215 protein-coding genes, 1 tRNA gene, 2 pseudogenes and 1 riboswitch (2 of these 219 cut by a window edge) are annotated in these 225,661 nt (G+C 71.6%); of the genes and pseudogenes, 95 read left to right on the top strand and 123 right to left on the bottom strand.

Features of this window, described 5'->3' with window-relative positions; translation table 11 throughout:
- Positions 1-8: the 5' end (the start) of a 3-oxoacyl-[acyl-carrier-protein] reductase gene (fabG, locus tag C1N81_RS34050; protein WP_394435154.1), read on the bottom strand. Its footprint begins 712 nt before the window's first position; only the first 8 of its 720 coding nucleotides appear in the window; its start codon is at positions 6-8; the stop codon falls past the left edge of the window.
- Between the two features lie 224 nt (positions 9-232).
- Here fabG and C1N81_RS34045 point away from each other — a divergent pair, with 224 nt between their 5' ends.
- From C1N81_RS34045 to tyrS, 3 genes are all read left to right on the top strand, one after another.
- The gene (locus C1N81_RS34045) at positions 233-1,765 is read left to right on the top strand and encodes a TldD/PmbA family protein (protein WP_394435153.1); all 1,533 of its coding nucleotides are present in this window, start codon (positions 233-235) and stop codon (positions 1,763-1,765) included.
- Positions 1,762-3,162 (top strand): metallopeptidase TldD-related protein, encoded by a 1,401-nt coding sequence (locus C1N81_RS34040; protein WP_394435152.1) that lies wholly within the window; start codon positions 1,762-1,764, stop codon positions 3,160-3,162. The genes C1N81_RS34045 and C1N81_RS34040 overlap by 4 nt, the downstream gene beginning before the upstream one ends.
- Before the next feature lie 96 nt (positions 3,163-3,258).
- Positions 3,259-4,530: a tyrosine--tRNA ligase gene (gene tyrS / locus C1N81_RS34035; protein ID WP_394435151.1), complete on the top strand. Its 1,272-nt coding sequence runs from the start codon at positions 3,259-3,261 to the stop codon at positions 4,528-4,530.
- Between the two features lie 57 nt (positions 4,531-4,587).
- Here tyrS and C1N81_RS34030 read toward each other — a convergent pair whose 3' ends face one another.
- The gene (locus C1N81_RS34030; protein WP_394435150.1) at positions 4,588-4,863 is read right to left on the bottom strand and encodes a GlsB/YeaQ/YmgE family stress response membrane protein; all 276 of its coding nucleotides are present in this window, start codon (positions 4,861-4,863) and stop codon (positions 4,588-4,590) included.
- A 226-nt stretch (positions 4,864-5,089) separates the two neighbouring features.
- Here C1N81_RS34030 and C1N81_RS34025 point away from each other — a divergent pair, with 226 nt between their 5' ends.
- A complete protein-coding gene (locus C1N81_RS34025; RefSeq protein WP_394435149.1) occupies positions 5,090-5,440 on the top strand; it encodes a DUF3099 domain-containing protein in 351 nt (116 codons plus the stop codon).
- A gap of 232 nt (positions 5,441-5,672) precedes the next feature.
- Positions 5,673-5,921 carry a hypothetical protein gene (locus C1N81_RS34020; protein WP_394435148.1) on the top strand — a complete coding sequence of 83 codons (249 nt, stop codon included), beginning with the start codon at positions 5,673-5,675 and terminating at the stop codon, positions 5,919-5,921.
- A 24-nt stretch (positions 5,922-5,945) separates the two neighbouring features.
- Here the strand turns inward: C1N81_RS34020 and moaA are convergent, their stop codons facing one another.
- From moaA to C1N81_RS34005, 3 genes are all read right to left on the bottom strand, one after another.
- Positions 5,946-6,944, bottom strand: a complete 999-nt coding sequence (moaA, locus tag C1N81_RS34015) for a GTP 3',8-cyclase MoaA (protein WP_394435147.1) — start codon at positions 6,942-6,944, stop codon at positions 5,946-5,948.
- Positions 6,945-7,110: 166 nt separating this feature from the next.
- On the bottom strand, positions 7,111-8,736 hold the full coding sequence (locus C1N81_RS34010) for a solute symporter family protein (RefSeq protein ID WP_394435146.1): 1,626 nt from the start codon (positions 8,734-8,736) through the stop codon (positions 7,111-7,113).
- Entirely contained in the window at positions 8,733-9,101 is a 369-nt protein-coding gene (locus C1N81_RS34005) for a DUF485 domain-containing protein (protein ID WP_394435145.1), read from the bottom strand. The genes C1N81_RS34010 and C1N81_RS34005 overlap by 4 nt, the downstream gene beginning before the upstream one ends.
- A 316-nt stretch (positions 9,102-9,417) precedes the next feature.
- Here C1N81_RS34005 and C1N81_RS34000 point away from each other — a divergent pair, with 316 nt between their 5' ends.
- Both C1N81_RS34000 and C1N81_RS33995 read left to right on the top strand, forming a co-directional pair.
- A complete protein-coding gene (locus C1N81_RS34000; RefSeq protein WP_394435144.1) occupies positions 9,418-10,956 on the top strand; it encodes a S8 family peptidase in 1,539 nt (512 codons plus the stop codon).
- 11 nt (positions 10,957-10,967) lie between these two features.
- Positions 10,968-12,473, top strand: a complete 1,506-nt coding sequence (locus tag C1N81_RS33995; RefSeq protein WP_394435143.1) for a S8 family serine peptidase — start codon at positions 10,968-10,970, stop codon at positions 12,471-12,473.
- A gap of 63 nt (positions 12,474-12,536) precedes the next feature.
- Here C1N81_RS33995 and C1N81_RS33990 read toward each other — a convergent pair whose 3' ends face one another.
- The 7 genes from C1N81_RS33990 to C1N81_RS33960 form a co-directional block, all read right to left on the bottom strand.
- Complete coding sequence (locus C1N81_RS33990) at positions 12,537-13,580, bottom strand: zinc-dependent alcohol dehydrogenase family protein (protein WP_394435142.1); 1,044 nt, start codon at positions 13,578-13,580, stop codon at positions 12,537-12,539.
- A gap of 21 nt (positions 13,581-13,601) precedes the next feature.
- Positions 13,602-14,276: a lysoplasmalogenase gene (locus C1N81_RS33985; protein ID WP_394435141.1), complete on the bottom strand. Its 675-nt coding sequence runs from the start codon at positions 14,274-14,276 to the stop codon at positions 13,602-13,604.
- A complete protein-coding gene (locus tag C1N81_RS33980; RefSeq protein ID WP_394435140.1) occupies positions 14,273-15,175 on the bottom strand; it encodes a sterol desaturase family protein in 903 nt (300 codons plus the stop codon). The genes C1N81_RS33985 and C1N81_RS33980 overlap by 4 nt, the downstream gene beginning before the upstream one ends.
- A 100-nt stretch (positions 15,176-15,275) precedes the next feature.
- A complete protein-coding gene (locus C1N81_RS33975; RefSeq protein WP_394435139.1) occupies positions 15,276-16,511 on the bottom strand; it encodes an amidohydrolase family protein in 1,236 nt (411 codons plus the stop codon).
- Positions 16,508-17,809: an amidohydrolase family protein gene (locus C1N81_RS33970; RefSeq protein WP_394435138.1), complete on the bottom strand. Its 1,302-nt coding sequence runs from the start codon at positions 17,807-17,809 to the stop codon at positions 16,508-16,510. Before C1N81_RS33970 ends, C1N81_RS33975 begins: the two co-directional genes overlap by 4 nt.
- Positions 17,810-17,822: 13 nt before the next feature.
- Positions 17,823-18,707 (bottom strand): SDR family NAD(P)-dependent oxidoreductase, encoded by an 885-nt coding sequence (locus tag C1N81_RS33965; RefSeq protein ID WP_394435137.1) that lies wholly within the window; start codon positions 18,705-18,707, stop codon positions 17,823-17,825.
- The gene (locus C1N81_RS33960; RefSeq protein WP_394435136.1) at positions 18,707-19,504 is read right to left on the bottom strand and encodes an acetoacetate decarboxylase family protein; all 798 of its coding nucleotides are present in this window, start codon (positions 19,502-19,504) and stop codon (positions 18,707-18,709) included. The genes C1N81_RS33965 and C1N81_RS33960 overlap by 1 nt, the downstream gene beginning before the upstream one ends.
- Positions 19,505-19,665: 161 nt before the next feature.
- Between C1N81_RS33960 and C1N81_RS33955 the strand changes: the two genes are divergently transcribed.
- The 6 genes from C1N81_RS33955 (at position 19,666) to C1N81_RS33930 (ending at position 25,201) form a co-directional block, all read left to right on the top strand.
- Entirely contained in the window at positions 19,666-20,304 is a 639-nt protein-coding gene (locus tag C1N81_RS33955) for a TetR/AcrR family transcriptional regulator (RefSeq protein WP_394435135.1), read from the top strand.
- Positions 20,305-20,371: 67 nt separating this feature from the next.
- Complete coding sequence (locus tag C1N81_RS33950) at positions 20,372-21,373, top strand: DEDDh family exonuclease (RefSeq protein ID WP_394435134.1); 1,002 nt, start codon at positions 20,372-20,374, stop codon at positions 21,371-21,373.
- A gap of 63 nt (positions 21,374-21,436) precedes the next feature.
- Positions 21,437-21,670 carry a hypothetical protein gene (locus tag C1N81_RS33945; protein ID WP_394435133.1) on the top strand — a complete coding sequence of 78 codons (234 nt, stop codon included), beginning with the start codon at positions 21,437-21,439 and terminating at the stop codon, positions 21,668-21,670.
- A gap of 87 nt (positions 21,671-21,757) precedes the next feature.
- Complete coding sequence (locus tag C1N81_RS33940) at positions 21,758-22,555, top strand: SURF1 family cytochrome oxidase biogenesis protein (RefSeq protein ID WP_394438408.1); 798 nt, start codon at positions 21,758-21,760, stop codon at positions 22,553-22,555.
- Positions 22,556-22,646: 91 nt separating this feature from the next.
- Positions 22,647-24,440, top strand: coding sequence for a glycoside hydrolase family 15 protein (locus C1N81_RS33935; protein ID WP_394435132.1), 1,794 nt, complete (start codon positions 22,647-22,649; stop codon positions 24,438-24,440).
- Positions 24,441-24,445: 5 nt separating this feature from the next.
- A complete protein-coding gene (locus C1N81_RS33930; protein ID WP_394435131.1) occupies positions 24,446-25,201 on the top strand; it encodes an SDR family oxidoreductase in 756 nt (251 codons plus the stop codon).
- A gap of 70 nt (positions 25,202-25,271) precedes the next feature.
- Here the strand turns inward: C1N81_RS33930 and amaP are convergent, their stop codons facing one another.
- From amaP to C1N81_RS33905, 5 genes are read right to left on the bottom strand one after another with little or no spacing between them, the layout of a single operon-like run.
- Positions 25,272-25,850, bottom strand: coding sequence for an alkaline shock response membrane anchor protein AmaP (amaP, locus tag C1N81_RS33925; protein ID WP_394435130.1), 579 nt, complete (start codon positions 25,848-25,850; stop codon positions 25,272-25,274).
- A 4-nt stretch (positions 25,851-25,854) separates the two neighbouring features.
- The gene (locus C1N81_RS33920) at positions 25,855-26,499 is read right to left on the bottom strand and encodes a DUF6286 domain-containing protein (protein ID WP_394435129.1); all 645 of its coding nucleotides are present in this window, start codon (positions 26,497-26,499) and stop codon (positions 25,855-25,857) included.
- Complete coding sequence (locus C1N81_RS33915) at positions 26,496-26,837, bottom strand: Asp23/Gls24 family envelope stress response protein (RefSeq protein ID WP_394435128.1); 342 nt, start codon at positions 26,835-26,837, stop codon at positions 26,496-26,498. The genes C1N81_RS33920 and C1N81_RS33915 overlap by 4 nt, the downstream gene beginning before the upstream one ends.
- Before the next feature lie 3 nt (positions 26,838-26,840).
- Complete coding sequence (locus C1N81_RS33910) at positions 26,841-27,026, bottom strand: hypothetical protein (protein WP_394435127.1); 186 nt, start codon at positions 27,024-27,026, stop codon at positions 26,841-26,843.
- Between the two features lie 40 nt (positions 27,027-27,066).
- A complete protein-coding gene (locus C1N81_RS33905) occupies positions 27,067-27,537 on the bottom strand; it encodes an Asp23/Gls24 family envelope stress response protein (protein WP_394435126.1) in 471 nt (156 codons plus the stop codon).
- A gap of 109 nt (positions 27,538-27,646) precedes the next feature.
- Between C1N81_RS33905 and C1N81_RS33900 the strand changes: the two genes are divergently transcribed.
- Positions 27,647-28,381 (top strand): nucleopolyhedrovirus P10 family protein, encoded by a 735-nt coding sequence (locus C1N81_RS33900; protein WP_394435125.1) that lies wholly within the window; start codon positions 27,647-27,649, stop codon positions 28,379-28,381.
- Positions 28,382-28,417: 36 nt separating this feature from the next.
- Here C1N81_RS33900 and C1N81_RS33895 read toward each other — a convergent pair whose 3' ends face one another.
- The 7 genes from C1N81_RS33895 to C1N81_RS33865 form a co-directional block, all read right to left on the bottom strand.
- Positions 28,418-29,209 carry an enoyl-CoA hydratase/isomerase family protein gene (locus C1N81_RS33895; protein ID WP_394435124.1) on the bottom strand — a complete coding sequence of 264 codons (792 nt, stop codon included), beginning with the start codon at positions 29,207-29,209 and terminating at the stop codon, positions 28,418-28,420.
- A 138-nt stretch (positions 29,210-29,347) separates the two neighbouring features.
- The gene (locus C1N81_RS33890; protein ID WP_324772334.1) at positions 29,348-29,569 is read right to left on the bottom strand and encodes a helix-turn-helix domain-containing protein; all 222 of its coding nucleotides are present in this window, start codon (positions 29,567-29,569) and stop codon (positions 29,348-29,350) included.
- A 392-nt stretch (positions 29,570-29,961) separates the two neighbouring features.
- Entirely contained in the window at positions 29,962-31,560 is a 1,599-nt protein-coding gene (gene abc-f, locus C1N81_RS33885) for a ribosomal protection-like ABC-F family protein (RefSeq protein WP_394435123.1), read from the bottom strand.
- A gap of 96 nt (positions 31,561-31,656) precedes the next feature.
- Positions 31,657-32,514 (bottom strand): hypothetical protein, encoded by an 858-nt coding sequence (locus tag C1N81_RS33880; RefSeq protein ID WP_394435122.1) that lies wholly within the window; start codon positions 32,512-32,514, stop codon positions 31,657-31,659.
- A gap of 186 nt (positions 32,515-32,700) precedes the next feature.
- On the bottom strand, positions 32,701-34,089 hold the full coding sequence (locus C1N81_RS33875) for a hypothetical protein (protein WP_394435121.1): 1,389 nt from the start codon (positions 34,087-34,089) through the stop codon (positions 32,701-32,703).
- A 101-nt stretch (positions 34,090-34,190) separates the two neighbouring features.
- On the bottom strand, positions 34,191-35,318 hold the full coding sequence (locus tag C1N81_RS33870) for an alpha/beta hydrolase (protein WP_394435120.1): 1,128 nt from the start codon (positions 35,316-35,318) through the stop codon (positions 34,191-34,193).
- Positions 35,319-35,436: 118 nt separating this feature from the next.
- Positions 35,437-36,078, bottom strand: coding sequence for a class II aldolase/adducin family protein (locus C1N81_RS33865; protein ID WP_394435119.1), 642 nt, complete (start codon positions 36,076-36,078; stop codon positions 35,437-35,439).
- A 93-nt stretch (positions 36,079-36,171) separates the two neighbouring features.
- Here C1N81_RS33865 and C1N81_RS33860 point away from each other — a divergent pair, with 93 nt between their 5' ends.
- From C1N81_RS33860 to C1N81_RS33825, 8 genes are all read left to right on the top strand, one after another.
- Positions 36,172-36,915 (top strand): lysozyme, encoded by a 744-nt coding sequence (locus C1N81_RS33860; RefSeq protein WP_394435118.1) that lies wholly within the window; start codon positions 36,172-36,174, stop codon positions 36,913-36,915.
- A 201-nt stretch (positions 36,916-37,116) separates the two neighbouring features.
- Positions 37,117-38,424, top strand: a complete 1,308-nt coding sequence (locus C1N81_RS33855) for an inorganic phosphate transporter (protein WP_394435117.1) — start codon at positions 37,117-37,119, stop codon at positions 38,422-38,424.
- A 13-nt stretch (positions 38,425-38,437) separates the two neighbouring features.
- Complete coding sequence (locus C1N81_RS33850; protein ID WP_394435116.1) at positions 38,438-38,659, top strand: hypothetical protein; 222 nt, start codon at positions 38,438-38,440, stop codon at positions 38,657-38,659.
- A gap of 160 nt (positions 38,660-38,819) precedes the next feature.
- Positions 38,820-38,891: riboswitch (cobalamin riboswitch) on the top strand.
- 80 nt (positions 38,892-38,971) lie between these two features.
- Positions 38,972-39,931, top strand: coding sequence for a cobalamin biosynthesis protein (locus C1N81_RS33845; RefSeq protein WP_394438406.1), 960 nt, complete (start codon positions 38,972-38,974; stop codon positions 39,929-39,931).
- Between the two features lie 8 nt (positions 39,932-39,939).
- On the top strand, positions 39,940-41,451 hold the full coding sequence (locus C1N81_RS33840) for a cobyric acid synthase (protein ID WP_394438404.1): 1,512 nt from the start codon (positions 39,940-39,942) through the stop codon (positions 41,449-41,451).
- Positions 41,452-41,614: 163 nt separating this feature from the next.
- Positions 41,615-43,747, top strand: coding sequence for a putative cobaltochelatase (locus C1N81_RS33835; protein WP_394435115.1), 2,133 nt, complete (start codon positions 41,615-41,617; stop codon positions 43,745-43,747).
- The gene (gene cobO / locus C1N81_RS33830; RefSeq protein ID WP_394435114.1) at positions 43,747-44,346 is read left to right on the top strand and encodes a cob(I)yrinic acid a,c-diamide adenosyltransferase; all 600 of its coding nucleotides are present in this window, start codon (positions 43,747-43,749) and stop codon (positions 44,344-44,346) included. Before C1N81_RS33835 ends, cobO begins: the two co-directional genes overlap by 1 nt.
- A complete protein-coding gene (locus tag C1N81_RS33825) occupies positions 44,340-45,737 on the top strand; it encodes a cobyrinate a,c-diamide synthase (protein WP_394435113.1) in 1,398 nt (465 codons plus the stop codon). Before cobO ends, C1N81_RS33825 begins: the two co-directional genes overlap by 7 nt.
- 2 nt (positions 45,738-45,739) lie before the next feature.
- Here the strand turns inward: C1N81_RS33825 and C1N81_RS33820 are convergent, their stop codons facing one another.
- Positions 45,740-46,471, bottom strand: coding sequence for a ZIP family metal transporter (locus C1N81_RS33820; protein ID WP_394435112.1), 732 nt, complete (start codon positions 46,469-46,471; stop codon positions 45,740-45,742).
- A gap of 6 nt (positions 46,472-46,477) precedes the next feature.
- Here C1N81_RS33820 and C1N81_RS33815 point away from each other — a divergent pair, with 6 nt between their 5' ends.
- The 3 genes and pseudogenes from C1N81_RS33815 to cobC all read left to right on the top strand — a co-directional run bounded on the left by C1N81_RS33815 (position 46,478) and on the right by cobC (position 48,390).
- Positions 46,478-46,915, top strand: a complete 438-nt coding sequence (locus C1N81_RS33815) for a cobalamin biosynthesis protein (protein WP_394435111.1) — start codon at positions 46,478-46,480, stop codon at positions 46,913-46,915.
- A 158-nt stretch (positions 46,916-47,073) separates the two neighbouring features.
- Positions 47,074-47,142, top strand: a pseudogene (locus C1N81_RS33810) (hypothetical protein); the annotation flags it as partial.
- 129 nt (positions 47,143-47,271) lie between these two features.
- Positions 47,272-48,390, top strand: a complete 1,119-nt coding sequence (cobC, locus tag C1N81_RS33805) for an Rv2231c family pyridoxal phosphate-dependent protein CobC (RefSeq protein WP_394438402.1) — start codon at positions 47,272-47,274, stop codon at positions 48,388-48,390.
- A gap of 370 nt (positions 48,391-48,760) precedes the next feature.
- On the opposite strand, the gene C1N81_RS33800 is transcribed toward cobC, so the two are convergent.
- Together C1N81_RS33800 and C1N81_RS33795 are read right to left on the bottom strand one after the other, a co-directional pair.
- On the bottom strand, positions 48,761-49,705 hold the full coding sequence (locus tag C1N81_RS33800) for an SCO1860 family LAETG-anchored protein (RefSeq protein ID WP_394435110.1): 945 nt from the start codon (positions 49,703-49,705) through the stop codon (positions 48,761-48,763).
- Between the two features lie 376 nt (positions 49,706-50,081).
- Positions 50,082-51,185, bottom strand: a complete 1,104-nt coding sequence (locus tag C1N81_RS33795; RefSeq protein WP_394435109.1) for an amidohydrolase family protein — start codon at positions 51,183-51,185, stop codon at positions 50,082-50,084.
- Positions 51,186-51,261: 76 nt separating this feature from the next.
- On the opposite strand from C1N81_RS33795, the gene C1N81_RS33790 reads away from it, so the two are divergent.
- From C1N81_RS33790 to thpD, 5 genes are all read left to right on the top strand, one after another.
- Positions 51,262-52,362: a pyridoxal-phosphate-dependent aminotransferase family protein gene (locus tag C1N81_RS33790; RefSeq protein WP_394435108.1), complete on the top strand. Its 1,101-nt coding sequence runs from the start codon at positions 51,262-51,264 to the stop codon at positions 52,360-52,362.
- A gap of 405 nt (positions 52,363-52,767) precedes the next feature.
- Positions 52,768-53,295, top strand: coding sequence for a diaminobutyrate acetyltransferase (gene ectA / locus C1N81_RS33785; protein ID WP_394435107.1), 528 nt, complete (start codon positions 52,768-52,770; stop codon positions 53,293-53,295).
- Positions 53,296-53,373: 78 nt separating this feature from the next.
- Positions 53,374-54,645 carry a diaminobutyrate--2-oxoglutarate transaminase gene (gene ectB, locus C1N81_RS33780; protein ID WP_394435106.1) on the top strand — a complete coding sequence of 424 codons (1,272 nt, stop codon included), beginning with the start codon at positions 53,374-53,376 and terminating at the stop codon, positions 54,643-54,645.
- Between the two features lie 41 nt (positions 54,646-54,686).
- Positions 54,687-55,091, top strand: a complete 405-nt coding sequence (locus C1N81_RS33775; protein WP_394435105.1) for an ectoine synthase — start codon at positions 54,687-54,689, stop codon at positions 55,089-55,091.
- A gap of 5 nt (positions 55,092-55,096) precedes the next feature.
- The gene (gene thpD, locus C1N81_RS33770) at positions 55,097-56,002 is read left to right on the top strand and encodes an ectoine hydroxylase (protein WP_394435104.1); all 906 of its coding nucleotides are present in this window, start codon (positions 55,097-55,099) and stop codon (positions 56,000-56,002) included.
- 56 nt (positions 56,003-56,058) lie between these two features.
- Here thpD and C1N81_RS33765 read toward each other — a convergent pair whose 3' ends face one another.
- The 6 genes from C1N81_RS33765 to C1N81_RS33740 form a co-directional block, all read right to left on the bottom strand.
- On the bottom strand, positions 56,059-57,120 hold the full coding sequence (locus C1N81_RS33765; protein ID WP_394435103.1) for a maleylpyruvate isomerase family mycothiol-dependent enzyme: 1,062 nt from the start codon (positions 57,118-57,120) through the stop codon (positions 56,059-56,061).
- Entirely contained in the window at positions 57,120-57,731 is a 612-nt protein-coding gene (locus tag C1N81_RS33760) for a sigma-70 family RNA polymerase sigma factor (protein WP_394435102.1), read from the bottom strand. The genes C1N81_RS33765 and C1N81_RS33760 overlap by 1 nt, the downstream gene beginning before the upstream one ends.
- Before the next feature lie 72 nt (positions 57,732-57,803).
- Positions 57,804-58,937: an aminotransferase class V-fold PLP-dependent enzyme gene (locus C1N81_RS33755; protein ID WP_394435101.1), complete on the bottom strand. Its 1,134-nt coding sequence runs from the start codon at positions 58,935-58,937 to the stop codon at positions 57,804-57,806.
- A 109-nt stretch (positions 58,938-59,046) separates the two neighbouring features.
- Complete coding sequence (locus C1N81_RS33750; RefSeq protein WP_394435100.1) at positions 59,047-59,763, bottom strand: DsbA family oxidoreductase; 717 nt, start codon at positions 59,761-59,763, stop codon at positions 59,047-59,049.
- A gap of 75 nt (positions 59,764-59,838) precedes the next feature.
- Positions 59,839-60,459, bottom strand: a complete 621-nt coding sequence (locus C1N81_RS33745) for a DUF1349 domain-containing protein (protein WP_394435099.1) — start codon at positions 60,457-60,459, stop codon at positions 59,839-59,841.
- 5 nt (positions 60,460-60,464) lie between these two features.
- Positions 60,465-61,997: an aldehyde dehydrogenase (NADP(+)) gene (locus tag C1N81_RS33740; protein WP_394435098.1), complete on the bottom strand. Its 1,533-nt coding sequence runs from the start codon at positions 61,995-61,997 to the stop codon at positions 60,465-60,467.
- Positions 61,998-62,125: 128 nt separating this feature from the next.
- Between C1N81_RS33740 and C1N81_RS33735 the strand changes: the two genes are divergently transcribed.
- Positions 62,126-62,920 (top strand): IclR family transcriptional regulator, encoded by a 795-nt coding sequence (locus C1N81_RS33735; protein WP_394435097.1) that lies wholly within the window; start codon positions 62,126-62,128, stop codon positions 62,918-62,920.
- Between the two features lie 141 nt (positions 62,921-63,061).
- Positions 63,062-64,522 (top strand): peptidoglycan D,D-transpeptidase FtsI family protein, encoded by a 1,461-nt coding sequence (locus tag C1N81_RS33730; protein ID WP_394435096.1) that lies wholly within the window; start codon positions 63,062-63,064, stop codon positions 64,520-64,522.
- Between the two features lie 122 nt (positions 64,523-64,644).
- On the opposite strand, the gene C1N81_RS33725 is transcribed toward C1N81_RS33730, so the two are convergent.
- From C1N81_RS33725 to C1N81_RS33715, 3 genes are read right to left on the bottom strand one after another with little or no spacing between them, the layout of a single operon-like run.
- The gene (locus C1N81_RS33725) at positions 64,645-65,403 is read right to left on the bottom strand and encodes a hypothetical protein (RefSeq protein ID WP_394435095.1); all 759 of its coding nucleotides are present in this window, start codon (positions 65,401-65,403) and stop codon (positions 64,645-64,647) included.
- Positions 65,400-65,738: a PadR family transcriptional regulator gene (locus C1N81_RS33720; protein WP_394435094.1), complete on the bottom strand. Its 339-nt coding sequence runs from the start codon at positions 65,736-65,738 to the stop codon at positions 65,400-65,402. Before C1N81_RS33720 ends, C1N81_RS33725 begins: the two co-directional genes overlap by 4 nt.
- Positions 65,735-66,475, bottom strand: a complete 741-nt coding sequence (locus C1N81_RS33715) for a CPBP family glutamic-type intramembrane protease (RefSeq protein WP_394435093.1) — start codon at positions 66,473-66,475, stop codon at positions 65,735-65,737. The genes C1N81_RS33720 and C1N81_RS33715 overlap by 4 nt, the downstream gene beginning before the upstream one ends.
- A 178-nt stretch (positions 66,476-66,653) precedes the next feature.
- Between C1N81_RS33715 and C1N81_RS33710 the strand changes: the two genes are divergently transcribed.
- Genes C1N81_RS33710 through C1N81_RS33700 form a run of 3 tightly spaced genes read left to right on the top strand, consistent with a single transcriptional unit; the run spans position 66,654 to position 68,783 of the window.
- Positions 66,654-67,223: a SigE family RNA polymerase sigma factor gene (locus C1N81_RS33710; RefSeq protein ID WP_394435092.1), complete on the top strand. Its 570-nt coding sequence runs from the start codon at positions 66,654-66,656 to the stop codon at positions 67,221-67,223.
- On the top strand, positions 67,220-67,891 hold the full coding sequence (locus C1N81_RS33705) for a hypothetical protein (protein WP_394435091.1): 672 nt from the start codon (positions 67,220-67,222) through the stop codon (positions 67,889-67,891). Before C1N81_RS33710 ends, C1N81_RS33705 begins: the two co-directional genes overlap by 4 nt.
- Positions 67,892-67,946: 55 nt before the next feature.
- Complete coding sequence (locus tag C1N81_RS33700) at positions 67,947-68,783, top strand: pectate lyase (RefSeq protein WP_394435090.1); 837 nt, start codon at positions 67,947-67,949, stop codon at positions 68,781-68,783.
- A gap of 72 nt (positions 68,784-68,855) precedes the next feature.
- Here C1N81_RS33700 and C1N81_RS33695 read toward each other — a convergent pair whose 3' ends face one another.
- Entirely contained in the window at positions 68,856-69,650 is a 795-nt protein-coding gene (locus C1N81_RS33695; protein ID WP_394435089.1) for an HAD family acid phosphatase, read from the bottom strand.
- A 134-nt stretch (positions 69,651-69,784) separates the two neighbouring features.
- On the opposite strand from C1N81_RS33695, the gene C1N81_RS33690 reads away from it, so the two are divergent.
- Positions 69,785-70,024, top strand: a complete 240-nt coding sequence (locus tag C1N81_RS33690; protein ID WP_394435088.1) for a hypothetical protein — start codon at positions 69,785-69,787, stop codon at positions 70,022-70,024.
- Positions 70,025-70,028: 4 nt separating this feature from the next.
- Here C1N81_RS33690 and C1N81_RS33685 read toward each other — a convergent pair whose 3' ends face one another.
- From C1N81_RS33685 to C1N81_RS33620, 14 genes are all read right to left on the bottom strand, one after another.
- Complete coding sequence (locus tag C1N81_RS33685; protein WP_394435087.1) at positions 70,029-71,117, bottom strand: pectinesterase family protein; 1,089 nt, start codon at positions 71,115-71,117, stop codon at positions 70,029-70,031.
- 80 nt (positions 71,118-71,197) lie between these two features.
- Positions 71,198-72,511, bottom strand: coding sequence for a pectate lyase family protein (locus C1N81_RS33680; RefSeq protein ID WP_394435086.1), 1,314 nt, complete (start codon positions 72,509-72,511; stop codon positions 71,198-71,200).
- A gap of 124 nt (positions 72,512-72,635) precedes the next feature.
- On the bottom strand, positions 72,636-73,985 hold the full coding sequence (locus C1N81_RS33675) for an ABC transporter substrate-binding protein (RefSeq protein WP_394435085.1): 1,350 nt from the start codon (positions 73,983-73,985) through the stop codon (positions 72,636-72,638).
- Complete coding sequence (locus C1N81_RS33670) at positions 73,982-75,583, bottom strand: glycoside hydrolase family 43 protein (RefSeq protein ID WP_394435084.1); 1,602 nt, start codon at positions 75,581-75,583, stop codon at positions 73,982-73,984. The genes C1N81_RS33675 and C1N81_RS33670 overlap by 4 nt, the downstream gene beginning before the upstream one ends.
- A complete protein-coding gene (locus C1N81_RS33665) occupies positions 75,580-76,431 on the bottom strand; it encodes a DUF6807 domain-containing protein (RefSeq protein ID WP_394435083.1) in 852 nt (283 codons plus the stop codon). Before C1N81_RS33665 ends, C1N81_RS33670 begins: the two co-directional genes overlap by 4 nt.
- Entirely contained in the window at positions 76,428-77,654 is a 1,227-nt protein-coding gene (locus tag C1N81_RS33660; RefSeq protein WP_394435082.1) for a Gfo/Idh/MocA family protein, read from the bottom strand. The genes C1N81_RS33665 and C1N81_RS33660 overlap by 4 nt, the downstream gene beginning before the upstream one ends.
- Positions 77,651-78,544: a carbohydrate ABC transporter permease gene (locus tag C1N81_RS33655; protein WP_394438400.1), complete on the bottom strand. Its 894-nt coding sequence runs from the start codon at positions 78,542-78,544 to the stop codon at positions 77,651-77,653. Before C1N81_RS33655 ends, C1N81_RS33660 begins: the two co-directional genes overlap by 4 nt.
- Positions 78,545-78,561: 17 nt before the next feature.
- The gene (locus C1N81_RS33650) at positions 78,562-79,491 is read right to left on the bottom strand and encodes a carbohydrate ABC transporter permease (RefSeq protein WP_394435081.1); all 930 of its coding nucleotides are present in this window, start codon (positions 79,489-79,491) and stop codon (positions 78,562-78,564) included.
- Positions 79,492-79,605: 114 nt separating this feature from the next.
- Entirely contained in the window at positions 79,606-81,348 is a 1,743-nt protein-coding gene (gene araD, locus C1N81_RS33645) for an L-arabinonate dehydratase (RefSeq protein ID WP_394435080.1), read from the bottom strand.
- Positions 81,345-82,280 carry a dihydrodipicolinate synthase family protein gene (locus C1N81_RS33640; protein WP_394435079.1) on the bottom strand — a complete coding sequence of 312 codons (936 nt, stop codon included), beginning with the start codon at positions 82,278-82,280 and terminating at the stop codon, positions 81,345-81,347. Before C1N81_RS33640 ends, araD begins: the two co-directional genes overlap by 4 nt.
- Positions 82,277-82,990: a GntR family transcriptional regulator gene (locus tag C1N81_RS33635; RefSeq protein ID WP_394435078.1), complete on the bottom strand. Its 714-nt coding sequence runs from the start codon at positions 82,988-82,990 to the stop codon at positions 82,277-82,279. Before C1N81_RS33635 ends, C1N81_RS33640 begins: the two co-directional genes overlap by 4 nt.
- Before the next feature lie 263 nt (positions 82,991-83,253).
- Positions 83,254-83,835 (bottom strand): TIGR03086 family metal-binding protein, encoded by a 582-nt coding sequence (locus C1N81_RS33630; protein WP_394435077.1) that lies wholly within the window; start codon positions 83,833-83,835, stop codon positions 83,254-83,256.
- A 110-nt stretch (positions 83,836-83,945) separates the two neighbouring features.
- Positions 83,946-85,106, bottom strand: coding sequence for a hypothetical protein (locus C1N81_RS33625; protein ID WP_394435076.1), 1,161 nt, complete (start codon positions 85,104-85,106; stop codon positions 83,946-83,948).
- Positions 85,103-86,068: a 5-dehydro-4-deoxyglucarate dehydratase gene (locus tag C1N81_RS33620; protein ID WP_394435075.1), complete on the bottom strand. Its 966-nt coding sequence runs from the start codon at positions 86,066-86,068 to the stop codon at positions 85,103-85,105. Before C1N81_RS33620 ends, C1N81_RS33625 begins: the two co-directional genes overlap by 4 nt.
- Positions 86,069-86,284: 216 nt before the next feature.
- Here C1N81_RS33620 and C1N81_RS33615 point away from each other — a divergent pair, with 216 nt between their 5' ends.
- From C1N81_RS33615 to C1N81_RS33585, 7 genes are all read left to right on the top strand, one after another.
- The gene (locus C1N81_RS33615) at positions 86,285-87,148 is read left to right on the top strand and encodes an NAD-dependent epimerase/dehydratase family protein (RefSeq protein ID WP_394435074.1); all 864 of its coding nucleotides are present in this window, start codon (positions 86,285-86,287) and stop codon (positions 87,146-87,148) included.
- Between the two features lie 271 nt (positions 87,149-87,419).
- Positions 87,420-88,181: a DeoR/GlpR family DNA-binding transcription regulator gene (locus C1N81_RS33610; protein ID WP_394435073.1), complete on the top strand. Its 762-nt coding sequence runs from the start codon at positions 87,420-87,422 to the stop codon at positions 88,179-88,181.
- A 131-nt stretch (positions 88,182-88,312) separates the two neighbouring features.
- Positions 88,313-89,686: an ABC transporter substrate-binding protein gene (locus C1N81_RS33605; RefSeq protein WP_394435072.1), complete on the top strand. Its 1,374-nt coding sequence runs from the start codon at positions 88,313-88,315 to the stop codon at positions 89,684-89,686.
- A complete protein-coding gene (locus C1N81_RS33600) occupies positions 89,683-90,642 on the top strand; it encodes a carbohydrate ABC transporter permease (protein WP_394435071.1) in 960 nt (319 codons plus the stop codon). The genes C1N81_RS33605 and C1N81_RS33600 overlap by 4 nt, the downstream gene beginning before the upstream one ends.
- A complete protein-coding gene (locus C1N81_RS33595) occupies positions 90,639-91,502 on the top strand; it encodes a carbohydrate ABC transporter permease (RefSeq protein ID WP_394435070.1) in 864 nt (287 codons plus the stop codon). Before C1N81_RS33600 ends, C1N81_RS33595 begins: the two co-directional genes overlap by 4 nt.
- The gene (locus C1N81_RS33590) at positions 91,499-92,488 is read left to right on the top strand and encodes a zinc-dependent alcohol dehydrogenase family protein (protein ID WP_394435069.1); all 990 of its coding nucleotides are present in this window, start codon (positions 91,499-91,501) and stop codon (positions 92,486-92,488) included. The genes C1N81_RS33595 and C1N81_RS33590 overlap by 4 nt, the downstream gene beginning before the upstream one ends.
- A gap of 41 nt (positions 92,489-92,529) precedes the next feature.
- Positions 92,530-92,751, top strand: a complete 222-nt coding sequence (locus tag C1N81_RS33585) for a hypothetical protein (RefSeq protein WP_394435068.1) — start codon at positions 92,530-92,532, stop codon at positions 92,749-92,751.
- Positions 92,752-92,761: 10 nt separating this feature from the next.
- Here the strand turns inward: C1N81_RS33585 and C1N81_RS33580 are convergent, their stop codons facing one another.
- The gene (locus C1N81_RS33580) at positions 92,762-94,018 is read right to left on the bottom strand and encodes a TerD family protein (protein ID WP_394438397.1); all 1,257 of its coding nucleotides are present in this window, start codon (positions 94,016-94,018) and stop codon (positions 92,762-92,764) included.
- A gap of 192 nt (positions 94,019-94,210) precedes the next feature.
- Here C1N81_RS33580 and C1N81_RS33575 point away from each other — a divergent pair, with 192 nt between their 5' ends.
- Positions 94,211-95,659, top strand: coding sequence for an amino acid permease (locus C1N81_RS33575; protein ID WP_394438396.1), 1,449 nt, complete (start codon positions 94,211-94,213; stop codon positions 95,657-95,659).
- A gap of 16 nt (positions 95,660-95,675) precedes the next feature.
- Here the strand turns inward: C1N81_RS33575 and C1N81_RS33570 are convergent, their stop codons facing one another.
- Positions 95,676-97,148: an alkaline phosphatase PhoX gene (locus tag C1N81_RS33570; RefSeq protein ID WP_394435067.1), complete on the bottom strand. Its 1,473-nt coding sequence runs from the start codon at positions 97,146-97,148 to the stop codon at positions 95,676-95,678.
- 334 nt (positions 97,149-97,482) lie between these two features.
- On the opposite strand from C1N81_RS33570, the gene C1N81_RS33565 reads away from it, so the two are divergent.
- The 3 genes from C1N81_RS33565 (at position 97,483) to C1N81_RS33555 (ending at position 99,408) form a co-directional block, all read left to right on the top strand.
- Positions 97,483-97,731, top strand: coding sequence for a hypothetical protein (locus C1N81_RS33565; RefSeq protein WP_394435066.1), 249 nt, complete (start codon positions 97,483-97,485; stop codon positions 97,729-97,731).
- A 62-nt stretch (positions 97,732-97,793) separates the two neighbouring features.
- Positions 97,794-98,933 (top strand): chymotrypsin family serine protease, encoded by a 1,140-nt coding sequence (locus tag C1N81_RS33560; protein WP_394438393.1) that lies wholly within the window; start codon positions 97,794-97,796, stop codon positions 98,931-98,933.
- Positions 98,934-98,961: 28 nt separating this feature from the next.
- Positions 98,962-99,408, top strand: coding sequence for a hypothetical protein (locus C1N81_RS33555; RefSeq protein ID WP_394435065.1), 447 nt, complete (start codon positions 98,962-98,964; stop codon positions 99,406-99,408).
- Positions 99,409-99,650: 242 nt separating this feature from the next.
- On the opposite strand, the gene C1N81_RS33550 is transcribed toward C1N81_RS33555, so the two are convergent.
- Positions 99,651-101,087, bottom strand: coding sequence for a hypothetical protein (locus C1N81_RS33550; RefSeq protein WP_394435064.1), 1,437 nt, complete (start codon positions 101,085-101,087; stop codon positions 99,651-99,653).
- Positions 101,088-101,324: 237 nt separating this feature from the next.
- Between C1N81_RS33550 and C1N81_RS33545 the strand changes: the two genes are divergently transcribed.
- Positions 101,325-103,175, top strand: coding sequence for an endonuclease/exonuclease/phosphatase family protein (locus C1N81_RS33545; RefSeq protein WP_394435063.1), 1,851 nt, complete (start codon positions 101,325-101,327; stop codon positions 103,173-103,175).
- On the opposite strand, the gene C1N81_RS33540 is transcribed toward C1N81_RS33545, so the two are convergent.
- Both C1N81_RS33540 and C1N81_RS33535 read right to left on the bottom strand, forming a co-directional pair.
- The gene (locus C1N81_RS33540) at positions 103,172-103,861 is read right to left on the bottom strand and encodes a hypothetical protein (RefSeq protein WP_394435062.1); all 690 of its coding nucleotides are present in this window, start codon (positions 103,859-103,861) and stop codon (positions 103,172-103,174) included. The genes C1N81_RS33545 and C1N81_RS33540 overlap by 4 nt on opposite strands.
- Positions 103,858-104,004 carry a hypothetical protein gene (locus C1N81_RS33535; RefSeq protein ID WP_394435061.1) on the bottom strand — a complete coding sequence of 49 codons (147 nt, stop codon included), beginning with the start codon at positions 104,002-104,004 and terminating at the stop codon, positions 103,858-103,860. The genes C1N81_RS33540 and C1N81_RS33535 overlap by 4 nt, the downstream gene beginning before the upstream one ends.
- A gap of 162 nt (positions 104,005-104,166) precedes the next feature.
- Between C1N81_RS33535 and dapA the strand changes: the two genes are divergently transcribed.
- Positions 104,167-105,072 (top strand): 4-hydroxy-tetrahydrodipicolinate synthase, encoded by a 906-nt coding sequence (gene dapA, locus C1N81_RS33530; protein ID WP_394435060.1) that lies wholly within the window; start codon positions 104,167-104,169, stop codon positions 105,070-105,072.
- Here dapA and dapD read toward each other — a convergent pair.
- The 12 genes from dapD to C1N81_RS33470 form a co-directional block, all read right to left on the bottom strand.
- Positions 105,069-106,058, bottom strand: a complete 990-nt coding sequence (gene dapD, locus C1N81_RS33525) for a 2,3,4,5-tetrahydropyridine-2,6-dicarboxylate N-succinyltransferase (protein ID WP_394435059.1) — start codon at positions 106,056-106,058, stop codon at positions 105,069-105,071. The genes dapA and dapD overlap by 4 nt on opposite strands.
- Positions 106,059-106,117: 59 nt before the next feature.
- Positions 106,118-106,654 carry a TetR/AcrR family transcriptional regulator gene (locus C1N81_RS33520; protein ID WP_394435058.1) on the bottom strand — a complete coding sequence of 179 codons (537 nt, stop codon included), beginning with the start codon at positions 106,652-106,654 and terminating at the stop codon, positions 106,118-106,120.
- Positions 106,654-106,974, bottom strand: a complete 321-nt coding sequence (locus C1N81_RS33515; protein ID WP_394435057.1) for a DMT family transporter — start codon at positions 106,972-106,974, stop codon at positions 106,654-106,656. Before C1N81_RS33515 ends, C1N81_RS33520 begins: the two co-directional genes overlap by 1 nt.
- Before the next feature lie 50 nt (positions 106,975-107,024).
- On the bottom strand, positions 107,025-108,416 hold the full coding sequence (locus C1N81_RS33510; protein ID WP_394435056.1) for a hypothetical protein: 1,392 nt from the start codon (positions 108,414-108,416) through the stop codon (positions 107,025-107,027).
- A 228-nt stretch (positions 108,417-108,644) separates the two neighbouring features.
- The gene (locus tag C1N81_RS33505; RefSeq protein ID WP_361081375.1) at positions 108,645-108,983 is read right to left on the bottom strand and encodes a metal-sulfur cluster assembly factor; all 339 of its coding nucleotides are present in this window, start codon (positions 108,981-108,983) and stop codon (positions 108,645-108,647) included.
- A complete protein-coding gene (sufU, locus tag C1N81_RS33500; RefSeq protein WP_394435055.1) occupies positions 108,980-109,438 on the bottom strand; it encodes a Fe-S cluster assembly sulfur transfer protein SufU in 459 nt (152 codons plus the stop codon). Before sufU ends, C1N81_RS33505 begins: the two co-directional genes overlap by 4 nt.
- A gap of 19 nt (positions 109,439-109,457) precedes the next feature.
- Entirely contained in the window at positions 109,458-110,726 is a 1,269-nt protein-coding gene (locus C1N81_RS33495; RefSeq protein ID WP_394435054.1) for a cysteine desulfurase, read from the bottom strand.
- A complete protein-coding gene (sufC, locus tag C1N81_RS33490) occupies positions 110,723-111,487 on the bottom strand; it encodes a Fe-S cluster assembly ATPase SufC (protein ID WP_394435053.1) in 765 nt (254 codons plus the stop codon). Before sufC ends, C1N81_RS33495 begins: the two co-directional genes overlap by 4 nt.
- Before the next feature lie 7 nt (positions 111,488-111,494).
- Positions 111,495-111,824 (bottom strand): bifunctional 3-phenylpropionate/cinnamic acid dioxygenase ferredoxin subunit, encoded by a 330-nt coding sequence (locus tag C1N81_RS33485; protein ID WP_394435052.1) that lies wholly within the window; start codon positions 111,822-111,824, stop codon positions 111,495-111,497.
- Complete coding sequence (sufD, locus tag C1N81_RS33480) at positions 111,824-113,005, bottom strand: Fe-S cluster assembly protein SufD (RefSeq protein ID WP_394435051.1); 1,182 nt, start codon at positions 113,003-113,005, stop codon at positions 111,824-111,826. Before sufD ends, C1N81_RS33485 begins: the two co-directional genes overlap by 1 nt.
- 61 nt (positions 113,006-113,066) lie before the next feature.
- Positions 113,067-114,491 carry a Fe-S cluster assembly protein SufB gene (gene sufB, locus C1N81_RS33475; RefSeq protein ID WP_394435050.1) on the bottom strand — a complete coding sequence of 475 codons (1,425 nt, stop codon included), beginning with the start codon at positions 114,489-114,491 and terminating at the stop codon, positions 113,067-113,069.
- Complete coding sequence (locus C1N81_RS33470; protein WP_394435049.1) at positions 114,488-115,264, bottom strand: helix-turn-helix transcriptional regulator; 777 nt, start codon at positions 115,262-115,264, stop codon at positions 114,488-114,490. The genes sufB and C1N81_RS33470 overlap by 4 nt, the downstream gene beginning before the upstream one ends.
- 398 nt (positions 115,265-115,662) lie before the next feature.
- Between C1N81_RS33470 and C1N81_RS33465 the strand changes: the two genes are divergently transcribed.
- The 3 genes from C1N81_RS33465 to C1N81_RS33455 all read left to right on the top strand — a co-directional run bounded on the left by C1N81_RS33465 (position 115,663) and on the right by C1N81_RS33455 (position 118,522).
- Positions 115,663-116,586: an ABC transporter ATP-binding protein gene (locus tag C1N81_RS33465; RefSeq protein ID WP_394435048.1), complete on the top strand. Its 924-nt coding sequence runs from the start codon at positions 115,663-115,665 to the stop codon at positions 116,584-116,586.
- Positions 116,587-116,672: 86 nt separating this feature from the next.
- Positions 116,673-117,440 (top strand): ABC transporter permease, encoded by a 768-nt coding sequence (locus C1N81_RS33460; protein WP_394435047.1) that lies wholly within the window; start codon positions 116,673-116,675, stop codon positions 117,438-117,440.
- A 77-nt stretch (positions 117,441-117,517) separates the two neighbouring features.
- Positions 117,518-118,522 carry a COX15/CtaA family protein gene (locus C1N81_RS33455; protein ID WP_394435046.1) on the top strand — a complete coding sequence of 335 codons (1,005 nt, stop codon included), beginning with the start codon at positions 117,518-117,520 and terminating at the stop codon, positions 118,520-118,522.
- Between the two features lie 10 nt (positions 118,523-118,532).
- On the opposite strand, the gene C1N81_RS33450 is transcribed toward C1N81_RS33455, so the two are convergent.
- The 3 genes from C1N81_RS33450 to C1N81_RS33440 all read right to left on the bottom strand — a co-directional run bounded on the left by C1N81_RS33450 (position 118,533) and on the right by C1N81_RS33440 (position 121,066).
- Positions 118,533-119,654, bottom strand: coding sequence for an amidohydrolase family protein (locus tag C1N81_RS33450; RefSeq protein WP_394435045.1), 1,122 nt, complete (start codon positions 119,652-119,654; stop codon positions 118,533-118,535).
- Between the two features lie 114 nt (positions 119,655-119,768).
- Complete coding sequence (locus tag C1N81_RS33445) at positions 119,769-120,104, bottom strand: hypothetical protein (protein ID WP_394435044.1); 336 nt, start codon at positions 120,102-120,104, stop codon at positions 119,769-119,771.
- Positions 120,105-120,208: 104 nt separating this feature from the next.
- Positions 120,209-121,066, bottom strand: a complete 858-nt coding sequence (locus C1N81_RS33440) for a heme o synthase (protein ID WP_361081180.1) — start codon at positions 121,064-121,066, stop codon at positions 120,209-120,211.
- 451 nt (positions 121,067-121,517) lie between these two features.
- Between C1N81_RS33440 and tkt the strand changes: the two genes are divergently transcribed.
- Genes tkt through pgl form a run of 5 tightly spaced genes read left to right on the top strand, consistent with a single transcriptional unit; the run spans position 121,518 to position 128,246 of the window.
- Positions 121,518-123,605: a transketolase gene (tkt, locus tag C1N81_RS33435; protein WP_394435043.1), complete on the top strand. Its 2,088-nt coding sequence runs from the start codon at positions 121,518-121,520 to the stop codon at positions 123,603-123,605.
- Positions 123,606-123,639: 34 nt separating this feature from the next.
- Positions 123,640-124,758 (top strand): transaldolase, encoded by a 1,119-nt coding sequence (tal, locus tag C1N81_RS33430; protein ID WP_394435042.1) that lies wholly within the window; start codon positions 123,640-123,642, stop codon positions 124,756-124,758.
- A 4-nt stretch (positions 124,759-124,762) separates the two neighbouring features.
- Positions 124,763-126,292 carry a glucose-6-phosphate dehydrogenase gene (gene zwf / locus C1N81_RS33425; RefSeq protein WP_394435041.1) on the top strand — a complete coding sequence of 510 codons (1,530 nt, stop codon included), beginning with the start codon at positions 124,763-124,765 and terminating at the stop codon, positions 126,290-126,292.
- Positions 126,289-127,470: a glucose-6-phosphate dehydrogenase assembly protein OpcA gene (gene opcA / locus C1N81_RS33420; protein WP_394435040.1), complete on the top strand. Its 1,182-nt coding sequence runs from the start codon at positions 126,289-126,291 to the stop codon at positions 127,468-127,470. Before zwf ends, opcA begins: the two co-directional genes overlap by 4 nt.
- The gene (gene pgl, locus C1N81_RS33415; RefSeq protein WP_394435039.1) at positions 127,467-128,246 is read left to right on the top strand and encodes a 6-phosphogluconolactonase; all 780 of its coding nucleotides are present in this window, start codon (positions 127,467-127,469) and stop codon (positions 128,244-128,246) included. The genes opcA and pgl overlap by 4 nt, the downstream gene beginning before the upstream one ends.
- A 44-nt stretch (positions 128,247-128,290) precedes the next feature.
- On the opposite strand, the gene C1N81_RS33410 is transcribed toward pgl, so the two are convergent.
- The 4 genes from C1N81_RS33410 to C1N81_RS33395 form a co-directional block, all read right to left on the bottom strand.
- Complete coding sequence (locus C1N81_RS33410; protein WP_394435038.1) at positions 128,291-128,800, bottom strand: DUF2087 domain-containing protein; 510 nt, start codon at positions 128,798-128,800, stop codon at positions 128,291-128,293.
- Positions 128,801-128,842: 42 nt separating this feature from the next.
- Positions 128,843-130,516, bottom strand: coding sequence for a glucose-6-phosphate isomerase (gene pgi / locus C1N81_RS33405; RefSeq protein ID WP_394435037.1), 1,674 nt, complete (start codon positions 130,514-130,516; stop codon positions 128,843-128,845).
- Between the two features lie 127 nt (positions 130,517-130,643).
- Positions 130,644-131,408 carry a sugar isomerase domain-containing protein gene (locus C1N81_RS33400; protein WP_394435036.1) on the bottom strand — a complete coding sequence of 255 codons (765 nt, stop codon included), beginning with the start codon at positions 131,406-131,408 and terminating at the stop codon, positions 130,644-130,646.
- Positions 131,409-131,484: 76 nt separating this feature from the next.
- Positions 131,485-132,480, bottom strand: coding sequence for an N-acetylglucosamine kinase (locus C1N81_RS33395; protein WP_394435035.1), 996 nt, complete (start codon positions 132,478-132,480; stop codon positions 131,485-131,487).
- A 73-nt stretch (positions 132,481-132,553) separates the two neighbouring features.
- Between C1N81_RS33395 and C1N81_RS33390 the strand changes: the two genes are divergently transcribed.
- Entirely contained in the window at positions 132,554-133,435 is an 882-nt protein-coding gene (locus C1N81_RS33390) for a MurR/RpiR family transcriptional regulator (protein WP_394435034.1), read from the top strand.
- 59 nt (positions 133,436-133,494) lie between these two features.
- Here the strand turns inward: C1N81_RS33390 and C1N81_RS33385 are convergent, their stop codons facing one another.
- The 10 genes from C1N81_RS33385 to uvrC form a co-directional block, all read right to left on the bottom strand.
- A complete protein-coding gene (locus tag C1N81_RS33385; RefSeq protein WP_003976875.1) occupies positions 133,495-133,830 on the bottom strand; it encodes an RNA polymerase-binding protein RbpA in 336 nt (111 codons plus the stop codon).
- A gap of 231 nt (positions 133,831-134,061) precedes the next feature.
- Complete coding sequence (gene secG, locus C1N81_RS33380; protein ID WP_324766249.1) at positions 134,062-134,292, bottom strand: preprotein translocase subunit SecG; 231 nt, start codon at positions 134,290-134,292, stop codon at positions 134,062-134,064.
- Between the two features lie 147 nt (positions 134,293-134,439).
- Positions 134,440-135,216 (bottom strand): triose-phosphate isomerase, encoded by a 777-nt coding sequence (gene tpiA / locus C1N81_RS33375; RefSeq protein ID WP_394435033.1) that lies wholly within the window; start codon positions 135,214-135,216, stop codon positions 134,440-134,442.
- A gap of 6 nt (positions 135,217-135,222) precedes the next feature.
- A complete protein-coding gene (locus tag C1N81_RS33370; RefSeq protein WP_394435032.1) occupies positions 135,223-136,434 on the bottom strand; it encodes a phosphoglycerate kinase in 1,212 nt (403 codons plus the stop codon).
- A gap of 142 nt (positions 136,435-136,576) precedes the next feature.
- Entirely contained in the window at positions 136,577-137,587 is a 1,011-nt protein-coding gene (gene gap, locus C1N81_RS33365) for a type I glyceraldehyde-3-phosphate dehydrogenase (protein WP_394435031.1), read from the bottom strand.
- A gap of 189 nt (positions 137,588-137,776) precedes the next feature.
- Positions 137,777-140,710 (bottom strand): M14 family metallopeptidase, encoded by a 2,934-nt coding sequence (locus C1N81_RS33360; protein WP_394435030.1) that lies wholly within the window; start codon positions 140,708-140,710, stop codon positions 137,777-137,779.
- A gap of 208 nt (positions 140,711-140,918) precedes the next feature.
- Positions 140,919-141,956, bottom strand: a complete 1,038-nt coding sequence (gene whiA, locus C1N81_RS33355; RefSeq protein WP_394435029.1) for a DNA-binding protein WhiA — start codon at positions 141,954-141,956, stop codon at positions 140,919-140,921.
- Positions 141,947-142,984: a gluconeogenesis factor YvcK family protein gene (gene yvcK / locus C1N81_RS33350; protein ID WP_394435028.1), complete on the bottom strand. Its 1,038-nt coding sequence runs from the start codon at positions 142,982-142,984 to the stop codon at positions 141,947-141,949. The genes whiA and yvcK overlap by 10 nt, the downstream gene beginning before the upstream one ends.
- On the bottom strand, positions 142,981-144,114 hold the full coding sequence (gene rapZ, locus C1N81_RS33345) for an RNase adapter RapZ (RefSeq protein ID WP_394435027.1): 1,134 nt from the start codon (positions 144,112-144,114) through the stop codon (positions 142,981-142,983). Before rapZ ends, yvcK begins: the two co-directional genes overlap by 4 nt.
- Complete coding sequence (gene uvrC / locus C1N81_RS33340) at positions 144,111-146,723, bottom strand: excinuclease ABC subunit UvrC (RefSeq protein WP_394435026.1); 2,613 nt, start codon at positions 146,721-146,723, stop codon at positions 144,111-144,113. The genes rapZ and uvrC overlap by 4 nt, the downstream gene beginning before the upstream one ends.
- 296 nt (positions 146,724-147,019) lie before the next feature.
- Between uvrC and C1N81_RS33335 the strand changes: the two genes are divergently transcribed.
- Positions 147,020-147,970, top strand: a complete 951-nt coding sequence (locus tag C1N81_RS33335) for a hypothetical protein (protein ID WP_394435025.1) — start codon at positions 147,020-147,022, stop codon at positions 147,968-147,970.
- A 47-nt stretch (positions 147,971-148,017) separates the two neighbouring features.
- On the opposite strand, the gene C1N81_RS33330 is transcribed toward C1N81_RS33335, so the two are convergent.
- Positions 148,018-148,449, bottom strand: a complete 432-nt coding sequence (locus tag C1N81_RS33330) for a Rieske (2Fe-2S) protein (RefSeq protein WP_394435024.1) — start codon at positions 148,447-148,449, stop codon at positions 148,018-148,020.
- 403 nt (positions 148,450-148,852) lie between these two features.
- Here C1N81_RS33330 and C1N81_RS33325 point away from each other — a divergent pair, with 403 nt between their 5' ends.
- A complete protein-coding gene (locus C1N81_RS33325; RefSeq protein WP_394435023.1) occupies positions 148,853-149,782 on the top strand; it encodes a carbohydrate kinase family protein in 930 nt (309 codons plus the stop codon).
- Between the two features lie 95 nt (positions 149,783-149,877).
- On the opposite strand, the gene uvrA is transcribed toward C1N81_RS33325, so the two are convergent.
- The gene (gene uvrA, locus C1N81_RS33320; protein ID WP_394435022.1) at positions 149,878-153,009 is read right to left on the bottom strand and encodes an excinuclease ABC subunit UvrA; all 3,132 of its coding nucleotides are present in this window, start codon (positions 153,007-153,009) and stop codon (positions 149,878-149,880) included.
- Between the two features lie 245 nt (positions 153,010-153,254).
- On the opposite strand from uvrA, the gene C1N81_RS33315 reads away from it, so the two are divergent.
- Positions 153,255-153,878 (top strand): maleylpyruvate isomerase family mycothiol-dependent enzyme, encoded by a 624-nt coding sequence (locus C1N81_RS33315; RefSeq protein WP_394435021.1) that lies wholly within the window; start codon positions 153,255-153,257, stop codon positions 153,876-153,878.
- Between the two features lie 9 nt (positions 153,879-153,887).
- The gene (locus C1N81_RS33310; protein WP_394435020.1) at positions 153,888-154,544 is read left to right on the top strand and encodes an MBL fold metallo-hydrolase; all 657 of its coding nucleotides are present in this window, start codon (positions 153,888-153,890) and stop codon (positions 154,542-154,544) included.
- 7 nt (positions 154,545-154,551) lie between these two features.
- Here C1N81_RS33310 and aroQ read toward each other — a convergent pair whose 3' ends face one another.
- From aroQ to C1N81_RS33275, 7 genes are all read right to left on the bottom strand, one after another.
- Positions 154,552-155,031 (bottom strand): type II 3-dehydroquinate dehydratase, encoded by a 480-nt coding sequence (gene aroQ, locus C1N81_RS33305; RefSeq protein ID WP_394435019.1) that lies wholly within the window; start codon positions 155,029-155,031, stop codon positions 154,552-154,554.
- Positions 155,032-155,158: 127 nt separating this feature from the next.
- Positions 155,159-155,467: a hypothetical protein gene (locus C1N81_RS33300; protein ID WP_394435018.1), complete on the bottom strand. Its 309-nt coding sequence runs from the start codon at positions 155,465-155,467 to the stop codon at positions 155,159-155,161.
- 153 nt (positions 155,468-155,620) lie between these two features.
- Positions 155,621-156,607, bottom strand: a complete 987-nt coding sequence (locus tag C1N81_RS33295) for a TerC family protein (RefSeq protein WP_394435017.1) — start codon at positions 156,605-156,607, stop codon at positions 155,621-155,623.
- A gap of 260 nt (positions 156,608-156,867) precedes the next feature.
- On the bottom strand, positions 156,868-158,778 hold the full coding sequence (locus C1N81_RS33290; protein ID WP_394435016.1) for a TerD family protein: 1,911 nt from the start codon (positions 158,776-158,778) through the stop codon (positions 156,868-156,870).
- A gap of 11 nt (positions 158,779-158,789) precedes the next feature.
- A complete protein-coding gene (locus C1N81_RS33285; protein WP_394438390.1) occupies positions 158,790-159,359 on the bottom strand; it encodes a TerD family protein in 570 nt (189 codons plus the stop codon).
- Positions 159,360-159,544: 185 nt separating this feature from the next.
- A complete protein-coding gene (gene uvrB, locus C1N81_RS33280) occupies positions 159,545-161,680 on the bottom strand; it encodes an excinuclease ABC subunit UvrB (RefSeq protein ID WP_394435015.1) in 2,136 nt (711 codons plus the stop codon).
- Positions 161,681-161,741: 61 nt separating this feature from the next.
- Positions 161,742-162,590 carry an MHYT domain-containing protein gene (locus C1N81_RS33275; protein WP_394435014.1) on the bottom strand — a complete coding sequence of 283 codons (849 nt, stop codon included), beginning with the start codon at positions 162,588-162,590 and terminating at the stop codon, positions 161,742-161,744.
- A gap of 271 nt (positions 162,591-162,861) precedes the next feature.
- Here C1N81_RS33275 and C1N81_RS33270 point away from each other — a divergent pair, with 271 nt between their 5' ends.
- From C1N81_RS33270 to C1N81_RS33260, 3 genes are all read left to right on the top strand, one after another.
- Complete coding sequence (locus C1N81_RS33270) at positions 162,862-163,737, top strand: glycerophosphodiester phosphodiesterase (RefSeq protein WP_394435013.1); 876 nt, start codon at positions 162,862-162,864, stop codon at positions 163,735-163,737.
- 219 nt (positions 163,738-163,956) lie between these two features.
- The gene (locus C1N81_RS33265) at positions 163,957-164,478 is read left to right on the top strand and encodes a methylated-DNA--[protein]-cysteine S-methyltransferase (RefSeq protein ID WP_394438387.1); all 522 of its coding nucleotides are present in this window, start codon (positions 163,957-163,959) and stop codon (positions 164,476-164,478) included.
- Between the two features lie 219 nt (positions 164,479-164,697).
- Complete coding sequence (locus C1N81_RS33260; RefSeq protein WP_394435012.1) at positions 164,698-165,966, top strand: MFS transporter; 1,269 nt, start codon at positions 164,698-164,700, stop codon at positions 165,964-165,966.
- Positions 165,967-165,990: 24 nt separating this feature from the next.
- On the opposite strand, the gene C1N81_RS33255 is transcribed toward C1N81_RS33260, so the two are convergent.
- Positions 165,991-166,368, bottom strand: a complete 378-nt coding sequence (locus C1N81_RS33255; protein WP_394435011.1) for a cupin domain-containing protein — start codon at positions 166,366-166,368, stop codon at positions 165,991-165,993.
- 136 nt (positions 166,369-166,504) lie between these two features.
- On the opposite strand from C1N81_RS33255, the gene C1N81_RS33250 reads away from it, so the two are divergent.
- The 3 genes from C1N81_RS33250 (at position 166,505) to C1N81_RS33240 (ending at position 169,564) form a co-directional block, all read left to right on the top strand.
- Positions 166,505-166,777: a GlsB/YeaQ/YmgE family stress response membrane protein gene (locus C1N81_RS33250; protein ID WP_394435010.1), complete on the top strand. Its 273-nt coding sequence runs from the start codon at positions 166,505-166,507 to the stop codon at positions 166,775-166,777.
- Positions 166,778-167,005: 228 nt separating this feature from the next.
- On the top strand, positions 167,006-168,232 hold the full coding sequence (fdhA, locus tag C1N81_RS33245) for a formaldehyde dehydrogenase, glutathione-independent (protein ID WP_394435009.1): 1,227 nt from the start codon (positions 167,006-167,008) through the stop codon (positions 168,230-168,232).
- 204 nt (positions 168,233-168,436) lie between these two features.
- Positions 168,437-169,564 (top strand): magnesium and cobalt transport protein CorA, encoded by a 1,128-nt coding sequence (locus C1N81_RS33240; protein ID WP_394435008.1) that lies wholly within the window; start codon positions 168,437-168,439, stop codon positions 169,562-169,564.
- An 18-nt stretch (positions 169,565-169,582) separates the two neighbouring features.
- Here the strand turns inward: C1N81_RS33240 and C1N81_RS33235 are convergent, their stop codons facing one another.
- Complete coding sequence (locus C1N81_RS33235; RefSeq protein ID WP_394435007.1) at positions 169,583-170,227, bottom strand: nucleoside/nucleotide kinase family protein; 645 nt, start codon at positions 170,225-170,227, stop codon at positions 169,583-169,585.
- A 45-nt stretch (positions 170,228-170,272) separates the two neighbouring features.
- Between C1N81_RS33235 and C1N81_RS33230 the strand changes: the two genes are divergently transcribed.
- Positions 170,273-170,959: a DUF2293 domain-containing protein gene (locus C1N81_RS33230; RefSeq protein WP_394435006.1), complete on the top strand. Its 687-nt coding sequence runs from the start codon at positions 170,273-170,275 to the stop codon at positions 170,957-170,959.
- Positions 170,960-171,192: 233 nt separating this feature from the next.
- Positions 171,193-171,678 carry an anthrone oxygenase family protein gene (locus C1N81_RS33225; RefSeq protein WP_394435005.1) on the top strand — a complete coding sequence of 162 codons (486 nt, stop codon included), beginning with the start codon at positions 171,193-171,195 and terminating at the stop codon, positions 171,676-171,678.
- 70 nt (positions 171,679-171,748) lie between these two features.
- On the opposite strand, the gene C1N81_RS33220 is transcribed toward C1N81_RS33225, so the two are convergent.
- Together C1N81_RS33220 and C1N81_RS33215 are read right to left on the bottom strand one after the other, a co-directional pair.
- Entirely contained in the window at positions 171,749-172,021 is a 273-nt protein-coding gene (locus C1N81_RS33220; RefSeq protein WP_361080662.1) for a DUF397 domain-containing protein, read from the bottom strand.
- Complete coding sequence (locus C1N81_RS33215; RefSeq protein ID WP_394435004.1) at positions 172,022-172,891, bottom strand: helix-turn-helix domain-containing protein; 870 nt, start codon at positions 172,889-172,891, stop codon at positions 172,022-172,024.
- 277 nt (positions 172,892-173,168) lie between these two features.
- Between C1N81_RS33215 and C1N81_RS33210 the strand changes: the two genes are divergently transcribed.
- The 3 genes from C1N81_RS33210 (at position 173,169) to C1N81_RS33200 (ending at position 176,263) form a co-directional block, all read left to right on the top strand.
- Complete coding sequence (locus tag C1N81_RS33210) at positions 173,169-173,654, top strand: ATP-binding protein (protein ID WP_394435003.1); 486 nt, start codon at positions 173,169-173,171, stop codon at positions 173,652-173,654.
- Between the two features lie 88 nt (positions 173,655-173,742).
- Positions 173,743-174,159 (top strand): hypothetical protein, encoded by a 417-nt coding sequence (locus tag C1N81_RS33205; protein WP_394438385.1) that lies wholly within the window; start codon positions 173,743-173,745, stop codon positions 174,157-174,159.
- 82 nt (positions 174,160-174,241) lie between these two features.
- Positions 174,242-176,263, top strand: a complete 2,022-nt coding sequence (locus C1N81_RS33200; RefSeq protein ID WP_394435002.1) for an ABC transporter ATP-binding protein — start codon at positions 174,242-174,244, stop codon at positions 176,261-176,263.
- On the opposite strand, the gene C1N81_RS33195 is transcribed toward C1N81_RS33200, so the two are convergent.
- Positions 176,190-176,378, bottom strand: a complete 189-nt coding sequence (locus tag C1N81_RS33195) for a hypothetical protein (protein WP_394435001.1) — start codon at positions 176,376-176,378, stop codon at positions 176,190-176,192. The two genes, C1N81_RS33200 and C1N81_RS33195, sit on opposite strands and share 74 nt — an antisense overlap.
- Positions 176,379-176,596: 218 nt before the next feature.
- Positions 176,597-177,364 carry a DUF899 domain-containing protein gene (locus tag C1N81_RS33190; protein WP_394435000.1) on the bottom strand — a complete coding sequence of 256 codons (768 nt, stop codon included), beginning with the start codon at positions 177,362-177,364 and terminating at the stop codon, positions 176,597-176,599.
- Between the two features lie 276 nt (positions 177,365-177,640).
- On the opposite strand from C1N81_RS33190, the gene C1N81_RS33185 reads away from it, so the two are divergent.
- Both C1N81_RS33185 and C1N81_RS33180 read left to right on the top strand, forming a co-directional pair.
- Complete coding sequence (locus tag C1N81_RS33185) at positions 177,641-178,591, top strand: endonuclease/exonuclease/phosphatase family protein (RefSeq protein ID WP_394434999.1); 951 nt, start codon at positions 177,641-177,643, stop codon at positions 178,589-178,591.
- A 154-nt stretch (positions 178,592-178,745) separates the two neighbouring features.
- Positions 178,746-179,609, top strand: coding sequence for a S1 family peptidase (locus C1N81_RS33180; RefSeq protein ID WP_394434998.1), 864 nt, complete (start codon positions 178,746-178,748; stop codon positions 179,607-179,609).
- 134 nt (positions 179,610-179,743) lie between these two features.
- Here C1N81_RS33180 and C1N81_RS33175 read toward each other — a convergent pair whose 3' ends face one another.
- Positions 179,744-181,519: an FUSC family protein gene (locus C1N81_RS33175; protein WP_394438383.1), complete on the bottom strand. Its 1,776-nt coding sequence runs from the start codon at positions 181,517-181,519 to the stop codon at positions 179,744-179,746.
- Between the two features lie 150 nt (positions 181,520-181,669).
- On the opposite strand from C1N81_RS33175, the gene C1N81_RS33170 reads away from it, so the two are divergent.
- On the top strand, positions 181,670-182,209 hold the full coding sequence (locus C1N81_RS33170; protein ID WP_394434997.1) for a 2'-5' RNA ligase family protein: 540 nt from the start codon (positions 181,670-181,672) through the stop codon (positions 182,207-182,209).
- Here C1N81_RS33170 and C1N81_RS33165 read toward each other — a convergent pair.
- The 3 genes from C1N81_RS33165 to C1N81_RS33155 all read right to left on the bottom strand — a co-directional run bounded on the left by C1N81_RS33165 (position 182,185) and on the right by C1N81_RS33155 (position 184,092).
- A complete protein-coding gene (locus tag C1N81_RS33165; protein ID WP_394434996.1) occupies positions 182,185-182,979 on the bottom strand; it encodes a nucleotidyltransferase domain-containing protein in 795 nt (264 codons plus the stop codon). The two genes, C1N81_RS33170 and C1N81_RS33165, sit on opposite strands and share 25 nt — an antisense overlap.
- A 67-nt stretch (positions 182,980-183,046) precedes the next feature.
- Entirely contained in the window at positions 183,047-183,253 is a 207-nt protein-coding gene (locus C1N81_RS33160) for a DUF397 domain-containing protein (RefSeq protein WP_394434995.1), read from the bottom strand.
- Positions 183,250-184,092 carry a helix-turn-helix domain-containing protein gene (locus C1N81_RS33155; RefSeq protein WP_394434994.1) on the bottom strand — a complete coding sequence of 281 codons (843 nt, stop codon included), beginning with the start codon at positions 184,090-184,092 and terminating at the stop codon, positions 183,250-183,252. The genes C1N81_RS33160 and C1N81_RS33155 overlap by 4 nt, the downstream gene beginning before the upstream one ends.
- A gap of 324 nt (positions 184,093-184,416) precedes the next feature.
- On the opposite strand from C1N81_RS33155, the gene C1N81_RS33150 reads away from it, so the two are divergent.
- Positions 184,417-184,896, top strand: a complete 480-nt coding sequence (locus tag C1N81_RS33150; RefSeq protein ID WP_394434993.1) for an ATP-binding protein — start codon at positions 184,417-184,419, stop codon at positions 184,894-184,896.
- A 17-nt stretch (positions 184,897-184,913) separates the two neighbouring features.
- Here the strand turns inward: C1N81_RS33150 and C1N81_RS33145 are convergent, their stop codons facing one another.
- Both C1N81_RS33145 and C1N81_RS33140 read right to left on the bottom strand, forming a co-directional pair.
- Positions 184,914-185,243 (bottom strand): hypothetical protein, encoded by a 330-nt coding sequence (locus C1N81_RS33145; RefSeq protein WP_394434992.1) that lies wholly within the window; start codon positions 185,241-185,243, stop codon positions 184,914-184,916.
- Positions 185,237-187,141 (bottom strand): hypothetical protein, encoded by a 1,905-nt coding sequence (locus tag C1N81_RS33140; protein ID WP_394434991.1) that lies wholly within the window; start codon positions 187,139-187,141, stop codon positions 185,237-185,239. Before C1N81_RS33140 ends, C1N81_RS33145 begins: the two co-directional genes overlap by 7 nt.
- 161 nt (positions 187,142-187,302) lie before the next feature.
- Between C1N81_RS33140 and C1N81_RS33135 the strand changes: the two genes are divergently transcribed.
- Together C1N81_RS33135 and C1N81_RS33130 are read left to right on the top strand one after the other, a co-directional pair.
- Positions 187,303-187,968 (top strand): GntR family transcriptional regulator, encoded by a 666-nt coding sequence (locus tag C1N81_RS33135; RefSeq protein ID WP_394434990.1) that lies wholly within the window; start codon positions 187,303-187,305, stop codon positions 187,966-187,968.
- 17 nt (positions 187,969-187,985) lie between these two features.
- Positions 187,986-188,396, top strand: coding sequence for a (2Fe-2S) ferredoxin domain-containing protein (locus C1N81_RS33130; protein WP_394434989.1), 411 nt, complete (start codon positions 187,986-187,988; stop codon positions 188,394-188,396).
- A 12-nt stretch (positions 188,397-188,408) separates the two neighbouring features.
- On the opposite strand, the gene C1N81_RS33125 is transcribed toward C1N81_RS33130, so the two are convergent.
- Both C1N81_RS33125 and C1N81_RS33120 read right to left on the bottom strand, forming a co-directional pair.
- Positions 188,409-189,545: a nitrate/nitrite transporter gene (locus C1N81_RS33125; RefSeq protein ID WP_394434988.1), complete on the bottom strand. Its 1,137-nt coding sequence runs from the start codon at positions 189,543-189,545 to the stop codon at positions 188,409-188,411.
- A 121-nt stretch (positions 189,546-189,666) separates the two neighbouring features.
- Positions 189,667-190,494 (bottom strand): uracil-DNA glycosylase, encoded by an 828-nt coding sequence (locus tag C1N81_RS33120; protein ID WP_394434987.1) that lies wholly within the window; start codon positions 190,492-190,494, stop codon positions 189,667-189,669.
- Positions 190,495-190,536: 42 nt separating this feature from the next.
- Here C1N81_RS33120 and C1N81_RS33115 point away from each other — a divergent pair, with 42 nt between their 5' ends.
- Positions 190,537-190,977 carry an RNA-binding S4 domain-containing protein gene (locus C1N81_RS33115; RefSeq protein WP_394434986.1) on the top strand — a complete coding sequence of 147 codons (441 nt, stop codon included), beginning with the start codon at positions 190,537-190,539 and terminating at the stop codon, positions 190,975-190,977.
- A 56-nt stretch (positions 190,978-191,033) separates the two neighbouring features.
- Here the strand turns inward: C1N81_RS33115 and C1N81_RS33110 are convergent, their stop codons facing one another.
- From C1N81_RS33110 to C1N81_RS33100, 3 genes are all read right to left on the bottom strand, one after another.
- Positions 191,034-191,501: a DoxX family protein gene (locus C1N81_RS33110; protein WP_394434985.1), complete on the bottom strand. Its 468-nt coding sequence runs from the start codon at positions 191,499-191,501 to the stop codon at positions 191,034-191,036.
- 153 nt (positions 191,502-191,654) lie between these two features.
- Positions 191,655-192,350 carry a class I SAM-dependent methyltransferase gene (locus C1N81_RS33105; protein ID WP_394434984.1) on the bottom strand — a complete coding sequence of 232 codons (696 nt, stop codon included), beginning with the start codon at positions 192,348-192,350 and terminating at the stop codon, positions 191,655-191,657.
- Between the two features lie 46 nt (positions 192,351-192,396).
- Entirely contained in the window at positions 192,397-193,380 is a 984-nt protein-coding gene (locus C1N81_RS33100) for an acyltransferase domain-containing protein (RefSeq protein ID WP_394434983.1), read from the bottom strand.
- Between the two features lie 68 nt (positions 193,381-193,448).
- On the opposite strand from C1N81_RS33100, the gene C1N81_RS33095 reads away from it, so the two are divergent.
- Positions 193,449-193,730, top strand: a complete 282-nt coding sequence (locus tag C1N81_RS33095) for a DUF6343 family protein (protein ID WP_394434982.1) — start codon at positions 193,449-193,451, stop codon at positions 193,728-193,730.
- A gap of 70 nt (positions 193,731-193,800) precedes the next feature.
- Here C1N81_RS33095 and C1N81_RS33090 read toward each other — a convergent pair whose 3' ends face one another.
- The 4 genes from C1N81_RS33090 to rpsA all read right to left on the bottom strand — a co-directional run bounded on the left by C1N81_RS33090 (position 193,801) and on the right by rpsA (position 197,584).
- A complete protein-coding gene (locus C1N81_RS33090; RefSeq protein WP_394434981.1) occupies positions 193,801-194,163 on the bottom strand; it encodes a tetratricopeptide repeat protein in 363 nt (120 codons plus the stop codon).
- 110 nt (positions 194,164-194,273) lie between these two features.
- Positions 194,274-194,885 (bottom strand): dephospho-CoA kinase, encoded by a 612-nt coding sequence (gene coaE / locus C1N81_RS33085; RefSeq protein ID WP_394434980.1) that lies wholly within the window; start codon positions 194,883-194,885, stop codon positions 194,274-194,276.
- 35 nt (positions 194,886-194,920) lie between these two features.
- Positions 194,921-195,859: a PAC2 family protein gene (locus C1N81_RS33080; protein ID WP_394434979.1), complete on the bottom strand. Its 939-nt coding sequence runs from the start codon at positions 195,857-195,859 to the stop codon at positions 194,921-194,923.
- 216 nt (positions 195,860-196,075) lie between these two features.
- Positions 196,076-197,584 carry a 30S ribosomal protein S1 gene (rpsA, locus tag C1N81_RS33075; protein WP_361074882.1) on the bottom strand — a complete coding sequence of 503 codons (1,509 nt, stop codon included), beginning with the start codon at positions 197,582-197,584 and terminating at the stop codon, positions 196,076-196,078.
- Positions 197,585-197,986: 402 nt separating this feature from the next.
- Between rpsA and C1N81_RS33070 the strand changes: the two genes are divergently transcribed.
- Both C1N81_RS33070 and hrpB read left to right on the top strand, forming a co-directional pair.
- Positions 197,987-198,853, top strand: coding sequence for a class I SAM-dependent methyltransferase (locus C1N81_RS33070; RefSeq protein WP_394434978.1), 867 nt, complete (start codon positions 197,987-197,989; stop codon positions 198,851-198,853).
- A gap of 4 nt (positions 198,854-198,857) precedes the next feature.
- Positions 198,858-201,374 carry an ATP-dependent helicase HrpB gene (gene hrpB, locus C1N81_RS33065; protein ID WP_394434977.1) on the top strand — a complete coding sequence of 839 codons (2,517 nt, stop codon included), beginning with the start codon at positions 198,858-198,860 and terminating at the stop codon, positions 201,372-201,374.
- Here hrpB and C1N81_RS33060 read toward each other — a convergent pair.
- From C1N81_RS33060 to C1N81_RS33050, 3 genes are all read right to left on the bottom strand, one after another.
- Complete coding sequence (locus C1N81_RS33060) at positions 201,364-202,356, bottom strand: DUF3068 domain-containing protein (protein WP_394434976.1); 993 nt, start codon at positions 202,354-202,356, stop codon at positions 201,364-201,366. The two genes, hrpB and C1N81_RS33060, sit on opposite strands and share 11 nt — an antisense overlap.
- A 15-nt stretch (positions 202,357-202,371) precedes the next feature.
- Positions 202,372-202,506, bottom strand: a complete 135-nt coding sequence (locus C1N81_RS33055) for an SPW_0924 family protein (protein WP_394434975.1) — start codon at positions 202,504-202,506, stop codon at positions 202,372-202,374.
- Positions 202,507-202,663: 157 nt separating this feature from the next.
- Complete coding sequence (locus C1N81_RS33050; protein ID WP_394434974.1) at positions 202,664-204,418, bottom strand: lytic transglycosylase domain-containing protein; 1,755 nt, start codon at positions 204,416-204,418, stop codon at positions 202,664-202,666.
- A 215-nt stretch (positions 204,419-204,633) separates the two neighbouring features.
- Between C1N81_RS33050 and C1N81_RS33045 the strand changes: the two genes are divergently transcribed.
- Positions 204,634-205,440 carry a DUF4184 family protein gene (locus C1N81_RS33045; RefSeq protein ID WP_394434973.1) on the top strand — a complete coding sequence of 269 codons (807 nt, stop codon included), beginning with the start codon at positions 204,634-204,636 and terminating at the stop codon, positions 205,438-205,440.
- A gap of 448 nt (positions 205,441-205,888) precedes the next feature.
- Here C1N81_RS33045 and polA read toward each other — a convergent pair whose 3' ends face one another.
- Positions 205,889-208,558, bottom strand: a complete 2,670-nt coding sequence (gene polA, locus C1N81_RS33040; protein WP_394438381.1) for a DNA polymerase I — start codon at positions 208,556-208,558, stop codon at positions 205,889-205,891.
- Positions 208,559-208,813: 255 nt separating this feature from the next.
- Between polA and C1N81_RS33035 the strand changes: the two genes are divergently transcribed.
- Both C1N81_RS33035 and C1N81_RS33030 read left to right on the top strand, forming a co-directional pair.
- Positions 208,814-211,093, top strand: a complete 2,280-nt coding sequence (locus C1N81_RS33035) for an FdhF/YdeP family oxidoreductase (RefSeq protein ID WP_394434972.1) — start codon at positions 208,814-208,816, stop codon at positions 211,091-211,093.
- Positions 211,094-211,190: 97 nt separating this feature from the next.
- Positions 211,191-211,700: a PaaI family thioesterase gene (locus C1N81_RS33030; protein WP_394434971.1), complete on the top strand. Its 510-nt coding sequence runs from the start codon at positions 211,191-211,193 to the stop codon at positions 211,698-211,700.
- Here C1N81_RS33030 and C1N81_RS33025 read toward each other — a convergent pair.
- On the bottom strand, positions 211,678-213,600 hold the full coding sequence (locus tag C1N81_RS33025; protein ID WP_394434970.1) for a Xaa-Pro dipeptidyl-peptidase: 1,923 nt from the start codon (positions 213,598-213,600) through the stop codon (positions 211,678-211,680). The genes C1N81_RS33030 and C1N81_RS33025 overlap by 23 nt on opposite strands.
- Before the next feature lie 192 nt (positions 213,601-213,792).
- Here C1N81_RS33025 and C1N81_RS33020 point away from each other — a divergent pair, with 192 nt between their 5' ends.
- The 6 genes from C1N81_RS33020 (at position 213,793) to C1N81_RS32995 (ending at position 220,539) form a co-directional block, all read left to right on the top strand.
- The gene (locus C1N81_RS33020; protein ID WP_394434969.1) at positions 213,793-214,449 is read left to right on the top strand and encodes a hypothetical protein; all 657 of its coding nucleotides are present in this window, start codon (positions 213,793-213,795) and stop codon (positions 214,447-214,449) included.
- A gap of 380 nt (positions 214,450-214,829) precedes the next feature.
- Complete coding sequence (locus C1N81_RS33015) at positions 214,830-216,071, top strand: branched-chain amino acid ABC transporter substrate-binding protein (RefSeq protein ID WP_394434968.1); 1,242 nt, start codon at positions 214,830-214,832, stop codon at positions 216,069-216,071.
- A 115-nt stretch (positions 216,072-216,186) separates the two neighbouring features.
- A complete protein-coding gene (locus C1N81_RS33010; protein WP_394434967.1) occupies positions 216,187-217,116 on the top strand; it encodes a branched-chain amino acid ABC transporter permease in 930 nt (309 codons plus the stop codon).
- A 5-nt stretch (positions 217,117-217,121) separates the two neighbouring features.
- Complete coding sequence (locus C1N81_RS33005) at positions 217,122-218,915, top strand: branched-chain amino acid ABC transporter permease (protein ID WP_394434966.1); 1,794 nt, start codon at positions 217,122-217,124, stop codon at positions 218,913-218,915.
- Between the two features lie 5 nt (positions 218,916-218,920).
- Positions 218,921-219,826: an ABC transporter ATP-binding protein gene (locus C1N81_RS33000; RefSeq protein WP_394434965.1), complete on the top strand. Its 906-nt coding sequence runs from the start codon at positions 218,921-218,923 to the stop codon at positions 219,824-219,826.
- On the top strand, positions 219,823-220,539 hold the full coding sequence (locus C1N81_RS32995) for an ABC transporter ATP-binding protein (RefSeq protein WP_394434964.1): 717 nt from the start codon (positions 219,823-219,825) through the stop codon (positions 220,537-220,539). Before C1N81_RS33000 ends, C1N81_RS32995 begins: the two co-directional genes overlap by 4 nt.
- 93 nt (positions 220,540-220,632) lie before the next feature.
- On the opposite strand, the gene C1N81_RS32990 is transcribed toward C1N81_RS32995, so the two are convergent.
- Positions 220,633-221,289, bottom strand: coding sequence for an ANTAR domain-containing response regulator (locus tag C1N81_RS32990; RefSeq protein WP_394434963.1), 657 nt, complete (start codon positions 221,287-221,289; stop codon positions 220,633-220,635).
- Positions 221,290-221,395: 106 nt separating this feature from the next.
- On the opposite strand from C1N81_RS32990, the gene C1N81_RS32985 reads away from it, so the two are divergent.
- A tRNA-Leu gene (locus C1N81_RS32985) sits at positions 221,396-221,470 on the top strand.
- 103 nt (positions 221,471-221,573) lie between these two features.
- A pseudogene (locus C1N81_RS32980) lies at positions 221,574-222,370 on the top strand (transcriptional regulator).
- Between the two features lie 8 nt (positions 222,371-222,378).
- Here C1N81_RS32980 and pyk read toward each other — a convergent pair.
- Positions 222,379-223,815: a pyruvate kinase gene (gene pyk, locus C1N81_RS32975; RefSeq protein WP_394434962.1), complete on the bottom strand. Its 1,437-nt coding sequence runs from the start codon at positions 223,813-223,815 to the stop codon at positions 222,379-222,381.
- Between the two features lie 141 nt (positions 223,816-223,956).
- Entirely contained in the window at positions 223,957-224,655 is a 699-nt protein-coding gene (locus C1N81_RS32970; RefSeq protein WP_394434961.1) for an SIMPL domain-containing protein, read from the bottom strand.
- Positions 224,656-224,827: 172 nt separating this feature from the next.
- Between C1N81_RS32970 and C1N81_RS32965 the strand changes: the two genes are divergently transcribed.
- Positions 224,828-225,661: the 5' portion of a bifunctional metallophosphatase/5'-nucleotidase gene (locus tag C1N81_RS32965; protein ID WP_394434960.1), read on the top strand. 984 nt of this gene lie beyond the right edge of the window; 834 of the gene's 1,818 nt are visible here — the first part of the coding sequence; the start codon lies at positions 224,828-224,830; its stop codon lies beyond the right edge, outside the window.

The raw sequence follows: 225,661 nt of genomic DNA, 5'->3' as shown, positions 1-225,661 counted from the left end.
CGGCTCAACGGATCACCCTTTCGATCGGCGGTCAGGTACCCGTCGAAACTATCCCGGCCCGGTACCGGGCGCCGAATCCGGGGGTGACAGGGCGATGCGGTGGGAACTGTGGGATCCCCACAGTTCCCACCGCGTACCGGTCGGGTCCATGAGGCCGGTGGGGCTCTTGGAAAACCCCCGCGGCGCGGCATACGTTGGCTGGCCCGTCAACGACGACAAGGGAAGGCCGCCCATGGCCCATGACATCGACCCGTCCTTCACCGCGCTGCCGCTGCGCGCCCTGGCCGACGCCGCGCTCGCCCGCGCCCGCGCCCTTGGCGCCGACCACGCCGACTTCCGCCTGGAGCGGGTGCGAAGCGGCGCGGTGCGGCTGCGGGACGCCAAGCCCGCCGGGTCGTCGGACACCACGGACCTGGGGTACGCGGTGCGTGTCGTGCACGGCGGGACCTGGGGGTTCGCGGCCGGGGTCGATCTGACGATGGACGCGGCGGCGAAGGTAGCGTCGCAGGCCGTCGCGATGGCCAAGCTGAGCGCGCGGGTGATCGAGGCCGCCGGGTCGGACGAGCGCGTGGAACTCGCGGACGAGCCGGTGCACGCCGACCGGACCTGGGTCTCCTCCTACGAGGTCGACCCGTTCTCCGTGCCGGAGGAGGAGCGCGCCGGGCTGCTCGCCGACTGGAGCGCGCGGCTGCTCGCGGCCCCGGGCGTCAGCCACGTCGACGCGTCCCTCCTGGTCGTGCACGAGAACAAGTTCTACGCGGACACGGCCGGGACCACGACGACCCAGCAGCGCGTCCGCCTGCACCCGTCGCTGAACGCGGTCGCCGTGGACGAGGCGAGCGGCGAGTTCGACTCGATGCGCACGCTCGCCCCGCCCGCCGGGCGCGGCTGGGAGTACCTGACGGGGAAGGCGGGCACGGCCTGGGACTGGCAGCGCGAGCTCGACGAGATCCCGGAGCTGCTCGCGGAGAAGATGCGGGCGCCGAGCGTGCGGGCGGGCTCGTACGACCTGGTCGTGGACCCGTCCAACCTGTGGCTGACCATCCACGAGTCCATCGGGCACGCCACCGAGCTGGACCGCGCCCTCGGCTACGAGGCGGCCTACGCGGGCACCTCCTTCGCCACCTTCGACCAGCTCGGCAAGCTCAAGTACGGCTCCGAGCTGATGAACGTCACCGGTGACCGCACCGCCGAGCACGGCCTCGCCACCATCGGCTACGACGACGAGGGCGTGGCCGGGCAGTCCTGGGACCTGGTGAAGGACGGCACGCTCGTCGGGTACCAACTGGACCGGCGCATCGCCAAACTGACCGGTTTCGAGCGCTCCAACGGCTGTGCCTATGCCGACTCCCCCGGCCATGTCCCCGTGCAGCGGATGGCCAACGTCTCGCTGCAGCCCGATCCGGGCGGGCTCTCCACCGAGGACCTCATCGGGGGTGTCGATCACGGGCTCTATCTCGTCGGGGACCGGTCGTGGTCCATCGACATGCAGCGCTACAACTTCCAGTTCACGGCGCAACGGGCGTACGAGATCCGGAACGGTCGGCTCGCCGGGCAGGTGCGGGACTTCGCCTACCAGGCGACCACCACCGACTTCTGGGGGTCCATGGCCGCGGTCGGCGGGCCGCAGACCTATGTCCTCGGCGGCGCCTTCAACTGCGGCAAGGCCCAGCCGGGCCAGGTCGCGGCCGTCTCGCACGGCTGTCCTTCGGCCCTCTTCAAGGGCGTCAACATCCTCAACACGACGCAGGAGGCCGGCCGATGAGCCCTCGTACGAACAAGCCGCACGAGATCGTCGAGCGCGCCCTCGCACTGTCGCGGGCCGACGGCTGTGTCGTCATCGCCGACGAGACGTCCACCGCCAATCTGCGCTGGGCGGGCAACGCGCTGACGACGAACGGGGTCACGCGCGGGCGCAAACTCACCGTCGTCGCCACCGTCGACGGCAAGGAGGGCACCGCCACCGGTGTCGTCTCCCGCTCCGCCGTCACCGCCGACGACCTCGAACCGCTGGTGCGGGCCGCCGAGGAGGCCGCGGCGAAGGCGGGGCCCGCCGAGGACGCGCAGCCGCTGGTGGACGGCGTCCCGCACTCCCCCGCGTTCACGGAGGCGCCCGCCGAGACCTCGTCGGCCGTCTTCGCGAACTTCGCGCCCGCGCTGGGCGAGGCGTTCGCTCGGGCGAGGTCCGGCGGGCGCGAGCTGTACGGCTTCGCCAACCATGAGCTGACCAGCACGTATCTCGGTACGTCCAGCGGGCTGCGGCTGCGGCACGACCAGCCCGACGGGACCCTGGAGCTGAACGCCAAGTCCACCGACCGCAAGCGCTCGGCGTGGGCGGGCCGCTCCACCCGGGACTTCAAGGACATCGACCCGGCGGCGCTCGACGCGGACCTCGCGACCCGGCTGGGCTGGGCCGAGCGCCGCGTGGACCTGCCGGCCGGGCGCTACGAGACGCTGCTGCCGCCGACCGCCGTCGCGGACCTGCTGATCTACATGCTGTGGTCGGCGGGCGCGCGGGACGCCGCCGAGGGCCGGACCGTGTTCTCCAGGCCGGGCGGCGGCACGCGCGTGGGCGACCGGCTGAGCGAGCTGCCGCTGACCTTGCGCAGCGATCCGAACGAGCCCGGGATCGAGTCCGCCCCGTTCGTGATCGCGCACGCCTCCGGGGACGACGCGTCCGTCTTCGACAACGGGCTGCCGGTGGGCGCCACCGAGTGGATCTCCCGGGGTGAGCTGCGCCATCTGTCGACGACCCGGCACAGCGCGGGCCTGACCGGGCTCCCGGTCGCGCCCGCCGCCGACAATCTCGTCCTCGAAAGCGGCTCGGGCCCGGGCAAGTCCCTGGAGGAGATGGTCGCCGCCACGGAGCGCGGGCTGCTCCTCACCTGCCTCTGGTACATCCGCGAGGTCGACCCGGCCACGCTGCTGCTCACCGGGCTCACCCGGGACGGCGTGTACCTCGTGGAGAACGGCGAGGTCGTCGGCGAGGTCAACAACTTCCGGTTCAACGAGTCGCCGGTCGACCTGCTGGGCCGGGCCACCGAGGCCGGGCGCACGGAAAAGACGCTGCCGAGGGAGTGGGGCGACTGGTTCACTAAAGCGGCGATGCCCGCGCTGCGCGTGCCCGACTTCAACATGAGCTCGGTCAGCCAGGGCGTCTGACATGCACGGCGTCTGACCCGCACGGCGTCCGGCCCGCATCGTTTCGCCCATAGACTGGGCGGGACCCATCAGGACTGTTCAAGGAGACACAGAACCGTGACGGACATCGTCGACGAGCTGAAGTGGCGCGGGCTCTTCGCCCAGTCCACCGACGAGGACGCTTTGCGCAAGGCTCTCGCGGACGGTCCTGTCACGTTCTATATCGGGTTCGACCCGACGGCGGCCTCGCTGCACGTCGGGCACCTGGTGCAGGTCCTGACCATGCGCCGCCTCCAGCAGGCGGGCCTGCGCCCGCTGGCCCTGGTCGGCGGCGCGACGGGCCAGATCGGCGACCCGCGCCCGACGGCGGAGCGCACGCTGAACGACCCGGAGACGGTCGCGAACTGGGTCTCCCGGCTGCGCACGCAGATCGAGCCGTTCCTCTCCTTCGAGGGCGAGAACGCGGCGCTGATGGTGAACAACCTGGACTGGACGGCCGGCATGTCGGCCATCGAGTTCCTCCGGGACATCGGCAAGCACTTCCGCGTCAACAAGATGCTGACCAAGGACTCGGTCGCCCGGCGTCTGGAGTCGCAGGAGGGCATCAGCTACACGGAGTTCAGCTACCAGCTGCTCCAGGGCATGGACTTCCTGGAGCTGTACCGGCGCCACAACTGCACGCTGCAGCTCGGCGGCTCCGACCAGTGGGGCAACCTGACGGCGGGCCTGGACCTGATCCACCGCCTGGAGCCGGAAGCGTCGGCGCACTGCATCGCGACGCCGCTGATGGTGAAGGCGGACGGCACCAAGTTCGGCAAGACCGAGGGCGGCGCCATCTGGCTCGACCCGGAGATGACGACGCCGTACGCCTTCTACCAGTTCTGGCTGAACGTGGACGACCGGGACGTCTCGACGTACCTGCGCATCCTGTCGTTCAGGTCGCGGGAGGAGCTGGCCGAGCTGGAGCGGCAGACGCAGGAGCGGCCGCAGGCGCGCGCCGCGCAGCGGGCGCTCGCCGAGGAGCTGACGACGCTGGTGCACGGCGCGGACCAGACGGCGGCCGTGATCTCCGCGTCGAAGGCGCTGTTCGGGCAGGGCGACGGCAACCTCGCGGACCTCGACGAGGCGACGCTCGCGGCCGCGCTCTCCGAGCTGCCGAAGATCCAGGTCACGGAGGTGGGCCCGGTCGTCGACCTGTTCGCCGAGGTCGGTCTCGTGGCCAGCAAGTCGGCGGCGCGCCGCACCGTGAAGGAGGGCGGCGCCTACGTGAACAACGTCAAGGTGGCCGCCGAGGACCACGTCCCGGGCGCCGACGAGCTGCTGCACGGGCGCTGGCTCGTGCTGCGGCGCGGCAAGAAGAACCTGGCCGCGGTCGAGGTCACGGCCTAGGAACCGCCTTGAGGGGCCGGGTCCGCGTCATGCGGGTCCGGCCCCTTCGGCGTGGGGTCAGGCCCGCCTGCGGTTGCCGCGGATCGCCGACCAGGCCGCGTCACCGACACCGACGACGATGACCGCGCCGATCAGCTGCAGCAGGTGGCGGATCCAGTCGATGCCCTTGGTGTCGTTGACCCCGAGGCCCGTGGCCGCCCAGTTGCCCAGGACGCTGCCGAGGATGCCGAAGATCACCGTCAGCCACAGCGGGATCTGCTGCTTGCCCGGCAGGATCGCCTTCGCGATCAGACCGAGCACAAGACCCACGATGATTGCCCACAACCAGTTCATGCCGTCGCCTCCTCATGCGGCGTGCGCATACGCGCGTGCGCACCGTCACATCAGTCTCGGTCCGTACCCCGTACGGCGCATGTCGGGCGGGGCCGTACGCGGTACGGCGCAGGCCACACGCCCGGCTCCGGGCGCCCCCGGTCTCGTAGCAGGCGGACCCCGGGCGTACCGTGGAGGCAGTCCGGTCCGGGGAGAGTCCGGCGAAACGGTCGGGTGGTGGAGTGTGATGCGGAAGCGCAGCGGTAACGGCGGAGCACAGGTTTTCCGCATCACAGGAGCCCGGCAGGGACTCGCGGACGACGTGCGGGGCCGGCAGCGCCGGTACGTCATCTCGATGGCGATCCGCACGGTGTCGGTGATCCTCACGGCCGTGCTGTGGAACGTCGAGCGGCCGGTCGCCATCGTGACGCTGGTGTTCGGGGCCCTGCTCCCCTATGTCGCGGTGGTGATCGCCAACGCGGGCCGGGAGAACGCGCCGGGACTGCCGTCGACCTTCGTGCCCGCGGCGAGCCGGCCGATGATCGCGCCGGGACCGGCCGTCGCCCCGGCGGAACCCGGTCCGGAGGACCGCGTCTGAGCGCGTGTCCGCGCCCGTCGACGGGGCCGGTCCGGTCGCCCCGTACTCAAAGCTCAAGAAAAGCTCAGATCAATCATGTAGTTCAGGTGCCGGGCGGCGGGTCCCGCGTGACATACTGCGTACGCGCTCCGCATCCCCCGTCGGAGCGACGGACCGACGCCGGGCAGCTCCCCCCGTGGCTGCTCGGCGTCGCCATTTCCGGGCCCTTTCCGGGTGCCTTTAGGCTGGGGGCGTGAACCTCGCGAACCTCTCCGGACCGTCCTCCCCGGACCCCTCTTCCCCGCAGTGCTCGGCCAAGGGCTGTCGCGCCGACGCCGTGTGGGTGCTCGCGTGGAACAACCCCAAGCTGCACACGCCGGAGCGGCGCAAGACGTGGCTCGCCTGCGAGGAGCACCGTGAGCACCTCGCCCAGTTCCTCGGGGTGCGCGGCTTCCTCAAGGACGTGGTGAGCCTTGAGGAGTGGGACGCGCGCGTGGAGTGAGGCGGCGCCCCGAGGGCCGGGGCGTCAGCCGCCGATCGCCGACATCGGGCGGTCGGGCTGGAGGAACGACGGGTCGTCGAGGCCCGAGCCCGCCTTCTTGCCCCACATGGCGAGCTTCCAGATACGGGCGATGTTCTCGTCGCTGTTCTCCGCACCGTCCGCCCTGAGCGCCGCGCGCAGGTCCGTCTCCTCCGTGGCGAACAGGCACGTGCGGACCTGGCCGTCGGCGGTGAGCCGGGTGCGGTCGCAGGCGGCGCAGAACGGGCGGGTCACCGAGGCGATGACGCCGACGCGGTGCGGGCCGCCGTCGACGACCCAGCGCTCGGCCGGGGCGGAGCCCCGCTCCTCGGAGCCTTCCTCGGTCAGCTCGAACCGCGTCCGCAGGGAGGCCAGGATGTCGCCCGCGGTGATCATGCCCTCGCGCTTCCAGCCGTGCTGGGCGTCGAGCGGCATCTGCTCGATGAAGCGCAGCTCGTAGCCGTGCTCGACGGCCCAGGCGAGGAGCTCCGGGGCCTCGTCCTCGTTGAGCCCCGGCATCAGGACCGAGTTGATCTTCACGGGGGTGAGGCCCGCCTCGTGGGCGGCGGCCAGGCCCTCGATGACGTCCTTGTGGCGGTCGCGGCGGGTGAGGGTCTTGAAGACGTCGGGGCGCAGCGTGTCCAGGGAGACGTTGACCCGGTCGAGCCCGGCCTCCTTGAGGGCCTTCGCGGTGCGCTTCAGCCCGATCCCGTTCGTCGTCAGGGACATCCTGGGGCGCGACGGCAGCGCGGCGACCCGCTCGACGATGCCGACGAGGCCGGGGCGCAGGAGCGGCTCGCCGCCGGTGAAGCGGACCTCGGTGATGCCGAGGTGGGTGGTGGCGATGCGGACGAGGCGGACAATCTCGTCGTCCGTGAGCAGGTCGGGCTTGGCCAGCCATTGCAGGCCCTCTTCGGGCATGCAGTACGTGCACCGCAGATTGCACCGGTCGGTCAGCGAGACCCGCAGGTCGGTGGCGGTTCGGCCGTAGGTGTCGATGAGCACGTGGGCCCCCTCCCTGGTACGTGGTCCTGCCTTGTACCGAACGAGCCTACGTGACAGGTCCGACAGAGGCAGGACGGTGATCCCACGAGCGTGCCCGGGTCCTGTCGTAGCTCTCTACGACGAGCGGCGACGAGCCGCGACGGGACCCGGGCACGACCGGCAAGGCTCAGTGGGCTCCGGTGCCGGTGAGGGAACGGACCTCCAGTTCGGCGTACTTGCCCTTGTCGGCCTTCTCCTTGCCGAGGTAGGTGCCGATGACACCGAGCGCGAAGCCGACCGGGATCGAGATGATGCCGGGGTTCTCAAGCGGGAACCAGTGGAAGTCGACGCCCTTGAACATGGACGTCTTCTCGTTGCCGGAGACGACCGGCGAGAAGAGGACGAGGAAGACCGCCGTGAAGAGGCCGCCGTAGATCGACCAGAGCGCCCCGCTGGTGTTGAACTGCTTCCAGAAGAGGCTGTAGAGGATCGTCGGCAGGTTCGCGGACGCGGCGACGGCGAACGCGAGGGCGACCAGGCCCGCCACGTTGAGGTCGCGGGCGAGTGCGCCGAGGGCGATGGAGATGATGCCGATGAAGACGGTGGCCCAGCGGGCGGCGCGCATCTCCTGCTTCTCGTCCGCCTGGCCCTTCTTGATGACGTTCGCGTAGATGTCGTGCGCGAAGGAGGAGGACGAGGCGAGGGTGAGGCCCGCGACCACCGCGAGGATCGTGGCGAACGCGACGGCGGAGATCGACGCGAGGAGGATCGCGCCCCAGCTGGAGTCGACGCCGCCCAGATGGAGCGCGAGCAGCGGCGCTGCCGTATTGCCCGCCGGGTTGGAGGCGATGATCTCGTCGGGCTTGATGAGGGCCGCCGCGCCGAAGCCGAGCGCGATCGTCATGAGGTAGAAGGCGCCGATGATGCCGATGGCCCAGTTGACGGACTTGCGGGCGGCCTTGGCGGTCGGCACCGTGTAGAAGCGGATCAGGATGTGCGGAAGGCCCGCGGTGCCGAGCACGAGGGCGATGCCGAGCGAGAGGAAGTCGAGCTTCGAGGTGGCGGTGGCACCGTACTTGAGGCCCGGCTCCAGGAACGGCGAGCCCTTGCCGCTGTTCTCGGCGGCGGTGCCGAGCAGGTCGGAGATGTTGAAGTTGAACTTCAGCATGACCAGGAACGTCAGCAGGATCGTGCCCGCGATGAGGAGCACGGCCTTGACCATCTGCACCCAGGTGGTGCCCTTCATGCCGCCGATGGTCACGTAGACGATCATCAGGACGCCGACGAGGGCGACGATGCCGATCTTGCCCGCGTCGGAGGTGATGCCGAGCAGCAGCGAGACGAGGACGCCCGCGCCCGCCATCTGCGCGAGCAGGTAGAAGATCGAGACGACGATGGTGGAGGTGCCCGCCGCCGTGCGGACCGGGCGCTGGCGCATCCGGTAGGCGAGGACGTCGCCCATCGTGTAGCGCCCCGAGTTGCGCAGCGGTTCGGCGACCAGGAGGAGCGCGACGAGCCAGGCGACCAGGAAGCCGATGGAGTAGAGGAAGCCGTCGTAGCCGAAGAGGGCGATGGCGCCGGCGATGCCGAGGAAGGACGCGGCGGACATGTAGTCGCCGGAGACGGCGAGCCCGTTCTGGAAGGCGGTGAACTGACGGCCGCCCGCGTAGAAGTCGGAGGCGCTCTTGGTCTGCCGTCCGGCCCATACGGTGATGACGAGGGTCGCGGCGACGAAGACGGCGAACAGGGTGATGATCAGCGGCCGGTGCTCACTGGCCTCGGCGGCGGCGAGTACGTGCACTGCGGGGCTCATGCGCCGCCCTCCATACGGGACTTGATGGCTTCGGCCTTCGGGTCGAGCTTCGCGGCGGAGTACCGGGAGTACCACCAGGCGATGAGGAACGTGGTGAGGAACTGGGCGAGGCCGAGCACGAAGGCGACGTTGATGTTGCCGAAGAGCTTGTGGCCCATGAAGTCGCCCGCGTAGTTGGAGAGCAGGACGTAGACCAGGTACCAGGCGACGAACGCGATGGTGAGCGGGAAGGCGAACGAGCGGTGCGCCTTGCGCAGTTCGCCGAACTCCGCGCTCGCCTGCGCCGCGACGAACTCCTCGGTCGAGGGCAGGGCCGGACCGGCGTCGGGGCTGCCCTTCTGGGGTGGTGGTGCGTCGGTGGCCACGGAGTCTCCTCGTGATGCGGGTGCTGTCGGGGACGGATGTTTCTCAAGTGACGTGGGTCACGCCAGTCGGCTCGCGATGGTAGGGCTCTCCGGCGTGATCCGACAGGGGGCCGGTTTCGGCCAGCGCCCCCTGCACAACGGCACGGAGGTGCGGGCGCGGCGGTTCAACTCCGCTGTTTTCTTTCGGAAGCCGTTGCTGACCTGCGCCGACCGGGATACGTTCACACCGCAACACGCGTCATGTACCTGCCCGAGCACCACATGTGTTCGGGCTTTCCGTATTCACCGAAATACGCCCGGATGATGTGGAGACCCCATGGCTCATCTGCCCGCCAGACGCCGCCGCCTCGCTCTCGCCCTGCCGATCGGTATCGCGCTCACGGCCTCCTTCGGCTTCCTGCCGTCCGCGTCCGCCGCACCGGCCGACTCCCCGGCGGCGACGGCGACTTCGACGGACGGGGCGGCGTCGCTCGCGTACGTGGTGAACACGCGCGGCACCGACGGCCGCACCCTCGCCTCCGTCGGCAGGGCGATATCCGCGGCCGGCGGCTCCATAGTCGAGACCTACGGGAAGATAGGCGTCTTCGTCGTCCACTCCTCGAACCCCGACTTCGGCAAGCAGATACGCAAGGCCAAGGGCGTGGCGACGGCGGGCGCGACCCGTACGGCGCCGCTCACCGCCGCGGGCACGACCGACGAGGGCGCCGTGCAGAAGCTCTCGAAGGCCGAGGCCAAGGCGCTGGCCGCCAAGGCTCCGGCGGCCCAGGAGCCTCTTGAGGCCGACCAGTGGGACCTGCGGGCGATCGGCGCCGACAAGGCCGCGAAGATCAACCCGGGCAGCCGCAACGTCACGGTCGGCGTCATCGACACCGGCGTCGACGACACCCACCCCGACCTGGCCCCGAACTTCTCCGCCGCCCAGTCCGCGAGCTGTGTCGGCGGCAAGGCGGACACCTCGCCGGGCGCCTGGCGGCCCGCGAACCCGGACCACTACCACGGCACCCACGTCGCCGGTGAGATCGCCGCCGCGCGCAACGGGATCGGCGTCGCGGGCGTCGCGCCCGGCGTCAAGGTCGCGGGCATCAAGGTGGCCGACCCGGTCAGCGAGCTGTTCTACCCGGAGAGCGTCGTCTGCGCCTTCGTGTTCGCCGCCGACCACGGCATCGAGGTCACCAACAACAGCTACTACGTCGACCCGTGGCAGTACAACTGCGTGGACGACGCCGACCAGCGGGCCATCGTCGACGCGGTGAACCGGGCCCAGCTCTACGCCACCAAGAAGGGCACCCTGAGCTTCGCCTCCGCGGGCAACTCCAACCACGACCTGGACTCGCACGCGATCCTGGACGACAGCAGCCCGGACGACTCGACCGCGGTGCCCCGCACCATCGACCCGCACACCTGCCTCGACATCCCGACGCAGCTCCCGGGTGTCGTCACGGTCAGCTCGACCGGCATCACCAAGGCCAAGGCCTACTACTCCTCGTACGGCAACGGCGTCATCGACATCGCGGCGCCCGGCGGCGACAAGTACCAGATCCCGGCCGACACCCCGTCGAAGAACGGCCGCATCCTCTCCACGCTGCCCGGCGGCGAGTACGGCTGGCTCCAGGGCACCTCGATGGCGTCGCCGCACGCCGCCGGTGTCGCCGCGCTCCTGAAGTCGACGCACCCGAAGGCGTCCCCCGCGCAGCTCCAGGCGCTGATGAAGGCCCAGGCCGACGAGGAGGTCTGCCCGGCGTCGTACGACGGTGACGGCGACGGTGTCGTCGACGCGGTCTGCAAGGGCGGCAAGCAGCGCAACGGCTTCTACGGCTACGGCGTCGTCGACGCGCTCAAGGCGGTGAAGAAGTGACGGCCCCGCGCATGAGCAAGCGTCTCGTCCGCACCCTCGCACTCCCCGCGGGTCTCGCCATGGCGTCCGCGCTCGCGGTCGTGCCGAACGCGGGCGCGGCGGAGGCGTCCGGCAAGGCGGACGGCCCCGAACTCAGCTATGTCGTCAACGTCAAGGCGGGCCACGGGAACGCGGTCCGTGCCGAGCGGGCGGTCGGTAAGGCGGGCGGCAGCGTCGTCATCGCGTACGACAAGATCGGCGTCCTTGTCGTCCACTCGAAGAACCCGGACTTCGCCAAGACGATCCGTACGGTCAAGGGGGTCCAGTCGGCCGGGGCCACCCGCACCGCGCCGCTGGCCGCGCAGTCCAGCGACGACCTCGCCACCGAGCAGGTCCTGACCGCCGCCGAGGCGAAGAAGGCGGCCGGGAAGGCGACGGCAGCGCAGGACCCGCTGGAGCCGTTGCAGTGGGACCTGCCCGCCATGAAGGCGGACCGCGCCCACGAGAAGTCCCTCGGCAGCCCGAAGGTGACCGTCGGCGTCCTCGACTCCGGCGTGGACGACACCCACCCGGACATCGCGCCGAACTTCGACCGGCAGGCGTCGGCGAGCTGCCTGGGCGGCGTGCCCGTGCAGAAGGACAACGCCTGGCGCCCCGTCGCCGGTGAGTCCGACCACGGCATGCACGTGGCCGGCACCATCGCCGCCGCGAAGAACGGCGTCGGCGTCACCGGTGTCGCGCCCGGCGTGAAGGTGGCGAGCCTGAAGGTGGCCGAGCCGGCGACCGGCATGTACTACACGGAGGCCGTCGTCTGCGGCTTCGTGTGGGCGGCCGACCACGGCGTCGACGTCACCAACTCCAGCTACTACACCGACCCGTGGCTCTTCAACTGCAAGACGGACGCCGACCAGAAGGCGCTCGTCACGGCGGTCCAGCGGGCCTCGCGGTACGCGGAGCGCAAGGGCGCGGTGAACGTCGCCGCGGCGGGCAACGCCTCGACCGACCTCGCGCAGGACGAGATCGTCGACGACTCCTCGCCGGACGACTCGACGCCCGTACCGCGCACGGTGAGGACCAAGGACTGCATCGACATCCCGTCGCAGCTGCCCGGCGTCGTCACCGTCTCGGCGACCGGCGCCAAGGGCATCAAGGCGTCGTACTCGAACTGGGGCCGGAACGTCATCGACATCGCGGCGCCCGGCGGCGACAGCACCGCCTACCAGACGCCCGCTCCCCCGGCGACCAGCGGCCTGATCCTGTCGACGTTGCCAGGCGGCAAGTACGGCTACAAGGCCGGTACGTCGATGGCGTCGCCGCATGTCGCGGGCGTCGCGGCCCTGATCAAGTCGACGCATCCGAAGGCGTCGGCCGCGCAGGTCAAGGCGCTGCTCTACAAGCAGGCCGACGCGACGCCGTGCACGGACCCGTACGACATCGACGGGGACGGCACGGTCGACGCGGTCTGCGAGGGCGGCAAGAACAAGAACAGCTTCTACGGAGCGGGAGCGGCGGACGCGCTGGACGCCGTGACCAAGTAGGGCCATACGCACGACAGGGCGGGGAGGGGCCGGGCGGCTCCTCCCCGCCCTGTCGCGTCGGCGCTAGTTGGTGACCATGACCTTCAGGGCGGTGCGCTCGTCCATCGCCTTGTAGCCGCCGGGCACGCCTTCGACGTCGACCGTCATGTCGAAGACCGGCGAGGGGTCGATCGTGCCGTCCAGGACGTCGGGCAGCAGCTCGGGGATGTAGGTGCGGACCGGGGCGACGCCGCCGCGCAGGGCGATGTTCCGGCCGAACATGACGCCGAGGTCGAGGCCGGTGGAGCTGCCGTGCGGGACGCCGACGTAGCCGATGGCGCCGCCGGGGCGGGTGATGTCCACGGCCGTGCGCATCGACTGCTCGGTGCCGACGGCCTCGATCACGGAGTGCGCGCCCCGGCCCCCGGTCAGCTCACGGACCGCCTCGACGGCGGCCTCGCCGCGTTCGGCGACGACGTCCGTGGCGCCGAAGCGGCGCGCGATGGCGGTCCGCGCCTCGTGGCGGCCGAGCGCGATGATCCGCTCGGCTCCGAGCCGCTTGGCCGCGAGCACCCCGCACAGGCCCACCGCGCCGTCCCCGACGACGGCCACCGTGACGCCCTCGCGGACGCCCGCGCCGAGCGCCGCGTGGTGGCCGGTGCCCATCACGTCGGAGAGCGTGAGCAGGGCGGAGAGCAGCCGGTCGTCGGAGGCCGCGTCGGCGGGCAGGCCGACCAGGGTGCCGTCGGCGTACGGCACGCGCACGGCCTCGCCCTGGCCGCCGTCGTAGCCGACCGCGCCCCAGAACCCGCCGTGCTCGCACGACGTGGTCAGGCCCTCGCGGCAGAAGTCGCACACGCCGTCCGACCACATGAAGGGCGCGACGACGAGGTCACCGCGGCGCACCGTGGTCACCTCGGAGCCGGTCTCCTCCACGACGCCGAGGAACTCGTGCCCGATGCGCTGCCCCGGCTGCCGCGCCGCCTCGCCCCGGTAGGCCCACAGGTCGCTGCCGCAGATGCAGGCGCGCAGCACGCGCACGACGGCGTCGGTGGGCAGGGTCACGACGGGGTCCGGGACGTCCTCCACCCGCAGGTCGAACGGGGCGTGGATGGTGGTGGCGCGCATGAGGTGTTTCCTTTGTGCAGGTCAAAGCGGGGTGCGCCGGGTCTCGGCACTCTTTTCACGGTACGCCTCACCAGGCTCGGTGCGCGCCCCGAGCACCCCCCGCACCAGCAGATACTGCGCGGCGACGTACGTGAGCATGATCCAGAAGTCGGCCGGCGGCAGGCGCGGCCAGTCGGCGACCCCCATGGCGATCAGCGAGTCGGACAGCAGGAAGAGCGCGCCGCCCACGCCCGCGACGGGCCCGAGCCGCGACGCTCCGTACGCCATGGCGGTGAGCAGCACGCTGTACGCGGCGACGGGGCCGCGCATGTCCGCGGGCAGGCCGGGCCGGAGCGCGGCCACCATGGCGAGGAGCGCGACGCCGTAGAGGACGCCCAGCAGGCGGCCACGCGCGCGGGGAGCCCCGTACCGCCTGAAGAGCACGAGGTAGCAGACGTGCCCGGCGGCGAAGCAGCCCATTCCGGCGAGGAACGCGGCGTCCTGGTCCATGAGGAGCAGGACGTCGCCGCCCCAGCCGCACAGCAATGCGGCGCACAGCAGCCGGGGTCCGCCGCGCGCGACCACGTAGGCCGCGAGCAGGGGCATGAGGAGCGGCTTGGCGACGGTGTGCGCCGTGTCCGCCCCGGCGAGGAGCGCGCCGAGGTCGACGGCGCAGACGACGAGGAAGGCGGTGCGCAGGGCCCGCGGCAAGGTCACGCGGCGCCCTCGGGGACCTTCGGCGAGGGGCTGCTCCGCTGCGCCGGGTCCGGCGTGCTCACCGGCGCGGGCCGCCAGCCGGGTCCGCGGAAGACGTGTCCGGCCCGCGCACGCCAAGTGGTGGCCGTCTTCAGGTCCCTTGCGATCGCCGCGTACTCGTGGGTGGCGACGCGCAGCGGGTTGTATGTGTCGATGTTCTTGGTGAGCCCGTACACCGGCCGCTCCTCCTCCGCGACCCAGGAGCCGAACAGGCGGTCCCAGACGATGAGGATGCCGCCGAAGTTGCGGTCCAGGTAGCCGCCTTGCGAGGCGTGGTGGACGCGGTGGTGGGAGGGCGTGTTGAAGACGAACTCGAAGGGCCGCCACAGCTTGTCGACGCGTTCGGTGTGGATCCAGAACTGGTAGACGAGGTTGGCCGACGAGCAGAACGCGAGCGCCGCCGGGTGCACGCCGCACGCGATGAGCGGCAGGTAGAACGGCCACACGGTGAGGCTCGTCCAGGGCTGGCGCAGCGCGGTCGACAGGTTGAACTTGCGGCTGGAGTGGTGCACGACGTGGCACGCCCACAGGATGCGGACGACGTGGTGCCCGCGGTGCGACCAGTAGTAGAAGAAGTCCTGCCCGAGCAGCATCAGCGGGACCGTCCACCACAGGACGGGCACGCGCAGCGGTGTCAGTTCGTAGACCGCCGCGTAGATCGCGACGATCGGGATCTTCCACAGGAAGTCGAAGACCAGGCTTCCGAGCCCCATGGTGATGCTGGTGGCCGCGTCCTTGGTCTCGTATCCGGCGGCGTCCTCGTCGGGATGGATCCGCACGCTCACGATCTCGACGATCGTGAGCAGCACGAAGGCGGGTATCGACCACAGCACGACATCGGGCAGGTTCGGCGACGACATGCGTGCACCGTACGGGCGGGTGACGGGCCCCGGCTAGGGGTTGTTACCGACAAGTATTACCGGCGGTACGCCCCGCCTTGCCGGGCCCCGGCCCCCTCGCTCACCACACCCGGACCGAACCCCCTGTCGCGAACACCGGGCTCGTCGCGTCCCCCGGCACCTCCTTGAGCGGCTCGGCGATCTCGGCGACCGTCGGCCCCACGCGCGCGGCGATCGGGTCGAGGAGGGCGAGGTCGAAGCCGTAGACGCGGGCCGCGTTGCCGCCGGCCATCGCGGCGATCTCGGCGGGCGGCAGGCCCGCGTAGGCGATGCGCAGGCCCTCGCGGCTGTAGGGGTACGTGCCCTCGTCGTGCGGGTAGTCGCTGCCCCACATGATCTTGTCGAGGCCGATGCGGTCACGGAGCGGGACCTCGTGGGGGCGCATGAAGCTGGCGCCGACGAAGCAGTTCTCGCGCCATACGGTGGAGGGGCCCTTGCCCATCGAATCGGCCAGGCCCGCGCCGAACTTGGACTCCGCCGTGCCCGCCTTGGACGCCGCCGCGACCAGCCGGCCGTGGTAGTAGTCCAGCATGTCGAGCACGCCGGGGATCCAGCCGGAGCCCTGTTCGGTCAGGACCAGCTTCAGACCGGGGTGCTTGCGGAAGGCGCCGCCGAAGACCAGATGCCACAGGGCGCGGTGCGAGAACCAGGTCGTCTCGACCATGAAGACGGCGCGGGCGGCCGGTTCGTCGCCGAGCGGCGGGGACGCGGAGCCCGCGTGGTGGTTGACCGGGACGCCGAGTTCGGCGCAGGCCCGCCAGATGGGGTCGTACGTCGACGAGTACAGCTCGGGGAGGCCCGAGCCCGGCGGGGTGCCGGGCAGCAACAGGCCGCCGTTCAGGCCCGCTCGGGCCGCCCAGCGGATCTCCTTCACCGCCTCCTCCACGTCGTTGAGGAGGATCTGGAAGACGCCCGCCCTGCGGCCGGGTGCGGCGGCGCAGAAGTCCGCGAGCCACCGGTTGTGGGCGCGCAGGCCCGCCCAGCGCTGGACGAACTCCGCGCGCGTGGGCGCCGGGGCCATGAGCGAGGCCGACGGGAAGAACGGCGGGATGGTGTTGGGGAAGACGACCTCGGCGACGATGCCGTCCCGCTCCAGCTCCTCGATCCGGCGCGCGGAGTTCCAGTTGCGGTCCGCGGTGTCGGCGAGCAGGTCCTCGTAGGGGTTGACGTAGGTGGCGGCCCAGGCGTCGAAGGCGTCGTGGTGGGCGCGGTCCAGGTAGGGCCGGTAGTCGAGGAGATCGGCGCCGGCGTGGCAGTCGGCGGAGATCACCGTGTACCGGTCGGTCGGTGAGGTCACGGGGTCACCCCCAGGGTCGGGAAGTCGTGGTCGGTCAGCCAGTGCCTGCCGACGTCGCGCGAGCGCGCCCAGGACGCCTCCACGGCGCTCTGGTCGGCGTCCTGGCCGAGGTCGGCGGGGGTCGGGCCGATACGGGCCGCGAGGGGCGCAAGCTTCGCGGTGTCGAAGCCGAAGACCTCGGCGGCGGCCAGGCCGAGCATCCGGCGGGTCTCGGCGACGGGGATGTCGTGGAAGGTCCTGCGCAGCCACGCGCGCGTGTCGGGCCAGGTGCCCTCGGGGTGCGGGAAGTCGCTGCCCCAGAGGATGTTGTCGACGCCGATCTCGTAGCGCTGGGCCAGTTCGCGGCGTTTGGTGTTGGTGGCGCAGACGAAGACCTGGCGGTCCAGGTACTCGTGCGGGGGCCGCTTCAGCTCGGCGAACGGGGAGAGCTTCTTGCCGCCGTGGGCGCCCAGGTAGAGGCGGTCCATGAACCACAGGAGGTTCGGCAGCCACCAGCAGCCGGACTCGGCGACGCCGAATTTGAGTCCCGGATGGCGTTCGAAGACGCCGGACCAGAGCAGGAACCAGAGCGGGCGCGCGGGCCACCAGGTGACTTCGCTGACGTAGATGCCGAGGTGGTCGCCGTACTCGTGGCGGGGTGCGGCGCCGGAGTGGGTCACCACCGGCATCCCGCACTCGGCCGCCGCCGCCCACACGGGGTCGTAACGGCTCGCGTGGTAGGGGTCCTTGTCGACCCACATGGACGGGATCATCAGCGCGCCGAGGCCGGACTCCTTGGCGCGGTGCACCTCCGCCACGATCTTGTCCGCCTGGTCGATGGCTGCCGTGATGGGCAGCAGGGCCACCCCGCAATGGCGCTCGGGGTGCTGCCCGACGAAGTCGGCGAGCCAGCGGTTGTGGGCCTGGGCGCCCGCCATGCCGAGGTCCGGGTCCTGGTCGCCGGAGAGGCCGAGGCCGACGCCGAAGGGGGCCGCCGTCCGGCTGTCCACGGCGTCCGCGTCGGGGAAGACGACCTCGGCGGCGACCCCGTCACCGTCCAGTTCCTTGAGGCGCTGGGCCGCGTCCCAGCCGCCGCGCAGCCCCTCTTCATGGTCGGCGAACCACTTCGCGGCGAAGGCGTCGTTGCGGATGCCGAGCCGGGTCGCCTCCTCGCGGCGGGCGTCGCGCTCGCCCAGGAAGTCGTCGAAGGCGCGGTGGAAACGGCGCTCCAGGTAGGGCCGGTACTCCTCGGTGGGCAGTCCGGCGTGGCAGTCGGAGGAAATGATCAGGTACGGGTCGTCGTTCCGCTGAGCCGTCATCGCGGGTCACCCCTCAGTCGAGAATGAAGCTCTCCAGGTACGCCGGGTCCGCCCGGTCCAGCATCGACCGCGCCCTCGCCCTGATCTGCCGGTCGCTGTGCTCGCTCGCGGGGAGCAGCCAGAACCGGTCCGCCGCGATGCCCTCGGCGACGAGGTCCGCCACCTCCTCGACCGGGGTGAACGCGACCTCCCGCCCGGCCTCCTTCATCGCCGCCTCCCACTGGTCGAGGCTGCGGTAGGGCGTCCTGCGGGGCCGCTCCTTGGCGTACCGGCCGGGCCGGTTGCGGTGCGACTCCCACAGGCCGGTGCGCAGCATGTGGGGGCCGGGGAAGAGCACGGAGGCGCCCACGCGCGCGTGCTCCGCCTTCAGATGCGCGTACAGCGACTCGGTCATGGTGACGACGGCCGCCTTGGTGACGGCGTACACGGACGCGGTCGGCAGCGGCGCGATCCCGCCGTCCCCGGAGGACGTGTTGACGACGTGTCCCGGCTCACCGGAGCCGATCATGCGCGGCACGAACGCCTGGATGCCGTGGAAGACGCCCCACACGTTGACGGCGAACGCCCACTTCCAGTCGTTGGGTTCGTGCTCCCACATGCGGCCCTCGGCGCCCGAGCCGACGCCCGCGTTGTTGCACAGCACATGGCAGTGGCCGAAGGCCGCGTACGTGTCCTCGGCGAGGGCCATCACCTCCGCCCGCTCGCCGACATCGACCACGCGCGCGTGCACCGTCGCCCCGTCCGCCCGCAACCCCTCGGCAGCGCTCTCCAGGGCCCGCTCCTCCACGTCGGCGAGGACGACCTTGAGCCCGTCCGCCGCGAACCGGCGCGCCATCGCGAGCCCGATGCCGCTCGCCGCGCCCGTGACGACGGCGACCTGGCCCGCCGCCAGGCGCATCAGACGCTCCCCTCGGGCGGCCCATCGAGGATCTGCCGCGGGTCGTCGTAGCGCTGATGGATGTACGGGAGCAGGGCCTGGCCGTCGACGCGCTCGACGACCCTGCCCTTCTGGTCGGTGGTCTTCTCGCCGACGGTGATCTCGACCAGGGTGCGGACGGGCAGGTCGGCGACCGGGTCGTACATGGACTCGCGCAGGACCACGTCACCGGTGATGCGCTCCAGCTTCCTGACCTTCTCGTCGCGTACGCAGTGCACGAGGAGCGGGTCCGCGTCGAACCCCGAACCGTCCACGGCGGGCAGGAACTTGAAGTAGAAGTCGGTCTTCCGCGCCGGCTCCGGCACGGGCAGCGCCCCGCTGACCGCGCCCCGCACCTCCACGAACGCGATGCCGTGCCGGGCCAGGGCCGCCCGCACCACGAGCCCGTCGCGCTCCACCGTGACGTCACCGAGCTTCTTCGGCTCGCCGAACACCTCGCGGCCGCCGGTCAGGGCCCGCTCGTGCGTCATCGGCATGACGAGCGGATACCAGCCGGCCACCCCGGCGTGCTCGGCGGCGACCGCGACGGACCCCGCGCCCAGCGGATAGCCCGGCAGATCGACCTTGCTGATGGTGGCCCGCACGAGCGGCCGCCCGGCGGGCTTCAGCGGCGGCGGCAGCACCGCCGCGACCGTGTCCGGGTCCGACTCCCACACGGCGACCACGCCGGTGGACCAGATGTCGGGGAGTGCGCTGCTCGCCGCGCGCGCGGCGGCGATCTCCGCCTCGGTGCGCGCTCCGTACCGTACGCGTGCCATGTCGTACCGCCCTTCGTCCTCGACGTGCGGGGGGTCGTGCGCGTGGCGCGTCGAGCGCGGCCCTGGGACGCCGGCTCTGTAACACAGTTACACCGGCGGCGATGAAGGGTAAAGACACGCGCACCGGCCAGGAGGCGCACGCTCGTGAAGGGGGCGATCCGGTGTCCCGCCCACCGCTCACCCGCGACGAGGTGCTGACCGCCGCCGCGAACCTGGTCAAGCAGCACGGTCCGGACGCCCTGACCATGCGAAAGCTCGCGGCCGAGCTCGGCACGGCGGTCACGTCGATCTACTGGCACGTCGGCAACCGCGAGTCGCTGCTCGACGCGCTCGTGGAGCGCACGGTCGCCGACCTCGGCGAGATCCGGCCGCGCGGGGCGACTCCGCACGCGCGCGTGGTCTCCGTCGCGCGGGCGCTGCGCCGTCAGCTGCGCGCCCACCCGCATCTGGTGGCGATGGTCCACGAGCGAGGCCTGACCGAGCGCATGTTCCTGCCCGCGCAACAGGCCCTGGTGCGCGAGGTCCACGCGGCGGGTCTTCGCGGGGCCCGTGCCGCCGAGGCCGTACGCGCGGTGCAGTTCCTGGTCGTCGGGCACGTCCTGGTCGAGCGGAACCGGGAGCGGTCCCCCGTCCAGCGGCCGGGCGAAGAGGACTTGTGGGGCGAACGCGACACAGCCGACACGGCGGCCGGGAGCGACCGCGCGCTCGCCAAGGCCCTCGCCGCGCCGGTGGATCCGGAGCGGCTCTTCACCACCTCCGTGACCGCCCTGGTGAAGTCCCTGCTCACGCCCGGTACTTGACGGCGGCCACGACGCACCGGGCGGGCGGCGACCACGCTGTCAGTCGCGGGCCGTATCCTCAGGGACCATGCTCGAAGACCGCCCGACCGTATCGTCCGCGACCGACTGGCCGACCGCGTACCCGCAGGGATACGCGGTCGTCGACGTCGAGACCACCGGCCTCTCCAGGGACGACCGGATCATCTCGGCCGCCGTCTACCGGCTCGACGCGCGGGGCACGGTCGAGGACCACTGGTACACGCTGGTCAACCCCGAGCGCGATCCGGGCCCGGTGTGGATCCACGGTCTGACGAGCGACGTGCTGTCCGGCGCCCCGCTGTTCCCGGAGATCGCCGAGGAGTTCGCGGCGCGCCTGGAGGGCCGCGTCCTGGTCGCGCACAACGCGGTCTTCGACTGGTCCATGATCGCCCGCGAGTACGCGCGCGCGAAGCGCACCGCCCCGGTCCGCCAGCGCCTGTGCACCATCGCGCTCTCCAAGGAGCTGGGGCTGCCGCTGCCCAACCACAAGCTGGAGTCGCTCGCCGCGCACTTCGGCGTCGTGCAGCAGCGCGCGCACCACGCCCTCGACGACGCGCGCGTGCTCGCGGAGGCGTTCCTGCCGAGCCTGCGCGCGGCGGCCGCGGGGAACGTGCGGCTGCCGCTCCTGGAGTGCCGTCCGCTCATGGAGTGGTCGGAGCCCGCGGTGCCGCGCCAGCCGGGCGCCTCGTACGGCTCGCCCTACCGGGGCGGCGGTGCGGGCAGTTGGCGGCCGTCCAGGAAGAGGCCGGCGTGCCCGTATCCGAACCCCGGCCGGTACGAACCTGGCAAACCGCTCAAGCAGGGCATGAGGGTCGCGTTCTCCGGGGACACCTCGGTCGACCGGGAACTCCTCGAGGACCGGGCGGTCGAGGCGGGGCTGCATGTGGCGACGAGCCTGTCCCGGCTGACGAGCCTCCTGGTGACCAACGACCCGGACTCGTACACCTCGAAGGTCGTGAAGGCGAAGCAGTACGGGACGCCGGTGATGGACGAGGCGGCGTTCGGGCAGCTGCTCCATACGGTGGAGCCCGCGGACGCGACAGACGGGTGATTGCGGGGCGACTCGCCCCGCGCCCGCTCGCCCGGCGCCGCCCCGGAGCCCACCCTGTGGCGCATGGCACGTTGTGAAGTCTGCGGAAACGACTACGGCATGTCCTTCGAGGTGCACGCCCAGGGAGCGGTGCACGTCTTCGACTGCTTCTCCTGCGCCATCCACCGCATGGCGCCGATCTGCGAGCACTGCCGGTGCCGCATCATCGGGCAGGGCGTCGAGGTCGACGGACACTGGTTCTGCGGGGCGCACTGCTCCCGGGCGGAGGGGATGGTGGGCATCGTCGACAACGTCTGACCGGTTCCGCGCCGTCGGGGGCGGCCCCGCCCGCATCAGGTGCACCCCCGTCCAAAACACCCCATGACCGAGCGGTACCGTCATGGGGTGTACCGCTTCCTGTTGACCCGGCAGTGGGTGATCCTCACCCTGGTCGCTCTCGTCCTCATCCCCACGATGATCCGGCTGGGCATCTGGCAGATGCACCGCCATGACGAGCGTGCCCACCGGAACCAGCTGGTCACGGACGCGCTGTCGGCCGACCCCGTGCCCGTGGAATCCCTGACGTCCCCCGGGCACACCGTCACCAGCGCCGAGCGCTACCACGCCGTGACGGCGAAGGGCCGCTTCGACACCGACGACGAGGTCGTCGTGCGCCGCCGGGTCAACTCCGACGACGAGGTCGGCTACCACGTCCTCACCCCGTTCAGGCTGACCGACGGCAAGGTCGTGCTCGTCAACCGCGGCTGGATCCCGGCGGACGGGCCGAGCCAGACCGCCTTCCCCAAGATCCCCGCCCCGCCCCGCGGCGAGATCACCGTCACCGGCCGTCTGATGCCCGACGAGACGACCGAGGCCAGCGGCATCAAGGACCTCAAGGGACTGCCCGACCGGCAGATCATGCTGGTCAACAGCGAGGAACAGGCCCAGCGGCTGCGCGCAGAGGTGCTCGGCGGCTACCTCGCGCAGACCGCCCCCGAGCCCAAGGGCGACACCCCGGAGCTGATCGGCAAGCCGGGCCAGGAGGACGCGGCGCTGAACTTCGCGTACGCGTACCAGTGGTGGCTGTTCGCCGCGGCCGTGCCGGTCGGCTGGGTCGTCCTGCTCCGCCGCGAGCTGCGCGACCGCCGCAAGAAGGCGGAGTCCGAGCGCGAGACCCAGGACGCGACGCCCGCAGCGGTCTGAGCGACCTGGCGGTCCGAGAGCGCGACCGATTCGATCACTCATGCGGTCGCGTCCTGGATTGCCGGGCCGGGGCGCCGGGAACGCGGATCGGGTGCACCCCTATATCGAGGACTACGCCCTCATCGGCGACGAACAGACCGCGGCCCTCGTCGGCAAGAACGGCTCCGTCGACTGGCTCTGTCTGCCCCGCTTCGACTCCCCCGCCTGCTTCGCCGCGCTGCTCGGCGACGAGGAGAACGGCCACTGGCGGCTCGCCCCCAAGGGTGCGGGCGACTGCACACGCCGCTCCTACCGGCCCGGCACCCTCGTCCTGGACACCGAGTGGGAGACGGACGAGGGCCACATCCGGGTCACGGACTTCATGCCGCAGCGCGACAAGGCGCCCGACCTCGTCCGCATCGTCGAGGGCGTCAGCGGCCGCGTCACCGTCCGCGGCAGCCTGCGGCTCCGGTTCGACTACGGCAACGTCGTGCCGTGGGTGCGGCGGAGCGACGGGCACCGGGTCGCCGTCGCCGGACCCGACGCGGCCTGGCTGCGCAGCGAGCCCGAGGTGCACACATGGGGCGAGTCGTTCGGCACGCACTCCGAGTTCACCGTGGAGGCGGGCGAGACCGTCGCCTTCGTCCTGACGTGGCACCCCTCGCACCACCACCGCCCCAAGCTGATCGACCCGCACAAGGCGCTGCGGCACAGCCTCTCCGACTGGCAGGCGTGGGCGGACCGGTGCCGCTACGACGGCCCGCACCGCGAGGCCGTGCTCCGCTCCCTGCTGACCCTGAAGGCGCTGACGTACGCGCCGACCGGCGGCATGGTCGCGGCCCCCACCACCTCGCTGCCGGAGGAGATCGGCGGCGTACGGAACTGGGACTACCGCTACTGCTGGCTCCGCGACTCCACCATGACCCTGAACGCGCTCGTCAGGGCCGGCTACCTCGACGAGGCCGAGGCGTGGCGCGACTGGCTCGTGCGCGCGGCCGCCGGTGACCCCGCCAAGCTGCAGATCATGTACGGGCTCGCGGGCGAGCGGCGGCTGCCCGAGGAGGAGCTGGGCTGGCTGGACGGGTTCCGCGGCTCGCGCCCCGTCCGCACGGGGAACGACGCCGTGGAGCAGTTGCAGCTCGACGTGTACGGGGAGGTCGTCGACTCGCTCGCCCTCGCGCGCCGGGCCGGGCTGCGGGACAAGCCGCACGTGTGGCAGCTGCAACTGGCGCTGCTCGACTTCCTCCAGGACGCGTGGCGCGAACCCGACGAGGGGCTGTGGGAGGTGCGCGGGTCGCGCCGTCACTTCGTCCACTCCAAGGTCATGACCTGGGTCGCCGTCGACCGCACGGTGCGCGCCATGGAGGAGGACCCGGGCCTGCCCGGCGACCTCGACCGTCTGCGCACCCTGCGGGACACCATCCACCAGGACGTGTGCGAGCGCGGCTACGACGCCGAGCGCGGCACCTTCACCCAGTCCTACGGCTCTTCGGAACTGGACGCGGCGACGCTTCTCATCCCGCGCGTCGGGTTCCTGCCCGCGGACGACCCGCGGGTGATCGGCACCGTGGACGCCATCCGGGCGGAGCTGGCGCAGGACGGGTTCGTCCGCCGCTACAGCACCGACCACACCACCGTCGACGGCCTGCCGGGTGACGAGGGCGCCTTCCTCGTCTGCTCGTTCTGGCTGGCGGACGCGCTGCACATGACGGGGCGCACGAAGGAGGCGCGCGAGCTGTTCGAACGCCTCTGCGCGCTCCGCAACGACGTGGGGCTGCTCGCCGAGGAGTACGACCCGGCGGCGGGCCACCAGCTCGGCAACTTCCCGCAGGCGTTCAGCCACATCGGTCTGGTGACCACCGCGCTGACCCTGTTCGGCACCGACGACGCCGGAGAGGCAGGATAGGCACCATGGATCTTGGACTGAAGGACCGTGTCTACGTCGTCACCGGCGCCACCCGTGGCCTCGGCAACGCCGCCGCCCGCGAACTCGTCGCCGACGGCGCGAAGGTGGTCATCACCGGACGCGACGAGCAGAAGGCCAAGGACGCGGCGGCCGACATCGGCGCGAACGCCGTCGGGATCGGCGTCGACAACGCCGATCCGCGGGTCGCCGACCGGGTGATCGCCGCCGCGCGGGAGCACTTCGGCCGCTTCGACGGCATCCTCGTCAGCGTGGGCGGGCCCGCCCCCGGCTTCGTCGCGGACACCACGGACGAGCAGTGGCAGGCGGCGGTCGAGTCGGTGTTCCTCGGCGCGGTACGGCTCGCGCGCGGGGCCGCGGCCGAACTCGGCGAGGGCGGCGTCATCGGCTTCGTGCTCTCCGGCTCCGTGTACGAGCCGATCCCCGGCCTGACCATCTCCAACGCGCTGCGCCCCGGGCTCGCCGGGTTCGCGAAATCCCTCGCCGACGAGCTGGGCCCGCGCTCCATCCGCGTCGTCGGCCTCCTCCCGGGCCGCATCGACACGGACCGGGTGCGCGAGCTTGACGGCATGTCGGCCGACCCGCAGGCGACCCGGGTGGCCAACGAGTCGCGCATCCCGCTGCGCCGCTACGGGACCCCGGCCGAGTTCGGCAGGGCCGCGGCGTTCTTCCTGTCACCGGCCGCCTCGTACCTGACGGGCGTCATGCTGCCGGTGGACGGCGGCTCCAGGCACGGCTTCTGATCCTGTACGCGCGAAGGGTGCGGGGCGACCGGTCGTCGCCCCGCACCCTTGCCGGACATCTCTCACTGAGCTAACTGACGCGCTCCGCACGGTGCTTGACCGCGCGCAGCCGGACCTCGGCCGGGAGCGCGTCGAGCCCCGCCGACCGCTTGGCCTGGCCGAGCGTGTCCTCGCCGAGCCGTCGCAGCGCCTCACCGGGCGTCGCGTGCGGCGCCAGGGTGAGGCGCGCGCGGGCCCGCGGCGAGGACCGACGGCCGGTCAGGACGGCGCCCGCGTGCTCCACGCCGTCCAGCGACTCGGCCCCGTCGACGAGAACGCTCTCCAGGGCGCGGCCACGGAGCCGGGCCCCTTCGCCGTCCCCGGTGTCGACGAGCACCTCGGAGAGCCGGTGCCGCCGCAACTGCGCCACCAGCCACCACAGCGCGAGCAGCAGGAGGACGGCCAGCGCGGCGATCACCACCGGCCACCACCAGCCCTCGTCGCGCCAGCGGTTCCGGTCGGCGACGCTGAGCAGCACGTCCTTGCGGCCGTCGTGGATCCACCAGGACGGCGGCTTCACGCCGAGGCCGACGGCGAGCACCGAGCCGCCTGCGACCACGAGGACGATGCCGAGCAGCGCGAGCACGATCCGGTTCACTGTTCTCAGCACGCCGTCATCCCTTCTTGCCGGGGCGGGCCACACGCACGGAGAGCCGCGGGTCGCGGCTGAGACCGAGACCCCGGACGGTGTCGCCGAGCGCGGAGTCCAGGTCACCCCGTACGTCGTCGAGTTCGCGGAAGTGCGAGACCGCCCGCACCTTCGCCTTGGCGCGCTTGACGCGGACCTTGACGGACTGCACGCCCGGCACCTCCATGGCCCGGTCGCGCAGCACCATCGCGGCGGCGTCCCGCTGCAGCCCGGCCCGGACGTCGGGGTGGACGCGGCGCATCGGCAGCACCCCGCGAAGCCCCGGGGTCAGCGCGAGCAGGAGCAGCCAGAGCCCGAGCGCGGCGGCGACGCCCGCGCCGATCAGGACCGGGGTGTCGTCCAGCGGGCGTTCGGCCAGCTCCCGGGCGAGGGTGCGGCGCCACTCCATGCCGGGGCGGCCGGACCGTACCGACGCGATGTCGTAGAGCAGGATGCCGATGCCGCCGAGGAGCACGAGCGCGGCGAGGGTCGCCGGGACGCGGCGGGCCGACCACCAGCGGCCGGTCTTCTTGCCGCGCTCCGGCGGCCGTTCCTCCGCGGCCTGCGGCCGGTCACCGGGGTCGTCCCCGGTGCGCTCGGCGACGGGCAGCCGCTGGGTGGGTTCGCTCACCGGATCCTCCCGCGCTCCGTGCCTGTGCCTTCCGGGTGCAGCCGTTCGACCTGGACGGCCACTTCAGGCACTTCCATGCCCGTCAACGTCCGTACCCGGTGCGCGACGTGGCGCCGTACGGCACCGCACTGGCCGCCGATGTCCGCGGGGTAGCCGAGGTCCATGCTGATGCGGACCCGGGCGGCGCCGCGGTGCACGGCGACCGTGGCGTGCGGCGGCGAGCCGTCGGCCGGGACGGTCTCCAGCGCCTCTCGTGCCGCGTACGCGGCGATCTTCGCGACGACCCGGTCGGCGATCCGGGTCGCGCCGCGTTCGGCGGACGCGACCTGTGTCGCCACGGGTCACCGCCGCCGGTCGCCGCGCGTGCGGAAGAACTCGCCGGGCTGCATGTCCCCCTCGAGGAACCGCCCGGCGATGAAGCCGATGGCGCCGAGCGCCGCCACCAGCAGGAAGGCCCCGAAGCCGCCGAAGTATCCGGCGAATGCGAGGGCCATGCCGGCGATCATGCCGACCACGGCCAGATTCATCGTGCGCTCCTCATGCCGATGCTGCGGGCGGGTGCGGGTCTCACTGGAGCTTCGACTCCGGCTCGTCGTCCTCCTCGTCCGGCAGCTTCACGTCGCTGACGGCGATGTTCACCTCGACGACCTCGAGCCCGGTCATGCGCTCGACGGCCACCACGACGTTCTCCCGCACGGCGCGCGCGGTGTCCGCGATCGACACGCCGTACTCGACGACGATTTCCAGGTCGAGAGCGGTCTGCACCTCGCCGACCTCGGCCTTCACCCCGCGCGTCACGGACTTGCCGCCGCCCGGCACCCGGTCGCGCACCGCGCCGAAGGTACGGGAGAGGCCACTGCCCATCGCGTGGACGCCGTCCACGTCACGCGCCGCGAGACCCGCGATCTTCTCGACGACGCCGTCGGCGATGGTGGTCTTGCCCCGGCTGCCCGGGTCGCCGCCGCCCCGCTTGGTCACGTTGGTCCGCGCGGCGGCCGCCGTCGCCCCGCCCGACTGCTGGTGCGTGGTTTCGCTCATCGACCCGTCCCCTCTTCTTTGAGAGTGATCTCGGTGGGATGGTGCTTTCTTTTGCCCACATTAAGTGCGGTTACCCTCTCTCGCGCCCGGGATGGGGCAGCCTGGGGGAATGACGGTAGATCGATGGGCACAGGCGGTACGGCACCAACTCGGTATCGGCAGGCTGGTCCCCCTGGGCGGGCCGGGTGACGGGGCGTGGATCGCGGAGTCCGCGGCGCGGGACGTACTGCGTGTCGCGGTGGCGTCGTTGCGCGGGGTGCGCCTGGGTGCGCTGCGCCTCGAACAGGCCGACCCGGAGGGCACGTACGAGGCCGCGGTGCCCGCCCCGCCGGGCGCGCTGCCGCCGGGTCCGCTGCGGATCGTGGCCGGGTGCGCGGCAGCCGCCGACGAGCCGCTGCCGGTGGTCACGACCCGGCTGCGGATGACGCTCGCGCGGGCCGCCGGTGACGAACTCGGCCTGGTGGTGGAGGCGGTGGACCTCCAGGTCACGGAGTTGCTGGAGGCCGGCACCGAGGAGCCCGCCGGGCCGGCCCCCGCCCCTGACGAGTCGTCGGAGCCGCGCCCGCTCTCCGGGGACGAGGCGCGCGCGGCCCAGGCGGCGCGGTCCGTGCCCGGCGTGGCCGCGCTGACGGGCGCCCTGGGCGGGATGAGCCGCGCGGTCCACATCGAGGAGCGGGAGGCCGGTACGGGGGCGCTGCCGCGCCGTCACGTCCGGGTGGAGCTGGCGGTGTCGGCGCGGGCCCGCGCCCTGGACGTGGCCCGCCAGGTCCGCCGGGCGGTGACGACGGCGTTCCCGGACGCGCCGTCGGTCGCGGTCCTGGTGACGGCGGTCGAGCGGGCCTAGAGCGGGCTCAGGAGAGGTGGGAAGGGTGACGCCGGGTCAGTCGCCGAGCCCCGCCAGGTCCCGGAGGCGGCGCCCCTGTGCGGCCCGCTCGGCGGTGCGCTGCTCGTCCAGGGTGCGGCCGGCCGCGCCCTGGAGGAGGGCCTTGGTCTCGATGACTGCGTCGCGCGGGGCGGCGAGCAGGGCGGCGACGAGGTCGTCGGTGGCGGCGGTCAGCTGGTCGCCGGGTACGGCGACGTTGGCCAGGCCCGCGGCGACGGCCTCGTCGGCGTGGACGTAGCGGCCGGTGACACAGATCTCCAGGGCGCGCGCGTACCCGACGAGGGCGACGAGCGGGTGCGTGCCCGTCAGGTCGGGGACGAGGCCGAGGCTGGTCTCGCGCATGGAGAACTGCACGTCGTCGGCGACGACGCGCAGGTCACAGGAGAGGGCGAGCTGGAACCCGGCACCGATCGCGTGCCCCTGCACGGCGGCGACGGACAGCAGGTCGCTGCGGCGCAGCCAGGTGAACGCGGACTGGTACTCGGCGATGGCGGAGTCGAGGTACTCCTCACCGCCGCGCGCCAGATCGATGAAGGACGGCTCGCCGTCGAACCCCTCGGGCGTGAACGCCTGCCGGTCGAGGCCCGCGGAGAAGGACTTGCCCTCGCCGCGCACCACGACGACGCGCACGGAGCCCGGCAGCGAGCGCCCGGCTTCGCTCAACGCCCGCCACAGCGCGGGACTCTGGGCGTTGCGCTTGTCCGGGTTGCTCAGGGTCACCGTGGCGATCGCGTCGTCTACGGTGAGCCGGACGCCGTCCTTGTCGAGGAGCGGTGCGGGCTGAGTCATCGGGGCCTCCGAGTCTGCGCGGTCATAAGTGACTGCACAGTAACCACCCGGCCGGTCAGTCGACCGACCGGGTGGTCACCGAAGGAACCAGTGAGCCGAACGGGCCCGTTGCCAGGCCGTGAGGGCAGGTCGGACGCGTCAGTTCGCCGCGGCCTTCTTGCCTCGTGTGGCCCCGCCGCGACCTCGCAGCGTGACCCCGGACTCGCTCAGCATCCGGTGCACGAAGCCATACGAGCGGCCGGTCTCCTCGGCCAGTGCCCGGATGCTCGCACCGGAGTCGTACTTCTTCTTCAGGTCTGCCGCGAGCTTGTCGCGCGCGGCGCCGGTCACCCGGCTGCCCTTCTTCAGAGTCTCGGCCACCCGTGCCTCCTCATGGGAAGTGCGCTCTGGAATTCCCATGATCACCCCTTGCGGCGTTCCTGGCCACCCATTCGGCAAGGTCGGTAGCCGCACAATTCTTGCCGGGAAGGCGATCCACCCGACCGGAACAGGGAATTCCGGATGCCTTTTTTGCTGCCCGCCGCCGCCTATTCCGGGAAACCGGCAGGTCAGCGACGAGCCCGCGAGAGAAGGGCCGCGCACCGCGATGAGCAGCGAAATCCGTGTATGACACACCGCAGTACGAGGCGATCTCACTCAGATGATGGATCACGGATCGGCCGAATGATCCATACTCAGTGGATCAGTCATTCGATCAAGCGGTGCTGACGCCCGCGAGGCCCCTTCGGGACGTCACGCAAGGGCCCGGGAGGTCACGCGAGGGCGACGAGGTCCGCGTACCCCTGGCCCCAGAGGTCCTCGACACCGTCCGGGAGCAGGATGATCCGCTCGGGCTGGAGCGCGTCCACGGCGCCCTCGTCGTGCGTGACGAGGACGACCGCGCCCTTGTACGTGCGCAGCGCGCCGAGGATCTCCTCGCGGCTGGCCGGGTCGAGGTTGTTCGTCGGCTCGTCGAGGAGCAGGACGTTCGCCGACGAGACGACCAGGGTCGCGAGCGCGAGACGGGTCTTCTCGCCGCCGGAGAGGACCCCGGCCGGCTTGTCGACGTCGTCGCCGGAGAACAGGAACGAGCCGAGCGTCTTGCGCACCTGGATCAGGTCGAGGTCGGGGGCGGCCGAGCGCATGTTCTCCAGGACCGTGCGCTCCGGGTCGAGGGTCTCGTGCTCCTGCGCGTAGTAGCCGAGCTTGAGGCCGTGCCCCTCGATGATCTGCCCGGTGTCGGGCTTCTCGGCGCCGCCGAGCAGCTTGAGCAGGGTCGTCTTGCCCGCACCGTTGAGACCGAGGATGACGACCCTCGACCCCTTGTCGATGGCCAGGTCGACGTCGGTGAAGATCTCGAGCGAGCCGTACGACTTCGACAGGCCCTCGGCCATCAGCGGCGTCTTGCCGCACGGCGACGGCTCGGGGAAGCGCAGCTTGGCCACCTTGTCGGACTGGCGCACCTCCTCCAGGCCCGCGAGGAGCTTGTCGGCGCGCTTGGCCATGTTCTGCGCGGCCACCGTCTTGGTCGCCTTGGCGCGCATCTTGTCGGCCTGCGCGTTCAGCGCGGACGCCTTCTTCTCGGCGTTCTGGCGCTCGCGCTTGCGGCGCTTCTCGTCGGCCTCGCGCTGCTGCTGGTAGAGCTTCCAGCCCATGTTGTAGACGTCGATCTGGGAACGGTTCGCGTCCAGGTAGAAGACCTTGTTGACGACCGTCTCGACCAGCTCGACGTCGTGGGAGATCACGATGAAGCCGCCGCTGTAGGTCTTCAGGTAGTCACGCAGCCAGACGATGGAGTCGGCGTCCAGGTGGTTGGTCGGCTCGTCCAGGAGCAGGGTGTCCGCGTCCGAGAAGAGGATGCGGGCCAGCTCGATACGGCGGCGCTGACCACCGGAGAGCGTGTGCAGGGGCTGGCCGAGGACCCGGTCCGGGAGGTTGAGCGCGGCGGCGATCGTGGCGGCCTCGGCCTCGGCGGCGTACCCGCCCTTGGTGAGGAACTCGGTCTCCTGGCGCTCGTACTGCTTGAGCGCCTTGGCCTGGGTGGCGCCCGAGCCGTTGGCGATGCGCTGCTCGTTCTCGCGCATCTTGCGCATCAGGACGTCGAGGCCGCGGGCGGACAGGATGCGGTCGCGGGCCAGCACGTCGAGGTCGCCGGTGCGCGGGTCCTGCGGCAGATAGCCGACCTCGCCCGAGCGCGAGATGGTGCCGCCGGCCGGGATGCCCTCACCGGCGAGACACTTGGTCAGGGTCGTCTTGCCCGCGCCATTGCGGCCGACCAGGCCGATGCGGTCGCCCTTGGCGACACGGAACGAGGCGTTCTCGATGAGGATGCGGGCGCCGGCGCGCAGTTCGATACCGGATGCGGTGATCACGGGGGTGCTCCAGGACAGGGTTTACGGCTGGTTGACAAGGCGAGGGCCGGTCGGCGCCGCTAATCCACCCAGAGAAGAAACGTCATGAGAACCAGTTTAACGGGGTGATGCAAGCGGATTTCCCGGGGCGCCAGGGCGGGGGCCGCCCGGCAGGTCATTGCCCAGGGGCGTCCGCCCGGGGACGATCCGGCCCAGGCCGTCGACGGCCACGATCCGCTCGCTCCACGCCACGGTGTCGTCCGCGCAGGGCTGGGCGATGAGCAGCGCGCCACCGCGCCGTACCGCCGCGGCCGGTGCGAAGGCGCAGCCCTCGCGCGCGGGCAGCACCCATCGCAGGTCGCCGTCGGCCACGCGGTAGGCGGCGACGCGGTCCCGGGTGACGACGGCGAGCATCCGCGCCGCCGGGCCGAGCGGCTGCAGCACGCCCCGTCCCCCGCGCGCGCCCGGCGTCCGCAGCCAGGCGGCGGCGCCCGGGACGCCCCGGTGCCAGCGCACGGCCCCGGCGCCGTCGGTGTCGGTGACCATGCCGTCGCTCCACATCGCGAGCGCCTCCCCGGCGACGCGCCGCACGGCGACCGGCCGCCGCCCCTCCCGGCCGTACCGCCAGCGCGGGGCGCCGTCCTCGCCGTACGCCTCGACGACGCCGCGTCGCGCCCGCAGGTGGACGCCGCCGTCGGCGGACGCGTACCGGACGAGGTGGTCCCCGTAGGGCGCGGGGCGGACGTACGCGGCACCGGCCACGAGGAGCAGGCCGGCCAGGGCCAGGAGCGGGGCCTTCCAGGGGTGCCGGGGGGCGGGGCGCGGGCGCGGGCCGCTCATCGCGGGGCGCGTGAGGGCGACGCCGGTCTCGGGGACAGGCACCCGGGGCGGCGCACCGGCCCCGTCCGACGGTGTCCGCGCGCCCGCCTCGCCCCGCGCACCGGTCGTCCCCACCCTCAGCGGGCCCACCGCCATCCCCGTACCCCTTGTGCCGCTGTTCGTCGTGCATCGTGAATAGGGCGCAGAGTGCAGGGGCGCGGGGCCTGGGGCCAAGCAGCGGGGCCGGGGGGCGGGCCCGGTGTCGCCCGTTCGGGTGTGGTGCGGGCGGCCCGGGGGGACGGAACCCCGGGCCCGTATCGATCCCGCCGCCCAGTGGAACGGTTACGCGCCGCCGGTGTGGACCTGGAACGCCGCCCGGCGCACCGCCTTCGCCAGGGCCGGGTCGGGGTGGGCGGCCGCCAGGGCGACCAGGACCTGGACCGTGCGGGGGTGGTCGACGGCGCGGATCTCGTCGAGGAGGGCCGGGACGGTCGGCTGGACCGCGGACTCCAAGTGGCGTACGAGGAGCGGCGCTTCCCCGTGGTCGGCGACGGCCGCCGCCGTGTCGACCCAGAGCCAGGTGGCCTCTTCGCGGGTGAGGACCGTGTGGACGTCCTCGGGGTCGGCGCCCTCGTACTCGGCGAGCCAGAGGAGGGCGTAGGCGCGCAGGCCCGGCTCCTGCGCGCAGCGGCGCACCTCGGGCTCGGCGGGGGCTCCGACGACGCGAAGCGCCTCGAAGGCGAGGCCGCGCAGCAGGGCGTCCTCGCCGCGGGCCGCCGCGAGGAGTTCGGTGACAGCGTTGCCGATGTCGCGGGCGGCGAGCCAGGCGCGGTACTCGGCGCGGGCCGCGTTCGGCCGCAGGCGGGCGCAGCCGCGCAGCATGTCCTCGGCGGAGACCTCGATGTTCCCGGCCGGGGACTGGGCGGCGACGCAGATCTGCTCCAGCTTGACCCAGACCGCCCAACTGCCCAGCGGTGTCAGGGTGGCGTGCTCGTCGGCGTACGTCAGGGCGCCGACGGCGGTGAGTCCGGCGAGGGCCCAGTCGAGCAGCGGGAGGAGCGGGGTGTCCTGCGGCGGCACGGGTTCGGGCTGCGGGCCGTAGGGGATCTCGCAGCGCTCCGTGCGCAGTTCGGCGACGCGCTGGTCGAGGAGGTCGAGGAGTTGCGCGGCGGGCACGGGGCCCGCCATCAGCTGGCAGAAGGAGAGCAACTGGGGGACGGCCTCGACGACTTCGGCGACCGCGGCCGGTTCCAGGGAGTCCGGCGCCGGGTGCACCAGGGACCAGGCGTCGAACAGGGCGACCCAGCCGCGCAGTACGGCCGTGTCGTCGCGGTCCCAGACGCGAAGGCGCCAGCCGGGCCGGGCGACGTCGCCGTGGACCTCGACGAGGCCGGCGAGGCGCGCGGTGTCCCAGTCGGCGCGGACCTGCGCGACCGTGAGCCCCAGATCGTCGGCCGCGCGGCGCGCGGTGGCGTCCGAGAGGGTGCCCTTGCCGTCGCGCGCCCCCGTCCCGTTGCCGGGGCTCAGCGTGGTGTCCGCCCAGCGGGCCACGCGGACGGCGGCGGCCAGGCCCTGGCGGGCGGAGCGGGCCAGTTCGGCGGGGGGCGGGGTGCCCTCCGGGGGGCGCGGCGCGGGCCTTCGGACCGCAGCGCGTGGGGCTGCTGCGGCGAGGGGCCGGTGGCGCGGGCTGACGAGTCGGAGCCTGGAGTCGCGCGGGGTACGGGACGTCACTGGAGCAGTGTCCAGGGTGACCCCGTGAATTCCCAAACGGGAGCCCGTGTTCGGAGTTCGCGCCGCCATTCGCAGCGGCGGGGCGCCCCGCCGCCCGCGCCTCACATCAGCGGGGTCAGGAAGCGCCGCAGCGTCTCCTCGTACGCCTTCGGGTCGGCGTTCCACATCGCGTTGTGCGGGGCGTCGTCGACCGTGTGGAGGGTGACGAGGTCGGGGCGGCGGTCCGCGAGGCGGCGGGACAGCTCCCAGGGCGCCACCTCGTCGTCGGGGCCGTGCACGAGGAGGGTGGGGACGGCGAGCGTGCCCGGCACGGCCACCTCGGCGAACCGGTCGCCGGTCAGCCCGGCGCGGCCCTGTGCGGCGCGGACCGCGAGCGGCAGGAGCGCGGACGGGGTGTGCCGGGCGCCGGCCAGGGCGCGTACGGTCGCCTCCCAGCTGAGCACCGGGGAGTCGAGGACCAGGCCGCTGACGCGGTCGCGCAGCGCCGAGTACGTGGCGGCGCGCAGGGCCATCGCGGCGCCGGTGGACCAGCCGTGGAGGATGACGTCGCGGGCGCCGTTGCGCACGGCGAAGCGGATCGCGGCGTCCAGGTCGCGCCACTCGGTCGTGCCGAAGTGGTTCAGGCCGTCCGGGGCGAGGGGCGCGCCGGGGTCGCCGCGCTGGGCGGGGGCGAGCACCGGGAACTGCTGGTGGCGCAGGAATCCCATGAGGTTCAAGGCGTGCTCGCGGGTGGTGCCGAGTCCGTGCGCGGTGATGACCCAGGTCTCGCGGACGCCGGGCAGGAACCAGGCGGGCAGCGTCCCGAGTTCGCCGGGCACGTCGACGTCGGCGTGGTCGAGGCCGAGCGCGGTCTTGGGGTCGCCGGTGTGCACCTGCGGGGTGAGCCAGGCCTTGGCGCCGGGTGCGGGCGCGCCGTGCGTGACCCGCTCCAGACGGCGTACGACGGTGTCCGCGGGGTGTTCCGCGGACTCGATCACGGGTCCGACGACCGCGTGCCAGCCCTCGCCTGCGAGCCCGTACGTGCCCGGACGCAGGGACGCCAGGTCGCGGGTCAGGGTGATGTGCCCGGCCGCGGTGGTGTGGACGGTGAGCCGGGGCTCGGTGGGCAGGGGGCGGCCCGCGGGCGCCTTGAGCGCGGCGTCGCTGGCCAGCCGGCCGGCGGCGATCGCGGCAGCGGAGGTTCCGAGGACGGCGGTGACGGCAGCGGCCGTCGCTCTGGCGATACGCACCCGTCCAGTGTCCGCGTCACGGCGCGCGCGGGCCAGTGGGGTGGGGGGTCGGGGTGACGCGCGGGGCGCCTTGATCCGGACGTGTCAGGATTTTTCCCCGCCGCCCCGGCCCCGGGCGTCAGGGCTGCCCGTAGCCGCTCAACCGTTCCCCCGCCTCCCGCAGCTGCGCGTCGGACAGGAGGGAGGGGGCGCGGCCCGGGACGGAGTGGGCGGTGAGCCAGAGGCGGCACATCCACTCCAGTTGCGCGGTGCGGTCGTAGGCGGCGGCGATCGTGTCCCCGTGGGTGAGGGTGCCGTGGTTGCGCAGGAGGCAGCCGGTGCGCCCGGAGAGGGCGGCGAGCACGTTCCCGGCCAGTTCCTGCGTGCCGTACGTGGCGTAGGGGGCGACCCGGACCCGGCCGCCCAGGGCCGCCGTCATGTAGTGGATGGCGGGCAGCTCGGCGACGAGCGTGGAGACGGCGGTGGCGTGCACGGCGTGGGTGTGGACGACGGCGCGGGCGTCCGTGTGCCGGTAGAGGGCGAGGTGCATGGGGAGTTCGCTGGTCGGCGCGAGGGCGCCGTGGCGCTGCTCGCCGTCGAGGCCGACGGCGACGAGGTCGTCCGGGCCGAGCCGGTCGTAGGGCACGCCGCTGGGGGTGACGAGGACGGTGTCCCCGACCCGTATGGAGACATTGCCCGACGTGCCGACGACGAGGCCGTCGCGCACGGTTCTGCGGGCCGTCTCCACCAATTCTTGCCACGCCTGCTCGAGTTGCGTCATGCGGAGCATCCTGTCAGGCATCCTAAGTCGCATATGGGTACAAAACGACCACAGACGCCGATGCGGGCTGTGCCGAGCAGATCCGGGGGAACCATGGCTCGCGATCACCGACCGTCCCGCCGCCGCGCCCGCCTCACCCTGGCGACATCGGTGGCCGCTCTCGCGCTGGGGGCGACCGTTCTCGCCGAGCCGCCCGCGCAGGCCGCGGCCAACCCGAGGGGGCACGACGTGTCCTCGCACCAGAAGAGCGTGAACTGGGCGAGCGCCAAGAAGAAGGGGTCCCGGTTCGTCTACGTCAAGGCGACCGAGTCCACCTCCTACAAGAACCCCTACTTCACCCAGCAGTACAACGGGGCCCGCCGCGCGGGCATCATCCGGGGCGCCTACCACTTCGCCCTGCCGAACAGATCCTCCGGCAAGGCGCAGGCCTCGTACTTCGTGCGCAACGGCGGCGGCTGGTCGGGGGACGGCTGGACACTGCCGCCCGCGCTCGACATCGAGTACAACCCGTACAGCAAGGCCAAGTGCTACGGGCTCAGCAAGGCCAAGATGGTCTCGTGGATCAAGTCCTTCAGCGCCGAGACGCGGCGCAGGACCGGCCGGTATCCGGTGATCTACACGAATGCGCGCTGGTGGAAGCTGTGCACCGGCAACAGCCGCGCCTTCGCCGCCAAGCACCCGCTCTGGCTCGCCCACTACAGCAAGAGCTCGGGCCCGCTGCCCGCCGGATGGTCCTTCTGGACGTTCTGGCAGTACGACAACGGCGGCAGCCTGCCGGGTGACCAGAATCTCTTCAACGGGTCGATGACCCAGTTGCGGCGGCTGGCCAAGGGGTAGCGGAGCGGAGATCGGGCCCCCCGGAACCCAGCATTCCGGGGCTTTCCGGGGGCCGATCCGGAACCGCGCGCGCCGCGCCGTGCCAAGCAGGGTGAGATCACTCCGGATCGGGTCACCATGACGCCCCGCCCAGTTCATCTTCCGTTCACCCTGCTTACTTACGTTCAGCGTGCCACTGACGTCCAACCGAAGCCTGGGTAAATGGAACACATCACGCTGCTCCTGGCGATCGTGATCGTTACCGCACTGGTCTTTGATTTCACCAACGGTTTCCACGACACGGCCAACGCGATGGCGACGACCATCTCGACGGGCGCCCTCAAGCCGAAGACGGCGGTGGCCATGTCCGCCGTGCTGAACCTCGTCGGAGCGTTCCTCTCCGTGGAGGTCGCGAAGACCATCTCCGGCGGCATCATCAACGAGGACGGCCTCAAGACAGAGGTCATCTTCGCGGCGCTCGTCGGCGCCATCCTCTGGAACCTCGTGACCTGGCTGGTCGGCCTGCCCTCCAGCTCGTCGCACGCGCTGTTCGGCGGCCTCATCGGCGCCGCGGTCATGTCGATGGGCTGGTCCTCGGTGAACGGCGGGACCGTCGTCACCAAGGTGCTGCTGCCCGCGGTCGCCGCGCCGATCGTCGCGGGCCTCGCCGCGACGCTCGCCACGCGCCTGACCTACCGGATCAGCAAGCACACCGACGAGCGGGCCACCTCGAAGGGGTACCGCGCCGGGCAGATCGCCTCCGCCGGGCTCGTCTCCCTCGCCCACGGCACCAACGACGCGCAGAAGACGATGGGCATCATCACCCTCGCCCTGATCACCGGCGGCGTCCTCGCGCCGGGCGCCAACCCGCCGCTGTGGGTCATCGTCTCGGCCGGCATCGCCATCGCGCTCGGCACCTACCTGGGCGGCTGGCGGATCATCCGCACCATGGGCAAGGGCCTCACCGAGCTGGCGCCGCAGCAGGGCTTCACCGCCCAGACCAGCGCCGCGACCGCGATCCTCGCCTCCTCGCACATCGGCTTCTCCCTCTCCACCACCCAGGTCTGCTCGGGCGCCGTCATGGGCGCGGGCCTCGGCCGCAAGGGCGGTGTCGTCCGCTGGTCGACCGCGACCCGGATGTTCGTGGCGTGGGGCCTGACCCTGCCGGCCGCCGGTCTGGTGGGCGCGGGCGCCGAGTTCCTGACCAAGCAGGGACCCTGGGGCGTCGGCCTCACGGCGGCCCTCCTCGTCGGCGGCTCCGCGGTCATCTGGAAGCTGTCCCGGCGCGAGACCGTCGACCACACGAGCGTCACCCCGGACACGCCGGGCTCGGGCTCGGGCTCGGGCTCGGTGGAGGAGCCCGCCGGGGTCATAACCACCGCCATCGCCGCGGTCTCCCCGCCGCCGGTCGCCACCGTCGTGGACACCGGCGCCCCGGTCGACCTGAAGTCCACGATCCCCGCGATCCCCTCCCCCGCCTCGGCCCCGGCCGCGGCCGACCCCGCGCGCCCCGCCGGCGCCACGCTGTAAGGGAACGACAGCCATGAACATCGACTGGGCGGCCCTCGGCTCCGTCTTCGGCGTCAGCCTCGTGACCACCGTGCTCCTCGTGGGCCTGTTCACCCTCGGCATCGTCGGCCTCTCCAAGCGCGAGGCGGCGGCCCAGCGCGGCGCCTCGGCGACGGCGGTCACCTCGGGCGCGTACGTGTGCTTCGCGCTGTGCGCGGCGGCCGTCGCGTACGGGATCTATCTGATCGTGGTCTGACACCTCGTCCGAAGGGTGGGGGCGGGACGCGGTGCGTCCCGCCCCCACCCTTCGCCATGTCCTGTGGGTCTCCCCACACTGCGCTCCCCCAGGTCAACAGCAAGTTGACGTGCCTTCGCGGAGCGTGGTGGACTTCCCCCGCCATATACGTCAGCAGTCCGAGGAAGCCGGTGCGAATCCGGCGCGGTCCCGCCACTGTGAGCCTCCCGTCCGGGGGGCGAGCCAGGAACTCTCTGCTGCCGGTCTCGTCGAACCAGGGCGTGGACACCCTGAGTGAGGACAACTGCCACCATGTTCGCCCCGCGCGGCACGGTGCGGGCCGAGCGCGTGTTCGCGTACGGTGCCGCCGCCGGACTCCTGGCCGACCTGTTGCTCGGTGATCCGCGCCGAGGGCACCCCGTCGCCGCTTTCGGCCGGGCCGCGGGCTCCGTGGAACGGACGCTGTGGCGGGACCACCGAGGGTGGGGCGCCGCACACACCGCCGTCTGCGCCGGGGGCGCCGCGGCGCTGGGAGCGCTCGCCGCCCGCGGGGTCCGCACCTCCCCGCTCGCCTCTGCCGCGCTGACCGCCGCCGCCACCTGGGCCGTCGTCGGCGGCACCTCCCTCGGGCGGGAGGCCAGGGGGGTCGCGTCCGCCCTGGAGGCCGGTGACGTGGAGCTGGCCCGTGAACTTCTGCCGCGCCTGTGCGGGCGGGATCCGCAAGGGCTCGACGCCGACGGGATCGCGCGCGGGGTCGTCGAGTCCGTCGCCGAGAACACCTCGGACGCCGTCGTGGGCGCGCTGGTGTGGGGCGCCGTCGGCGGAGTGCCGGGCCTCCTCGCGTTCCGCGCCGTGAACACGCTCGACGCGATGGTCGGGCACAAGTCCGCGAAGTACCGCCGGTTCGGCTGGGCGTCCGCACGGCTCGACGACGTCGCCGGGTGGCCCGGGGCGCGGCTGACCGGCGCCCTCGCCGTGCTGGCCGGCGGGCGCCCGCGCGAGGCCGCCCGCGCCTGGCGCGCCGACGCGGAACGCCACCCCAGCCCGAACGCGGGCGTCGTCGAGGCGTCCTTCGCGGGCGCGCTCGGGGTCCGGCTCGGCGGGACGCTCGCGTACGGGGGCCGGGTCGAGCACCGGCCGGTGCTCCACGCGGCCGGGCGCCCGGTGCGCGTCGGGGACGTCGAACGGGCCGCGCGGCTGTCGCGGCGAGTCAGCTGGCTGGCATGGGGAGTGTGCGTGGGCGGACGAGCGCTGTGGGCGCGGAGGCGAAGCGGCACGGGGGCGGGCCGATGAGCAGGTCGATGACGGGCGGCGGGCTGCTCGTCGCGGGCACGACCTCCGACGCCGGGAAGAGCGTGGTCACCGCGGGGATCTGCCGGTGGCTCGTACGGCAGGGCGTGAAGGTCGCGCCGTTCAAGGGGCAGAACATGTCCCTGAACTCGTTCGTGACGCGCGAGGGCGCCGAGATCGGCCGGGCGCAGGCCATGCAGGCGCAGGCCGCCCGGGTCGAGCCGACCGCGCTCATGAACCCGGTGCTGCTCAAGCCGGGCAGCGACCGCAGCAGCCAGGTCGTGCTGATGGGCAAGCCGGTCGGCGAGATGAGCGCGCGCGGGTATCACGGGGCGCGGCAGGGCGCGCTGCTCGACACCGTCGTGGGGTGCCTGGAGGAGTTGCGGGGCAGTCATGACGCTGTGATCTGTGAAGGCGCCGGCTCCCCCGCCGAGATCAACCTGCGCCGTACCGACATCGTGAACATGGGCATCGCGCGGGCGGCCCGGCTGCCCGTGCTCGTCGTCGGCGACATCGACCGGGGCGGGGTCTTCGCCTCCTTCTTCGGGACGACCGCGCTGCTCGCCCCCGAGGACCAGGAGCTGCTCGCCGGATACCTGGTGAACAAGTTCCGGGGCGACGTCAGCCTCCTCGAACCGGGCCTGGACATGCTCAAGTCCCTCACGGGGCGCGCGACCTACGGGGTCCTCCCCTACCAGCACGGGCTCGGTATCGACGAGGAGGACGGCCTGCGGGTGTCCATGCGGGGCGCCGTGCGCGAGTCCGTCGTGGCGCCGCCGGTCGGCGCCGACGTGCTGCGGGTCGCCGTGTGCGCGGTGCCGCTCATGTCGAACTTCACGGACGTCGACGCGCTGGCCGCCGAACCGGGCGTCGTGGTCCGCTTCGTGGACCGTGCGGAAGAGCTGGTCGACGCGGATCTCGTGGTCGTCCCCGGGACGCGCGGCACCGTCAAGGCGCTGGAGTGGCTGCGCGAGCGTGGGCTCGCGGACGCGCTGGCCCGGCGGGCCGCCGAAGGGCGTCCCGTGCTCGGCATCTGCGGCGGGTTCCAGCTCCTCGGCGAGCGCATCGAGGACGAGGTCGAATCCCGGGCCGGTGTCGTGGACGGGCTCGGACTGCTCCCCGTACGCGTACGGTTCGCCCGCGAGAAGACGCTCGCGCGGCCGGTGGGTGAGGCGCTCGGCGAGTACGTCGAGGGGTACGAGATCCATCACGGGGTCGCCGAGATCCTCGGCGGGGAGGCGTTTCTCGACGGGTGTCGGGTGGGGGCCGTGTGGGGGACGCACTGGCACGGGTCTCTTGAGTCGGACGGGTTCCGGCGGGCGTTCTTGCGGGCCGTTGCCGATGCGGCCGGGCGGGGGTTCGTGCCCGCGGCTGACACGTCGTTCGCGGCGTTGCGGGAGGAGCAGCTCGACCGGCTGGGGGATCTGGTCGAGCGGTATGCCGATACCGATGCGTTGTGGCGGCTGATCGAGGGGGGCGCTCCGAAGGGGTTGCCGTTCGTGCCGCCCGGGGCGCCGTCGTGAGCGCGCGGCTTGTGAGTCGCCCCCGCCGCCCCTTCCCGTCCCGTCCCCGGGGGCCGCGCCCCCGGACCCCCATCGACTTGTTCGCAAGTGCGGGCCGGTGGGGGTGCGCCGCGCAGTTCCCCGCGCCCCTAGGCACGTTCCGTTCACCGGAGGTTGATCGCTGATGCCCGATCCGTACCCGTTCACCGCGCTCGTCGGGCAGGACGATCTGCGGCTCGCTCTCCTGCTCAACGCCGTGTCGCCCGCGGTCGGCGGGGTCCTCGTGCGCGGGGAGAAGGGGACCGCCAAGTCCACCGCCGTGCGCGCCCTGTCCGCGCTGCTGCCCGACGTGGACGTCGTCCCCGGGTGCCGGTTCTCCTGCGCCCCGGGGGCGCCCGACCCCCAGTGCCCGGACGGGCCGCACGAGATCGGGCCCGGTGTGCAGCGGCCGGCGCGGATGGTCGAGCTGCCGGTCGGCGCGTCCGAGGACCGGCTCGTCGGCGCCCTCGACATCGAGCGGGCGCTCGCCGAGGGCGTGAAGGCCTTCGAGCCGGGCCTGCTCGCGGACGCGCACCGCGGCATCCTCTACGTCGACGAGGTCAACCTCCTCCACGACCACCTGGTCGACCTGCTCCTCGACGCCGCCGCCATGGGCGCCTCGTACGTGGAGCGCGAAGGCGTCTCCGTACGGCACGCCGCGCGCTTCCTCCTCGTCGGGACGATGAACCCCGAGGAGGGCGAGCTGCGGCCGCAGCTGCTCGACCGGTTCGGTCTGACCGTCGAGGTCGCCGCGTCCCGGGAGCCGGAGCAGCGCGTGGAGGTCGTCAAGCGGCGCCTCGCCTACGACGACGACCCCGACGGCTTCGCCGCGCGGTTCGCCGCCGAGGAGGCCGGCGTGCGGGAGCGGATCGCCGCCGCGCGGGCCCTGCTGCCCCACGTCCGCCTCGGCGACCAGGCGTTGACGCGGATCGCCGCGACCTGCGCCGCGTTCGAGGTCGACGGCATGCGTGCCGACATCGTGATGGCCAGGACCGCGACCGCGCTCGCCGCGTGGGCCGGGCGCACCGATGTCCTCGCCGAGGACGTCCGGCAGGCCGCGCTGCTCGCGCTGCCGCACCGGCGCCGCCGCAACCCGTTCGACGCGCCGGGCCTCGACGAGGACAAGCTCGACGAGACACTGGACGAGTTCGGCCCCGACGAGCCGGAGACCCCGGACGACGATCCCGAGCCGGACGGCCCCGACGACGGCGGCCCCGATGGTGGTGGCCCCGATGGTGGTGGCCCCGACGGCGGCGGGGGCCTGCCGCCTCAGAACGGGCCCGCGCAGGACACCCCTGAACAGGACACCCCTGACCAGGAAGGACCTGAGCAGGACGCCCCCGGCCCGCAGGACGTCCCCGACTCGCCGGAGGCCCCCGGGGAACCGGCGGCCTCCCCCGCCCCGCGCGGAGCGCAGGAGCAGCGGCCCGTCTCCGCGGGCGAGCCCTTCCGTACGAAGATGCTGAGCGTCCCGGGCCTGGGCGACGGCGCCGCCGGGCGCCGGTCGCGGGCGCGGACCGAGCACGGCCGCACGACCGGGGCCGTCCGCCCCCGGGGCGCGCTGACCAAGCTGCATCTGGCCGCCACCGTGCAGGCGGCGGCCCCGCACCAGCGGGTGCGCGGGCGCTCCGGCCCCGGGCTCGTCGTGCGCCGCGACGACCTGCGGCAGGCGACGCGCGAGGGCCGCGAGGGAAACCTCGTGCTCTTCGTCGTGGACGCCTCCGGGTCGATGGCCGCGCGGCAGCGGATGGGCGCCGTGAAGGGCGCCGTCCTCTCCCTCCTCCTCGACGCGTACCAGCGGCGCGACAAGGTCGGGCTCGTGACGTTCCGCGGGACCGGCGCCGAGGTGGCTCTGCCGCCGACGTCGAGCGTGGACACCGCCGCGGCCCGCCTGGAGACGCTGCCGACCGGCGGGCGTACGCCGCTGGCCGCCGGGCTGCTCACGGCGCACGAGGTGCTGCGCGTGGAGCGGCTGCGGGACCCGGCGCGCCGCCCGCTGATGGTCGTCGTCACCGACGGGCGGGCCACGGGCGGGCCCGAGCCGGTGAAGCTGGCGGGCCGGGCCGCCGGGCTGCACGCGGCGGAGGGCATCGCGTCCGTGGTCGTCGACTGCGAGTCGGGCATGGTCCGGCTCGGGCTCGCCACCCAGCTCGCCGGTCAGCTGGGCGGCACCGCCGTCACGCTCGACGAGCTGCGGGCGGACGCCATCGCCGGGCTCGTCAAGGACGTACAGGGACAAGCACAAGCACCGCACCAGACCCGCAGGAGGGCCGCCTGATGCCGCAGGGACAGCCGAGTGTCGTACCGGACGACGGACTGACGACGCGGCAGCGCCGCAACCGTCCGCTGGTGTTCGTGCACACGGGCGTCGGCAAGGGGAAGTCGACAGCGGCCTTCGGGCTCGCCCTGCGCGCCTGGAACCAGGGGTGGCCGATCGGGGTGTTCCAGTTCGTCAAGTCGGCGAAGTGGAAGGTCGGCGAGGAGAACGCGCTGAAGGTGCTCGGCGCCTCCGGCGAGGGCGGCACCGTCGACTGGCACAAGATGGGCGAGGGCTGGTCCTGGGTCCAGCGCGACGACCAGGCCGACAACGAGGAGAAGGCCCGCGAGGGCTGGGAGCAGGTCAAGCGGGACCTGGCCGCCGAGACGTACAAGCTGTACGTGCTCGACGAGTTCGCCTACCCGCTGCACTGGGGCTGGATCGACGTGGAGGAAGTGGTGGAGGTGTTGCGGGCGCGGCCCGGCACCCAGCACGTCGTCATCACCGGGCGCAACGCCCCGGCCGCGCTCGTCGAGTTCGCCGACCTCGTGACCGACATGTCGAAGGTGAAGCACCCGATGGACACGGGCCAGAAGGGCCAGCGGGGCATCGAGTGGTGACGTCCGCATCCGCCGTACCCCGCCTGGTCGTCGCCGCGCCCGCGTCCGGGTCCGGCAAGACGACCGTGGCCACGGGCCTGATGGCCGCGTTCGCCGAGCGTGGCCTCACCGTGTCGCCGCACAAGGTCGGGCCCGACTACATCGACCCGGGCTACCACGCCCTCGCCACCGGCCGTCCCGGCCGGAACCTGGACGCGTACATGTGCGGCCCCGACCTCGTCGGCCCGCTGTTCGCGCACGGCGCGCAGGGCTGCGACCTCGCCGTCGTCGAAGGCGTGATGGGCCTCTTCGACGGGGTCTCCGGACAGGGCGAACTCGCGTCCACGGCCCACGTCGCCAAGCTGCTCAAGGCGCCGGTCGTGCTCGTCGTCGACGCGTCGTCGCAGTCCCGCTCGGTGGCGGCGCTCGTCCACGGCTTCGCCTCGTTCGACCCGGAGGTCCGGCTCGCGGGCGTCATCCTCAACAAGGTCGGCTCGGACCGCCACGAACAGCTGCTCCGCGAGGCGTTGGAGGAGGTGGGCGTCCCGGTCCACGGGGCGTTGCGCCGGGCCCCGCAAGTGGAGACGCCGTCACGCCACTTGGGCCTGGTGCCGGTGGCCGAGCGAAGCGCCGGGGCGGTGGAGTCGGTACGGGCGGCGGCGCAGATGGTCCGCGAGGGCTGCGACCTGGAGGGCTTGCTGACGCTGGCGAGAACGGCCCCGCCGCTGTCCGCGGAGGGCTGGAATCCAGCTGTCCCAGGGGCGCGGGGAACTGCGCGACCAGCCACAACGCCGCCGCACCCGCCGTCGAAACCAGTGGTGGCAGTGGCAGGAGGCGCGGCCTTCACCTTCTCCTACGCGGAGCACACAGAACTGCTCACGGCGGCAGGCGCCCAGGTGGAGACCTTCGACCCTCTGCACGACGAACACCTCCCCGAGGGCACCACCGGCATCGTCATAGGCGGCGGCTTCCCGGAGGTCTACGCCCCGGAGCTCTCCGCCAACGAACAGCTCCGCAAGGCCGTGGCGGAGCTGGCCCGCACGGGCGCGCCCGTCGTCGCCGAATGCGCGGGCCTCCTGTACCTGGCCAGATCCCTCGACGGCCAGGAGATGTGCGGGGTCCTGGACGCCGACGCCCGGATGACGAAGCGGCTCACGCTCGGCTACCGGGACGCGGTCGCCGTCTCCGACAGCGTGCTGGCCCCGGCGGGGACGCGGCTGCGCGGCCACGAGTTCCACCGCACCGTTCTCGACCCGGGCGCGGGCCCGTCCCCGGCGTGGGGCATGCGCCTTCCCGAACCCCGCGTCGAGGGCTTCGTGCAGCAGGGCGTGCACGCCAGCTATCTGCACACGCACTGGGCGGCGCTGCCGGACATCGCCCGGCGGCTCGTGGACCGGTGCGCCGCGCCGTGACCTCAGCCGGCGAGGCCCACGACGAGCCAGATGAACGCCGCTCCGGCGACCGTGCACAACAGGGTCGAACGGGCCGGGTGGTCGTGGTGGGCCTCGGGCAGGATCTCGGCGGCGGCCAGGTAGAGCAGGACGCCGCCGAAGAAGCCGAGATAGCCGCCGAGCAGTTGCTCCGGAATGGTGAACAGAAGCGTGGAGGCGGCGCCCGCGACGGGCGCCGCCGCATCGGCCAGGAGCATGATCGTCGCCTTGCGGCGGGCGTTCCCGTACAGGCGCGTGATCGTGTACGTGTTGAAGCCGTCGGCGAAGTCGTGGGCGATCACCGCGAGCGCCACGGCGACGCCCATACCGCCGCCCACCTGGAACGCGGCGCCGATCGCGATGCCGTCCATCATGCTGTGCCCGACCATCGCCCCGGCCGCCGTCAGACCCACCTCGGGGACCCGGCCGCCCTCGTGCCCACCGGCGCCGTGGGCCGCCTGGCGCTGGGCGAGGAGGTGTTCGAGGACGTGCGCGGCGAGGAACCCGGCGACGAAGAGCAGCAGCGCCGCGGGCACCCCGAAGACCGGCCCGCCGGCCGCGTCGAGCGCCTCCGGCAGCAGGTCGAGGCCGACGACGCCGAGCATCAGGCCGCCCGCGAGCCCGAGCACCAGATGGCGCCGGTCGGTGACCCTCCTCGCGGTCCAGCCGCCGACCAGGGTCATCACAAAGGCGCCGAGCGCCACGAACACCGCCATGCGCCTTTGCTAACCCATCCGGCACCCCCGGCGCACATCGTGGTGGTCGGGGTCGGCGCCCGCGCCGGGGTCTCCGCCGACGAGATCCTCGGGCTCATCCGCGCCGTCCTCGACGAGGCCGGTGCCGCACCCGGCGACGTCGCCGCCCTCGCCAGCGTCGACGCGAAAGGGCGGGAGCCGGGGCTCGTGGCGGCGGCCGGGGCGCTCGGGGTGCCGCTCATGACGTACGCGGCCGAGGTCCTGGCCGCCGTGCCGGTGCCGCACCCGTCGCGGCGGGTGGCCGGGGCCGCCGGTACGCCGTCGGTCGCGGAGGCGGCGGCGCTCCTCGCCTCCGGGGGCGCGCTGGTCGTGCCCAAGCGGGTGCGGGGCGGGCGGGTCACCTGTGCGGTGGCCGCCGCCGGTCTCCCCCGTCCCCCCGGTATCCCACCTCGTTCTCATCACTAGGAGTCCGTTCCGTGCTCACCCCTGCCCCGGCCCTGCTCGCCGCCCTGGCGCAGAGCGCCGACCGCTTTGCGTCCGGGCGGGACGACGTGGTGGTCCTGCTCGTGGGGCGCGGCTCGACCGACCCCGCGGTGAACGCCGAACTCGTCGCCGCCGCGCGGATGTTGTGGGAGGACGGCGGGTTCGCCGGGGTCGAGCCGGCGTTCGTCTCGGGCGCCTCCCCCGACGTGGTCTCCGGGCTCGACCGGTGTGCGGCGCTCGGGGCGCGCCGGGTCGTCGTGCAGCCGTACGAGGGCGTCGCCCCCGACGACGTACGGGTCCCGGCCCTGGAGTGGGCCGGGGCGCGTACGGGGGTAGAGGTGCGGGTCGGGGCTCCCGCCGCGGCGGCGGGCGGTGCGAGCGGGCCCGATCTGCGCCACCACGGGGACGCCGAGGTCCGCGACGACGGGGAGAAGCTGATCGACCTCGCCGTGAACGTCCGTACCGGCACGCCGCCCCCCTGGCTGCGGGAGCACATCGCCGCGTCCCTGGAGGGGCTCGCCGCCTACCCGGACGGGCGCGCGGCCCGCGCGGCGGTCGCCGCCCGGCACGGGGTGTCCCCGGAGCGGGTGCTGCTCACGGCGGGCGCCGCCGAGGCGTTCGTGCTGCTCGCCCGGGCGCTCGGGGTGCGGCGGCCCGTCGTGGTGCATCCCCAGTTCACGGAGCCGGAGGCGGCGCTCGCCGACGCGGGGCACGTGGTGGGGCGGGTGCTGTTGCCGGAGGCGGACGGGTTCCGGCTCGACGCGGGGCTCGTGCCCGAGGAGGCGGACCTCGTCGTCGTGGGCAATCCGACCAACCCGACGTCCGTCCTGCATCCCGCCGAGGAGATCGTCCGGCTCGCGCGGCCGGGGCGGGTGCTCGTGGTCGACGAGGCGTTCATGGACGCGGTGCCGGGTGAGCGGGAAGCCCTGGCCGGGCGGACCGACGTGCCCGGGCTCGTCGTGCTGCGGAGTCTGACCAAGACGTGGGGGCTCGCGGGGCTCCGGGTCGGGTACGTGCTGGCCGAGCCGGAGATCATCGCGGCGCTGGAGCGGGCGCAGCCGTTGTGGCCCGTGTCCTCGCCCGCGCTTGTCGCTGCGCAGGCGTGTGTGTCCGGGCGGGGTCTTGCCGAGGCGGAGAGCGCGGCTCGGGTGGTTGCCGCGGACCGGGCGTATCTGGTGGGGCTGCTGGAGGGGTTGGCGGAGTTCGGGGTGGAGGTGGCGGGGCCTGCGGCCGGGCCGTTCGTGTTGGTGCGGGTGCCCGGGGCCCGGGTGGTGCGGGAGTTGTTGCGGGGGCGGGGGGTTGCTGTGCGGCGGGGGGATACGTTTCCCGGGCTGGGGGCGGGGTGGGTGCGGGTCGCTGTGCGCGGGCGGGAGGTCAGTGCGGGGTTTGTCGGTGAGTTGCGGGGTGTGCTGAATTCTCTTGCCGAGGGGGGCGGGGGTGGGGCCTTCGCGCCGTGAGGGTGGCGCGTCCGGGCGCCAACCGGCCCGCGCGCCGTGGCTCCTCGCGCCGTTCCCCGCGCCCCTGACCGGGCGCCCCCCGTGAACATCCTCGACTCTCGTCGTGGTTGCTCGCGCCGTTCCCCGCGCCCCTTGCGGGGCGCCCCCCGTGAACATCCTCGACTCTCGTCGTGGTTGCTCGCGCCGTTCCCCGCGCCCCTTACGGGGCGCCCCCGGCGGACATCCTCGACTCTCGTCGTGGTTGCTCGCGCCGTTCCCCGCGCCCCTTACGGGGCGCCCCCCGTGAACATCCTCGACTCTCGTCGTGGCTGGTCGCGCCGTTCCCCGCGCCCCTTGCGGGGCGCCGGGTTGTCGGCGCCCCGTGTTCGGGTTAGGCCCTTGCTCGGTTCCTGCGGGTCATTGCCAGGGCGCCGCCGCCTGCCGCGAGGAGGAGTACCGCGCCGCCCGCGATGTACGGGGTGGCGGAGTTGCCGCCCGTTTCGGCGAGGTCGGCGGGGGGCTCCTCCTTGCCGCCCTGGGGGACGACCGTGTCGGGGGACGGGGTGGAGACCACGGGGGTCTCCTTCTCGGGGGCCGGGGCCTTCGGGGCCTCGCAGGTGGCGCCGGCCAGCGTGACCTCACCGTTGACCTCGGCGACGTTCAGCTTCAAGGGGTTGACCGAGACCTTGAGCTGGAGTGCGGAGGCGGCCGCCGTCCGGGACGTCGTGGAGGTGGAGGAGAGGGCCAGGGAGACCTCGCCGACGCCCGGGACCTTGACCTCCGTCGTGCCGCCCGCCGTCAGCGTGACCTTCTTGCCGAGGACCGTGACGGAGCCCAGCAGATTCGATTCAGCGACCGGCTTCCTACCCGCCTCGCACAGCGCCTTGGACGTGACCTGGTCCACCTCGATGAGGGAGAGCAGGGGAAGGCCGGGCACGTGCACCTTGGCGTGGACGAGCTGGGTGAAGCCCTCCGCCTTCTTCGCGTCGACGGTCGCCCTGGCCTTGGCCACGTCCGCGCGCAGGACGCTGAACGGGCGGCCGTTGTCGACACCGTCCAGGTTCACGGTCAGCGCGGTCTTCTCGGCGCTCGCGGGCGCCTGCACCTCGTTCAGCGCGACCTTGAGGGGGACGTTCACCGTCTTGTTCAGGAGCGAGACGTCCAGGCCCGTGCGGAGCACGACCGCACCGGCCTTGCCGCCGTGGTCGCCCGTGGCGGCGGCGGGACCTGCGGCGGCGAGCGCGGCGGGTCCCGCGGCGAGCACGGTGGCGACGGCCGTCGCGGCGAGGCGGCGGGCGGTCGTGCGCGGGGCGGTGGTGACAGTGGAGCTGGGCATGCTGGTGGGACCCCCAGGAGAGGACAGAACAGAATCAGGACAGGCGATGGTCAGAACGGTTCCCCCCTCGGCGGGCGCGCACAGGGACAGCACGTGCGCCGCCGACGGTGTCGACTGGTCATCGATGAGGGAATCTTTACGCACTGAGAGTGAACGGGCGGCAACCCGGGGTCAGTTCACCCCAACGAGGGGTTTTAGCGCATGTCTTCGAATCTTGGGGCTCGGATGTTCCCTGGTGTCCCCCTGATGTCACCCGAGCCGCTCACCCGCCCCGCGTACGCCGTTGACAGCGCGGGCGCGGCGAAGTGGTGTGCAACGAGCCGCCGCCCGTGCAGGTAACGCTGCGTCAACTCAGCGCGGACGACGCCCTGGTGGCTCAGCCGACCACCCTGCCCCGCAGCACGATCCTCCGTGGAGCCGCCAGCACCCGTACGTCCTGTCGCGGGTCCGACGCGTACACCACCAGGTCCGCCGGGGCGCCCTCCTCCAGGGCCGGGCGGCCGAGCCAGGCGCGGGCTCCCCAGGCGGTGGCCGAGAGGGCCTCGACCGGGGGGATGCCGGCCTTCACGAGTTCGGCGACCTCGCCCGCGACGAGGCCGTGGGCGAGGGAGCCGCCCGCGTCCGTGCCGACGTAGACCGGGATGCCCGCGTCGTAGGCGTCGCGCACCGTGTCGTAGCGGCGGTCGTAAAGCCGGCGCATATGGGCCGACCAGCGCGGGAACTTCGCCTCGCCGCCCTTGGCCAGGTCCGGGAACGTGGCGATGTTGACCAGGGTCGGGACGATCGCGACGCCGCGTTCGGCGAAGAGCGGGATCAGGTCCTCGGTGAGGCCCGTCGCGTGCTCGATGCAGTCGATGCCCGCCTCGACGAGGTCGCGCAGCGAGTCCTCGGCGAAGCAGTGGGCGGTGACGCGGGCGCCGAGCCGGTGCGCCTCGCCGATGGCCGACTCGACGGCGCCGCGCGGCCAGCAGGCGCCGAGGTCGCCGGTGGAGCGGTCGATCCAGTCGCCGACGAGCTTGACCCAGCCGTCGCCGCGCCGGGCCTCCTGGGCGACGTAGGCGGTGAGGTCCCCGGGTTCGATCTCGTGGGCGTAGTTGCGGATGTAGCGGCGGGTGCGGGCGATGTGCCGGCCCGCGCGGATGATCTTCGGCAGGTCCTCGCGGTCGTCGATCCAGCGGGTGTCGGAGGGCGAGCCCGCGTCGCGCAGGAGCAGGGTGCCGTGGTCGCGGTCGGTCAGGGCCTGTTTCTCGGCGGTCCCGGCGGGGACGGGCCCGTGCGCGTCGAGGCCGACGTGGCAGTGCGCGTCGACCAGGCCGGGCAGGGTCCAGCCGTGGACCGTGGTCATGTCCGGGCCCGGGGTGCGCGGGCGGTCGTAGGTGATCCGGCCGTCGACCACCCAGAGTTCGTCGCGTACGTCATCGGGTCCGGCCAGGACCCGTCCGGTCACGTGCAGCGCCCCCGCCGGGCTCGGCTCACTCATGCGCGAAGCCTATGAGGCGGGTGGGTACGCTCGACAGCGGCATCCGTCCGAACCCGTGAGCGAAGAAGGCACCACCGTGACGCATCCGTTTCTCGATCTGGCCCCCCTGAGCGCCGAGCATTTCGCCGCCGTCGAGGACCGTGTGGCCCGTCTCCTGGAGACCTCCCAGGACGTCGTGATCATGCAGGGTGAGGCGCTGCTCCCCCTTGAGGGCGCGATCCGCGGAGTCGCCGGGCCCGGCACCGTCGCCCTCAACGTGATCACGGGCCCGTACGGGCAGACCTTCGGCGACTGGCTGCGCGACTGCGGGGCCACCGTGCACGACCTGGCGGTGCCCTTCCACACGGCGGTGACGGCCGCGCAGATCCGGGAGGCGTTCGCCGCGCACCCCGACATCGACTTCGTCTCCCTCGTGCACGCGGAGGCCGCGACCGGCAACACCAACCCCGTCGCCGAGATCGGCGAGGTGGTGCGCGAGCACGGCGCCCTGTTCTACCTGGACGCGGTGGCGTCGATCGCGGCCGAGCCGGTGCTGCCGGACGCCTGGGGCGTCGATCTGTGCGTGATCGGCGCGCAGAAGGCGATGGGCGGCCCGGCCGGGGTCTCGGCCGTGTCGGTGAGCGCGCGCGCCTGGGCACGGATGGCCGCGAACCCGCAGGCGCCGCGCCACTCCTACCTGTCGCTGCTCGACTGGAAGCAGCGCTGGATCGACGGCGGCCGCAAGGCGCTGCTGCACGCGCCCGCGCAGTTGGAGATGCTCGCGCTCGAAGCGTGCGTGGAGCGGATCGAGAGCGAGGGCCTCGACGCCCTGATGGCCCGTCACGCGAGTGCGGCGGCGACGACCCGGGCCGGAACGCTGGCCCTGGGCGGCGGACTGGAGCCGTACGTGCACGAGGCGCGGGACGCCGCGCCGGTCGCCACGACGCTGCGGGCGCCCGCCGGGACGGACGCGCGTGAGCTGGTCGCGAAGGCGCTCGCGGTCGATCCGGTGCTGCCGCTGGTGGCGGGCGGCGGCGCGCTCGCGCAGGAGATGATCCGGGTCAACCACTACGGTCCGCAGGCCACGCGCGGTGTCGTGCAGTCCTCGCTGGCCGCGCTCGGCGGGGCGCTCGCGGAGGCGGGGTCCGCGGTGGACCTGGAGGGTGCGCGGAAGGCCGTCGCCGCTGCCTGGGCCTGACGCCCGCGCTGCCGAAGATCGGAATACCAGCAATTCCGCCGTCCACAAAGTGGCGCCGCCCATTCCGGGCGGCGCTTTTCTTTATCTTCCGCAAGAACTACTGAACTACATTCTTCCGCTTATTATCGGAGCAGCCTTCCGTACTGCTTCTGCCCGGATCACTCGAGGGTAAACACTAAGATTTCAACAACGCGGGACGACGCGAATCGGACACCCTCCGACCGGACGGAACGGTGTGACGTACTCCACACGTGCGGCGTTATGTCCCATATGGACACGGCAAATCGGTATATTTCTCCGTCCACTCATGCGCGTGCTCACCTGCGCGCGATAACACAGATCGCCGCGCCACGTAACCCCGCGCCCAGATGCAATCGTAGAAATTGCTGGGTAAATTCAATTTGCATGACCGCCGTACAAGCGAAATTCCGACTCGACCAGCCCGGCGTGGCCGACGGTGCCGCGATCTGGCGTATCGCACGTGACTCCAAGGTTCTCGACCTCAACTCCTCGTACAGCTATCTGCTCTGGTGCCGTGACTTCGCCGCCACCTCTGCCGTCGCACGGGACGAGGACGGCGAGGTCGCCGGGTTCGTCACCGGGTACACACGGCCGGACCGACCGGGCACTCTGGTCGTATGGCAGATAGCCGTGGATTCCGCCCACCGCGGGCACGGTCTGGCCGGCGAACTCCTGGACGGTCTCGCCGCCAAGGTCATCGCCGAGCGGCAGGTCACCACCGTCGAGACGACGATCACACCCGACAACGAGGCGTCGCAGGCGCTGTTCCGCTCCTTCGCCCGCAGGCACGGGGCCGGCGTGGAGCGCACCGTCCTGTTCGACGCCGGGCTCTTCCCCGACGACGGGCACCTGCCGGAAGAGCTGTACCGGATCGGGCCGCTCGCACCGGCCGCCCCGCCGGCCACCGCCTAGCCGGCCCGGCACGGCCCCACAAGCCGAAGCCATTCAAGCCAACCCCCCGCTACTCCCCTCCCAAGAGGAGCTTTCGCTGTGACCATCACCCAGCCGGACCTGAGCGTCTTCGAGACCCTTGAGTCGGAGGTGCGCAGCTACTGCCGCGGCTGGCCCACCATCTTCGACCGGGCCCACGGCAGCCGTATGTACGACGAGGACGGCCACGAGTACCTGGACTTCTTCGCGGGCGCCGGGTCGCTCAACTACGGCCACAACAACCCCGTGCTGAAACGCGCGCTCATCGACTACCTGGAGCGCGACGGCGTCACGCACGGCCTGGACATGTCGACGACGGCGAAGCGCAACTTCCTGGAGTCCTTCCAGAACATCATCCTGCGCCCGCGCGACCTGCCCTACAAGGTCATGTTCCCGGGCCCGACGGGCACCAACGCCGTCGAGTCCGCGCTGAAGCTGGCCCGCAAGGTCAAGGGCCGCGAGTCGATCGTGTCCTTCACCAACGCCTTCCACGGCATGTCGCTCGGCTCGCTCGCGGTGACCGGCAACGCGTTCAAGCGGGCCGGCGCGGGCATCCCGCTGGTCCACGGCACGCCCATGCCGTTCGACAACTACCTGGACGGGCAGACCCCGGACTTCATCTGGTTCGAGCGGCTCCTCGCCGACCAGGGCTCCGGCCTGAACCAGCCCGCCGCCGTCATCGTCGAGACGGTGCAGGGCGAGGGCGGCATCAACGTGGCCCGCGCCGAGTGGCTGCGCAAGCTCGCCGACGTGTGCGAGCGCTGGGACATGCTGCTCATCGTCGACGACATCCAGATGGGCTGCGGCCGCACCGGTGCCTTCTTCTCCTTCGAGGAGGCGGGCATCGTCCCGGACATCGTCACCGTCTCGAAGTCCATCAGCGGGTACGGACTCCCCATGTCCCTGTGCCTGTTCAAGCCGGAGCACGACGTCTGGGAGCCCGGCGAGCACAACGGCACGTTCCGCGGCAACAACCCCGCGTTCGTCACGGCCGCCGCCGCCCTGGAGACGTACTGGACCGACGGTCCGGCCATGGAGAAGCAGACGCTCGCCCGCGGCCAGCAGATCGAGGAGGCCCTCGGCGCGCTGCGCGACGAGTTCCGCGACGAGACCGTGCAGTACCGCGGCCGCGGCCTCGTGTGGGGCCTGGAATTCCGCGACAAGGAGCGGGCCGGCAAGGTCGCCAAGCGCGCCTTCGAACTCGGCCTGCTGATCGAGACCTCCGGCCCGAACAGCGAGGTCGTCAAGCTCCTCCCGGCGCTGACGATCACGCCCGACGAGCTGGAAGAGGGGCTGCGCACGCTCACCAGGGCCGTGCGCGAGACCGCCTGACATCCCTCAGGGAACGCAACAAGGAAAGGCAGCGACACACCGTGATTGTCCGTTCGTTCAAGGAGATCGAGAACACCGACCGGCACGTGAAGTCGGCGTCCGGCACGTGGGAGACCAAGCGCATCGTCCTCGCCAAGGAGAAGGTCGGCTTCTCCCTGCACGAGACGATTCTCTACGCGGGTACGGAGACGAAGATGTGGTACAAGAACCACATCGAGGCCGTACTCTGCGTCGAGGGCGAGGCCGAGCTCACCAACGAGGAGACCGGCGAGAAGCACTGGATCGAGCCGGGCACCATGTACCTCCTGAACGGCCACGAGCACCACACGCTGCGCCCCAAGACGGACTTCCGCTGCGTGTGCGTGTTCAATCCGCCCGTGACCGGGCGGGAGGACCACGACGAGCACGGCGCCTACCCGCTGCTGACCGAGGACGAGGAGGCCTGATCCCCATGACCGCCATCTCTGCGGACCACGGCATCGCCGATCTGTACCCGACCCGCGGCACCTCGGAGGTGGCCACCCCGCGCGTCGACCCGGTCGTCTGGTCGGCGCCGGGGGCGCGGGGCCCGATCCGCGAGTCGGACCTCGCGGGCTTCGAGCGGGACGGCTTCCTCGCCATCGACGAGCTGGTCGGCCCGGACGAGATCGGGACCTACCAGGCCGAACTCCAGCGGCTGATCACCGATCCGTCGATCAAGGCCGACGAGCGTTCCATCGTCGAGCCGAAGTCGCAGGACGTGCGCTCGGTCTTCGAGGTGCACAAGATCAGCGAGGTGTTCGCGAACCTGGTGCGCGACGAGCGCGTCGTGGGCCGTGCGCGGCAGATCCTCGGCTCGGACGTCTACGTCCACCAGTCGCGGATCAACGTCAAGCCCGGCTTCGGGGCGAGTGGCTTCTACTGGCACTCGGACTTCGAGACCTGGCACGCCGAGGACGGCCTCGCGAACATGCGGACGGTGTCCGTCTCCATCGCCCTGACGGAGAACTACGACACCAACGGCGGCCTCATGATCATGCCGGGGTCGCACAAGACGTTCCTCGGCTGCGCGGGCGAGACGCCGGAGGACAACTACAAGAAGTCGCTGCAGATGCAGGACGCGGGCATCCCCTCCAACGAGGCGCTGTCCAAGTTCGCCGACGCGCACGGCATCAAGCTGTTCACCGGCAAGGCGGGCTCGGCCACCTGGTTCGACTGCAACGCCATGCACGGTTCGGGCGACAACATCACGCCCTATCCGCGCTCGAACGTCTTCATCGTGTTCAACAGCGTGGAGAACACGGCGGTGGAGCCGTTCGCGGCGCCCGTACGCCGCCCCGAGTTCATCGGGGCGCGGGACTTCACCCCGGTGAGGTAGCGCGCGTACGCACACGAGTGGGGCGGGACCGCTGGCCGGTCCCGCCCCACTCGTGTTCACAGCCAGGCGAGCCGGGCCGCTTCGTCGAGGACGGCGTGCACGGCCCGGTCGTCGCCCCGGGCGGCCATGGGGACGGTGTGCGGGGCGACGCGGCCGCCGATGAGGAGGCAGAAGTCGACGGCTTCCAGGGCGAGTTCGGCGCGGATCGGCTCACCCTCCGCGCCGAGGACCCACTCCGTGGAGCGGTCGGCGTCGGTGACGGTGAGGGCGACGGGCTCGGCGGCCGTGCCGAGCGCGATCCCGAGGATGCGGACGCCGAGCCGCACCAGGCGCCACAGGTGGGCGGCGGGCGGCGGGGGCACCGGGCGGCCCAGGGCGCGTCCGATGTCGTCGGCGTGGATCCACGCCTCGAAGCCCCGGACCAGGAAGTGGTCGGCGACCGGCAGCCGCGCCCCGACCAGCTCCGCGGGCAGCGCGGCGACCTCGGGGTCGTGCGCGGCCGGGGTCGCGAGCAGCGCCGCGGCCTGCGCGCGCCAGGTGGCGACGGTGGCATGCGGGGCACGGCCCCGCTCGTGGGCGATGACCCGGTGCGTGCGGGTGGCCCAGGCCGTGCGCCAGCCGGTGCCGTCCGGCGCGGCCGGTCCCTGCGGCGGCTCGTTGGCCGGAAGCCCCAGGTGGACGGCGAGGTGCTCGTCGGCGGCGATGAGGTGGGCGACGGTGTCCTGCACCGTCCAGTCGTGGACGACGGGCGTCCGCCAGACGTCCGGGTCCGGCGCGGCGTCGGGCTCGGGGTCGAGTTCGGCGAGGAGCGCCTGGAGCGCGGCGACGGCGGCGGCGTACGGCTCGGCGTGCGGGGCGGTGCGGGGCACGGCGGGGCGGGCGGCGAGGACGCGGGCCAGGAGGTCGTCGCCCGCGCCGGGCGGGGCGGTGTCGGGGTTCTCCATCGGGCCGTCCAGCAGTCGTACGGTCTCCCGCAGCCGTTCCGCCTCCGCCGCGCACTCCGGGCACTGTGCGAGGTGTCCGGGGACGGCGCGCTCCTCGTCGGCGGGCAGGGCGTGGACGGCCCAGGCGCCGAGGAGGTCGCAGACCGCCGCGTGGTCGTAGGCGTCGGTCGCCATCACGCGCTCCTTTCCCTGGCCGGGTCCGGCGGGTCGGCCAGGGTCTCGGCCAGCCGGTGCAGGGCCGTGCGCAGCCGGGTCTTCGCGGTGCCCTCGGGGATGCCGAGCTCGGCCGCCGCCTGACGGTACGTCCGTCCGGCGAAGTACGCCAAGTGGACCACCTGCCGCTGGTGCAGGGGGAGTTCGGCGAGGGCGGAGTGGAGCAGGAGGGCGCGTTCGCGGTCCACGACCCGCTCGTCGGGGCCCGGGTCCTGCGCCGGGATCGCGTGCAGGACCTCGTCGTCGGCGGCGGCCGCCTTGCGGTGCCTGGCCTCGCTGCGCACCCAGTCGACGGCGCGGCGGTGGGCCAGCATCGTCAGCCAGGTGCGCAGGGTGCCGCGGCGTGCGTCGTAGGCGTAGGGCCGGGCCCACAGGTGGGCGAAGACCTCCTGGGCGACGTCGTCGGCGGCCCCGGTCTGGCGGGTCACCCGGACCGCGACCGCCCGCACGAGCCCGCCGTAGGCGGCGTACACCTCGGCGAGCGCGGCCTCGTCGCCGTAGACCAGCCGCCGGTGCAGCTCGGCGTCGGCCGTCGGTCCTGTCCCGTGCTTGCGGGCCACCGGCACCACCACCTCGTCCCTGCCTTCCTAGCGTCCGGCGGGCCCGCGCGCCAGACGGTGCGGAACGGCGGTGGCGAGGGGTGGTCAGTGGGACAGAGCGGCAAGGAGCAGGTCGACGTCCTCGGTCGTGTTGTAGAGGTGGAAGGCGGCCCGCAGGTTGCCCGCACGGTTGGCGACCTCGAAGCCGTCCGCCCGCAACTGAGCCTGCTTGGCGCCCAGTTGAGGCACGGCGACGATCGGGGAGCCGGGCGAGGGGACCGGCGCGTGGCCGAGGTCGGCGAGGCCCGCGCGGAAGCGGTCGGCGAGCGCCAGGTCGTGCGCGCGGACGGCGTCCGTGCCCACCTCCTCGACGAGGGCGAGGGACTGGCGGGCGGCGGTGTACGAGAGGAGGCTCGGCGCCACGTCGAACCGGCGTCCGGAGCGGGCGGGTTCGGTGACGGGGCCGTAGCAGCTGTCCATGGGGATCTCGCCGGAGACGTAGCCGCCGAAGACCGGGCGCAGCTCGTCCGGGTCCTCGGGGCCGACGAAGAAGGCGGTGCCGCGCGGGCAGCCGAGCCACTTGTAGGCGACGGCGGAAAGATAGTCGGCGTCCAGCTCCTGCGGCGGGAGCCAGCCCGCGGCCTGCGAGGCGTCGATGTAGAGGCGGGCGCCGTGGGCACGGGTCGCCTCGCGCAGCGCGGCAAGGTCGGCGACGCGGCCGTCGGCGGACTGCACCGCGCTGACGGCGACGAGTGCGGTGTCGGGGCCGACCGACTCGGCGATCTCGTCCAGCGGGACGACGCGGACCTTGAGGTCGCCCCGGACGTGGAACGGGTTGACGGTGGAGCTGAAGTCGCTCTCCGCCGTGAGGACCTCGGCGCCCGGCGGCAGCGACGCGGCGACCAGGCCGCCGTAGACCGCGACGGACGCGCCGGCCGCGACCCGGCCCACCGGGGCCCCGACTATCCGCCCGAAGGAGGCGCGGGCCTCCTCCACGTCGGCGAACAGGGCGTCGAGGGGGCGGCCCGCCGCCATGGTGTCGACGGCGATGCGCACCGCGTCGGCCGCCCGCGCGGGCAGCACCCCGAAAGCGGCGGTGTTCAGGTAGGTGCTGTCCGGGTGGTACTGGGCGCGGACGAGGTCGAGGTCGAGCGCGGGCTCCGGGGGGAGGTCCAGGACGGGGACGTCCACGAGGGCGTCGACGGGGGTGCCGGGCTGCTGATCGTCAGTGGTCTGCATGACCTCACTGTGCCCGAGCGGGTGGGCGGCCACGCGCTCATTTCGGGCAGCTCGACGCGCCCCCGGCTCAGCCCCGCGCGCCCGTCGCCCGGCCCCGCGCGCCCGTCGCTCAGCTCTGCGGGACCGCGCAGCCGTCAGGGCCGCACGCGTCGCCGCCCTGCGCGCTGTCGATCACGGTCAGCGGGGAGCGGCTGTCCCACGCCTGGGTGAGGGCCTGGGTGAAGACCTCGGCGGGCTGGGCGCCGGAGACGCCGAACTTGCGGTCGAGGACGAAGAAGGGCACGCCGGTCGCGCCCAGGGCGGCGGCCTCCCGCTCGTCGGCGCGGACCTCGTCGGCGTACCGGTCCGGGTCGGCGAGGACCGCGCGGACCTCGGCCTCGTCGAGCCCGGCGGCGACGGCCAGGCGCACGACGTGCTCCTCGTCGGCGAAGACGGAGCCCTCCTCGGCGAAGTTGCCGCGGTACAGGGCGTCGATCATGGCGTCCTGGACGCCCTTCTCGTGCGCGAGGTGGAGCAGGCGGTGCAGGTCGAAGCTGTTGCCGTAGTCGCGGCCCTCGGTGAGGTAGGGCAGGCCGAGCGCCTGCGCCTGCTGCCCGAGCCCCTGCTCGTTGGCGGCGGCCTGCGCCTCGCTGATGCCGTACTTCTCGGCGATGTGCGGCACGACGAGGCCGGTGTCGCCCTTGGCGATGGTGGGGTCGAGCTCGAAGGACCGGTGCACGACCTCGACCTGGTCCTTGTGCGGGAAGGCGTCGAGGGCCTGCTCGAACCGGGACTTGCCGATGTAGCAGAACGGGCAGTTGATGTCGGTCCAGATCTCGACGCGCATGGGGTCTCTCGCTCCAGTGGATACGTACGGCACAGGGGGTGCCCTGCGCCGTACGTCAACCTCCCGGACCGGTGGCTAATTCCCGTCCCTCAGGTCCTTCGGCGCGCCCGGCCGCAGCTCGATGCAGTCGAACGTGACCGCGCACCCCTCCCCCGTCGGCGACTGCGCGAGGAAGCCCACCCGGGCCGCCGCCGCGGACTGCTCGTCGCCGAGGGCGAAGACGCGGACGAAGGTCCACTTCTCGCCGTCGGTGGAGGCGTGGAAGGCGAACGCGGTGCCGGTGCGGGTGATCCGCAGCCAGACCGTGGAGCCCGGGACCACGAAGGAGTTCGCGTCGTCCGAGCGGCCCCGGGTGACGACCGTGCAGATGGTGGGCTCGTCCGGGGAACGCTCGTAGCAGAGCTTGGCCCACTCCCGCTCCCCGACGTGGAGGTAGAGAACGCCCGCGTCGAACGCCGCCGCGAACCCGACCGTCACGCGGGCGATCAGCTGGAAGTCGCCCTCGGGTGCGGCGCCGAGGAGGCGGGGCGCGTCGGAGGCGGGTTCGAGGGAGCCGCCCGCCGGCGGCACGAAGCGGTCCTGGCGGGCGCCCGCGCGGCCGGTGAGCGCGCCGTCCGCGTAGCTCCAGTGCCCGTCGGGGCCGTGGGCGTGCAGCGGGAAGGGCAGCTCGGGGATGCGCAGTTCTGCGTTCTCCATCGGTCTCAGTTCTCCAGGCGGCCGTTGTAGCGGCGCGGCAGGTTCAGCGGGTTGTCGTCGCGCAGCTCGGGCGGCAGCAGCGCCTCGGGCGTCGTCTGGTACGAGACCGGGCGCAGCCAGCGCTCGATCGCGGTGCCGCCGACCGAGGTGGAGGTGGAGGTCGTCGCCGGGTACGGGCCGCCGTGGTGCTGGGCGGGGGCGACGGCGACGCCGGTCGGCCAGCCGTTGACCAGGACGCGGCCCGCGAGCGGGGTCAGCTCGGCGAGGATCTCGGCGCCGCGCCCCCCGCCCGCGGCCTCCTCGACGGAGAGCTGCACGGTGGCGGTGAGGTTGCCGGGCAGGCGGCCGAGGACGGCGGTGATCTCGTCGGTGCTCTCGTAGCGGGCGACGACGGTGACCGGGCCGAAGCACTCCTCGAGGAGCAGGTCGTGCTCCGAGCCCTCGACGGCGAGCTTCGTGGCCGGGACGGTGAGGAAGCCGGGGCTGACGGTGTGCTCGCCGCCCGCGCCGGGTGTCACCGGCGCCTCGACGTCCGGGAGCTGGGCGCGCTCGGCGACGCCCGCGACGAAGTTGTCCCGCATCCGGTGGTCGAGGAGGACGCCCCCGGCGGTGTCGCTGACGGCGGCGGTGAGGGACTTGACGAGGCTGTCGCCCGCCTCGCCGCTCGGCGCGAGGACGAGGCCCGGCTTGACGCAGAACTGGCCGACGCCGAGCGTCATGGAGCCCGCGAGGCCCGTACCGATCTGCTCGGGGCGCTCGGCGGCGGCCGCCTCGGTGATGACGACGGGGTTGAGCGAGCCCAGCTCGCCGTGGAACGGGATCGGCACCGGGCGGGCCGCGGCGGCGTCGAAGAGCGCGCGCCCGCCGCGTACGGAGCCGGTGAACCCGGCGGCGGCGACCAGCGGGTGCTTGACCAGCTCGACGCCCGCCTCGAAGCCGTGCACGAGACCGAGCACGCCCTCCGGGATGTCGTGCCGGGCGGCGGCGCGGCGGATGACGGAGGCGACCAGCTCGGAGGTGGCCGGGTGGTCGGGGTGCGCCTTGACGACGACGGGGCAGCCCGCGGCGAGCGCGCTCGCGGTGTCGCCGCCGGGCACGGAGAAGGCGAAGGGGAAGTTCGACGCGGAGTAGACGGCGACGACGCCGAGCGGGATCTTGTAGCGGCGCAGGTCCGGGATGGGCGGGGTCGCCGTGTCGTCGGGGTGGTCGATGACGACGCCGAGGAAGGCGCCCTCGTCGACGATGTCCGCGAAGGCCCGCAACTGGAAGCTGGTGCGGGCGAGTTCACCGCTGAGCCGGACCGGGCCGAGGGCGGTCTCCGCGTCGGCGGCCTCGACCAGGTGATCCTTGGACTCGTCGAGCAGAGCGGCCGCCGTGCGCAGGAAGGCGGCGCGGACGGTCCGGTCCTTCAGAGCGGAACGGGCGTCGTGGGCGGCGCGGACCGCCTGGTCCACCTCCTGGGCCGTGGCCTCGGTCGCGACCTGCTCCCGCTGCTTCCCGGTTCGGGGGTCGACACTCCAGACTGGTGCTGCTGCCACGGCGAATTCCTCCAGCTTTTCCCGCGGCTCGCAGGACGAGCCACGGGAGTCGTTCGATATACTGAACGCTGTCTCTGTCGATGAACACCACGGAGACTATTTCTCGTCGAACGAAGGGGTCAAGGGCGATGTCGGCAGACGAGACGGGGGCCGTCGCGGGCGCGGGAGCGGGTGGCGCGCAGGTCAAGTCGGCGGTGCGCACGGTCGAACTGCTCGAATACTTCGCGGGCCGTCCCGGCATGCACTCCCTGGCCGCCGTCCAGGAGGCGGTCGGCTACCCGAAGTCGAGCCTCTACATGCTCCTGCGCACGCTCGTCGAGCTGGGCTGGGTGGAGACGGACGCGACCGGCACGCGGTACGGGATCGGGGTGCGGGCGCTGCTCGTCGGCACTTCCTACATCGATGGCGACGAGGTCGTGGCCGCCGCCCGGCCCACGCTCGACCGGCTCTCCGACGACACCACGGAGACCATCCACCTGGCGCGGCTCGACGGCACCAACGTGGTCTACCTGGCCACCCGCCAGTCCCAGCACTACCTGCGGCCCTTCACACGCGTGGGGCGCCGCCTGCCCGCGCACTCCACCTCGCTCGGCAAGGCGCTGCTCGCCACCTACAGCGACGAGCAGGTCCGCAAGATGCTCCCGGAGACGCTGCCCGCGCTGACCGAGCACACGATCACCGACCGCGAGAAGCTCATCGAGGAGCTGCACGCGGTGCGGGAGCAGGGCTTCGCCGTGGACCGCGAGGAGAACACGCTCGGCCTGCGCTGCTTCGGCGTCGCCATCCCCTACCGGACCCCGGCCCGTGACGCGATCTCCTGCTCGGTGCCGGTGGCGCGGCTCACGCCCGCGCACGAGCAGATGGTGAAGGACGCGCTGTTCGACGCCCGGGACCGGCTGACGCTCGCGACGCGCCGCCTCTGACCCGGCGCCCGTCCGTTCCGGCGCCCGTCCGTTCCGGCGCCCGTCCGTTCCGGCGCCCGTCCGTTCCGCCGGATGAGAGCTTCCTGAGAAAGCGGGGCTTATCGGAACGATTCGCTCCCGCCCGCTCGTCCTACCGGTGGGATGAACAAGACGATCAGGCGCGCCTCGGTCTTCAGTCTGCTCCTCGTGTTCGCTCTGCTGGTCAGGGCGACATGGGTGCAGTTCTACGACGGCCGGGCCCTCGCGGACAACGACAAGAACCGGCGGAAGACGATCGCGCAGTACGCGTATCCGCTCGGCGACATCATCGTGGGCGGAAAGGCGGTGACCGGCTCCGCGCCGACGGGCGGCGGCAGCGACCTGAAGTACAAGCGGACCTACAAGGACGGCTCGCTGTACTCCGCGGTCACCGGCTTCACCTCGCAGGTGTACGGGTCCACGCAGCTGGAGTCCCTGTACCAGGACGTGCTCGACGGCACGGCGACCCGGCTGAAGAGCCCGCTCGACACGCTCACCGGCAAACGCTCCGCCCCCGGTGACGTGGTCACGACGATCGACCCGGCCGTGCAGAAGGCGGCGGCGAAGGCGCTCGGCTCGACGAAGGGCGCGGCCGTCGCGATCGACCCGGAGACGGGGCGGATCCTCGGCATGGTGTCGTCGCCGTCGTACGACCCGTCGAAGATCAGCGGCTCCGGCCCGTCCGACGCGAAGGCGTGGAAGGAGTTGTCGGACGACAAGGACGTGCCGACCCTGAACCGCGCCCTCAAGCAGGCGCTGCCGCCGGGCTCCACGTTCAAGCTGGTCGTGGCGGCGGCCGCGCTGGAGAACGGGCTGTACACGTCGGTCGACGAGAAGACGGACTCCCCGAACCCGTACCTCCTGCCCGGCACCAGCACCTACCTGAAGAACGAGAGCGCGAGCGCGCCCTGCGAGGACGCCTCCCTGCGCACCGCGCTCCAGTACTCGTGCAACAACGTCTTCGGCAAGATCGCCGTCCAGCTCGGGCAGGACAAGGTCCGGGCCATGGCGGAGAAGTTCGGCTTCGACGACACGAAGCAGGACGTGCCCGTACGCGCCGCCGAGAGCGTCTACCCCTCCGGCATGGACAAGGCGCAGACCGCGCTCTCCGGCATCGGCCAGTTCGACGTGACCGCCACCCCGCTCCAGATGGCGCTGGTCTCCGCGACCCTCGCCAACGGCGGCGAACAGGCGTCCCCGCACATGGTCTCCGAGGTGACCGACGCGGACGGCGACGCGGTCAAGAGCTACCCGGACTCCGACACCGAGCGGGTCGTCAGCGAGCGGACCGCGTCCCAGCTCCGGTCGGCGATGGAGACCGTCGTCACGAAGGGCACGGGCACGAACGCGCGGATCGCGGGCGCGACCGTCGGCGGCAAGACGGGCACGGCCCAGCACGGCGAGAACAACAGCAAGACGCCCTACGCCTGGTTCACCTCGTACGCGAAGGACGACTCCACCGGCAAGCAGGTCGCGGTGGCGGTCCTGGTGGAACAGTCCGACGCGGCCCGCTCGGAGGTCAGCGGCAACGGCCTGGCCGCGCCGATCGCGAAGGCGATGATGTCGGCGGCGCTGAAGAACTGACCCCGACCGCAGGCCGCACCCCCGAGCCCACACACGCGGCGAGCCTCTCAGCACCCTGGGGGCCCCGCGCCCCTGGGACGGCGTACGCAGTGTGCCTTTCAGGGGCGCGGGGAACTGCGCGATCAGCCACGGCGGCGCCGCACCCGCCACGCGACGACGGCCCACCCCGCCAGCAACGGCACCGCCGCCCCCACCAGCGCCCCCGTGACGAACCCCGCCCCCGTACCCGCGTCCCCGTCCCGCACGGCCACCGCGACCCCCGCCGCGACCAGCAGCACGGCGACGACGGCCAGCGTCGCGTGGAAACGGCGACTGAAGAACGCGCGGCGCGCGGGCGCGGCCGGCGGCGGGACCGTGAAGTCCGCGGCCGGCCCGAGCGTCGCCGCCTTCGGGCGTTTGTACCACCCGTACACGACCCAGTTGCCGCACGGCTCCCAGCCCTCGACGGCGAGCCGCCGGTCCAGGGCGGCGCGCCCCCGGGTCACCAGTTCGCGCCGGTACTCCCAGCGTTGCGGCTGTTCGGGGTCGCGGTGGCTGACGAAGCGACCGAGCGCGTCGATGCGTTCGACCTCCCAGCCCTCGTCCCCGAAGCGGTCCAGGAGCGCCTCGTCGGCGTAGGTGTCGGCGGTCCAGCGCCAGGTCTCGACGTGCTCGTCGGGCGCCGCGCCGTCCGGGGCCGCGCTCTCCGGCGCCAGCTGCCGGGCGAACTCCGCGACCGGCCCGAACTCCTCGGCCGGGTCGGCGGCGGGTCCTGACTCGGCGAGGTGCGCCGCGAGGTCGTCGACGGTGGCGGTGACGTGGCCCGGGGGAAGCCCGTGGGCGCGGAGGAGGCGCCCCAACTCGGCCAGGTACTCCCCCGTGACGTCGGCGGAGTCCGTCATCGCACGCCTCCCTTGGCCAGCATGGCCCGTACCGATGTGTCGAACTCCCGCCACAGCGCCCCTTGTTCGGCGAGGGTGGCCCGGCCCACGCCGGTGAGTGTGTAGTAGCGGCGGCCCGGCCCCTTCTCCGTGGCGCGGAACTCGGCGGCGACGAGTCCGGCCTCCTCCAGGCGGTTGAGCACGGGGTAGAGGGTGCCGCCCTTGATCTGGCCGAACCCGGCGCCGTCCAGCGTCTTGGCGATCTCGTAGCCGTAGCTCTCGCCGTCGGTGAGGGAGGCGAGGACGAGCAGGTCGAGCACGCCCTTGAACCAGCTGGCTCGACGGTCGCCGCTCACGCGGTCCTGCCCTTCATGACGGCGGCCGGGAGGTAGACGAGGTCGCGCAGGGACACCAGGGCATGCACGGCCACCGGCAGGAGCAGACTGCCGGTCAGCAGGTAGAGCGCGGTGCACACGCCGCCGAACAGGGCGAAGACGACGACTCCGGAGCGACCCTGGTAGAGCCCGGCGCCCGCGTAGACCAGCAGGGCCAGAGCGGCGGCGACGTAGATGTTCAGACCGAGCGCGCCGACGCCGAAGGCGATGAGAAGGCCCCGGTGGAGGAGTTCGGAGCCGGCCGCGTCGACGAGGGCGACCGCCACCGCGTGGCGCCGCTCCCGGGGGGTGCGGGGCAGCATCGCGGAGACCGCGTCGAGGCCGGGCACGTGCTTGCCGTCGCGGGCCAGGCCGCCCAGCTTCCGCCCGCCGAGCACGACGGCCACGAGCAGCGCCCCGGCGAACGCGGTCACCGCCACCGGCCCGTCCCCGACGGCGAGGCCGAGGTCCGCCGCCGTGAGACCGGGCGACAGGGCGTACACCGCGCCGCACAGCGCCCCCAGGACCGCCCAGAAACCCAGCACGGTACGGAAGTACCGCACCAGCGCCGCCGGTTCGGTGTCGCGGCGCCGCGCCAGCGAGGCGTACATGCGCCGCCCCACGAAGGGCTCGCCGACGGCGAGGTAGAGCGCGACGGCGGCGGCCGTGACGACGGACGCGGTGGTGAGGTGCGGCGAGAGGTGCAGCGCGGCGTTCATGGTCGTAGACCGTACGGCTACCTAGTTAGTGACGCAACCTAGGTCGCAGACCGACAGTGCTCCCCCACCCGATCATGTCCGAAATCTCGCACACCCTTCGAACCGCCGTACGTAACGCTGGTACGCTCTCGCATCCCGTCGACCCGCATCGAGCCGCACAGTGAGGGGAGGGATCCGCGTGAGCACTGTCGTGGACGACGACAACTCCGCCGAGTTCCATGCCTTCTTCGAACGGCACCACGCAGAACTCGCCCGCCTGGCCCACCTCCTGACCGGCGAGCCGGACGCCGCCGACGACCTTGCCGCGGACGCGCTGCTCGCGCTCTGGCACCGCTGGGACCGGGTCAGGGACGCCGATCACCCGGTGGCGTACGCGCGTGGCGTCGTCGCCAACCTCGCCCGCACCCGGATCCGCAGCGCGGTCCGTGAGCGGCGGCGCGTGGCCCTGTTCTGGTCGGGCCGGCAGGAGCGCGCCGAGGACCCCGACGTGCCCGCCGTGGTCGACGTGCAGGGCGCGCTGCGCGAACTCCCGTTCCGCAAGCGGGCCTGTGTGGTGCTGCGGCACGCGTTCGACCTGTCGGAGAAGGACACCGCGCTCACCCTCGGCATCTCGGTGGGTACGGTGAAGAGCCAGACGTCCAAGGGCATGGCCGAGCTGGAGAAGCGGCTCGGCTCCGGCGAGCGGGAGGACCCGGCCCCGCGCCGCGTACGGGCCGTCGGGGCGACGGCGGAGGGAGGCCGGCGGTGAGCGACGAAGTGCGGCGGCGGCTGCGCGAGTCCGCCGACGCGCACCGGCCCGACCGGGAGCGGATGCTCGCCCGGATCGAGCGCGGCATGTCCGGGCCGGACCCCGCCCCGGGCACGCGGCGCGGCAACGCCACCGGGTGGGTGCGGATCGCGGGCGCGGTCGCCGGGGTCGCGGGGGCCCTCGCCGTGGGCGCGTTCGCGGTGGGCGCGACGCTGCGCGAGGACGACGGCGGCCCGCGCCAGACGGTCGCGGTGACACCGACCCCGGCCCCGAGCCGCTCCGCTGTGCCCAGCATGTGGTCGGAGGGGACCGTCGACCCCGGCTCGAACAGGTACTGGGCGCAGAGCGACATCACGTTCAAGGTGCGGCGTCAACTGACCGCGCTCACACTGGAGTTGAGGGTCGCGCAGACGGGCCAGGTCGCCGGGACCGGCAACTGGCGGTCGCTGCCCGCCGGGGACTTCACGGTCTCCGTCGGCGAGCGCGGCGGCTTCCTGGTGTACCGGTGGGTGCTGAAGAACGGCCGCACGGTACCGGCCGGGCGGTACGTGTTCGCCGGGCAGTACAACCACGCGGAGGGCGACCGGGACGCGGGCGGCGACTCGTACTCGGTGTGGGGCCGCACCGTGGACGGCGAGCAGGTGGCCGTGAGCGGGGACTTCGGCTAGCGGGCGGACGCGCGGGAGGCGGCAACCTTTCCCGGCGGACCGGCGACCAACGGGCATGACCAAGACAGACACCCCCTCCCCGCACCGCCACCGGCGCCGCACCACCCCGCGCAGGGCCACCCTCGGCGGGCTCCTCGCGGTGACCCTCACCGGCGCCGCCCTCGCCACCACCGGCATGCTCACCCCGGCCGGGGCCGCCACCGCCTGGCCGACGGCCACCGGCACGCAGGCCGTGAGCAGCAGCATCTCGGTGTCGGGCACCTACGACGGCTCCTACAAGCGGTTCTACGGCTCCGGCGACCTCGGCGGCGACGGCCAGGACGAGGGCCAGGACCCGATCTTCAACCTGAAGGACGGCGCCACCCTGAAGAACGTCATCATCGGCTCCCCCGCCGCCGACGGCGTGCACTGCGCGGGCAGCTGCACGCTGCAGAACGTCTGGTGGGAGGATGTCGGCGAGGACGCCGCGACGTTCAAGGGCAAGTCCACGTCGTCGGTCTACACGGTGTACGGCGGCGGCGCGAAGAAGGCGTCCGACAAGGTGTTCCAGTTCAACGGCGCGGGCAAGCTCGTCGTCACCAAGTTCCAGGTGGCGGACTTCGGCAAGCTGGTCCGCTCGTGCGGCAACTGCTCGACGCAGTACAAGAACCGCAACATCATCATCAACGACGTCGACGTGACCGCCCCCGGCAAGTCGATCGTCGGCATCAACTCCAACTACGGCGACACGGCCGCCCTGCGCAACATCCGCGTCCACGGCGACAGCAGCAAGAAGATCAAGCCGTGCGTCCGCTACAACGGCAACAGCACCGGCGCCGAGCCGACGGAGGTCGGCAGCGGCCCCGACGGCACGTACTGCCAGTACACGGCGTCGGACCTCACCTACGACTGAGCCGTGGCGGCCGGGCGCCGGCGTACCGGCGCCCGGCCCGCGGCCGGTCCGCGGCCGGTCCGCGGCCGGCCCTCAGCCCACGAAGTAGGTCGGGTTCGGGAACTTGTACGTCTTGTCCGCGTAGCCGCCGTCGAGGTCGGACTGCTGGTCGCCGAAGTTTCCGACGATGTCGTAGCCGAGCGACTCGATGTGCCTGCGGGTGCCCGCCTTGTACTGCACGGTCGTGCACTTCCAGGCCCCGGCGGTGGCGCAGCCGCCGAGGTAGGCGGGCGGGTCGTCGGCGTTCTTCAGGTAGACGTGGCGCGCGTCGAAGTCGGTGTTGATGCCCACCTTCTTCAGGTTGGCGACGGCGGAGTCGCGCTGCGCCTCGGTCAGGCCCGAGTTGTAGAAGACCTCGACGCCCTTGCTCCGCGCGTACGCGATGAGGGCGGGGGTGCCGAAGACGGCCGGGCGGTCGGCCTTGGCGACGTAGGCCGCCCAGGTGGCGCTGTTGTAGACGTAGTGGGTGCGAACCTCGTAGTCGAGGCTGAGCAGCAGGGTGTCGTCGATGTCGAAGACGACCGCGGGCCTGGCGTGGTGGTGCCGCGCCTTCTGGGCCGCCTTGGCGATGTCCTTCTTGGCCCGCGCCTGGATGCGCGCCAGGTCGTCGGCATAGGCGCTGCGGGGGTCGGCCTGCCAGGTGCCGTCGGCGTCCTGGGCGGCGCCGTAGTACGACGTAATGTCGCCGACGAGCTTGCCGATGTTGTAGGGCTCGGCCGTGGTCCCGGCGGTGGGGGCGCCGGCGCCGGCCGTGCCGGTGCCGTAGAGGGCGCCGCCCGCGAGAGCGCACGCGGCGGCGATGCCCGCGAGTGTGATGGTCTTCCGCATGGCCCGTGTCTACGCGCATCACATGCGGCGGCGCGAGAGGGGTTACTGGATCGATACACGTATCGGTCGAACCATTGCTCAGCAATGGCGGCGGCTTGACCTGGCCTTTGGGCGCCCCGTCCTACGCTCACCCAGTGCAGCCGCAGTTCACCGTCGCCTCCTCCGCACACGGGCAGTCGCCCGTGCTGCTCACCGTGTTCGCCGTCGGCGGCGTCATCGCCCTGTGGGCCGGGCTGAGCTGGGCGTTCGACATACGCGGACTGCCCGTACGGCGCACCCACACCGCCGGGCAGCCGCGACTGCTCGGTGCTCTCCTGGCCCTCGCCGGGCTCGTCCTCCTCGGCATCGTGTACGCGCTGTGGCAGCTGGGTTAGCCCGTCAGGCGCGGGGCCGCCAGTCCCCCAGGTAGGCGGGCCGGGTGTGCCGGGCCGCTTCGGAGCGGCTGAGCTGCGGCCGGTTGGCGGGCACGGTGACGACCGCTCCCGGACCCGAGTTGCGGTACTCGGCGAACCGCTGCTCCTGCCACGGGTAGGCGTCGGACATGGCGGCGTAGGGCGCGACGGCGTCGATGCCGGGCCCCAGATGCGTGTCCCGCACGACGAGCATCGGCCGGGCCGTGGTGTCGGAACTGGGCACCCACGGCCGGGCCAGCTTGTAGAAGGCATCGGGCGCGGCCGAACTGACCCGGCAGCCGGTGACCAGGTAGCCCAGCGGGTTGGCGCCGGCGGTGGACGGCGCGAGGACGAAGCCGTACGGGGCGCCCGTCAGGTCGGTACGGGCGAGCGTGCGGAAGTGACAGTCCTCGAAGACGGCGGTGCCGCGCCCGAAGACGAAGTCGACGTCGCCCTCGACGTAGCAGCCGCGGAAGTATTGCCGCGCGAACGTGGTGAGGGCGGGCGAGTCCGCGTACAGCGTGTCCTGGTGGCCGAGGAAGCGGCAGCCGAGGAAGGCGGAACGGTCGCCCATGACCTTGAGCGCGACCGCCTGCGTCCCGGTGACACCGGGGTGGTCGGCGCGCAGCCAGTCGTTGGCGAAGGTGATGCCGCGCGCGGTGAACCCGTCGGGCCGCAGCGTCACGGTGGCCGACCCGCTCGTGCCGTACGTCCCGGACCCGTCGGGCCTGACCGTGCCCGCCGCGTTGTCGAAGACGACGACGGTACGCCGCGGATCGCGGGCGGCGCCGATCCAGGTCATGCCGGTGGCGGTGGCGGGCACGGAGACGGTCTCGCGGTAGACGCCGGGCGCGAGGACGAGGGTGTACCCCTCCCCGTCGACGGCGTCGACGGCGCCCTGGACGGTGGTGTGATCACCGCCGCCGCGCGGATCGACGTAGAGCGTACGCGCCCCGAGCCGCCGAGCAGGCGCCCCGTGGGCTCCGCCGGCGCCCGCGAGAGCGAGCCCGGCACCGACACCGGCGGACACGAACGCCCGTCGGGAGAGACCGTGTTGGCGTTGCTGATGAAACATGCGTGCACTCCGGATAGCCAGGGGCGCGGGGAACTGCGCGAGCGACCACGACGCCCCCGCACCCGGCGAACGACAGAACCTCAACGAAGCCGATCCGCCCCGGCCCCCCGAGCGACCACCCGGGACACGGCCTTCGCCGGATCCACATGCGTACGCAGCGTCGGCGTCCACCCGGCCCCCGAGGCCACCGGGGCCGTGGGGTTGGCCGCGTTGTAGGCACCGATGAGATCGGTCCCGGCACCGTTCACGACATTGCCCACGGCGGTGAGCGGGAAGTCGTTCCACCGGTGCAGCACCGCCGATGCCCCCACCCCGGGCGGCAGCGCGAACGCGTTCTTCTCGGCGAACAGCTGCGACTTGTACCCGATGCCGAACGAGTACCCGTACCCCGCACCCGCGACGTAGGAGTTGTTGTACGCGTCGACCTGCCCGAAGCGCACCCGGGGCGCCCGCTCGACGAGGTTCCTGAAGAGGTTGTGGTGCAGGGTGACCCGCAGCTTGCCCTCGTCGGTGGCGGCCGCACTGTCGCTGTTGCCGATCATCAGGGTCTTGTCGTGGTCCTCGAAGACGTTCCAGGACGCGGTGACGTGGTCGGCGCCCCTGACGACGTCGAGTTCGCCGTCGTGCTGCTGGAAGATCCGGCCGTAGTAGCTGGGCAGCGTGGAGTCGGGGTGGTCGCCGTCGGTGAACGTGTTGTGGTCGAGCCAGACGTGCGTGGCGTTGTAGACGACGGCGGCGTCGTACTCCGAGTTCCAGTTGCCGGTGGAGCCGTCGGTCGGGTCCCACTGCGGGAAGCAGTCGAGCGGGGACTCCAGGGTGAGGCCGCGCACGATGACGTTGTCGACGCCGTTGATCTGGAGGCTGCCGCCGACGATGCCCGCGCCCCGGCCCGCGCCGATGATCGTGGTGTTGGCGGGGACGGCCGCCTTGATCGCCTTGGCCTGGGCGGACGCGGACCGGTCGCGCAGATACTCCTGGGTGCCGGGGGTCGCCTTCTCGCCCTCCAGGTCCGTGTCGTAACCCCAGACGGAGGGGTCGTAGTCGGCGAGGTACCGGCCGAAGTCGTAGCCGGCGACGGCGAACTCGGAGCAGTCGGCGCCGTCCGCGTCGAGGACGCCCTTGACCTTGATGATGCGCGGGGCGGTGCCGCCGGCGGCGAGGGCCGCCTTGAACCCGGCCCAGGTGGTGACGGTGAAGACCCGGTCGGCGGTGGCGGCGGCGCCGCCCGTGGTGCCGGTCGTCGCGGCGGCCCAGCCGTCGCGCGCGGGCAGGGTCTGGCGCGCCAGGTCACGGCCGTGGGCCTGGGCGGCGCCTGTGGTGGTGAGGGCGAGGACGAGAGCGGTGCAGCCGACGACTCCGGCAATGACGCGAGCATGACATCCAACGGTGTTCACTGTGCGGCTCCTCGAAACTGCGATGGGTGCGGGTGGGTGGGTCCGGCGGCGGGAGTGCGGCGGGGCAGCCTGGTTCATCCCGCCGCCGGACCGGTCTCGTACGGGCGCGTGGCGGTCCCGGGCCCTACTTGGCCTGCGCCTTCCACTCGTCCTGCGCCTTGTTCAGCTGCTCGGCGAGGGTGTCGAGGAACTTCCCGGCGGACTGCTTGCCGAGCATGACCTTCTGGAGGTCGTCCTCGTTGTCGGCCTTGGAGATCGTGTTCCAGTCGGGCAGGTAGTACGGCAGGTTCACGATCTTGGTGGAGCCGGAGGAGAGGGCCTCGGCGGCGAGCCGGGTCGGCTCCGACTTCTGGACCCAGGCGTCCTTGGCGGCGTCGGTGTTGGCCGGGATCTGCTTGGCCTGCTCGTTCCACTTGCTGTTCTCGGCGTGCGAGGCGGCGAACTCGATGAACTTCCAGGCGGCCTGCTTGTTCTTGCCGGCCTTGAAGAGGCCGAGCCCGTCGACGGGATTGGAGACCTGGACGCGGGTGCCGTCCTCGCCGGTCGGGCTGGGCAGGCCGCGGAACTTGTCGCCGAACGCCTTCACGTGGTCGCCGTACGAACCCAGGTTGTGGCTGAGCATGCCGATCTGGCCGCTGTCGAACTGGGCGACCATCTTCGTGAAGTCGTTGTTGACGTCGGCGGACGGCGTGGCCTTCTTGTAGAGGCCGACGTACTTCTCCAGGGCGGCGACGTTCTTGGGGTCGTTGACCGTCGTCTTCGTGTTGTCGGCGTCCCAGAAGGACGTGATGCCGCTCTGCCCGTACATCGCGTCGAGCGCCTGGGCGATGGAGCCCTCGCCGCCGCGGATGGTGTAGCCGAACTTGTTCCTGCCCGTGTCGGTGAGCTTCGCGGCGGCGTCGAAGAACTTCGTCCAGGTCGTCGGCGCGTCCACGCCGGCCGCCTTGAACAGGTCGGTGCGGTAGTACAGGACGCCGTTGTTCGCCGAGGTCGGGACGGTGAACAGCTTCGAGCCCGAGCCGCCCGCGGACTGCACCGACTCCACGAAGGCGTCGTTGAGCTTGCCGTTGAGTGAGCTGGTGGCGAGCCGGTCATCAAGGGGTTCGAGGGCGTTCTGCGCGGCGATCCCGGCGAGCATCGCGGTGCCCACACCGCCGACGTCGGGGAGGCCGCCGCCCTGGATCGCGGTGTCGTACTTGGACTGCACGTTCTCGGCGGGGATGCCGACGTACTTCACCTTGATGCCGGGGTTCGCCTTCTCGAAGTCCTTGATGATCTCCATCCAGACGTCGCGGCGGACCGCCGTGTTGTTGTCCCAGAAGGTGATCTCCCCCTTGCCGGAACCCTCGTCGCCCTTGTCGCCGCCCGCGCCGCTGCCGTCGTCGCCGCAGGCGGTCGCGGTGAGCGCGAGGACGGTGGTCACGGCGAGGGCGGTACCGGTACGGAGCGCGCCTTTGCGCATACGGATGTTCATGGTCGGCTCTCTTCTTCTGGATCCAACTGGGGGTCAGTGCCGGTGCTGATCTGGAAGTGCGTGAACAGGGCGGTTCCGGCCGGTCCCGGACCGGGCGGCGCCGCCGCGAACAGGGCGAGGAGCGCGCCGACCCAGCGCCAGGGCGTCGCCGCGAAGACCTGGCCCGAGGGCAGGAACCCGGCGCCGTCGCCCGTGTCGAGGGCGAAGCGGCAGCGCGCCCCGTCGCTGACGTCGATCCGCAGCCGGGCGGTGCCGTCCGGCGCGGGGCGTGCGACGGCGGCGTCGCGTTCGGCGTCGGCGACCGTCTCGGCGAACCGGTGCACGGCGCGGGCGGTGCCGTCCTCGCCGCGCTCCAGACCGATCCAGGAGTACGCGTCACCGAGGACGACGAGGCCCGCACGGGCGCCCGGCGCGCTGCTGGTGAGGGCGAGACCGGCCTCCACCCGGGAGGGCAGCAGGGGAAGCCGCTGGGTCAGCAGATGCGGTACGCGGCGCAGGTCCCGCACCCCGTCCGCGGAGCGCACACAGGCCAGCCGCAGCCCGTCCCCGGAGTGCGCACTCGCCCAGCCGTCGCGGGGGTTGGCCGTCCACTGCCACTGCCGCCCGAACCGGCCGCCGGGGAAGTCGTCGTCGGTGGCGGGCGCGGCCACGGGCTGCGCGGGCAGTGCGGGCTTGCGGTGCACGAGGACGGGGGTGCCGGGGGCGCCCGGGGCGTCGCTGTCGCCGAGTACGGGCCAGCCGTCCGCGTCCCAGCGCATCGGTTGCAGATGCACGACACGCCCGTACGGGCCGCGCTGCTGGAAGTGCAGGAACCAGTCCTCGCCCGCGCCGGTCCGCACCCAGCCGCCCTGGTGGGGGCCGTTGATCGCGGTGTCCCCCTGTTCCAGGACGACGCGCTCCTCGTACGGCCCGAAGAACGAGCGGGAGCGGAACGCGCCCTGCCAGCCGGTCTCCACACCGCCCGCCGGGGCGAAGATCCAGTACCAGCCGTCGTGCCGGTAGACCTTCGGGCCCTCGACGGTGAACCAGCCGGGGATCGCGTCCCCGTCGACGATGACCTGCCCCTCGTCGAGGAGTTCGCGGCCGTCGGGGCTCATGCGGTGGCCGGTGAGCCGGTTCTTGATGCCCGCCCGCGATCTGGCGTAGGCGTGCACGAGGAACGCCTCGCCGCTCTCCTCGTCCCACAGCGGGCAGGCGTCGATGAGCCCCTTGCCCGCCTTGAGGAGGTGGGGTGCGGTCCACGGGCCACGGACGGACGGGGCGTTGATCTGGTGGACGCCGTGGTCGGGGTCGCCCCAGAAGATCCAGAAGCGGCCGTCGTGGTGGCGGAGGGACGGCGCCCAGACGCCGCAGTCGTGGCGGGGTGTCGTGAACGCCTCGGCGGGTTCGAGCCGGTCGAGGGCGTGCCCGACGAGCGTCCAGTTCACGAGGTCGCGGGAGTGCAGGAGCGGCAGGCCCGGGACGCGGCCGAAGCTCGACGCGGTCAGGTAGAAGTCGTCGCCGACGCGCAGGACGTCGGGGTCGGACCAGTCGGCGCCGAGGACGGGGTTGCGGTAGGTGCCGTCGCCGAGGTCCCCGGTACGGGCGGGGGCGCTCACGCGGTCACCGCCTTGCGGACCAGGGCTGCGGCGCGGGTCCGGTCGAGGCGGCCGTCGGCGACGACCGTGACGACGCGGCGCACGGCGGTCTCCCCGGCGCCGATCCGCAGCCGCGCCTGCGAGGCGAGCGAGGAGCCGACGCCCGGGTACTCCCCCGTGCGCACGAACCAGGGGTCGCGGCGGGTCCCGGCGGTGGCCCCGGCGAAGACGAGGGTCCAGCCGTCGCCCGCGAGGGCCAGCCAGTCGGCGGCGCGGCCGTGCACGGCGGACTCGCCCTCGGCGGCGGCGGTGAAGACGGCGGGCGGGGCCGTTTCCTTGGGCGCGCGCCAGAAGAAGCCCCCGTACGCCGCGCCGGGCCGGCCGTTGGTGGCGGGGCTGCCGATGCTGATCTCCTCGCCGCCCGGGTTGGTGAGCGTGAAGGTGAGGTCGAGGGCCCAGGCGTCCGGCCCGAGCCGGGTCGTCGCGACGGTGCGGCGCTCGCGCAGGACGAGACAGCCCCCCGCCGTCCACTCCAGGTCCTCGACGAAGCCGTCCGGGTCGCACAGCTTGAACTCGACGTGCCGCTGCTCGCCGTGGTTGTCGAGCGCGGTGGGGCCCTGGTCGCGGACGTAGGTGCGCCCGCCCCAGAAGTTGAACCCGGCGACGTCCGGCACCGCGACACCGACGCCCAGGTGGTGCGGGTGGTCGGCGGGCGCGAACTCGGTGACGGGGACGCCGCCGAGGGTGCTCACCGGGTGCAGGCAGGGGCGCGGGGAGAGCCGGTGCCCGACGTCGGGGCGCAGGTCGTAGCGGGCGACGGGGCGGCCCGCGCAGCTGAGGGTGAGGGGGGCGGTGGCGAGTCGGTTCATGATGCTGCCTCCAGTCCTGACCGGGGCCGGGCCCATCGCGCGCCGAGCCCGGCGTAGCCGGTGAGGGAGTCCGCGCTGGCGGCGACGAGTCCGTCGATGCCGTGCACGACACGGCGGGGGGCCGCGCCCTCGCCCGCGCCGGGGACGGAGGTCCAGGCGTCGGCGGGCAGGGCGCGCGGGTCCGGGGCGCGCCGGACCTCCTCGACGACGCGCATGAAGGCGCCGGTCGCCACGGGCGGTACGAGGAGGCCGGCGCCGGACGTCAGATGGTCGAGGAGGTTCTCCAGGAGGTCCGTGCGGCCGAGGACCGTCTCCTCGGGGCCGTGCCCGGCGCGCTGCACGAGGACGCGGTCCTGCTTGTACCAGAAGGTGATGCGGCCCCGGCTGCCGTGCACGACGACGTACGGCTCTGCGGCGTGCTCGGCGCAGAGCGTGGCGGCGACGGTGACGCGGACGCCGTCGCGCGGGGTGATCTCGACGAAGGAGGTGTCGTCGGCCTCGATGGCGTGGGCGCGGAAGAGTTCGGTGCGGACGGCGGCGAGGTCGTCGCCGCCGGTCGCGCCGGAGAGGGCGAGGGCGGTGGAGACGGCGTGGGCGAGGGGGTTGGTGAGGACGCCGTCGACGACATCGATGGGGCCGGTGCCGCTGCCGGTGGGGTCGGGCAGCCGACGGTGGCCGGCCCAGGGGGCGCGCCGGAAGTAGGCCTCGTCGCGGACCCAGGCGCCGGCGGCGCCGATGCCGAGGGGGTCGCCGATATGGCCGTCCCGTACGAGATCTCGTATATGGGACATCGCGTGCGAGCCGAGCGACTGGAACCCGATCTGGCAGGCGATCCCCGCCTCCGTCACGCCCCGGACCATCCGCTCGTACTCCGTGTACGACGGCGCGGGCGGCTTCTCCAGAAGGAGGTGGACGCCCCGGCGCGCGGCGACCAGCGCCAGCTCCGTGTGCGTCTGGATCGGCGTGCAGATGACGGCGACGCGGGCGCCGGTCGCGTCGAGGAGGGCGCCGAGGTCGTCGCCCTGCGCGACGGCCCCGCCTCGGCCGTCGGCCCCGAACCCGTCCAGCTCCGGCCCCTCCAGGGGCGTCAGCTCGCAGACGCCCGCGAGCGTGACGCGCCCGGCATCCGCGAGGCGCCGCAGATTGTTCAGGTGCCAGCGGCCGTGCCCGCGCGCCCCGGCGAGGACGACGAGGACCGGCTCGGCGATCCGTGCCCCGCTCATCCCTTCACCGCCCCGGCGCTGAACCCCGTGACCAGCCACTTCTGGATGAACGCGAAGACGATGACGACGGGGACGGCCGCGACGACACCACCGGCGGCGAGCGCGCCCAGGTCCACCGAGTCGGCGCCCATGAGCGTGGCGAGGCCGACCGGGATCGTCTGCTTGTCCTGGTCCGAGAGGAACATCAGGGCGAACAGGAAGTGGTTCCAGCTGTGCACGAAGGCGAAGGAGCCGACCGCGATCAGACCCGGCCGAAGGAGCGGGAGCACGACGGCGCAGAAGGCGCGGAAGCGGCCGCAGCCGTCGACCCAGGCCGCCTCTTCCAGGGAGTACGGCACGTTCTTGATGAACCCGCTGATCAGGATCATCGTGAGCGGCAGCTGGAAGACGGTCTCGGCGATGATGACGGAGCCGAGCGAGTTGATCATCTTCAGGTTGGCGAAGATCTGGAACAGCGGGACCAGCATCAGCGCGCCCGGGATGAACTGCGAGCACAGCAGCGCCAGCATGAAGCCCTGCTTGATCCGGAAGTTGAAGCGGGCGAGGGCGTAGCCGCCGGCCAGCGCGACGACCGTCGTCATCAGCATCGAGGCGACGCCGACGAGCAGGCTGTTCTGGAAGAAGATCCCGAAGGACCGCTCGTTCCACACCTTGTCGAAGTGGTCGAAGGTGAGCGGCCACGGCACGAGCGAGGTGGACCCGGCGGGCCGGAACGCGAACAGCAGCATCCAGTAGAACGGGACGAGCGTGAAGAGGAGGTAGACGCCGAGCGGCAGGTAGATCTGCCAGCGCGGTACGTCGTCGTAGGAGCGGCCCTTCTCCGGCGGGGCGGGGGCGAGCCGGTGGCGGCCCCCGGGCGTCGTGGCGGCGGGTGCGGTGGCGGTGGTCAACCGGGCTTCCTTGACGTTCACTTCTCCTCGCCCCCGAACTTGCTCAGCCGCAGATAGACCATCGAGCAGAAGAGCAGGATCACGAAGGCGATGGAGGTCAGCGCGGACGCGTAGCCGAAGTCGTGCGAGTCGACGGCGATGGAGGCGATGCGCAGCGGCAGGGTGGTCGTCTCGCCCGCGGGCCCGCCGCCGGTGAGGGTGTAGAGCAGGTCGACGTTGTTGAACTCCCACACCGCGCGCAGCAGCGTGGACAGGATGATCGCGTCCTTCAGGTGCGGCAGCGTGATGTGCAGGAACTGCCGCCAGCGGCTGGCGCCGTCGACCTCGGCGGCCTCGTACAGGTCCTTCGAGACGGACTGGAGGTCGGCGAGGATGAGGATCGCGAAGAAGGGGACGCCGCGCCAGAGTTCGGCGGTGACGACGGCCGGGAAGACGGTCGCGGTGTCGGAGAGCCACGAGGTGCCGTACGAGCCGACGCCCACGTCGGCGAGGTAACGGGTGATGCCGGTCTGGGAGTTGTAGAGCAGCATCCAGACGGCGGAGGTGAGCACGCCGGAGACGGCCCACGGGGAGAAGACGAGGGCGCGGGCCATGGCGCGGCCGACGAAGGTCTGGTTGACGACGAGCGCGAGGCCGAGGCCGAGCAGCAGTTGGAGCACCACCTGCACGACGACCCACTGGAGGCTGAAGCCGAGCGTGTGCCAGAAGTCGGGGTCGTCGGTGAACGCGGTGACGAAGTTGTCCAGGCCCGCGAAGCCGTTGCGCCACGGCTTGGTGGGGTTGAAGTGCTGGAGGCTGTAATAGAAGACGCTGAGCACGGGGTACGCGATGAAGCCCAGCATCAGCAGCCCGGCGGGGGCGATCAGCAGGTACGGCAGTCTGCGCGGGGTGGCCGACGTGCGGCGCCGGGCGGGCGGGGCTTTCGCCACGGCGGTGGCTTGGGCCATGACTGGACTCCGTTCTCGAAAGCGCTTTCCAGAGGGGGTGCGGTGGGTCTGGGCGCTGGGCGGTGGCGGCCCGTGAGGGCGGGAGGAGGAGAGAGGAGAGGAGGAGGGGGCGGGTCAGCCCGCGTAGGGATCGGGGACCGCGCCCGGCTTGGCCAGGAAGGCGAAGTCGCAGCCGGTGTCGGCCTGGGTGATCTGCTCGTTGTAGAGCGCGCCGTAGCCGCGCTCGTACCGCTCGGGCGGCGCGGTCCATGCGGCGCGGCGGCGCTCCAACTCTGCGTCGGGGACGTTCAGTCGCAGGGTGCGGGCGGCGACGTCGAGGGTGATCGAGTCACCGGTGCGGACCAGCGCCAGCGGTCCGCCGACGTAGGACTCGGGGGCGATGTGCAGCGCGCACGCCCCGTAGCTGGTGCCGCTCATGCGGGCGTCGGAGATCCGCACCATGTCGCGTACGCCCTGCTTGAGCAGGTGGTCGGGGATCGGCAGCATCCCGTACTCGGGCATGCCGGGGCCGCCCTTGGGTCCTGAGTTGCGCAGTACCAGGACGGTGTCGGCGGTGATGCCGAGGCCCGGGTCGTTGATGGTGCGCTGCATCGTCCGGTAGTCGTCGAAGACGACTGCGGGCCCCGTGTGCTTGAGCAGGTGCGGTTCGGCGGAGATGTGCTTGATGACGGCGCCGTCCGGGCAGAGGTTGCCGCGCAGGACGGCGACGCCGCCCTCGGTCGCGACCGGGTTCTCGCGGGCGCGGATGACGTCGTCGTCGTGGACGGCGGCGCCTTCGAGCTGGTCGCGGAGGCGGCCGTTGACGGTCGGGCGGTCCAGATGGAGCAGGTCGGGGATGCGGGAGAGGAACGCGGGCAGGCCGCCGGCGAAGTAGAAGTCCTCCATCAGGTACGTCTGTCCGCCCGGCCGCACGTTGGCGAGGACCGGCACGGTACGGGCGACGCGGTCGAAGTCGTCGAGGGTGAGGCGGACGCCCGCGCGGCCCGCCATGGCGATCAGGTGGATCACGGCGTTGGTCGAGCCGCCGAGGCCGAGCACGGTGGTGACGGCGTCCTCGAAGGCGTCCGCGGTGAGGATCTCGGACGGCTTGAGGGCGGTCCAGGCGAGGTCGACGGCGCGCCGCCCGGACGCGGCGGCCATCCGCTCGTGCGCCGAGTCGACCGCGGGGATCGACGAGGCGCCGGGCAGTGTCATGCCAAGCGCTTCCGCGGCGGCGGTCATCGTGGAGGCGGTCCCCATGGTCATGCAGTGACCGGGCGAGCGGGCGAGGCCGCCTTGCAGTTCGCGCAGTTCGCAGTCGGTGAGGTTGCCTGCGCGGTGCTCGTCCCAGTATTTCCACATGTCGGTGCCGGAGCCGAGGGTCTCGCCGCGCCAGTGTCCCGGCAGCATCGGCCCGGCGGGCACGAAGAGGGACGGCACGTCGGCGGAGGTGGCGCCCATGAGCAGGGCCGGGGTCGACTTGTCGCAGCCGCCGAGCAGGACCGCCGCGTCGACCGGGTAGGAGCGCAGCAGCTCCTCGGTCTCCATGGCGAGCAGGTTGCGGTAGAGCATCGGGGTCGGCTTCTGGTACGTCTCCGAGAGCGTGGAGACGGGGAACTCCAGCGGGAAGCCGCCCGCCTGCCATACGCCCCGCTTGACCGCTTCGGCGCGTTCCCGCAGGTGGACGTGGCAGGGATTGATGTCCGACCAGGTGTTGAGGACGGCGATCACCGGGCGGCCCCGGTACTCCTCGGCCTCATAGCCGAGCTGGCGCATCCGGGCGTTGTGCGACCAGGTGCGCAGGGCGCCCTCGGTGCCGTACCACTGGTGGGAGCGCAGCCGCTCGGGTGTGAGCCGTGCTCTCGGGACGTCGGTCATATCGACCACCCCGCGGCGATCTCGGCGACCTCGGCGCGCTCCGCCCGCGGCAGTTCCTGACTGGGCGGGCGTACGTCACGGCGGCACAGGCCGAGCGAGGCGAGGGCTTCCTTGACGACGGTGACGTTGTTGGCGGAGGCGTCGGCGCCGCGCAGCTCCTCGAAGCGGCGGATCTGCTCCCACACCTTCATGGCCTTCGGGTAGTCGCCCGATCGAAGTGCTTCGATCATGGACAGCGAGACGCCCGGTGCGACGTTCACGAGCCCCGACGTGAAGCCGGTGGCGCCGGCCGAGAAGTACGAGGGCGCGTACGGCTCGGCGAGCCCGGCGACCCAGACGAACCGGTCGAGACCCGCGTCCCGGGCGAACGCGGCGAACCGCGCGGCGTCCGGCACGGCGTACTTCACGCCGATCACGTTCGGGCAGGCGGCGCCGAGTTCGGCGAGCCGGGCGCCCGGCAGCGCGGCGTTCTTCAGGTACGGGACGACACCGATCTCCGGGACGGCGTCGGCGATGGCCCGGTGGTAGTCGACCCAGCCGCCCTCGGAGACGTACGGGTGCACGGGCTGGTGCACCATCACCATTTGGGCGCCGAGGTCACGGGCGTGCCGGGCGGCGTCGACGGCGGTCGGGACGTCGTGCCCGACGCCGACGAGGACGGCGGTCCCGGGCCTCTTCCCCGCCCCGGTCCCGGCGAGGGTCAGCTCGGTGACGCGGCGCCGCTCCCCGGGCGTCAGCGCGTAGAACTCGCCGGTGTTCCCGTTCGGCGTGAGCGTGCGCACCCCGGCGTCGAGCAGCCGCCGCAGCAGGGCCGTGTAGGCGGCCTCGTCGACCGTCCCGTCCTCGGCGAACGGGGTCACGGGGATCGCCACCACGTCGGCCAGCGCGGCCCGCTGGGTCTGGAACGCGTACGACGCTGTCGTGCCTGTCATGAGCGCGGCTCACCCTTCTGGTTCGGCTGGTCCGGCTGGTTCGGCTGATTCGGCTGATCCGGGCCGAGGATCTCGATCTCGGGGAACGCCCGCCGCACGAACGAGGCGATGTGGTCGCGCAGGGCTCGTGAGGCGCCCTGCGCGTCACCTGCGAGCGCCAGCTCCAGGATCTCCCGGTGCTCGGTGGCCTCCCGGTCCCAGGAGGGGTGCGCGGCCCAGGCCACGGCGGAGACGAGGGCGGCCTGGTCGCGGACCTCGTCGAGCATCTTGCCGAGCAGCGGGTTGCCGCACGGGACGTAGAGCGCGCGGTGGAACTCCCGGTTGGCGAGGGAGCGCTGGGCCGTGTCGTCGGCGGTGGCGGCGCGCTCCAGGGCCTCGCGGGCGGCGTCGAGCGAGGCGCGGCGGTGCACGGTGCGGCGCAGCGCCTCGGGTTCGAGGAGGAGGCGCACGTCGTAGACCTCGCGGGCCATGTCCGCGTCCACCATGCGCACCGTGACGCCCTTGTACTGGCTCATCACGACGAGTCCGGTCCCGGCCAGGGTCTTGAGCGCCTCGCGCACCGGCGTCTTGGAGACGCCGAACTGCGCGGCGAGGTCGGTCTCCACCAGTGGCTGGCCCGGCCTCAACTGCCCGGTCAGGATGCGGTGCTTGATCTCGTCCTGCACGTATTGCGTACGGGAGGAGGGGATCGGAGTGGGCACTGAGGTCATGCGCGCCTCTCGCGTGTCACGTGTGATGTGGGGCTGATCGTTGATCGTGTTTCGCGTATCGCGTGTCTCGCATCGCGTATCTCGTATCGCGTCTCATATATGACGTACGAAGTACGACGCGTTGAAGCTAGAAGCACGGCGATGTTTCGTCAACGCTTCCGACGAAAGAAGTTCGACCGGCCCCGAAAAAGCCGACTGCCCACCGCGGTCGGCTCAAGTGCACGCTCACGGAGGGCAGTTGGAATCGGTCGGCGAAACCCCGGTCACGCCTTCCAGGCCGGGTCGCGACCGCTGAGGCCGATGACCCGGTCGAGCAGCGGGGCGCCGTCCGGCACGGGCACGATGGGCCCGAACAGGCCGTCGCGCCCGTCGCCCTCGGCGCTCTCCTGCGGGGTGAGCAGATCGCGGGCGGCCCGCACCGCCGCCTCGTCGGGCACGTACTCCTGCCCCGTGGCGCGGGCCAGGTCCCAGCCGTGCACGACCAGCTCGTCGGCGGTGACCAGGCCCGCGACCGCGCCGGGCAGGTCGAGGCCGCCCGCTCGCGTCATGCCCTCCCAGGCCGCGGGCTCGTTCCAGGTGTCGACCAGCGCGTCCAGCGCCTTGGGCAGGGCGGCGCGCCAGTCGGCCGGGAGTTCGGGCAGCCCGGGGCCCGGGTTGCCGCCCTCGGTCTCCTTGCGCCCTGCGGCGCGCAGCCCGGCGGCCAGGCCGACGAGGTGGCCGAGCAGCTCGCGCACCGTGTAGTCGGGGCACGGGGTGGGCAGGCCGAGCTGGTCCTCGCGGACGCCGTGGGCGAGGCGCGCGACGATGCGGGCCTGGGGGCCGAGGTCCAGGGTGGTGTCACTCATGACGATGGGGCGCCCTTCCGGTGTGAGTACGGGGTTCTTCAGCACTGTGGACTCCAGGTTCTTCAGCACTGTGGACTCCCCCGGCACCCGGAACTCATCGCCGCGCACGATCAGAGCTGGGCGAGCGCCTCCTTCACCGCGCTCAGGTCCGCGTCCGACGCGAGCCCCGCATGGTAGAGCCGCAGCTCGTTCGCGCCCAGGTCACGGGCGGCGCGGGCGTCCTCGGCGAGGGTGCCGGGGCTGCCGCCCATGCCGCGTACGACGGTGAGGTTCGCGGCGACGACGCCCTTGCCCTGCGCGGCGAACGGCCCGACGAGGTCCGCGCCGCCCGTGCAGGGCACGACGACGCCGTCCGCGACGGAGAGGATGTGCGCCGGGTCGACCCCGACGTTGGCGCCGCAGTGGTACGAGACGGGGTCGGCGTGGAGCAGGACCTGGAAGTCCGGCGGGGCCGCCTCCCGTACCGCGGCCACCGCGGCTTCCTGGAGGGAGCGGGCGGTCGCGTCCCGGTACGCGCGGGTGGCGGTGGCGGTTCCGGCGCCGAGGAGCTTCTCGACGGTGGGCCAGCCGTCGTCGGACGCCCGGCCGCGCCACAGGGGTTCCAGGGCGGTGCGGACGGCTGCCGCCAGCCCGGCCGCTTCGAGCCCGTGCCGGGCGTACCCCTCCTCGCAGGCCGGGCAGAAGCACAGGGACATCAGGTACTGCCCGGCCTCGCCGAGGCCGACACCGGCCGTCTTGTCGTGGGCGTGCAGATGGGCGAGGCCGTACCAGCCGAGGGACTCCAGCTCGGTGCCGCGGGCGCCGGGCCGGGTGGCGGCCTCGGCGGCGAGGGCGGTCAGGTAGGCGCGGGTGGCGGCCTGGGCGATGCACGGGGCCCAGGGGTAGCGGTCGCCGTAGGCGTTGCGGACGGAGGTGTGCGGGTGCTCGGCGCCGAGCCGGCTGTTGTGGGCGAGGACGACCCAGGTGTGGACGTCGAGCCCGGCGTCGGCGAGCGCGGCGGCGGCTTCCCCGTACGCGTCACCGGTGGCCCAGTCCCCGGCGGCGTAGGGCCTCAACTCCCGCCCGTGCCACCGCTGTTCGTCCGTCGGATACAGCACGGAGGCGTGTTCGGCGGTGACGATGCGGTGGCGCGGGTGGCGGGGGGTGAGGGCCCGGGTGGAGTGGTAGGCGGCGGCGAGGGTGACCTGCTGGACGCCGAGGCCGGCGATGCGGCGGGCGGCGTCCGGGTCGCCGTTGACGTCCCAGGGGTAGACGAACGCGGAGACCTTCACGCGTCGCCCCCCTCGGTGCTTTCGAGCAGCGCCTCGCCGCGCTCGATGAGCTCGGCGAGCTGCTTGACGTGCTCCCCGGCCGGCTCCTGGAGCGGCGGGCGGACCTCGCCGACGTCGAGCCCGCGCAGCCGCACACCCGCCTTGACCAGGGAGACCGCGTAGCCCTTGCCCTGGTTGCGGAGTTCGACGAGCGGCCGGTAGAAGCCGTCGAGGAGCTTGTGCACGGTCGCGTCGTCGCCGGTGTTCAGCGCCTTGTGGAACGCCTGCGCGATGTCGGGCGCGAAGCAGAAGACGGCGGAGGAGTAGAGGGTGATGCCGATGCCGCGGTAGGCGAGGCCGGTGAGTTCGGCGGTGGGCAGCCCGTTGAAGTAGAGGAAGTCCTCGCCGGGGGCCTCGGCGCGTACGGCGCTGACGATGCGCTGCATCAGGTCGAGGTCGCCGAGGCCGTCCTTCAGGCCGAGGATCTTGGGGTGGCGGGCGAACTCGACGACGGTCTCCGGGGTGAAGACGGCGTTGTCCCGCTGGTAGACGATGACGTCGAGGGAGGTCGCCTCCGCGAGCTGCGTGTAGTGGCGCAGGAGCCCCTCCTGCCCCGCCACGACGAGGTAGGGCGGCATCGCGAGGAGGCCGTCGGCGCCCGCCCGCTCGGCGAGCCGGGCGTACTGGACGGCGAGCGCGGTGCCGTAGCCGGCGCCCGCGACGACGGGCACCCGGCCCTCGGCCGCCTCGACGGCGGCGGCGACGCACGCCTCGAACTCCTCGGGGGCGAGCGCGTGGAACTCCCCGGTGCCGCAGCAGGCGAAGACGGCGGCGGCCCCGGCCTCGACGCCGCGCCGTACGTGGGCGCGGTAGGTGTCGAGGTCGACAGCGGCGCCGTCGCCGTCGGGCCCGTACGCGGTGACGGGGAAGAACAGCGGACCGCTGGGGACGCTGAGTCGGGCGGCGAGGGCGGCTGAGGTCACGGGCTCTCCCTGGACATGATCTTGATCACGTGCACGTTTATGATCCGCGTCTACATTTCTGAACGTGCTCACGGTAAGCCGCCCCGGAGGGGACGGTCAAGCACCTGAACTCGCCGCACGAGCACCACCCTTGACGGGCTCGGACGCCGCTCCATAACGTGACCCCCAGTGTGTCCACGCATGTGAATGCAGCTCGAAGACACGGAGATCACGCGCATGTCAGAGCCCTCGCCGTCCTCACCGCCCGCCGGACCCCGCACCATTCTCCTCACCGGCGCCGCCGGCGGGCTCGGCACGCTGATGCGGGAGCTGCTGCCCCCGCACGGCTACACGCTCCGGCTGCTCGACGTCCGGCCCATCGCGGACGCGCCGGACGCCATCGTCGCCGACCTGAACGACACGGAGGCGCTGCGCGAGGCGGTGCGCGGCGTCGACGGCGTGCTGCACCTGGCGGGCATCTCCCTCGAGTCCACCTTCGACAAGATCCTCGAGTCGAACATCAAGGGCACCCACCACCTCTACGAGGCCGTGCGCGCCGAGGCCGGGAGCCGCGGCGACGGCACCGCCCCCCGTGTCGTCTTCGCCTCCTCCAACCACGCGATCGGCTTCACCCCGCGCCCGCACACGGAGGAGGGCGCCCCGCTCGTCCCCGTCTCGACGCTCCGCCGCCCCGACACCTACTACGGCCTGTCCAAGTCGTTCGGCGAGGACCTGGCGCAGTTCTACTGGGACAAGTTCGGCGTGGAGACCGTCTCGGTCCGGATCGGCTCCTGCTTCAAGGAGCCCACCGACGTCCGCATGATGTCGGTGTGGATGAGCCCCGCGGACGGCGCCCGCCTCTTCTCCGCGGCCCTGACCGCCCCGGACGTCGGCCACACCGTCGTCTACGGCTCCTCCGCCAACACCCGCCTCTGGTGGGACCTCTCCAGCGCCCGCGCCCTCGGCTACGACCCGCAGGACGACTCCGAGGAGTACGCGGAGACCCTCCTCGCCGAGTTCGGTCCCCTGACGGACGACAACCCGGCCCATCGATACATGGGCGGCCGCTTCATCAACGACCCCCCGATCTGGCCACACTGAGCACCGCATTACGGACAGGCGCAAGGGCGGGCGGGCACCGAACGGGCCCGTCCGCCCCGCCGTTCGGGCATCCGGAGCGCCCGAACAGACACGCCGCACCGCTCCCGCGCAGGTCCACGGCGGGCGGCCCGTATTCCGAACGGGCCGATACGGGCAGCATCAAGTCCGCAACAGGCCTGGTAACCGCCGCCCCGCGCCGGTAGAACTTCCGGTGCGGGCTCTTCCGGGCCCGAACGGGCAACGGAGCTGCTGCCAAGGGAGGCGGGTCGGCATGAGCGCGGAGGAACGCCAGCGGGAGATCGTGCGCACCGCGCGCCGCACCGGGTCCGTCGACGTCACGGAACTCGCGATCGAGCTGGGTGTCGCCAAGGAGACCGTCCGCCGCGACCTGCGCGCCCTGGAGGACCACGGCCTGGTCCGGCGCACGCACGGCGGGGCGTATCCGGTGGAGAGCGCCGGGTTCGAGACGACACTCGCGTTCCGTACGACGATGCACGTGCCGGAGAAGCGGCGGATCGCGTCGGCCGCCGCCGATCTGCTCGGCGACGCCGAGACCGTCTTCATCGACGAGGGGTTCACCCCGCAGCTGATCGCCGAGGCGCTGCCCCGGGACCGGCCGCTGACCGTCGTCACCGCCTCGCTCGCCACCGCGGGCGCGCTCGCCGAGGCCGACAACACCACCGTGCTGCTGCTCGGCGGCCGGGTCCGCGCGGGCACGCTCGCCACCGTCGACCACTGGACGACGAAGATGCTGGCCGGGTTCGTCCTCGACCTCGCCTACATCGGCGCCAACGGCATCTCCCGGGACCACGGCCTCACCACCCCGGACCCGGCCGTCAGCGAGGTGAAGGCGCAGGCGATCAGGGCCGCCCGGCGCACCGTCTTCACGGGCGTGCACACCAAGTTCGGGGCGGTCAGCTTCTGCCGCTTCGCGCCGGTCGGCGCCCTTGAGGCGATCGTCACGGGCAGCCAGCTGCCCACGTCCGAAGCCCACCGCTACTCCCTGATGGGCCCGCAGGTCATCCGCGTCTGACCCCCGTCACGGACGGACCGGCGGAGAACGAACAGGAACAAGCAGAAGAACACCGCACCCCCACTCGGGCACCCCCCTGCCCGCGCATCTTCCCCTTCATCCCCATACGCCCCATAAGTCCAGGAGCAACCATGCGAACCCACAGCCGACGGAGGCCGCCGGGCGCCCTGCTCGCCACAGCCGCCGCAGGGACGCTGCTCATCCCCCTCCTGTCCGGCTGCTGGGCCGGCGCCGGCGGGCTCGGTACGGGCGGCGACGCCATCAACGTACTGATGGTGAACAACCCGCAGATGACCCAGTTGCAGAAGCTGACCTCCCGCTACTTCACCCGGGAGACCGGAATCAAGGTCAACTTCACCGTGCTGCCCGAGAACGACGTCCGCGACAAGATCAGCCAGGACTTCGCCAACCAGGCGGGCCAGTACGACGTGGCGACGCTCAGCAACTACGAGATCCCCATATACGCGCGCAACGGCTGGCTGCACGACCTCGACCCGTACGTGCAGAAGGACTCCGGCTTCGACCAGCAGGACATCCTCAAGCCGATGCGCGAGTCGCTCACCGGCGACGACGGCAAGCTCTACGGCGAGCCCTTCTACGGCGAGTCGTCCTTCCTCATGTACCGCAAGGACGTCTTCGCCAAGAAGGGGCTGAAGATGCCCGACCGCCCGACCTGGCAGCAGGTCGCCGACCTCGCGGCGAAGGCCGACGGCGCGCAGTCCGGCATGAAGGGCATCTGCCTGCGCGGCCTGCCCGGCTGGGGCGAGCTGATGGCGCCGCTGACGACCGTCGTGAACACCTTCGGCGGCACCTGGTTCGACAAGGACTGGACCGCGCGCCTGGACGACAAGGGCTTCAAGGACGCCACCAAGTTCTACGTGGACCTCGTGCGCGAGCACGGTGAGTCGGGCGCCGCCCAGGCCGGGTTCGCCGAGTGCCTCAACAACCTCACCCAGTCCAAGACCGCCATGTGGTACGACGCGACCTCCGCCGCGGGCTCGCTCGAATCCGCGAACTCCCCGGTCAAGGGCAAGATCGGGTACGTGCCCGCGCCCGTCGTGAAGACGGAGGGCAGCGGCTGGCTCTACACCTGGGCGTGGGGCCTGCAGAAGGCGTCCCACAACCCCGACAACGCCTGGAAGTTCATCTCCTGGGCCTCCGGCAAGGAGTACGAGAAGCTCGTCGGCGAGAAGGTCGGCTGGTCCGACGTCCCGGCCGGCAAGCGCGCCTCCACGTACGAGATCCCCGAGTACCGGCGTGAGGCCGCCGCCTTCGTCGACGTGACCCGCACCGCCATCGAGGGCGCCCGGCCGCGCGACCCGGGCGTGCAGAAGCGGCCCGCGCCCGGCATCCAGTTCGTCGGCATCCCCGAGTTCACCGACCTCGGCACCAAGGTCTCGCAGGAGATCAGCGCGGCCATCGCCGGACGTCAGTCCGTCGACTCGGCCCTGAACAAGTCCCAAGAACTCGCCGCCGACATCGCGAAGGAGTACGAGGGCCGATGACCAGCACATCGACGACCCCGCCGGTGCCCGCGGCGCCCGCCGCCCGGCCCGACGCGCCCGGCGCCCGGCCCGACGCGCCCAACCGGCTCCGCGCCTGGGCCACCCGCGCGCCCCTGCTTCCCGCCCTGATCTTCATGATCGTCGTCACCCAGCTGCCGTTCGTGGCCACGCTGGTGATCTCCCTCTTCGACTGGAACGCGCTCTACCCGGACGCCCGCCACTTCACCTGGTTCGGCAACTACTCGGAGGTCCTCTCCGACCCCGACCTGCGTAAATCGGTCCTGACGACGATCGTCCTGACCGTCACCGTCGTCATCGTCAGCCTCGTCGTCGGGCTCGGTCTCGCGCTGCTCCTGGACCGCAAGTTCCGCGGGCGCGGCATCGTCCGGACGCTGCTCATCGCACCGTTCCTCGTCGTGCCCGTGGCGGCCGCGCTGCTCTGGAAGCACGTGCTCTACAACCCCGAGTACGGCCTCTTCAACGGCCTGCTGCACTACGTCGGCGGGCCCCAGCCGGACTGGATCTCCAACACCCCGCTGATGGCGGTGGAGATGGCGCTGATCTGGCAGTGGACCCCGTTCATGATGCTGATCCTGCTCGCGGGCCTGCAGTCGCGCTCCGCCGAACAGATCGAAGCCGCCCGGATGGACGGTGCGAGCCCCTGGCAGATCTTCCGCCACCTCACCCTGCCGCACCTGCGTCGCTACCTGGAGCTCGGCGCCCTGCTCGGTTCGATCTACATCGTGCAGAACTTCGACGCCGTCTTCACGCTCACCTCCGGCGGCCTGGGCACGGCCAACCTGCCCTACACCGTCTACCAGAGCTTCTACCAGGCCCACGAGAACGGCCTCGCCTCGGCCGCGGGCGTCCTGGTCGTCATCGGTTCGATCATCATCGCGACGTTCGCGCTCCGCGTCGTGTCGTCCCTGTTCCGCGAGGAGGTGTCACGCGGATGACCTCCACCGGCATCAGCGACAGCCCGCGCCCCACCAAGGGCTTCTTCAAGAGCAAGGGCCTCGGTCTCGCCGCCTGGCTGCTCGGCATCGTCTTCTTCCTGCCCATCGCGTGGATGGTGCTCACCTCCTTCCACTCGGAGGAGGACGCGGCGACCAACCCGCCGTCCTTCGCGGCATCGCTCACCCTCGACGGCTACCGCGAGTTCTTCGGCTCGGGCGGCGGCGCGAGCCCCTGGCCCGCGCTGATCAACTCGACGGTCGCCTCGCTCGCCTCGACGCTCTTCGTCCTGGTCCTGGCCCTGCCGGCGGCGTACGCGCTGTCGATCCGGCCGGTGAAGAAGTGGACCGACGTGCTCTTCTTCTTCCTCTCCACGAAGATGCTGCCCGTCGTCGCGGGGCTGCTCCCGCTCTACCTCTTCGCGAAGAACACCGACTTCCTCGACAACATCTGGCTGCTCGTCATCCTCTACACCTCGATGAACCTGCCGATCGCGGTGTGGATGATGCACTCGTTCCTCGCGGAGGTGCCGGTCGCGGTCATCGAGGCCGCGCAGATCGACGGCGCGCGGCTGCCCACCGTCCTGACCCGGGTGGTGGCCCCGATCGCGCTGCCCGGCATCGCGGCGACCGCGCTGATCTGCTTCATCTTCAGCTGGAACGAACTGCTCTTCGCACGGGTGCTGACCGGCGTCGTCGCCGAGACCGCCCCCGTCTTCCTGACCGGCTTCATCACGAGCCAGGGCCTGTTCCTGGCGAAGGTGTGCGCCGCGTCGCTCGTCATCTCCCTGCCGGTGCTCGCCGCGGGGTTCGCCGCCCAGGACAAGCTGGTCCAGGGCCTGTCGTTGGGAGCTGTGAAATGAAGGCCGCGATCGTCGAGTCCGTCGGCAAGGTCGTCGTCGGCGAGGTGCCCGACCCCACACCGGGGCCCCGGGACGTCGTCGTGGAGGTGGCGGCCTGCGGCCTCTGCGGGACCGATCTGCACATCCGCCAGGGCGAGTTCGCCCCGACCCTTCCGGTCGTGCCGGGCCACGAGTTCGCGGGCACGGTGGCCGAGGTCGGCAGCGCCGTCACCGAGGTGCGGGTCGGCGACCGGGTCGCGGTCGACCCGTCGCTGCACTGCCACGAGTGCCGCTTCTGCCGCGCCGGACGCGGCAACCTCTGTGAGCGCTGGGCCGCCATCGGCGTCACCACGGCGGGCGGCGCCGCCCAGTACGCCCTGGCCCCCGTCGCCAACTGCGTCCGCCTCCCCGACCACGTACGCACCCAGGACGCGGCCCTCATCGAACCGCTGTCCTGCGCGGTGCGAGGCTACGACGTGCTCCAGTCCCGGCTCGCCTCGCACGTCCTGATCTACGGGTCCGGGACCATGGGGCTGATGATGCTGGAGCTGGCCAAGCGGACCGGCGCCGCCACCGTCGACGTGGTCGACCTGAACCCGGAGCGGCTCGCCACCGCCAAGCAGCTCGGCGTCTCGGCCTCCGCCGCCAACCCCGACGAGCTGGACCGGCCCGAGGGCTGGGACGTGGTCATCGACGCGACGGGCAACGCGGCGGCGATCCAGGACGGCCTCGGCCGCGTCGCCAAGGCGGGCACGTTCCTCCAGTTCGGCGTCGCCGACTACGCGACCCGGGTGGAGATCGACCCGTACCGGATCTACAACCAGGAGATCACCATCACCGGCTCGATGGCCGTCCTGCACAGCTACGAGCGGGCCGCCGAGCTGTTCGCGGGCGGGGTCCTCGACCCGGAGGTCTTCATCAGCGACCGGCTGCCGCTCGACCAGTACCCGCAGGCGCTCGACCAGTTCGCGTCCGGCGTCGGCCGCAAGATCGTCGTCGTCCCGTAAACGAGTGGTGCCCTCGGCGCGGTCGGGACTACCTTCCGACCGTGCCGAGACCTCACGGATTCACCTACACCGAACGCGCCGACGGCAGCGTCACGATCACCCACTCAGGGCGCGACGCGGGCGTGCTGCGCGGCGCGCGGGCGGAACAATTCCTGGCCGAAGTGGTCGCGGGCGACGACCAGTTGGTCATGGCCCGCTGGACCGGGAACTACCGCAGGGGGAACGAGCGGCAGGCCCGCTCCCACCCGCGCAACCAGCGGTAGGGCCTGGACCTCAGAGCGCCTGGGCCGCCGGCTTCACCATGCCGCGCACCGTGCGCGACTTCACGAAGTCGCCCATCGCCGTCATCTCCCACTCGCCGGAGAACTGGCGGATCAGCTTCGCCATCATCACGCCGGTCTGCGCCTCCGCGCTCGTCAGGTCGAAGCGGACCAGCTCCTCGCCGGTCGCCGCGTCGAGCAGACGGCAGTACGCCTTGGCGACCTCGGTGAACTTCTGGCCCGAGAACGAGTTCACCGTGAAGACCAGGCCCGTGACCTCCTGCGGAAGGCGGCCGAGGTCGACGACGATCACTTCGTCGTCACCCGCGCCCTCGCCCGTGAGGTTGTCGCCGGAGTGCTTGATCGCGCCGTTCACGATCGACAGCTTGCCGAAGTAGCAGCTGTCGATGTGGTTGCGCTGCGGCCCGTACGCGATCACCGACGCGTCCAGGTCGATGTCCTTGCCGCGGAACGCGGGCTCCCAGCCGAGACCCATCTTGACCTGGCTGAGGAGCGGCTTGCCGCCCTTGACCAGGGACACCGTCTGGTTCTTCTGGAGGGAGACACGGCCCTTGTCGAGGTTGATCTTCCCGGAGCCGGGCGCGGGCGCGGCCGGAGCTGCCGGGGCCGCGGCGGGCGGCGGGGGCGGCGCGATGCGCGGGTCGACCGGCGGGGTGGTCGGCGCGGGCATGGCGGCGGCCGGGCTTGCGGCGGGGGCCGCGACGGGCGGGGCGGCGGGCGCTGCGGGCTGGGCGGCGGGCGCGGCGGGCGCCGCCGGTTCCTCGACCGAGACGCCGAAGTCGGTGGCGATCCCCGCGAGCCCGTCGGCGTAGCCCTGGCCGACCGCGCGGGCCTTCCACGCCCCGTTGCGCAGATAGACCTCCATGACGACGAGGGCCGTCTCCGTGCCGAGCTGCGGCGGCGTGAACGTGGCGAGGACCGAGCCGTCGTCCGCGCTGCGGATCGTGGCGGTCGGCTCGATGCCCTGGAAGGTCTGGCCCGCGGCGTCGGGGCTCGCGGTGACGACGATCTTCTCGATGCCCGGCGGCACCGCGGTGGTGTCCACGGTGATCGAGTCGGGGCTCGTGCCGCCGCCCGAGGTGTAGGTGACGCCGGGGCCCGAGGGCTGGTTGTAGAAGATGAAGTCGTCGTCCGAGCGCACCTTGCCGTCGGCGGTGAGCAGCAGGCCCGACACGTCGAGCCGCACGGGGGCCGAGACGTCCACCGCCACACGCTGCGCCGTGAGCGGGATGTTCGAACCAGGGGTCATTGCTGTCATGCCGGGGATAACGAGCGACTCCGCTTTACCGTTCCCTTACCGAAGGCCTTTTTGGCCGCCGCCTCCCCCGTACGGACGACACGGCACGGGCCCTGTCGCGGAAGCCGTGGATCGGCCGCGCGCAGTGCGAGAGTTCCGGGCGTGAATCTGCGCAAAAACTCATCAAACGAACAACACGGACACCTGTCGGACGATCCCACGGCCGCCGAGGGAGTCGCCGACGCGGGCGACCTCGGTTACAGCAAGGCCCTGAAATCCCGGCACATCAGCATGATCGCCATTGGCGGCGCGATCGGCACGGGGCTCTTCCTCGGCGCGGGCGGCAACCTCGCCAAGGCGGGCCCCGCGCTGGCCTTCGCGTACGCGGTGAGCGGTGTGTTCGCGTTCTTCGTCGTCCGGGCGCTCGGCGAGATGGTCGTGCACCGGCCGTCCTCGGGCTCGTTCGTGAGCTACGCGCGCGAGTTCCTGGGCGAGCAGGGCGCGTACGTCGCGGGCTGGATGTACGTCCTGAACTGGTCGACCACCGGCATGGCCGACATCACCGCGATCGCGCTCTACGTGCACTACTGGTCGATGTTCACCTCCGTGCCGCAGTGGGTGCTCGCGGCGATCGCCCTCGCCATCGTGCTCACGGTGAACCTGATCTCGGTCAAGAGCTTCGGCGAGATGGAGTTCTGGTTCGCCATCGTCAAGGTCGCCGCGATCGTGGTGTTCCTGCTGATCGGCGTCTTCTTCCTGGCCTCGCGCCAGGAGATCGAGAACCATGCGGCGGGGCTCTCGCTGATCAGTGACAACGGCGGCTGGTTCCCGATGGGCGTGCTGCCGGTCGTCCTCATCACGCAGACGGTGATCTTCGCGTACTCGGCGGTCGAGATGGTCGGCGTGACGGCGGGCGAGACCGCAGACCCGGAGACGGTGGTGCCCAAGGCGGTGAACTCGATCATGTGGCGCGTGGCCATCTTCTACGTCGGCTCCGTCGTGATGCTGACGCTGCTGCTGCCGTGGACGGCGTACGCGGCGGGCGAGAGCCCCTTCGTGACGGTCCTGTCGAAGATCGGGGTCCCGGCGGCGGGCGGCATCATGAACCTGGTCGTGCTGACGGCCGCGATGTCGTCCCTGAACTCCGGGCTCTACACGACGGGGCGCATCCTGCGCTCCATGGCGATGGCCGGTTCCGCGCCGTCCTTCACCGCGCGGATGAGCCGCAGCCACGTCCCGTACGCGGGCATCCTGCTGACCTCGACGGTGGCCCTGTTCGGCGTCGCGCTCAACGCATGGCTGCCCGAAGACGCGTTCGGGATCGTCACCAATGTGGCCTCGCTCGGCGTCATCTCCACCTGGTGCATGATCATGCTCTGCCATCTGGTGTTCGTGCGCCGCGCCAAGCAGGGGCTCGTGCGGCGGCCCGCGTTCCGGCTGTGGGGCTCGCCGTGGATCGAACTGGCGACGATCGCGTTCCTGCTCGCGGTGCTCGTGATGATGTGGTTCGACACGGACGGGCCGGGGCGCGACACCGTCCTGCTGCTCGTCCCCGTCGCGCTCGCCCTGGTGGCGGGCTGGTTCGCGGTACGGCGCAGGGTCCACCGGATCGCCGCCGAGCGGGAGGCGCCCCCGGTGGACCCCATGGGCTGAGAGCCCCGTCCCCGGATCAGCGCTGACGCTTCCAGGGGCCGGTGATCGCCAGCATGATGCCCGGCGTCTGGATGTTGGCGTACAGGGTGCGCCCGTCGGGCGAGAACGTGACGCCGGTGAACTCGCTGTACTCCGGGTCCTCGGCGGTGCCGATGTTCAGCTCGTTGCGCGCGATCGGGTAGGTGTTGCCGCGCTCGGTCGCGCCGAACAGGTGCTGGACGCCCTCGCCGTCCTCGGCGATGACCAGACCGCCGTACGGGGAGACGGTGATGTTGTCCGGGCCGTCGAAGGCGCCGTCGACGGACGGGTCGGGGTTGACCCCGAGCAGCACCTTGAGGGTCAGCGTGCGGCGCTTCGGGTCGTAGAACCAGACCTGGCCGTCGTGCGCGACCGGGCTCTCGGAGCGGGCGAAGGAGGAGACGACGTAGGCGCCGCCGTCCGCCCACCACATGCCCTCCAGCTTGCGGGCGCGGGTGATCTCGCCGTCCTTGAACTGCTTGCGGGTGGAGACCGTCTTGGCGTCGCGGTCGGGGACGTCCACCCAGTCGACGCCGTAGACCGTGCCGGTCTTCGTGGCGCGGGACAGGTCGTCGACGAACCGGCCGCCCGAGTCGAAGCACTTGAACGCCTGGAGGACACCCGCGTCGTCGGCGAGCGTACGGAGCTTGCCGCGGCCGTGGTGGAAGCCGTGCGGCGGCACCCACCGGTAGAGCAGGCCGTTGGGGCCGGAGGCGTCCTCGGTGAGGTACGCGTGGCCGCGCTTGGGGTCGATGACGACCGCCTCGTGCGCGTACCGGCCAAGGGCCTTGATCGGCTTCGGGGAGCGGTTGGCGCGGCGGTCGGCGGGGTCGACCTCGAAGACGTAGCCGTGGTCCTTGGTGAAGCCGTTCTTTCCGGCTTTGTCCTCGGTCTCCTCGCAGGTCAGCCAGGTGTTCCAGGGGGTGGAGCCGCCCGCGCAGTTGGTGGCGGTGCCCGCTATGCCGACCCACTCGGCGACCTCGCCGCCGCGGCGCACCTCGACGACCGTGCAGCCGCCGGCCGCCATCGGGTCGTAGACCAGGCCCTCGGTCAGCGGCACCGGGTGCGGCCAGTCGGCGCGGGCGCCCGCCAGCTCGTGGTTGTTGACGAGGAGGGTGGCGCCGCGCGGGCCCTCGAAGGTGGCCGTGCCGTCGTGGTTGGAGGGCGTGAACTCGCCGGACTCCAGCTTCGTCTTCCCGCAGTAGGTGACGATCTTGTACGAGAACCCGGCGGGCAGCGCGAGGATGCCCTTCGGGTCGGAGCGCAGCGGACCGTACCCGGCGCCGTGGTGGCCGTGCTCGTGGCCGTGGTCGTGCCCGTGTCCCTTGCCGGCGAGAGCGGTGTCGTCGAAGTCGTCCGTGGCGGCGAGCGCGCCCGGCGCCGTGGCCAGGGCGCCGACGGACCCGGCCAGGGCGACACCCGCGCCGGTGGCGGCGGAGCGTACGGCGAAGTCCCTGCGAGAGAGTGACATGGTGGCTGTCTCCTGCTGACGGTGAACGGGGGCGGGGCCGGGTGGGGTCACGGACCCTGTTTCCGGCCACACGTTCCCGCCCGCGCCTGAACAGCGGTTGAACGCGGCCCTACGTCCAGGGGCCCGCTTCGCCGACTTCCGTGAACGTCCGGGGCTCCGGCGGGCGTACGCGCATGGTCGGAAGAATCTTCGTAAAGAAGGTCAACAGGCGCACCGCGGGAGGGAAGTGAAGAATTCACGCGGAACGCCTTGACCCCCTTCCCGGACGGCAATAGACAAGCCCTACCTGCATCACCGCAGCACCGCATCACCCGTCTAGGGGGTGGCGAGCCCAGTGGACGCACGCCAGGCACGCGACCTCCATGCCGACCGGCTGCTGCGGCTGGCCAATGTCAACGGAGTCGCCACCGGGAAGGACGAGCACTCGGGCGCGGACGTCATCGTCGTCTTCGTCGTCCGGAAAGTGCCCCGCGACCGGCTCCGTGCGCACGACGTGATCCCCGACGAGCTCGAAGGCGTGCCGGTCCGCGTGCTCGCGGTCGGCGGCCTCGACGCCCAGGACGCAGCGGGCGGCGAGCCGTAGGGACCACGTACTCAGGCGAAAGTCAGGGGAAGAGGTGGTCTGGCGTGAACCAGCCCGAATTGATGCGAGGACCCGCCGGCGGTCAGCTCAGCGACAGCTCCCGCCAGCAGGCGACCAGTGACTTCCTGCGGCGCGAGGGGCCGCTCGCCAACGTCGTCGGCTTCGGTCACGGCGTGAAATGGATCGACGGGCAGCCGACGGGCGAACCCGCCGTCCTCGTCTTCGTCACCCAGAAGGTGCCCGAATCGCTGCTGCCCGAACGCGATGTGATCCCGCGCCAGATGGACGACGGCACGCCCACCGACATCGTGGCCGTCGGCCAGATCTCCGCCCAGCGGCGCCAGTCGAGGCCGTCGGGCGCACGCTCCGAGGAGGGCATCACCTACGGGCCCGACGGCGGCGTCTCCCAGCAGTACGGCCAGTACGGCCATGCGCTGCGCGAGGAGTACGGCTCCATGGCGACGTTCGAGCCGCAGCTCCTCGTCCGCCGCATGAGGCCCGCCCCCTCCGGATTCTCCGTCGGCAACGTGGCCGTCACCGCCGGCACCCTCGGCAGCGTCGTCTACGACTTCCTGCCGGGCGCCACCGTCGACCCGCCCGGCGCCGGGCTCGGCACCCCGTCCAAGTTCTACATCCTGTCCAACAACCACGTCCTCGCCGACTCCAACAGGGCCCAGCTCGGCAGCGCCATCGTGCAGCCCGGCACCTTCGACGGCGGCACGAACCCCGCCGACCGGATCGCGACCCTGTCCCGGTTCATCACCATCCAGTTCGCCCCCCAGACCCCGCTCGACCAGCAGAACAACGTGGTCGACTGCGCGCTCGGCGAGGTCCAGTTCCAGGACGCGACCCGCGAGCAGTACTTCAGCGGGGCGCCGCGCGCCTGGCGCCGCAAGGCGAACGTCGCGGTCGGCGACCTCGTCAAGAAGTCCGGCCGCACGACGAACATCTCCTTCGGCCGCATCATCGCGACCGACGCGACGGTCGACGTCAACTACGGCACGGCCGGCACCGCCCGGTTCAAGGACCAGATCATGACCACCAACATGTCGGCGGGCGGCGACTCGGGCTCCCTCGTGACCTCCCACGACAACGTGGCGGTCGGCCTCCTGTACGCCGGATCGTCGCAGGTCACCATCCTGAACCACATCGAGACCGTACGCGCGCTGCTGCGCGTCGAGGTCGCCGAACTGCTCGCCTGAACACCCACACCCGAAGGGAGGCCGGTCCATGACCACTCAGGCACGCAAGCAGAAGGGCCAGACCCGCGGCGAGCACCGCTTCCACAATCCGCAGGGCGCGGAGGTCAAGACGCGCGACGAGGCGTTCGCCGCGCAGCAGGACGTGTCCGCGGAGGCCGTGTCGGTCGACTGCAAGCTGGAGCTCAACAACGGCGCGGTCACCTTCGCCATCACCGCGAAGATCAACCCCAACACGCACCCCTACGTGGTGACCGGCGGCCAGATCACGTCCGGCATCTGCGGGGCCCCGTGGGACATCACCGGTGGCTTCATCGGTGACACGCTCCGGCTCGACGCGAAGCGGGCGGGGCAAGGGTCGTGCGCCAACACGATCACCGTGGTCGGCGAATACCAGAACCCTCCGGCGTACCGGGGGACCTACGGCTTCGACGGAGCGACGTCGAGCTTCAAGCACACGACGCGCTATCTCTGCTAGCGGGTGTCGGGCGGGGTCGGTGAGGGCCCGCGCAGGCCCTCACCGACCCCGCCAGGGGCGCGGGGAACTGCGCGACCAGCCACGTACGAGCCGCAGGCGCCGTGAAGCCTCGCGAGGCAGACACGTCCGCGCGCCGGTGGGGGCTGAGCGCGCAGTTCCCCGCGCCCCTGAAAGGCGCACTCCGTGCGCCCCAGGGGCGGGGCCGGGGCAGCCCGAGGGAGCGGGGCTGTACACAAGGCCCGTTAACCGGCGGACGCCGACCTCGCCTTGAAGGCGGCCTTCCGCGCTTCCTTCGCCACCTTCTTGTCCGGGTGGAGGCGCCCCATCGCCTCCAGGACGTCCGCCGTGGCGGGGTGATCGACGCGCCAGGCCGTCGAGAAGAAGCCGCTGTGCTGCGCGGCGAGCCCCTCGACCAGGGACTGGAGTTCGTCGGAGTTGCCCTCCAGGGAGAGCTGCGCGGCGATCGTGTCGATGGTCAGCCAGAAGATGAGCGCCTCGGAGGGCGGGGGCACGTCCGTCGCACCGTGCTCGGCGAGCCACACCCGGGCGAGACCGCCGAGCTCCGCGTCGTCGAGGACGTCACGGAGCGCGGGCTCGGCCTCGGCGCCGACCAGGGACAGCGCCTGCTGGCAACGGAGCCGGCGCAGGGGCGCCCCCTGGTCCGCGCCCCGCGCCGCCGCGAGCAACTCCCGCGCCGCGCCCAGCGGTTCGCGCCGGGCGAGCCACTGCTCGATCTCGGCCTGCGCGGCGGCCTGCGGGAAGGACGACGTGCTGTCGAGGAGCGTGTCCGCCCCCTTGTCCACGAGGTCTCCGACCGCGGGCGCCTCGATACCCGCCTCCAGCATCCGGGAGCGGATCCCGTACAGGCCGAGCGGGGTGAGCCGCACCATGCCGTACCGGGCGACGTCCGCCTCGTCCACCGGCTCGGCGACGGGCTCGTCCGCGTCGACCTCGGCCATCAGCGCCTCGTCGACCGGCTGGAACTCCACGAGCCCGACCGGTTCGAGCAGCCGGAACTGGTCGTCGAGGCGCATCATCGCGTCCGACACCTGCTCCAGGACGTCGTCGGTGGGCTCCCCCATGTCGTCGGGGACGATCATCGACGCGGCGAGCGCGGGCAGCGGCACGGGCCCGTCCCCCGCGCCCTCGGAGACGGTCAGCAGGTACAGATTGCCGAGCACGCCCTCCAGGAACTCGGACTCCGCCTCGGGGTCCCAGTCGAGCTGCGAGAAGTCGATCTCGCCGCCGCCCTCCTCCAGGGCGCCCATGATGTCGTCGAGGTCGGGCACGCTGGCGTCGGCGAGCACCGTGTCGAGCGCCGCGAGCCACAGCGCGAGCACGTCGGAGGGCCCGCCGGAGGTGAGCGTCGTCAGCTCCTCGCCGGCGGTGACGGTGCCCTCCTCCTCGTCGACGACCTCGACGAGCCCGGTGTCGACGGCGGTGTTCCACGCCTCGCTCGCGTAGGCGAGCCCCTCCTCGTCCTCGCCGAGGCCCAGCTCGGCCGCGGCGGCGGGCAACTGCTCCTCGACGAGTTCGCCGCCCGCGCCGACGCGGGTTCCGGGCCCGGCCCAGCGGGCGAGCCGCACGGCGCGGGAGAGCAGGGGCGTGGCGAGGGCGTCCCGCGCCAGCTCCGCTTCGGCGGGCAGCCGGACCGGCGGCAGGGGGGAGCTGTCTGACATCGGCTGGTTCTCCTTGGAGGCGTACGGTGCGACCGCTCAGCCTAGACGGATTTGACCCTTTGCTGTCGGGTTCATGGACTCGTCGCATTCCGGCCGCCCCGTATCCATCCGCGAAACCTTGACAACTCCCCGTCACAGGCCAGAGATTGACGCGCGTAGAAACGCTGCCTCCGGCCACCGCCCGGCAGCCACCCTCGTCCCGGCGCTCGCCACCCGCACGTCCCCGGAGGGATCCCCTTGCCGAGCAAGACCGCTCATCCTCTGCTCTCTGTCTTCTCCCGCTCCCGGCTCGCCGCCCTCGCCGTGACGACCGCCTGCTGCGCGTCGTACGCCGTGGTCACGGCGGGCCCGGCGGACGCGGCCACGGTCGCCGCCATCCATGACATCCAGGGCTCGACCCGGATATCCCCGCTCGCCGGTCAGCAGGTCACGGGTGTGACCGGCGTGGTGACCGGGGTCAGAACGTACGGCTCCCGCGGCTTCTGGTTCCAGGACACGAAGCCCGACGCCGACCCGGCCACCAGCGAGGGCGTCTTCGTCTTCACCAGCTCCGCGCCGACGGTGCGGACGGGCGACGCGGTGACCGTCTCGGGCACGGTGACCGAGTACGTGCCCGGCGGCACCTCGTCCGGCAACCAGTCGCTCACCGAGATCACCAAGCCGACGGTGACGGTGGACTCGTCCGGCAACGCGGTGCCCGTGACGACGATCAGCGCCAAGTCGGTCCCGGCCGCGTACACCCCGGCGGGCGACCCGGCGGCGAACGGTTCGATCAACGGCCTGACGCTGCGCCCGGACAAGTACGCCCTGGACTACTACGAGTCCCTCGAGGGCCAGAACGTCCGGATCGGCTCCTCCCGCGTCGTCACCGCCTCGGACGCGTACGCCGAGCTGTGGGTCACGGTGAAGCCGCACGAGAACACGACCGAGCGCGGCGGCGCCCGCTACGGCTCGTACACCTCGCAGAACACCGGCCGCCTCCAGATCCAGTCGCTCGGCGCGGTCGCCGACTTCCCCGTGGCGGACGTCGGCGACGTCCTGTCCGGCACCACCGAGGGCCCGCTCGACTTCAGCCAGTACGGCGGATACACGCTGGTCGCGCGCGAGATCGGCGCGCTGAGGCAGGGTGGTCTCCAGCGCGAGACGACCCGGGCCCAGGCGAAGAACGAGCTGGCCGTGGCCACGTACAACGTCGAGAACCTCGACCCGGCCGACGCCACCTTCGAGGAGCACGCGGCGGCCATCGTCACGCACCTGAAGTCGCCGGACATCGTGTCCCTTGAGGAGATCCAGGACAACAACGGCGCGAAGGACGACGGCACGGTCGCCGCCGACGTGACGGTGAACAAGCTGATCGACGCGATCGTCGCGGCGGGCGGCCCCCGCTACGACTGGCGTTCGATCGACCCGGTCGACAAGGCCGACGGCGGCGAGCCCGGCGGCAACATCCGCCAGGTCTTCCTCTTCAACCCGGAGCGGGTGTCCTTCACGGACCGCGCGGGCGGCGACGCCACCACGCCCGTCGGCGTCGTCCGCAGCCACGGCAAGGCCGCGCTCACCGTGTCCCCCGGCCGGATCGACCCGGCGAACGAGGCGTGGAAGAACAGCCGCAAGCCGCTCGCCGGCGAGTTCACCTTCCGCGGCAAGCCGGTCGTCGTCATCGCCAACCACTTCGCGTCGAAGGGCGGCGACCAGCCCCTGACCGCGCAGTTCCAGCCGCCGGCGCGCAGCTCGGAGACGCAGCGCCACGCGCAGGCGGACTCCGTGAACGCGTTCGTGAAGGACGTCCTCAAGGTCCAGCGCGACGCCGACGTCATCGCGCTCGGCGACATCAACGACTTCGAGTTCTCCGGCACGGCGCAGCGCCTGGAGGACGGCGGCGCGCTCTGGTCGGCGATCAAGTCGCTGCCGCGCGACGAGCGGTACACGTACGACTACCAGGGCAACAGCCAGGTCCTCGACCAGATCCTGGTCAGCCCGTCGATCCGGAAGAAGGGCGCCTTCCGCTACGACAGCGTGCACATCAACAGCGAGTTCCACGACCAGATCAGCGACCACGACCCGCAGGTCCTGCGCGTCCGCCCCTAGTCGTCCGCCCGTACCGGCCCGTCTCCGCCGCCTCCCGCGCGGCCGAGGCGGGCCAGCTGTCCCTGGAACCAGTCGAGCCGGGCCTGCAACAGGGCGGCCTCGGCGGCGAGTTCCGGCACCCCGGCCGTCGAGGTGCTCACGGTCTCGGTGCCGGGCGCGGCACCCACGGCGAGCCCGTCCCCGCCGAGCCGCGCGAACGCGTCGAGGGTCCAGCGCTGCCGCCCGCCCACACATCCGGCGCAGGCCGCTTCCAGGACCCGCCGCCCGTCCCGCCCCCACCCGGCGTCGGCGAGCACGGACGCGGTGACGTCGCACGGGCACGGCCCGACGGTGGCGGCCCGCACCCGCTGGCGCGCGTACCGGAAGCCGCGCTCGAAGCGGATGTAGGCCCCGAGCACGGAGACCTCCAGGAGAACGGCCCTCCGGTGCTCGGCGTGGACCAGCAGCCCTTCGGCGACGCGGCGTTCGTGCAGGCAGTGGAAGCCGCAGTCGCAGCGCCGGTGCGGGGCGCGGTGCCGCCGCCCGTAGACGCAGCGCGCCTCGTCGAGCACACGGTAGGGCGCCGCCGCGCCGAGGGAGACCCCGAGGAATCCGGCGCGCCCGCCGTCCGCGTCGAGCACAGGGTGCGCGATCTTGTATCCGGTGGGCGGCTCCGCAGGGCGTTCCTCGGGGAGCCGCGCCCTCATCGGACGCCCGGGGCCTCGACGGGTTCCGGCAGGGGTTCGACGACGACGGCCGCGTCCTCCGGCTCCCGCTCCGCACGAGCGGTTTCCGCCTCCCGCGGGGCTTCTTCGGCGATCCCGGTGGCGAGTGCTTTACCGAGCCTCATGCTGCCTCCCCTGTAGGGCCACGGGCTCATGGTGGCGCACGGAGGATCACCGAGAAAGGCCGGAATGAGCCGTTCGCCCCGCCCACTCTTCAGCACTGCTCCGCTCGTCCTCGTAGCGGATTTAAGTGGAGCTTCATGATGGGCACGCCCGACACTGCCCCCATGAGCGACACGAACACCACCGCGCCCTTCGGCCGCGCCCTGTGCGCCATGGTCACGCCCTTCACCGACGCGGGCGACGCCCTCGACCTGGACGCCGCGCAGAAGCTCGCCGACCGCCTGGTCACCGGGGGCTGCGAGGGCCTCGTCCTGTCCGGCACGAGCGGCGAGTCCCCGACCACGACGGACGCCGAGAAGGCGGACCTGGTGCGGGCGGTGCGCGAGGCGGTCGACGGCCGCGCGAGCATCGTCGCGGGCGTGAGCACGGCCGACACCCGCCACACCCTGCGCCTGGCCGACCAGGCCCAACGGGCGGGCGCCGACGGCCTGTTGGCGACGCCCCCGTACTACAGCCGTCCGCCGCAGGCCGCCGTCGAGGCCCACTTCCGCGCGCTCGCGGACGCGACGGATCTCCCCGTCATGCTGTACGACATCCCGGCCCGCACCGGCACCCGGATCGAGCCGGACACCCTCCTGCGCCTCGCGGAGCACCCCCGCGTCGTCGCCGTGAAGGACTGCGCGTACGACCTTCTCGCCACCCAGAAGGTCATGGCCGCGACGGATCTGGCCTACTACACCGGCTGCGACGAGTACGTCCTCGCGCTGTACGCCCTCGGCGGCGCCGGCTACGTCTCGACGGTCGCGAACGTGGCCCCGGCCGCGTTCCGCGCGATCCTCGACGCGTACGACGCGGGCGACACCGCGTCGGCCGCCCGCCTCCAGCGCCGCACCCTCCCGCTCACGGACCTGATGATGAACGCGGGCCTCCCGGGCGCGGTGACGGCGAAGGCCCTGCTCACCGACCTCGGCCTGCCGGGCGGCGGCCCCGTCCGCGCACCACTGCAGCCCGCCGACCGGGGTGCGGTCGACGGGCTGCGGGTGGCGTACGAGGAGGTGCTGAGCGCCTAGTTGTGGCTGTGCAGGACCTCGTTGAGGCCGCCCCACACCGCGTTGTTCGGGCGGGCCTCGACGGTGCCCGTCACCGAGTTGCGGCGGAAGAGGATGTTGGAGGCGCCGGAGAGTTCGCGGGCCTTGACGATCTGGCCGTCGGGCATGGTCACGCGGGTGCCCGCCGTGACGTACAGACCGGCCTCGACCACGCACTCGTCGCCGAGCGCGATGCCGACGCCCGCCTCGGCGCCGATGAGGCAGCGCTCGCCGATGACGATGCGGACGTTGCCGCCGCCGGAGAGGGTGCCCATGGTGGAGGCGCCGCCGCCGATGTCGGAGCCGTCGCCGACGACGACGCCCGCGGAGATGCGGCCCTCGACCATCGACGTGCCGAGCGTGCCCGCGTTGAAGTTGACGAAGCCCTCGTGCATGACCGTGGTGCCCTCGGCGAGGTGGGCGCCGAGGCGGACCCGGTCGGCGTCGGCGATGCGGACGCCCTTGGGCACGACGTAGTCGGTCATGCGGGGGAACTTGTCGACCGAGGTCACCTGGAGGTGCAGGCCCTCCGCGCGCGCGTTGAGCCGCACCTTCTCGATGTCGTCCACGGCGACCGGGCCGAGCGAGGTCCAGGCGACGTTGGGCAGGAAGCCGAACTGGCCGTCGAGGTTCACGCCGTGCGGCTTGACCAGGCGGTGCGAGAGGAGGTGCAGGCGCAGGTAGACGTCGTGCGCGTCCAGCGGCTTGTCGTCCACGGAGGCGATGACCGTACGGACGGCGACGATCTCCACGCCGCGGCGGGCGTCCGGGCCGACGGCCTTGGCGGCGCCTTCGCCGAGCAGCTCGACGGCCTGGTCGGCGGAGAGCTTCTCCGTGCCGGCCGGGCCGGGCTCGGCGACCAGCTCGGGCGCGGGGAACCAGGTGTCGAGAACGGTGCCGTCGGCGGCCACGGTGGCCAGGCCCGCGGCGACGGCGCCGGTGGAACGAGGAGCAGTGGTGTCGGTCATGAGGGCAACCTAACCGGCCCGGGGTTCCCGAGGCCAACCCGCCCCGGCCGCGTCTCGGGCTACGGGATGAGCCGGGCCAGCATCTCGCGCGTGTACGCGGCGTCGTACTCCCCGCCCGTCAGCAGCACCTGCAAGCAGACCCCGTCCATCAGGGCGACCAGGGCGCGGGCCGTCACCGGGTCCGTGCGCTCGGCCAGCGGGCCCGCGAGGTCCTGGCACCATTCCGCGGCGACGGGGCGCAGCGCGGGGCGGCGCAGCGCCGCCAGGTACAGCTCGTACTCCAGCTCCACGCCGACCTTGTCCCCGGCCAGCCATTCGCCGAGCAGCCCGGCCAGCTCGTCGGCCAGGTCGAGCCGCGGGTCCTGGAAGGCGCCGCGCGCCGCGACGACCTTGGCGAACCCCTCGTTGGCCTGCCGCAGCGCGGCCACGAGCAGCTCGTCGAGCGTGGCGAAGTGGTACGTGGTCGAGCCCAGCGGCACATCGGCCTCGGCGGCGACCGTGCGGTGGCTGAGCCCGGCTATGCCCTTCTCCCCCACCACCCGGATCGCCGCGTCGATGATCCGCTGGCGCCGCTCGGGGTCGTAGCGGCGCGGCATCAGTGCGCCCCGCCCAGATTCAGCAGCACGACGCCGCCGATGACGAAGACGATCCCGGCGACCTTGGCGACGCTCAGCCCCTCCCCGAGGAAGATCATGCCGATCGCGGCGATGACGGCGGTGCCGACGCCCGCCCAGATCGCGTACGCGGTCCCGATCTGGACGGTCTTCAGCGTCTGGGCGAGCAGGGCGAACGCGATCACGTACCCGGTGACGGTGATGAGCGAGGGCCAGAGCCTGCTGAAGCCCTCGCTGTACTTCATGGCGGTCGTGGCGGCCACCTCCGCGGCGATGGCCCCCGCAAGCAGCACGTATCCCATGCGTACGAGTGTACATATCGTTGCGTACGCCCGTACACAAACTCGGACTGCTACGACACGGTGAACCAGGCCGCCCGCGCCTTCTTCCACTCGTCGTGGTCCAGGTCCTTGGCCTCGGTCCCGTCCCCGTACAGGTCCGCCGCACCGCTGTCCGTGATCACCTGCACGCGCTGCCCGGCCGCCGTCAGGTCGGGTACGGCGACGATCGCCTCCCAGCCACCCGGGTCGCTGGTCGGCAGATCCATCCGCTTGACCGGGGCGTGGCCCGCGACGCCGTCCCACGCGTACAGGGCGTACGGGTCCGAGTTGTCGTCGGCGGCCCAGCTCCCGGCCACGATGAGGTACTGGTTCGCGGCGTTCTTGCGGAGGTCGCGCACGGCGAGCCCGCCCAGATCCAGCTCGATGGCCGTGCCGAAGACCGGGGACGCCCCGTTCGCCACCACCTTGTCCATGTTGGTGACGGGCACGATCAGGCCCTTGCCGCCCTCCTTCGGCGGCACGAGCGGCGCCCGGAACCCGAGGTAGGCGGTGGTGGTGGAGCCGGGCGCGAACTCCAGGCCCTCGACGTTGAACCCGTCGATCTGCTTGGGCGCCTGGCCGTCGGCGGTCCCGGCGGCGAACCCGTACCGGTCCCCGTTGGCCTCGTCCCAGTCGACGAGCTTGTCGCGGAGCTTCTTGTAGGCGTGCGCGTACGTCAGCTCGGTGGCGGCGCCGGAGCCGCTGACCGTCGTGGTGAAGACGGTGTTGCGGTCGGCCTTGTACTCGCCGTCCTTGTTGTTGCCGAGCGAGCCGGTCCAGTAGATGAGGTTGCCCACGCGCGCGGCGCCCTCGATGTCGATCTCCTTGTCGGCGCCGACCTTGGAGGACAGGTCCCAGGTCTTGACCGGGGCGCCGGATATCGCGCCGTTGTAGAGGCGCAGCACGTTGGACTCGTCGTCCGCCACGACGACGTAGCCGCCGCCCACGTCGACGGCGGCGGACGCGTCGGAGGAGCCGGTGAGATAGCGGGCGTCGGCCGCGCCGCTCACCGCCGCCGACGCGGCGTAGTGCAGCTTGGTGGTGGCCGATGAGCCGCCGCTGCCCGTCACCTTCAGCGTCAGGTCGGTGTAGCCCTGGCCGCGCGCGGCGACGGACACGGTGCGGGTCGTTCCGGTGCCGGTCACGGTGACGTCGGTGGTGCGGGCCACGGAGGTCTTGCTGCTGGCGCTCGCGGTGACGGTGAGCGCGGAGGCGTCGGTGCCGCTCTGCGCGATCTTCACGGTGACGGTCGGGTCACCGACCCCGCCAACGGCTCCGCTGAGGTAGGCCGCCGAGAGCGAGATCGTCGGCGTGGCGGAGGCGGAGGCCCCTGCGGGGAGGCCGACGGCCAGGGTGAGCAGGCCACCGGTGGCAGCGGCGAGGGCCGCGCGGCGTATACGGGTGCGCGGGGCGGGGTGCGGCACGGGGTGCTCCTTCGTCGACCTGATGTCGACGGAAGACTCCGCTCCCTGTGCCAACGGCGGGTGTCGATCTTGCGTACGGGGGCCGAACAGCGCCGCCCAGGGGCGCGGGGAACTGCGCGCTCAGCCATAGAAAAGCCGCAGACGCGTCTGCTCATGTACCGAGCAGACGCGTCTGCGGCTTTCGCCGTGGCTGGTCGCGCAGTTCCCCGCGCCCCTACCGGCGCTAAATCAGACGTTGAACCCGAGCGCGCGGAGCTGCTCGCGGCCGTCGTCGGTGATCTTGTCCGGGCCCCACGGCGGCATCCAGACCCAGTTGATCCGCAGCTCGTTGACGATGCCGTCGGTGGCGGACTTCGCCTGGTCCTCGATGACGTCGGTCAGCGGGCAGGCCGCGGACGTCAGCGTCATGTCGATCGTCGCGATGTTCGCGTCGTCGATGTGGATGCCGTAGATCAGGCCCAGGTTGACGACGTCGATGCCCAGCTCGGGGTCGACGACGTCGTACAGCGCCTCGCGGACCTCCTCCTCGGAGGCCGGCTTCATCTCCACTGCCGTGCTGTCACTCATGCGGTCTTCGCCTCCTCCGCGAAAGCTTGCGCAGTCGCGTCCTTCCACGCCATCCAGCTCAGGAGAGCGCACTTCACTCGGGCCGGGTACTTGGAGACCCCGGCGAACGCGACCGCGTCCTCCAGGATGTCCTCCATCGTCTCGTCCGGCTCGATCTGGCCCTTGGACTGCATCAGCTCCAGGAACGTCTCCTGGACCTTGCGCGCGTCCGCCAGCTCCTTGCCGACCAGGAGGTCGTTGAGCACGGAGGCCGACGCCTGGCTGATCGAACAGCCCTGCCCCTCGTAGCTCACGTCCTCAATGGTCTCGCCGTCGTACTTCACGCGCAGCGTGATCTCATCGCCGCACGTCGGGTTGACGTGGTGCACCTCGGCGTCGCCGTCCCGCAAGCCCCGCCCGTGCGGGTGCTTGTAGTGGTCCAGGATGACTTCCTGGTACATGGAATCCAGCTTCATCAGTCGACCGTCCTGCCCGCTACCCGAAGAAGTTCCGTACGTGCTCCAGGCCGTCGACCAGCGCGTCGATCTCGCCCGGCGTGGAGTACAGATAGAACGACGCTCGCGTGGTCGCAGGAATTCCGTACCGGAGGCAGACCGGCCGCGCGCAGTGGTGGCCGACCCGGACGGCGATGCCCTGCTCGTCGAGGACCTGGCCCACGTCGTGCGGGTGGATGTCGCCGAGCGTGAAGGAGATCGCGGCGCCGCGCTCCTCGGCCGTCGTCGGACCGATGATCTTGAGGTCCGGAACTTCGAGGAACCGTCGCACGGCGTACTCGGTGAGCGCCTGCTCGTGCCGCAGGACGTTCTCCATGCCGATGGCGCTGAGGTAGTCGATCGCCGCGCCCAGGCCGATGGCCTGCGAGATCGGCGGCGTACCGGCCTCGAACTTGTGCGGCGCGGGAGCGTACGTCGACGAGTGCATCGAAACCGTCTCGATCATCTCGCCGCCGCCCAGGAACGGCGGAAGGTCCTCCAGGAGCTCCTGGCGTCCCCACAGCACACCGATGCCGGTCGGGCCGCACATCTTGTGGCCGGTGAAGGCCACGAAGTCGGCCTGGAGCGCCTGCACGTCCAGCGGCATGTGCGGCGCGGCCTGCGAGGCGTCGACGAGGACGAGCGCGCCCACCTCCTGGGCGCGGCGCACGATGGCCTCGACCGGGTTGTGGGTGCCGAGGATGTTCGACACGAGCACGAAGGAGACGATCTTCGTCTTCTCCGTGATGACCTCGTTGATGTTCGACAGGTCGAGCCGGCCGTCGTCGGTGAGGCCGAACCACTTCAGCTTCGCGCCGGTGCGCTGCGAGAGCAGCTGCCACGGCACGATGTTGGAGTGGTGCTCCATCTCCGTGATGACGATCTCGGTCTCGTGGTCGACCTTGTACGGCTCGTCCGCCCAGCCGAGCATGTTGGCGACGAGGTTCAGCGACTCCGAGGCGTTCTTCGTGAAGATGACCTCGTCGCGGCTGGGCGCGTTGATGAACGCCGCCACCTTGTCGCGGGCGCCCTCGTAGAGCGCCGTGGCCTCCTCGGCGAGGACGTGCACGCCGCGGTGGACGTTGGCGTTGTGCTGCTCGTAGTACTCGTTGAGCACGTCGAGCACCTGGCGCGGCGTCTGCGAGGTCGCCGCGTTGTCCAGGTACACGAGCTTCTTGCCGTCGTGGATCGTGCGATCCAGGATCGGGAAGTCCTTGCGGATCGCCTCGGTGTCGAGGAGGCCGGTGAGCCCCTGGTGGGCCACTGTCACGCGGATACGCCACCCTTCGTGTACTTCTCGTAGCCCTCGGCCTCGAGGGTGTCGGCCAGCTCGGGACCACCGGACTCGACGATCTTGCCCGCCGAGAAGACGTGCACGAAGTCCGGCTTGATGTAGCGCAGGATGCGCGTGTAGTGCGTGATCAGCAGGGTGCCGACCTCACCGGTCTCACGGACGCGGTTGACGCCGTCCGACACCTGGCGCAGCGCGTCGACGTCGAGGCCGGAGTCGGTCTCGTCGAGGATCGCGATCTTCGGCTTGAGAAGCTCCATCTGGAGGATCTCGTGGCGCTTCTTCTCACCGCCGGAGAAGCCCTCGTTCACATTGCGCTCGGCGAAGGCCGGGTCCATCTGGAGCGTCTCCATGGCGGACTTGACCTCCTTCACCCAGGTGCGCAGCTTGGGGGCCTCGCCACGGATCGCGGTGGCGGAGGAGCGCAGGAAGTTGGAGACGGAGACGCCGGGGACCTCGACCGGGTACTGCATGGCGAGGAACATGCCGGCGCGGGCACGCTCGTCGACGGACATCTCCAGGACGTCCTCGCCGTCGAGGGTGACGGTGCCCTGCGTGATCGTGTACTTGGGGTGACCCGCGATGGAGTAGGCGAGGGTCGACTTGCCGGAGCCGTTCGGGCCCATGATGGCGTGCGTCTCGCCCTGCTTCACGGTGAGATCGACGCCCTTGAGGATCTCCTTCGTGGCGTTGTCGGCCTCGACGGTGACGTGCAGGTCTCGGATTTCAAGCGTTGCCATGGGTGCCTCAGGACTCCTGGGAGAGGGAGACGAGCACGTCGTCCCCTTCGATCTTTACGGGGTATACGGGGACGGGGCGCGTCGCGGGAAGGCCGGACGGCTTGCCGGTGCGGAGGTCGAAGGCGGAGCCGTGCAGCCAGCACTCGATCTGGCAGTCCTCCACCTCGCCCTCGGAGAGCGACACGTTCGCGTGCGAGCAGATGTCGTTGATCGCGAACACCTCGCCCTCGGTGCGGACGACCGCGACCGGCGTGCCGTCGAGCTCCACCCGCTTGGGGGTGGAGTCCGCCAGCTCGCTCACTGCGCAGGCGCGCAGGTACGCGGGGGTGTCAGCCATCAGACCGACGCCTCCAGCTCGGTGGCGATTTTGTCGAGCAGGCGCTCCTCGATGTCCGGGACACCGATCTGCTGGACCAGCTCGGCGAAGAAGCCGCGCACGACGAGGCGGCGCGCCTCGTCCGCGGGGATGCCGCGGGCCATCAGGTAGAAGAGCTGCTCGTCGTCGAAGCGGCCGGTCGCGGAGGCGTGACCGGCGCCGACGATCTCGCCGGTCTCGATCTCCAGGTTCGGCACGGAGTCGACGCGGGCACCGTCGGTCAGAACCAGGTTCCGGTTCATCTCGTACGTGTCCGTGCCCTCGGCGGCGGCCTCGATGAGGACGTCACCGATCCAGACGGCGTGCGCGTCGTCGCCCTGGAGCGCGCCCTTGTAGACGACGTTGGACTTGCAGTGCGGGGTGTTGTGGTCGACCAGGAGGCGGTGCTCCTGGTGCTGGCCCGCGTCGGTGAAGTAGAGGCCGAACAGCTCGGCCTCGCCGCCGGTGGCCGCGTAACTCACGCGCGGGTGCAGGCGGACCACGTCACCGCCGAAGGTGACGACGACGGACTTGAAGGAGGCGTCGCGGCCGACCAGCGCATTGTGCTGGGCGACGTGGACGGCCTTGTCGTCCCAGTCCTGGACGGAGACGACGGTCAGCTTCGCGCCGTCCCCGAGCAGGTAGTCGACGTTGGCGGCGAGCACCGCGTCACCGGTGTGGTCGAGGATCACGACAGCCTCGGCGAAGGCGCCCAGCTCGATGACCTGGTGGCCGTAGGCGGTGCCGCCCTCGCCGTGCACGCGGATGCGGATCGGCTCGGAGAGCACCGTCTCCTTGGGCACGGAGACGACCGAGGCCTGCTCGAACGCCGAGTACGCCTGCGCGGCGACACGGTCGACCGGCTTGCCGGCCTTACCGATCCGGGCGTCGTCCCGGCCGACGGTCTCGACGGTGACACCGGCCGGCGCCTCCACGTCGACCTTGACACCGGTGCCGGTCGCGACGGCGGTGCCGTCGTGCAGGCCGCGCAGCCGCTCCAGCGGCGTGAACCGCCACTCCTCCTCGCGGCCGTGCGGGACCGGGAAGGCCTCGACGTCGTAGGAGGGGGGCGCGCTCATGCGCGTGGCGACGGTCGACTCGGCGGCCACCGCGATCGTTCCGGCGGTGGTGGAACCACCGGGGATGTTCTGAGCCTCAGCCATGGCTGTCGTAGCGCTCGCTTTCATACGTAAGGGGCTTGACGGGTGGATCGGGTGGCTGAGGTCAGCCGACCGAGCCCTCCATCTGCAGCTCGATCAGCCGGTTGAGCTCGAGCGCGTACTCCATGGGCAGCTCCTTGGCGATCGGCTCGACGAAGCCGCGCACGATCATCGCCATGGCCTCGAACTCGCTCAGGCCGCGGCTCATCAGGTAGAAGAGCTGGTCCTCGGAGACCTTGGAGACGGTCGCCTCGTGACCCATGGAGACGTCGTCCTCGCGGACGTCGACGTAGGGGTACGTGTCGGAGCGGGAGATCGTGTCGACGAGCAGCGCGTCGCACAGCACGTTCGACTTCGAGCCCGGGGCGCCCTCACCGATCTCGACGAGACCGCGGTAGGAGGTGCGGCCACCGCCACGCGCCACGGACTTCGAGACGATGTTGGACGACGTGTTCGGCGCCATGTGGACCATCTTGGAGCCGGCGTCCTGGTGCTGGCCCTCGCCCGCGAAGGCGATGGAGAGCGTCTCGCCCTTGGCGTGCTCGCCCATCAGGTAGACGGCCGGGTACTTCATGGTGACCTTGGAGCCGATGTTGCCGTCGATCCACTCCATGGTCGCGCCCTCGTACGCCACGGCGCGCTTGGTGACCAGGTTGTAGACGTTGTTCGACCAGTTCTGGATGGTCGTGTAGCGGCAGCGGGCGCCCTTCTTGACGATGATCTCGACGACCGCGGAGTGCAGCGAGTCCGACTTGTAGATCGGCGCGGTGCAGCCCTCGACGTAGTGGACGTAGGCGTCCTCGTCGACGATGATCAGCGTCCGCTCGAACTGGCCCATGTTCTCCGTGTTGATGCGGAAGTAGGCCTGGAGCGGGATCTCGACGTGCACGCCCTTCGGCACGTAGATGAAGGAGCCACCCGACCACACGGCGGTGTTCAGCGCGGCGAACTTGTTGTCACCGGCCGGGATGACGGTCCCGAAGTACTCCTTGAAGAGCTCCGGGTGCTCCTTCAGGGCGGTGTCGGTGTCGAGGAAGATGACGCCCTGCTCCTCCAGGTCCTCGCGGATCTGGTGGTAGACGACCTCGGACTCGTACTGGGCCGCGACACCGGCGACGAGGCGCTGCTTCTCCGCCTCGGGGATGCCGAGCTTGTCGTACGTGTTCTTGATGTCCTCGGGCAGGTCCTCCCAGGACTCCGCCTGCTTCTCCGTGGAGCGCACGAAGTACTTGATGTTGTCGAAGTCGATCCCCGACAGGTCCGAGCCCCAGTTCGGCATGGGCTTCTTGCCGAACAGCTTGAGGCCCTTGAGACGGAGCTTGGTCATCCACTCCGGCTCGGACTTCTTGGCGGAGATGTCCTTGACGACGTCCTCGTTGATGCCGCGCTTGGCAGAGGCACCGGCCGCGTCGGAGTCTGCCCAGCCGTATTCGTACTTGCCCAGGCCCTCGAGCTCGGGGTGGGCAGTCTCCTCGATGGGGAGAGTCATGCGGGGTTCCTCCCGGCGGTGCGTGCAGATGCGTTGGTATCGGTCTTCGGGGTGTTCTTGCCGTGCTTCACATTGCTCTGCGGGATGAACGTCGTGCAGACGCCGTCGCCGTGAGCGATGGTGGCCAGCCGTTGCACATGCGTGCCGAGGAGTTGCGAGAACATCTCCGTCTCGGCCTCGCACAGCTGCGGGAACTGCTCGGCGACATGGGCGACCGGGCAGTGGTGCTGGCAGAGCTGCTCGCCCTGTTGCGGGAGGGGCGCGCTGCGGGCCGTAGCAGCGTACCCGTCCGCGCTGAGCGCCTTCGCCAGTGCCGCGGCGCGGTCACCGGCCGGGGCGCCCTCCACGGCCGCGCGGTAGGCCTCGGCCTGCGCGGCGAGCCGGGCGCGGGCGAAGGCGACGACCGCCTCGTCCCCGCCCGGCTGGGACTGGATCCAGCGGAGCGCGTCCGCGGCGAGCTTGTCGTAGGACTGGTCGAAGGCGTCCCGGCCGCAGTCGGTCAGCGCGAACACCTTCGCGGGCCGCCCGCGCGTGCGCGCGCCGTAGACCCGCTGCTCGCGGGCCTCGACCACGTCGTCGGCCGCGAGCGCGTCGAGGTGGCGGCGGACGGCGGCCTGGGTGAGACCGAGACGCCCGGCCAGATCGGCGACGGTCGACGGGCCGTGGTCCAGGATGGAGCGCGCGACCCGGTTGCGCGTCGAACGCTCACCGGTCGCGAGCTCTTCCTGAGGGGCCCCCGTGGGTGCCTCCTGAGCCTCGCCGACGTTTTTCACAACGCCATTGTTGCGTAATTCCTCAGACCCTGACAAGCGGAGTCCTCGGCGGATGGCGGTGCGGTACATCACTTAGGCATACCTAAGTGATGTACCCCGTGTGACCTGCGGAAACGGTCCGCGGCCGATCGTCGCAGGTGGGCGGGGTGCGGGTGGGGCGAGGCGCCGTTGCGGGGCACGGGTGGGGGCGTCTGCGGGTCACGTCGTGGTTGCTCGCGCAGTTCCCCGCGCCCCTGAGGGCACGGCCTGTCGGCCAGCCCCTCAGGGGCGCGGGGAACTGCGCCGCCAGCCACGACGCGACCCTCAGACGCCCACGGGCAGCAGTACCTACGGCGCACCGCGCGATGCCCTCGACCCGCGCGCCGGGCACCGGCGCGGCCTCCCTAGACTTGGTCACCATGCGAAGCGACCCCGTCGTCCGGATCTCGAGTCTGGTCAAGCGGTACGGAGACAAGACCGCGGTCGACGGCCTCGACCTGGAGACCGGCCCCGGCATCACGGCCGTCCTCGGCCCCAACGGCGCCGGCAAGACGACCACCGTCGAGACCTGCGAGGGGTACCGCAAACCGGACTCCGGCACCGTCCGGGTGCTCGGGCTCGACCCCGTCAAGCAGGCGGCGCGGTTGCGTCCCCGCATTGGAGTGATGCTGCAGTCGGGCGGCGTCTACTCGGGTGCCCGCGCCGACGAGATGCTCCGCCATGTCGCCAAGCTGCACGCCCACCCGCTCGACGTGGACGCCCTCATCGAGCGGCTCGGCCTCGGCTCCTGCGGCCGGACGACGTACCGGCGGCTCTCCGGCGGCCAGCAGCAGCGCCTCGCCCTCGCCATGGCCGTCGTCGGCCGGCCCGAGCTGGTCTTCCTCGACGAGCCGACCGCGGGGCTCGACCCGCAGGCCCGGCGCGCCACCTGGGACCTCGTCCGCGACCTGCGCACGGACGGCGTCTCCGTCATCCTCACCACGCACCACATGGACGAGGCGGAGCAGCTCTCCGACGACGTGGCGATCGTCGACGCGGGCAAGGTCATCGCCCACGGCTCCCCCGAGCAGCTGTGCCGCGGCGGCGCCGAGAACACCCTGCGCTTCTCCGGCCGCCCCGGCCTGGACGTGGCCTCGCTCCTCAAGGCGCTGCCCACCGACTCCGCCGCCGCCGAGCTGACCCCGGGCTCCTACCGGGTGACGGGCAAGGTCGATCCGCAGCTTCTGGCGACCGTTACTTCCTGGTGCGCGCAGCACGGCGTGATGCCGGAGAAGATCTCCGTCGAGCGGCACACCCTCGAAGACGTATTCCTGGAACTGACCGGCAAGGAGCTGCGCGGATGAGCACGGATCCGACCTCCCCGGCCGGGGGTCCGGGGGTTGCTCCCGGGAAGACACAGCCTCGAACTGACCGGCAAGGAGCTGCGCGGATGAGCGCCGGCACGTACGCCCCCCGCCCCGGCGCCGCCCCGCTGGGCCGCATGATCACCGCGCAGGCCGTCCTCGAGACGAAGATGCTGCTCCGCAATGGCGAGCAGCTTCTGCTCACGGTCGTCATCCCGACGCTCCTCCTGGTGCTGTTCTCCACGGTCGACATCGTGGACACCGGCTCGGGCGAGGCGGTGGACTTCCTGACGCCCGGCATCCTGGCCCTTGCGGTGATGTCGACGGCGTTCACCGGCCAGGCCATCGCGACGGGCTTCGAGCGCCGCTACGGGGTCCTCAAGCGGCTGGGAGCGTCCCCGCTCCCCCGCTGGGCGCTGATGGCCGCCAAGACGCTCTCCGTGCTCGTCACGGAGGTCCTTCAGGTCGTCCTCCTCACGGTCATCGCCTTCGCGCTCGGCTGGTCGCCGCACGGCAACCCGTTCGCGGTGCTGCTCCTCCTGGTCCTCGGCACCGCCGCCTTCTCGGGGCTCGGCCTCCTGATGGCGGGCACGCTCAAGGCGGAGGCCACGCTCGCCGCCGCCAATCTGGTCTTCCTGCTCCTCCTGGTCGGCGGCGGCGTCATCGTGCCGCTCGACAAGTTCCCGGACGCCGCCCAGTCGGTGCTCGGCCTGCTGCCCATCTCGGCGCTCTCCGACGGCCTGCGCGACGTCCTGCGCGACGGTGCCGCGATGCCCTGGGGCGACCTGGGCATCCTCGCGGTGTGGGCGGTCGTGGGGCTCGGCGCGGCGGGCCGCTTCTTCCGCTGGGAGTGAGCCTGGCGCCGTTGCGCGCGTCACAGATGGCCCGGATACGTCCCCCTCGTGAAGCCGTGCACAAGCGGCCCCCTACGATGGTGCGCGTGCCCAACGTGACCCGTGCCGACGCCGCCCAGGCGATCCGCAACCCGCTTCGCTTCATCGCAGAGCGCTGGACCCCCACGCAGCGGACGGTCCGCCGAGCGGCCATGTCCGCCGTCCTGATGACCGTCGTCATCGTCGTGACCGGCGGCGCCGTCCGGCTGACCGGATCGGGCCTCGGCTGCCCGACCTGGCCCAAGTGCACCGACGAGTCGCTGACCACGACGAGCGAGATGGGCTTCCACGGAGTCATCGAGTTCGGCAACCGCATGCTCACGTACGCGCTGTGCGCGGCGGTCGGCTGGGCGATCATCGCCGCCCGTTCGCAGAAGCCGTGGCGGCGCCCGCTGACCCGGCTCGGCTGGACCCAGTTCTGGGTGGTCATGGGCAACGCGGTGCTCGGCGGCATCGTCGTCCTGGTCGGCCTCAACCCGTACACGGTCGCGGCCCACTTCATCCTGACGACCGCGCTCCTCACCGTCGCCGTGCTGATGTGGCAGCGCACCCGCGAGGGCGACGCGGAGCCGCGCCCGCTGGTCGGCGCCGCGATCAAGCAGCTCGTCTGGGTCCTGGTCGTGGTGACGGGGCTGCTCGTCGCGGTCGGCACGGTCGTGACCGGAGCGGGCCCGCACGCCGGTGACTCCAGCGACGTGCACCGGATGCCGCTCGACTGGGAGACGGTCGCGAAGGGCCACGCGGTCCTGGCCTGGATCGTGGTCACGCTGACGTTCGCGCTCTGGTTCGTCCTGAAGGCCGTCGACGCGCCGAAGGGCCCGCTGCACCGCACCCGCGACCTGTTCCTGATCCTGCTCGCCCAGGGCGTCATCGGCTACGTCCAGTACTTCACGGACCTGCCCGAGGTCCTCGTCGGCCTGCACATGCTGGGCTCGGCCCTCGTGTGGATCGGCGTCCTGCGCGTCCTGCTGTCGCTGCGGGAGCGCCCGCAGGTCACGGCCGGTGTCCCGGCGCAGGCGGGCCAGGAGCTCTCGGCCGTCTGAGCCGGGCCCCTCAGGCAGGGGCCGGGTCGCCGAGCCCGTAGACCCGCTGCGCCGTCCCCGCCGCGATCATCGACGCCACCCGCTGCGCGTCCGTGAGCGACCAGGCGCCCTCGGCGACCCAGGTGCCGAGGACGCGGCCGAGCGCGTCACGGAAGAGGCGGGCGCCGACCACGTGCAGTTCGGGGATGCCGTGGGCCCCGCTGGAGAACAGCAGCTTGCCGAACGGGGCCAGCTCCAGGATCTCCGCGAGGACCGCCGCGGCCCGCGCCCCGGTGCGGGCGAGCGCCGGGCCCAGATCGGCGTAGACGTGCGGCAGGATGCCCGCCAGGTGCGCGGCGTGGCGGTGGTACGGGTAGCCGTGCAGCAGGATCAGATCGGTGCCCAGGCCCGCTGTCGCACGGGCGAAGTCCGTGAGGAGGACCGGGTCGGTCCGGTCGATGCGCAGGCCCGGTTCACCGAGCCCGGCGTGCAGTTGCAGCGGGCGCCCCGACGCGACCGCGATCCAGAGCAGGTGGCGCAGGAGGACGGGGTCCGTCAGCGGGCCGCCGACCGTACGCGCCGCGAGCCAGCGCCCCGCCGCTCCCCGTACCTCTCCGGGCCCCGGCGGCTGCGGCGCGAGCGCGAGGCCGTGCCGTACGCCCGCGACCGAGGTGAAGGCGACGGCGTGCGCGGCGGCGCCGTGCACCGACTCGGCGAGGTTGGCGAGGAACGACTCGACGGTTCCCGAGGTGTCCGCGACCTGTTCGGCGAGGAGTTCCAGGCGCACGATCTCGTGGGCGTCGGCCTCGGCGGCCCGCCCCAGTTCGGCGGGGTCGGTGAGATCGCCGGGCAGTCCGGTGTCGACGAGGTAGGTGGTGATGCCGCTGCCGCGCAGGAGACGCCGGCCGGCTTCGAACACGCCGAGTTCACGGCGTCTGGCCAGGTACCGGGCGGGCGCGCAGTGCGGTTCGAGGCCGAGCAGGGGCGGGCACCAGCGGCGTACGGCGAACCCGGTCTGGGTGTCGAAGAAGGTGGTGCCGGGGGCGGGTGGGCCCTCGCCGCGGCCGAGGTGGGCCTCGAACGTGCCGAGGCCCAGTTCCGTGCGGAGCACCCCGTGGCAGTACTGATCCACCAGGGACGGCGTTTCGATCATCCGGGGCTCCCGTCGGTGGACCGTGCTCCTACGGTCCTAACGGGTGAACGGGCGCCCGGTGTTGCTGAACCGCGGTTCGCACACCTGCGCCCATGACACCGCCGGGCCGGGCTCTCAGCCGCCGAGCTGGATGCCCGCCATGCGCTTCCACTCGTAAGGACCCGTCTCGACCTTGGCGGCGAACTCGCCGTCGAAGTCCTCGTGAACCGTGATGCCGGCCTTCTCGACCGCCTTCTGCGCGATCTCGTACGTGCGGGCCATGAGGTCGCCCCAGCCGCCGTCCTCGCCGACGAGGACGATGCGGGTGCCGCGCTCGCCGACGTACGCCAGCTGTCCCTCGGCGCCGCCGTGCGCCTTGGCGAACGCGCCGATGTCCTTGGCCAGCCTGGCCGCCCGGCGCTCGTCCTTCGCGGCCCGACGGGGCTGCTCCACCGCTTCAGTCTCTGCCATGGACAGGATGCTACCGACGAGTAGCCAAACTGGCGATGGGTGGGGTGCGTGGCCTGGGCCACGCACCCCACCCATCGTGAGGACCAGTGCGGATCAGTCGCCGCTCAGCGCAGGAAGGGGTCCACCGCCACCGCGACGAAGAGCAGCGAGACGTAGGTGATCGACCAGTGGAAGAGCCGCATCTCCTTGAGCTTGCCGCCCGTGACCTCGGCCTTCGCGCGGTTCTGCAGCCCGTGCGCCTCCCACAGCCAGAAGCCGCCGGACAGGAGCGCGACCACCGTGTAGAACCAGCCCGTGTAGCCGAGGGGCGTGAGCAGCAGCGAGACCGCGACCATCATCCAGCTGTAGAGGACGATCTGGCGCGCGACCACCTTGTTGGAGGCGATGACGGGCAGCATCGGCACGCCCACGCGCGCGTAGTCGTCCTTCACCTTCATGGACAGCGGCCAGTAGTGCGGCGGCGTCCAGAAGAACATGACGAGGAAGAGGATGACCGGCGCCCACGACATCGAGTTGGTCACCGAGGACCAGCCGATGAGGACCGGCAGGCAGCCCGCGATGCCGCCCCACACGATGTTCTGCGAGGTGCGCCGCTTCAGGATCATCGTGTAGACGACCACATAGAAGAGGAGCGCGCCGAGCGACAGCCAGGCCGACAGCCAGTTGACCGCGAAGCCGAACAGGAGCGTGGAGATCACCGCGAGGGAGATGCCGAAGACCAGGCACTCGGCCGGGCTCACCATGCCGGTGACCAGCGGACGCTGCGACGTGCGGTCCATGAGGGCGTCGATGTCGCGGTCGTACCACATGTTCAGCGCGTTGGCGCCGCCCGCGGACAGGTAGCCGCCGAGGCAGGTGATCAGCACCAGCTTCAGATCGGGTACTCCCTGTTCGGCGAGGAACATCACCGGCACCGTGGTGATCAGCAGAAGCTCGATGATCCGCGGCTTGGTCAGCGCCACGAACGCCTTGACGCGAGCCCCGAACGGCCGCCGGCCCTGGTTGCTGCTGCTCGTCAGCGCTCCCGCTGGACGGGATTCGACGGCCGTCACGCACACCCCTGACAAAGACTCCAGCGAGCCCCAGGCCGTTCACTTGATGTGAGGTCCCGGTAAAGACTCGCGCGTACCACGCCACTGTAGACGTTGCCTATACCTCGCCCTTCGCGGGGGTGGGGTCGTGTTGAGCGGGTACTCCGGATGAGCTTCCCGCCCCGCTTTTGAGCCCCCGTTTGAGCGGTCCCGTATTCACGTGATGACCCGCTTCATTCCTCGTCAGGAGGCGGATGCGAAAGAGTCCCGGCAGGCTGGAATGGATCGAAAGAATGCTTGTTCCAGCAAGGGTAGGCTCGACAACAGCCGGTGAGACCGACATCACCGGTATGACCCATGTGGAGAGGAGCCCTGACTCAGGGTGAGCACCAAGCCGACCACCACTGACCTCGAGTGGACCGATGTGGACCAGCGGGCCGTAGACACCGCGCGCGTCCTGGCCGCCGACGCCGTACAGAAGGTCGGCAACGGCCATCCCGGTACGGCGATGAGCCTGGCCCCGGCCGCGTACACCCTTTTCCAGAAGGTGATGCGACACGACCCGGCGGACGCCGACTGGGTCGGCCGGGACCGTTTCGTCCTGTCCGCGGGCCACTCGTCCCTGACCCTCTACATCCAGCTCTACCTGGCCGGTTTCGGCCTGGAGCTGGACGACCTCAAGGCGTTCCGCACCTGGGGCTCCAAGACCCCCGGTCACCCCGAGTACGGCCACACCACCGGCGTCGAGACCACCACGGGCCCGCTCGGCCAGGGTGTCGCCAACGCAGTCGGCATGGCGATGGCCGCCCGCTACGAGCGCGGCCTGTTCGACCCGGAGGCGGCCCTCGGCACCTCCCCGTTCGACCACTTCATCTACGCCATCGCCGGTGACGGCTGCCTCCAGGAGGGCATCTCCTCCGAGGCGTCCTCGCTCGCGGGCCACCAGAAGCTCGGCAACCTGGTCCTACTGTGGGACGACAACCACATCTCGATCGAGGGCGACACCGAGACGGCCGTCTCCGAGGACACCTGCAAGCGCTACGAGGCCTACGGCTGGCACGTCCAGCGCGTCGAGCCGAAGCCGGACGGCGACCTCGACCACGAGGCCATCTACAACGCCATCCAGGCGGCGAAGAAGGTCACGGACAAGCCGTCCTTCATCGCCATGCGCTCGATCATCGCCTGGCCCGCCCCGAACGCGCAGAACACCGAGGCCGCGCACGGCTCGGCGCTCGGCGACGACGAGGTGGCCGCCACCAAGCGCGTCCTCGGCTTCGACCCGGAGAAGTCCTTCGACGTCTCCGAGGAGGTCATCGCCCACACCCGCAAGGCCCGCGACCGCGGCGCCGAGGCCAAGGCCGAGTGGGAGAAGTCGTTCCAGGAGTGGCGTGCGGCCAACCCGGAGCGCGCCGCCGAGTTCGACCGGATCAACGCGGGCGAGCTGCCGGCCGGCTGGGAGGAGAAGCTCCCGGCGTTCGAGACCGGCAAGGGCGTCGCCACCCGCGCCGCCTCCGGCAAGGTCCTCCAGGCGCTCGGCCCGGTCATCCCCGAGCTGTGGGGCGGCTCCGCCGACCTGGCGGGCTCGAACAACACGACGATCGACAAGACGTCGTCGTTCCTGCCCGAGGGCAACGCGCTGCCGGAGGCCGACCCGTACGGCCGCACGATCCACTTCGGCATCCGCGAGCACTCGATGGCCGCGGAGATGAACGGCATCGCGCTGCACGGCCACACCCGTATCTACGGCGGCACGTTCCTCACCTTCTCCGACTACATGCGCAACGCCGTGCGCCTGTCGGCCCTGATGCACCTGCCGGTGACGTACGTGTGGACGCACGACTCCATCGGCCTCGGTGAGGACGGCCCGACCCACCAGCCGGTCGAGCACATCGCGTCGCTGCGCGCCATCCCGGGCCTCAACGTGGTCCGCCCGGCCGACGCCAACGAGACGGCGATCGCCTGGCGCGAGATCCTCAGGCGCGGCAAGAAGGACTACGGCAAGAGCGCGCCGCACGGCCTCGTCCTGACCCGTCAGGGCGTGCCGACGTACGACGCGAACGAGTCCACGGTCAAGGGCGGCTACGTCCTGGTCGAGGCCTCGAAGGAGACTCCGGACCTCATCCTCATCGCCACCGGCTCCGAGGTGCAGCTCGCCGTCGAGGCGCGCGAGACCCTGGAGGCGGACGGGATCGCCACCCGCGTGGTGTCCATGCCGTCCGTCGAGTGGTTCGAGGAGCAGGACCAGGGGTACCGGGAGAGCGTCCTGCCGTCCGCGGTCAGGGCCCGTGTCGCCGTCGAGGCCGGGATCGGTCTGACGTGGCACAAGTACGTGGGTGACGCCGGCCGCATCGTCTCGCTGGAGCACTACGGTGCCTCGGCCGACGGCAAGGTCCTCTTCAAGGAGTTCGGTTTCACCGCCGAGAACGTGGTGGCCAAGGCGCGGGAATCCCTCGCCGCGGTCCAGCGCTGACGCCTCTATACGACACGTAGGAGATGCAATTTCCATGACAGACGCACTGAAGCGCCTCTCCGAGGAGGGCGTCGCGATCTGGCTGGACGACCTGTCGCGCAAGCGGATCACCTCGGGCAACCTCGCCGAGCTGATCGACCAGCAGCACGTCGTGGGCGTCACGACCAATCCGTCGATCTTCCAGAAGGCGATCTCGCAGGGCGACGGTTACGACCAGCAGCTCTCCGACCTCGCCGCCCGCCGGGTCACGGTCGAGGAAGCCATCCGCATGATCACGACGGCGGACGTCCGTGACGCCGCCGACATCCTGCGCCCGGTCTTCGACGCGACGGGCGGCCAGGACGGCCGTGTGTCGATCGAGGTCGACCCGCGCCTGGCGCACAACACCAAGGCGACCGTCGCCGAGGCCAAGCAGCTCGCCTGGCTGGTGGACCGGCCGAACGCGCTCATCAAGATCCCGGCCACCGAGGCGGGCATCCCGGCGATCACCGAGGCCATCGGCCTCGGCATCAGCGTCAACGTGACGCTGATCTTCTCGCTCGAGCGCTACCGCAAGGTCATGGATGCCTACCTCGCCGGCCTGGAGAAGGCCAAGGAGCGCGGCCTCGACCTGTCCACGATCCACTCCGTGGCGTCCTTCTTCGTGTCCCGCGTGGACACCGAGATCGACAAGCGCCTGGACTCCATCGGCACGGAGGAGGCCAAGTCCCTCAAGGGCAAGGCCGCCCTCGCCAACGCCCGCCTCGCCTACGAGGCGTACGAGGAGGTCTTCTCCTCCGACCGCTGGGCCGCGCTCGACAAGGCGCAGGCCAACAAGCAGCGTCCGCTGTGGGCCTCGACCGGCGTCAAGGACCCGGCCTACAAGGACACGCTGTACGTCGACGAGCTGGTGGCGCCGAACACGGTGAACACCATGCCGGAGGCGACCCTGGAGGCCGCCGCCGACCACGGGCAGATCACCGGCAACACGATCAAGGGCACCTACGACCAGGCCCGCTCCGAGATCGCCGCGGTGGAGAAGCTCGGCATCTCGTACGACGAGGTCGTGCAGCTGCTCGAGGACGAGGGCGTCGAGAAGTTCGAGGCGTCCTGGACCGACCTGCTCAAGTCGACCGAGGCCGAGCTCAAGCGCCTCGCCCCCTCGGAGGGCTGAAACCTTGACCGCACACGGAGCCAACCCGCTCCGTGACCCCGCAGACCGACGGCTCCCGCGCATCGCGGGGCCGTCGGGTCTGGTGATCTTCGGTGTCACGGGCGATTTGTCACGTAAAAAGCTGATGCCCGCCGTGTACGACCTCGCCAACCGGGGTCTGCTCCCGCCGGGCTTCTCGCTGATCGGGTTCGCCCGCCGCGACTGGGAGGACGAGGACTTCGCCCAGGTCGTGCACGACGCGGTCAAGCAGCACTCCCGCACCCCCTTCCGCGAAGAGGTCTGGCAGCAGCTCATCCAGGGCATGCGCTTCGTCCAGGGCAACTTCGACGACGACGATGCCTTCGAGACCCTGAAGTCGACGATCCAGGACCTGGACAAGTCGCAGGGCACGGGCGGCAACTTCGCGTTCTACCTCTCCGTACCCCCCAAGTTCTTCCCGCTGGTCGTCAAGCAGCTCAAGGAGCACGGCCTCGCGGACGCGCCGCAGGGCTCCTGGCGGCGCGCCGTCATCGAGAAGCCGTTCGGCCACGACCTCGCGTCGGCCAAGGAGCTGAACGCGATCGTGCACGAGGTGTTCGACCCGGACCAGGTGTTCCGGATCGACCACTACCTCGGCAAGGAGACCGTCCAGAACATCCTGGCGCTGCGCTTCGCCAACCAGATGTTCGAGCCGATCTGGAACCGGTCCTACGTGGACCACGTGCAGATCACCATGGCCGAGGACATCGGCATCGGCGGCCGCGCGGGCTACTACGACGGCATCGGCGCCGCCCGTGACGTCATCCAGAACCACCTGCTCCAGCTGATGGCGCTCACCGCGATGGAGGAGCCCGCCTCCTTCGACGCGGACGCGCTCGTCGCCGAGAAGGCCAAGGTGCTCGGCGCCATCCGGCTCCCGAAGGACCTCGGCAGGAGCACGGTGCGCGGCCAGTACGCGGCCGGATGGCAAGGCGGCGAGAAGGCCGTCGGCTACCTGGAGGAAGAGGGCATCGACCCCAAGTCGAAGACCGACACCTACGCCGCCGTGAAGCTGGAGGTGGACAACCGCCGCTGGGCGGGCGTCCCCTTCTACCTGCGCACCGGCAAGCGCCTGGGCCGCCGCGTCACCGAGATCGCCGTCGTCTTCCAGCGCGCCCCGCACTCCCCCTTCGACCACACGGCGACGGAGGAGCTGGGCCAGAACGCGATCGTGATCCGCGTCCAGCCGGACGAGGGCATCACGGTCCGCTTCGGCTCCAAGGTGCCGGGCACCTCGATGGAGATCCGGGACGTCTCGATGGACTTCGCCTACGGCGAGTCGTTCACCGAGTCCAGCCCGGAGGCGTACGAGCGGCTCATCCTGGACGTCCTGCTCGGCGACTCCAACCTCTTCCCGCGCACGGAGGAGGTCGAGCTGTCCTGGAAGATCCTCGACCCGATCGAGAACTACTGGGACAAGCACGGCAGGCCCGCGCAGTACCCGTCCGGCACGTGGGGGCCCGCGGAGGCGGACGAGATGCTCGCACGAGACGGACGGAGCTGGCGCCGGCCATGAAGATCGACCTCACGGACACCACCTCCAGCAAGATCAACAAGGCGCTGGTGAAGGCCCGCCGCGCCGTCGGCACCCCTGCCGTCGGCATGGTCCTCACCCTCGTCATCGTCACCGACGAGGAGAACGCCTACGACGCCCTGAAGGCGGCCAACGAGGCGTCGCGCGAGCACCCCTCGCGCACGCTCGTCGTCATCAAGCGCGTCTCCCGCTCCCCTCGTGACCGCACGAAGTCGCGGCTCGACGCGGAGGTGCGGGTCGGCGTCGAGGCGGGCACCGGCGAGACGATCGTGCTCCGCCTCTACGGCGAGATCATCGACCACGCCCAGTCGGTCGTGCTGCCGCTCCTGCTCCCCGACGCCCCGACGGTCGTGTGGTGGGCGGTGGACGCGCCGCTCGACCCCGCCAAGGACCCGCTGGGCGCCCTGGCCCAGCGCCGCGTCACGGACACGTACGCGGCCGAGCAGCCGGTCGAGGAGCTGGAGGCCCGCGCCGAGTTCTACGCACCCGGCGACACGGACCTGTCCTGGACCCGGATCACGCCGTGGCGCTCCATGCTGGCCGCCGCCCTGGACCAGGTGACGTGCGACGTCACTCAGGTCGAGGTGGAGGGCGAGGAGTTCAACCCGAGCTGCGAGCTGCTCGCCATGTGGCTCGCGGAGCGGCTCGACGTGCCGGTGGCCCGCTCGTACTCGCCGGGTCCCGGCCTGACCGGTGTCCGCATGGACTCCACCTGCGGCCCGATCGTCCTCGACCGGGCCGACGGCATCCTCGCCACGCTCTCCATCGAGGGCCAGCCGGACCGCTCCGTCGCCCTCAAGCGGCGCGAGACGTCCGAGCTGATCGCCGAGGAGCTGCGGCGCCTGGACCCGGACGACACGTACGCGGCGGCGCTGCGGTTCGGCGTGGACCGGCTCGCCGCGTCCGCGCGGCAGGCGGCCGGGCAGGCCGACGCGTCCAGGTCCGCGGCGCCCTCCCCCGCGCAGGACGCCCCGGGTCCGGTGAAGAAGGCGGCCGCCAAGAAGGCACCGGCGAAGCAGACGGCCACCAAGCAGACGGCCACCAAGCAGGCGTCCGCTCAGGAGGAACCGGCGAAGAAGGCCGCGGCCAAGAAGGCGCCGGTCAAGGCACCCGCCAAGAAGGCGGCCAAGGCTCCGGCCAAGAAGGCGGCGGCGAAATGAGCGCGGCACCCCAACTCGTCGTCCACCGTGACAAGGAGCTGATGGCGCAGGCCGCCGCGGCCCGCCTCATCACCAAGATCGTCGACGCTCAGGCGGCCCGCGGCTACGCGTCCGTCGTGCTCACGGGCGGGCGCAACGGGAACGGCCTCCTTGCCGCGCTCGCCGCCGCCCCCGCCCGTGACGCGATCGACTGGAGCCGCCTCGACCTGTGGTGGGGCGACGAGCGGTTCCTGCCGAACGGGGACCCGGAGCGCAACTACACGCAGGCCAAGGAGGCGCTCCTCGACTCGGTGCCGCTCAACCCCGCGCGCGTGCACCCCATGCCCGCGTCGGACGGCCCGTACGAGGCGGACGCCGCGGCCGAGATCTACGCGGCCGAACTCGCCACCGCCGCCGGGCCCGAGGACCATGGCGGGGTGCCGACGTTCGACGTCCTGATGCTCGGCGTCGGCCCCGACACGCACGTCGCGTCGCTCTTCCCCGAGCTGCCCGCCGTCCGCGAGACGGAGCGCACGGTGGTGGGCGTGCGCGGCGCGCCGAAGCCGCCGCCCACCCGCATCACGCTCACGCTCCCGGCGATCCGGGCCGCGCGCGAGGTGTGGCTGCTCGCGGCGGGCGAGGACAAGGCGAAGGCGGCCGCGATCGCCCTGTCCGGGGCCGGGGAGATCCAGGCCCCGGCGGCGGGCGCGTACGGCCGCTCGCGGACGCTGTGGCTGCTCGACTCGGCCGCGGCCTCCCAGCTGCCGCCGGAGCTCTACCCGCCGGCGATCGCCTGACAGCGCCAAAGGCGTAAGGCCCCGCATCGTGAAGATGCGGGGCCTTACGCGTGCTCCGGGACCCGGTAGTCCGACCCGTCCTTCTCCCGTACGAGCAGGCCGTCGTTGACGCAGTAGCGGCGCAGTGCGGCGGTGTCGTCGTGGACGGTGCCGAGCGCCGCGTTGATCTCGCGCTCGCTGTAGGTGCGGTCGGTGTCGAAGAGGGTGCCCGTGAGGTGGACGAGGAGGTCGTGGCGCACGGAGGCGCGGACCGGGATCGTGGTCAGCCGGCCGCGGGCGAAGAAGCCGGTGAGATGGCGCGGGACCCCGGTGGTGGCGGGCTCCGGGGGCCGGGCGCGCCGGAACACCTCGGGTCCTGCCCGCAGCGACCCGTCGTCGAGGCGCTCGACGAGCCCGGCGCCGATCAGCTTGCCCAGATGTCTGCGGGCGGCCGGGGAGTCGGCTTCGCGCGGCGGCAGCTCGTCGAGGACGATGCGCGCGTACAGCCTGAGTCGTTCGGGGTCGGCGAGCGCCGACATGAGCTGGTCCACTGGGGTGCCTCCCGGCAGGGTCACGGACGGGCAGTCTCGCCCGCCGGGCGGCACCCCCGCATCCGATTAACTCGAACGTCCGCGCAGTGAGCGGTACTTACTGACGAGCGCCCGGGTCGACGCGTCGAGTCCTGGCACGTCGGCGCCCTCGGTCAGGGCCGGTTCGACGCGCTTGGCGAGGACCTTGCCGAGCTCGACGCCCCACTGGTCGAAGGAGTCGATGTTCCAGATGGCGCCCTGGACGAACACCTTGTGCTCGTAGAGGGCGATCAGCTGGCCGAGCACGGACGGCGTCAGGGACGTGGCGAGGATCGTCGTCGTCGGGTGGTTGCCCTTGAACGTCTTGTGCGGCACCAGCTCCTCGGGCACGCCCTCCTCGCGCACCTCGTCCGGCGTCTTGCCGAAGGCGAGGGCCTGCGTCTGGGCGAAGAAGTTGGCCATGAGCAGGTCGTGCTGGGCGACGAGGCCCGGCAGCAGATCGGCGACGGGCTCGGCGAAGCCGATGAAGTCCGCCGGGATCAGCTTGGTGCCCTGGTGGATGAGCTGGTAGTAGGCGTGCTGGCCGTTGGTGCCGGGGGTGCCCCACACGACGGGCCCGGTCTGCCAGCCGACCTCCTCGCCGTCGCGCTGCACGGACTTGCCGTTGGACTCCATGTCGAGCTGCTGGAGGTACGCCGTGAACTTCGACAGGTAGTGCGAGTACGGGAGGACCGCGTGCGACTGGGCGTCGTGGAAGTTGCCGTACCAGACGCCGAGGAGGCCGAGCAGGAGCGGCACGTTGGTCTCGGGTGGCGCGGTGCGGAAGTGCTCGTCGACGCGGTGGAAGCCGTCGAGCATCTCGCGGAAGGCGTCCGGGCCGATGGCGATCATCAGCGAGAGGCCGATGGCCGAGTCGAAGGAGTAGCGGCCGCCGACCCAGTCCCAGAACTCGAACATATTGGCCGTGTCGATGCCGAAGTCGGAGACCTTCTCGGCATTGGTCGACAGGGCGACGAAGTGCTTGGCGACGGCGTCCTGACCGGCCCTCAGCTCGGTGAGGAGCCAGTCGCGCGCGGAGGTCGCGTTGGTGATCGTCTCGATGGTGGTGAAGGTCTTCGAGGCGATGATGAAGAGCGTCTCGGCGGCGTCCAGATCCCGTACGGCCTCGTGCAGGTCGGCGCCGTCGACGTTGGAGACGAAGCGGACGGTGAGGTCGCGGTCGGTGAAGGAGCGCAGCGCCTCGTAGGCCATGGCGGGTCCGAGGTCGGAGCCGCCGATGCCGATGTTGACGATGTTCTTGATGCGCTTGCCGGTGTGTCCGGTCCACTCGCCGGAGCGCACCTTGTCGGAGAAGACGGCCATCTTGTCGAGGACGGCGTGCACCTTCGGGACGACGTTCTCGCCGTCGACCTCGATGACCGCGTCGCGCGGGGCGCGCAGCGCGGTGTGGAGCACGGCCCGGTCCTCGGTCGTGTTGATCTTCTCGCCGCGGAACATGGCGTCCCGCAGGCCGAAGACGCCGGTGGCGGCGGCCAGCTCGCGCAGCAGCCGGAGCGTCTCCTCGGTGACCAGGTGCTTGGAGTAGTCGAGGTGCAGGTCGCCGACGTCAAGCACCAGGCGCGTGCCGCGCGCCGGGTCCGCGGCGAACAGCTCGCGCAGGTGCACGTCGCTCAGCTGCTCCCGGTGCTTGGCCAGCGCCTGCCACTCGGCCGTCTGGGTGAGCCGCGCGCGGCTCTTTGCGCCTGCTTCGAACGCGTTCATCTCGGACTTCAGCTGCCTCTCGTACGTGCGTACGTGCCATGCCCCGCTCTGCGACCAACCTAATCGATCAGGGGCCGGTATGAGCGGTCTGTCCGGGGCAGGGGCGGCCGTCCGGGGAGGCGCGCGGTCAGTGGCCGCCGCGGTGCAGGCGCCCCGCGTAGTGGTCCTCCAGGCGGCCGTTGCGCTCGAAGCCGCCGGGCAGGTTGGCGGAGACGTAGACGGGCGGCTCGTGACCCTCGGCGAGCAGCAGGGCGACGGCCTCGGCCACGACCATCTGGACGAGCAGCGCGGAGGTGATCGTGGAGACGCCGCAGAGTGTGCCGCCGTCGGGGAGCGGAAGGATGGCGTCGCCGGTCGGGGCACAGTTGTCGAGGACGGCGTCGGCGTGGTCGGCGAGGCGGCTGCCGCTCGCGTGCAGGGCGGGCACGGACCGGGTGTGTTCGAGCGAGGTGAGGGCGACGAGCGAGTGGCCCTTCTCCTTGACCAGGAGGGCCATGTCGACGATGGAGTTGTTGACGCCCGAGTTGGAGATGATCACGAACAGGTCCTGCGGGCGCGGGGTGCTGAGTTCGTAGAGCCGGGCGGCGAGTCCGGGGCGGCGCTCCAGGAGCGGGTCGTCGAGCACGGAGCGGTCCTCGCCGCCGCGCAGGACGAGGTCGTGCAGGGCGACGCGGGTGGTGGGGATGAGGCCGCCCGCGCGCCCGGAGATCTCCAGGGCGGTCGCCTGCGAGTGGCCGGTGCCGAACGCGTGCACGACCCCGTCGGCGGCGACGCAGTCCGCGATGAGCCGGGCGGCCGCGGCGACGCCCTCCTTGTTCGTGGCGACGGCGCGCTCGACGTGCTCGCGCACCTGGTCCGCCAACACGTCCGCGCCGAGCTGCTGTTCCGTCATGACCGCGTCCACCTTCGGTTCATCGATTCAGTTCGAGCCGTGCTGATCGAAAGATTGAACCAAGCCGGTGTCGCCGTCAAGGCATCCCGGGTGATCCGTCGGCCAGCAGCCGGGCCAGCGCGACCGCGCCGCCCACACCGTCCGGCACGGCCGAGCACCGCAACGCCATCGGCTCCACGGCCGCGCGCAGCCGCTCCCCCAACGGGCCGCCGGGGCCGAGGAGCCCGCCGGTGACGATCAGCGACTCGCCGGGCTCCGGCTCCAACGCCCGCACCGTGTCGGCGAGCTGAGCGGCGGCCTCGTCCAGCAGGGAGCGCGCCCAGGTGTCCCCGCGCTCCGCCGCCGCCACCACGAGCGGGCTCATCTCGGCGAGGACGACCGGCCGTTGCGCGTACGCCCAGAGGGCTATGTGCTGCTTGAGGCGGTGCCGGCCCGCCCAGTCGAGCGCGGGGTCGGCGCGGCCCGGCACCACCCGGTCCAGGACCAGCGTCACCAGCGGGCCCCACTCCGCACGCCCGTCGACCGCGCGCAGCGCCCCGCGCAGCGCCTGCCGCCCGAGCCAGAAGCCGCTTCCGGTGTCGCCGAGCAGCCAGCCGTCCCCGTCCACCACCCGCACCGTGCGGCGCCCGGCGACCCGGGCCGCCGCCGCGCCGGTCCCGGCGATGAGGACGAGCCCGTCGGCCGGGGCGCCGGGCCCGGAGGCGCAGGCCACCTCCACGTCGCCGTAGACGCGCAGCGCCACGCCGCCGATGCCGAGCCGGTCGAGCGCCTCGGCCAGGCACCCCTCGGCCGCGCCGCGCCCGCGCGCGGGGGCGCCGCCCTCGCCGGCGCCCGCGAATCCGCCGACGACCCCGGCGACCGCGCCGCGCAGCTTCTCCGGCACGGCCGACTCCAGCGCCTGCGCCAGGTGCCGGACGAGTGCGGGCCGCTCGACGCTCAGCGCGTTGCCCGGACCGCCGTGTCCGGTGCCGACGATCCTGCCGTCCGCGTCGACGCAGCGCGCCCGCACCTGGGTGCCGCCGGCGTCGATGCCGACGGCGAGCGGGGCCGCGTACGGCCCGGTGCGATCCATGGATTCAGTGAGCACACCGCATGATGATTGATAGATTCAGGATCGGACAACACCGTCGGCACGGAAGAGCCTCATGATCACAGCCCGCATCCGCTCCGAACTGCCCACCCTCAGCGGCTCGTTGCGCAAGGTCGGCGCCTACGTCCTCGCCGACCCGGCCGCCGTCGCGGGGACCTCGGCGGCCGACCTCGGGCGGCGGACCGGCACGTCGCAGGCCACCGTCACCCGGTTCTGCCAGGCGCTCGGCCTGGAGACCTACCAGCGGCTGCTGCTCGAACTCGCCAAGGAGCAGGGGGAGAACGACCAGGGGGCCGGCCGCGACGGCCAGGAGCGCCCCCTCGGCCCCGACATCGGCCCGGACGACGACCTGGAGCACCTGATCTCCGTCGTCGCCCACGCCGACCTCCAGGCGCTGCGCAGCACCCGCGACCAACTGGACCGCCGGGCCCTGGAGTCGGCCGCCCAGGCGCTCGCCAAGGCGCGCCGCATCGACGTGTACGGGGTGGGCGGCTCGGGCGTCCTCGCGCGGGAGACCGAGGCCCGTCTGTTCGGCATCGGGATGCCGGCCCGCGGCTGGACGGAGGTGCACGCGGCGGAGACCTCGGCGGCGCTCCTGACCCCCGCCGACGCGGCGGTGGCCCTCTCCCACTCGGGCCGCACCCGTGAGGTCCTCGGGCCGCTGCGGCTCGCCGCCGAGCGGGGCGCCACGACGATCGCGGTCACCGGCGACCCCCGCTCCCCCGTCGCCCAGGCCGCGGCCGTACATCTGACCTGGACCGCGGCGGAGACGAGCTTCCGGCGCGGCAGTTTCGGCGCGCGCCACTCGGCGCTGCTGATCCTCGACTGCCTCTACGCGCGCGTGGCGCAGCTGACCTATGACCGGGCGACGGCCTCGATCGCGCTGACGGCGCACATCTCCGAGGAGCACGCGGCGCGCCCGCGCCGCCGGCCCTGAGGGCGTGGAACAGCGACAGCCGGGTGCCTCGGGGGCACCCGGCCGGTTCGTCCTGGTGTCTAGATCTCGCCGCGCAGTTTCGCCAGCGCCTCGGCGAGGATCGCCTCGCCGTCCGCGTCGCTGCGCCGCTCCCGTACGTATGCGAGGTGCGTCTTGTACGGCTCGGTACGGGGCGGGTCCGGCGGGTTGTCCCGGTCCTGCCCGGCGGGGAAGCCGCAGCGCGGACAGTCCCAGGTCTCCGGCACCTGCGCGTCGGAGGCGAAGCTCGGCTGCGTCTCGTGCCCGTTCGAGCACCAGAAGGAGATGCGCAGGCGGGGCGCGGACTCGCCGCGCTCGGCCTCACCCATCGGCCCCGCCCCGACCCGACTTCCTCGGATCGCGTTGCCACTTGCCACGGTCGTAACTCCCTGCGTGATGGTGCCGCGAAGCGTGTCGGCGTCTCGCTTCGCCGCGGAGCGCCTCAGTCTACGTAAGGCCCAACGCGCGTCCAGTGATTGGAGTTACCTCGTCTCACCTAGACGCAAGCCCCATGATAGGCGGCGCTGTTGGGCGCGTACCGGACATGGGGCTTTACGTGAGCTCTGTGCAGTTGTGACGGGTGGAACCGAGGGTTCAGCCCCGGAGGATCAGTTGTTGATCTTCATCAGGATGCCGAGCACCACGATGCACGCGAACCAGAGCAGACCGAGCACGATCGTGATCCGGTCCAGGTTCCGCTCGGCGACGGACGAGCCGCCGACGGAGGACTGCATGCCGCCACCGAACATGTCGGAAAGGCCGCCGCCCTTTCCCTTGTGCATGAGCACCAGGAGCATCAGCAGCAGGCTGAAGACGATCAGGGCGATCGAGAACCCCATAACCACGGCTGGACCAACTTCCTCGGACTTTTTCGGACGACGGGGCCGAGGCTCTCATCAAGGAGAAGAGCTTCGGCCCCGCAAGGGTACGACGTATCGCCGCTAGCGCATACTCACAGGTCGCGCCACTCGGCCATCATCCGCTAATCACTGCTCGTGGAAGCGGACGATCTTGACGAACTCTTCGGCGTCCAGGGAGGCACCGCCGACCAGGGCGCCGTCGATGTCGGGCTTGCCCATGATCTCGGCGACGTTGCCGGACTTCACCGAACCGCCGTACTGGATGCGCACCTTGTCGGCCACGTCCTGCGCGTACAGCTCGGCGACCTTGCCGCGGATGGCGGCGCAGACCTCCTGCGCGTCGTCGGCGCCGCAGACCTTGCCGGTGCCGATGGCCCAGACCGGCTCGTAGGCGATGACGATCGTCTCGGCCTGCTCGGCGGTCAGGTCCTTGAGGCCGCCCTCGACCTGGGTGAGCGTGTGGGAGACGTGGTTGCCCGCCTCGCGCACGTCCAGCTCCTCGCCGACGCACAGGATCGGGGTCAGGCCGTGCTTGTAGGCGGCCTTCACCTTGGCGTTGACGAGCTCGTCGGTCTCGGCGTGGTACTGGCGGCGCTCGGAGTGCCCGACCGCCACGTACGTGCACTTGAGCTTGGCGAGCATGGCACCGGAGATCTCACCGGTGTAGGCGCCGGAGTCGTGCGCCGACAGGTCCTGGGCACCGTACTTGATCTTGAGCTTGTCGCCGTCGACCAGCGTCTGGACCGAGCGCAGGTCGGTGAAGGGCGGCAGGACGGCGACCTCGACGGCCTCGTAGTCCTTGTCCGCGAGGGCGAAGGCGAGCTTCTGGACGTGGGCGATGGCCTCGAGGTGGTTGAGGTTCATCTTCCAGTTGCCCGCCATCAGCGGCGTGCGGGTGCTCATTAAGGGTCAGTCCTCCAGTGCGGCGAGACCGGGCAGCGTCTTGCCCTCGAGGTACTCGAGGGAGGCGCCGCCACCGGTCGAGATGTGGCCGAATGCCTTTTCGTCGAAGCCCAGGGTACGGACGGCCGCGGCGGAGTCGCCGCCGCCCACCACGGTGAAGCCCGGGGAGTCGAGGAGGGCCTGGGCGACCGCCTTGGTGCCCTCGGCGTAGTCGGGGTGCTCGAAGACGCCCATCGGGCCGTTCCAGAACACGGTCTGCGCGTCGGCGAGCTTCGAGGCGTACAGCCTGCCGGACTCCGGACCGATGTCGAGGCCCATCTGGTCGGCGGGCATGGCGTCCGCGGGGACGGTGGTGGGGTGCGTCGGGGCCTTCGCCTTGAGGTCGGGGAACTCGGGGGCCACCACGACGTCCACCGGCAGCACGATCTCCACGCCGTTCTTCTCGGCGCGCTCCAGGTACTCGGCCACCGCCGAGATCTGGTCCTCCTGGACGAGCGAGATACCGACCTCGTACCCCTTGGCCTTGAGGAACGTGAAGACCATGCCGCCGCCGATGAGCAGCCGGTCGGCCTTGCCGAGCAGCTGGTCGATGACGGCCAGCTTGTCGGAGACCTTGGCGCCGCCGAGCGCGACGACGTACGGGCGCTTGACGTCGTCGGTGAGCTTCTTCAGGACGCCGACCTCGGTGGCGATGAGGTAACCGGCGTAGGCCGGGAGCTTCTTCGCCAGGTCGTAGACGGAGGCGTGCTTGCGGTGCACGGCGCCGAAGCCGTCGCTCACGTAGACGTCGGCGAGGGCGGCCAGCTGGTCGGCGAACTCGCCGCGCTCGGTGTCGTCCTTGCTGGTCTCGCCCGCGTTGAAGCGCAGGTTCTCGATGACGGCGACCTGGCCGGGCTCCAGACCGTTCACCGCGTCGTGGGCGGCGGGGCCGACCGTGTCCTGGGCGAACGCGACGGGCTTGTCGAGGAGTTCACCGAGCCGCTCGGCGGCGGGCAGCAGCGAGAACTGCGGGTCCGGCGCGCCCTTGGGGCGGCCCAGGTGCGAGGCGACGATCACCTTGGCGCCGGCGTCGGCGAGCGCCCTGACGGTGGGCAGGACGGCGCGGATGCGGCCGTCGTCGGTGATGAGGCCGTCGGCCAGCGGCACGTTGAGGTCGGCGCGGACGAACACCCGCTTTCCGTCGACCCCTTCGGCGAGAAGTTCCTCAATGGTCTTCATGACTGGGCTACTCCTGTAGTGAAGCTGTTCCGGTTGGCGCCCTAAGGCTGTGAGACGGACGCGGAGAAGGCCCGGACCGACGCGCGGCGTCGCGCGGGTCCGGACCTTCGCTCACATCGAGATGCTCTGCTGTTCTGGAACCTTAGAGCTGACCACCGACGAAGACCGTGAGGTCGACGAGGCGGTTGGAGTAGCCCCACTCGTTGTCGTACCAGCCGAGGATCTTCACCGTCTTGCCCTCCTGGACCATGGTCATGGCGGAGTCGAAGGTGCAGGAGGCCGGGTCGCTGACGATGTCGGACGACACGATCGGGTCCTCGGTGTAGAAGAGGTAGCCCTTCAGGTCGCCGTCGTCGGCGGCCTTCTTGAACGCGGCGTTGACCTCGTCCTTGGTGACCTCGCGCTGCAGCTCGACGACCAGGTCGGTGGCGGAGCCGGTCGGGACCGGGACACGCATCGCGATGCCGTCGAGCTTGCCCTTGAGCTGCGGCAGGACCAGGGCGGTGGCCTTGGCGGCGCCCGTCGTAGTCGGGATGATGTTCTCGGCGGCGGCGCGGGCGCGGCGCAGGTCCTTGTGCGGGAAGTCCAGGATGCGCTGGTCGTTGGTGTACGCGTGGACCGTCGTCATCAGGCCCTTGACGATGCCGAAGTTCTCGTCGAGAACCTTGGCCATCGGCGCCACACAGTTGGTGGTGCAGGAGGCGTTGGAGATGACGTGGTGCTGGGAAGCGTCGTACTTGTCCTGGTTGACGCCCATCACGATGGTGATGTCCTCGTCCTTGGCCGGAGCCGAGATGAGGACCTTCTTGGCGCCGCCCGCGATGTGCTTCTCGGCGTCGGCCTTCTTGGTGAAGATGCCGGTCGACTCGATGACGATGTCGACGCCCAGGTCGCCCCACGGGATGTCGGCGGGGTTGCGCTCCGACAGGACCTTGATGGTCTTGCCGTCGACCGTGATGGTGTCCTCGGTGTGCGACACCTCGGCCTTGAGCTTGCCGAGGATGGTGTCGTACTTCAGAAGATGCGCGGTGGTCGCGGTGTCACCCAGGTCGTTGACAGCCACGATCTCGATGTCCGCACCCTGCTCGAGCAGTGCGCGGAAGTAGTTGCGACCGATGCGGCCAAAGCCGTTGATGCCTACGCGGATCGTCACGAACCGATCTCCTCGTTGGTACGCCGGATTCGACGCCGGCGAGATGTATTGGGATGTCCCCGACCGCCTTCGACCCTACCTCTCATAAGGGCTTGGGGTGACATCGAGCGGTCCTATGCAGGACACAGCGGCCCGTACTCGTCAGTAACGTACGGGCCGCTGCCTATTTCCCCGGTATTTCGGCGTCAATCAGTCGCTAATTGAGCGCAGCGCCTTTCTGATGAGCGCATTTCGATCCGCGGTCGCGGTGACGTGTTCCAGACCGAATCCCAGAAGAACGCTGTCCGGGGTGCTGACCGCGCCGTAGGTCGTGAACAGGTCCTTGGCGAGCGCCCAGTCCTCGACGGCGGGCGGGCTGCCCGCGGGCGGCCCGGGGACCGTCCAGACGCCCAGGGACGTCTCGAAGTCCTCGTTCTGGGTGACCTGGCCCCCGACGACGACGGCCAGGTTGTCGGCGCGCACGCCCTCGCCGCCGGAGCCGGGGTCGGTCACGTAGCTGAGCGAGACCTCGACGGAGCGGCCCGCGTAGGCGCTCAGGTCGTAGCTGACCGTCTTCCAGTCGTCCGAGGAGCCGGTGAGGCTGTTCCACGCGCCCGTGGTGCCGGTGTTCTGGCAGGCGGCGCCGCCTCCGGTCAGGTAGCGCGTCAGCGCCGGGTGGTCGGCCAGGAGGAAGCCCGCCTCGCACTCCGTGGGCACGGCGCTGGATGTGAACCCGGTTGTGTCGGGCAGCGTGGTCCAGTCCTCGGCGCCGACCGTGTGCGCCTCCAGGAGGACGTGGTCGTAGCCCCTCTCGGTGTCCCACAGGAGCTGTGTCCGCAGGGCGGGCTGCTGGGCCGCGGTGACGCCCGTGAGGTCGATGGTGCGGGTCAGGCGCTTGTAGGCGTCGTCCGTGTGCACGGCGGCGGCCATGCCCGCGCCCTCGTACTGGCCCGCCCCGGCGCTCTCGAACTGCGGCAGGGTGGCCGAGGTGACCTCGTAGAGGCCGGCGCTGTTGAGCGGGTTGCCCGGCGCGTCGCCCAGGGCGGCGGTGATGCCGGAGAGCTCGCCCGAGCCCTCGAACCGGGTGGCGACCGGGGCCGCGGTGCGGGAGTAGGCGCCCAGGTAGTACTGGCTGAAGTCGTTCGTCGTGGTGTCGCCGATGTCGACGGAGCCGCCCGCCTTCTCGCCCGCCTCGATCAGCTTGCCGCCCTCGTTCAGATAGTCGCGTATGGCGAGCTGAGTGGTGAGTCCCGGCCTGTCCGCGTTCGTGTAGTGGACGACCGTCCCGAAGTGGCCGAGCACACCCAGCGGGTCGGGGGTGCCCTGCTTGGCGACGTTCCAGACGGCCGCCTTGCGCCCGGCCGCCTTCAGCGCGTCCACGTACGCCGCTGTCTGCTGCCCGGCGGCGTCGTTCTCCGCGAGGACGAGCGTGTCGGCCTTCGGGCGCTCGGCGACGGTGTACGTGAAGTGGGAACTGGACGTGGCCTTTCCGGATTTCGTCCGGCCCGTGAACCACACCTCCACCTTGTCGCCCACATCGGCGTCCTCCACCTTCGCCCGATACGCGTCGAAGTGGAGATTGTCCTCACCGCCGTAGGTCTCGCCGCCCTTCCAGGCGCGCAATTCCTCGTCGTGCGAACGGCCGCCATTGATGCGGTAGTTCAGCTCCTTGTCGCGTACGGACTTCCGCGCCACGACGGAGACTTCCTGGTCGCCCCCGCGCGCGTACGAGGTCGGGAACGTGGCCGGGGTGAAGTCGGCCGCCTCCAGGCCGACCGCCGAGGACGGCTGGTCGGGGTGGTGCGCCGTCTCAGCCAGGGAGAGCGCGAAGGGGATGTTCTTCCGGAACTCCGCCTGGATGAGCTTCTCATCGTCCGGGAACGTGAAGATGGACGCGCAGTCCTGGGGGCGCCAGGCGTCGTTCGGGTCGACGTTCGACGCGGTCTGGCAGGTGCTCATCTCGGGGGTGAACATCGAGATGCCGTTGACGTTGCCGGCGTGGCCGTCCGCCTCGCCGTTGGTCGTGTACAGCTCGGAGGAGACCTGCGGGTGGTAGCCGGGGATCGCGGAGTTCTGCGGGGTGCCGGCGAGCGCCTGGTAGAGCACGTCGTCCGGGGTCGGCGTGGCGACCTGCCAGCCCACGCCGTACAGGAGCAGCTCGGCGGCGGAGTGGTAGTTGATGGCGTAGTCGAAGCCGATCCGCTTCTCGAAGGCGTCGATGGCCTTGGTCTCGGGCTCGGAGTTCGGCCCGGTGCCGCGGTAGGTCTCGCTGGCGGGGCGCGGTGACGAGCCCTCGTCGTCGTAGCCCCACTTGTAGGCGAAGTTGCGGTTGAGGTCGACACCGTCGCCGGGGGTGATGGCGCCGTCGCCGTTGACGTCGCGCAGGTTCTTGCGCCACTGGCGGTTGGCGGCGGCCTTGTGCGTGAAGTCGTAGCCGTCCGGGTTGGCCGACAGGACGAACCACAGCTCCGTGGTGTCGACGATCTTCTTGATGCGCCGGTCCTTGGCGTAGTTGTCGAGGTAGTAGTGCATGAGGCGGCGGGTCATCTCGGGGGTGATCCACTCGCGCGCGTGCTGGTTCGACATGTAGAGGACCGACGGTCTGGCGCCGTCCTTGACCTTCTTGGCGTCCTTGCTGAGTTTCAGCGCGAGGATGTCCTGGCCCTGGATCGTCTTGCCGATGGAGACGACCTTCGTGAGGCCTGGGTTCTCCTGCCCGGTGCGGACGATCTCCTCCTGGAGGTTGCCCTTGCCGCTGTAGGGCCGGAAGACACCGTCACCAGCGGCTTTGAGGCGGGCCTCCGTCCTGGCGGCGACCTTGTGCTCGGCGAGTTTCACGCCCTTGCCGCGCAGCGCCCCCGCCTGCTGGTCGGTGAGGTAGACCTCGACCTCGGCGGTGCCCTTCTCGGGCGCCTGCTCGCTGAGTTCGTGGGCGTCCTGCCCGGCCTGCAGGAGCAGGGGTATCTGCTCCTTGGTGACCTCGGCACGGAACACCTTGACGGCGTCCGCGCCGGGATCCGCGCTCGCGGCCCTGTCGCTCCGCGGACTTCCGCCGTCCGCGTGGGCGACGGGCGCCAGCGCGGCTCCCCCCACCCCCAGCACCAGTGCTCCGACAGCGAGGATCGATCTCGCTCTTCGTCCCATGAGCCCCCCTTGCAGTTGTCTGCCGCGGTCGTGGCCACTGCCACAGAAGCGAACTGGCGCCAGACTCATGACGGTTCATGGTCAAGTCAAGGGGGCGTCAAGGGGGTTGGCCGGAGGCGAGCAAGTAGGCCGGGGCGGTAAAAAAAGTGGTGGCGGCGCCTCAGCGGGCGCCGCCACCACCTGTATGGGCTGGTTCCCGGCCTCCGGGTCAGCCCGCCATGTTCTCCGCGAGGCTGTCGGCCATCTCCTCGGCCATCTCCTCCACCATCTCCTCGGCCAGCTCCTCCGTCAGGTTCGACTCCGTGCCGGGGATGCCGAGATCCTGGGCGCGCTTGTCGGCCATCGCGAGGAGGCGGCGGATACGGCCCGCGACCGCGTCCTTGGTCAGCGGCGGGTCCGCGAGGGCGCCCAGCTCCTCCAGGGACGCCTGCTTGTGCTCCATGCGCAGACGGCCCGCGGCGGCCAGGTGCTCGGGAACCTCGTCGGCGAGGATCTCCAGGGCGCGCTGCACCCGGGCGCCCGCGGCGACGGCCGCGCGGGCCGAGCGGCGCAGGTTCGCGTCGTCGAAGTTGGCGAGACGGTTCGCCGTGGCCCGGACCTCGCGGCGCATCCGCCGCTCCTCCCAGGCAAGCACCGACTCGTGCGCACCCATCCGGGTGAGCAGCGCGCCGATCGCGTCGCCGTCACGGACGACCACCCGGTCCACGCCGCGCACCTCACGGGCCTTCGCCGCGATGGAGAGCCGGCGGGCCGCGCCGACCAGGGCGAGCGCCGCCTCGGGACCCGGGCACGTCACCTCCAGAGAGCTGGAGCGGCCGGGCTCGGTCAGCGAGCCGTGCGCCAGGAACGCGCCGCGCCAGGCCGCCTCCGCGTCGCAGGTGGCCCCCGAGACCACCTGCGGCGGCAGACCCCGGATGGGGCGTCCGCGGCCGTCCACGAGCCCCGTCTGGCGGGCCAGCTGATCGCCGCCCGCGACCACTCGTACGACAAAACGCGAGCCGCGGCGCAGCCCGCCGGGCGCCATCACGATCAGCTCCGAGCTGTGCCCGAAGATTTCGAGAATGTCCCGCTTGAGCCGCCTCGCGGCCATCGCGGTGTCCAGCTCCGCCTCGATCACGATGCGGCCGCTCACCAGGTGAAGGCCGCCCGCGAACCGCAGAATCGCCGAGACCTCGGCCTTTCTGCAGCACGTCCGGGTGACGGGGAGCCGGGAGATCTCGTCCTTCACCGCTGCCGTCATCGCCATGGGCCGATCCTTCCATGCATCCGAAAAATACGGTCGTACGCGGCGGCCAACAGCTCCGGATCATGGATCGGAGTCCCATCGGGCCTGGCCACCGGCGCCAGCTCGACCGCGGCACCGAAACGCTCCTTGGCGGTGTCGGTCAATGACGCGCGGTCGGGCACGGCGGCCTCGTCGGCCAGCACCACGTCCAGGGCGAGTTTAGGGGCGTGTCGTCCCAAAACCTCCAAATGACGCTGCGGGGAGAAGCCATCGGTTTCTCCGGGTTGCGGAGCGAGGTTCAGCGAGAGGACCCGGCGCGCCTTCGTCTCGACGAGCGCGTCGAGCAATTCGGGGACGAGCAGATGCGGGATCACGGAGGAGAACCAGGAGCCCGGACCGAGCACCACCCAGTCCGCGTCGAGCACGGCGGCGACGGCCTCCGGCACGGCCGGCGGGTCGTTCGGCACGAGGTGCACGGACTGCACCTCGCCGGGCGTGAGCGCGACCGTGGCCTGCCCCCGCACCGTGTCCACGTCGTCGGGGCGCTCCGGGTCATGCCCCTTGACCAGGGCCTGGAGTTCCAGCGGCACGGCGGACATGGGCAGCACGCGCCCGTGCGCGCCGAGCAGCTTGCCGACCAGGTCGAGCGCCTGCACATGGTCGCCGAGCTGCTCCCACAGGGCGACGATCAGCAGGTTGCCGACCGCGTGCCCGTTCATCTCGCCCGGCGACTGGAAACGGTGCTGGATGACGCGGGCCCAGGTCTGGCCCCAGTCGTCGTCGCCGCACAGCGCCGCGAGCGCCTTGCGCAGGTCGCCGGGCGGCAGCACGCCCAGCTCGTCCCGCAGGCGGCCGCTGGAGCCGCCGTCGTCGGCGACCGTAACCACGGCGGTCAGGTCGCCGGTGATGCGGCGCAGCGCGGCGAGGGATGCGGACAGGCCCATGCCGCCGCCCAGGGCGACGACCTTGGGGGTCGCGCCCCTGCGGCGCATCGCCGGTGCGTTCCTGCGGCTCAGCCTGCTGGTGAGCCGCAGCGTGCGTCCTGTCATTCGCGGCCCATGTCCCGGTGGACGACCACGGTCTCCACGCCCTGCGAGGCCAGCCGGGCCGCGAGCTTCTCCGAAGTGGCGACGGAACGGTGCTTGCCACCCGTACAGCCGACGGCGATGGTCACGTACCGCTTGCCCTCGCGGCGGTAACCGGCGGCGATCAGCTGGAGCAGCTCGGTGTACCGGTCGAGGAACTCCTTCGCGCCGGGCTGCGAGAAGACGTAGTTGGAGACCTCCTCGTTCAGGCCGGTGAAGGGCCGCAGCTCCGGCACCCAGTGCGGGTTCGGCAGGAACCGCATGTCCACGACGAGGTCGGCGTCGACGGGCAGCCCGTACTTGAACCCGAACGACATGACCGTGGCCCGCAGCTCGGGCTCCTCCTCGCCCGCGAACTGGGCGTCCATCTTCGCGCGCAGCTCGTGCACGTTCAGGCTGGAGGTGTCGATGACCAGGTCCGCGTCGCCACGCAGCTCGCGCAGGAGTTCGCGCTCGGCCGCGATGCCGTCGACGATGCGGCCGTCGCCCTGGAGGGGGTGCGGGCGGCGCACCGACTCGAAACGGCGCACCAGGGCCTCGTCGGAGGACTCCAGGAAGACGATGCGGCGGGTGACGTGCTTGGCCTCCAGATCGGCCAGGGACTCCCGCAGATTGTCGAAGAACCGCCGCCCTCGTACGTCGACGACGACCGCGATCCGGGCGACATTGCCCTGCGAACGGGCGCCCAGCTCCACCATCGTCGGGATCAGCGCGGGCGGCAGGTTGTCCACGACGAACCAGCCGAGGTCCTCCAGGCACTTCGCCGCGGTGGAGCGGCCCGCACCGGACATCCCGGAGATGATCACCAACTCGGGGATGACGGCTTCCGGAATGCCGGGGGCGTCGATCTTCCCGTTGGCCGCGCCACTGCCGGTGCTGCCATGAGCACCGCTGCCGGTGCTGCCATGAGCACCGCTGTCAGTACTGCTATGCGTACCGCTGTTAGTACCGCTGCTCACCTGAACTCCGTGCTCCGCTTCCGCCGGGTCGGTACGGCTGGGCGCCGGGTCCCCGGTATCACTGATGCCGCTGCCATGGCTGGTATCACTGCTGTCGCTCATGTCGCTGCTCACATGCTCGTCGTAGTCGCTCATGGCTCCTGCCCCCGTCGTTCTTCCGAGGCGCCCGCCCCAACGGGCTCCTCACCCCCAGGCCCGCCTTCGGCGTGCTCCGTGGTGGTGTCTTGGGTGTGGTGCGCGACGCGCGCGTCGCTGCGGTGATCATCCTGCTGGGTGGGGTGCGCGGCGGTGTGCGGTGTGCTCCGCGGCGCGGTGTGCGGTGTGCTCTGCGGTGCGGTGTGTTGGGCGTCGCCCGGGGTGTCGTCGCGGGTGCCGCGCTGGGCGCCGGACGGGGCGCCGCCCGGGGTGTCGTCGCGGGTGCCGCGCCCGGCGCCGGATGGGGCTCCGGCGTGGGCATCGCTTTGGGCTTCGCCCGGAGTGCCGACCTCGGTTTCGCCCGGAGTGCCGACCTCAGTTTCGTTCAAGGCACCGCCTGGCGCTGCGTCCGGGGCACCGCCTGGCCCGCCAGGCCGGGCACCGCCGTGAGCGCCGCTCGGGGCTTCGCCATCGGCGTCGCGCTGGGCACTGCCCTCGGCATTGCGCTGTGCCCCGCCCTGGATGTCCCCCCGGACGTCGTCCTCGGCCGGGTCGTTCTGTTCCTGGGCGGATTCCCGGGCGGAGTCCGACGGCTCGGTCGGGCCGTTGGAATCCTCGGTGTCCAGGATTTCGCCGGTGGTCATGTTCACCGCGGGCGCGGCGGGAGCCGCTTGCGCGAAGGCGGCCACGATCGTTTCTGCCGTCTTGCGGCCTATGCCGGGGACCTCGCAGATCTGGTCGATCGTCGCGGCGCGGAGGCGCTTGACGGAGCCGAAGTGCTTGATGAGGGCCTGTTTGCGGGTGTCGCCGAGACCGGGTACGTCGTCGAGCGGCCCCGCGCGGAAGCGCTTGGCGCGCTTGGTGCGCTGGTAGGTGATGGCGAAGCGGTGGGCCTCGTCGCGGACGCGCTGGAGCAGGTAGAGGCCCTCGCTGGTGCGGGGCAGGACGACGGGGTCCTCCTCGTCCGGCACCCAGACCTCTTCGAGCCGCTTGGCGAGACCGCAGACGGCGACGTCGTCGATGCCCAGTTCGTCGAGCGCCCGCTTGGCCGCGGCGACCTGCGGCTGACCGCCGTCGACCACGACGAGCTGCGGCGGGTACGCGAACTTCTTGGGCCGGCCGTCCTCCTCCGTGAGGGTGGAGAGGGTGGCCTCGCTGGGCTCCCCGTCCTCGTCGACCGGCTCCGCGTCGGACCACTCCCCCGACTTCTCCTGCGCGGAGAGGTACCGCTTGAAGCGCCGGGTGATCACTTCGTGCATGGACCGGACGTCGTCCTGCCCCTCGAACCCCTTGATCTGGAAGCGCCGGTATTCGCTCTTGCGGGCGAGGCCGTCCTCCAGGACCACCATGGAGGCCACGACGTCGTCGCCCTGGAGGTGCGAGATGTCGTAGCACTCGATGCGCAGCGGCGCGCTGTCGAGGCCGAGCGCCTCGGCGATCTCCTCCAGGGCGCGCGAGCGCGTGGTGAGGTCGGAGGCGCGCTTGGTCTTGTGCAGGGCGAGGGCGTGCAGCGCATTGCGGTGCACGGTCTCCATCAGCGCCTTCTTGTCACCGCGCTGCGGAATGCGCAGCGATACGCCGGATCCGCGCCGCTCGGTGAGCCACGCCTGGACGGGCTCGACGGGGTCGGGCAGCGCCGGGACGAGCACCTCCTTGGGGACGGCGTCCCCGCTCTCCTCCCCGTAGAGCTGCTGCAACGCGTGCTCGACGAGGTCGCCGCTCGTGACGGCCTCGACCTTGTCCGTGACCCAGCCGCGCTGACCCCGGACGCGTCCGCCCCGTACGTGGAAGATCTGGACGGCGGCCTCCAGCTCGTCCTCCGCGAGGGCGATGAGGTCGGCGTCGGTGGCGTCGGCGAGGACGACCGCGCTCTTCTCCATCGCCTTGCGCAGCGCCCCCACATCGTCACGGAGGCGAGCCGCGCGCTCGTACTCCATGTCGTCGGCGGCCTCCGCCATCTCCCTCTCCAGGCGGCGGATGTACGTGTTCGTGCGCCCGGTCATGAAGTCGCAGAACTCCTCGGCCAGGTCCCGGTGTTCCTCGGGCGTGACGCGGCCCACGCAGGGCGCCGAGCACTTGCCGATGTATCCGAGCAGGCAGGGGCGGCCGGTCCGCTCCGCGTTCTTGAACACGCCCGCGGAGCAGGTACGGACGGGGAAGACGCGCAGGAGCAGGTCGACGGTGTCGCGGATGGCCCACGCGTGCCCGTACGGGCCGAAGTAGCGCACGCCCTTCCTCTTCTGGCCGCGCATCACCTGGACGCGCGGATACTCCTCGTTCATGGTGACCGCGAGGTACGGGTAGCTCTTGTCGTCGCGGTACTTGACGTTGAACCGGGGGTCGAACTCCTTGATCCAGGAGTACTCCAGCTGCAGCGCCTCGACCTCCGTGCGCACCACCGTCCATTCCACGGAGGCGGCCGTGGTGACCATGGTGCGCGTACGGGGGTGCAGGTTCGCCAGGTCCTGGAAATAGTTCGCCAGGCGCTGGCGCAGGCTCTTCGCCTTTCCGACGTAGATCACCCGGCGGTGCTCGTCGCGGAACCTGTACACCCCTGGGGAGTCGGGAATCTGTCCCGGCTTGGGGCGGTAGCTGGAGGGGTCGGCCATGTCAGACACCCTACTGGCGGGGTGTGACAGTCCGGCGCTCCTGGGGACGGGGCTTCCGCGCGGCCTTCGCGGGGCTTGTCGAGTGCAGGACAACAACGCTTCAATGCCGGTGCCCCCACGCGCGGATGGCAGGAGGCCGGATGCGACTCGGCGACCGACACGATCGTCAGGAACCACACTTACAGGCTGTACAGGCACAGAGCGTTCAGGCACAGACCGTTCAGGCACAGGCCATAACGGCACGGGCCCTTCAGGCGGCCCAAGCCGTGCAGGCACAAGCCGCACGGGCACCCGCCATGCGGCGACCGGACGTACAAGCGCAGGCCGTGCGGGACCCCGCCCTGGAGGCGGTCCTGCGCACCGGCCCGTTCCACCTCGCCCTGCGCGCCGCGATCGCCGCACGGCGGCTGCCGCTGCACCGGGTCCAGCACCATCTCTCCCGTCACGGCATCAAGGTCGGTGTCACGAGCCTCAGCTACTGGCAGCAGGGTGCCCGGCGCCCGCAGCGCTCCGAGTCCATGCGGGCCGTACGCGCCCTGGAGGAGATCCTCGACCTGCCGGACGAGTCCTTGATCCGGCTGCTCGGCCCGGCCCTCCCCGCGGGCGCGCCCGAGCGGCCCCCGGCCCGCCCGTACCGCTCGCTCGTCCGGGCGTCCGGCGTCCTGCACCGGCTGCTCGCCGACCTCGACGCGCCGCCGGACTGCGGCCTGCTCGGAGTCGGCCTGCACGAACGGGTCCGCATCGGCCCGCGCGGGCAACTGCTCGGCAGGGACTCCCAGCACGTGATACGCGCCCGGCGCGACGGGGTCGACCGCTACATCGCCGTCCACCAGGGCGACCCGGGATGCGCGCCGGGCGACGTCGCCGTGCACGCCATGGAGAACTGCCGTACGGGCCGGGTGCGCTGGGACCGCGCGACCGGCGTCCTGGTGGCGGAACTGCTCTTCGACGCGCGCCTGCGGGCCGGGGAGACCCATCTGTTCCGCTACGGCTTCGAGGACGGCACGGCAGGGGCCTCGACGGAGTACGTCCGCGGGTTCGGCGGCGCGGGCGGACAGTACGTACTGCAGGTCGCGTTCGCCGACGGCGCGCTGCCCGTGCGCTGCCACCGGTTCGCGCAGCAGTCGACGGCCGCGCCGCGCGTGGGACGGCAGGAACTGACGCCGACCGGCCGGCCCCGCTCCGTGCACCTGGTGGAACAGCAGGTGCGGACGGGGCTTCTCGGGATCGGCTGGGACTGGGAGTAGCCCGGGGCCCCTGAGGGCCCGGTCCCCGCCCTCCGCCTGCCGTCCGGCTACTTCTGCGGGCCGGCCACGATCTTCCCGCCCTCGACCTTCACCGACAGCTCCTCCAGCGGGGACGTCGCCGGGGCGTGCAGCACCTTGCCGTTCGTGGCGTCGAACTTGCTGCCGTGGCAGTTGCAGGTCAGCTCCGTGCCCTCCAGCATCCCGATCGGGCATCCGGCGTGCGTGCAGATGGTGCTGAAAGCCCGGTACTGCCCGCCCTCCGCGCGGCTGACGACGACATGCTCGTCCTTGTAGAGCTTCGCCCCGCCCTCGGGCACCTCGTCGGCCTTGCCGAGATCGACCGGCGCGGTGGGCGCGGCCGCCGCGCCGTCGCCGGACCCGGTGGAGCAGGCGGTCAGCCCGAGCCCCGCCGTCCCCGCGACGGCGGCACCGCGCAGGGCGGTGCGACGGGAGATACGGGAAGGGGTCGTGCCGGGCATCTGAGCTCCATGAACGTGAACGCGCGGGATCGCGCCTGGGCGGGCGAAGGGGAAACGGGAACAGGAACAGAACGGGAACTGGAACGGGAACGGGAACTGGAACGGACGTGCGTAACAGATCAGACGATACCGACCAGCGATCACCCGCCCACGGCACCCCAGGCACCCCAGGCACACCAGGCATCCCCGACGCGCCATGCACCTCTGAGCCCCCGAGCCCCCGAGCCCCCGGCGCCGCCCACCCACCCCAGAACTGCCCGAACCCACCGCCCCCATGCCCGTACCCCCGCCCCGCCATGCCCGTATCCAGGTCGCCTGCTGACCGTCGGGCCTGGACGTTCTACCCTGCCGTCGGCACCCGGGTGCGCCCCGCGCGGCCCGTCCCCGTCCGAGAGGAACCACCGTGATCGTCGTCGCCGGAGAGGCCCTGATCGACCTCGTCCCGTTGAGCGCGGGCGGTGACGGCGCCGCCTCCGCGCTGCCCGCGCTCGCGCCCCGGCTCGGCGGCGGCCCGTACAACACGGCGGTGGCGCTCGGCCGGCTCGGTTCCCCGACCGCGTTCTGCTCGCGCGTGTCCCGGGACGCGTTCGGCGAGGCCCTGCTCGACGGGCTCCGGGCCGCCGGTGTCGACGTAGCCCCTGTGCAGCGCGGCGACGAGCCGACGACGCTCGCCGTCGCGTCCATCGGGGCGGACGGCTCGGCCGGCTACTCGTTCTACGTCGAGGGGACCGCCGACCGGCTCTTCGCGGTGCCGGACGCGCTGCCCGCGGGCACGCGCGCGGTGTCGTTCGGGACCTGCTCCCTCGTCCTGGAACCAGGGGCGAGCGCGTACGAGGAGCTGATGCGCCGGGCCGCGGCCCAGGGCCTGTGCACCGCCCTCGACCCGAACATCCGCGCGGGCCTGATCCCGGACGCGGACGCCTACCGGGCCCGTTTCAAGAGCTGGCTGCCGTCCACCACCCTCCTGAAGCTCTCCGAGGAGGATGCCGCGTGGCTGGGCGGGACGCCGCGGGAGTGGCTGTCGGCGGGGCCCGCGGCCGTCGTGGTCACCCGGGGCGGCGACGGGCTCACCGTCTTCACCCAGGACGGCGGCGAGCAGTCGGTGCCGGGCGAGCGCGTCGACGTCGTGGACACGATCGGCGCGGGTGACACGGTCAACGCGGCGCTGCTGCACGGCCTCGCCCGGCAGGACGCCCTGTCGCCCTCGGCGCTCGCGGACCTGAGCGGAGACGGCTGGGCGCGGCTGCTGCGGTTCGCGGCCCGCGCGGCGGCCGTCACCTGCTCGCGGGCGGGGGCCGAACCTCCGTACGCGTCGGAGGTGGGCGCCCTGTAGCCGCCCGCGCCCCTGAACGCAGTGCGCCCCCGCGGAAAACTCCCGCGGGGGCGCACTGCTCGTTCAACCGGTCCGGCGACCGATCAGGCGACCGATCAGGCCTTACGGGCCCGAGTCGTCGCCGCCTTCTTCGCGGCGGGCTTCTTCGCGGCGGGCTTCTTCGCCGCCGGCTTGGCGGCGGCCGTGCCCGAGGCCGACTTCGCCGCCTTGCCGGAGGCGCCGGCTGCCTTGCCCGAGGCGCTGGCCTTACCAGAGGCGGCGCTCGCCTTGCCGGAGGCCTTCGCCGTGGCCGTCTTCTTCGCCGGGGCCGCGCTCGCCGCCACCGTCTTCTTCTTCGCCGCGCTCTTGCGGGCCCGGCCCGCGGGCGCCGACGCGTCCGTGACCCGGTCGGCGCCGAGGATGTCCCGCAGGAACTTGCCGGTGTGGCTGGCCGGTTCCGACGCGACCTGCTCCGGGGTGCCCTCGGCGACGACGATGCCGCCGCCGCTGCCGCCCTCGGGGCCCATGTCGACGACCCAGTCCGCCGTCTTGATGACGTCCAGGTTGTGCTCGATGACGATCACCGAGTTGCCCTTGTCGACCAGGCCGGACAGAACGGTGATCAGCTTGCTGATGTCCTCGAAGTGCAGACCGGTGGTCGGCTCGTCGAGCACGTACACCGTGCGCCCCGTGGAACGCTTCTGCAGCTCGCTGGCGAGCTTCACGCGCTGTGCCTCACCGCCCGACAGGGTCGGCGCGGACTGGCCGAGACGGACGTAGCCGAGGCCGACGTCGTTCAGCGTCCTGAGGTGGCGGGCGATCCCGGGGACGGCCTCGAAGAAGTCGAGCGCCTCCTCGATCGGCATGTCCAGGACCTCGGCGATGGACTTGCCCTTGTAGTGGACCTCCAGGGTCTCCCGGTTGTACCGCGCACCGTGGCAGACCTCGCACGGGACGTAGACGTCCGGCAGGAAGTTCATCTCGATCTTGATGGTGCCGTCACCGGAGCAGTTCTCGCAGCGGCCGCCCTTGACGTTGAAGGAGAAGCGCCCGGGCAGGTAGCCCCGGACCTTCGCCTCCGTCGTCTCGGCGAAGAGCTTGCGGACGTGGTCGAAGACGCCGGTGTACGTCGCCGGGTTCGAGCGGGGCGTACGGCCGATGGGCGACTGGTCGACGTGCACGACCTTGTCGACGAGGTCGTCGCCCTCCACGCGCGTGTGGCGGCCGGGAACCGAACGCGCGCCGTTCAGCTCGCGGGCCAGGTGCGTGTAGAGGATGTCGTTGACCAGCGTGGACTTGCCGGAGCCCGAGACGCCGGTGACGGCCGTGAGGACACCGAGCGGGAAGGACACGTCGATGTCCCGCAGGTTGTTCTCCTTGGCGCCGTGCACGGTGAGCTGCCGCGACGGGTCCACGGGGCGCCGGAGGTCCGGGAGCGGGATGGCCTTCTTGCCCGACAGGTACTGGCCGGTCATCGACTCCGCGTTGCTCAGCAGCTCCTTCAGCGGGCCGCTGTGCACGACCTTGCCGCCGTGCTCGCCCGCGCCGGGGCCGATGTCGACGACCCAGTCCGCGACCTTGATGGTGTCCTCGTCGTGCTCGACGACGATGAGCGTGTTGCCCATGTCGCGCAGCCGGACCAGGGTCTCGATCAGGCGGTGGTTGTCGCGCTGGTGCAGGCCGATGGACGGCTCGTCGAGCACGTACAGGACGCCGACGAGGCCGGAGCCGATCTGGGTCGCGAGGCGGATGCGCTGGGCCTCGCCGCCGGAGAGGGTGCCGGCCGCGCGGTTCAGCGAGAGGTAGTCGAGGCCCACGTCGACGAGGAAGCGAAGTCGCTCGTTGACCTCCTTCAGGACGCGCTCGGCGATCTTCTTGTCGCGCGCGTTCAGCGTCAGCTTGGAGAGGAAGTCGGCGCAGTCGCTGATCGACATGGCCGAGACCTCGGCGATGGACTTCTCCATGACCGTGACGGCCAGGACGATCGGCTTGAGGCGCGTGCCCGCACAGGTGGGGCAGGGCACCTCGCGCATGTAGCCCTCGAAGCGCTCACGGCTGGAGTCCGACTCGGCCTCGCTGTGGCGGCGCTTCACGAACGGCACGGCGCCCTCGAACGGCGTCGTGTACCGGCGCTCGCGCCCGTACCGGTTGCGGTAGCGGACTTCGATCTGCGTCTTGTGGCCGTGCAGGAGGGCCTTCTTGGCGCGCTGCGGCAGTCCGGCGAACGGGATGTCCGTACGGAAGCCGAGGGCGTCGGCGAGCGCGCCGATGAGCCGCGCGAAGTAGTCCTTGGTGTGGCCGTGCGACCAGGGGTGGATGGCGCCCTCGTCGAGCGACTTCTCCTCGTCCGGCACGATCAGGTCGGGGTCGACCTCCATGCGCGTACCGATGCCCGTGCAGTCGGGGCAGGCGCCGAAGGGCGAGTTGAAGGAGAAGGAGCGGGGCTCCAGCTCCTCGAACGACAGGTCGTCGTGCGGGCAGTACAGGTGCTCCGAGTACATGCGCTCGCGCTCGGGGTCGTCCTCGGGGAGGTCGACGAAGTCGAGCACGACCATGCCGCCGGACAGGCCGAGCGCGGTCTCCACGGAGTCGGTGAGGCGGCGCTTCGCGGAGTCCTTGACCGTGAGGCGGTCGACGACCACCTCGATGGTGTGCTTCTCCTGCTTCTTCAGCGTCGGCGGCTCGGTGAGCTGGATCGTCTCGCCGTCCACCCGCGCGCGGGAGTAGCCCTTGGTCTGCAGGTCGCCGAAGAGGTCGACGAACTCGCCCTTGCGCTCGCGCACCAGCGGCGACAGCACCTGGAAGCGGCTGCCCTCGGGCAGCTCCAGGACCTTGTCGACGATGGCCTGCGGCGACTGGCGCGCGATGGGGCGGCCGCACTCGGGGCAGTGCGGCTTGCCGATGCGCGCGAAGAGCAGACGCAGGTAGTCGTAGACCTCGGTGATGGTGCCGACCGTGGAGCGCGGGTTGCGCGAGGTCGACTTCTGGTCGATCGAGACGGCCGGGGAGAGGCCCTCGATGAAGTCGACGTCCGGCTTGTCCATTTGGCCGAGGAACTGGCGGGCGTACGAGGACAGCGATTCCACGTAGCGCCGCTGTCCCTCGGCGAAGATCGTGTCAAACGCGAGCGAGGACTTGCCGGAGCCGGACAGACCGGTGAAGACGATGAGGGAGTCGCGCGGGAGGTCGAGCGAGACATTCCGGAGATTGTGCTCGCGCGCGCCACGGACGATGAGACGGTCGGCCACGCCGGTCCGTACCTTTCCTTGGAGAAGTGACAGGAAGCCCTGTGCGGCAGGGAACCGAGGGGAAGCCTGCCGTTTCGAAGACTAGAGGGAGCCACTGACAACGCGGTCGGCTTCCCGCCTTCGGTAACAAACCCGGACCTTCAAGAATGCCCGAAGCCACCCTCGACCATATAGCACGTACATTCGATTCCGGCATAATGTCGGCCACCTTCACCCGAACGTGTGGCACCGCTACCGTCTGCGCCATGGATCATCACGAGCGTGACCTGCTGTCTGTACGCGAAGCGACCGAACGACTGCTCGCCGCGGTCGGCACCCTGGACAACGCCGCTGTGACGCACCCGTCACGCCTGCCCGGCTGGACCCGCGGCCATGTCCTCTCCCACCTTGCCCGCAACGCGGACGCGCTCGTCAACGTCCTCGCCGGACGCCCCATGTACGAGAGCGCCGAGGCGCGGGACGCGGACATCGAACGGGGCGCCCCGCGCGAACTGCGCGCCCAGCTCGACGACGTACGCGAGAGCGCGGAGCGCTTCCAGGCGGTCGGCGCAAAGGACGCGGACTGGTCCCGCACGGTCGAACTCCGCAACGGCGTCAAGGACACCGCCTCCCGCATCCCCTTCCGGCGCTGGGCCGAGATCGAGCTGCACCACGTGGACCTCGGCATCGGCTACGAGCTCGAAGACCTGTCCGAGGAGTTCACCCGGCGGGAGACCGATTTCCTGACACACCGCTTCCGCGACCACCTGCCGGACCCGTCCGCCATCGACGGCGCTCCGGCCGATCTCCTCGGCTGGCTCTCCGGCCGCCGCGACGGCGCCGGCCTCACCGTCGACCGGGGCTCCCTGCCCGCGCTGCCCCCGCTATAGGCTGAGCGCATGACGTACAGCGGAACGGTGAAGGTCGGCGGCCCGGCGGACGTGCACGAGCTGCAGGACCTGATGATCTCCAAGGTCGCGGTCGGGCCCATGGACAACAACGCCTATCTGCTGCGCTGCCGCGCGACCGACCGGCAGCTGCTCATCGACGCGGCGAACGAGGCGTCGACGCTGCTCCGCCTCATCGGCGACGACGGCATCGACGCCGTCGTCACCACGCACCGCCACGGCGACCACTGGCAGGCGCTCGCCGAGGTCGTGGCCACCACGCGCGCGTGCACGTACGCGGGGCGCGACGACGCCGAGGGCATCCCGGTGCCGACACAGGTCCCGGTCGCCGACGGGGACACGATCGAGTTCGGCCGGATCACACTCACCGCCCGCCACCTGGTCGGCCACACCCCGGGCTCCATCGCCCTGATCTACGACGACCCGCACGGCCACCCCCACGTGTTCACCGGCGACTGCCTCTTCCCGGGCGGCGTCGGCAACACGTGGAAGGACCCGGAGGCGTTCCGGAGCCTCATCGACGACGTCGAGACGAAGATCTTCACCCCGCTCCCGGACGAGACCTGGGTCTACCCGGGCCACGGCAACGACACGTCCCTGGGCGCCGAGCGCCCGCACCTTCAGGAGTGGCGCGCGCGGGGCTGGTGAACCGCGTTCACCGATACGCGCGCGCGGCCCCCGGCGCCGCCAGTGCCGCCACCCGTTCCACCCCGAACGCGTACCCCTGCACTCCGCACCCCGCGATGACTCCGTCCGCGCGGAGCGACACGTAGGAGTGGTGGCGGAAGGTCTCGCGCTGGTGGATGTTCGAGATGTGGACCTCGACCACGGGCAGGCCGTCGCAGGTGTTGAGGGCGTCCAGGAGCGCGACGGACGTGTGGGAGTAGGCCGCCGGGTTGATGACGATGCCGACGTGGTGCTCGCGGGCCTCATGGATCCAGTCGACGAGTTCGCCCTCGTGGTTGGACTGGCGGAAGTCGATCGTGGCGCCGTGGGCCGCCGCCGCCTTGACGCAGAGGGTTTCGACGTCGGCCAGGGTGTCGCGCCCGTAGATCTCGGGCTGGCGCTTGCCGAGGAGGTTCAGGTTCGGGCCGTTCAGGACCAGGATCGGCGCGGTGGCGAGGGTGTGCGGCACAAGGACCTCCGTACGTCGGGCGGATGCTCCTTGTGGGTCTATCACGCGGCCGTCACGGGGCGACCGCCAGCATCGCGGGGGGCGGGGCCGCGACGCCGGTTTCGCCTCCTGGGTCGCGGCCCGTGCGTCACTTCAGCTCGCGCGCGTCCTTGACGTCGAAGTTGCCGAAGGAGGGCGGTCGTGTGCAGAGGGCGGTCAGCTGTTCGTTCAGCTGGGCGACCTCGGGGCGGGCGTCGCTGCGCTTCGCCTCGTCGGGGGACTCGAACTCGATGACCGCGAGGTAGCGCCCGGCGTGGTCGCGGTCCTGGAGCAGGATGCGGTGCGTGGGCCCGCCTGTCTCTCCCGCCATGCGCTGCTCGAACCGGTCGAGGAGCGCCTTCATCTCGTCGAAGCGCCGGGTCTCGAAGTCGACGATCTGTACGAATTTCTGGCTCATGGGGCCTCCCCCGCACGGCCGGCGCTCCCCGGGCCGGGGTGCGCTCAGAGCACAAGCAAGCACCGGGTGACGCGCGCGGCAACCTTCCGCGCACACCACCCGGTGCTGGTGTTTCCTACGCCCGAACCGTCAGGCGGGCGGAGACGTCGGACGTCAGACGTCGATGCTGTCCTTGCGGCCGGCCGCCGCCTCCCGCTCGGCCTGCTTCTTGGACGCGATGAGGCTGGTGATCGTGGTGATGATCAGGACGCCGCAGATGACGCTCAGCGAGACCGGGATGGAGATCTCCGGTACGTGCACACCGTTCTCGTGCAGGGCGTGCAGGACCAGCTTCACGCCGATGAAGCCGAGGATCACCGACAGGCCGTAGCTGAGGTGGACCAGCTTCTTGAGCAGTCCGCCGATGAGGAAGTACAGCTGGCGCAGGCCCATGAGAGCGAACGCGTTGGCCGTGAAGACGATGTACGGGTCCTGGGTCAGGCCGAAGATCGCCGGGATCGAGTCCATCGCGAAGAGCACGTCGGTCATGCCGATGGCGAGCATGACGACCAGGAGCGGCGTCATGATCTTCTTGCCGTGCTCACGGATGAAGAGCTTCGTGCCGTGGTAGCGGTCGGCGACGCCGAACTTCGTCTCGATGGACTTCAGGAGGCGGTTCTCCTCGAACTCCTCCTCCTCGTCATCGCCCATGGCCTCCTTGACGAGCTTCCACGCGGTGTAGATGAGGAACGCGCCGAAGATGTAGAAGACCCACGAGAAGTTGGCGATGACGGCGGCACCCGCCGCGATGAAGATCGCCCGCAGCACGAGCGCGATCAGCACACCGAAGAGCAGGACGCGCTGCTGCAGATGGGTCGGCACCGAGAACTTCGCCATGATCAGGATGAAGACGAAGAGGTTGTCGACGCTGAGCGATTTCTCGGTGATGAAGCCCGCGAAGAACTCGCCGCCCGCCTGGCTGCTGCCCCAGATGGTCACGCCGATGCCGAAGAGCACGGCGAGCGCGATCCAGACGACGGTCCAGATCCCGGCTTCCTTGATGGATACGTCGTGGGGCTTGCGCCCGATGAAGAAGTCGACCGCGATCAGGGCGCACAGACCAAGAATGGTCAGCACCCAAAGGGTCATCGATACGTCCACTGCGCCTCCGGCGTCGTACGGCTACTGATCAGCGTCGTCGCTGCCGGAGGTCTCTTCCACCCGGGCGCGTGCCGCACCTCGGGCCGACGCCCCGGGATCGGCGGCCATCGGGCCGCATCGTCCGTATTGACGGGAACGCCGCGTACGGGAGTACTCCCCTCCGCGTAAAGGAGCGTACTCGAAAGACCCATGAAAGGTAAAGGTTTAGGTAAAGGTCATCCCAAAAGCGCAGGTCGGAGGGGTCGAGAAAAGCAAAGGGATCAGGGGTTCAGGCCCCGCTCCCGGCGCGCCCCCGCCACCTCCTCCAGCACCTGGCGCAGGACCGCGCTGCCGTCCGGAATCAGCGGCGGCTCGTACGTCCAGGCGTGTCCCACCCAGGGGTCGGCGAGGTGGTCGTCGGGGACCGGGGTCAGCCGCAGCAGGGCCCGCCACAGCGGGTCGAGGAGCGGGCCGTACTCGGCGGCGTCCTCGCGGTCGGCCACCAGCATCAGATGGACGCCGACGCGCGGACCCTCGTCCGCGAGGTAGCGGAGCCGGGTCACCGCGCGGTCGTCGAAGCCGTGCGGGAAGTCGTGCACGACGAGAAGTTGCTCGGCGACGTCCAGATCGGGCGGCAGGGCGTCCACCGCGCCGCTGCGCACCGCCATCTGCACGAGGTCGACCCGCTCGGTCAGCCGGGTGAGCGTCTCCGCCACCCCCGCCGCCCCCCGGGCCACGGGGCCGGCGAGCACCCCGGCGTCGACGAGCGGGGCGAGCGCCCCGGACGCCGTGCCCGCCGGGTCGATGACATGCACGCTGAACTCGCCCGCCGGGTAGGCCGCGAGCAGCCGCGCGACCAGCTCGGTGGCGGTGCGGGCGGCGCGGGCCCGCAGCTCGTCGGCGTCGGCGAGCACCTCCGGGTCGGAGGCGCCCGCGTCGATCCACAGGCCGCGCTCCAGAGGGAGTCGCACCAGCATGGGGATGCGCAGGCCGACGCTGTCGCTCTCGGGAAGGCGCAGCTCGCCCAGGCGGACGGCCATGGGGATCTCCATCGGGCTGCGGTACGCGTGCCAGCACGGGTTCTCCCAGCCCGCGTACGGGGCCGGGAGCGCGGGTTCGACGACCTCGGACTCGGCGACGAGCTGCGCCAGGTCCCGGTCAAGCGCTTCCCGCACACGGTCGACGAGGGCGGCATGCTTGGCGGCGGCGCTCTCGCGCGCGGCGTCGGCCTGGCCGCCGATACGGCTGCGCGGGTCGGACAGGACACGGTCGAGCTCCTGCTCCATGCGGGAGTCGGCGAAGTCGACGGCGCTGCGGTAGGCGGCGGCGGTGCGGGCCAGGTCCTCGAACATGCCCCACACCTGGTTGTAGAGCCGCTCGTCCATCGACCAGCCCGTCGCGTCGCCCGCCACGGGTGCGGCGGGCCCGCCACCGGGCGCGGCGGCCGGGGCCGGGGCGGGCGGCGGCGGGGCCTGGCGGCCGGGGTGGGTGTAGTCGATGGGGCCGGACGCTCCCCCGGGGGCCGCGGCGGGGGCGGGGGCGGGCTGCGCGGGTATGGGGCTCGCCGCCTGGCCTGCCGTGGCCGCCGCGCGGACCTGGGGCTCGTCGGCGGGGCGCGGCGCGGGCGCGACCGTACGGGCCAGGCTCTGGGCGACCGCCTGGTGGACGGCGCCCGCGAGGGTGTGCGCGTCGGGCACTCCCTGGTCGGCGAAGAGGGCGGCGAGTCCGTCGGCGTAGCCCTGGCCGACCGCGCGGACCTTCCAGGCGCCCTGTCTGCGGTACAGCTCCAGGGCGGTGACGGCCGACTCGGTGTCGAGCCCGGTGATGGTGTAGCTGGCCACTTCGACGCCGTCGAGCCCGGTGACCGCGACGTACGGGGCCGCGACCGCGCCGAACCGGGTGGGTCCGCCGGTGCCGAGCGGCAGGGCGAGCAGGACGGTCACCCGGTGCACGTGCTCGGGCATCGCGTCCAGGTCGACGGCGAGCCGGTGGTCGGCGGCGGCCTGGCGCGGGACTTCGAGGCCCGGCAGCGCGGGCGCGCCGGGATGCGCGACCTGGCCGGGGCCGCGCACCGTGCCCCGGTCGTCGGCGAGCGTGGCGCCCGCGACGACCGGCCGGCCGGCCGACACCCTGATCTCCAGACGCGTCCGGGTCAGCGGGTGGTTCTGGCCCCGCACCAGTTCGGCCGCCATCGTCGGTCCCGTTACAGGCCGGGCAGGATCGCGGGCATGAGGTCCTGGAACGTGCGGCCGTTGGCCGCCGTGCCGAGGGCCGTCATCTTCCAGCCGCCCGCGGCGTCGCGGTGCACCTTCGCCATGATCTGCGCCGTGTACTGGCCGCCGCCGTCGAGCGTGTACCGGGCGAGCTCCTCGCCGGTCGTCTCGTCGACCAGACGGCAGAACGCGTTCTGCACCTCCTGGAAGGTCTGTCCGGTGAAGGAGTTCACCGTGAAGACGATCTGGTCGATGTGGACCGGGACGCGCTCCAGGTCGACCAGGATCGCCTCGTCGTCGCCGCCCTGTCCGACGCCGCCGACCAGGTTGTCGCCGGTGTGCCGCACCGAGCCGTCGTCGCTGACGAGGTGGCGGAAGAAGACCACGTCCACGGGCTGCTTGTCGGCGAAGAGCACCGCGGAGGCGTCCAGGTCGATCTCCCGTGTGCGGGAGCCGAACAGGCCGCGGCGCGGGGCGGCCTGCCAGCCGAGGCCCATGCGCACGGCGGTGAGGGTGCCCCCGCCCTTTTTCTCCAGGCTGATGGCCTGGCCCTTGGTCAAGCTGATGCCGGGGCCCTTGGAAAAGTCGGCCGTCACGCGCAGTCCCCTCTCGTACCGTCCCCTGTGCCGCGACGTGCGCGCGGTGGGGCAAACCCTATGGGGCGCCACCGGCGACGACGCCACCGAGGGCGGGGTTTTGTGGCGGCATTGCAACACACCACCGCGCCCCGCCCGTCGTATATGGGTCAGGCGATGCCCGCCTCCCGCATCTGGCGCAGCTCCTTCTTCATCTCGGACACCTCGTCGCGAAGGCGCGCCGCGACCTCGAACTGGAGGTCCGCCGCGGCGGCCCGCATCCGGTCCGTCAGCTCCTCGATCTGCTCGGAGAGCTCGGCGGCGGGACGGTCGGTCGGGGGCGTCTCGGCCGCCTTGCCCTTCTTCTTCTTGCTGGTGTCCGCCTTGCCGAGCGCGGGGACGGGCGCCTTGGCGGGCTTTCCGTCCTTGCCGCCCTTGCGGTAGCCGGTGCCGAGCAGCGCCTCGGTGTCGACGTCCTCGCGCGCGATGGACGCCACGATGTCGTTGATCTTCTTGCGGAGCGGCTGCGGGTCGATGCCGTTCGCCTTGTTGTACGCGATCTGCTTCTCGCGGCGCCGGTTCGTCTCGTCGATGGCCTTCTCCATCGCCGGGGTGATCTTGTCGGCGTACATGTGGACCTGGCCCGACACGTTGCGCGCGGCGCGGCCGATGGTCTGGATGAGGGACGTGCCGGAGCGCAGGAAGCCCTCCTTGTCGGCGTCGAGGATCGCGACCAGGGAGACCTCGGGCAGGTCGAGGCCCTCGCGCAGCAGGTTGATGCCGACCAGGACGTCGTACTCGCCCGCGCGCAGTTCGCGGAGGAGTTCGACGCGGCGCAGGGTGTCGACGTCGCTGTGCAGGTAGCGCACCTGGATGCCGAGCTCCACGAAGTAGTCCGTGAGGTCCTCGGCCATCTTCTTGGTGAGCGTGGTGACCAGGACGCGCTCGTCCTTCTCGGTGCGCGTGCGGATCTCGTGCACCAGGTCGTCGATCTGGCCCTCGGTGGGCTTGACCACGACCTCCGGGTCGACGAGGCCCGTGGGGCGGATGATCTGCTCGACGTAGCCGTCCCCGCGCGAGAGCTCGTAGTTGCCGGGCGTCGCCGACAGGTAGACGGTCTGGCCGACGCGCTCCTGGAACTCCTCCCACTTCAGCGGGCGGTTGTCGAGCGCGGACGGCAGCCGGAAGCCGTGGTCGACGAGCGTGCGCTTGCGGGAGGCGTCGCCCTCGTACATGGCACCGATCTGCGGCACCGTGACGTGCGACTCGTCGATGACCAGGAGGAAGTCCTCCGGGAAGTAGTCGAGCAGCGTGTTCGGCGGGGAGCCGGGCTCGCGGCCGTCGAAGTGCATCGAGTAGTTCTCCACGCCGGAGCAGGTGCCGATCTGGCGGAGCATCTCGATGTCGTAGGTGGTGCGCATGCGCAGGCGCTGGGCCTCCAGGAGCTTGCCCTGCTTCTCCATGGAGGTGAGGCGCTCGCCGAGCTCCTTCTCGATGTCGTTGACCGCGCGCTCCAGGCGCTCGGGGCCCGCCACGTAGTGCGAGGCGGGGAAGACGTAGAGCGACTGGTCGTCGCTGATGACCTCGCCGGTGAGCGGGTGCAGCGTGGAGAGCGCCTCGATCTCGTCACCGAACATCTCGATGCGGACGGCGAGCTCCTCGTAGACCGGGAAGATCTCGATGGTGTCGCCGCGCACACGGAAGGTGCCGCGCTGGAACGCCAGGTCGTTGCGCGTGTACTGGATGTCGACGAAGCGGCGGAGCAGCTCGTCCCGGTCGATCTCGGCGCCGACCTTCAGGGGGACCATGCGGTCCACGTACTCCTGCGGCGTGCCCAGGCCGTAGATGCAGGAGACGGAGGCGACCACGACGACGTCCTTGCGGGTCAGCAGCGAGTTCGTCGCGGAGTGGCGCAGGCGCTCCACCTCCTCGTTGATCGAGGAGTCCTTCTCGATGTAGGTGTCCGACTGCGGGACGTACGCCTCGGGCTGGTAGTAGTCGTAGTACGAGACGAAGTACTCGACCGCGTTGTTCGGCAGCAGCTCGCGGAACTCGTTCGCCAGCTGGGCGGCGAGCGTCTTGTTGGGGGCCATCACCAGGGTGGGGCGCTGGAGCTTCTCGATCATCCACGCGGTGGTGGCGGACTTGCCGGTGCCGGTCGCGCCGAGCAGGACGACATCCTTCTCGCCTGCGCGGATGCGCTTGTCCAGCTCGGCGATGGCCGCGGGCTGGTCGCCGCTGGGCTGGTACGGGCTGACGACCTCGAAGGGTGCCACCGTGCGTTCGATCTTCGTTACGGGCCGCATGAAATCAACCGTACGACCCGCCACTGACAACCGGGGGTGATCCGGGGCGCGGGGCGCCTTCCTACCAGCCGTGCGGGATGCGCGACGGCGGCCGTTCGGTGACGCCGCGGGGACGCGGGACGCCCGCGCGCGAGAGGCCCTCCCGCTCCGCCTCCAGGGCGTCGCGCCAGTCGGGGCGGCCCATGACCATCAGCGGGTCGAACATGACGACCACGCCGGCGAGGAGCAGGAAGCACAGGGGGCCGATCATCATCGGGGCGAGTATCCCGGCGGCCGAGTCGCCGCCCGGGGAGCCGCTGACGTCGCCGTGGGTGTGGACGCTGACGGCGGCCATCCCCATGTAGTGCATGCCGGAGACGGCGAGCCCCATGACGAGGCTCGCGCCGACGCTCCAGAGGATGCCGCGGACCTGTACGGCGGCCCAGAGCGCCGCGGTGGCGGCCACCATGGCGATCACGACCGAGGCGCCGACGACGAAGGTGTTGTACTCGATCGTCGCGTGAAGCCGCATTCCGGCCATTCCCAGGTAGTGCATGGACGCGACGCCGAGTCCGGTGATCGTGCCGCCGGTGAACAGGGCGGGGCCGGTCGCGCCCTTGTAGCCGACGATGAAGACGCCGACGCCGACCATGACGATGGCGAGGCCGAGGCTCGCGAACGTGAGTGCCTTGTCGTAGTGGATCGGCACCCCCTCGACGGTGAAGCCCATCATGGCGATGAAGTGCATCGTCCAGATGCCCGAGCCGATCGCCGCCGAGCCGAGCGCGAGCCATCCGGCGCGCCAGGTGCTGGCCACGCGGAGCGATCTGGTGGTGCACCGCAGTCCGAGGGCTCCACCGAGGCAGGCCATGAAGTACGCCACGAATGGCGTAACCAGCCCATAACTGAAGCCGTCGACCGTCCCCTGCATGTACCGCAGCCCTTCCACCCGATGCCGTGTCCGAGATGTCTGATACGTCCCCTGTCAACGACCACTGGGGCGGCCGTGGTTGAGGCTGAAATTAAAGCGCACCCCGGAACGTCCGATTGATTTTCCGGCAAAGAAACCCGCGCTTCGCACGCGGGGTGGGTCGCGGATGAGTAACTCCGTTCAACTTATGACCATCCTTCGCCTGTGTTCTGTCGGCCACTCCCTGTCAGTCTCGTCCCGTCCGTGTTCTCATCACGCACGAGGAGCAGATGTGTACGTACGCGCAGTAGCCGCCCTGGCCACCGTGACCGGCTCCGCGGTCATCGGTGTCCTTGTCCTGCCCACCGCCGCCCAGGCCGCCTCCCGGCACGACAGCCCCGTGATAATCGCTCACCGCGGCGCCTCCGCCTACGCTCCCGAGAACACCCTCGAAGCCATCGACCAGGCCGACGACCTCGGCTTCGACTGGGTAGAGAACGACGTGCAGCGCACCAAGGACGGCGCGCTCGTCATCATCCACGACACCACCCTGAACCGGACCACCGACGTCGAGGAGCTCTACCCCGACCGAGCGCCCTGGAACGTGCGGGACTTCACCGCGGCGGAGATCGCCAAGCTCGACGCGGGCAGCTGGAAGGGTGCGCAGTTCGCCGGTCAGCGGATCCCGACCCTGCACCAGTACCTGCGGCGCGTCGACCACAACCACCAGAAGCTCCTCATGGAGATCAAGTCGCCCGAGCTGTACCCGGGCATCGAGGCGCAGATCATGCGCGAACTGCGCAACGACGGCTGGCTGAGCCGGGGACACGTCAAGCGCCGCCTGGTCATCCAGAGCTTCAGCGCGGACAGCGTACGGACCGTCCACACACTGCGCCCGGACATCGTCACAGGGTTCCTGGGCACGCCCGCCGTCGCCGAGCTGCCCTCCTACGCGGCGTTCACCGATCAGATCAACCCGAGCAACAGCACGCTCTCCGCGGACTACGTGCAGGCCGTGCACGCCCTCAAGGGGCCGCACAAGAAGCAGCTCCAGGTTCACACCTGGACGGTCAACGACGCCGCGACCACCCAGCGGGTGGCCGCGTTCGGCGTCGACGGGATCATCACGAACGCGCCCGACGTGGTGCGCAGGGCGCTCGGCGACTGAGCCCGAGCGGCGGCGGGCCGGGCATTGTCAGTGCCCGGCCCTAACGTGGTCGGCATGAACGCCACTGGGCAGGATGCCGTCGGGCCGGACGCCGCCGAGCAAAGGACCGTCGCCGGTCCGGATGCCGTCGGTCGGGAGGCCGCCGGTCAGGAGGCCGCCGGTCAGGATTCCGTCGGTCGGGAGGCCGCCGGGCAGGATTCCGTCGGTCAGGGCCGGGTCGTGTGGGCCGTCATGGGCAGCCCCATCGGGCCGCTGCTGCTCGCCGCGACGGACGAGGGTCTGGTGAGCGTGGTCTTCCACGCCACCGACGCCGTACGGGACGACATACTCGGCCGGCTCGGCGCCCGCTTCGGGGCCGCGCCGGTCGAGGCGCCGGACGCACCGCTCGTCGCGGCGGCGCGGCATCAGCTGACGGAGTACTTCACCGGGCGGCGCCGCGCCTTCGACCTCCCCCTCGACTGGTCGCTGAGCACCGGCTTCAACCGGGAGGTGCTGCGCGCGCTGGCCGCCGGGGTGCCCTACGGGGCGGTCGCCGGGTACGGGGACCTGGCCGCGCGGGTCGGGCAGCCCGGGGCCGCGCAGGCGGTCGGCGCCGCGATGGGGTCGAACCCGCTGCCCGTCGTGGTGCCGTGCCATCGCGTGGTCGAGCGGGACGGGGGGATCGGGGGGTTCGGAGGCGGGCTGGAGACCAAACGGAAGTTGCTCGCGCTGGAGGGGGTGTTGCCCGAGCCCCTCTTCTGAGAGGGTCCGGGGCGGCGCCCTTCCGAGAGGGTCCGGGGCGGCGCCCTTCCGAGAGAGTCCGGAGCGGCGCCCTTCCGAGAGGGTCCGGGGCAGCGTCGAGGACGCCTTGCGTCGTTCGGGCTCGGAGTCTCGCGCGGCCGGCCGGCCGTTGCTTTGTGGTTGCTCGCGCGGTTCCCCGCGCCCCTGGCGGGGCACGGCATCGCGGAAACTTGGGGGTGGGTGGGGTTGGTCGAGCAGGAGCGCCTGGTGGAAGTGGGCGGCGCCGGGCTGAGCGTCCTGCAGCGGCGTACTCAGCGCGTGCTCGTCGCCTCGCAGATCCTCGGCGGGCTCGGCACCGCCACCGGGATCGCGCTCGCCGCTGTGCTGGCCAAGAAGGTCAGCGGGGACGAGGCGCTGTCGGGGCTCGCGTCGACGGCCAGCGTCGCGGGGACGGCCGTGCTCTCGATGCCGCTGGCCGCGCTGATGAACGCGCGCGGGCGGCGGGCCGGGCTCGTGCTCGCCTACGTCGTCGGCGCGCTGGGCGCCGCCCTGACCGTGCTCGCCGCCGGGGTGGGGAACTTCCCGCTGCTGCTCATCGGGCTCGCCGGGTTCGGCGCCGCGTCCTCCGCCAACCTCCAGGCCCGCTACGCCGCCGCCGACCTGGCCGCGCCCGACCGGCGGGCCCGCGCCATCTCCACCGTCGTCTGGGCCACCACCATCGGCGCCGTCCTCGGCCCGAACATAGCCGCGCCCGCGGGCCGCAGCGTCGCCGGGCTCGGCATACCCGCCGAGGCGGGCCCCTTCGTCTGGGCGGCCGGGGTGTTCCTCGCCGCCGCGGGCCTCGTCCAGCTGACGCTGCGCCCCGACCCGCTCCTGACCGCGCGGGCGCTAGCCCCCGCCGAGGAGCGAACCCGCGAGGCCCGCTCCCTGCGCGCGGGGTTCGCCGCGGTCTCCGCGTCACCGCGGGCCCGGCTCGCCCTGGTGACCGTCGCCGTGTCGCACACCGCGATGGTGTCCGTCATGTCGATGACGCCGGTCGACCTGGAACACCACGGCGCCGGGATCGAGTTGATCGGCCTGGTCATCAGCGGGCACATCGCCGGCATGTACGCGTTCTCGCCGGTGATGGGGCGCCTCGCGGACCGGTACGGGCGGCTGACGGTGATCGGCCTCGCGGTGGGGCTCCTCGCCTGCGCGGCGCTGCTCGCCGGGACCGCGGGCGGCGGCCACGCGCAGAGCGCCGCGGGCCTGTTCGTGCTCGGGCTCGGCTGGTCGGCGGGGCTCGTCGCGGGCTCCGCGCTGCTCACCGACTCGGTGCCGGGTGCCGCGCGCGCCGCGGCGCAGGGCCTCTCCGACCTCACGACCAGCCTGTCGGCGGGGATCGGCGGCGCGACGGCGGGCCTCGTGGTGGCGACGGCCAGCTACGCGTGGCTGAACCTGGCGGCGGCGTGCCTGCTGCTGCCGCTCGCCGCCTTCGCGCTGTTCACCGCCCGGACCCGAATACCGTAGCGACCGGCAGGGCAACGGGTCGGCTCAGCTCAGCGTCAGGTGATACGCCTTGCGGAGCGTCTCGTGCACCGTCCACGTCGTACGGTCGCCCGCCCGGAGCACCGCCGCCGTGCCGGGGCCGAGTTCGAGCACCCCGCCACCCTCTACCTCGACGGTGGCGCGGCCGCTGACGACCACGAACAGCTCGTCGGCCTCGGTGTCGGTGACGACGCCGGGCGTGATCTGCCAGAGGCCGCGCACCTGCTTGCCGTCGGCCGACTCCCACAGCACGGCGCCGGTGACGACCGGGTCGCCCGAGACGATCTGGGCCGGGTCGAGGGGCTCCGGTTCCAGCTCCACGTCGGGGACGTGGACGGCGAAGGAGGGCGGCGACGCGGAAGCGGGCTGGTTCGTGGTGGTCATGAGGCGTCACCCTAGGAGTCCCGCGCCCCTCCCTTCACTGGACGCCTCGTACCGCGTCCGCCCCGACGACTGGACGGGCCGTCCAGGGGCAGACGGTCCTCAAGCGTTGTGCCGACATGTCACCGGGAGGCAGGACATGGAGATCGCGGGGATTCTGAGCGCCATCGTGATCGGCATCGTCGTCGGTGTGCTGGGCCGGCTCGCACTGCCCGGCCGGCAACGCATCGGCGTCGTCGCGACGATCGTCGTCGGCATCGTGGCGGCCTTCCTCGGGTCGGCGGTCGCCGCGGGCTTCGGCGTCCAGGACACGAACGGCGTGGACTGGATCGAGTGGCTGATCCAGATCGGCCTCGCGGCGCTCGGTGTCGCCCTGCTCGACCGCGGCAGCGGCCGTCGCGTGCGCCGCTGAGCGACGGCCGGCCGCGCGCCACCGCCGCTCCCATCGCGGCTCCCATCGCCGCTCCCGCAGCCGTGCCCTTCGCCGATCCCTCTTCAACGACCGGGCCGACGACCGGGCCGCCGGGGCTCCTCAGGGCGCCCGTGCGGTAGCAGACTCCGCCGTGCGCACAGCCGGAACATCCGCGCCGCACGACGCGTCGGACGCCGCGTCACTGAGCCGAAGGGACGGCGATCAGGCATGAGCGGGAACAAGGCAGTCGCTTATCTCAAGCCGGGTGCGGTGGAGGTCAGGTCCATCGCCTACCCCACACTCGAACTGAAGGACGGGCCGGGGGTGGCGTCGGCGAACGTCGGCCGCAGCTGTCGGCACGGCGTGATCCTCAAGGTCCTGGCCACCAACATCTGCGGCAGCGACCAGCACATGGTGCGCGGCCGCACCACCGCGCCCGAGGGCCTGGTCCTCGGCCACGAGATCACCGGCGAGATCGTCGAGAAGGGCCCGGACGTCGAGTTCCTGGACGTCGGGGACATCGTCTCGGTGCCGTTCAACATCGCGTGCGGCCGCTGCCGCAACTGCAAGGAGCGCAAGACCGGCATCTGTCTGAACGTCAACCCGGCACGGCCCGGGGCCGCCTACGGCTATGTCGACATGGGCGGCTGGGTCGGCGGACAGGCCGAGTACGCCATGGTCCCCTACGCGGACTTCAACGCGCTGCGCTTCCCCGACCCGGAGCAGGCGCGCGAGAAGCTGCTCGACCTCACGATGCTGTCGGACATCTTCCCGACCGGTTTCCACGGCGCGGTGACCGCCGGCACGCAGGTCGGCTCGACGGTCTACGTGGCGGGGGCCGGGCCCGTCGGGCTCGCGGCGGCGGCCTCCGCGCAACTGCTCGGCGCGGCCGTGGTGATCGTCGGCGACCTGAACGCCGAACGGCTCGCGCAGGCACGGAGCTTCGGCTGCGAGACCGTCGACCTGACGCGCGGCACCGTCGGGGACCAGATCGCCGAGGTCCTCGGCGTGCCCGAGGTGGACGCGGCCGTGGACGCGGTCGGGTTCGAGGCGCGCGCCCACGGCCCGGACTCCGCCGAGGCGCCCGCGACCGTCCTCAACTCCCTGATGGGCCTCACGACGGCCGGCGGCGCGCTCGGCATCCCCGGCCTCTACGTCACCGACGACCCGGGCGGCGTCGACCAGGACGCGCGCACCGGGACGCTGAAGGTGCGGCTCGGGCTCGGCTGGGCGAAGAGCCACCGGTTCACGACCGGGCAGTGCCCCGTCATGAAGTACCACCGCGGGCTGATGATGGCGATCCTGCACGAGCGGGTGCACATCGCCAAGGCAGTCAACGCGACGGTGATCGGCCTCGACGAGGCGCCGCGCGGCTATGCCGAGTTCGACCAGGGCGCGAGCAGGAAGTACGTCATCGACCCGCACGGCGCGCTGACCGGCGTACGACCGGTCTGATCCGAGAGGAACGACAGGGACGACAGGAGCGGACAGGAACGGATAGGAACGGCAGGGGGCCGCACGCGCGCGTGCGGCCCCCTGTCCGCCCGGACGTGGCGTTGTCGGTGGTGGCTGGCAGACTGGCCCGCCACATACGAGAACGAGACGACGTAGAAGAACCAGAACGAGAACCAGAACGCGAACGGGCGCAAGGAGCCGAGCATGTCGATGGCGGGCAACCTGCGGAAGGTCGGTGGCCTGCGCGGGGTGGGCGGACTGCGGAAGGTCGCGCGCCTCGCGCGGCGGCGGCGCCGGGTCGATCTGAGCCACCCGGCGCGCTCCCCGCTGGGTTCGGCGGTCGTCAACTGCGTGACGTACCGCGACGGCGTGCGCGAGCGCGGCGGCCGCGACCTGGTCGAGGCGGTACGGGCGGTGCGCAAGGCGGACGACGGGTTCGTCTGGCTCGGCCTGCACGAGCCGTCCGAGGCGGAGATCGCGGACATCGCCGAGCTGTTCGACCTGCACCCGCTGGCGGTGGAGGACGCGGTCCACGCGCATCAGCGGCCGAAGGTGGAGCGGTACGGCGAGACGCTGTTCGCGGTCCTGAAGACGGTCTGTTACGTGGAGCACGCGGAGCTGACCGCGACCAGCGAGATCGTCGACACCGGCGAGATCATGGTGTTCGTCGGGCGGGACTTCGTGATCACGGTGCGGCACGGGCGGCACGGCTCGCTCGGGCCGGTCCGCGAGAACCTGGAGGCCGATCCCGAGCAGCTCGCCAAGGGGCCCGCCGCCGTGCTGCACGCCATCGCGGACGGCGTCGTCGACGACTATCTGACGGTGATCGACGACATCCAGGCCGACATCGACGAGGTCGAGACGGACGTCTTCGCGCAGAACGGGGCGCGGGCCGATCCCGGCCGCATCTACCAGCTCAAGCGTGAACTCCTGGAGCTGAAGCGGGCGGTGGCGCCGCTGGCCCGCCCCGTGATGGAGCTGGCGGGGCGCCCGTACCCCGTCGTGCCGCCCGAGATACAGGCGTACTTCCGTGACGTGTCGGACCATCTGCTGCGCGCGGTCGAGCAGATCGCGGCCTTCGACGAACTCCTGAACTCGATCCTCCAGGCACATCTCGCGCAGGTGACCGTCGCGCAGAACGAGGACATGCGCAAGATCACCGCGTGGGCCGCGATCGTCGCCGTGCCGACGATGGGGTGCGGGATCTACGGCATGAACTTCGACCACATGCCCGAGCTGCACTGGCGGTTCGGCTATCCGCTGATGGTGTCCGTCATCGCGGTGATCTGTGTCGTCGTCCACCGGGGGTTCAAGCGCAACGGCTGGCTGTGAGGGCGCGGGCCCGGCCGGTCACCGCCGCGCCCAGGCCGGGTGCCGCGGGTCGTCCGCGCGGATGACGATGTCCGCCTGCGCGGCCGGCGCGGTCTCGTCGTCGTAGCGGGCGAAGGCCGGCAGGGTCCACTGCTCCGCGTCGGGCGTACGGCGGCGCAGCGCGCCCGGTGTCAGGCTGACGTGGACCGTCAGGTCGAACGGGAACCAGTGGTTCAGCAGGAACGGGCCGTGCAGCAACAAGGCGCCCGTGGGCGGGAGTTGGACGTACGGGCTGCGGGTGGCGCGGTCCGTGGCCGGATCCCACAGGTCGGGCAGGACGCGTCCGGTGCCGTCCGGTTCCAGGGGGCCGAAGACCTCGCGCCACAGTGCGCCCGTGTCGAACCAGCCGCTGTAGTACGAGTCGGGGTCCTCGTGCCCGAACTCGTAGCGCAGGGAGGCGGGGCGCAGGAAACCGTCCGTGCCGACGGGCAGGGAGGAGCGGCCGCGCACGCGCAGGGCCTCGGCGACGCGGGCGGCGAGGTCGCCGGGGCGGGCGGCGGGGGCGCCGTCGAAGGCGACCCTCGGCCAGGGGCCGCCGTCGCCCGCCTTCAGGTCGAGCAGGCGTTCGGCGAGGGTGTCGCCGAGCCGTTCCCAGGTGATCGGTTCGAGTCGCACACGGTCCATGATGCCGGGCGGTGGCGAGGGCGTCCGGGCGGGCATGACGTCCGTATGACCGGCACGCCACCCTCCTCCGCGCTGCCCGCGCGCGGGCCCGTCGTCTTCCAGGCGGTCAAGCGCAGACGGTGCGGTGCCTGTCGCGCGGGTCCGCTCCCCCTGCTCGTCATGGCGGAGGGGCAGCCGCGCTGTCTGGACTGCGCCGACCTGGCCCACCTGGTATTCCTGCCGCGCGGCGACACCGCGTTGACCCGCAGGTCGCGGGAGGAGAGCGGGCTCTCGGCGGTCGTCGTACGGTTCCACCGGCGGCGCGGCCGGTACGAGCGGCAGGGCGTCCTCGTCGAGGAGGCGGCGCTCGCGCGGGCGGAGGCGCGCTGCCTCGCGGACGCGGAGGCGCGGGCCCGGCGCCGGGAGCGGGACGCGGCGTACCGCGCGGCCCAGGACGTGCGGTTCGAGGCGGCGTTCGCGGCGGAGATCCTGCGCCTGTTCCCGGGCTGCCCGCCGGAGCGCGCGGCGGCTGTCGCCCGGCACGCGGGGGCGCGGGGCAGCGGCCGGGTCGGGCGCAGCGCGGCGGGCCGGGTGCTGACCGAGGGCGCGGTCACCGCGGCGGTCCGGGCCGCGATACGCCACGTCGACACCCCGTACGACCGGTGGCTGATGGAGGGGGTGGGGTGGCGGGAGGCGCGGGCGCGGGTGGCGGGGACGGTGGCGTCGGTCCTCGAGTCCTGGCGGGCGGGCTGAGAACACGCCGGGACGGGCCGTCCCGGCGTGCGAATGCGCTGCCGGGCCCGGGCTCCGCGGCGTAAGGCGCCCACCTCGGCGTGCGTGCGAATGCGCTGCCGGGCCCCGGGCTCCGCGGCGTAAGGCGCCCGCCTCGGCATGCGAAAGCGCTGCCGCGTCGCGGGCTTCTGCGAGATGATCCCTCCCACCAATGGGCAAGCCGTACAGGTGTTCTGAAGGGGGCGGGGTCGGCGATGGTCGAGGGGCCTTATTTCGTGCTCGTCGTGCTCGGGGCGCTGTGGTGCGGACTCGTCGCCGGAGTGTTCGTCGCGTTCTCCACGTTCGTGATGCGCGGGCTCGGCGCGCTGCCCGCCGCACGGGCGATCGCGGCGATGAACGCCATCAACGGGGCGGCGGTGACCCCGGCCTTCATGGTGGTCTTCCTCGGCGCGGCGCTGCTCTGCGCGGTGATCGCCGTGGTCACGTTCGTGCTGTGGCCCGACGAGGGCACCGTGGAGCTGCTGCTCGGCTGCGCGCTGTACCTGGTCGGCTCGTTCGGGGTGACGGTCGCGGCGAACGTCCCCCGCAACACCGCCCTCGCGGCGCTCGCCGAGGACGAGGAGTCCGGGAGCAGCGCCGCGTACTGGCGTACGTACCTGCGGGAGTGGGTCGCCTGGAACCACGTGCGGAGCGCCGCCTCGCTCGCCGCATCGGCGTCGTTCGTGCTGGCCCTGACCTAGCCTCCGGCACCTGGGCGGGCGGCCGGGGCGCACGACCGCCCCATGACGGATCGAGGGGGACGAGAAGGAGTCAGGACAGCAGGAAGTCCGCCGCCCCCGCCTTCGCTCCCTCGATGAACGCGTTGATCTCGCCCGGCGTGTAGATCAGGGCGGGCCCGTCCGGGTCGGAGGACTGGCGCACCGCGACCCGGCCGTCGGCCAGCTTCATGGCTTCGAGGCAATTGCCTCCGTTGCCACCGCTCCACGGCTTGTGCCAGCCCTCGGTGCCGAGGTCGCGCGCGGGCATGCCGTTGTAGATCGGCTCCCCGTCGACGCCTCGTATCCGGTCCTTGATCCGGTCCATTCACAGCTCCTTGCGGAGATCGCGGAGGATCTCCTTTGTGCGTTGTGCCGTTGCGGCCTGCGCCGCCATGCGGTCCATGACCTCCAGGTGGGTGGCCACCTCGGGGCGCGCGTCCAGGTAGACGGCGCCGGTCAGGTACTCGCTGTAGACCATGTCCGGCAGTTCTGACATGGCAAATCGGAACAGGACGAAGGGTCCGTACGTGCCCGGGTGGGGGCCCGTCGCGAACTCCGCGACCTGGAGCGTCACGTTGGACCGCTCCATCACCTGGAGCAGCCGGTCGATCTGGCCGCGCATCACCTCCGCGTCGCCGACGGGGCGGCGCAGCGCCGTCTCGTCCATGACGACCCAGAGCCGGGGCGCGTCCTCGCGGGTGAGCAGGTTCTGGCGCTGCATGCGCAGGGCGACGTGGCGTTCGACGAGATCAGGGTCGTCGGCGAGGGCCCGCCCTATCGCGCCGGATCTGAGCACGCCGCGCGCGTAGTCCTCGGTCTGCAGCAGGCCGGGCACGAAGTGCGGCTCGTAGGACCTGATGAGCGAGGCGGCGCCCTCCAGGCTCACGTACATGGAGAACCAGCCGGGCAGGATGTCGTGGAACCGCTGCCACCAGCCCGGCTTGTTCGCGTCCTCCGCGAGCCGCACGAAGGCGTCGGCCTCCTCGTCCGTGACGCCGTAGGACTTCAGGAGGAGCTGGAGGTAGGGGATCTTGAGTCCGACCTCCGCGGTCTCCATGCGACGCACGGTCGCGGCGGTCACGCGGAGTACTTTCGCGGCGTCCTCGCGCTTGAGCCCGGCGCTCTCGCGGAGGTCCTGGAGGCGTCGGCCCAACACGACCTGGCCGACCGTCGGCGCGGACCGCGGTTCGCTCACGCCGCTTACCTCCCAGAAGTCGAGTCTGCCGAATTGCTGCCGCGGAGAAAGGCCCGGCGAGGTCGTTCACCGGCGGTTTCCCCGTGGCACACCCGCGATGGGCGCCGCGCGACGAGCTGTCTGGAGCAGTGTGCCATGTCCCTTCGGCGCGGCACACTGCACTCTGCACTTTTCAGAGTGGCTCTTGCCAAGTGTTCACGACGGGGAGATAGTGGCAAGCGTGATTCCGTCCGCGCCTTTAGGAACAGAAGCCGGCGAAGCTACGCTGAGTGACCGTTTGGGCACCCCCGAGGGGTCCGCGACCCGGCGCAGCAGCTTCGAACTGGCTCCCCACCCGGGCTCCGCCGCACAGGCCCGGCGCATGACACGTGCCCATCTCACGGGATGGGGGGCGTGCGAGGACACCTGTGACGCCGCGGCGCTCGTCGTCTCGGAGCTGGTCACGAACGCGATCGTGCACACCGCCAGCAGACGTATCCACTGCGAGCTCCACGAACTGCGCGACGACGCAGGTGAGCGCGTGCGGATAGCCGTGCGCGACGAGGGCTGCATACCCGAGGACGTGCGGACCGGCGGGCGTGTCGCCCCCGAGGAGGAGCACGGCAGGGGTCTGCTGCTCGTCGCCGCCGTCTCCACGGCGTGGGGCGCCCAGGAGACCGGCCCAGGACTGCTCGTCTGGGCGGAACTGCCCCGGGACGCGCGGGCCGTGACCGGCCCGGCGCCCGTATCGGACGCCATCGGCGGCGCCGGCTGGGCCTGGTGAGCAAAGCCCGCCCCTGACCACGGCGGGCTCGGAACGACGAACATGTGAGCGGGGAACGGATGGGCGCAGCGTGGTGACGACGCGGACGATGCAGCTGGACGCGCTGGTCGGGCTCGCCCGGCGAAGGCGCGACCCCCGCCAGGACCGGACCGTTCGGCTCAGCGTGCCGGACGGCATGACCGTCCCCCTCGGCTGCGACGCGGTGGCGGTGCCCGAGGCGTTCGGCCGCGCGATGACGCGGCGGCTGCCGCGCATGGGGTGCGTCTACGCCGACGGGGCGCACTGGTGGTGGCTGGTCCCCTCGGACTCGGACGTGGCCCTGGAGTGGCCCGCCCCCGCGCGCTACACGGCGGGCACGCTCGTGCCGGACGCCGGACGCGCCCCCGATCTGATCCACTGCCCCGACAGCTCCGTGCCGTACACCCCGCCCATCCCCCTGTACCTGGCGCTGTGCCGGGTGACCGGAACGACGCCTTCCTGGTCCCGCCCCCTCAGCGCTTCCTGACTGCGCCACCCGGTTCGGCGTAGAGGGCGCCGAAGCCGGGGATGTCGCCCGTGGCGGACGCACACGGGGACGGGGTGGTCCGATGGCCAGGAAGAAGCGCGACACCGAGCCGGGGTCGAAGCCGGGCACCGGACCGGGGCCGGACGCTCCGGCGACGTCGGAGTCGGAGGAGCTGCTGTTCGGCGGCCCCCTGCGGTACGACATCGGCTGGTCGGCGCATGACGACGCCTTCCTCGAACTGAGCTTCAGGGCGATGCTGACGCGGCTGCCCGCGCTGCTCGCCTCCAGTTTCCGGCTCGCCCGCGACGCGGACCGGCGCGCGGCGGGGACCGTGCTCGCCGCCGAGTCCGGCCGGGGCGTCGCGCAGGCGGTGAGCCTGCTCGCCGTCAACAGCGTCCTGGCCCGGCTCGTCGCGGGCGGCACGATGGAGGAGCGGCTGCGCGACGCCGCGCCCGCGCTGATCGCCATGGCCTGCGTACTCCTCGTCGCGGCGCTGCTGCGCGCGGCGTCGACGTACGCCACGGGCCGCCTCGAACCGAAGGTCGAACGGCTCGCCACCGAGCGGTACCTGGAGCGGGCGGCGGCCGTGGAGCTGGCGGCGATCGAGGACGACGCGTTCCACAAGCTGCTCGACACCGCGCAGTACGGGGCGTCGTCGGCGCGCCGGATGATCGCCACCGCCACCCGCCTCGTCAACGCGATGATCTCGCTGATCGCGGCGGCGGGCGTACTGACCGTCCTGCACCCGGCGCTGCTCCCGCTCCTCTTCACGATGACGCTGCCGAGCGCGTGGAGCGCGCTGACGATCGCGCGGCGCCGCTACCGCTCCTGGCACGTGTGGGTGCAGCACGCGCGCGCGGGCCGGCTGATCAGCAGCCTGCTCATCGACACGGTGGCGGCGCCGGAGATCCGGGTGCACGGCGTCGGCCCGTTCCTGCTGCGCCACTTCCGCTCGATGTCGCAGACGCAGGAGGCCGAGCAGGAGCGGCTCGCCAGGCTCGCGGCGCGGACCGGCCTGGTCGCCGCCGCGTGGACGGGGCTCGCGACGACGGCGACGTACGCGACGCTCGGCCTCCTCCTGCTGACCGGCGCGATGGCCCTGTCGGTGGCGGGTACGGCGGTCATCGCGATCCGCACGGGTTCGCAGAGCCTGGACACGCTCGTCCTGGAGGTCAACTCGCTGCACGAGGACGCCCTGTTCGTCGGGGACCTGGAGCGGCTCTACGTGGAGGCGGCGCGGCGCGCGATCCCGACGGGCGGGGCGCGTCTCCCGTACGAGCCGAAGGAGATCGCCTTCGAGCACGTCACGTTCGCCTATCCGGGCAGTGCCACGCGCCCCGCGCTCGACGACGTCACCCTGTCCGTGCCGACCGGCCGCATCGTCGCGCTCGTCGGCGAGAACGGCTCGGGCAAGACGACCCTGGTCAAGCTCCTCGCCGGGCTCTACGCCCCGCAGAAGGGCCGCATCCTGTGGGACGGGGTCGACGCGGCGGACGCCGACCGGGTGCAGCTCGCCGAGCGGGTCGCGATGGTGGCGCAGGACTTCAAGCGCTGGCCGTTCACGGCCCGCGTCAACGTCGGCATCGGCCGCGCCGCGTTCGAGCCGACCGAGGAGCGGATCGGCGACGCGGTCACCCAGGCGGGCGCGGGCGAGGTCGTACGGGATCTGCCGCGCGGCATCGACACGTTGCTCGCGCGTGCGTTCAGCGGCGGGCACGAGCTGTCGGGCGGGCAGTGGCAGCGGCTCGGCATCGCGCGCGCCGCGTACCGCCGGGGCAGCATCCTCATCGTGGACGAGCCGACGGCGGCGCTCGACGCGCGGGCCGAGCTGGAGGTCTTCGAGAAGATCCGGTCGCTCGCGGGCACAGGGCAGACGGTCATCCTGATCACGCACCGGCTCGCGTCGGTGCGCCACGCCGACCTCGTCCACGTCCTGGAGCAGGGCCGGCTCGTCGAGTCGGGCTCGCCCGAGGAGCTGCTGGCCGCGGGCGGGGTCTACGCCGAGCTGTACGGGCTCCAGGCGGACCAGTTCACCCGACGGGCTCCGGCACCGGCTCCGCCTCCCGGACGATCACCAGGAACGCGTCCGTCGCCAGGTCCATGACCACCTCGGCGGGCTGGCCCTCCAGGCGGCGCAGGTTCGCGAACTCCTCGGCGGGCCAGGAGCCGCGGGGCCCGCCCGCCGGGAAGCGTCGTAGTACCACTCGTCCGTTGATCATCGTTCTTCCTTGCCCCCGTGATCGTGCCGGTGTACCCGGCGATCGTTCCGCCGCGCACGGCGCCGGAACGTTCCGACGCTTCATGGGGGAGAACGCTGACAGGGCGGGTCCGGACTCGCAACGTGACGAGAATGACACCTTCTCGGTACGGGGTTGAGCCGGATGGAGGCGGACGAAGACGGATCGAGGCGGGGCCGGTGACCGACCGCGCCGCGCGCTCAGTCGTCGTACTCGTCGTGATAGCGGACCCCCGCGCTGCCCGCGGGCGCGCCGAGGGCGGAGGCGCGGCCGGCCGGTTTCTCCCACTCCTCCTGACGGCCGAGGGCGGTGAGGTCGAGGAGGTTGGAGGTGAAGCCGAGGTGGTCGAGGCCGCGGTCGAACGCCGAGTACGTGTGGAAGACCCGCTCCCCGTCCCGCAGGAAGCAGCTGAGGGCGGGGCGCTCCTGCAGCCCCTCCCGGTCCTCGCCCCCGCCCCCGCCCTCGTTCTCGCCCTTGCCCTCGGTCTCGCCCTTGCCCTCGGTCTCGCCCTTGCCCTCGGTCTCGACGGTGGCGCCGAAATCATGGTTGAAGTCGCTCAGGTTCGAGGAGTACCAGGGCACGGTCCAGCCCATCCGGGCCTTGAACGGCAGGATCTTCGTGAACGGCGCGCGCGAGACCGCGGCGAACGCCGTGCCCCGGGCGCGCAGATGCGCCAGATGGCCGATCTGGTCGAGGAACCCCGAGCAGCTGCGGCACCCGGCGTCCCACTCGGGCGCGAACATGAAGTGGTAGACGACGAGCTGGGCCCGCCCCTCGAACAGGTCGAGCAACTCGGCCTTCCCGTCCGCCCCTTCGAACAGGTACGGCTTGTCGACCTCGACCATGGGCAGCTCACGCCGCTTGGCGTTCAGGGCGTCCCGCGCCCGGGTGGCCGCCTTCTCCAGGACGAGCAACTCCTCGCGGGCGATGCGCCATTGCTCCCGCGTGACCGCTTCGGGCAGCCCCATGGTTCCTCCTCCGGTAGGGCCCTGGGTCGGGCCTCTGAGAGGGGGGACCGCGGCCGGGTACGGAACTCATCGCTCCCGGCGATTTATTTCTGGCGGGGCCCCCGTCACGGTTGCGGTTTCGGACACACGTACGCCCGGCGGCCCATCACCCCGTCCTGCGTCCCGCCCACCCCGACCGCGCATCGGGGCCGTGCCCTGTTCCCCCGGCTGAGCCACTGGCACGCTGGCGAGCCCCCGGCCCCGGACGGGCCGGAACATCCGAGGACGGAGGCCGCCATGCTCGTCGGCACCTGGAACCTGGAGAACCTCTACCGGCCCGGAGGACCGTTCGGGCCCCGCGACAAAGCCGCTTACGACGCGAAACTCGCCTCGCTCGCCACCACCGTCAATCTGCTGCGCCCGACCCTGCTCGGCCTCCAGGAGGTCGGCGACCCGCAGGCGCTCAACGACCTCCTCGAACTGCTCGACGGCCGGTACACGGCGACCCTCTCGCGCTTCCCCGACGAGCGCGGCATCCGGGTCGGCTTCCTGAGCGACCTGCCGGTGAACGTCGTCGCCGACACCGCCGCGTTCCCCGACGGCCTGCGCCCCGTCCAGGTCGACGACAGCGGCCGTACGACGGACCGGGCCGGCCGGGGCTTCCTCGTCGTCGAGTTCTCGACGCGGGTCACCTGGCTGACGGCCGCCGTCTGCCACCTCAAGTCGAAGCTGCTCAGTTACCCCGGCGGCCGGTTCGCGCCGCACAACGAGGGCGAGCGCGCCCGCTACGCGACGTACGCCCTGCACCGCCGCGCGGCCGAGGCGGCGGCCGTTCGCGCCCTCGCCGACACGCTGATCGGCGAGGACGGCCGCCGCGCCCGCGTCGCCGTCCTGGGCGACTTCAACGACGAGGTCGGCGCGGCCACCACCCAGATACTCCAGGGCCCGCCGGGCTCCGAGATCGGCACGCCGGGGTTCGAGCGCCCCGACCAGGGCGACGCGAAACGCCTCTGGAACATCGCGCCCCTCATCCCCGAGGAGCAGCGGTACTCACGCGTCCAGGCGGGCCGCCGCGAACTGATCGACCACGTCTTCGTGACCCGGGACATGATCGACCGCATCACGCACGCGGGCACGGGCCTGCCGCACGACGCGGCGCAACTGCCGTCGGTGGGCGAGGACCCGGACATACGCAGGGACGCGCCGGGCTCGGACCACGCGCCGGTCTGGATCGTCCTGACAAGGTAGGGAGGCCGAAAGGCAGGCGGGTCGGGGTCCGTTCAAGCCGTTCGCTGAGAAGGCGCTGTTGTCCGCTGAGCCGTACGCCATCACAATGCTCATGCCAAACATGGCGTACGCCCCACCCGGTGCACCACCCTCAGCACGGGAGAGGACCCCCCACGTGAAGCCCCACACCAAGAAGACGCTCGTCGGCGCGGCCTTCAGCGCCCTGCTCTGCGCCGCGACGGCGGTCCCCGCCGCCACGGCGCACGCGTCGACGGCCGCCCCCGCCCCCGCGCCCGCCAGAGCCCAGGCGGTCTCCTTCGCCGGAACCGTCGCGCTCAGCAACTGTTCCGGCTCCGTCGTCCGCGTCCCCAACTCCAAGGCGACCGACCCGGCCCTGGTCATGTCCAACGGCCACTGCCTGGAGACCGGCTTCCCCGGCCCCGGCGAAGTGCTCGTCAACCGGTCCTCCAGCCGCACCTTCAGCCTGCTCAACGCGGCGGGCAGCAAGGTGGCGACCCTGCGCGCGAGCAAGATCGCGTACGGCACGATGACCGACACGGACGTCTCGCTCTACCAGCTCACCTCCACCTACCAGAGCATCGAGAACTCCTACGGCATCAAGGCCCTGGAACTCTCCGCCGCCCACCCCACCAAGGGCACGGCGATCAGCGTGGTCTCCGGCTACTGGAAGCGGACCTACAACTGCGCGATCGACGGGTTCGCGTACCGCCTCAAGGAGGGCGAGTGGACCTGGAAGGACTCGGTCCGCTACACCTCCGCCTGCCAGACCATCGGCGGCACCTCCGGCTCCCCGGTCCTCGACCAGGCGACGGGCAAGGTCGTCGCGGTCAACAACACCGGTAACGAGGACGGCGGCCGCTGCACGGACAACAACCCCTGCGAGGTCGACGAGGCGGGCCAGGTGACGGTCCGCCAGGGCATCAACTACGCGCAGGAGACGTACGGGATCGTCCCGTGCGTAGGCACCGGCAACCAGATCAACCTCTCGGCAACGGGCTGCGCCCTGCCCAAGCCGTAAGCCACCTTGTGATGGGGGGCGCAGGCGAGCCTGCGCCCCACCAGGGGCGCGGGGAACGGCGCGACCAGCCACGACGAGGCCGCACCCGGCGACCCACCGCACGCCGCACGCCGCACGCCGCACGCCGCACGGTGCTACGCCGCCAACTCGGCCTCGGCCATGAGCACCCCGATCCGCGCAGCGTCCCCGGCCGACAACCCACCGGTCTCATCCACCCGCACCGCACAAGCCGTGGCCGCGTCCACCAACCGCTCAAGCACTACGGTGACCCCCCGCGACCCGTCGGAGGCCCGCGCCAGCACAGGCAACTCCGCCGCGGCGACCTCGACCGCCGCACACGCCTCGGCCAGAGCCCGGTACGCGTCGCGCCGCAACTCCCACCGCCCGGCCCGGTCGCCCCCCGTGTCCTCGCTCAGCACATGTGTCACGTACACCCGCGCGGCCTCCCGCGCGACAGCGATCCGCGTACGGACACCGCCGCCGTGGTGCGCGCCGGGCCACGGCAGATGTCCGGCGACGAGGACGAGGGCGCAGGCGAGCAGCGTCTCGTAGATCCGGCTCCACGAGGCCTGGGGCTCCCCGCCGACCATGACGAGGGCCAGCACGAGAACGGTGATCACGGCGGTCTGCGCGGCGAAGTGCCGCAGGGAGACGGGAATGAGCGCCCCGGCCACCGCGACGAGCGCGACCAGGCCGAAGGGGCGCGGCAGCAGCGCGGCGAGCCCGGCGAAGAGCAGCGCGCCCGCGACGGTCCCGGCGGCCCGGCACAGGACGCGGGAGGCCAGCGGTCCGAGGTCGGGCTTGACGAGGAAGACGGCGGTGACGGGCAGCCAGTACCAGTGCACGGGCTGGAGGGCCTGGGCGACGGCGGCACTGGCCCCGTACGACAGTCCGACCCGCACCCCGTACTCCCGCCCGGCGGGCCCGGTCATCTTGCGCAGGCGCAGTCCGAGGGTCCGGCGGCGCGGGACGTCGCCCCCGGCGCCGCTCCCCCGGTCGAACACGTCGGCGGCCCGCAGCAGCGCGTCGTCCAGGGCCCGCAGCCCCGTGCCGGTGCGCGCCGGCGCGGGCAGCGGCCCGACGGGCGCCCCGGACCGTACGGCGGCGGCGAGCCGCGCGGGCCCCTCCGCCGCACGCGCGGGTACGGGCGCCCCGGCCCAGGCAAGCGCGGTCGCCGCCTCGGCGAGCGGCAGGGCCGCCCCGAGCTGCGCGCGCAGCCGCCGGGTCCCGGGCGGGCGCCCGCGCAGGGCGTCCTGCGCGTGGTCGAGCGCGGCGGTCAGAGCCACACGACGAGCACGGGCATCGCCCCCACCAGCGGCCCGCAACAACCCGGCAACGGCGTCGTACACAGCGGCAACAGCGGCACGCTCACCGTCGTACAGATACCCGAGCCGCTGCCCGCGTACGGGCGACGGCAGCACCACCCGCAACAAGATCAACCAGCCCGCACCGCACAGGAACAGCGCGGCCCGCTGCCACCCGCTCTCCGGCAACGGCATTCCCGCGCTCATGGCGGCGGTCACGAGCAACTGCGTCCCGGCGCCGGACGCGACGGGCCCGACGGCGCTGACCGCCCCGCCCACAAGGCCGAGCACGACGAACGCCCCGACGAGCGCCCACCCGCCCCCGGCGAGCCAGTTGCCGAGCACCATGCCGAGGGCCCCGGCGAGCGCGGGCCCGCCGAGCCGGCTGAGGGCGGCGCGCCGGGTGCCCGGCCGGTCGATGTTCCCGGCGAGCATGGCGCCGAGCGCGAGCAGCACCCCGCTGGACGGCCGCCCGGCGAGGACCCCGGCGAGGAGCAGCGGCCCGGCGGCGAGCGCCCCGCGCACGACGGCCGGCCACGGCACGGGCGCGCGCTGGGAGCGCAGGGCGTGGCCGAGCCAGGGCGGAAGGGTGTGCGGGCGGATCATGATGGTGCGCAGGCTCCTGTCGTACGTGGACGCGGTGGCGCCGGACGACATCGGCCAGCCTGAAACTGGAACTGGAATCAGTGCCTCAACGGTACTGGATGGTGCGTGAGGTGCGGGAACGCCCAGATTTCCGCAATGTGACACTTGGCTGTGCCCGAGCAACCCGAGAACACGACATCGGACGACGGCTGGCCCGACACCCCGGGCGACACCGCCCTGACGATCCACGTCCCGGAGGCGGACCCGCTGGTCCGCACGGGCTCACGGGCCCATGTGACGGTGCTGTACCCGTTCCTGCCGGTGACGCGCATCACGTCGGAGACGGCGGCGGACCTCCGTGCGCTCCTCGCCGCGACCCCACCCTTCACCTGCACGTTCTCCGAGGTCCGCCGCTGGCCCGGCGTCGTGTACCTGCATCCGGCCCCGGCGGACCCGTTCCGCACCCTGACGAAGTCGCTGCGCGCACGCTGGCCGGAGGCGGTCCCCTACCGGGGCGTCTTCGGCGACGAGGGCCTGGACCCGCACCTGACGCTGGCGAGCGGCGCGGGCACGGACGCCGTCCCGACGAACACCTTCACCCACGCTCTCCCCCTGCGCTCGGAGATCCGCTCCGTCCGCCTGATCGTGACGGACGGGGCGGGCACGGGGTGGCGGGACGCGGCGGACTATCCGCTGACCGGCCCCTGTTGACGGGCGTCCCGCACAGCACGGTCGAGCAGTGCCCGCGCCCTGTCCACCAGCTCGCCGAGCCCGATCGCGCCGTCGGCGAGCAACGCGTCGATCCCCCGCAAACCGGCCCGCGCCAGCAACCGCTTCTCGTTCGTCACCCACTCCCCGCGCGCCGCGAGCACGGCGTGCCCGGCCTGCATGGCGGCGACGGCGACGGCCCCGACGACCTCGGCACGGCCACCGAGCGGCACGTTGCCCGCACGGGCGTAATGCAGGGTGATGTCGGCACGCCCCCACCACTCCTCGGACGCGGCCTTACGCAAGGCGGCGGGATAGGTGCCGGGCCTGGGCGCCTCGCCCCTCAGCACACGATTGACCGCAAGCTCGGCGACGACGATGTACGACGGAATCCCGGCAAGATGAAACAACAAGGGCTCGATGCGAAATCGGCCGGCCTCCGCCTCGCTCAGCTCATGCTCGACGCTCTCAAGATCCCGATAGTGCACATCGACCCGCCGCCCGTCGACGTCGAGCCAGCCCCCACCGTTGAAGACGCCCCCGCCCCACCCGCCGATCTCGGAGACCTCCCCCTCCCACCCGATCTCCCTCAGAAACCGGGGCGCGAACCGCCCCTCGCTCCCCCGGTAATACACAGCGGTGTCCCAGTCACTGGCCTCGGTATGCGTCCCCTGCGCCCGCGACCCACCGAGACTGACGGCGTGGACACCGGGGAGGGCGGCGAGCCGGTCGGCCAGGCGGTCGAGAAAGGCGTCGTCATCGAGTTCGGGCATTCGGTCACGGTAACGAGGCACCCACCGCTCGCACCTGGCATTTTTGGCCCGCCGCTCCCGCCATACGTCAGCCGCGCGCAGCGAACCCCACGAACGCCGACCAAGCGGACGGCGGCACGTCCACCGTGCCTCGGTCCCGGTCCTTGGTGTCACGCACATGGACCCCCACGACACCAGCGGCGACCTCAACGCACTCGCCGCCCTGCCCGGTGCTGTGACTACTCGTACGCCAGGCCAGCTTCAGGGCAACCTGCTCAGGTACTTCGGGGTTCATCTCTCTCCCAGCAACTCTTCGACGAAGGCCAGCGACTCGCGCGGCGTCAGCGCCTGCGCGCGGACCACCCCATACTGCTCCGCGATCTCGCGTACCGATGCCCGGTCCGAGAAGAGCCGACTCGTCTTGTACGACTCGACGTAGGCGACCCGCTGCCCGCCCTTCGTCTCGATCAAGGTGAACGGCCCTTCGAGACCAGCGTGCTCCTCGCCTTCGGTGGGCATCACCTGAATTTCGACGTTCCGGCGTACCCCGTGCCGCATGATTTGCTGCAACTGCGCTCCCCACACCCCCCGCCCACCGAGCGGACGGCGCAGCACCGCCTCTTCGATCACGAAGCTCAACGTGGGCAACGGCTTGCGCGTGAAGATCACCTGGCGGGCCATGCGTGACTCCACGCGTTGACGTACGACGTCCTCGTCGAGCAGAGGGCGCCACATCCTGAAGATCGCTTCTGCGTACTCTGCCGTCTGGAGCAGCCCAGGAACCGCCTTCGTGGCCAGCACATGCAACTCCACGGCCTTGGCCTCCAGCTTGGCCGCGTCGCGGAAGAACCCCGGATACTGCGCCCGCTCAACCTCCTCCACCCGCGCCCGCAGCACCCCGTGCGCCCCAAGCACCTCATCGGCGCTCTCGATGAACCGGGCCGGTGGAATCCGCCGCCCCTGCTCGAAGGACGCGATGGTCGCCGCCGAATACCCGGTTCGCACCCCAAGCTCGGCGCGAGTGAGCCCCTTCCACTCACGGAAGCGTTTCAGTTGCCGCCCGAACGACACCAGCACCCCGCTGGCATCCTCACCGCCGCCACCAACCTCGGCGGCACCCACGTCCACGTCCACACCGGCCCCTTTCACGGTCGCGCTTCCCGGAACAACTCCCCGCACCCACAAGCCCGTCACGCCGCAGACCGCGTACAACACACACCGCAACGCGTACAGAACCGCCCGGTCAGCCCGCTCAACGCTACGCACACCCACCCCGACCACTCTCAGCAATCACCCAACTCCCCAATACGGGCATATTCGACAACGTCCGCTACCCGAACGGGAGTTCACCCCACCTGTCCGCAGGTCACCGACACCCGGCCCTCGACCACGTACAACCACACACAGTCACCACGTAACCCCTGGCGCCCGTCCCGCGCACCCCACAACGCTCATCCCATGCACGACGCCACCCGCACCACACCCAGCCCCCACCCCACCGCCCCAACGCACCACTTCGCCATGCGCTTCACCTCGACCCCGCGCGGTGCCCGCCTCGCCCGGCGTCTCGTCTCGCACCGTCTGGACGCCTGGGGCCACCCCTACACCAGCCCCGTCAACGAGACCCTGACCCTCATCACAGCCGAACTCACCGCGAACGCCGTCCGCCACGGACACGTCCCGGGCCGCGACTTCCACCTCAGCCTCACCCGGACCGCCCCGGGCACCTACCGCATCGCGGTCACTGACACGCGGGGCGAGCGCCTCCCCCGCAAGACCGTCGCCCCCAGCGACGCCGACCCCGACGACGAGTCCGGCCGGGGCCTCCTCCTCGTAGCCGCACTCGCCGACGACTGGGGTTGTACACCCCGGCCGGACGGCCCCGGCAAGACCGTCTGGGCGACGACTGCCTGCCCCCGTGACCCAGCCCCCGCCTGAGTGTCCGTCCGCCGCGCTCACCCCACCGGCTTGCCCAGCGGCACGCCACCGTCCCGCTCCTCCGGCCGGTCCGGACGAAGACGCGCATGGTCCTCGACCTCGTTCCGCAGACGGTGGAGCAACGACGAGCATGCCCCCTGGTACTGGCTGAGGCCGACATCGATGGAGAGCATCAGCCGCTCCGCGTCCGGGCCCGTGACATCGATGCCCGAGCTCTTCTGCCGGTTCGACACGAGCATCATCGTCAGGCCGGGCGTGAAGTGGTCGTGCCCGAGCCATTTCGCGTAGTCCCACTCCCTCTTCCGGGACGACCCGACGAACAGGACACGGCGGTCCGTGACTACCACTTCCCCCGATCGACTCTCTCGTTGGACTGAAGCCCCTGTCGCTGCCGAACCTCGACCAGCGCCCCCGCCGCGACCGACAGAACTTTCTCGTCCTTGCGTCGCTTGCTCCACCGCCACTCAACAGCGGAGCCGATCTTCCCGCTCGCCAGGTCGCTTGCCATGGAAACCCGCGCGGCAAGCCGCTTGCGCTCCGCCTTCCACGTGGCCAGCTCGCGCTCGTACGCCGCCTGGGCGCGACGGGCCGCCTCCTCCCTGCGAACCCGTTCCTTCTCCCGCTCCGCGTCTCGGCGCCGTCTCTCGCGCTCCGCCGCCGCGGCCACCCGCGCCCGCCTCCTCGCCTCGCGCCGTGCGGCGATGTGCTCCCGGCGGACCCAGGCCATGACCACGGCGACCAGGACCAGCAGCAACACAATCAGCGCCGCCACGATCTGCCCAGTGGTCCAGTCGTCCGAGACATGGACGGTGAGCGTGCGCGTGCTGCTGTTGCCCGCCTCGTCGGTCACGGTCATCGCGACGGCGATGTCGCCGGGCGCGGCGGACATCCGGAGCGTGCGCCGGTGCGCGCCGTTCAGGGTGAACTCGCCGCCCGCGAGGTCCTTCGGTGCTGTGATCCGGGCCGTCGCGCCGGGCTCGCCCGTGATGACGAGCACGAGTTCCTTGTGGCGTGCGCGTTCCTTGTCGTAGGTGAGCGTCGCCTTCGGCGCCTTGGTGTCCACGACCGTCTTGGCCCCCACAGCCGTGGCGGCGCGACCAAAGGGGTCCGTCAGAGCGACCTTCGGCAAGTACGAGCCGTCGACGAGGGGCAGCGCGACCGTGGCGTGCCCGTCGTCGTCGAGCGTGACCTTGCGCTTCTCCGTGCCGGCTTCGAACGTTCCACGGGCCGCGCGCGGGCCGGTGATGGTGAAGCGGCCGCCCTCGCGCGAAGGGGACTTCGACTCGATCAGCGGTGTCAGCGCGTCGATCCGTACTACGGCTGTCGTGTCGAGCTTGGTGACGTTCCCGGCCTCGTCCCGCAGGGAGCCGGAGATCTTGTGTTTCCCGTTCGGGAGCCAGAGCGGCTCCAGGAAGTCGCCGTCCCCCGTGGTGCCGCGGAGCCGGATGGTCGTGCCCGCCACGCGCACGTCGTAGTCGGTGGCCGGATCGGTGGTGAAGGAGAGGTTGACCGCTCCCGTGTTCTCGTCCGGGTCGGTGACGTCGAGGCCGTCGAGGGCAGGCCCCTCGGCGTCCACCTCGACGGTGAACTCCTCGCTCGGCTCGCTGGAGTTGTCGGCCGCGTCGACGGCTATCAGAACGTATGTGTGCTTGCCGCTCCTGGCCTTGAAGCGGATGGTCTGGGCCGCGCCGGTCGCCGTCGCCTTCGCGACCGTGTCGCCGTCCTCGGGGTAGTCCGGGTCGGTGACCTCCCGCACCTCGATGCGCGAACCGCTCTCGGCCTTCGCCGTCACGGTCACCTCGCCCCCGGCTCCGGCCCTGGGCTTCTCGGCCGTCGGCGCCTCCGGAGCCTCGTAGTCCTCGGCGGCCTCCGCTCCGTCGTACGCACCGGAGCCCGCGCCCGCACCGTACTCCGCGCCGGGATCCACCTCGGGGTCCGTAACGGCGTCGTCCTCCGCGCCATAATCCGGGTCCGGGCCCAGGTCCGTATCGTCGTCGTCGAGGCCGGGGTCCGCGCCCGCGTCGTCCTCCGCACCGGGGTCCGGCAGGCTGTCGTAGCCGCATTCGGAGAAGTACCCGAGGTCTCCGCAGACGTAGGAGCCGGTGTCGGAGGGGCAGGAGTGCCAGCGGTGGCAGCCGTCCCGGTGCGCGAGGGCGGACGGTGCGCCGACGAACAGACCGGCCGCGGCGAGGGCGAGGGCGGCGCCGCCGGTCGCACACCGGCGCAGGATGACGCGAACGTTCACGTGCGGTGGTTCCCCCTGTTGCGAAGCCGCTCCGCGCGGCGAAGGAGCGCAGCTTTACACACGAAATCGCCACACCACAATCACAAGAACAACAACTGTTGTCGCAGGCGATGACGTTGCCCCCGGGCCCGCCCACCCCGCCCATCGGCGAAGATGGACCCATGACGACGGTCGAACCCCTGGGCGCGGTGCGTGAGCGCGTGCTCGCCACCTTGCGGCAGGACATCATCAGTGGCCGCCTGCGCCCGGGTGACCGCCTTGTCGAGCGGGAGCTGGCCGAGCGGTTCGGGGTGTCGCGGGTGCCCGCGCGGGAGGCGATCCGCGCGCTACTCGCCGAGGGGTTCGTGACGTTCGAGACACCGCGCCGGGCCGTCGTGCGCACGCTGACCCGCACGGACGTCACCGAACTGTACGAGCTGCGCGAGGCGTTGGAGGTCTACGCGGCAGGGCTCGCCGCCGAACGGGCCGGCCAGGAGGACGTGGCGCGGCTCGGGGAGTTGCTGGACCGCGCGGCGGCCGCCACCCGTACCGGCGACGACGAGGCCATCGCCGACATCAACAGCCTCTTCCACGACCGCCTGCTCGCCATGGCGGGCAACGGCCTCCTCATCGGCGTCATGCAGCCCGTCGACGGCCGGCTGCGCTGGCTGACCCGGCGCAACGAGGCGTGGTCGCTCCAGCTCGACGAGCACCGCAAGCTGTACGACGCCGTCGCCGCCGGTGATCCGGAGCGGGCGCGGGCCGTGGCCCTGGGGCACGTACGCACCAACTACCGTTCCACCGTGCGTCATCTCTTCGGTGACGACGACGCCCAGAACCCCGCGTGAAAGAACCCAGGAGCACCGTGCCCACCCTCATAGGCGCCGCCCGTACCCGCCCCTGCACGCTCGTCGTGTGCCGGGGCTGTTGCTGTGGTGACGCCCGCAAGCATCCCGGTTACGACCATGCCTGGCAGCTGGAGCGGCTGCGGGCCGCTGCCGCCGCGTCCGGGGGGCGGCTCGCCGTGCGGGTCAGCGACTGTCTCGGACCGTGCGATCAGGCGAACGTCGTCGTGGTGCAGCCGTCGGGGCAGGGGCGCGCCCGGGGCGGGCGCGCCGCGTGGGTCGGCTGGTCCATGGGGGACGACGCCACCGACGAGATCCTGGCGTGGGTGGAGGCGGGCGGCCCCGGCATCGCGCCCGCCCCCGTCGCCCTGGAGCTGCAGTTCATCGAGGCGCAGGGCGAGCGCGTCCGGCGGCGGCGCCGGGCGCGATGAACCCCGCCCTCCTCACTCCGCCTTCGCGCTCCGCATCCGCCCCAGCGCGTACACGCACCCCGCGAGCGCCAGGTCGGACAGGAGCATGAAGCCGATCGAGTACGAGTCCTTCGCGCTGTAGATCGCGCCCATGACCAGCGGCGGGACGAAGCCGCCGAGGCCGCCCATCGCGCCGACGATGCCGGTGACCGAGCCGACCTGGGACTGCGGGGTCACCTGTGAGACGAGGGCGAAGACGCTGCCGCTCGCGGTGCCGAGGCCCGCCGCCATCAGCAGGAAGCAGATGGTGCCCATCGGGTTCAGGGCCGGGTCGAAGGCCTGGAGGATCGCGAACAGGGCGACGAGGGCGAGCGCCCACGCGGTGACGGTCGCCGGGTGGATGCGGTCCGAGAGCCAGCCGCCGATCGGCCGGAAGATCACCGTGACGAGCGCGAAGCCCGCCGCCTTGGTGCCCGCGTCCGTGGGGCTCAGCTCGTACCAGGTCTTGAGGTAGGTGGGCAGGTACACGCCGAACGCGACGATGCCGCCGAAACCGATCGCGTACAGGGCGGAGAGCTCCCACGTCACGCGCAGCTTCCCGGCCGCGCCGAGCCGCTTGCCGAGCGACGTCGTGGGGATCTTGCGGTCCGGGTGGTCCGTGATGAGGACCGCCGCGATCACCGCGTAGACCGCGAGCGCGATGGCGACGACGACGAACGGCAGGTTCTCGCCGTGCTTCGCCATGCGCGGCGTGAAGTAGCCGGACAGGGCCACGCCGCCCATGCCCATGCCGAAGACGCCGAGCGCGAGGCCCCTGTGCGCTGGCGGGAACCACGAGTTCACCAGCGGGATGCCGATGGCGAAGGTGGTGCCGCCGAGGCCGAGCAGGAACGCCACGACGATCATCGCCCCGAAGTGGTGCCGGGCGGGGATCACCAGGAGTACGGGGATGATCGTGAGCGCCGAGATCAGCGGGAACAGCAGCCGGGCGCCGTAGCGGTCGGTGAGCGCGCCGACCGGGATCCGGCCCAGCGAACCGACCAGCACGGGCACGGCGACCAGGAACGACTGGGCGAACGAGCTGAGCTTCAGGTCGGAGCCGAAGTTCCCGGCGAGCGGCGCGATCAGATTCCAGGCCCAGAAGGTGAGGGCGAAGCCGATCGTGGCCACGATCAGGTTGCGGTAGGCCGCGGCCGGGGGGTGGCTGCTCGTCCGCGAGGCCGGCGCAGAAGGCGTGGAAGGCGTGGAAGGCGTCTTCGGCGCAGAGGAAGGTGTCGTCACCTTTTTCAGGCTAGGAAGCCTCGGGAGGCGGCTCCAGATCTGTTGCGCCGAACGGGGACACATCCAGCCCCGCCTCGACGGCGGCGGTGCGGAGCACTCCGCGCAGCATGTGCGGGGTGAGGCGGCCGGTGAAGGTGTTGCGCTGGCTGACGTGGTAGCAGCCGAAGAGCGTGAGGCCGCCGAGGTCCACACGGGCGCCGTGGCCGAACGCGGGGCGCGGGCGCGGCACCGTCCAGCCCGCCTCGGTGAACGCGGGCAGCGCCGCCTGCCAGCCGAAACCGCCGAGCACGACGACGGCGCGCAGGGTGGGCCGCAGCAACTCCAACTCGCGGACCAGCCAGGGGCGGCAGGTGTCGCGTTCGCCCGTGGTCGGCTTGTTGTCGGGCGGCGCGCAGTGCACGGGGGACGTGATGCGGACGCCGTGCAGGGTGAGGTCGTCGTCCATGCCGAGCGCGTCGGGGCGGGACGCGAGCCCCACGTCGAACAGCGCCTTGTAGAGCACATCGCCCGAGCGGTCGCCGGTGAACATGCGGCCGGTGCGGTTGCCGCCGTGCGCGGCGGGCGCGAGGCCGACGAGCAGCAAGGACGCGTCGTGGGGCCCGAAACCGGGCACGGGCCTGCCCCAGTACGTCTCGTCGGCGAAGGCCGCCCGCTTGGTCCGGGCGACCTCCTCGCGCCACTCGACCAGGCGGGGGCAGGCCCGGCAGTGCGTGATCCGCTCGTCGAGCCGCCCGAGCCCGTCGTCGTCCCCCTGTCCGTCGTCGTCCCCCTGTCCGTCGTCGTGTCGGGGTCCGTCGTCGTGTCGAGGTCCGTCGTCGTGTCGAGGTCCGTCGTTCATCTCTTCGACCATAGGCCCCGGCACGCGTACTAGGGTCGACGCATGGCATCGGAGACATCGGAGACGCAGACGTCGAGCGTGCGGGTCGACAGCTGGATCTGGGCCGTTCGCCTCGTCAAGACGCGTTCGGCGGGCGCCGCGGCCTGCAAGGGCGGCCATGTCAAGGTCAACGGGGTGAGCGTGAAGCCCGCGTACGCGCTGCGCGTCGGCGACGAGGTCCGGGTCCGCCAGCCCGGCGGGCGCGAGCGCCTCGTCGAGGTCAAGCGGCTGATCCGCAAACGCGTCGGCGCCCCGGTGGCCGCCGAGGCGTACGTCGACAACTCGCCGCCGCCCCCGCCGCGCGAGGTGGTCGCCCCGGTCGGCGTCCGCGACCGCGGCACGGGCCGCCCGACGAAGCGGGACCGCAGGGAACTGGAGCGGCTGCGCGGCATCTTCGGCCAGGGGCCGGAACAGGACCCCGCGGCGGACTCCGGTCAGCACTGAACCGGGGTCCACCGCGGTGGACCCCGGCCAGGGCGCGCACTACGGGCCCCGCACGGTCAGGCGCCGGCCTCACGCAGGGCCGGGCGGCGGGTCAGCAGAGCCAGGAGCTCCCGGTTCCGGCCGCGGTGCGCCCAGGCCAGGGCGGCCAGCGGGACGATCAGGATCAGCGGAGTCGCCGCGTTCTCCCCGCCGAACGCCACGACCTGCGTGACGAAGGCGCCGACCATGAGCGCGCTCAGACCGATCGGGGCGAGGCCGGACAGCACCGGGACGACGAGGCCGATCGCCCCGGCGACCTCGGCCACGCCGATCGCGTACATGCCCAGCGCGCCCCACCCGAGCGAGTCGAACGCCTCCACGGCGGCGGGCGCGGCGAAGAGCTTGGGCGCTCCGCTCGCGACGCCGAAGAACAGCGCGAGCAGGATCGCGGTCGTGCGCAGCGTGATCCGGGCGCGCCGGGAGCGGACGGGGACGGTGGTGGCGGAAGCGACGGGAGTGGCGGGGGTGGCGGCGAGGTTCGTCATGGCGGTCTCCTGAGAGCGAGGTGAGCCAGGTGAGCTAGGCGAGCGGTGTGACGCGGTGTGCTGTCACCGGATAAGACCGGCGCCGCCACCAGAACTCATCGCCCCGCCCGCGCGACACTCACCCGGGCACCACCCGCACCACCCGCACCGCACTCACACCGGCACCGCCCGCACCCAGCTCTCGTCCTCCGTCAGATACCGGTCGGCCCGCAACCCGGCCTCGGCGAGCGCCCGTTCGAACTCCGGCACGACCATCGGCCGGATCCGGTACGTCTGCGTCCACACCGCGTCCGGGAACACGTACTCGACCCGCACCGACCGCACCCCGTCGCTCCCGGCCACCTCCTCCGACGCGACCTTGCGGATGACGGCCCCGTCCGGCAGGACATGCTCGCGCGGCAGCCCCTCGTGCACCCCGTCGCGCTCGCGCTGGATCACCACACGGCCGCCCTCGGCGACATGGCGCCGGCACGTGTCGAGCATGCCGCGCCGCACCGCCGCGTCCCCGGTGTTGACCAGGATCGAGCCGAGCATGACCACGTCGAACCGCTCTCCGAGGTCGAGCCCCTCGATGGTGGAGCGCACGGTGCGCGCGCCCCGCACCCGCTCCAGCATCTCCGGCGACTCGTCCACCGCGGTCACCGTGAACCCGCGCTCCACCAGCGGATGCGTCACCCGCCCCACCCCGCAGCCGAGTTCGAGCAGCGTCGCCCCGGCGGGCACCGCGCCCGCGACGATGTCCGGCTCGCCCTCGACGGGCAGTCTCGAGTACAGCTCCACGGCGCAGCCGTCGGGCGTGATCGCGCCCGGCCCGGTCCCCGCGTACCCCGTCCGCATCTCAAGGCTCATGCCGGCGGAACGAACCGTCCCCGCCCGCCGTTCCCCCGCGCCGGTGCTACAGCCGGAACCAGCCATGCCCCGAGTGCCAGTGCCCGCCCGCGTCCAGGTGGTCGAGGACGGCCCGCTGCACACGCGTCCGGCGCGGCAGCCGCTCGCGCGGCGTCTCCGTGCCGCCGAAGACGAAGGCGACCGGGGTGTCGTCCTCCGCCTCCTCGTTCACGTACGCGATCTCGAAGCGGTCCTGGAAGCGGACGATGTTGGACTCGGCCGGCAGGTACCGCCGCAGCTGCGGGTCCAGGAGCCAGGAGTGGCAGACGGCGGTCCCGGCCGGTTCCTCGGGGAAGTGCCGGGCGAAGAACGCCCGCGCCCGCGCCACCGAGTCGTCGCACGCCTCGGGCGTCAGGGGCCCGCGGAAGTCCGGGATGTGCACGCCGAGCACCGCATCCCCCGGCCCGGCGCCGGCACCGGCGGACGCCAGCCGCTCCCCCGTGCGCCGCCCGAGCCGGAACCGCTCGAACTGGAGCCGCCCCAGCTGGTACAGCTCGCCCCGGAAGTGCCGGGTCAGCCACCAGGGGACGAAGAGGCCGGTGGTGCCGAACCGTCTGCGGTGCAGGGCCATATTGCGGCCGAGGTCGGCGAGGGTGCGCCGGGAGACGTCGTCGGGGATGCCGCGCTCGTGGTGCAGGGCGCGGGTGTGCGGCAGCGCCGCGACGAACACGAGCACGGCGAAGCAGCGCCCCAGCGCCCCGGCCGCCGCGGGGAACAGCGGCAGGCCCGCGCCCCGACCCGGCTCGTCGAGCCGCCACAGCAGCCCGCTGACGGCGCGCTCGAGCAGGTCCCGCAGCTCCGGCGAGACGATCAGCTCGGCCCGCAGCCTTACGAGCTCGTTGACGTCCTCGTGCGGTACGGCCAGGTCGAGCAGGATGTCGGGCAGGTCGGGGGCGTCCGGCAGCGCGGCCGGGAGGCGGGGTATCGCCGGGTCGTCGAGCGACGCCAGCCACGCTCCGCAGGCCGCGTCACCCCTGAGTACGTCCAGCACACCCGCTCCTTCGCTCCTGGTGGCACCCTGGGAGGGGGAGCCATTCGTGGCCCCCTCGTCCTGAGGGGATGGTGCCCATGCGTCCGACGCATCTCGCCCGTACGGGTGACGAGCCGGTCACCGCGCGCAGCCCCTTGCGGCTCCGCCTCGGCCTGGCCCTGTTCGGCTTCGTCTGGACCGCCTTCGGCACCGTCGCCTTCGCGCTGACGGGCCGCCCCTGGTGGGCGCTGGCCTGCGGAGTCCTCGCGCTGATCACGGCGGTCGACGTCGTCATGATCCTGCGCCACATCCGCCAGGGCCCGCACTACCAGCCCGGCCGCGACGTCCCACCGTACCGAAAGGCCCCATGACCGAAGGACCCCGTGAGGGACCGGTCGCCGACTCGGGGCTCGGGCGCGTACGCGGCGCCGGTCGGCGGCGTCAGTCGTCGAAGCGGGCCGCGGCCAGGTACTCCGGCTGCGGGTCGAGCGCCGCGGCGAGCCGGAAGTGGCGGCGCGCCTGCTGCGGCTTGGCCCACCGCTCGTAGGTCCTGGCCAGGGCGAAGTGCGCGAACGCGTTGTCCGGCTCGCGCTCCAGGACGATGGAGAACTCCAGCTCAGCGGCGCGCAGTTGCGCCGCGGCGAAGAAGGCGCGCGCCCGCAGCAGCCGGGCCGCCGTGTTCTCGGGGTGCACCGCGATCACGTCGTCGAGGAGCTTCACCGCGCCGCGCGGATCGCGCGCGGCCAGCAGCTGCTCGGCCGCGCGATAGTCGATGACGTGCGTCTCCGGGGTGGCATCGGGCACGGCGAACTCCCTTCTCGTGCCGACCTGTCGGACGGACCAGGCCGCTTGGATCACGTCGGACCAGCGTGCGCGCACCTGGTCCCCCGGATCAACACCGCGCCTTGCGAGGGCTATTCCCGGCCAGTGGCGTGCGCCTGGCGCCGCAGGTCCGCCCAGACCGCGTCGACCTGCTCGACGAGCCGGTCGAGGGGTACGTCGTTGTCGATCACGACATCGGCGATCTCGCGCCGCTTCTCGCGGGTGGCCTGCGCGGCCATCCGCGCCCGCGCGTCCTCCTCGGTCATGCCGCGCAGCCGGGTCAGCCGGTCGAGCTGGGTCTCGGTGCTCGCGTCGACGACGATCACGAGGTCGTAGAGCGGGGCGAGCCCGTTCTCCGTGAGCAGTGGTACGTCGTGGACGACCACGGCGTCGGCCCCCGCGGCTGCCTCCAGGTCGGCGGACCGGGCCCCGACGAGCGGATGCACGATGCTGTTGAGGACGGCCAGCTTGTCCGGGTCGGCGAAGACGATCGCGCCGAGCCTCGGCCGGTCGAGCGTGCCGTCGGCGGCGAGCACCTCCTCGCCGAACGCCTCGACGACGGCCGCGAGCCCCGGCGTACCGGGCTCGACGACCTCCCGCGCGATCTTGTCCGCGTCGACGAGTACGGCTCCGCGCTCCACGAGCAGCCGGGACACTTCGCTCTTCCCGGCGCCGATGCCGCCGGTCAACCCCACCTTCACCATGGGCACGAGCTTAGGGCCCCCGGCTCAGGCGCCGCTCAGGCGTCGCCCTCCCGCTCGGCGAGGAACTTCTCGAACTCGAGGCCGATCTCCTCGGCGGAGGGGATGTCGGCGGGCTCGGCCAGCATGTTGCCCCGGGACTCGGCGCCCGCGGCGGCGTCGTACTGGTGCTCTAGGCCCTGGACGAGCGCGACCAGCTCCTCGTCCCCGGCCTGGACCTGCCGGTCGATCTCGGTCTGCGTGCGGTGCGCCTCGGTGCGCAGCCCGTGCGCGATCCCCGGCAGGACGAGCCCGGTCGCGCCGGTGATCGCCTCCAGGACGGTGAGCGCGGCGTCCGGGTACGCGGAGCGCGCGATGTAGTGCGGGACGTGCGCGGCGACACCGAGGACGTCGAACCCGGCCTCCATCAGCCGGTACTCGACCAGCGCCTCGGCGCTGCCCGGCACCTGCGCCTCGTCGAACGGGCTGACGTGCCCCGGCACCAGGTCCGTACGGTTGCCGTGCGGGGTGAGGCCGACGGGGCGGGTGTGCGGGACGCCCATGGGGATGCCGTGGAAGTTGACCGCGAGGCGGACACCGAGCCGCTCGACGATCTGCTGCACGGCCGCGGCGAACCGCTCCCACTCGACGTCCGGCTCGGGCCCCGCGAGGAGCAGGAACGGTGCGCCGGTGGCGTCCTGGACGAGCCGCACCTCGATCGAGGGCACCTCGTAGGAGGTCCAGTGGTCGCCCTTGAACGTGAGCAGCGGGCGCCGGGCCCGGTAGTCCACCAGCCGGTCGTGGTCGAACCGGGCGACGACCTGGTGGGGCAGCGAGTCGAGCACCCGGTCGACGATCTGGTCGCCGGTCTCACCCGCGTCGATGTATCCGTCGAAGTGGTAGAGCATGACAAGGCCGGCGGACTCCTGGGCGAGCGCCATGTCCACCACGGCAAGGCCCTTCGGCTCCCATGTGTACAAATCCTGCGCATCAAGCACTGTGACCGCTCCTCCTAGTGTTCCTAGGAAGAACGCGCGAGCAGCCCCCAGGCATTCCCAGCCCGGTCAGGGGCGCGAGGAACGGCGCGAGCAACCACACACAGGGCGCACCCGCCGGACGGGCGAGAACCCCCATGGCGCTGGAGAAAAAAGAGCAGTGGGCCCGCACCAAGAGGTGCGGGCCCACTGCTCAACTACCTGCTAGCGCAGAGCGTTTCAGCTCTGGCCGCCCGCCAGCTTCTCGCGAAGCGCGGCGAGCGCCTCGTCCGAGGCGAGCGCACCGGAGTTGTCGTCCGACTCCGAGGAGTACGAACCGCCGCCGCTGCCACCGGAGGCCGCCGGAGCGGCACCCGGGGTGGACGCGCCCTCGGCCTCGGCCTGAGCGTCGGCCTCGCGGGACTTGATGACCTGAGCCTGGTGCTGCTCGAAGCGCTGCTGCGCCTCGGCGTACTGGGTCTCCCAGGCCTCGCGCTGGGTCTCGTAGCCCTCGAGCCAGTCGTTGGTCTCGGGGTCGAAGCCCTCGGGGTAGATGTAGTTGCCCTGGTCGTCGTAGGACGCGGCCATGCCGTACAGGGTCGGGTCGAACTCGACGGCCGACGGGTCGGCGCCGAACGCCTCGTTGGCCTGCTTCAGCGAGAGGCTGATGCGACGGCGCTCGAGGTCGATGTCGATGACCTTGACGAAGATCTCGTCGTTGACCTGGACGACCTGCTCCGGGATCTCCACGTGGCGCTCGGCCAGCTCGGAGATGTGGACCAGACCCTCGATGCCCTCGTCCACGCGGACGAACGCACCGAACGGAACCAGCTTCGTGACCTTGCCGGGCACGACCTGGCCGATCTGGTGGGTGCGGGCGAACTGCTGCCACGGGTCTTCCTGCGTCGCCTTCAGCGACAGGGAGACACGCTCGCGGTCCATGTCCACGTCGAGGACCTCGACGGTGACTTCCTGGCCGACCTCGACAACCTCGGACGGGTGGTCGATGTGCTTCCAGGACAGCTCGGAGACGTGCACCAGACCGTCGACGCCACCCAGGTCCACGAAGGCACCGAAGTTGACGATGGAGGACACGACGCCGGAGCGGACCTGACCCTTCTGGAGGGTCGTGAGGAACGTCTGGCGGACCTCGGACTGGGTCTGCTCGAGCCAGGCACGGCGGGACAGGACCACGTTGTTGCGGTTCTTGTCCAGCTCGATGATCTTCGCCTCGAGCTCCTTGCCCACGTACGGCTGGAGGTCGCGAACGCGGCGCATCTCGACAAGGGAGGCCGGCAGGAAGCCACGGAGGCCGATGTCGAGGATGAGACCACCCTTGACGACCTCGATGACGGTACCGGTGACGATGCCGTCCTCTTCCTTGATCTTCTCGATGGTGCCCCACGCACGCTCGTACTGCGCGCGCTTCTTCGAGAGGATCAGGCGGCCTTCCTTGTCCTCCTTCTGGAGAACCAGGGCCTCGATCTCGTCGCCGACGGCCACGACCTCGTTCGGGTCGACGTCGTGCTTGATCGAGAGCTCGCGGCTCGGGATGACACCTTCGGTCTTGTAACCGATGTCGAGGAGAACCTCGTCCCGGTCAACCTTGACGATGACGCCGTCGACGATGTCGCCATCGTTGAAGTACTTGATCGTCTCGTCGATGGCGGCGAGGAAAGCTTCCTCGTTACCGATGTCGTTGACCGCAACCTGCGGGGTGGTGGCGGTGGTCTCGGTGCTGCTCGTCATGTGGGAAAGGGCTCCGGCGGACATTGAAAGTCGGTGGGTACTGCTACGCCGGGAGCCTGTTTCGCACCGAAGAAGCCGGACAGCCTAGGAAGCGCCTAGCCGGAGGTCGTGTTTCCACGACCGCGGCGGCGCCTCGACAACCGAGGGGACATGCAACAGATGCGAGCACAGCCTGCTATGTCTGAGGTGCGCAGGCCCGCAGCGCAACTTGTAGCATACGGGGGCCGCCGGGCAGGGTCAATGTCGCGAAGGCGCACACCGGGGGCGGAACGCCGCATACCCGGCACAAAACCTGTCGCACGAGGCTACGCGGGCCGCAAGGCGCGCTGTGGACACCCTCCCCTGTCGCGGGTTGGACGGAAGAGTACGACGAGGGAGCCGATCATCCAAGAGTCCGGACCAATGGAAACGCAGGAGCCGGCCGGCACGGGCGGCTCGTCGGTGGACGACGAGTCGACGGCCACCCGGCGCGACGCCGACACCACGGAGAGCGCGCGGGCCAACCGCGGCTGGTGGGACCGCAACGCCGACGAATACCAGACCGAGCACGGCACGTTCCTCGGCGACGACCGTTTCGTCTGGGGCCCCGAGGGCCTGGACGAGGTGGAGGCCGAGCTGCTCGGCCCCTCCGAGGAGCTGGAGGGCAAGGACGTCCTGGAGATCGGCGCGGGCGCGGCCCAGTGCTCGCGCTGGCTCGCCGCCCAGGGCGCGCGGCCCGTCGCCCTGGACCTCTCGCACCGCCAGCTCCAGCACGCGATGCGGATCGACGGCGGCAAGGTGCCCCTCGTCGAGGCCGACGCGGGCGTCCTGCCCTTCAAGGACGCCTCCTTCGACCTGGCCTGCTCCGCCTACGGGGCGCTGCCCTTCGTCGCCGACCCCGTGCAGGTGCTGCGCGAGGTGCGCCGGGTGCTGCGGCCCGGCGGCCGCTTCGTCTACTCCGTCTCGCACCCCATCCGCTGGGCCTTTCCCGACGAGCCGGGCCCGGAGGGGCTGAGCGTCTCCGCCTCCTACTTCGACCGCACCCCGTACGTCGAGCAGGACGACGAGGGGCGGGCCGTCTACGTCGAGCACCACCGCACGGTCGGGGACTGGGTCCGCGCCGTCGTGGCGGGCGGCTTCCGCCTGATCGACATCGTCGAGCCCGAGTGGCCGGCCTGGAACACGCAGGAGTGGGGCGGCTGGTCCCCCCTGCGCGGCAACCTGATCCCGGGTACGACGATCTTCGTCTGCGAGCGGGACGCCGCGCCCGCCGGGGGTGCTGGAGACTGAGCGGGTGATCCGCGCCGACCTCCTCGACCAGCTGCCCGTACGGACCGCCCTGCCCGCCTTGCGCACCGCGCTCGACGCGGGCGGGGCGGCCGTCCTTGTCGCCCCGCCCGGCACCGGCAAGACGACGCTCGTGCCGCTGGTCCTTGCCGGGCTGCTCGACGCGGACGCGCCCCCGCGCCGGGTCGTCGTCGCAGAGCCGCGCCGGATCGCGGCGCGGGCGGCCGCGCGGCGGATGGCATGGCTGCTCGGCGAGAAGGCCGGGGAGCGGGTCGGTTTCACGGTGCGCGGCGAGCGCGTCGTCGGCCCGCGCACGCGCGTGGAGGTCGTCACCACGGGCGTGCTCCTGCAACGGCTCCAGCGCGACCAGGAGCTGGCCGGGGTCGACGCCGTCATGCTCGACGAGGTGCACGAGCGGCACCTGGACGCGGACACCGTCACGGCCTTCCTCTGCGACGTACGCGCGGCATTGCGGCCGGAACTGCAACTGGTGGCGGCCTCGGCGACGACCGACGCGGAAGGGTGGGCGGGGCTCCTCGGGGGCGCCCCGGTCGTCGAGGCGGCGGGCGTCTCGCACCCCGTGGACGTGGTCTGGGCGCCGCCCACGCGCGCGGTGCGGCCCCCGCACGGGATGCGGGTCAACCCGGCGCTCCTGACCCATGTGGCGGCGACGGTACGGCGGGCCCTCGCCGAGCGCTCCGGGGACGTCCTGTGCTTCCTGCCGGGCGTGGGCGAGATCGCGCGCGTCGCGGGCCAGTTGGGGTCGCCCGGGGACGTGGAGGTCCTCCAGGTCCACGGCCGCGCCCCGGCGGCGGTGCAGGACGCGGTGCTCGCGCCGGGGTCCCGGCGGCGCGTGGTCCTGGCCACGTCCGTCGCGGAGTCGTCCCTCACGGTGCCGGGGGTGCGGGTCGTGGTCGACTCGGGCCTGGCCCGCGAGCCCCGCGTGGACCACGCGCGCGGGCTGAGCGCGCTGACGACCGTACGGGCTTCGCGCGCGGCCGGGGCGCAGCGCGCCGGGCGGGCCGGGCGTGAGGCTCCGGGCACCGTGTACCGCTGCTGGGAGGAGGCGGAGGACGGGCGCCTCCCGCGCTTCCCCGCTCCGGAGATCAAGGTGGCGGACCTGACGGCGTTCGCGTTGCAGGCCGCCTGCTGGGGCGATCCGGACGCCTCGGGCCTCGCCCTGCTGGACGCGCCGCCCGCCGGAGCGATGGCGGCGGCCCGCACCGTCCTGGCGGCGATCGGCGCGGTGGAGCCGGGCCCCGGCCGGGTCACCGGGCGAGGCACCCGCCTCGCCCGCCTCGGCCTCCACCCGCGCCTCGGCCGGGCCCTGCTCGACGCGGCGCCGGAGGTGGGCACCAAGCGCGCGGCCGAGGTGGTCGCCCTGCTGAGCGAGGAGCCGCCGCGCGAGTACGGGGACGACCTGGCCGGGGCGCTGCGTGCGGCGCGGCGCGGGGGCGACGCGTACGGGGCGCGGTGGCGGCAGGAGGCGCGCAGGCTGTCCGAGCCGGCCCGCCGCCCCGAAGAGCGGCAGGAAGGCCGTGCCGGGGCCTCCGACGACCATGTCGCCGGGCTCGTCGCCGCCCTCGCCTTCCCCGAGCGGGTCGCCCGGCGGGACGGCGGCTCGTATCTGATGGTGTCCGGGACGCGGGCGGAGGCCGGGGACGGCTCGGCTCTGCGGCACGCGCAGTGGGTGGCCGTCGCGGTGGCCGACCGGCCGGTGGGAGCCGGGCACGCGCGCGTGCGGCTCGGGGCGGTCGTGGACGAGGAGGTCGCGCGGCGGGCGGCCGCGTCGCTGTACGCCGAGGGCGACGAGGTGGCCTGGGCCGGCGGGGAGTTGGTGGCCCGCCATGTGACCCGGCTCGGGGCCGTCGAGCTGACCGTGCGGCCGCTCAGCAAGGCCGCGCCCGGCCTCGTACGGGAGGCGCTGGTCGAGGGGTTGCGGCGGGAGGGGTTCGGGCTGCTGCGCTGGGACCGGGACGCCGAGGCGCTGCGCCAGCGGCTCGCCTTCGTGCGGCGGCAGGCCGGGGAGCCGTGGCCCGACGTGAGCGACGAAGGGCTCCACGCGCGCGTGGACGAGTGGCTGGAGCCCGAGCTGAGCGCGGCGGGGCGCCGGGCCGACCTGGGCCGGATCGACGCCGGGCAGGCGCTCAGGCGGCTGCTGCCCTGGGCGAGCGGCGACGCGGCACGCCTTGACGAACTGGCCCCGGAGCGGATCGAGGTGCCCAGCGGTTCGCGGATTCGGGTGGACTACGCCGACCCCGAGCAGCCTGTCCTCGCCGTCAAGCTGCAAGAGATGTTCGGGCTCGACGAGACGCCGCGCCTCGCCGGTGTGCCGGTGCTCGTGCACCTGCTCTCCCCCGCGGGGCGGCCCGCCGCCGTCACCGCGGACCTGGCCTCCTTCTGGCGGGACGGCTACCGCTCCGTCCGCGCGGACCTGCGCGGCCGCTACCCGAAGCACCCGTGGCCCGAGGACCCGGCCGCGGCGGAGCCGACCCGGTTCACGAACGCGCGGCTCAGGCGCTGACCGGCTCCGGCTCCCGCGCGCCCGCCCCCTCCGGCTCCCCTGGACGCCTGGAGCGGGCCTCCAGCCACAGGGCGAGCGCGAGCAGCAGCACCCCGAGGACGAGGAAGCCCCAGGGCAGGTAGGACGTGAGCAGGAGGATCAGGGTGCGCTGGGACGTGACCAGGTCGACCGTGGACCGGATGTAGTCCTCGCGCATCTTCACGTCGCCCGCGAACGCGGTGACCTTCTTGCCGTCGCCGAGCAGCGTCCCGCCGCGCATCTCCTCCTTGTGCCGCTCCTCGCCGTAGACGGGCGCGCCCGTCGTCGGATCGACCAGGAAGGTGCGGACCGTCGTGTACCACATCTGCGTACCGGTCTTGGCGAGCGAGTCCGACGTGATGCCCTCGACGGGGAGCTTCTTGGGGAAGGGGACCTTCGTCCAGGGGATGGTCTGTTCGAACCGGTAGATCTCGACGCCACGGAACGTCTCGGTGCCCTTGTAGTGGATGGGCCGGGTGATCCGGGCGCGCGCGTCGAAGTACTCGTAGTCCCGCTTCTCCGTCAGGAACGGCCACTTGAACTCGATGCCCTCGCGCCGGACCGGGTCGCCGTCGACGGATTCGCCGGTGGCGTGCACGGGCTCCTGGCTGTGCGCGTCGAAGATGTAGCGCTCGGGGATCTGGGAGACGAACTTGCCGTCGGGCCCGACGATGTGGCTGAGCCCGTCCCAGACGACGACGTCGCGCCCGGCGCTCTTCTCGATCTTCTCGGACTCCTCCACGTTCCCCTTGAGGGTCTGGACGACGGTGAGCTTCGGGACGGTCTCCGCGCGCATGGTGCCGTAGTTGACGAGGGTCGCGTTCTTCGCCTCCAGGACCATCGTCTGGTACTGGCTCGGCGGGACCTTCGCCAGGCGCGGGAACGCGTACCAGCGCATCAGTGGGGACAGCGCCGCGAAGAACACGGCGACGGCGAGCAGGATCAGGCTGGCCTTGCGGCGCATCTCGCGGCCCCCTCGCTACGGGTGGTCGGGGACGGTGGTCAGGAGCGGTTTCGGGGACGTCTCGCCCGGCGGGGCGCCGATCGCCGTGAGGGCGAGGACCAGGGCGACGGCGAGGGCGAGTCCGCTCGCCGCGGCGATGAGGGCGCGCATGTCCGACCTCCCTGCGGCCCATGGCCACGGGATCTGATGAGGCGTCAGGCCTCTGGGTCGGGGCACCGTAGCAACGGGCGGACGAGATGGAAACAGCTTCGACGCACGGCGAAGCCCTCCGGCCCCGGCGGGCTGGAGGGCTTCATGCGGTGGCCGCCTACGCGGACGGGCTCGGGCTCGGGGACTCGGCCGGGGCCTCGGTCACCTTCAGCTCGACGAGGAGCGTCGCGCCGCCCGTCGTCCCGATCCGCAGCAGGAACGTGCCGGTGGCGTCGTCCGCGTACAGCTTCGGGAGCGTGAGGAGGCCGTCCGCGTCGGTCTTCAGGCCCTTGAGGCTACGGATCTTGTTGCCGTCCGCGTCCTTGAAGTACGGGCCCTTCTCCGCCTCGGCCGGGTCGTCCTTCGCCTTGACGAGGGTGGCGGTGGCGGCGACGCCGTCGGCGACGGCGCCCTTGTACGTGGCCTTCAGCTGGACGGCGTCCGCGAACTCCTTGCCCGCGACACAGGTCAGCTCCTTGCCGGCGGTGCGGACCAGCGCGTCGGCGGCGCGCGCGGTGACGGTCGCCGTGTGGTCGAGGGCGGGCAGCGAGCGGCCCACGACGACGGCGCGGACCGTGAACTCGCCGGTCTTCTCGCCCGCGACCAGCTTGGGCGCGCTCGCCACGCCCGCGCTGTTCGTGACGGCGACGGCGCTGTCCTCGCCGCCCGCGAACCGCGCGTCCGTCTCACCGACGAGCGTGAAGCGCACGCGGACCTTGGCCACGCCCTTGCCCTTGGCGTCCTGCGGGCGCACCGCGACCTGCTCGGCGAAGGTGTCGCCCGCCATGGCGCTCAGCTCGCCGGTGCCCGCGTCGGTGATCTTGGTGACCGACTCGGTCGGGGTCGGGGTCGTGGGCGGCGTGGTCGGCGGCGTGGTCGGGGGTGTGGTGGGCGGCTCGGTCGGAGGCGTGGTCGGCGGCTTGGACGGGGTGCCGGTGCCACCGCCCGGGGACGGCGACGTGCTCGGCGAGTGGGAACCCGACGGCCTCGGCGTGGGCCGCGGCGTGGTCGGGGTGGGGGTCGGCGACGCGGACGCGCCGGCGCCCACGGGGGTCGTCGGCCGGACGCCGGAACCGTTCGGCACCTCGTGCGTGCCCTTGCGGTAGTACTCCAGCCAGGACAGGACGGTCGCGAGGTAGTCCGAGGAGTTGTTGTAGCTGAGGATCGCCGCGTTCAGGTGCGAGGCGTCGGACAGGTCGCGGCCGGCCCGGCACAGGTAGTGGCCGGCGGAGACGGCCGCGTCGTAGATGTTGTTCGGGTCGCGCCTGCCGTCGCCGTTGCCGTCACGGCCCGCCCACTCCCAGGTGGAGGGGATGAACTGCATGGGACCCACGGCGCGGTCGTGCTCCGTGTCGCCGTCGTAGGAGCCGCCGTCGGTGTCCGTGATGAGCGCGAAGCCCTGACCGTTCAGGGCCGGGCCGAGGATCGGCTTGATCGTCGTGCCGTTCGCGTCCACGTTGCCGCCGCCGGCCTGGTTCGACTCGACCTTGCCGATCGCGGCGAGCAGCTGCCACGGCAGGTTGCAGCCGGGCTTGCTCGTCGCCAGCTCGGCCTCCGCCTTCTTGTACGCGTCCAGGACGGTGGCGGGGATACCGGCCTCGATGTCGCCGGTGACGGCGCCCGGCCCCGCGGAGGCGGAGGGGTCGGCGGTCGGGCTGTCCAGCGGCGGCAGCTCCGTGTAGTAGTCGGGGCCCGTCGCCCCGTCGGGGGCCGGCTCGTCGGAACGGTCCGCCGCGGCATGGCCGCCGCCCGCGTCCGTCCGCGGGGCGGTCACGCCCGGGGCCTGCGACGCCGAGAGCGCCGCCACCGCCGCGGCGGCGACCGCTGCCGTCATCGCGCTCTTGCGCAGCCTCCTGCCGATAACCGCCGCCATGCGCCGAACCCTCCCGTATCGCCCGCCAACTTGTCCGTCAACGCCGCTCTTCCCACGCTCCCCAGCGCAGGGACCCCGCCGAACACTACGACAACTTCCGGCGCGCATACACCCGTTCGTGACCGTTATTCACCGATTGGCCATGTACGCGTTGTCATAGGCTCGCGACCTCCACGCTCGCACGTACTTACGCGTATTCGAACCCGGAGGACTTCGTGCCGTTCACCATCAGCCATGCCGCGGCGGTGCTGCCGTTCATGCGCCGGGACGGTTCCGGGCGGGGCCGGCTCGTGCCGTCGCTGCTCGTCGCCGGATCGTTCGCGCCGGACGTCACGTACTTCGCCGCGAGCGCCGTGCCCGGGGCGATGGAGTTCGGCGACGTCACGCACTCCTTCCCGGGCGTCCTCACGGTGGACGTCCTCATCGCGCTCGGGCTCGTCGGCCTGGAGCGGCTCATCCGGGAACCGGTCCTCGCGCTGCTGCCCCGGCGGGTACGCGGCCGGGTCGGGGCGCTGCTCCGGGGGCGGGCGGACGGGCCCCGGCGGGCCGGGTGGGCGTACCTCTCCGCGGTGCTCGGCGGGCTGACGCACGTCGTCTGGGACGCGTTCACCCATCCCGGGCGGTGGGGCTCCCGGGTCCTCCCCGTACTCGGCGAGAAAGTGGCCGGTTCACCGCTGTACTGGTGGGTGCAGTACGGGAGTTCCGCGGTCGCGCTCGGGGTGCTCGGGGTGTTTCTGTGGCGCGCGCTTCGGACTCCGCCGGGGCCGGTGGCGTTTGAGCCGGCCGGGGTTTCCGCGCGGCGGCGCTGGGTGGCGTTCTTGCTGATCGGGGGGTGTGTGTGCGGGTGCGCGGCGGTCCGCTTGGCGCGGTGGCTGTCGTACGTACGGGACGCCGGGCTCGCCTGGAAGCCCTGGGAGATCATCCCGACGCTGTGCTTCGGGGCGGGGGCCGGATTGGGGCTCGGGGTACTCCTGTACGCCCTGGCGACCCGGGTTCGCCGGGGGCGGGTGCCTGCGGCTTAGCGGGTGCGTTGTGGCTGGCCCGGGTGCGCCGTCCCGTCTGCCGGGGGCGGGCTCTCACCGGCGGGTGCGGGTGCGTCGTGGCTGGTCGCGCAGTTCCCCGCGCCCCTGGGGACGCGCACTTCGTGCGCTGTCCAGCCGAGGCCGTCGGTCGACCGCGGGAGCGTTGGGGCTGAGCGCGCCGTTCCCCGCGTCCCCGGGGACGCGCACTTCGTGCGCTGTCCAGCCGAGGCCGTCGGTCGACCGCGGGTGCGTCGTGGCTGAGCGCGCCGTTCCCCGCGCCCCTGGAGGGTTGCGGCTTTGCCGCGCCTTCAGGGGCGCTGCGGGTACCGGCGCACCCCGTGGGGTGCCGCACGCAGTGCGCACCCCAGGGGCGCGGGGAACTGCGCGACCAGCCACGACGCACCCGCACCCGGCGACGCGACCGCCCGATCCCCCGCCCCGCCGGAGGCTAATGCGCTGCGGACTCCCAGTCCCTCCCCAGCCCCACCGAAACATCCAGCGGCGCCCGGAGGGCAACCGCTCCGGCCATTTCGCGGCGGACCAGTTCCTCCGCCGCGGCCGCCTCCCCGGGCGCGATCTCGAGGACGATTTCGTCGTGGACCTGGAGCAGCATCCGGGAGGCGAGCCCCGCCTCGGTCAGCGCCCTGTCCACGTTCAGCATCGCGATCTTGACGATGTCCGCCGCCGTGCCCTGGATCGGCGCGTTCAGCGCCATCCGCTCGGCCATCTCCCGGCGCTGCCGGTTGTCCGAGTTGAGGTCGGGGAGGTAGCGGCGACGGCCCAGCATGGTCTCCGTGTAGCCCGTGGCCCGCGCCTCGTCCACCGCCCGCCGCAGATAGTCCCGTACGCCGCCGAACCGCTCGAAGTACGTGTCCATCAGGACCCGCGCCTCCCCCGGCTCGATGTTGAGCTGCCCGGAGAGGCCGAACGCCGACAGGCCGTAGGCGAGGCCGTACGACATCGCCTTGATCTTGCGGCGCATCTCCGCGTCGACCGCGTCCCGGCCCACGTTGAACACCTGTGAGGCGACCGTGGTGTGCAGGTCCTCGCCGGAGTTGAACGCTTCGAGGAGGCCCTCGTCCTCGGACAGGTGGGCCATGACGCGGAGTTCGATCTGGCTGTAGTCGGCCGTCATCAGCGACTCGTAGCCCTCGCCGACCACGAAGCCGCGCCGGATCGCCCGGCCCTCGTCGGTGCGGACGGGGATGTTCTGCAGGTTGGGGTCGGTGGAGGAGAGGCGGCCGGTCGCGGCGACCGTCTGGTTGAACGTGGTGTGGATGCGGCCGTCGGCGGCGATCGTCTTGATCAGGCCCTCGACGGTGACGCGGAGCTTGGCCTGCTCGCGGTGGCGCAGCATGATCACGGGGAGTTCGTGGTCGGTCTGCTGGGCGAGCCAGGCGAGGGCGTCCGCGTCCGTCGTGTAGCCGGTCTTGGTCTTCTTGGTCTTCGGCAGGTCCAGCTCGCCGAAGAAGACTTCCTGGAGCTGCTTGGGCGAGCCGAGGTTGAACTCGTGGCCGACCGAGGCGTGCGCCTCCTGCACCGCCTGCTGGACCGCGCCCGCGAACATCTGCTCCATGTCCTGGAGGTGCGGGCGGTCGGCGGCGATGCCGTAGCGCTCCATGCGGGCGAGGAGCGCGGAGGTGGGCAGTTCGATGTCGGTGAGCAGTTCGGCGGCGCCGACCTCCTTGAGGCGCGCGTCGAACGCCTCGCCGAGGTCGAGGATGGCGCGGGCCTGCACCATGAGCGCGTCGGCCTCGGCCTGCTCGTCCTCCTCGCTGCCGAAGGCGAGCTGTCCGTCGGGGGCGCCGGCGGGGGCCAGCTCGCGGCCCAGGTACTCCAGGGTGAGCGCGTCGAGCGCGAAGGAGCGGCGGCCCGGCTTGACCAGGTAGGCGGCGAGCGCGGTGTCCATCGTCACCCCGTTCACCGTCCAGCCGTGCTCGGTGAAGACGCGCATGACCGCCTTGGCGTTGTGCAGCACCTTGGGCTTGGCCTCGTCCGCGAGCCACGCCGCGAACGCCTTCTCGTCGGCCTCGTCGAGCAGCGACGGGTCGAACCATGCGGCCTCTCCCCCGGCGGCGGCGAGCGCGACCTCGGTGACCGAACCGGTGCCCAGCGACCACGTGTCGACGGAGGCCAGGCCCAGGGCGGCGCCGGCGTGCTCGGCCAGCCAGGGCGCGACCTCGCCGGTGGTGAGGACCGTCCCGTCGACGTCGACGCCGGGCTCGGCCGGGGCCTCCTCGGCCTCCGCGGCGCCCGGGTCGACGGCGAAGAGGCGCTCGCGCAGCGACGGGTTACGGATCTCCAGGGTGTCCAGGATCATCGCGATCGCCGTACGGTCGTACGCCGTGCGCTCCAGGTCGCCGACGGCCTTCGGCAGCTCGACGTCGCGCACCATCTCGGTGAGGCGGCGGTTGAGCTTGACGGCCTCCAGGTGCTCGCGGAGGTTCGCCCCCGCCTTGCCCTTGACCTCGTCGACGCGCTCGACCAGCTCGGCGAACGAACCGAACTGGTTGATCCACTTCGCGGCCGTCTTCTCCCCGACGCCGGGGATGCCCGGCAGGTTGTCCGACGGGTCGCCGCGCAGCGCGGCGAAGTCCGGGTACTGCGCCGGGGTCAGGCCGTACTTCTCGAAGACCTTCTCCGGCGTGAACCGCGTCAGCTCGGAGACGCCCTTGGTCGGGTACAGGACCGTGACGTGGTCGGAGACGAGCTGGAAGGAGTCCCGGTCGCCGGTGACGATGAGGACCTCGTACCCCTCCGCCTCGGCCTGGGTGGCGAGCGTGGCGATGACGTCGTCGGCCTCGAAGCCCTCGACGGCGAAGCGCGGCGTGTGCATCGCGTCGAGCAGCTCGCCGATCAGCTCGACCTGGCCCTTGAACTCGTCCGGGGTCTTCGACCGGTTCGCCTTGTACTCGGTGAACTCCTGCGAGCGCCACGTCTTGCGCGAGACGTCGAACGCCACCGCGAAGTGCGTGGGCGCCTCGTCGCGCACCGTGTTCGCCAGCATCGACGCGAATCCGTAGATCGCGTTCGTCGGCTGGCCCGTCGCCGTCGTGAAGTTCTCCGCGGGCAGCGCGAAGAACGCCCGGTAGGCCAGGGAGTGCCCGTCCATGAGCATCAGCCGGGGGCGCCCACCAGCACCTCCGGTCGCCTTCGTCGCCGTCGTCTTCGCCGTCTTCGCTGCTTTCTCTGCCACGTCCCCGATCCTGCCACGCCCCACTGACAGCCCGGCCCATCCCCGACCGGCCGGGGGCCCTGTCAGTCGTACGTGCGAGGATCGGAGACGCACTTCACAGCAGTGAGCAGACGCGCTCCACAGCAGCGGAAGCGCTGCGCCGCACGCTCGCAGGATCAGCTCGAAGGGGAGCCAGCCATGGCAAGCAAGCCGCCCGCCTCGGATCCGGTTCAGGACGCACCGCAGGTCGCGGCGCCGCAGCACCATGCCGCGGGGATCCCCGCCGTCCGGCAGTCCCTCAAGATCGCCCGCGAGCAGATGGGTGTGAAGCGCACCGCCCTGACGCTGCTGCGCGTCAATCAGAAGGACGGCTTCGACTGCCCCGGCTGCGCCTGGCCCGAGCCAGAGCACCGGCACACGGCCGAGTTCTGCGAGAACGGCGCGAAGGCGGTCGCCGAGGAGGCCACCCTGCGCCGGGTGACCCCCGAGTTCTTCGCCGCGCACCCGGTGGCCGATCTGGCGACGCGCTCGGGGTACTGGCTGGGCCAGCAGGGCCGCCTCACGCACCCCATGTTCCTGGCGGAGGGCTCGGACCGGTACGAGCCGGTGACGTGGGAGCGGGCCTTCGACATCATCGGCGACGAGCTGGCCGCGCTCTCCTCCCCCGACGAGGCGGTCTTCTACACCTCGGGCCGTACCAGCAACGAGGCGGCGTTCCTCTACCAGCTGTTCGCCCGCGAGTTCGGCACGAACAACCTGCCCGACTGCTCGAACATGTGCCACGAGTCGTCCGGCTCCGCGCTGACCGAGACGATCGGCATCGGCAAGGGCAGCGTCCTCCTGGAGGACCTCTACAAGGCGGACCTGATCATCGTCGCCGGGCAGAACCCGGGCACGAACCACCCGCGCATGCTCTCCGCCCTGGAGAAGGCGAAGGCGGGTGGCGCGCGGATCATCTCCGTGAACCCGCTGCCGGAGGCGGGCCTGGAGAAGTTCAAGAACCCGCAGACCCCGAAGGGCCTCACCAAGGGCGCCTCCCTCACCGACCTGTTCCTGCAGATCCGGCTCGGCGGCGACCAGGCGCTCTTCCGCCTCCTGAACAAGCTGATCCTGGAAACGGAGGGCGCCACCGACGACGCCTTCATCGCCGAGCACACGCACGGGTACGAGGAGTTCGTCCAAGCCGCCCGCGCCGCCGACTGGGACGAGACCCTCAAGGCGACGGGGCTGTCCCGCGCGGACATCGAGCGCACCCTGGAGCTGGTCCTCGCCTCCAAGCGCACCGTCGTCTGCTGGGCGATGGGCCTGACCCAGCACAAGCACTCCGTGCCGACCATCCGCGAAGTGGTCAACTTCCTGCTCCTTCGCGGCAACATCGGCCGCCCCGGCGCCGGTGTCTGCCCGGTCCGCGGCCACAGCAACGTGCAGGGCGACCGCACCATGGGCATCTTCGAGCGCCCCGCCCCCGCCTTCCTGGACGCCCTGGAGAAGGAGTTCGGCTTCGCGCCGCCGCGCGAGCACGGCTTCGACGTCGTCCGCGCCATCCGCGCCCTGCGCGACGGCCAGGCGAAGGTCTTCTTCGCCATGGGCGGCAATTTCGTCTCCGCCTCCCCCGACACCGAGGTCACCGAGGCGGCCATGCGCCGCGCCGCCCTCACCGTCCACGTCTCCACGAAGCTCAACCGCTCGCACGCCGTCACGGGCGCCCGCGCGCTGATCCTGCCCACCCTCGGCCGCACCGAGCGCGACACGCAGGACAGTGGCGAGCAGTTCGTCACCGTCGAGGACTCCATGGGCATGGTGCACGCCTCTCGCGGCCGCCTGGAGCCCGCCAGCCGCCACCTGCTCTCCGAGCCGGCCATCGTCGCCCGCCTCGCCCGCCGCGTCCTGGGCGGCACGTCCCTCATCCCGTGGGAGGAGTTCGAGAAGGACTACGCCACGATCCGCGACCGCATCGCCCGCGTCATCCCGGGCTTCGAGGACTTCAACGCGCGCGTGGCCGACCCGGCCGGCTTCGCGCTGCCGCACGCCCCGCGCGACGAGCGCCGCTTCCCCACCGCCACCGGCAAGGCCAACTTCACGGCCGCGCCCGTCGAGTACCCGCACCTGCCCGAGGGCCGCCTCCTCCTGCAGACCCTGCGCTCGCACGACCAGTACAACACCACGATCTACGGCCTGGACGACCGCTACCGGGGCATCAAGAACGGCCGCCGGGTCGTCCTCGTCAACACCGAGGACGCCAAGGACCTCGACCTGGCCGACGGCGCCTACGTCGACCTCGTCAGCGAGTGGAGCGACGGTGTGGAGCGCCGGGCCCCCGGCTTCCGCGTCGTGCACTACCCGACGGCGCGCGGCTGCGCGGCCGCGTACTACCCGGAGACCAACGTCCTGGTGCCGCTCGACGCGACCGCGGACACCAGCAACACCCCCGCCAGCAAGTCCGTCGTCGTGCGCCTGGAACAATCCAGCACCGACTGAGCGTTTGCTCAGCCAGCCGTGCGGCAGCGGCCGCACGGCAGCAGCGCACGGCTGCACGGACACAGGAACGCAGGCACGACGGACGGAGCCGGGCCCCATGGGCGAGCAGAACCACGTGAAGTTCCCGCAAGAGGTCATCGACGAGTACGCGACGCTCGGCGTCGATCTTCCCGCCCTGTTCTCCGCCGGGCACCTCGGCACCCGGATGGGCGTCGAGATCAGGGAAGCGGCCGCGGACCGCGTCGTCGGCACGATGCCCGTCGAGGGCAACACCCAGCCCTACGGGCTGCTGCACGGCGGCGCCTCCGCCGTCCTCGCCGAGACCCTCGGCTCGGTCGGCTCCATGCTGCACGGCGGCGCCGGCAAGATCGCCGTCGGCGTCGACCTGAACTGCACGCACCACCGCGGCGCCCGCTCGGGCCTCGTCACCGGCGTCGCCACCCCCGTCCACCGCGGCCGCACGACCGCCACGTACGAGATCGTCATCACCGACGAGCAGGACAAGCGGGTCTGCACGGCCCGCCTGACCTGCCTCCTCAAGGACGCCCCCACAGCCCCCACGGCACCCTCCGCGCCCTCCGCGCCTACGGCGCCACCGGCAGCCTGAGCACGCCGTCCCCGGCGCGCACCGTCATCCGCGTGCCCGCCGGGTACCGCAGCGTGTAGTCGTGGTCCGTCGAGATCAGGACGACGCCCAGCCGGTGCCCGGCCGCGAAGACGTACTCCTCGGGCTGCATGTCCCAGCGCAGCCGGTACGCACGCCCCTCCACGACCTTGCTCTGACGGGCCGCGGAGTGCCGGTTGCGGACATCGAGCCAGCCCCGCGTCACGATCTTGAAGTCGGCGGTCTCCGTCGCGTGCCTCGTCCGGTACGCACAGCCCGTCTCACCCGGCAGACCCGGCACGCCTTCGCCGTAGCAGATTTGCTGCGACGCGTCGGTGACCGTGCCGGACGTCGCCCGCGTGGCACGCCCGTAGTCGACGAGCAGCGCGGTCACGTACGGCGACGTACCGGAGAGTGACGACCGGATGTCGATCTCGGGCACGCCGTTGAGCCGCAGATCGCGCTCCAGCGGTCCGGTCGTATACGCGAGCCGGTTCGGGTTCCTCGTGTCGGGCGCGGTGACGAGCCGCTCGGCGGGGACGGTCCGGCCCGCGTCGGTCAGGCTCTGTACCTGCCGCGGCCCCGCCCCGCGCCCGAGCGTCCCGTCGGCGCGCAGCCGCAGCGTCAGATCACGCGTCCCGGGCGCCGGCCAGTCCGCCTGCTCGCGCCAGCTGAAATCGGCCTGTTCGACGTCGACCCGGGGCTCGTCGAGCACACCGTTGCGGATGCCGTAGAGCCAGAAGTCGAACCAGTGGTGGACCTGGTCGAGCCACTCCTCCATGCGCAGCGGCATCGGATTGGCGTGCCCCGCCTGGTGCAGCCACAGCTTGCGCGGCACATGGTTCCTCTTCAGCGCCTCCCACAACTGCCCGGCGTTCTTCGTCTTCACGTTCCAGTCGTTCAGGCCGTGGACGACGAAGACGCCCGCCTTGATCCGGCGCACGTCCTTGAGGTAGTCGCGCTCCTGCCAGTACGGCGACCAGTCACCCGTCACCCGGTCCTGATCGCGCTCCAGGGCGTCGAGGACCGGCTTGCAGATCTCCTGGTCGGCGCGCGAGTACACGTAGCGGGCGAGCACGTCGGTGTCCTCGCCCTGGAAGGTGCCGGGAGCGACGACGCCGCCGTTCGCCCGGTAGTAGTCGTACCAGGACGAGATCCCGGAGATCGGCACGATCGCCTTGAGCCCCTTGACGCCCGTCGCGGCCACGGCGGTCGGCAGCGTGCCGTTGTAGGAGATGCCCATCATGGCCGAGTTCCCGGTCGACCAGCCGGCGCGCACCGGATTCCCGTCGGGGTCCCAGCCCTTCGCCCGGCCGCCCAGCCAGTCGATCGCGGCCTTCGCGCCGAGCGTCTCGTTGCGACCGCCGGACGTGGGACAGCCGGTGGAGCCGCCCGTACCGAGACTGTCGACCTGCGCCACGGCATAGCCGCGGGGCAGGAAGTAGTTGTCGTAGTAGCCGGAGTACGCGACCGCCGGACCCGTCAACCCGGGCCGCCGCGCGCCCAGTTGCGGTGGCGGCCCGGCCACCGGCGGCCCGGCGACCGGCAGCCCGTCCTCGTCGAGGTCGACCCCATGGTTCGGCACGTCATTGCCGCCCGCCCAGTACGGACTCGCCTCCACGATCGTGGCCACCTTCAGCCCGGCCGTCTCCGTCTCCCTCGGCCGCAGAATCCGCATCCGTACGGTGTCGCGCTGGCCGTCACCGTCACTGTCGGCCTCCGTCTGGACGTCGACCTGCTGCAACACGGCATCCGCCCGGGAGAAGACGGGTCGCGTCTCACCCCCGGCGATCGACAACTCAGCCCGCCGCGCGGGCTGTTCGACGGCGTACGCGGACGGCGCCGCCAGCACCGCAGCCAGCACGCACACCACGAACGGACCGCGCGGACGACGTGCTCTCATACCGGTGGATCTCACCATCGTGCCTCCAAGGGCGCGAGAAGGGAGTGCACTCGCGGGACGCGCGTATCCCACCGCGCCTCGCCCCGACGCGCGTATTCCACCGCGCCTCACCCCGTCCCGCCAGAGGGCATCGGCGCGGGCACGGTGCGCGCACGGCCTTGTAGCGGGCGGCGGCCGGACTTACCTTCAGGCATGACCGGCATCGGCCCCGTCGAGCCCTGCGAACCGACCGGCAGCCACGCACCGCCCGGAGCCCGGCCCCGGCTCGACACCCTCGCGACCCCCCGCTCCGAGACCCCCCGCCTCGCCGAGCGCTGGGCCGCCGTGCCCGCCCCGCGCCGGCGCGGCGCCCTAGCCCTCGCCCTGGTCACCGTCGCCACCCCGGCGCTCCTCCTGCTGCGGCCGGCGCCCGCGACGCCCGCGCCCCCGCCCTGGCCCTCCCAGGTGACCGCGCTGCGCTACGAGGGGCCGGGACCCGAACCGGGCCGCTTCCGGTTCGTCGTCCACGTCAGCGGCGCCCACCCGGTCACCGTCCACCGGCTCGCCACCGGACCGGCCCGTCTGACGGCGGACAGCGCCCCCACGCTCCCCGTGACCGTCGAACCGGGCAGCCCCTGGCACCTCACCGCCCGCCTCACCCCGCACCACTGCGCGTCCCTGCCGCACGGTTTCAACGAGCCCTACATCGAACTGACCCTGAGCAACCGGCGCGCCCGGCAACGCCACGCCTTCCTCTTCGGCGAGGCCTACCGCCGCGACCTGTGGCAGTGGATCCGCGCCGCCTGCCATCCGGCACCGACGCCCCGGACGATCACGCGCGGAAGTAACACTCAGTTACCACCGCCGTAACGTGCCCATGCACTCCGCGCGCGCCCGCCCATTACACCGCCGGGACCCCGAGGACAAGCCCTTGGACGCCACCGAATGCTCAGGAAGTAAGGACCAAGATCACCTCAAGTCCCTTAGCGGAACTGGGCGTTCTCACATTGCGAACATCCGAGTGCGCTATGCATACGCCCCAATCGCCCCCACTGCACCCACCCGGAGCCACCCCGGCATAACAAGAGCGTCACATCCTCTCCCGCACTACTCCCCACTCTGCGACCTGCGCTTATAGTCACGGCCAGTCACCGCGCCGCCGGGCGCGTCCATTGCACGGCCCCTGTACCACCAGTACGGCCCGGCGAGACACACGGTCCCCGACCACGGGGATCGCGCCAGGGAGAGGAATGATCGTGCGACACCGTTCTCTGCTCATACTCACCACCGTGCTCACCACCGGAGCACTGACGCTCACCGCCTGCGGATCACGCGACGACGACAAAGGGTCGAGCAGCGACAAGAAGACCACCGTCGTCATCGGCGTCGACGCCCCGCTGACCGGCGCCAACTCCGCGACCGGCCTCGGCATCCAGTACGGCGTCCAGATCGCCGTCGACGACGCCAACAAGAAGAACACCGTTCCCGGTGTCACCTTCAAGGTCAAGGCGCTCGACGACAAGGCCGTACCCGCCACCGGCCAGCAGAACGCCACGGCGCTCGTCGCCGACAAGGACGTGCTCGGAGTCGTCGGCCCCCTCAACTCCGGTGTGGCCACCTCCATGCAGCAGGTCTTCGCCACGGCCAACCTGGTCGAGATCTCCCCCTCCAACACCGCGCCCGAACTGACCCAGGGCAAGAACTGGCAGACCGCGAAGAAGCGCACGTACAAGACGTACTTCCGCACCGCCACCACCGACGCCCTCCAGGGCGGCTTCGCGGCGGACTACGCCTACAACACGCTGAAGAAGAAGAAGGTCTACGTCGTCGACGACAAGCAGACCTACGGCGCGGGCCTCGCCAAGCTGTTCACCGCGGGCTTCAAGAAGGCGGGCGGCCAGGTCGTCGGCACCGACCACGTCACCACCATCTCCAGCGGCGGCAGCAGCGACTTCGGCACCCTCGTCACCAAGATCAAGAACTCCGGCGCCGACCTGCTCTACTACGGCGGCCAGTACGACGAGTCCCAGGTCCTCACCAAGCAGCTCAAGGACGCCGGCGCCAAGATCCCGCTCTTCGGCGGCGACGGCATGTTCACCCCGACCTACATCAAGACCGCCGGCAAGACCGCCGAGGGCGACCTCGCCACCTCCGTCGGCGTCCCCGTCACCACCCTCCCCGCCGCCAAGGAGTTCATCTCCACCTACAAGGCGAAGAAGTACCCCGGTGACTACGGCACCTACGGCGGCTACTCCTACGACGCCGCCACCGCCATCATCAAGGCCGTCGGCGAGGTCGTGAAGGACGGCAAGGTCCCCTCCGACGCCCGCGCCAAGGTCGTCGAAGGCGTCCAGAACAGCAAGTTCGACGGCATCGCGGGCCCCGTCGCCTTCGACCAGTACGGCGACACCACGAACAAGCAGCTCACCGTGTACCAGGTCAGCAACGGCGAGTGGAAGGCCGTCAAGAGCGGCACCTTCAACGCCGGCTGAACCGACCGCACCGCACGCACCACCCCCGGGGCCGCGCGGCCAATGACGACCGTCATCACCGCGCGGCCCCAACTCATCTCCCTGCCCCAGACTTCCCACCCATGGAGGCCACGCGGTGAACACGCTGCCGCAGCAGCTGGCCAACGGGCTGTTCCTCGGCTCGATGTACGGGCTGATCGCCATCGGCTACACGATGGTGTACGGCATCGTCCAGCTCATCAACTTCGCCCACGGCGAGATCTTCATGACCGGCGGCTTCGGCGCGCTCACGGTCTACCTCGTACTCCCCGACGGCATATCCATGTGGATAGCCCTCCCGGCCATGCTCATCGGCGGCGCCCTCGTCGCCACCCTCATCGCCGTCGGAGCGGAACGCTTCGCCTACCGGCCACTACGCGGCGCACCACGCCTCGCACCCCTGATCACCGCGATCGGACTCTCCCTCGCCATCCAGCAGCTCGTCTTCAACCTCTACCCCGACGCCAAGGCCGCCCGCGTCTTCCCGCAACTCCCCTTCGGGCCCTACCACCTCGGCTCCATCCGCATCCAGAGCGGCGACATCTTCCTGATCATCGCCGCCCCGCTGTGCATGGCGATCCTCGCCGTCTTCGTCCGCCTCTCCCGCACCGGCCGCGCCATGCAGGCCACCGCCCAGGACCCGGACACCGCCCAGCTCATGGGCATCGACACCAACCGCATCATCGTCATCGCCTTCGCCATCGGCGGTGTCTTCGCCGCCGTCGCCGGCGTCGCCTACGGCGTCAAATACGGCTCCGTCCAGTACGACATGGGCTTCGCCGCCGGACTCAAAGCCTTCACCGCCGCCGTCCTCGGCGGCATCGGCAACATCTACGGAGCCATGCTCGGCGGCGTCGTCCTCGGCCTCACCGAAGCCATGGCCACCGCCTACATCTCCGACATCCCCGGCATGCAGCAACTCGGCGGCCAGGGCTGGGCCTCCGTCTGGGCGTTCGTCCTCCTCATCCTCGTCCTGCTGCTACGACCACAAGGTCTACTCGGCGAACGCGTCGCGGACAGGGCGTGACCACCATGACCACACCCCAGACCACACCCCGCAAGACCGACGCCGCCACCGGCCTCGTGCACCTGCCCGAAGGCGCCGCCCGCATCCTCGTCGCCGCCGGCGCGATCGGCACCATCGCCAGCACCTTCATGTCCTGGACCTGGACCGACGAATTCCCCGGCGACCTCACCGTCTACGGCTACCCCGCGGGCCTCCAGGTCGTCGCCCTCGTCTCCGGCATCATCACCCTCCTCTTCGCCCTGCGCCTGTGGGACGTCCGAGGAGTGCGCTGGCTCAACCCCGCCGGCGCCACCTCACCCCTCCTGCTCTCCGCGGTCGCCGGATTCACCGTCTGCTGGTTCTCGGCCATCGCCATCACCGTCGACCTCGGCGGCCTCGCCAACCTCGACCCCGGCGCCTACGTCGCCGCGGTCGCCTCGGCACTCCCCGTCCTCGGCGCCCTCGCCCTGCCCCACCCCGGGCACACCCTCAAGGACTACCTCACCAAACCCGACCAGCCCGCCCCCACCCGCGAACTCGCGCCCTGGGCCCAGCGCCTGGTCATCACCGCCGGCATCACCCTCGGCCTCATCGCCTTCACCTACGGCATCGGCATCCCCGACGAGGACAGCGAAACCTTCATCGGCTTCTCCCTGCTCATCCTCTTCACCGCCTGGGCCCTCGTCCACGCCGGACAGCTCGACCGCTTCTCCGCCCTCGCCGCCCGCCACAAGGGCTTCGCCGCCGGCATGGCCTTCCTCGCCGCCGCGATCTTCCCCTTCACCCAGAGCGACGACCACAACGCCAACCTCGGCGTCAACATCCTGATCTTCGCCACCGTCGCCCTCGGCCTCAACATCGTCGTCGGCCTCACCGGCCTCCTCGACCTCGGATACGTCGCCTTCCTCGGCGTCGGCGCCTACGCCGCCGCCCTCGTCTCCGGCTCCGAGTTCTCCCGCTTCTCCGGCGTCCAGTTCCCCTTCTGGGCCGCCGCCCTCACCGGCATGGCCGCCTCGCTCGTCTTCGGCGTCCTCATCGGCGCACCCACCCTGCGGCTGCGCGGCGACTACCTCGCCATCGTCACCCTCGGCTTCGGAGAGATCTTCCGCATCGCCGTCAACAACATGGACGGCTCCTCAGGACCCGACATCACCAACGGCCCCGACGGCATCCCCTCCATCCCCGACCTGGAAATCTTCGGGTTCAACCTCGGCGCGAGCCACGACGTCGCCGGATTCACCCTCGGCCGCTTCGCCAACTACTTCTTCCTGATGCTCATCATCACGGCCATCGTGGTCCTCGTCTTCACCCGCGCCGCCGACTCCCGCATCGGCCGCTCCTGGATCGCCATCCGCGAGGACGAGACCGCCGCCACCGCCATGGGCATCGACGGCTTCCGCGTCAAACTCATCGCCTTCGCCCTCGGCGCCACCCTCGCGGGCCTCGCCGGCACGGTCAGCGCGCACGTCACCTACAGCGTCGTGCCCAGCCCCTACCAGTTCGCCGGCGCCGCACCGCCCAACTCCGCGTTCCTCCTCGCCGCCGTCGTCCTCGGCGGCATGGGCACCGTCAGCGGACCCCTCCTCGGCGCGAGCTTCCTCTACCTCATCCCCGAGAAGCTCAACTTCCTCAAGGAGTACCAGCTCCTCGCCTTCGGCATCGCACTCGTCCTCCTCATGCGCTTCCGCCCCGAAGGCATCATCGCCAACCGCCGCCGCCAGCTGGAGTTCCACGAAACAGGCCAACTCGACATCCCGGAGCAACAGAGCCTGCCCGACAGCACCACCGGCGCCGCCAAGGCGACCAAGGCAGGGGCGTGACCACCATGACGACACCGACCACGGCACAGACCACCACCCAGACCGTCCTCGAAGCCAGCAACGTCACCATGCGCTTCGGCGGACTCACCGCCGTCCGCTCCGTCGACCTCACCGTCAACCAAGGCGAGATCGTCGGACTCATCGGACCCAACGGCGCCGGCAAGACCACCTTCTTCAACTGCCTCACCGGCCTCTACATCCCCACCGAGGGCAAGGTCTCCTACAAGGGCAACGTCCTGCCGCCCAAGCCCCACCTCGTCACCAAAGCCGGCATGGCCCGCACCTTCCAGAACATCCGGCTCTTCGCCAACATGACCGTCCTGGAAAACGTCCTCGTCGGCCGCCACACCCGTACGAAAGAGGGCCTCTGGTCCGCTCTTCTCCGCGGCCCCGGCTTCAAGAAGGCCGAAGCGGCGTCCGAGGAACGGGCCATGGAGCTCCTGGAGTTCATCGGCCTGGACCACAAACGCGACCACCTGGCCCGCTCCCTCCCCTACGGAGAACAGCGCAAGCTCGAAATCGCGCGCGCCATGGCCAGCGAACCCGGCCTGCTCCTCCTCGACGAGCCCACCGCCGGCATGAACCCGCAGGAGACCCGCGCCACCGAAGAACTCGTCTTCGCGATCCGCGACAAGGGCATCGCCGTCCTCGTCATCGAGCACGACATGCGCTTCATCTTCAACCTCTGCGACCGCGTCGCCGTCCTCGTCCAGGGCGAAAAACTCGTCGAAGGCACCAGCGAGGTCGTCCAGGCCGACGAACGCGTCATCGCCGCCTACCTCGGCACCCCCTTCGAAGGCGCCCCCGAGGACACCGCGCTCCAGGACGTCCAGGCAGCGGAGGCGCACGCCGCGGAAGGCGGCTCTTCGGGCGCTTCGTCGGACGGCTCTTCGGAAGGAACGAACAAGTGACCGCCCTGCTGGAGGTCGAGGACCTCAAGGTCGCCTACGGCAAGATCGAAGCCGTCAAGGGCATCTCCTTCACCGTCGAGGAGGGCCAGGTCGTCACCCTCATCGGCACCAACGGTGCGGGGAAGACCACGACCCTGCGAACGTTGTCAGGTCTCCTGAAGCCGTTGAGCGGGAAGATCACCTTCAACGGCCAGCCCCTCACCGGCATCCCGGCCCACAAGATCGTCGCCATGGGCCTCGCCCACTCCCCCGAAGGCCGGCGCATCTTCCCGCGCCTGTCCATCATGGAGAACCTGCAACTCGGCGCATTCCTCCGGAAAGACCCGGCCGGCATAGAAAAGGACCTGCAACGGGCTTACGAACTCTTCCCCATCCTCGGCGAACGCCGAAAGCAGGCGGCCGGAACCCTCTCCGGCGGCGAACAGCAGATGCTCGCCATGGGCCGCGCCCTCATGTCCCAGCCCAAACTGCTCATGCTGGACGAGCCCTCCATGGGCCTCTCCCCCATCATGATGCAGAAGATCATGTCGACGATCGTCGAGCTGAAATCGCAGGGCACGACAATCCTCCTCGTCGAACAGAACGCCCAGGCGGCGCTCTCCCTGGCCGACCAGGGGCACGTCATGGAGGTCGGCTCCATCGTCCTGTCGGGGACGGGGCAGGACCTGCTGGTGGACGAGTCGGTGCGGAAGGCGTACCTCGGCGAGGACTGACCCGGTTCTTGTGCCTGTACGTGGCTGAGGCCCGCGCCCCGAGTATTGCTTCACTCGGGACGCGGGCCTCAGCGCTGCGTAGTGCTCTGGGCCTCAGCCCTTCGACGCCTTCTTCTCCTCGGCGTCCTGGATGACCGCCTCCGCGACCTGCTGCATCGACAGCCTGCGGTCCATCGACGTCTTCTGGATCCAGCGGAACGCCGCCGGCTCCGTCAGCCCGTACTGCGTCTGCAGCACCGACTTCGCCCGGTCCACCAGCTTCCGCGTCTCCAGACGCTGAGTGAGGTCCGCGACCTCCTTCTCCAGCGTCTTCAACTCCGTGAAGCGGGACACAGCCATCTCGATCGCCGGGACCACATCGCTCTTGCTGAACGGCTTCACCAGGTACGCCATCGCGCCCGCGTCCCGCGCCCGCTCGACGAGGTCGCGCTGCGAGAACGCGGTCAGCATCAGCACCGGGGCGATCGACTCCCCCGCGATCTTCTCGGCCGCGCTGATGCCGTCCATCTTCGGCATCTTCACGTCCAGGATCACGAGGTCGGGCTTGTGCTCGCGGGCCAGCTCGACGGCCTGCTCGCCGTCACCGGCCTCGCCCACGACGGAGTAGCCCTCTTCCTCGAGCATCTCTTTGAGGTCGAGGCGGATCAGGGCCTCGTCCTCGGCGATGACGACACGGGTCGTCAGCGGCGGGACGTGCGACTTGTCGTCGTCGGCGTCGTCTACGGGCTGGGGCGACTCGGGGGCGGTCACGGGGGCGCTCCTTGGTTATGCAGGGCGGGGGTACTGCTGACAAGAGCCTACCTAGCTGCGGTAAGGTGGTGCGCCGTGGGGGTACTCAGTACCCTTTCTTTGCAAGGCCCCAGTACTCCAACTGGTTAGAGAGGCCGCTCTCAAACAGCGGACAGTGTGGGTTCGAATCCCACCTGGGGCACTTTTCCTTGAATTCCAAGGTAGCCCTGAAGCGGATGCTCACGTACCGGTGAACATCCGCTTTTTGCTGCGTGTCACGCGGCCCGGTGGCGCACGGTGCTCACATGTACGAGATGGGCACACGCAAGCGGGCGCTGGCGCTGGTGGCACAGGGGCGCAGCCTGAATTCGGTGAGTCGGGAGACCGGCATCTCCCGTGCGGCAATCCGGTCCTGGCAGGCCCGGATCGAACCGCTCGGATGGAACCGTGCCGCCTCGTGTCCGCGCTGCCAGGAAACGCCCCAGACACCCTCCGACCCCGTCGCCTACACCTACCTGCTCGGCCTTTATCTTGGCGATGGCTGTATCAGCCACCTCCGGCGCGTATCAGCCACCTCCGGCGCGGCACCTACTTCCTCCGCGTCACCTGCGCCAACGATTGGCCCGGCCTGATCGAAGCCTGCGCCGAAGCGATGCAAGCCGTGCGGCCTGCCAACAAAGTGTTCCGCGTGCAACGGCAGGGCTGCCAGAACGTGACCTGCTACAGCAACCACTGGCCTTGCCTCTTTCCCCAACACGGCCCTGGCAAGAAGCACAGCCGCGAGATTGCCCTCGCGTCCTGGCAACAAGAGCTTGTCGACGCCCACCCCTGGGAGTTCGTCCGGGGACTGATCCACTCCGACGGGTGCCGGATCACGAACTGGACCGAGAAGACGGTCTGCGGCGTTCGGAAGCGCTACGAATACCCTCGGTACTTCTTCACCAACAAGTCCGACGACATCCGGAAGCTGTACACGGACACACTCGACGCGCTCGGCGTCGAGTGGAGTTCGCTGGCCCGGGGCGGCAACTTGTTCAATATCTCGGTCGCCCGAAAAGCCTCCGTCGCTCTCATGGACCTCCACGTAGGCCCGAAATACTGACCCGGCGCCTACTTGGGCGAGTCGTCCTCCCCGATGTGATGGACCCGCACCAGGTTCGTCGAACCGGCCACCCCGGGCGGGGAGCCCGCCGTGATCACCACCATGTCACCGCGCTCGCACCGCCCGATCTTGAGCAGCATCTCGTCGACCTGCGCGACCATCGCGTCGGTGGATTCGACGTGCGGCCCGAGGAACGTCTCGACGCCCCACGTGAGGTTGAGCTGCGACCGCGTCGCCGTGTCCGGCGTGAAGGCCAGAAGCGGGATCGGCGAGCGGTAGCGGGAGAGGCGGCGGACCGTGTCTCCGGACTGGGTGAAGGCGACGAGGAACTTGGCGCCGAGGAAGTCGCCCATGTCGGCTGCCGCGCGGGCGACGGCGCCGGCCTGGGTACGGGGCTTGTTGCGTTCGGTGAGCGGCGGGAGGCCCTTGGCGAGGATGTCTTCCTCGGCCGCTTCGACGATGCGGGACATCGTGCGGACCGTCTCGATGGCGTACTTTCCGACGCTGGTCTCGCCGGAGAGCATGACCGCGTCGGTGCCGTCGATGACCGCGTTGGCGACGTCGCTTGCCTCGGCGCGGGTCGGACGCGAGTTGTCGATCATGGAGTCGAGCATCTGGGTCGCGACGATGACCGGCTTGGCGTTGCGCTTGGCGAGCTTGATGGCGCGCTTCTGGACGATCGGGACCTGTTCGAGGGGCATTTCGACGCCGAGGTCGCCGCGGGCGACCATGATGCCGTCGAACGCGGCGACGATGTCGTCGATGGCGTCGACGGCCTGGGGCTTCTCGACCTTGGCGATGACGGGGAGGCGGCGGCCTTCCTCGTCCATGATGCGGTGGACGTCCTCGATGTCGCGTCCGCTGCGCACGAAGGAGAGGGCGATGACGTCGGCGCCGGTGCGCAGGGCCCAGCGGAGGTCGTCGCGGTCCTTCTCGCTGAGCGCGGGGACGGAGACGGCGACGCCGGGGAGGTTGAGGCCCTTGTGGTCGGAGACCATGCCGCCTTCGACGACCTCGGTGTGGACGCGGGGTCCGTCGACGCCGGTGACCTGGAGGCTGACCTTGCCGTCGTCGACGAGGATGCGTTCGCCGGGGGTGACGTCTTCGGCGAGGCCGCTGTAGGTGGTGCCGCAGCGCTGCCGGTCGCCTTCGACGCCGTCCTCGACGGTGATGGTGAACTCGTCGCCGCGTTCAAGAAGTACGGGGCCTTCGCGGAAGCGGCCGAGGCGGATCTTCGGGCCTTGAAGGTCGGCGAGGATGCCGACGCTGCGGCCGGTTTCCTCGGCGGCCTTTCGCACGCGCTGGTAGCGCTCCTCGTGCTCGGCGTAGCTGCCGTGGCTGAGGTTGAGGCGGGCCACGTCCATGCCGGCTTCGACGAGTGCCTTGATCTGCTCGTACGAGTCGGTCGCGGGGCCCAGGGTGCAGACGATTTTCGCTCGGCGCATGGTTCGAGCCTAGGGCTTACCGACGGGTAGAGAATTGGCCAGGGGCGACTACTCAACAACCTTTGCGTAAAGGGCTATTGACAAACACCGCCAAGTTTTGAATATGCGCGCGGCGGCGCTCTGATGAGCACATGAAGGGGTTCAGAGGGTCGGGGGGTGGAGGGTGAAGACGGCGTCGACGGTGGCCTGGACGTGCTGGCGCTGGGGTTCTAGGTCGAGGGCGGGGGCGGGTTCGTCGTCGGGGCCTGTGAAGCCGCGGGTCTGTTCGTGGTGCATCCAGGTGTAGGTGTCCTTGCCGGTGTCGGAGAGTTCGAGCAGGGCGGCGACGGTGGTGGAGAGGGCGTCGGCATATTCGCGGGCGCGTCGGACGGCTTCGTGGACGGCCTGGTTCCTGGCCTGGGCGTGGACGGGTGAGGTGCGGCGCAGGAGCCATTCGGGGCCGTCGACGCGGGTGAGGTCGAGGTCGGCGAGGCGGGTGGTGAGTTCGCCGAGTGCGGTGAAGTCGGTGAGTTCGGCGGTGAGGGTGGTGCGGCCCTGGTAGGAGCGGACGCGTTCGCCGCGGCCGTGTTTGGTGAGTTCGGGGGCGAGGGAGAGGGTGCTGGTCTCGATCTTGTCGACGGCTTGGCCGTAGGACTTGATGAGGTCGAGGGCGGTGGTGTTGCGGTGGGTGAGGTCGTCGAGGGTGGTGCGGCGGTCGGTGGAGCGGGCCTGGACGGTGACGCGGATGCGGGCGAGTTCGGGGTCGGCTTCGAGGTGGGCTTCGCCGCGGACGGTGATGCGGGGTGTGTCGGGGGTGCCGTACGGGAGGGGTGCGGAGGGCTCTGGGGGTGTGGTGGTCATGCGCCTCACTGTCGCACCGCTGCCCTGGTCCGGTCAGCCTCCGGTCATCGGATCGCAACCTGTGGGGGGTGTTGCGGGGGGTGTGTTCTGAGCCAGAATCCAGCATCTACGCGCGTTACAGGCGCGTCGCTGCAGATGCGTTGATCCGTGGTGCCCTTCAAGGAGTACAGAGATGCCGTTGAACCGCAGAAGGTTTCTGGGACAGTCCGCCGCGACGGGTGTGGGGGTGGCGCTGACGGGTGCCGTGGCCGCGCCCGCCGCGGAGGCGTCCTCGCACCACCACCCGCACCACCCGCAGAAGCCGAAGGGCAAGCGGTACTCCTTCACCGTCATGGGCACGACGGACCTGCACGGTCACGTCTTCAACTGGGACTACTACAAGGACGCCGAGTACACGGACGCGGCCGGTAACGCGCAGGGTCTTTCGCGGATATCGACGCTGGTCAAGCAGGTGCGGGAGGAGAAGGGGCGCGGCAACACGCTCCTGATCGACGCGGGTGACACGATCCAGGGCACGCCGCTGACGTACTACTTCGCGCGGGTGGAGCCGATCACCGCGAAGAACGGTCCTGTGCACCCGATGGCGCAGGCGATGAACGAGATCGGGTACGACGCGGCGGCGCTCGGCAACCACGAGTTCAACTACGGCATCGACACGCTGCGCAAGTTCGAGTCGCAGCTGAGGTTCCCGCTGCTCGGGGCGAACGCGGTGGACGCGAAGACGGAGAAGCCGGCGTTCCGCCCGTACGTGATCAAGAAGTTGCGGACGCCGCACGGGCGGGACGTGAAGGTGGCGGTCCTGGGGCTGACGAACCCGGGCATCGCGATCTGGGACAAGGCGTACGTACAGGGCAAGCTGAAGTTCCCGGGGATCGAGGAGCAGGCCGCGCTGTGGGTGCCGAAGCTGCGGTCGATGGGCGCGGACGTGGTGGTCGTGTCGGTGCACTCGGGGGCGTCGGGCACGTCGTCGTGGGGCGATCAGTTGCCGTACGTGGAGAACGCGGCG

The sequence above is a fragment of the Streptomyces sp. SGAir0957 genome, from assembly GCF_043523415.1.
The sequence above is the reverse complement of the archived record's forward strand: the minus strand, read 5'-3'. Positions and strand labels throughout refer to the sequence as shown.

Excerpts from the sequence above, each read along its gene's own strand:
- C1N81_RS33855 (WP_394435117.1), top strand. The coding sequence starts at position 37,117 with ATGGAACACATCACGCTGCTCCTGGCGATCGTGATCGTTACCGCACTG.
- C1N81_RS33730 (WP_394435096.1), top strand. The coding sequence starts at position 63,062 with ATGAACAAGACGATCAGGCGCGCCTCGGTCTTCAGTCTGCTCCTCGTG.
- C1N81_RS33255 (WP_394435011.1), bottom strand. The coding sequence starts at position 166,368 with ATGACCACCACGAACCAGCCCGCTTCCGCGTCGCCGCCCTCCTTCGCC.
- dapA (WP_394435060.1), top strand. The coding sequence starts at position 104,167 with ATGAGCGACACGAACACCACCGCGCCCTTCGGCCGCGCCCTGTGCGCC.
- opcA (WP_394435040.1), top strand. The coding sequence starts at position 126,289 with ATGAAGATCGACCTCACGGACACCACCTCCAGCAAGATCAACAAGGCG.
- C1N81_RS33995 (WP_394435143.1), top strand. The coding sequence starts at position 10,968 with ATGAGCAAGCGTCTCGTCCGCACCCTCGCACTCCCCGCGGGTCTCGCC.
- pyk (WP_394434962.1), bottom strand. The coding sequence starts at position 223,815 with ATGCGCCGAGCGAAAATCGTCTGCACCCTGGGCCCCGCGACCGACTCG.
- C1N81_RS33230 (WP_394435006.1), top strand. The coding sequence starts at position 170,273 with ATGACCGGCACGCCACCCTCCTCCGCGCTGCCCGCGCGCGGGCCCGTC.
- C1N81_RS33550 (WP_394435064.1), bottom strand. The coding sequence starts at position 101,087 with ATGTCAGACAGCTCCCCCCTGCCGCCGGTCCGGCTGCCCGCCGAAGCG.
- pgi (WP_394435037.1), bottom strand. The coding sequence starts at position 130,516 with ATGAACGCGTTCGAAGCAGGCGCAAAGAGCCGCGCGCGGCTCACCCAG.
- C1N81_RS33605 (WP_394435072.1), top strand. The coding sequence starts at position 88,313 with ATGCGAACCCACAGCCGACGGAGGCCGCCGGGCGCCCTGCTCGCCACA.
- dapD (WP_394435059.1), bottom strand. The coding sequence starts at position 106,058 with ATGACCGACACCACTGCTCCTCGTTCCACCGGCGCCGTCGCCGCGGGC.
- C1N81_RS33450 (WP_394435045.1), bottom strand. The coding sequence starts at position 119,654 with ATGATCGAAACGCCGTCCCTGGTGGATCAGTACTGCCACGGGGTGCTC.
- C1N81_RS33535 (WP_394435061.1), bottom strand. The coding sequence starts at position 104,004 with ATGAGGCTCGGTAAAGCACTCGCCACCGGGATCGCCGAAGAAGCCCCG.
- C1N81_RS33445 (WP_394435044.1), bottom strand. The coding sequence starts at position 120,104 with ATGGCAGAGACTGAAGCGGTGGAGCAGCCCCGTCGGGCCGCGAAGGAC.
- C1N81_RS33665 (WP_394435083.1), bottom strand. The coding sequence starts at position 76,431 with ATGAACCGACTCGCCACCGCCCCCCTCACCCTCAGCTGCGCGGGCCGC.
- C1N81_RS33115 (WP_394434986.1), top strand. The coding sequence starts at position 190,537 with ATGGCATCGGAGACATCGGAGACGCAGACGTCGAGCGTGCGGGTCGAC.
- C1N81_RS33095 (WP_394434982.1), top strand. The coding sequence starts at position 193,449 with ATGGTGCCCATGCGTCCGACGCATCTCGCCCGTACGGGTGACGAGCCG.
- C1N81_RS33895 (WP_394435124.1), bottom strand. The coding sequence starts at position 29,209 with ATGACTCAGCCCGCACCGCTCCTCGACAAGGACGGCGTCCGGCTCACC.
- C1N81_RS34030 (WP_394435150.1), bottom strand. The coding sequence starts at position 4,863 with ATGAACTGGTTGTGGGCAATCATCGTGGGTCTTGTGCTCGGTCTGATC.
- whiA (WP_394435029.1), bottom strand. The coding sequence starts at position 141,956 with ATGGCGATGACGGCAGCGGTGAAGGACGAGATCTCCCGGCTCCCCGTC.
- C1N81_RS33590 (WP_394435069.1), top strand. The coding sequence starts at position 91,499 with ATGAAGGCCGCGATCGTCGAGTCCGTCGGCAAGGTCGTCGTCGGCGAG.
- C1N81_RS33050 (WP_394434974.1), bottom strand. The coding sequence starts at position 204,418 with ATGGCGGCGGTTATCGGCAGGAGGCTGCGCAAGAGCGCGATGACGGCA.
- tpiA (WP_394435033.1), bottom strand. The coding sequence starts at position 135,216 with ATGAGCACCCGCACGCCGCTGATGGCGGGCAACTGGAAGATGAACCTC.
- araD (WP_394435080.1), bottom strand. The coding sequence starts at position 81,348 with ATGACCGACGTCCCGAGAGCACGGCTCACACCCGAGCGGCTGCGCTCC.
- C1N81_RS33910 (WP_394435127.1), bottom strand. The coding sequence starts at position 27,026 with ATGAATCTGGCCGTGGTCGGCATGATCGCCGGCATGGCCCTCGCATTC.
- C1N81_RS33220 (WP_361080662.1), bottom strand. The coding sequence starts at position 172,021 with ATGGACCGGATCAAGGACCGGATACGAGGCGTCGACGGGGAGCCGATC.
- C1N81_RS33675 (WP_394435085.1), bottom strand. The coding sequence starts at position 73,985 with ATGAACATCCGTATGCGCAAAGGCGCGCTCCGTACCGGTACCGCCCTC.
- sufC (WP_394435053.1), bottom strand. The coding sequence starts at position 111,487 with ATGGCAACGCTTGAAATCCGAGACCTGCACGTCACCGTCGAGGCCGAC.
- rapZ (WP_394435027.1), bottom strand. The coding sequence starts at position 144,114 with ATGAGCGACTACGACGAGCATGTGAGCAGCGACATGAGCGACAGCAGT.
- thpD (WP_394435104.1), top strand. The coding sequence starts at position 55,097 with ATGACCGCCATCTCTGCGGACCACGGCATCGCCGATCTGTACCCGACC.
- sufU (WP_394435055.1), bottom strand. The coding sequence starts at position 109,438 with ATGAAGCTGGATTCCATGTACCAGGAAGTCATCCTGGACCACTACAAG.
- C1N81_RS33160 (WP_394434995.1), bottom strand. The coding sequence starts at position 183,253 with ATGAACCCCGAAGTACCTGAGCAGGTTGCCCTGAAGCTGGCCTGGCGT.
- C1N81_RS33135 (WP_394434990.1), top strand. The coding sequence starts at position 187,303 with ATGACGACGGTCGAACCCCTGGGCGCGGTGCGTGAGCGCGTGCTCGCC.
- C1N81_RS33505 (WP_361081375.1), bottom strand. The coding sequence starts at position 108,983 with ATGAGTGACAGCACGGCAGTGGAGATGAAGCCGGCCTCCGAGGAGGAG.
- C1N81_RS33000 (WP_394434965.1), top strand. The coding sequence starts at position 218,921 with ATGACGACACCGACCACGGCACAGACCACCACCCAGACCGTCCTCGAA.
- C1N81_RS33335 (WP_394435025.1), top strand. The coding sequence starts at position 147,020 with ATGCGGCGACCGGACGTACAAGCGCAGGCCGTGCGGGACCCCGCCCTG.
- C1N81_RS33330 (WP_394435024.1), bottom strand. The coding sequence starts at position 148,449 with ATGCCCGGCACGACCCCTTCCCGTATCTCCCGTCGCACCGCCCTGCGC.
- C1N81_RS33660 (WP_394435082.1), bottom strand. The coding sequence starts at position 77,654 with ATGAGCGGGGCACGGATCGCCGAGCCGGTCCTCGTCGTCCTCGCCGGG.
- C1N81_RS33735 (WP_394435097.1), top strand. The coding sequence starts at position 62,126 with ATGTCGGCAGACGAGACGGGGGCCGTCGCGGGCGCGGGAGCGGGTGGC.
- C1N81_RS33700 (WP_394435090.1), top strand. The coding sequence starts at position 67,947 with ATGACCAAGACAGACACCCCCTCCCCGCACCGCCACCGGCGCCGCACC.
- C1N81_RS33205 (WP_394438385.1), top strand. The coding sequence starts at position 173,743 with ATGCAGCTGGACGCGCTGGTCGGGCTCGCCCGGCGAAGGCGCGACCCC.
- C1N81_RS33290 (WP_394435016.1), bottom strand. The coding sequence starts at position 158,778 with ATGGCGGCCGAACTGGTGCGGGGCCAGAACCACCCGCTGACCCGGACG.
- C1N81_RS33360 (WP_394435030.1), bottom strand. The coding sequence starts at position 140,710 with ATGGGACGAAGAGCGAGATCGATCCTCGCTGTCGGAGCACTGGTGCTG.
- C1N81_RS33235 (WP_394435007.1), bottom strand. The coding sequence starts at position 170,227 with ATGGACCGTGTGCGACTCGAACCGATCACCTGGGAACGGCTCGGCGAC.
- C1N81_RS33945 (WP_394435133.1), top strand. The coding sequence starts at position 21,437 with ATGGCACGTTGTGAAGTCTGCGGAAACGACTACGGCATGTCCTTCGAG.
- C1N81_RS33520 (WP_394435058.1), bottom strand. The coding sequence starts at position 106,654 with ATGCCGCGCCGCTACGACCCCGAGCGGCGCCAGCGGATCATCGACGCG.
- C1N81_RS33835 (WP_394435115.1), top strand. The coding sequence starts at position 41,615 with ATGCCCGATCCGTACCCGTTCACCGCGCTCGTCGGGCAGGACGATCTG.
- C1N81_RS33570 (WP_394435067.1), bottom strand. The coding sequence starts at position 97,148 with ATGTCACTCTCTCGCAGGGACTTCGCCGTACGCTCCGCCGCCACCGGC.
- C1N81_RS33120 (WP_394434987.1), bottom strand. The coding sequence starts at position 190,494 with ATGAACGACGGACCTCGACACGACGACGGACCTCGACACGACGACGGA.
- C1N81_RS33025 (WP_394434970.1), bottom strand. The coding sequence starts at position 213,600 with ATGAGAGCACGTCGTCCGCGCGGTCCGTTCGTGGTGTGCGTGCTGGCT.
- C1N81_RS33930 (WP_394435131.1), top strand. The coding sequence starts at position 24,446 with ATGGATCTTGGACTGAAGGACCGTGTCTACGTCGTCACCGGCGCCACC.
- C1N81_RS33485 (WP_394435052.1), bottom strand. The coding sequence starts at position 111,824 with ATGGCTGACACCCCCGCGTACCTGCGCGCCTGCGCAGTGAGCGAGCTG.
- C1N81_RS33175 (WP_394438383.1), bottom strand. The coding sequence starts at position 181,519 with ATGATCCGCCCGCACACCCTTCCGCCCTGGCTCGGCCACGCCCTGCGC.
- C1N81_RS33560 (WP_394438393.1), top strand. The coding sequence starts at position 97,794 with ATGCGAGGACCCGCCGGCGGTCAGCTCAGCGACAGCTCCCGCCAGCAG.
- C1N81_RS33970 (WP_394435138.1), bottom strand. The coding sequence starts at position 17,809 with ATGACGGCTCAGCGGAACGACGACCCGTACCTGATCATTTCCTCCGAC.
- C1N81_RS33980 (WP_394435140.1), bottom strand. The coding sequence starts at position 15,175 with ATGTCGTCGCCGAACCTGCCCGATGTCGTGCTGTGGTCGATACCCGCC.
- C1N81_RS33640 (WP_394435079.1), bottom strand. The coding sequence starts at position 82,280 with ATGACAGGCACGACAGCGTCGTACGCGTTCCAGACCCAGCGGGCCGCG.
- C1N81_RS33795 (WP_394435109.1), bottom strand. The coding sequence starts at position 51,185 with ATGAGTGAGCCGAGCCCGGCGGGGGCGCTGCACGTGACCGGACGGGTC.
- C1N81_RS33465 (WP_394435048.1), top strand. The coding sequence starts at position 115,663 with ATGCGAAGCGACCCCGTCGTCCGGATCTCGAGTCTGGTCAAGCGGTAC.
- C1N81_RS33905 (WP_394435126.1), bottom strand. The coding sequence starts at position 27,537 with ATGAGCGAAACCACGCACCAGCAGTCGGGCGGGGCGACGGCGGCCGCC.
- C1N81_RS33395 (WP_394435035.1), bottom strand. The coding sequence starts at position 132,480 with ATGGATCGCACCGGGCCGTACGCGGCCCCGCTCGCCGTCGGCATCGAC.
- C1N81_RS33615 (WP_394435074.1), top strand. The coding sequence starts at position 86,285 with ATGTCAGAGCCCTCGCCGTCCTCACCGCCCGCCGGACCCCGCACCATT.
- C1N81_RS33400 (WP_394435036.1), bottom strand. The coding sequence starts at position 131,408 with ATGACGGAACAGCAGCTCGGCGCGGACGTGTTGGCGGACCAGGTGCGC.
- C1N81_RS33865 (WP_394435119.1), bottom strand. The coding sequence starts at position 36,078 with ATGACGCAACTCGAGCAGGCGTGGCAAGAATTGGTGGAGACGGCCCGC.
- C1N81_RS33695 (WP_394435089.1), bottom strand. The coding sequence starts at position 69,650 with ATGCGGAAGACCATCACACTCGCGGGCATCGCCGCCGCGTGCGCTCTC.
- C1N81_RS33800 (WP_394435110.1), bottom strand. The coding sequence starts at position 49,705 with ATGCCCAGCTCCACTGTCACCACCGCCCCGCGCACGACCGCCCGCCGC.
- C1N81_RS33685 (WP_394435087.1), bottom strand. The coding sequence starts at position 71,117 with ATGTTTCATCAGCAACGCCAACACGGTCTCTCCCGACGGGCGTTCGTG.
- C1N81_RS33580 (WP_394438397.1), bottom strand. The coding sequence starts at position 94,018 with ATGACCCCTGGTTCGAACATCCCGCTCACGGCGCAGCGTGTGGCGGTG.
- C1N81_RS33315 (WP_394435021.1), top strand. The coding sequence starts at position 153,255 with ATGGATCATCACGAGCGTGACCTGCTGTCTGTACGCGAAGCGACCGAA.
- C1N81_RS33960 (WP_394435136.1), bottom strand. The coding sequence starts at position 19,504 with ATGGCACGCGTACGGTACGGAGCGCGCACCGAGGCGGAGATCGCCGCC.
- C1N81_RS33015 (WP_394434968.1), top strand. The coding sequence starts at position 214,830 with ATGATCGTGCGACACCGTTCTCTGCTCATACTCACCACCGTGCTCACC.
- C1N81_RS33035 (WP_394434972.1), top strand. The coding sequence starts at position 208,814 with ATGGCAAGCAAGCCGCCCGCCTCGGATCCGGTTCAGGACGCACCGCAG.
- C1N81_RS33750 (WP_394435100.1), bottom strand. The coding sequence starts at position 59,763 with ATGCGCGTCGAGATCTGGACCGACATCAACTGCCCGTTCTGCTACATC.
- C1N81_RS33610 (WP_394435073.1), top strand. The coding sequence starts at position 87,420 with ATGAGCGCGGAGGAACGCCAGCGGGAGATCGTGCGCACCGCGCGCCGC.
- C1N81_RS34025 (WP_394435149.1), top strand. The coding sequence starts at position 5,090 with ATGCGGAAGCGCAGCGGTAACGGCGGAGCACAGGTTTTCCGCATCACA.
- C1N81_RS33195 (WP_394435001.1), bottom strand. The coding sequence starts at position 176,378 with ATGATCAACGGACGAGTGGTACTACGACGCTTCCCGGCGGGCGGGCCC.
- C1N81_RS33165 (WP_394434996.1), bottom strand. The coding sequence starts at position 182,979 with ATGCCCGAACTCGATGACGACGCCTTTCTCGACCGCCTGGCCGACCGG.
- C1N81_RS33630 (WP_394435077.1), bottom strand. The coding sequence starts at position 83,835 with ATGAGTGACACCACCCTGGACCTCGGCCCCCAGGCCCGCATCGTCGCG.
- C1N81_RS33460 (WP_394435047.1), top strand. The coding sequence starts at position 116,673 with ATGAGCGCCGGCACGTACGCCCCCCGCCCCGGCGCCGCCCCGCTGGGC.
- coaE (WP_394434980.1), bottom strand. The coding sequence starts at position 194,885 with ATGGTGAAGGTGGGGTTGACCGGCGGCATCGGCGCCGGGAAGAGCGAA.
- pgl (WP_394435039.1), top strand. The coding sequence starts at position 127,467 with ATGAGCGCGGCACCCCAACTCGTCGTCCACCGTGACAAGGAGCTGATG.
- sufD (WP_394435051.1), bottom strand. The coding sequence starts at position 113,005 with ATGGCTGAGGCTCAGAACATCCCCGGTGGTTCCACCACCGCCGGAACG.
- C1N81_RS33060 (WP_394434976.1), bottom strand. The coding sequence starts at position 202,356 with ATGCGCCGCAAGGCCAGCCTGATCCTGCTCGCCGTCGCCGTGTTCTTC.
- C1N81_RS33275 (WP_394435014.1), bottom strand. The coding sequence starts at position 162,590 with ATGCAGGGGACGGTCGACGGCTTCAGTTATGGGCTGGTTACGCCATTC.
- C1N81_RS33070 (WP_394434978.1), top strand. The coding sequence starts at position 197,987 with ATGGAAACGCAGGAGCCGGCCGGCACGGGCGGCTCGTCGGTGGACGAC.
- C1N81_RS33650 (WP_394435081.1), bottom strand. The coding sequence starts at position 79,491 with ATGGCCCAAGCCACCGCCGTGGCGAAAGCCCCGCCCGCCCGGCGCCGC.
- cobO (WP_394435114.1), top strand. The coding sequence starts at position 43,747 with ATGCCGCAGGGACAGCCGAGTGTCGTACCGGACGACGGACTGACGACG.
- C1N81_RS33105 (WP_394434984.1), bottom strand. The coding sequence starts at position 192,350 with ATGAGCCTTGAGATGCGGACGGGGTACGCGGGGACCGGGCCGGGCGCG.
- C1N81_RS33600 (WP_394435071.1), top strand. The coding sequence starts at position 89,683 with ATGACCAGCACATCGACGACCCCGCCGGTGCCCGCGGCGCCCGCCGCC.
- tal (WP_394435042.1), top strand. The coding sequence starts at position 123,640 with ATGACAGACGCACTGAAGCGCCTCTCCGAGGAGGGCGTCGCGATCTGG.
- C1N81_RS33110 (WP_394434985.1), bottom strand. The coding sequence starts at position 191,501 with ATGACGAACCTCGCCGCCACCCCCGCCACTCCCGTCGCTTCCGCCACC.
- C1N81_RS33555 (WP_394435065.1), top strand. The coding sequence starts at position 98,962 with ATGACCACTCAGGCACGCAAGCAGAAGGGCCAGACCCGCGGCGAGCAC.
- C1N81_RS33055 (WP_394434975.1), bottom strand. The coding sequence starts at position 202,506 with ATGCGCGCCCTCATCGCCGCGGCGAGCGGACTCGCCCTCGCCGTCGCC.
- C1N81_RS33840 (WP_394438404.1), top strand. The coding sequence starts at position 39,940 with ATGACGGGCGGCGGGCTGCTCGTCGCGGGCACGACCTCCGACGCCGGG.
- ectA (WP_394435107.1), top strand. The coding sequence starts at position 52,768 with ATGACCGCCGTACAAGCGAAATTCCGACTCGACCAGCCCGGCGTGGCC.
- C1N81_RS33240 (WP_394435008.1), top strand. The coding sequence starts at position 168,437 with ATGTCGATGGCGGGCAACCTGCGGAAGGTCGGTGGCCTGCGCGGGGTG.
- C1N81_RS33725 (WP_394435095.1), bottom strand. The coding sequence starts at position 65,403 with ATGACGGACTCCGCCGACGTCACGGGGGAGTACCTGGCCGAGTTGGGG.
- C1N81_RS33965 (WP_394435137.1), bottom strand. The coding sequence starts at position 18,707 with ATGCGCCTGGCGGCGGGCCAGGTCGCCGTCGTCACGGGCGCGGCGAGC.
- uvrC (WP_394435026.1), bottom strand. The coding sequence starts at position 146,723 with ATGGCCGACCCCTCCAGCTACCGCCCCAAGCCGGGACAGATTCCCGAC.
- C1N81_RS33715 (WP_394435093.1), bottom strand. The coding sequence starts at position 66,475 with ATGAACGCCGCGCTGCACCTCTCGCCGCACCTCACCACCGCGTCCGTC.
- C1N81_RS33455 (WP_394435046.1), top strand. The coding sequence starts at position 117,518 with ATGGTGCGCGTGCCCAACGTGACCCGTGCCGACGCCGCCCAGGCGATC.
- uvrB (WP_394435015.1), bottom strand. The coding sequence starts at position 161,680 with ATGCGGCCCGTAACGAAGATCGAACGCACGGTGGCACCCTTCGAGGTC.
- C1N81_RS33755 (WP_394435101.1), bottom strand. The coding sequence starts at position 58,937 with ATGCAGACCACTGACGATCAGCAGCCCGGCACCCCCGTCGACGCCCTC.
- C1N81_RS33990 (WP_394435142.1), bottom strand. The coding sequence starts at position 13,580 with ATGCGCGCCACCACCATCCACGCCCCGTTCGACCTGCGGGTGGAGGAC.
- C1N81_RS33850 (WP_394435116.1), top strand. The coding sequence starts at position 38,438 with ATGAACATCGACTGGGCGGCCCTCGGCTCCGTCTTCGGCGTCAGCCTC.
- C1N81_RS34010 (WP_394435146.1), bottom strand. The coding sequence starts at position 8,736 with ATGAGCCCCGCAGTGCACGTACTCGCCGCCGCCGAGGCCAGTGAGCAC.
- polA (WP_394438381.1), bottom strand. The coding sequence starts at position 208,558 with ATGCTCATGGACGGGCACTCCCTGGCCTACCGGGCGTTCTTCGCGCTG.
- C1N81_RS33250 (WP_394435010.1), top strand. The coding sequence starts at position 166,505 with ATGGAGATCGCGGGGATTCTGAGCGCCATCGTGATCGGCATCGTCGTC.
- C1N81_RS33595 (WP_394435070.1), top strand. The coding sequence starts at position 90,639 with ATGACCTCCACCGGCATCAGCGACAGCCCGCGCCCCACCAAGGGCTTC.
- yvcK (WP_394435028.1), bottom strand. The coding sequence starts at position 142,984 with ATGACAGGACGCACGCTGCGGCTCACCAGCAGGCTGAGCCGCAGGAAC.
- C1N81_RS34040 (WP_394435152.1), top strand. The coding sequence starts at position 1,762 with ATGAGCCCTCGTACGAACAAGCCGCACGAGATCGTCGAGCGCGCCCTC.
- C1N81_RS33150 (WP_394434993.1), top strand. The coding sequence starts at position 184,417 with ATGCACGACGCCACCCGCACCACACCCAGCCCCCACCCCACCGCCCCA.
- C1N81_RS33370 (WP_394435032.1), bottom strand. The coding sequence starts at position 136,434 with ATGAAGACCATTGAGGAACTTCTCGCCGAAGGGGTCGACGGAAAGCGG.
- C1N81_RS33900 (WP_394435125.1), top strand. The coding sequence starts at position 27,647 with ATGACGGTAGATCGATGGGCACAGGCGGTACGGCACCAACTCGGTATC.
- C1N81_RS33005 (WP_394434966.1), top strand. The coding sequence starts at position 217,122 with ATGACCACACCCCAGACCACACCCCGCAAGACCGACGCCGCCACCGGC.
- C1N81_RS33020 (WP_394434969.1), top strand. The coding sequence starts at position 213,793 with ATGACCGGCATCGGCCCCGTCGAGCCCTGCGAACCGACCGGCAGCCAC.
- C1N81_RS33200 (WP_394435002.1), top strand. The coding sequence starts at position 174,242 with ATGGCCAGGAAGAAGCGCGACACCGAGCCGGGGTCGAAGCCGGGCACC.
- C1N81_RS33300 (WP_394435018.1), bottom strand. The coding sequence starts at position 155,467 with ATGAGCCAGAAATTCGTACAGATCGTCGACTTCGAGACCCGGCGCTTC.
- C1N81_RS33190 (WP_394435000.1), bottom strand. The coding sequence starts at position 177,364 with ATGGGGCTGCCCGAAGCGGTCACGCGGGAGCAATGGCGCATCGCCCGC.
- C1N81_RS33880 (WP_394435122.1), bottom strand. The coding sequence starts at position 32,514 with ATGGCGGTGGGCCCGCTGAGGGTGGGGACGACCGGTGCGCGGGGCGAG.
- C1N81_RS33515 (WP_394435057.1), bottom strand. The coding sequence starts at position 106,974 with ATGGGATACGTGCTGCTTGCGGGGGCCATCGCCGCGGAGGTGGCCGCC.
- C1N81_RS33745 (WP_394435099.1), bottom strand. The coding sequence starts at position 60,459 with ATGGAGAACGCAGAACTGCGCATCCCCGAGCTGCCCTTCCCGCTGCAC.
- C1N81_RS34000 (WP_394435144.1), top strand. The coding sequence starts at position 9,418 with ATGGCTCATCTGCCCGCCAGACGCCGCCGCCTCGCTCTCGCCCTGCCG.
- C1N81_RS33635 (WP_394435078.1), bottom strand. The coding sequence starts at position 82,990 with ATGACCTCAGTGCCCACTCCGATCCCCTCCTCCCGTACGCAATACGTG.
- C1N81_RS32970 (WP_394434961.1), bottom strand. The coding sequence starts at position 224,655 with ATGACCACCACACCCCCAGAGCCCTCCGCACCCCTCCCGTACGGCACC.
- secG (WP_324766249.1), bottom strand. The coding sequence starts at position 134,292 with ATGGGGTTCTCGATCGCCCTGATCGTCTTCAGCCTGCTGCTGATGCTC.
- C1N81_RS33310 (WP_394435020.1), top strand. The coding sequence starts at position 153,888 with ATGACGTACAGCGGAACGGTGAAGGTCGGCGGCCCGGCGGACGTGCAC.
- C1N81_RS33540 (WP_394435062.1), bottom strand. The coding sequence starts at position 103,861 with ATGAGGGCGCGGCTCCCCGAGGAACGCCCTGCGGAGCCGCCCACCGGA.
- C1N81_RS33950 (WP_394435134.1), top strand. The coding sequence starts at position 20,372 with ATGCTCGAAGACCGCCCGACCGTATCGTCCGCGACCGACTGGCCGACC.
- C1N81_RS33185 (WP_394434999.1), top strand. The coding sequence starts at position 177,641 with ATGCTCGTCGGCACCTGGAACCTGGAGAACCTCTACCGGCCCGGAGGA.
- C1N81_RS34045 (WP_394435153.1), top strand. The coding sequence starts at position 233 with ATGGCCCATGACATCGACCCGTCCTTCACCGCGCTGCCGCTGCGCGCC.
- C1N81_RS33820 (WP_394435112.1), bottom strand. The coding sequence starts at position 46,471 with ATGGCGGTGTTCGTGGCGCTCGGCGCCTTTGTGATGACCCTGGTCGGC.
- fdhA (WP_394435009.1), top strand. The coding sequence starts at position 167,006 with ATGAGCGGGAACAAGGCAGTCGCTTATCTCAAGCCGGGTGCGGTGGAG.
- rpsA (WP_361074882.1), bottom strand. The coding sequence starts at position 197,584 with ATGACGAGCAGCACCGAGACCACCGCCACCACCCCGCAGGTTGCGGTC.
- C1N81_RS33860 (WP_394435118.1), top strand. The coding sequence starts at position 36,172 with ATGGCTCGCGATCACCGACCGTCCCGCCGCCGCGCCCGCCTCACCCTG.
- C1N81_RS33225 (WP_394435005.1), top strand. The coding sequence starts at position 171,193 with ATGGTCGAGGGGCCTTATTTCGTGCTCGTCGTGCTCGGGGCGCTGTGG.
- C1N81_RS33030 (WP_394434971.1), top strand. The coding sequence starts at position 211,191 with ATGGGCGAGCAGAACCACGTGAAGTTCCCGCAAGAGGTCATCGACGAG.
- C1N81_RS33765 (WP_394435103.1), bottom strand. The coding sequence starts at position 57,120 with ATGGCGACCGACGCCTACGACCACGCGGCGGTCTGCGACCTCCTCGGC.
- C1N81_RS33390 (WP_394435034.1), top strand. The coding sequence starts at position 132,554 with ATGATCACAGCCCGCATCCGCTCCGAACTGCCCACCCTCAGCGGCTCG.
- sufB (WP_394435050.1), bottom strand. The coding sequence starts at position 114,491 with ATGACTCTCCCCATCGAGGAGACTGCCCACCCCGAGCTCGAGGGCCTG.